At 45.3% G+C, this 220,698-nt stretch carries 227 protein-coding genes and 1 pseudogene; 122 read left to right on the plus strand and 106 right to left on the minus strand.

Going from position 1 to position 220,698, the window contains the following annotated elements:
* The first annotated feature begins 380 nt into the window (after positions 1 to 380).
* The 6 genes from EDF88_RS21865 (at position 381) to EDF88_RS21885 (ending at position 9,416) form a co-directional block, all read left to right on the plus strand.
* Entirely contained in the window at positions 381 to 1,478 is a 1,098-nt protein-coding gene (locus EDF88_RS21865) for a DNA-binding protein (protein ID WP_134187252.1), read from the plus strand.
* 168 nt (positions 1,479 to 1,646) lie between these two features.
* Positions 1,647 to 3,320, plus strand: a complete 1,674-nt coding sequence (locus EDF88_RS21870; protein ID WP_134187254.1) for a DUF4942 domain-containing protein — start codon at positions 1,647 to 1,649, stop codon at positions 3,318 to 3,320.
* Between the two features lie 9 nt (positions 3,321 to 3,329).
* Positions 3,330 to 3,500, plus strand: a complete 171-nt coding sequence (locus EDF88_RS24750) for a hypothetical protein (protein ID WP_166672009.1) — start codon at positions 3,330 to 3,332, stop codon at positions 3,498 to 3,500.
* 233 nt (positions 3,501 to 3,733) lie between these two features.
* Positions 3,734 to 6,193: an Ig-like domain-containing protein gene (locus EDF88_RS21875; protein ID WP_134187256.1), complete on the plus strand. Its 2,460-nt coding sequence runs from the start codon at positions 3,734 to 3,736 to the stop codon at positions 6,191 to 6,193.
* 225 nt (positions 6,194 to 6,418) lie between these two features.
* A complete protein-coding gene (locus EDF88_RS21880) occupies positions 6,419 to 6,838 on the plus strand; it encodes a hypothetical protein (protein WP_115632063.1) in 420 nt (139 codons plus the stop codon).
* A gap of 196 nt (positions 6,839 to 7,034) precedes the next feature.
* The gene (locus tag EDF88_RS21885) at positions 7,035 to 9,416 is read left to right on the plus strand and encodes an Ig-like domain-containing protein (protein WP_134187258.1); all 2,382 of its coding nucleotides are present in this window, start codon (positions 7,035 to 7,037) and stop codon (positions 9,414 to 9,416) included.
* Between the two features lie 288 nt (positions 9,417 to 9,704).
* Here EDF88_RS21885 and EDF88_RS21890 read toward each other — a convergent pair whose 3' ends face one another.
* Positions 9,705 to 10,652: a hypothetical protein gene (locus EDF88_RS21890; protein ID WP_243839652.1), complete on the minus strand. Its 948-nt coding sequence runs from the start codon at positions 10,650 to 10,652 to the stop codon at positions 9,705 to 9,707.
* 734 nt (positions 10,653 to 11,386) lie between these two features.
* Between EDF88_RS21890 and EDF88_RS21895 the strand changes: the two genes are divergently transcribed.
* The gene (locus EDF88_RS21895) at positions 11,387 to 12,427 is read left to right on the plus strand and encodes a hypothetical protein (protein WP_134187260.1); all 1,041 of its coding nucleotides are present in this window, start codon (positions 11,387 to 11,389) and stop codon (positions 12,425 to 12,427) included.
* A gap of 119 nt (positions 12,428 to 12,546) precedes the next feature.
* Complete coding sequence (locus EDF88_RS21900; RefSeq protein WP_134187262.1) at positions 12,547 to 12,885, plus strand: hypothetical protein; 339 nt, start codon at positions 12,547 to 12,549, stop codon at positions 12,883 to 12,885.
* 167 nt (positions 12,886 to 13,052) lie between these two features.
* Here EDF88_RS21900 and EDF88_RS21905 read toward each other — a convergent pair whose 3' ends face one another.
* Positions 13,053 to 13,532 carry a hypothetical protein gene (locus EDF88_RS21905; protein WP_134187264.1) on the minus strand — a complete coding sequence of 160 codons (480 nt, stop codon included), beginning with the start codon at positions 13,530 to 13,532 and terminating at the stop codon, positions 13,053 to 13,055.
* A 309-nt stretch (positions 13,533 to 13,841) separates the two neighbouring features.
* Positions 13,842 to 14,684, minus strand: coding sequence for a hypothetical protein (locus tag EDF88_RS21910; RefSeq protein WP_134187266.1), 843 nt, complete (start codon positions 14,682 to 14,684; stop codon positions 13,842 to 13,844).
* A gap of 261 nt (positions 14,685 to 14,945) precedes the next feature.
* On the opposite strand from EDF88_RS21910, the gene EDF88_RS21915 reads away from it, so the two are divergent.
* Positions 14,946 to 15,215 (plus strand): DNA polymerase III subunit theta, encoded by a 270-nt coding sequence (locus tag EDF88_RS21915; protein WP_115632069.1) that lies wholly within the window; start codon positions 14,946 to 14,948, stop codon positions 15,213 to 15,215.
* 45 nt (positions 15,216 to 15,260) lie between these two features.
* Here the strand turns inward: EDF88_RS21915 and EDF88_RS21920 are convergent, their stop codons facing one another.
* Positions 15,261 to 17,681 carry an Ig-like domain-containing protein gene (locus EDF88_RS21920; protein ID WP_243839653.1) on the minus strand — a complete coding sequence of 807 codons (2,421 nt, stop codon included), beginning with the start codon at positions 17,679 to 17,681 and terminating at the stop codon, positions 15,261 to 15,263.
* Between the two features lie 187 nt (positions 17,682 to 17,868).
* Between EDF88_RS21920 and EDF88_RS21925 the strand changes: the two genes are divergently transcribed.
* Positions 17,869 to 18,156, plus strand: a complete 288-nt coding sequence (locus EDF88_RS21925; protein ID WP_134187270.1) for a hypothetical protein — start codon at positions 17,869 to 17,871, stop codon at positions 18,154 to 18,156.
* Positions 18,157 to 18,194: 38 nt separating this feature from the next.
* On the opposite strand, the gene EDF88_RS21930 is transcribed toward EDF88_RS21925, so the two are convergent.
* The 7 genes from EDF88_RS21930 to EDF88_RS21960 all read right to left on the minus strand — a co-directional run bounded on the left by EDF88_RS21930 (position 18,195) and on the right by EDF88_RS21960 (position 22,129).
* Positions 18,195 to 18,443, minus strand: coding sequence for a hypothetical protein (locus EDF88_RS21930; RefSeq protein ID WP_208326166.1), 249 nt, complete (start codon positions 18,441 to 18,443; stop codon positions 18,195 to 18,197).
* On the minus strand, positions 18,443 to 18,985 hold the full coding sequence (locus EDF88_RS21935) for a hypothetical protein (protein ID WP_243839654.1): 543 nt from the start codon (positions 18,983 to 18,985) through the stop codon (positions 18,443 to 18,445). The genes EDF88_RS21930 and EDF88_RS21935 overlap by 1 nt, the downstream gene beginning before the upstream one ends.
* A gap of 235 nt (positions 18,986 to 19,220) precedes the next feature.
* On the minus strand, positions 19,221 to 19,409 hold the full coding sequence (locus tag EDF88_RS21940) for a hypothetical protein (protein ID WP_134187274.1): 189 nt from the start codon (positions 19,407 to 19,409) through the stop codon (positions 19,221 to 19,223).
* A gap of 191 nt (positions 19,410 to 19,600) precedes the next feature.
* Complete coding sequence (locus EDF88_RS21945) at positions 19,601 to 19,690, minus strand: type I toxin-antitoxin system toxin TisB (RefSeq protein WP_115632073.1); 90 nt, start codon at positions 19,688 to 19,690, stop codon at positions 19,601 to 19,603.
* Between the two features lie 661 nt (positions 19,691 to 20,351).
* Positions 20,352 to 21,104 (minus strand): class I SAM-dependent methyltransferase, encoded by a 753-nt coding sequence (locus tag EDF88_RS21950; protein ID WP_115632074.1) that lies wholly within the window; start codon positions 21,102 to 21,104, stop codon positions 20,352 to 20,354.
* 72 nt (positions 21,105 to 21,176) lie between these two features.
* Positions 21,177 to 21,383, minus strand: a complete 207-nt coding sequence (locus EDF88_RS21955) for a hypothetical protein (protein ID WP_115632075.1) — start codon at positions 21,381 to 21,383, stop codon at positions 21,177 to 21,179.
* Between the two features lie 26 nt (positions 21,384 to 21,409).
* A complete protein-coding gene (locus tag EDF88_RS21960) occupies positions 21,410 to 22,129 on the minus strand; it encodes a hypothetical protein (protein ID WP_134187276.1) in 720 nt (239 codons plus the stop codon).
* A gap of 557 nt (positions 22,130 to 22,686) precedes the next feature.
* Between EDF88_RS21960 and EDF88_RS21965 the strand changes: the two genes are divergently transcribed.
* From EDF88_RS21965 to EDF88_RS22000, 8 genes are all read left to right on the plus strand, one after another.
* The gene (locus EDF88_RS21965; RefSeq protein WP_134187278.1) at positions 22,687 to 25,074 is read left to right on the plus strand and encodes an Ig-like domain-containing protein; all 2,388 of its coding nucleotides are present in this window, start codon (positions 22,687 to 22,689) and stop codon (positions 25,072 to 25,074) included.
* A gap of 415 nt (positions 25,075 to 25,489) precedes the next feature.
* Positions 25,490 to 25,978, plus strand: a complete 489-nt coding sequence (locus EDF88_RS21970; RefSeq protein ID WP_115632077.1) for a hypothetical protein — start codon at positions 25,490 to 25,492, stop codon at positions 25,976 to 25,978.
* A gap of 29 nt (positions 25,979 to 26,007) precedes the next feature.
* Positions 26,008 to 26,304 carry a type II toxin-antitoxin system RelE/ParE family toxin gene (locus EDF88_RS21975; RefSeq protein WP_115632078.1) on the plus strand — a complete coding sequence of 99 codons (297 nt, stop codon included), beginning with the start codon at positions 26,008 to 26,010 and terminating at the stop codon, positions 26,302 to 26,304.
* Between the two features lie 10 nt (positions 26,305 to 26,314).
* The gene (locus EDF88_RS21980) at positions 26,315 to 27,505 is read left to right on the plus strand and encodes a flavin reductase (protein ID WP_134187280.1); all 1,191 of its coding nucleotides are present in this window, start codon (positions 26,315 to 26,317) and stop codon (positions 27,503 to 27,505) included.
* Between the two features lie 193 nt (positions 27,506 to 27,698).
* Complete coding sequence (locus tag EDF88_RS21985) at positions 27,699 to 28,082, plus strand: hypothetical protein (protein ID WP_115632080.1); 384 nt, start codon at positions 27,699 to 27,701, stop codon at positions 28,080 to 28,082.
* A 71-nt stretch (positions 28,083 to 28,153) separates the two neighbouring features.
* Positions 28,154 to 28,582 (plus strand): hypothetical protein, encoded by a 429-nt coding sequence (locus tag EDF88_RS21990; RefSeq protein WP_134187282.1) that lies wholly within the window; start codon positions 28,154 to 28,156, stop codon positions 28,580 to 28,582.
* Positions 28,583 to 28,651: 69 nt separating this feature from the next.
* Entirely contained in the window at positions 28,652 to 28,897 is a 246-nt protein-coding gene (locus EDF88_RS21995; protein ID WP_134187284.1) for a hypothetical protein, read from the plus strand.
* A gap of 64 nt (positions 28,898 to 28,961) precedes the next feature.
* The gene (locus EDF88_RS22000; protein WP_134187286.1) at positions 28,962 to 30,212 is read left to right on the plus strand and encodes a DNA methyltransferase; all 1,251 of its coding nucleotides are present in this window, start codon (positions 28,962 to 28,964) and stop codon (positions 30,210 to 30,212) included.
* A 3-nt stretch (positions 30,213 to 30,215) separates the two neighbouring features.
* Here EDF88_RS22000 and EDF88_RS22005 read toward each other — a convergent pair.
* Positions 30,216 to 30,450: pseudogene (locus tag EDF88_RS22005) on the minus strand (IS1-like element transposase); the annotation flags it as partial.
* Positions 30,451 to 30,578: 128 nt separating this feature from the next.
* Between EDF88_RS22005 and EDF88_RS22010 the strand changes: the two are divergent.
* From EDF88_RS22010 to EDF88_RS22025, 4 genes are all read left to right on the plus strand, one after another.
* Complete coding sequence (locus EDF88_RS22010) at positions 30,579 to 30,938, plus strand: hypothetical protein (RefSeq protein WP_166672008.1); 360 nt, start codon at positions 30,579 to 30,581, stop codon at positions 30,936 to 30,938.
* A gap of 399 nt (positions 30,939 to 31,337) precedes the next feature.
* Positions 31,338 to 31,739, plus strand: coding sequence for a hypothetical protein (locus tag EDF88_RS22015; protein WP_134187289.1), 402 nt, complete (start codon positions 31,338 to 31,340; stop codon positions 31,737 to 31,739).
* Between the two features lie 664 nt (positions 31,740 to 32,403).
* Positions 32,404 to 32,745 carry a DHCW motif cupin fold protein gene (locus EDF88_RS22020; protein WP_134187291.1) on the plus strand — a complete coding sequence of 114 codons (342 nt, stop codon included), beginning with the start codon at positions 32,404 to 32,406 and terminating at the stop codon, positions 32,743 to 32,745.
* 225 nt (positions 32,746 to 32,970) lie between these two features.
* Positions 32,971 to 33,852, plus strand: a complete 882-nt coding sequence (locus tag EDF88_RS22025; protein ID WP_134187293.1) for a hypothetical protein — start codon at positions 32,971 to 32,973, stop codon at positions 33,850 to 33,852.
* 278 nt (positions 33,853 to 34,130) lie between these two features.
* Here EDF88_RS22025 and EDF88_RS22030 read toward each other — a convergent pair whose 3' ends face one another.
* The 5 genes from EDF88_RS22030 to otnK form a co-directional block, all read right to left on the minus strand.
* On the minus strand, positions 34,131 to 34,625 hold the full coding sequence (locus EDF88_RS22030) for a DUF523 domain-containing protein (protein ID WP_134187295.1): 495 nt from the start codon (positions 34,623 to 34,625) through the stop codon (positions 34,131 to 34,133).
* Between the two features lie 209 nt (positions 34,626 to 34,834).
* Complete coding sequence (locus EDF88_RS22035; protein WP_134187299.1) at positions 34,835 to 35,581, minus strand: DeoR/GlpR family DNA-binding transcription regulator; 747 nt, start codon at positions 35,579 to 35,581, stop codon at positions 34,835 to 34,837.
* An 11-nt stretch (positions 35,582 to 35,592) separates the two neighbouring features.
* Positions 35,593 to 36,894: an SLC13 family permease gene (locus EDF88_RS22040; RefSeq protein WP_134187301.1), complete on the minus strand. Its 1,302-nt coding sequence runs from the start codon at positions 36,892 to 36,894 to the stop codon at positions 35,593 to 35,595.
* Positions 36,895 to 36,974: 80 nt separating this feature from the next.
* Positions 36,975 to 37,613 carry an aldolase gene (locus EDF88_RS22045; protein ID WP_134187303.1) on the minus strand — a complete coding sequence of 213 codons (639 nt, stop codon included), beginning with the start codon at positions 37,611 to 37,613 and terminating at the stop codon, positions 36,975 to 36,977.
* A complete protein-coding gene (otnK, locus tag EDF88_RS22050; protein ID WP_134187305.1) occupies positions 37,610 to 38,866 on the minus strand; it encodes a 3-oxo-tetronate kinase in 1,257 nt (418 codons plus the stop codon). Before otnK ends, EDF88_RS22045 begins: the two co-directional genes overlap by 4 nt.
* Before the next feature lie 328 nt (positions 38,867 to 39,194).
* Between otnK and EDF88_RS22055 the strand changes: the two genes are divergently transcribed.
* From EDF88_RS22055 to EDF88_RS22085, 7 genes are all read left to right on the plus strand, one after another.
* Complete coding sequence (locus tag EDF88_RS22055; protein ID WP_134187307.1) at positions 39,195 to 40,265, plus strand: isocitrate/isopropylmalate dehydrogenase family protein; 1,071 nt, start codon at positions 39,195 to 39,197, stop codon at positions 40,263 to 40,265.
* A gap of 56 nt (positions 40,266 to 40,321) precedes the next feature.
* On the plus strand, positions 40,322 to 40,978 hold the full coding sequence (locus EDF88_RS22060) for an arylsulfatase (protein ID WP_134187310.1): 657 nt from the start codon (positions 40,322 to 40,324) through the stop codon (positions 40,976 to 40,978).
* A gap of 41 nt (positions 40,979 to 41,019) precedes the next feature.
* On the plus strand, positions 41,020 to 41,892 hold the full coding sequence (locus EDF88_RS22065) for an amidohydrolase family protein (RefSeq protein WP_134187312.1): 873 nt from the start codon (positions 41,020 to 41,022) through the stop codon (positions 41,890 to 41,892).
* Between the two features lie 26 nt (positions 41,893 to 41,918).
* The gene (locus EDF88_RS22070) at positions 41,919 to 43,304 is read left to right on the plus strand and encodes an MFS transporter (protein ID WP_134187314.1); all 1,386 of its coding nucleotides are present in this window, start codon (positions 41,919 to 41,921) and stop codon (positions 43,302 to 43,304) included.
* The gene (locus EDF88_RS22075) at positions 43,264 to 43,974 is read left to right on the plus strand and encodes a transporter substrate-binding domain-containing protein (RefSeq protein ID WP_134187316.1); all 711 of its coding nucleotides are present in this window, start codon (positions 43,264 to 43,266) and stop codon (positions 43,972 to 43,974) included. The genes EDF88_RS22070 and EDF88_RS22075 overlap by 41 nt, the downstream gene beginning before the upstream one ends.
* Positions 43,975 to 44,098: 124 nt before the next feature.
* Complete coding sequence (gene acnA / locus EDF88_RS22080; protein ID WP_134187318.1) at positions 44,099 to 46,747, plus strand: aconitate hydratase AcnA; 2,649 nt, start codon at positions 44,099 to 44,101, stop codon at positions 46,745 to 46,747.
* A 9-nt stretch (positions 46,748 to 46,756) separates the two neighbouring features.
* A complete protein-coding gene (locus tag EDF88_RS22085; RefSeq protein WP_235173013.1) occupies positions 46,757 to 47,710 on the plus strand; it encodes a LysR substrate-binding domain-containing protein in 954 nt (317 codons plus the stop codon).
* Between the two features lies 1 nt (position 47,711).
* Here the strand turns inward: EDF88_RS22085 and EDF88_RS22090 are convergent, their stop codons facing one another.
* Positions 47,712 to 48,815, minus strand: coding sequence for a lactonase family protein (locus tag EDF88_RS22090; protein ID WP_134187320.1), 1,104 nt, complete (start codon positions 48,813 to 48,815; stop codon positions 47,712 to 47,714).
* Positions 48,816 to 49,006: 191 nt separating this feature from the next.
* Between EDF88_RS22090 and phbB the strand changes: the two genes are divergently transcribed.
* Both phbB and EDF88_RS22100 read left to right on the plus strand, forming a co-directional pair.
* On the plus strand, positions 49,007 to 49,873 hold the full coding sequence (phbB, locus tag EDF88_RS22095; protein WP_243839655.1) for an acetoacetyl-CoA reductase: 867 nt from the start codon (positions 49,007 to 49,009) through the stop codon (positions 49,871 to 49,873).
* An 81-nt stretch (positions 49,874 to 49,954) separates the two neighbouring features.
* A complete protein-coding gene (locus EDF88_RS22100) occupies positions 49,955 to 51,292 on the plus strand; it encodes a CitMHS family transporter (protein ID WP_134187322.1) in 1,338 nt (445 codons plus the stop codon).
* A gap of 42 nt (positions 51,293 to 51,334) precedes the next feature.
* Here the strand turns inward: EDF88_RS22100 and EDF88_RS22105 are convergent, their stop codons facing one another.
* Entirely contained in the window at positions 51,335 to 52,222 is an 888-nt protein-coding gene (locus tag EDF88_RS22105) for a GntR family transcriptional regulator (RefSeq protein WP_134187325.1), read from the minus strand.
* A gap of 580 nt (positions 52,223 to 52,802) precedes the next feature.
* Positions 52,803 to 53,351 carry a GNAT family N-acetyltransferase gene (locus tag EDF88_RS22110; protein WP_134187327.1) on the minus strand — a complete coding sequence of 183 codons (549 nt, stop codon included), beginning with the start codon at positions 53,349 to 53,351 and terminating at the stop codon, positions 52,803 to 52,805.
* A 321-nt stretch (positions 53,352 to 53,672) separates the two neighbouring features.
* On the opposite strand from EDF88_RS22110, the gene EDF88_RS22120 reads away from it, so the two are divergent.
* The 22 genes from EDF88_RS22120 to EDF88_RS22220 all read left to right on the plus strand — a co-directional run bounded on the left by EDF88_RS22120 (position 53,673) and on the right by EDF88_RS22220 (position 67,462).
* Positions 53,673 to 54,443 (plus strand): hypothetical protein, encoded by a 771-nt coding sequence (locus EDF88_RS22120; RefSeq protein WP_134187331.1) that lies wholly within the window; start codon positions 53,673 to 53,675, stop codon positions 54,441 to 54,443.
* A 322-nt stretch (positions 54,444 to 54,765) separates the two neighbouring features.
* Entirely contained in the window at positions 54,766 to 54,924 is a 159-nt protein-coding gene (locus EDF88_RS22125; RefSeq protein ID WP_115632182.1) for a type I toxin-antitoxin system Hok family toxin, read from the plus strand.
* 617 nt (positions 54,925 to 55,541) lie between these two features.
* On the plus strand, positions 55,542 to 57,977 hold the full coding sequence (locus EDF88_RS22130; RefSeq protein WP_134187333.1) for a phosphoadenosine phosphosulfate reductase family protein: 2,436 nt from the start codon (positions 55,542 to 55,544) through the stop codon (positions 57,975 to 57,977).
* A 97-nt stretch (positions 57,978 to 58,074) separates the two neighbouring features.
* A complete protein-coding gene (locus EDF88_RS22135) occupies positions 58,075 to 58,281 on the plus strand; it encodes a hypothetical protein (RefSeq protein WP_115632089.1) in 207 nt (68 codons plus the stop codon).
* A 71-nt stretch (positions 58,282 to 58,352) separates the two neighbouring features.
* Complete coding sequence (locus EDF88_RS22140; protein ID WP_115632090.1) at positions 58,353 to 58,541, plus strand: hypothetical protein; 189 nt, start codon at positions 58,353 to 58,355, stop codon at positions 58,539 to 58,541.
* A gap of 123 nt (positions 58,542 to 58,664) precedes the next feature.
* Positions 58,665 to 58,871, plus strand: a complete 207-nt coding sequence (locus EDF88_RS22145) for a hypothetical protein (protein ID WP_115632091.1) — start codon at positions 58,665 to 58,667, stop codon at positions 58,869 to 58,871.
* 110 nt (positions 58,872 to 58,981) lie between these two features.
* Entirely contained in the window at positions 58,982 to 59,227 is a 246-nt protein-coding gene (locus EDF88_RS22150; protein WP_134187336.1) for a hypothetical protein, read from the plus strand.
* Between the two features lie 236 nt (positions 59,228 to 59,463).
* A complete protein-coding gene (locus EDF88_RS22155; RefSeq protein WP_134187338.1) occupies positions 59,464 to 59,817 on the plus strand; it encodes a hypothetical protein in 354 nt (117 codons plus the stop codon).
* A gap of 119 nt (positions 59,818 to 59,936) precedes the next feature.
* Positions 59,937 to 60,476, plus strand: a complete 540-nt coding sequence (locus EDF88_RS22160) for a hypothetical protein (RefSeq protein WP_134187340.1) — start codon at positions 59,937 to 59,939, stop codon at positions 60,474 to 60,476.
* 54 nt (positions 60,477 to 60,530) lie between these two features.
* Positions 60,531 to 61,040, plus strand: a complete 510-nt coding sequence (locus EDF88_RS22165; protein ID WP_134187342.1) for a hypothetical protein — start codon at positions 60,531 to 60,533, stop codon at positions 61,038 to 61,040.
* 294 nt (positions 61,041 to 61,334) lie between these two features.
* Positions 61,335 to 62,060, plus strand: a complete 726-nt coding sequence (locus EDF88_RS22170; RefSeq protein WP_134187344.1) for a hypothetical protein — start codon at positions 61,335 to 61,337, stop codon at positions 62,058 to 62,060.
* A gap of 133 nt (positions 62,061 to 62,193) precedes the next feature.
* The gene (locus EDF88_RS25100) at positions 62,194 to 62,523 is read left to right on the plus strand and encodes a DUF957 domain-containing protein (RefSeq protein WP_115632097.1); all 330 of its coding nucleotides are present in this window, start codon (positions 62,194 to 62,196) and stop codon (positions 62,521 to 62,523) included.
* Positions 62,516 to 63,193 carry a hypothetical protein gene (locus tag EDF88_RS22180; RefSeq protein WP_134187346.1) on the plus strand — a complete coding sequence of 226 codons (678 nt, stop codon included), beginning with the start codon at positions 62,516 to 62,518 and terminating at the stop codon, positions 63,191 to 63,193. Before EDF88_RS25100 ends, EDF88_RS22180 begins: the two co-directional genes overlap by 8 nt.
* Before the next feature lie 36 nt (positions 63,194 to 63,229).
* The gene (locus EDF88_RS22185) at positions 63,230 to 63,604 is read left to right on the plus strand and encodes a hypothetical protein (protein WP_134187348.1); all 375 of its coding nucleotides are present in this window, start codon (positions 63,230 to 63,232) and stop codon (positions 63,602 to 63,604) included.
* A 24-nt stretch (positions 63,605 to 63,628) separates the two neighbouring features.
* Positions 63,629 to 63,919 carry a hypothetical protein gene (locus tag EDF88_RS22190; protein WP_208326167.1) on the plus strand — a complete coding sequence of 97 codons (291 nt, stop codon included), beginning with the start codon at positions 63,629 to 63,631 and terminating at the stop codon, positions 63,917 to 63,919.
* Between the two features lie 339 nt (positions 63,920 to 64,258).
* Positions 64,259 to 64,471, plus strand: a complete 213-nt coding sequence (locus EDF88_RS22195; RefSeq protein WP_134187350.1) for a hypothetical protein — start codon at positions 64,259 to 64,261, stop codon at positions 64,469 to 64,471.
* A 364-nt stretch (positions 64,472 to 64,835) separates the two neighbouring features.
* A complete protein-coding gene (locus tag EDF88_RS22200) occupies positions 64,836 to 65,114 on the plus strand; it encodes a hypothetical protein (RefSeq protein WP_115632102.1) in 279 nt (92 codons plus the stop codon).
* A 41-nt stretch (positions 65,115 to 65,155) separates the two neighbouring features.
* Complete coding sequence (locus EDF88_RS22205) at positions 65,156 to 65,392, plus strand: hypothetical protein (protein ID WP_134187352.1); 237 nt, start codon at positions 65,156 to 65,158, stop codon at positions 65,390 to 65,392.
* Between the two features lie 76 nt (positions 65,393 to 65,468).
* A complete protein-coding gene (locus tag EDF88_RS22210) occupies positions 65,469 to 65,987 on the plus strand; it encodes a DUF262 domain-containing protein (protein ID WP_134187354.1) in 519 nt (172 codons plus the stop codon).
* Positions 65,988 to 66,378: 391 nt separating this feature from the next.
* Positions 66,379 to 67,059 (plus strand): hypothetical protein, encoded by a 681-nt coding sequence (locus EDF88_RS22215; protein WP_134187356.1) that lies wholly within the window; start codon positions 66,379 to 66,381, stop codon positions 67,057 to 67,059.
* Entirely contained in the window at positions 67,052 to 67,198 is a 147-nt protein-coding gene (locus EDF88_RS24760; protein ID WP_166672011.1) for a hypothetical protein, read from the plus strand. The genes EDF88_RS22215 and EDF88_RS24760 overlap by 8 nt, the downstream gene beginning before the upstream one ends.
* Before the next feature lie 6 nt (positions 67,199 to 67,204).
* A complete protein-coding gene (locus EDF88_RS22220; RefSeq protein WP_134187358.1) occupies positions 67,205 to 67,462 on the plus strand; it encodes a hypothetical protein in 258 nt (85 codons plus the stop codon).
* A gap of 183 nt (positions 67,463 to 67,645) precedes the next feature.
* On the opposite strand, the gene EDF88_RS22225 is transcribed toward EDF88_RS22220, so the two are convergent.
* The 3 genes from EDF88_RS22225 to EDF88_RS22235 all read right to left on the minus strand — a co-directional run bounded on the left by EDF88_RS22225 (position 67,646) and on the right by EDF88_RS22235 (position 68,597).
* Positions 67,646 to 67,969, minus strand: a complete 324-nt coding sequence (locus EDF88_RS22225; protein WP_134187360.1) for a hypothetical protein — start codon at positions 67,967 to 67,969, stop codon at positions 67,646 to 67,648.
* Between the two features lie 71 nt (positions 67,970 to 68,040).
* Positions 68,041 to 68,361, minus strand: a complete 321-nt coding sequence (locus tag EDF88_RS22230; RefSeq protein WP_115632183.1) for a type II toxin-antitoxin system RelE/ParE family toxin — start codon at positions 68,359 to 68,361, stop codon at positions 68,041 to 68,043.
* Between the two features lie 5 nt (positions 68,362 to 68,366).
* The gene (locus tag EDF88_RS22235; protein WP_115632108.1) at positions 68,367 to 68,597 is read right to left on the minus strand and encodes a type II toxin-antitoxin system Phd/YefM family antitoxin; all 231 of its coding nucleotides are present in this window, start codon (positions 68,595 to 68,597) and stop codon (positions 68,367 to 68,369) included.
* Between the two features lie 215 nt (positions 68,598 to 68,812).
* On the opposite strand from EDF88_RS22235, the gene EDF88_RS22240 reads away from it, so the two are divergent.
* Both EDF88_RS22240 and EDF88_RS22245 read left to right on the plus strand, forming a co-directional pair.
* A complete protein-coding gene (locus EDF88_RS22240) occupies positions 68,813 to 69,235 on the plus strand; it encodes a hypothetical protein (protein WP_134187362.1) in 423 nt (140 codons plus the stop codon).
* Positions 69,232 to 69,474 (plus strand): hypothetical protein, encoded by a 243-nt coding sequence (locus EDF88_RS22245; protein WP_134187364.1) that lies wholly within the window; start codon positions 69,232 to 69,234, stop codon positions 69,472 to 69,474. The genes EDF88_RS22240 and EDF88_RS22245 overlap by 4 nt, the downstream gene beginning before the upstream one ends.
* 5 nt (positions 69,475 to 69,479) lie before the next feature.
* On the opposite strand, the gene EDF88_RS22250 is transcribed toward EDF88_RS22245, so the two are convergent.
* Positions 69,480 to 69,731 carry a hypothetical protein gene (locus tag EDF88_RS22250; protein WP_134187366.1) on the minus strand — a complete coding sequence of 84 codons (252 nt, stop codon included), beginning with the start codon at positions 69,729 to 69,731 and terminating at the stop codon, positions 69,480 to 69,482.
* Positions 69,732 to 70,161: 430 nt separating this feature from the next.
* Here EDF88_RS22250 and EDF88_RS22255 point away from each other — a divergent pair, with 430 nt between their 5' ends.
* The 13 genes from EDF88_RS22255 (at position 70,162) to EDF88_RS22315 (ending at position 78,804) form a co-directional block, all read left to right on the plus strand.
* Positions 70,162 to 70,359 (plus strand): hypothetical protein, encoded by a 198-nt coding sequence (locus EDF88_RS22255; RefSeq protein WP_134187368.1) that lies wholly within the window; start codon positions 70,162 to 70,164, stop codon positions 70,357 to 70,359.
* A complete protein-coding gene (locus EDF88_RS22260; RefSeq protein WP_134187370.1) occupies positions 70,349 to 70,681 on the plus strand; it encodes a chromosome segregation protein ParM in 333 nt (110 codons plus the stop codon). Before EDF88_RS22255 ends, EDF88_RS22260 begins: the two co-directional genes overlap by 11 nt.
* A 51-nt stretch (positions 70,682 to 70,732) precedes the next feature.
* Complete coding sequence (locus tag EDF88_RS22265; protein WP_134187372.1) at positions 70,733 to 71,488, plus strand: hypothetical protein; 756 nt, start codon at positions 70,733 to 70,735, stop codon at positions 71,486 to 71,488.
* A gap of 81 nt (positions 71,489 to 71,569) precedes the next feature.
* A complete protein-coding gene (locus EDF88_RS22270; RefSeq protein ID WP_134187374.1) occupies positions 71,570 to 72,358 on the plus strand; it encodes an HNH endonuclease signature motif containing protein in 789 nt (262 codons plus the stop codon).
* 62 nt (positions 72,359 to 72,420) lie between these two features.
* Positions 72,421 to 72,639, plus strand: coding sequence for a hypothetical protein (locus tag EDF88_RS22275; RefSeq protein ID WP_134187376.1), 219 nt, complete (start codon positions 72,421 to 72,423; stop codon positions 72,637 to 72,639).
* Between the two features lie 575 nt (positions 72,640 to 73,214).
* Positions 73,215 to 74,468: a DNA-binding protein gene (locus EDF88_RS22280; protein ID WP_134187378.1), complete on the plus strand. Its 1,254-nt coding sequence runs from the start codon at positions 73,215 to 73,217 to the stop codon at positions 74,466 to 74,468.
* A gap of 668 nt (positions 74,469 to 75,136) precedes the next feature.
* On the plus strand, positions 75,137 to 75,415 hold the full coding sequence (locus tag EDF88_RS22285; protein WP_134187380.1) for a hypothetical protein: 279 nt from the start codon (positions 75,137 to 75,139) through the stop codon (positions 75,413 to 75,415).
* Between the two features lie 79 nt (positions 75,416 to 75,494).
* Entirely contained in the window at positions 75,495 to 76,103 is a 609-nt protein-coding gene (locus tag EDF88_RS22290; protein ID WP_134187382.1) for a hypothetical protein, read from the plus strand.
* Between the two features lie 121 nt (positions 76,104 to 76,224).
* A complete protein-coding gene (locus EDF88_RS22295; protein WP_134187384.1) occupies positions 76,225 to 76,821 on the plus strand; it encodes a hypothetical protein in 597 nt (198 codons plus the stop codon).
* A 264-nt stretch (positions 76,822 to 77,085) separates the two neighbouring features.
* Positions 77,086 to 77,388, plus strand: a complete 303-nt coding sequence (locus EDF88_RS22300) for a hypothetical protein (RefSeq protein ID WP_134187386.1) — start codon at positions 77,086 to 77,088, stop codon at positions 77,386 to 77,388.
* 42 nt (positions 77,389 to 77,430) lie between these two features.
* Positions 77,431 to 77,868, plus strand: a complete 438-nt coding sequence (locus EDF88_RS22305) for a hypothetical protein (RefSeq protein WP_134187388.1) — start codon at positions 77,431 to 77,433, stop codon at positions 77,866 to 77,868.
* 92 nt (positions 77,869 to 77,960) lie between these two features.
* Entirely contained in the window at positions 77,961 to 78,524 is a 564-nt protein-coding gene (locus EDF88_RS22310; RefSeq protein ID WP_134187390.1) for a hypothetical protein, read from the plus strand.
* A 49-nt stretch (positions 78,525 to 78,573) separates the two neighbouring features.
* Entirely contained in the window at positions 78,574 to 78,804 is a 231-nt protein-coding gene (locus EDF88_RS22315) for a DUF905 family protein (RefSeq protein WP_134187392.1), read from the plus strand.
* 305 nt (positions 78,805 to 79,109) lie between these two features.
* Here EDF88_RS22315 and EDF88_RS22320 read toward each other — a convergent pair whose 3' ends face one another.
* On the minus strand, positions 79,110 to 79,691 hold the full coding sequence (locus EDF88_RS22320) for an HAD domain-containing protein (protein WP_166672012.1): 582 nt from the start codon (positions 79,689 to 79,691) through the stop codon (positions 79,110 to 79,112).
* A 617-nt stretch (positions 79,692 to 80,308) separates the two neighbouring features.
* Here EDF88_RS22320 and EDF88_RS22325 point away from each other — a divergent pair.
* The gene (locus EDF88_RS22325; protein ID WP_134187394.1) at positions 80,309 to 80,584 is read left to right on the plus strand and encodes a hypothetical protein; all 276 of its coding nucleotides are present in this window, start codon (positions 80,309 to 80,311) and stop codon (positions 80,582 to 80,584) included.
* Positions 80,584 to 80,928, plus strand: a complete 345-nt coding sequence (locus tag EDF88_RS22330; RefSeq protein WP_115632115.1) for a hypothetical protein — start codon at positions 80,584 to 80,586, stop codon at positions 80,926 to 80,928. The genes EDF88_RS22325 and EDF88_RS22330 overlap by 1 nt, the downstream gene beginning before the upstream one ends.
* A gap of 1 nt (position 80,929) precedes the next feature.
* Here EDF88_RS22330 and EDF88_RS22335 read toward each other — a convergent pair whose 3' ends face one another.
* The 8 genes from EDF88_RS22335 to mobI are packed head-to-tail and all read right to left on the minus strand — an operon-like array spanning position 80,930 to position 90,892.
* A complete protein-coding gene (locus tag EDF88_RS22335) occupies positions 80,930 to 81,652 on the minus strand; it encodes a nuclease-related domain-containing protein (RefSeq protein ID WP_166672013.1) in 723 nt (240 codons plus the stop codon).
* Positions 81,653 to 81,668: 16 nt separating this feature from the next.
* Positions 81,669 to 82,826 (minus strand): S49 family peptidase, encoded by a 1,158-nt coding sequence (locus EDF88_RS22340; RefSeq protein ID WP_134187398.1) that lies wholly within the window; start codon positions 82,824 to 82,826, stop codon positions 81,669 to 81,671.
* 9 nt (positions 82,827 to 82,835) lie between these two features.
* The gene (locus tag EDF88_RS22345) at positions 82,836 to 83,507 is read right to left on the minus strand and encodes a DUF4400 domain-containing protein (RefSeq protein WP_134187400.1); all 672 of its coding nucleotides are present in this window, start codon (positions 83,505 to 83,507) and stop codon (positions 82,836 to 82,838) included.
* Between the two features lies 1 nt (position 83,508).
* Entirely contained in the window at positions 83,509 to 84,600 is a 1,092-nt protein-coding gene (locus EDF88_RS22350; protein ID WP_134187402.1) for a hypothetical protein, read from the minus strand.
* The gene (gene traD / locus EDF88_RS22355) at positions 84,597 to 86,681 is read right to left on the minus strand and encodes a conjugative transfer system coupling protein TraD (protein WP_134187404.1); all 2,085 of its coding nucleotides are present in this window, start codon (positions 86,679 to 86,681) and stop codon (positions 84,597 to 84,599) included. The genes EDF88_RS22350 and traD overlap by 4 nt, the downstream gene beginning before the upstream one ends.
* Complete coding sequence (mobH, locus tag EDF88_RS22360; protein WP_134187406.1) at positions 86,682 to 89,690, minus strand: MobH family relaxase; 3,009 nt, start codon at positions 89,688 to 89,690, stop codon at positions 86,682 to 86,684.
* 12 nt (positions 89,691 to 89,702) lie between these two features.
* Positions 89,703 to 90,401 (minus strand): hypothetical protein, encoded by a 699-nt coding sequence (locus tag EDF88_RS22365; protein WP_115632122.1) that lies wholly within the window; start codon positions 90,399 to 90,401, stop codon positions 89,703 to 89,705.
* Between the two features lie 17 nt (positions 90,402 to 90,418).
* Positions 90,419 to 90,892 (minus strand): conjugative transfer protein MobI(A/C), encoded by a 474-nt coding sequence (gene mobI, locus EDF88_RS22370; RefSeq protein ID WP_134187408.1) that lies wholly within the window; start codon positions 90,890 to 90,892, stop codon positions 90,419 to 90,421.
* 738 nt (positions 90,893 to 91,630) lie between these two features.
* Between mobI and EDF88_RS22375 the strand changes: the two genes are divergently transcribed.
* The 5 genes from EDF88_RS22375 (at position 91,631) to EDF88_RS22395 (ending at position 99,952) form a co-directional block, all read left to right on the plus strand.
* On the plus strand, positions 91,631 to 92,431 hold the full coding sequence (locus EDF88_RS22375; protein WP_134187410.1) for a trhR: 801 nt from the start codon (positions 91,631 to 91,633) through the stop codon (positions 92,429 to 92,431).
* Positions 92,432 to 92,433: 2 nt separating this feature from the next.
* On the plus strand, positions 92,434 to 93,009 hold the full coding sequence (locus EDF88_RS22380; RefSeq protein ID WP_243839656.1) for a hypothetical protein: 576 nt from the start codon (positions 92,434 to 92,436) through the stop codon (positions 93,007 to 93,009).
* 514 nt (positions 93,010 to 93,523) lie between these two features.
* Complete coding sequence (traF, locus tag EDF88_RS22385) at positions 93,524 to 94,570, plus strand: conjugal transfer protein TraF (RefSeq protein ID WP_134187412.1); 1,047 nt, start codon at positions 93,524 to 93,526, stop codon at positions 94,568 to 94,570.
* Positions 94,560 to 95,969, plus strand: a complete 1,410-nt coding sequence (locus EDF88_RS22390; RefSeq protein ID WP_134187414.1) for a conjugal transfer protein TraH — start codon at positions 94,560 to 94,562, stop codon at positions 95,967 to 95,969. The genes traF and EDF88_RS22390 overlap by 11 nt, the downstream gene beginning before the upstream one ends.
* Before the next feature lie 8 nt (positions 95,970 to 95,977).
* The gene (locus tag EDF88_RS22395; protein ID WP_134187416.1) at positions 95,978 to 99,952 is read left to right on the plus strand and encodes a conjugal transfer protein TraG N-terminal domain-containing protein; all 3,975 of its coding nucleotides are present in this window, start codon (positions 95,978 to 95,980) and stop codon (positions 99,950 to 99,952) included.
* A gap of 315 nt (positions 99,953 to 100,267) precedes the next feature.
* Here the strand turns inward: EDF88_RS22395 and EDF88_RS22400 are convergent, their stop codons facing one another.
* Positions 100,268 to 100,813, minus strand: coding sequence for a lytic transglycosylase domain-containing protein (locus tag EDF88_RS22400; protein WP_134187418.1), 546 nt, complete (start codon positions 100,811 to 100,813; stop codon positions 100,268 to 100,270).
* A gap of 151 nt (positions 100,814 to 100,964) precedes the next feature.
* On the opposite strand from EDF88_RS22400, the gene EDF88_RS22405 reads away from it, so the two are divergent.
* The 3 genes from EDF88_RS22405 to EDF88_RS22415 all read left to right on the plus strand — a co-directional run bounded on the left by EDF88_RS22405 (position 100,965) and on the right by EDF88_RS22415 (position 102,594).
* Complete coding sequence (locus tag EDF88_RS22405; protein ID WP_134187420.1) at positions 100,965 to 101,708, plus strand: thioredoxin fold domain-containing protein; 744 nt, start codon at positions 100,965 to 100,967, stop codon at positions 101,706 to 101,708.
* A gap of 24 nt (positions 101,709 to 101,732) precedes the next feature.
* The gene (locus EDF88_RS22410) at positions 101,733 to 102,092 is read left to right on the plus strand and encodes a hypothetical protein (RefSeq protein WP_134187422.1); all 360 of its coding nucleotides are present in this window, start codon (positions 101,733 to 101,735) and stop codon (positions 102,090 to 102,092) included.
* Between the two features lie 82 nt (positions 102,093 to 102,174).
* Complete coding sequence (locus tag EDF88_RS22415) at positions 102,175 to 102,594, plus strand: hypothetical protein (RefSeq protein WP_115632131.1); 420 nt, start codon at positions 102,175 to 102,177, stop codon at positions 102,592 to 102,594.
* Here EDF88_RS22415 and EDF88_RS25015 read toward each other — a convergent pair.
* Positions 102,591 to 103,199: a hypothetical protein gene (locus tag EDF88_RS25015; RefSeq protein WP_243839657.1), complete on the minus strand. Its 609-nt coding sequence runs from the start codon at positions 103,197 to 103,199 to the stop codon at positions 102,591 to 102,593. The genes EDF88_RS22415 and EDF88_RS25015 overlap by 4 nt on opposite strands.
* Before the next feature lie 105 nt (positions 103,200 to 103,304).
* Between EDF88_RS25015 and EDF88_RS22425 the strand changes: the two genes are divergently transcribed.
* Both EDF88_RS22425 and EDF88_RS22430 read left to right on the plus strand, forming a co-directional pair.
* On the plus strand, positions 103,305 to 104,114 hold the full coding sequence (locus tag EDF88_RS22425; protein WP_134187424.1) for a DsbA family protein: 810 nt from the start codon (positions 103,305 to 103,307) through the stop codon (positions 104,112 to 104,114).
* Positions 104,114 to 104,317, plus strand: a complete 204-nt coding sequence (locus tag EDF88_RS22430) for a hypothetical protein (RefSeq protein WP_115632133.1) — start codon at positions 104,114 to 104,116, stop codon at positions 104,315 to 104,317. The genes EDF88_RS22425 and EDF88_RS22430 overlap by 1 nt, the downstream gene beginning before the upstream one ends.
* A 346-nt stretch (positions 104,318 to 104,663) precedes the next feature.
* On the opposite strand, the gene EDF88_RS22435 is transcribed toward EDF88_RS22430, so the two are convergent.
* On the minus strand, positions 104,664 to 106,079 hold the full coding sequence (locus EDF88_RS22435; RefSeq protein WP_134187426.1) for an HNH endonuclease signature motif containing protein: 1,416 nt from the start codon (positions 106,077 to 106,079) through the stop codon (positions 104,664 to 104,666).
* 589 nt (positions 106,080 to 106,668) lie between these two features.
* On the opposite strand from EDF88_RS22435, the gene EDF88_RS22440 reads away from it, so the two are divergent.
* Both EDF88_RS22440 and EDF88_RS22445 read left to right on the plus strand, forming a co-directional pair.
* Entirely contained in the window at positions 106,669 to 107,199 is a 531-nt protein-coding gene (locus EDF88_RS22440; protein WP_134187428.1) for a hypothetical protein, read from the plus strand.
* Positions 107,200 to 107,715: 516 nt separating this feature from the next.
* Complete coding sequence (locus EDF88_RS22445) at positions 107,716 to 108,957, plus strand: tetratricopeptide repeat protein (protein WP_134187430.1); 1,242 nt, start codon at positions 107,716 to 107,718, stop codon at positions 108,955 to 108,957.
* A gap of 78 nt (positions 108,958 to 109,035) precedes the next feature.
* Here the strand turns inward: EDF88_RS22445 and EDF88_RS22450 are convergent, their stop codons facing one another.
* The 3 genes from EDF88_RS22450 to EDF88_RS22460 all read right to left on the minus strand — a co-directional run bounded on the left by EDF88_RS22450 (position 109,036) and on the right by EDF88_RS22460 (position 110,427).
* Complete coding sequence (locus EDF88_RS22450) at positions 109,036 to 109,296, minus strand: hypothetical protein (RefSeq protein ID WP_134187432.1); 261 nt, start codon at positions 109,294 to 109,296, stop codon at positions 109,036 to 109,038.
* Positions 109,297 to 109,362: 66 nt separating this feature from the next.
* Complete coding sequence (locus EDF88_RS22455) at positions 109,363 to 109,872, minus strand: hypothetical protein (RefSeq protein WP_134187434.1); 510 nt, start codon at positions 109,870 to 109,872, stop codon at positions 109,363 to 109,365.
* 291 nt (positions 109,873 to 110,163) lie between these two features.
* Positions 110,164 to 110,427 carry a hypothetical protein gene (locus tag EDF88_RS22460; protein WP_134187436.1) on the minus strand — a complete coding sequence of 88 codons (264 nt, stop codon included), beginning with the start codon at positions 110,425 to 110,427 and terminating at the stop codon, positions 110,164 to 110,166.
* A gap of 383 nt (positions 110,428 to 110,810) precedes the next feature.
* On the opposite strand from EDF88_RS22460, the gene EDF88_RS22465 reads away from it, so the two are divergent.
* Both EDF88_RS22465 and EDF88_RS22470 read left to right on the plus strand, forming a co-directional pair.
* Positions 110,811 to 111,764 (plus strand): hypothetical protein, encoded by a 954-nt coding sequence (locus tag EDF88_RS22465; RefSeq protein WP_243839658.1) that lies wholly within the window; start codon positions 110,811 to 110,813, stop codon positions 111,762 to 111,764.
* Positions 111,765 to 111,850: 86 nt separating this feature from the next.
* A complete protein-coding gene (locus EDF88_RS22470; RefSeq protein ID WP_134187438.1) occupies positions 111,851 to 112,210 on the plus strand; it encodes a hypothetical protein in 360 nt (119 codons plus the stop codon).
* A gap of 378 nt (positions 112,211 to 112,588) precedes the next feature.
* Here the strand turns inward: EDF88_RS22470 and EDF88_RS22480 are convergent, their stop codons facing one another.
* From EDF88_RS22480 to EDF88_RS22490, 3 genes are all read right to left on the minus strand, one after another.
* Positions 112,589 to 112,903: a hypothetical protein gene (locus EDF88_RS22480; RefSeq protein WP_134187442.1), complete on the minus strand. Its 315-nt coding sequence runs from the start codon at positions 112,901 to 112,903 to the stop codon at positions 112,589 to 112,591.
* 189 nt (positions 112,904 to 113,092) lie between these two features.
* Positions 113,093 to 113,362, minus strand: a complete 270-nt coding sequence (locus EDF88_RS22485) for a hypothetical protein (RefSeq protein WP_134187444.1) — start codon at positions 113,360 to 113,362, stop codon at positions 113,093 to 113,095.
* 53 nt (positions 113,363 to 113,415) lie between these two features.
* A complete protein-coding gene (locus EDF88_RS22490) occupies positions 113,416 to 113,859 on the minus strand; it encodes a DNA-binding protein (protein ID WP_243839659.1) in 444 nt (147 codons plus the stop codon).
* Positions 113,860 to 114,163: 304 nt separating this feature from the next.
* On the opposite strand from EDF88_RS22490, the gene EDF88_RS22495 reads away from it, so the two are divergent.
* Entirely contained in the window at positions 114,164 to 114,502 is a 339-nt protein-coding gene (locus EDF88_RS22495) for a hypothetical protein (RefSeq protein ID WP_134187446.1), read from the plus strand.
* Between the two features lie 11 nt (positions 114,503 to 114,513).
* Here the strand turns inward: EDF88_RS22495 and EDF88_RS22500 are convergent, their stop codons facing one another.
* Both EDF88_RS22500 and EDF88_RS22505 read right to left on the minus strand, forming a co-directional pair.
* Positions 114,514 to 115,398, minus strand: coding sequence for a hypothetical protein (locus tag EDF88_RS22500; RefSeq protein WP_134187448.1), 885 nt, complete (start codon positions 115,396 to 115,398; stop codon positions 114,514 to 114,516).
* An 11-nt stretch (positions 115,399 to 115,409) separates the two neighbouring features.
* Entirely contained in the window at positions 115,410 to 115,901 is a 492-nt protein-coding gene (locus EDF88_RS22505) for a thermonuclease family protein (RefSeq protein ID WP_134187450.1), read from the minus strand.
* Between the two features lie 266 nt (positions 115,902 to 116,167).
* Between EDF88_RS22505 and dcm the strand changes: the two genes are divergently transcribed.
* From dcm to EDF88_RS22525, 5 genes are all read left to right on the plus strand, one after another.
* Positions 116,168 to 117,577, plus strand: coding sequence for a DNA (cytosine-5-)-methyltransferase (dcm, locus tag EDF88_RS22510; protein WP_134187452.1), 1,410 nt, complete (start codon positions 116,168 to 116,170; stop codon positions 117,575 to 117,577).
* Positions 117,555 to 117,725 (plus strand): hypothetical protein, encoded by a 171-nt coding sequence (locus EDF88_RS24765; RefSeq protein ID WP_166672014.1) that lies wholly within the window; start codon positions 117,555 to 117,557, stop codon positions 117,723 to 117,725. The genes dcm and EDF88_RS24765 overlap by 23 nt, the downstream gene beginning before the upstream one ends.
* Before the next feature lie 23 nt (positions 117,726 to 117,748).
* A complete protein-coding gene (locus tag EDF88_RS22515; protein WP_134187454.1) occupies positions 117,749 to 119,029 on the plus strand; it encodes a DUF1173 family protein in 1,281 nt (426 codons plus the stop codon).
* A gap of 154 nt (positions 119,030 to 119,183) precedes the next feature.
* Positions 119,184 to 119,720 carry a hypothetical protein gene (locus tag EDF88_RS22520; protein ID WP_115631992.1) on the plus strand — a complete coding sequence of 179 codons (537 nt, stop codon included), beginning with the start codon at positions 119,184 to 119,186 and terminating at the stop codon, positions 119,718 to 119,720.
* Between the two features lie 218 nt (positions 119,721 to 119,938).
* Positions 119,939 to 120,517 (plus strand): hypothetical protein, encoded by a 579-nt coding sequence (locus EDF88_RS22525; RefSeq protein WP_134187456.1) that lies wholly within the window; start codon positions 119,939 to 119,941, stop codon positions 120,515 to 120,517.
* 220 nt (positions 120,518 to 120,737) lie between these two features.
* Here the strand turns inward: EDF88_RS22525 and EDF88_RS22530 are convergent, their stop codons facing one another.
* The 3 genes from EDF88_RS22530 to EDF88_RS22540 are packed head-to-tail and all read right to left on the minus strand — an operon-like array spanning position 120,738 to position 123,131.
* Entirely contained in the window at positions 120,738 to 121,985 is a 1,248-nt protein-coding gene (locus tag EDF88_RS22530) for a hypothetical protein (protein ID WP_134187458.1), read from the minus strand.
* 5 nt (positions 121,986 to 121,990) lie between these two features.
* Positions 121,991 to 122,791 (minus strand): DUF4942 domain-containing protein, encoded by an 801-nt coding sequence (locus tag EDF88_RS22535; RefSeq protein ID WP_134187460.1) that lies wholly within the window; start codon positions 122,789 to 122,791, stop codon positions 121,991 to 121,993.
* Between the two features lie 37 nt (positions 122,792 to 122,828).
* A complete protein-coding gene (locus tag EDF88_RS22540; protein ID WP_115631996.1) occupies positions 122,829 to 123,131 on the minus strand; it encodes a hypothetical protein in 303 nt (100 codons plus the stop codon).
* A 1,561-nt stretch (positions 123,132 to 124,692) separates the two neighbouring features.
* Between EDF88_RS22540 and EDF88_RS22545 the strand changes: the two genes are divergently transcribed.
* Positions 124,693 to 125,097, plus strand: a complete 405-nt coding sequence (locus tag EDF88_RS22545; protein WP_134187462.1) for an H-NS family nucleoid-associated regulatory protein — start codon at positions 124,693 to 124,695, stop codon at positions 125,095 to 125,097.
* A 577-nt stretch (positions 125,098 to 125,674) separates the two neighbouring features.
* The gene (locus tag EDF88_RS22550) at positions 125,675 to 126,490 is read left to right on the plus strand and encodes a hypothetical protein (protein ID WP_134187464.1); all 816 of its coding nucleotides are present in this window, start codon (positions 125,675 to 125,677) and stop codon (positions 126,488 to 126,490) included.
* Here the strand turns inward: EDF88_RS22550 and EDF88_RS22555 are convergent.
* Positions 126,420 to 129,404 (minus strand): Tn3 family transposase, encoded by a 2,985-nt coding sequence (locus EDF88_RS22555; protein ID WP_134187466.1) that lies wholly within the window; start codon positions 129,402 to 129,404, stop codon positions 126,420 to 126,422. The two genes, EDF88_RS22550 and EDF88_RS22555, sit on opposite strands and share 71 nt — an antisense overlap.
* 160 nt (positions 129,405 to 129,564) lie before the next feature.
* Here EDF88_RS22555 and EDF88_RS22565 point away from each other — a divergent pair, with 160 nt between their 5' ends.
* Positions 129,565 to 130,143 carry a recombinase family protein gene (locus EDF88_RS22565; RefSeq protein ID WP_134187468.1) on the plus strand — a complete coding sequence of 193 codons (579 nt, stop codon included), beginning with the start codon at positions 129,565 to 129,567 and terminating at the stop codon, positions 130,141 to 130,143.
* A gap of 204 nt (positions 130,144 to 130,347) precedes the next feature.
* Here the strand turns inward: EDF88_RS22565 and EDF88_RS22570 are convergent, their stop codons facing one another.
* The 7 genes from EDF88_RS22570 to EDF88_RS22600 all read right to left on the minus strand — a co-directional run bounded on the left by EDF88_RS22570 (position 130,348) and on the right by EDF88_RS22600 (position 137,347).
* Positions 130,348 to 131,328 carry a nitronate monooxygenase gene (locus tag EDF88_RS22570; protein ID WP_134187470.1) on the minus strand — a complete coding sequence of 327 codons (981 nt, stop codon included), beginning with the start codon at positions 131,326 to 131,328 and terminating at the stop codon, positions 130,348 to 130,350.
* Between the two features lie 215 nt (positions 131,329 to 131,543).
* The gene (locus EDF88_RS22575; RefSeq protein WP_208326168.1) at positions 131,544 to 132,419 is read right to left on the minus strand and encodes a DsbA family protein; all 876 of its coding nucleotides are present in this window, start codon (positions 132,417 to 132,419) and stop codon (positions 131,544 to 131,546) included.
* Complete coding sequence (locus EDF88_RS22580; RefSeq protein ID WP_134187472.1) at positions 132,416 to 132,784, minus strand: phenylpyruvate tautomerase MIF-related protein; 369 nt, start codon at positions 132,782 to 132,784, stop codon at positions 132,416 to 132,418. The genes EDF88_RS22575 and EDF88_RS22580 overlap by 4 nt, the downstream gene beginning before the upstream one ends.
* Before the next feature lie 4 nt (positions 132,785 to 132,788).
* Positions 132,789 to 133,661, minus strand: coding sequence for an alpha/beta fold hydrolase (locus EDF88_RS22585; protein WP_134187474.1), 873 nt, complete (start codon positions 133,659 to 133,661; stop codon positions 132,789 to 132,791).
* An 86-nt stretch (positions 133,662 to 133,747) separates the two neighbouring features.
* Positions 133,748 to 134,893, minus strand: coding sequence for an NADH-dependent flavin oxidoreductase (locus tag EDF88_RS22590; RefSeq protein ID WP_134187476.1), 1,146 nt, complete (start codon positions 134,891 to 134,893; stop codon positions 133,748 to 133,750).
* Between the two features lie 104 nt (positions 134,894 to 134,997).
* Positions 134,998 to 135,930 carry a nucleoside recognition domain-containing protein gene (locus tag EDF88_RS22595; protein ID WP_134187478.1) on the minus strand — a complete coding sequence of 311 codons (933 nt, stop codon included), beginning with the start codon at positions 135,928 to 135,930 and terminating at the stop codon, positions 134,998 to 135,000.
* 508 nt (positions 135,931 to 136,438) lie between these two features.
* The gene (locus tag EDF88_RS22600) at positions 136,439 to 137,347 is read right to left on the minus strand and encodes a LysR family transcriptional regulator (RefSeq protein ID WP_134187480.1); all 909 of its coding nucleotides are present in this window, start codon (positions 137,345 to 137,347) and stop codon (positions 136,439 to 136,441) included.
* 330 nt (positions 137,348 to 137,677) lie between these two features.
* Here EDF88_RS22600 and EDF88_RS22605 point away from each other — a divergent pair, with 330 nt between their 5' ends.
* The gene (locus tag EDF88_RS22605) at positions 137,678 to 138,595 is read left to right on the plus strand and encodes an MBL fold metallo-hydrolase (protein ID WP_134187482.1); all 918 of its coding nucleotides are present in this window, start codon (positions 137,678 to 137,680) and stop codon (positions 138,593 to 138,595) included.
* Positions 138,596 to 138,681: 86 nt separating this feature from the next.
* Here the strand turns inward: EDF88_RS22605 and EDF88_RS22610 are convergent, their stop codons facing one another.
* Complete coding sequence (locus tag EDF88_RS22610) at positions 138,682 to 139,599, minus strand: LysR substrate-binding domain-containing protein (RefSeq protein WP_134187484.1); 918 nt, start codon at positions 139,597 to 139,599, stop codon at positions 138,682 to 138,684.
* Between the two features lie 162 nt (positions 139,600 to 139,761).
* On the opposite strand from EDF88_RS22610, the gene EDF88_RS22615 reads away from it, so the two are divergent.
* The 13 genes from EDF88_RS22615 (at position 139,762) to EDF88_RS22675 (ending at position 150,949) form a co-directional block, all read left to right on the plus strand.
* The gene (locus EDF88_RS22615; RefSeq protein WP_134187486.1) at positions 139,762 to 140,976 is read left to right on the plus strand and encodes an MFS transporter; all 1,215 of its coding nucleotides are present in this window, start codon (positions 139,762 to 139,764) and stop codon (positions 140,974 to 140,976) included.
* Between the two features lie 46 nt (positions 140,977 to 141,022).
* A complete protein-coding gene (locus EDF88_RS22620) occupies positions 141,023 to 141,856 on the plus strand; it encodes an SDR family NAD(P)-dependent oxidoreductase (RefSeq protein ID WP_134187488.1) in 834 nt (277 codons plus the stop codon).
* 48 nt (positions 141,857 to 141,904) lie between these two features.
* Positions 141,905 to 142,990, plus strand: coding sequence for a Gfo/Idh/MocA family oxidoreductase (locus EDF88_RS22625; RefSeq protein WP_166672015.1), 1,086 nt, complete (start codon positions 141,905 to 141,907; stop codon positions 142,988 to 142,990).
* A gap of 29 nt (positions 142,991 to 143,019) precedes the next feature.
* A complete protein-coding gene (locus EDF88_RS22630) occupies positions 143,020 to 144,033 on the plus strand; it encodes an NAD(P)-dependent alcohol dehydrogenase (RefSeq protein ID WP_134187490.1) in 1,014 nt (337 codons plus the stop codon).
* A 592-nt stretch (positions 144,034 to 144,625) separates the two neighbouring features.
* Positions 144,626 to 145,138 carry a hypothetical protein gene (locus EDF88_RS22635; protein WP_134187492.1) on the plus strand — a complete coding sequence of 171 codons (513 nt, stop codon included), beginning with the start codon at positions 144,626 to 144,628 and terminating at the stop codon, positions 145,136 to 145,138.
* 940 nt (positions 145,139 to 146,078) lie between these two features.
* Entirely contained in the window at positions 146,079 to 146,498 is a 420-nt protein-coding gene (gene umuD / locus EDF88_RS22640) for a translesion error-prone DNA polymerase V autoproteolytic subunit (protein WP_134187614.1), read from the plus strand.
* 9 nt (positions 146,499 to 146,507) lie between these two features.
* Positions 146,508 to 147,767, plus strand: a complete 1,260-nt coding sequence (gene umuC, locus EDF88_RS22645; protein ID WP_134187494.1) for a translesion error-prone DNA polymerase V subunit UmuC — start codon at positions 146,508 to 146,510, stop codon at positions 147,765 to 147,767.
* A 490-nt stretch (positions 147,768 to 148,257) separates the two neighbouring features.
* Positions 148,258 to 148,473, plus strand: coding sequence for a hypothetical protein (locus EDF88_RS22650; RefSeq protein ID WP_134187496.1), 216 nt, complete (start codon positions 148,258 to 148,260; stop codon positions 148,471 to 148,473).
* Positions 148,474 to 148,522: 49 nt separating this feature from the next.
* The gene (locus tag EDF88_RS22655; RefSeq protein ID WP_134187498.1) at positions 148,523 to 149,113 is read left to right on the plus strand and encodes a hypothetical protein; all 591 of its coding nucleotides are present in this window, start codon (positions 148,523 to 148,525) and stop codon (positions 149,111 to 149,113) included.
* Positions 149,110 to 149,442 (plus strand): hypothetical protein, encoded by a 333-nt coding sequence (locus EDF88_RS22660; RefSeq protein ID WP_134187500.1) that lies wholly within the window; start codon positions 149,110 to 149,112, stop codon positions 149,440 to 149,442. Before EDF88_RS22655 ends, EDF88_RS22660 begins: the two co-directional genes overlap by 4 nt.
* A gap of 95 nt (positions 149,443 to 149,537) precedes the next feature.
* Positions 149,538 to 149,819 (plus strand): hypothetical protein, encoded by a 282-nt coding sequence (locus tag EDF88_RS22665; protein ID WP_134187502.1) that lies wholly within the window; start codon positions 149,538 to 149,540, stop codon positions 149,817 to 149,819.
* 458 nt (positions 149,820 to 150,277) lie between these two features.
* Entirely contained in the window at positions 150,278 to 150,532 is a 255-nt protein-coding gene (locus EDF88_RS25020; protein WP_134187504.1) for a hypothetical protein, read from the plus strand.
* A gap of 216 nt (positions 150,533 to 150,748) precedes the next feature.
* The gene (locus tag EDF88_RS22675; protein WP_134187506.1) at positions 150,749 to 150,949 is read left to right on the plus strand and encodes a hypothetical protein; all 201 of its coding nucleotides are present in this window, start codon (positions 150,749 to 150,751) and stop codon (positions 150,947 to 150,949) included.
* A gap of 377 nt (positions 150,950 to 151,326) precedes the next feature.
* On the opposite strand, the gene EDF88_RS22680 is transcribed toward EDF88_RS22675, so the two are convergent.
* The 3 genes from EDF88_RS22680 to EDF88_RS22690 form a co-directional block, all read right to left on the minus strand.
* Positions 151,327 to 152,154, minus strand: coding sequence for an HNH endonuclease signature motif containing protein (locus EDF88_RS22680; RefSeq protein ID WP_134187508.1), 828 nt, complete (start codon positions 152,152 to 152,154; stop codon positions 151,327 to 151,329).
* A gap of 41 nt (positions 152,155 to 152,195) precedes the next feature.
* Positions 152,196 to 153,296, minus strand: coding sequence for a DUF2971 domain-containing protein (locus EDF88_RS22685; RefSeq protein ID WP_134187510.1), 1,101 nt, complete (start codon positions 153,294 to 153,296; stop codon positions 152,196 to 152,198).
* A 78-nt stretch (positions 153,297 to 153,374) separates the two neighbouring features.
* On the minus strand, positions 153,375 to 153,578 hold the full coding sequence (locus EDF88_RS22690; RefSeq protein WP_134187512.1) for a hypothetical protein: 204 nt from the start codon (positions 153,576 to 153,578) through the stop codon (positions 153,375 to 153,377).
* A 1,444-nt stretch (positions 153,579 to 155,022) separates the two neighbouring features.
* Between EDF88_RS22690 and EDF88_RS22695 the strand changes: the two genes are divergently transcribed.
* Positions 155,023 to 155,340 (plus strand): hypothetical protein, encoded by a 318-nt coding sequence (locus EDF88_RS22695; protein ID WP_134187514.1) that lies wholly within the window; start codon positions 155,023 to 155,025, stop codon positions 155,338 to 155,340.
* A gap of 305 nt (positions 155,341 to 155,645) precedes the next feature.
* Here the strand turns inward: EDF88_RS22695 and EDF88_RS22700 are convergent, their stop codons facing one another.
* A complete protein-coding gene (locus EDF88_RS22700) occupies positions 155,646 to 156,068 on the minus strand; it encodes a hypothetical protein (protein ID WP_134187516.1) in 423 nt (140 codons plus the stop codon).
* A 66-nt stretch (positions 156,069 to 156,134) separates the two neighbouring features.
* Entirely contained in the window at positions 156,135 to 157,214 is a 1,080-nt protein-coding gene (locus EDF88_RS22705; RefSeq protein WP_134187518.1) for a competence protein CoiA family protein, read from the minus strand.
* 356 nt (positions 157,215 to 157,570) lie between these two features.
* On the opposite strand from EDF88_RS22705, the gene EDF88_RS22710 reads away from it, so the two are divergent.
* Positions 157,571 to 158,593: a hypothetical protein gene (locus EDF88_RS22710; protein WP_134187520.1), complete on the plus strand. Its 1,023-nt coding sequence runs from the start codon at positions 157,571 to 157,573 to the stop codon at positions 158,591 to 158,593.
* A gap of 90 nt (positions 158,594 to 158,683) precedes the next feature.
* Here EDF88_RS22710 and EDF88_RS22715 read toward each other — a convergent pair whose 3' ends face one another.
* Positions 158,684 to 158,896 (minus strand): Hha/YmoA family nucleoid-associated regulatory protein, encoded by a 213-nt coding sequence (locus tag EDF88_RS22715; protein ID WP_134187522.1) that lies wholly within the window; start codon positions 158,894 to 158,896, stop codon positions 158,684 to 158,686.
* 172 nt (positions 158,897 to 159,068) lie between these two features.
* Between EDF88_RS22715 and EDF88_RS22720 the strand changes: the two genes are divergently transcribed.
* Positions 159,069 to 160,241: a tyrosine-type recombinase/integrase gene (locus EDF88_RS22720; RefSeq protein ID WP_134187524.1), complete on the plus strand. Its 1,173-nt coding sequence runs from the start codon at positions 159,069 to 159,071 to the stop codon at positions 160,239 to 160,241.
* A gap of 50 nt (positions 160,242 to 160,291) precedes the next feature.
* On the opposite strand, the gene EDF88_RS22725 is transcribed toward EDF88_RS22720, so the two are convergent.
* The 23 genes from EDF88_RS22725 to EDF88_RS22830 form a co-directional block, all read right to left on the minus strand.
* Positions 160,292 to 160,603: a hypothetical protein gene (locus tag EDF88_RS22725; protein ID WP_134187526.1), complete on the minus strand. Its 312-nt coding sequence runs from the start codon at positions 160,601 to 160,603 to the stop codon at positions 160,292 to 160,294.
* Positions 160,603 to 161,379 (minus strand): hypothetical protein, encoded by a 777-nt coding sequence (locus EDF88_RS22730; RefSeq protein ID WP_134187528.1) that lies wholly within the window; start codon positions 161,377 to 161,379, stop codon positions 160,603 to 160,605. The genes EDF88_RS22725 and EDF88_RS22730 overlap by 1 nt, the downstream gene beginning before the upstream one ends.
* Positions 161,380 to 161,381: 2 nt before the next feature.
* Positions 161,382 to 162,356: a DNA replication terminus site-binding protein gene (locus EDF88_RS22735; RefSeq protein WP_134187530.1), complete on the minus strand. Its 975-nt coding sequence runs from the start codon at positions 162,354 to 162,356 to the stop codon at positions 161,382 to 161,384.
* Positions 162,356 to 162,946 (minus strand): DUF2913 family protein, encoded by a 591-nt coding sequence (locus EDF88_RS22740; protein ID WP_115632007.1) that lies wholly within the window; start codon positions 162,944 to 162,946, stop codon positions 162,356 to 162,358. The genes EDF88_RS22735 and EDF88_RS22740 overlap by 1 nt, the downstream gene beginning before the upstream one ends.
* A 237-nt stretch (positions 162,947 to 163,183) precedes the next feature.
* Positions 163,184 to 163,315 carry a hypothetical protein gene (locus EDF88_RS25080; protein ID WP_279586350.1) on the minus strand — a complete coding sequence of 44 codons (132 nt, stop codon included), beginning with the start codon at positions 163,313 to 163,315 and terminating at the stop codon, positions 163,184 to 163,186.
* Positions 163,316 to 163,377: 62 nt separating this feature from the next.
* Positions 163,378 to 163,899, minus strand: coding sequence for a hypothetical protein (locus EDF88_RS22745; RefSeq protein WP_134187532.1), 522 nt, complete (start codon positions 163,897 to 163,899; stop codon positions 163,378 to 163,380).
* Between the two features lie 71 nt (positions 163,900 to 163,970).
* A complete protein-coding gene (locus tag EDF88_RS22750) occupies positions 163,971 to 164,231 on the minus strand; it encodes a hypothetical protein (protein ID WP_115632010.1) in 261 nt (86 codons plus the stop codon).
* 7 nt (positions 164,232 to 164,238) lie between these two features.
* Positions 164,239 to 164,826 (minus strand): hypothetical protein, encoded by a 588-nt coding sequence (locus tag EDF88_RS22755; protein ID WP_115632011.1) that lies wholly within the window; start codon positions 164,824 to 164,826, stop codon positions 164,239 to 164,241.
* Positions 164,819 to 165,043, minus strand: coding sequence for a hypothetical protein (locus EDF88_RS22760; protein ID WP_115632012.1), 225 nt, complete (start codon positions 165,041 to 165,043; stop codon positions 164,819 to 164,821). Before EDF88_RS22760 ends, EDF88_RS22755 begins: the two co-directional genes overlap by 8 nt.
* Before the next feature lie 282 nt (positions 165,044 to 165,325).
* A complete protein-coding gene (locus EDF88_RS22765; RefSeq protein ID WP_134187534.1) occupies positions 165,326 to 166,252 on the minus strand; it encodes a hypothetical protein in 927 nt (308 codons plus the stop codon).
* Between the two features lie 65 nt (positions 166,253 to 166,317).
* Complete coding sequence (locus EDF88_RS22770; RefSeq protein ID WP_134187536.1) at positions 166,318 to 167,241, minus strand: hypothetical protein; 924 nt, start codon at positions 167,239 to 167,241, stop codon at positions 166,318 to 166,320.
* A gap of 70 nt (positions 167,242 to 167,311) precedes the next feature.
* On the minus strand, positions 167,312 to 168,238 hold the full coding sequence (locus EDF88_RS22775; protein WP_134187538.1) for a hypothetical protein: 927 nt from the start codon (positions 168,236 to 168,238) through the stop codon (positions 167,312 to 167,314).
* 70 nt (positions 168,239 to 168,308) lie between these two features.
* Positions 168,309 to 169,190 carry a hypothetical protein gene (locus EDF88_RS22780; RefSeq protein WP_134187540.1) on the minus strand — a complete coding sequence of 294 codons (882 nt, stop codon included), beginning with the start codon at positions 169,188 to 169,190 and terminating at the stop codon, positions 168,309 to 168,311.
* A gap of 65 nt (positions 169,191 to 169,255) precedes the next feature.
* Complete coding sequence (locus EDF88_RS22785) at positions 169,256 to 169,795, minus strand: hypothetical protein (protein WP_134187542.1); 540 nt, start codon at positions 169,793 to 169,795, stop codon at positions 169,256 to 169,258.
* 282 nt (positions 169,796 to 170,077) lie between these two features.
* Positions 170,078 to 171,307, minus strand: a complete 1,230-nt coding sequence (locus EDF88_RS22790; RefSeq protein WP_134187545.1) for a toprim domain-containing protein — start codon at positions 171,305 to 171,307, stop codon at positions 170,078 to 170,080.
* Positions 171,308 to 171,423: 116 nt separating this feature from the next.
* Positions 171,424 to 171,642, minus strand: a complete 219-nt coding sequence (locus EDF88_RS22795) for a hypothetical protein (protein ID WP_115632019.1) — start codon at positions 171,640 to 171,642, stop codon at positions 171,424 to 171,426.
* Between the two features lie 70 nt (positions 171,643 to 171,712).
* Positions 171,713 to 173,728 carry a hypothetical protein gene (locus tag EDF88_RS22800; protein ID WP_134187547.1) on the minus strand — a complete coding sequence of 672 codons (2,016 nt, stop codon included), beginning with the start codon at positions 173,726 to 173,728 and terminating at the stop codon, positions 171,713 to 171,715.
* A 67-nt stretch (positions 173,729 to 173,795) separates the two neighbouring features.
* A complete protein-coding gene (locus EDF88_RS22805; RefSeq protein WP_134187549.1) occupies positions 173,796 to 174,932 on the minus strand; it encodes a DUF3150 domain-containing protein in 1,137 nt (378 codons plus the stop codon).
* Between the two features lie 78 nt (positions 174,933 to 175,010).
* Positions 175,011 to 176,381 carry an AAA family ATPase gene (locus tag EDF88_RS22810; RefSeq protein WP_134187551.1) on the minus strand — a complete coding sequence of 457 codons (1,371 nt, stop codon included), beginning with the start codon at positions 176,379 to 176,381 and terminating at the stop codon, positions 175,011 to 175,013.
* Positions 176,382 to 176,448: 67 nt separating this feature from the next.
* Entirely contained in the window at positions 176,449 to 177,435 is a 987-nt protein-coding gene (locus EDF88_RS22815) for a hypothetical protein (RefSeq protein ID WP_134187553.1), read from the minus strand.
* 61 nt (positions 177,436 to 177,496) lie between these two features.
* Complete coding sequence (locus EDF88_RS22820; RefSeq protein ID WP_115632025.1) at positions 177,497 to 177,874, minus strand: hypothetical protein; 378 nt, start codon at positions 177,872 to 177,874, stop codon at positions 177,497 to 177,499.
* Between the two features lie 56 nt (positions 177,875 to 177,930).
* Positions 177,931 to 178,800 (minus strand): hypothetical protein, encoded by an 870-nt coding sequence (locus EDF88_RS22825; RefSeq protein ID WP_134187555.1) that lies wholly within the window; start codon positions 178,798 to 178,800, stop codon positions 177,931 to 177,933.
* Positions 178,801 to 179,219: 419 nt separating this feature from the next.
* Complete coding sequence (locus tag EDF88_RS22830; RefSeq protein ID WP_115632027.1) at positions 179,220 to 181,013, minus strand: ATP-dependent helicase; 1,794 nt, start codon at positions 181,011 to 181,013, stop codon at positions 179,220 to 179,222.
* A gap of 173 nt (positions 181,014 to 181,186) precedes the next feature.
* On the opposite strand from EDF88_RS22830, the gene EDF88_RS22835 reads away from it, so the two are divergent.
* Positions 181,187 to 182,062, plus strand: a complete 876-nt coding sequence (locus tag EDF88_RS22835) for a hypothetical protein (protein ID WP_134187557.1) — start codon at positions 181,187 to 181,189, stop codon at positions 182,060 to 182,062.
* Positions 182,063 to 182,111: 49 nt separating this feature from the next.
* Here EDF88_RS22835 and trhN read toward each other — a convergent pair whose 3' ends face one another.
* The 10 genes from trhN to parM all read right to left on the minus strand — a co-directional run bounded on the left by trhN (position 182,112) and on the right by parM (position 196,729).
* Positions 182,112 to 185,300 (minus strand): IncHI-type conjugal transfer protein TrhN, encoded by a 3,189-nt coding sequence (trhN, locus tag EDF88_RS22840; protein ID WP_134187559.1) that lies wholly within the window; start codon positions 185,298 to 185,300, stop codon positions 182,112 to 182,114.
* A 13-nt stretch (positions 185,301 to 185,313) separates the two neighbouring features.
* Positions 185,314 to 186,366, minus strand: coding sequence for a TraU family protein (gene trhU / locus EDF88_RS22845; protein ID WP_208326169.1), 1,053 nt, complete (start codon positions 186,364 to 186,366; stop codon positions 185,314 to 185,316).
* Positions 186,367 to 186,510: 144 nt separating this feature from the next.
* A complete protein-coding gene (locus tag EDF88_RS22850; RefSeq protein ID WP_134187561.1) occupies positions 186,511 to 188,022 on the minus strand; it encodes a TrbC family F-type conjugative pilus assembly protein in 1,512 nt (503 codons plus the stop codon).
* Positions 188,009 to 188,536 (minus strand): signal peptidase I, encoded by a 528-nt coding sequence (gene lepB, locus EDF88_RS22855; protein WP_134187563.1) that lies wholly within the window; start codon positions 188,534 to 188,536, stop codon positions 188,009 to 188,011. The genes EDF88_RS22850 and lepB overlap by 14 nt, the downstream gene beginning before the upstream one ends.
* A 270-nt stretch (positions 188,537 to 188,806) precedes the next feature.
* Positions 188,807 to 193,078 carry a hypothetical protein gene (locus EDF88_RS22860; protein ID WP_134187565.1) on the minus strand — a complete coding sequence of 1,424 codons (4,272 nt, stop codon included), beginning with the start codon at positions 193,076 to 193,078 and terminating at the stop codon, positions 188,807 to 188,809.
* Between the two features lie 123 nt (positions 193,079 to 193,201).
* Positions 193,202 to 193,762, minus strand: coding sequence for a plasmid transfer protein (locus EDF88_RS22865; protein WP_115632033.1), 561 nt, complete (start codon positions 193,760 to 193,762; stop codon positions 193,202 to 193,204).
* Positions 193,759 to 194,190 carry a hypothetical protein gene (locus EDF88_RS22870; RefSeq protein WP_115632034.1) on the minus strand — a complete coding sequence of 144 codons (432 nt, stop codon included), beginning with the start codon at positions 194,188 to 194,190 and terminating at the stop codon, positions 193,759 to 193,761. The genes EDF88_RS22865 and EDF88_RS22870 overlap by 4 nt, the downstream gene beginning before the upstream one ends.
* Positions 194,180 to 194,632: a transfer repressor gene (locus EDF88_RS22875; RefSeq protein WP_115632035.1), complete on the minus strand. Its 453-nt coding sequence runs from the start codon at positions 194,630 to 194,632 to the stop codon at positions 194,180 to 194,182. Before EDF88_RS22875 ends, EDF88_RS22870 begins: the two co-directional genes overlap by 11 nt.
* Positions 194,633 to 195,009: 377 nt before the next feature.
* Positions 195,010 to 195,678, minus strand: a complete 669-nt coding sequence (locus EDF88_RS22880; RefSeq protein WP_134187567.1) for a hypothetical protein — start codon at positions 195,676 to 195,678, stop codon at positions 195,010 to 195,012.
* A gap of 13 nt (positions 195,679 to 195,691) precedes the next feature.
* On the minus strand, positions 195,692 to 196,729 hold the full coding sequence (gene parM / locus EDF88_RS22885) for a plasmid segregation protein ParM domain-containing protein (RefSeq protein WP_115632037.1): 1,038 nt from the start codon (positions 196,727 to 196,729) through the stop codon (positions 195,692 to 195,694).
* Positions 196,730 to 197,128: 399 nt separating this feature from the next.
* Between parM and EDF88_RS22890 the strand changes: the two genes are divergently transcribed.
* The 6 genes from EDF88_RS22890 (at position 197,129) to EDF88_RS22915 (ending at position 202,871) form a co-directional block, all read left to right on the plus strand.
* On the plus strand, positions 197,129 to 198,043 hold the full coding sequence (locus EDF88_RS22890) for a hypothetical protein (protein WP_115632038.1): 915 nt from the start codon (positions 197,129 to 197,131) through the stop codon (positions 198,041 to 198,043).
* Positions 198,040 to 198,846, plus strand: a complete 807-nt coding sequence (locus tag EDF88_RS22895; protein ID WP_134187570.1) for a hypothetical protein — start codon at positions 198,040 to 198,042, stop codon at positions 198,844 to 198,846. Before EDF88_RS22890 ends, EDF88_RS22895 begins: the two co-directional genes overlap by 4 nt.
* Positions 198,843 to 199,364 (plus strand): hypothetical protein, encoded by a 522-nt coding sequence (locus tag EDF88_RS22900; protein WP_115632040.1) that lies wholly within the window; start codon positions 198,843 to 198,845, stop codon positions 199,362 to 199,364. The genes EDF88_RS22895 and EDF88_RS22900 overlap by 4 nt, the downstream gene beginning before the upstream one ends.
* Positions 199,361 to 199,747 (plus strand): hypothetical protein, encoded by a 387-nt coding sequence (locus EDF88_RS22905; RefSeq protein ID WP_115632041.1) that lies wholly within the window; start codon positions 199,361 to 199,363, stop codon positions 199,745 to 199,747. Before EDF88_RS22900 ends, EDF88_RS22905 begins: the two co-directional genes overlap by 4 nt.
* 872 nt (positions 199,748 to 200,619) lie before the next feature.
* On the plus strand, positions 200,620 to 201,873 hold the full coding sequence (locus tag EDF88_RS22910; protein WP_134187572.1) for a ParA family protein: 1,254 nt from the start codon (positions 200,620 to 200,622) through the stop codon (positions 201,871 to 201,873).
* Entirely contained in the window at positions 201,870 to 202,871 is a 1,002-nt protein-coding gene (locus EDF88_RS22915; protein WP_134187574.1) for a ParB family protein, read from the plus strand. Before EDF88_RS22910 ends, EDF88_RS22915 begins: the two co-directional genes overlap by 4 nt.
* A gap of 592 nt (positions 202,872 to 203,463) precedes the next feature.
* Here EDF88_RS22915 and EDF88_RS22920 read toward each other — a convergent pair.
* The 10 genes from EDF88_RS22920 to EDF88_RS22965 all read right to left on the minus strand — a co-directional run bounded on the left by EDF88_RS22920 (position 203,464) and on the right by EDF88_RS22965 (position 212,943).
* Positions 203,464 to 206,157 (minus strand): TraC family protein, encoded by a 2,694-nt coding sequence (locus EDF88_RS22920; protein ID WP_115632044.1) that lies wholly within the window; start codon positions 206,155 to 206,157, stop codon positions 203,464 to 203,466.
* Positions 206,158 to 206,169: 12 nt separating this feature from the next.
* On the minus strand, positions 206,170 to 206,880 hold the full coding sequence (locus EDF88_RS22925) for a TraV family lipoprotein (protein WP_347876567.1): 711 nt from the start codon (positions 206,878 to 206,880) through the stop codon (positions 206,170 to 206,172).
* A 143-nt stretch (positions 206,881 to 207,023) separates the two neighbouring features.
* Positions 207,024 to 207,773, minus strand: coding sequence for a DsbC family protein (locus EDF88_RS22930; RefSeq protein WP_208326170.1), 750 nt, complete (start codon positions 207,771 to 207,773; stop codon positions 207,024 to 207,026).
* Positions 207,774 to 207,874: 101 nt separating this feature from the next.
* A complete protein-coding gene (locus EDF88_RS22935; protein ID WP_134187576.1) occupies positions 207,875 to 208,381 on the minus strand; it encodes a hypothetical protein in 507 nt (168 codons plus the stop codon).
* Positions 208,382 to 208,392: 11 nt separating this feature from the next.
* On the minus strand, positions 208,393 to 209,760 hold the full coding sequence (locus EDF88_RS22940; RefSeq protein WP_134187578.1) for a TrbI/VirB10 family protein: 1,368 nt from the start codon (positions 209,758 to 209,760) through the stop codon (positions 208,393 to 208,395).
* On the minus strand, positions 209,750 to 210,196 hold the full coding sequence (gene htdO, locus EDF88_RS22945) for a plasmid transfer protein HtdO (RefSeq protein ID WP_134187580.1): 447 nt from the start codon (positions 210,194 to 210,196) through the stop codon (positions 209,750 to 209,752). The genes EDF88_RS22940 and htdO overlap by 11 nt, the downstream gene beginning before the upstream one ends.
* Entirely contained in the window at positions 210,193 to 211,422 is a 1,230-nt protein-coding gene (locus tag EDF88_RS22950) for a type-F conjugative transfer system secretin TraK (protein ID WP_134187582.1), read from the minus strand. The genes htdO and EDF88_RS22950 overlap by 4 nt, the downstream gene beginning before the upstream one ends.
* Position 211,423: 1 nt before the next feature.
* Entirely contained in the window at positions 211,424 to 212,206 is a 783-nt protein-coding gene (locus tag EDF88_RS22955; RefSeq protein ID WP_134187584.1) for a TraE/TraK family type IV conjugative transfer system protein, read from the minus strand.
* Positions 212,207 to 212,233: 27 nt separating this feature from the next.
* A complete protein-coding gene (locus EDF88_RS22960; RefSeq protein WP_115632052.1) occupies positions 212,234 to 212,548 on the minus strand; it encodes a type IV conjugative transfer system protein TraL in 315 nt (104 codons plus the stop codon).
* A gap of 47 nt (positions 212,549 to 212,595) precedes the next feature.
* Entirely contained in the window at positions 212,596 to 212,943 is a 348-nt protein-coding gene (locus EDF88_RS22965; protein ID WP_115632053.1) for a pili assembly chaperone, read from the minus strand.
* A gap of 1,742 nt (positions 212,944 to 214,685) precedes the next feature.
* On the opposite strand from EDF88_RS22965, the gene EDF88_RS22970 reads away from it, so the two are divergent.
* From EDF88_RS22970 to EDF88_RS22990, 5 genes are all read left to right on the plus strand, one after another.
* The gene (locus EDF88_RS22970; RefSeq protein ID WP_134187586.1) at positions 214,686 to 216,317 is read left to right on the plus strand and encodes a hypothetical protein; all 1,632 of its coding nucleotides are present in this window, start codon (positions 214,686 to 214,688) and stop codon (positions 216,315 to 216,317) included.
* Between the two features lie 112 nt (positions 216,318 to 216,429).
* Positions 216,430 to 217,542 carry a hypothetical protein gene (locus EDF88_RS22975; RefSeq protein ID WP_134187588.1) on the plus strand — a complete coding sequence of 371 codons (1,113 nt, stop codon included), beginning with the start codon at positions 216,430 to 216,432 and terminating at the stop codon, positions 217,540 to 217,542.
* A gap of 15 nt (positions 217,543 to 217,557) precedes the next feature.
* Positions 217,558 to 217,767, plus strand: coding sequence for a hypothetical protein (locus tag EDF88_RS22980; protein WP_115632056.1), 210 nt, complete (start codon positions 217,558 to 217,560; stop codon positions 217,765 to 217,767).
* A 3-nt stretch (positions 217,768 to 217,770) separates the two neighbouring features.
* Positions 217,771 to 218,481 carry a hypothetical protein gene (locus tag EDF88_RS22985; RefSeq protein ID WP_134187591.1) on the plus strand — a complete coding sequence of 237 codons (711 nt, stop codon included), beginning with the start codon at positions 217,771 to 217,773 and terminating at the stop codon, positions 218,479 to 218,481.
* Between the two features lie 243 nt (positions 218,482 to 218,724).
* Positions 218,725 to 219,612, plus strand: coding sequence for a hypothetical protein (locus EDF88_RS22990; RefSeq protein WP_134187593.1), 888 nt, complete (start codon positions 218,725 to 218,727; stop codon positions 219,610 to 219,612).
* Positions 219,613 to 219,688: 76 nt separating this feature from the next.
* Here EDF88_RS22990 and EDF88_RS22995 read toward each other — a convergent pair whose 3' ends face one another.
* Positions 219,689 to 220,528, minus strand: coding sequence for a Dam family site-specific DNA-(adenine-N6)-methyltransferase (locus tag EDF88_RS22995; RefSeq protein WP_134187595.1), 840 nt, complete (start codon positions 220,526 to 220,528; stop codon positions 219,689 to 219,691).
* Positions 220,529 to 220,698 lie beyond the last annotated feature (170 nt).

The raw sequence follows: 220,698 nt of genomic DNA on the forward strand, positions 1-220,698 counted from the left end.
CATGAAAATAATTGTGCAGTTCTGTCATTTGAGTGGGGAAGATGTTAGCTGCATGAAAATAATTGTGCAGTTCTGTCATTTGAGTGGGGAAGATGGAGGGCCTGTGCTTTGATTTTTTTCATTTTTGCGAAGCTGATCACGTGCTGTTTTTCTTAAATTTGGATTTTTAGCAAGGATTCTCCATTTGATTTGGTTTTTTTACGTGATGCACCTCACACATTCACCCTGTTTTTCATCAAAATCACCCCGAAAAGTAACTTTTTGAAAAAGAAACTCGCTTAAGTACGAAAAATTCGCTTCTTAGCGAAATTGAGTAATTTTCTGTTCGTGTACTATTCCGTTTTATTGAAACTAAGAAATGAAATAATCGGAGTCTTTATATGGAAACCTTAAAAACCGCGAACAATGCCAACGTTACCAGCAAGTTTTCAAACACTACTGGCTCCGGGAAAGTGATTTCTACTCTTAAGCAATTTCGTGATGTAAACCTTGGTCTGTGCCAGTCGGCTCCAGACTTTAATGCTTTCCTCATTGATCCAACAATAGTAGCCATCACGCCAGGCTTTAACACGCGTGAGATGGGCATGGGGGAAGAATACTACCTTCTCCCGGAAGTGGCTGAGCACATCCACAATATCAAAATGGCCTATATCAATGGTGATTATGTAGAACCCATAAAAGTCGTTATTGTGGATGGAGTTGTCACCGTTCGTCAGGGGCATTGCCGGTTACACGCAGCGCGGGAAGCGGTATCGGAAGGGCATCAGATAACATTCCTCTGCAATCAACTCAAGATGGATGAAGTTGATGCTGAGATGCAGACTCTCAATGGCAATAAGGGAATGGCCTTATCTCCCGTGGCGATTGGTGCCTCATACCTTCGCCTCATTAACACGCTGGGCGGAATGACGCTGGAATCGCTTGCCATTCGTGAGAATCGTCAGGTTTCTTCCATCAGACAAATGATGCGCTTACCGGGTCTGCCTGTTGAATTAAAAAAATACATTCACTCAGGTGTTGTTTCTTACTTCTTCGTTCTCGAGTTAGTAGATAGCCTGGGAGAGTCCAAAGCAATTGAGCACATCCGTACGCAGTTAGAGGTGCTTCAGGCTTCCGCTGACAGGGGGATTAAGGTTCCTCGCAGCAGTAACGGTGCTCTTCGTGTACGGCCATCAACAATTAAATCACCACGAGTTCCACCTACGCTGGCGACACAGGCTGTTGAGAGTATCAAAATGCTAAATGAACAGTTTTTCCCGCAGCTAAAGGATGTTGATTTTACAACGTTCGATTCAGACAAAGAAATCACCATAAGCATCAGTCTTAAGACCCTTAACATGCTCCAGACTGTTCGGGATACGATTAGTGAGGTCGCAGCTAAACAACTGCGTAAAGAAGAGCGTAAACGACTAAAGGTCCAGGATGAAAGTGAACCGGAAAGCGATGACCAGCAAGAGCATGATCAGACAGCTGCCTGACGAGAAAGTCTCAATCACATCCATGTAGCCATTATAAAAAAAGTCAGTTCCAGTACTTATTCGGGTCCCCTTGGGGGCCCATTTTTTTTGCTGCGCCAGAGGCTATTAACAAATTTTCGACCTGGGTTATCCTGGATTCAATGATATTTGAACCTACAGGTAAGCCTGATGACAAGTAACGCCATTATTCCACTGAACACCGATCAATCCTGCCGCCACTTAATGCCTGCCGTCAAAAGCGAGCAAGACTCTCTGCCAGAAATGAGAGAGGAGATGGGTATCATCCAGCGTCTGGTTGCTGAGTTTAGCAAGGAGCGTGAGGAGCTACAGTCTGTGGCGGAATTATTCCGCAGGCAGTCTGTACGGAAGTTTTACAGCTTGTTATCGGGTTATGACCACTCGATCACCGAAAAGAGTGAACTGTGCGCCGAGTACTCGCTCCGTTCGGAATACTGGAAACGCGTCATGGCGTTGACTGATGTTCTGTCTGTTATGACATCAGAAAAACGCCAAGCATGGAATGAGCAATTTTGTTTCGACCGTTATTCCATGCGTGACGGTTCAAAACAGGTTATTCCTGATTTTACCGCAGAGGCAGTCATCCCAACCGTTATGGGTCTTCTCAATGACCGCAATCAATTTATGCGAGAGCGTGTTTACGGGGTGTTTACGAGCCTGAGTCGCTCACATAAGACGAATAAAGCCTTTGGATTCAGCACAAGGATGATCATTACGGGTGTGTGCGAAATGGTCAAAAGATTTAATGGACCGAGCCAGCCTGATTTTAAATCAAGGAATATCGAACCCCTGAGTGAACTCCGGGTGGTTTGTGCATTTTTCCGGCAAAGCAAGGTTTGTGATGTCCTTGATACGGCGAGGCTCGTAGAAAGATGTGTTCATCAATACGGTTTCAGGCAATGGATTGATATTGATGGCTATGCGGTCCGCTTTCGGGTTTACAAGAACGGCTCCATGCATATTGAGATAAATCAAACACTGGCCGAGCAGATGAATAATATTCTTTCGGCATTCGTTCCCCTGGCATTGCCAGCAGAGCGTCACAAGGAAAAACTCAAGCAAGCACGTGAGTTCCCGTTAAAGAAAAACGTGCTGGATTTCGACAGCAGGATGCAACTTGGTGAGATGAAGTTTTCTTACTCCGAACGTGAAAAGTGTTGGGCAGCATTTCGTTCAGGCGGATATTTATCCCTGGATAAAGGGACTGACACTATTCTTCATGATGTTTTCCGTACAATCGGGGCCAGGGTCGAGAACTATTACGTTTACATGGATTATTGCCCGGATGAAATCTTGCGTTATTTATCGCAGGTCGGAGCGATGCCTGATCAGGTTGCTCATCAGTTATATCAGTCATCACGGAAAATCAGCGATTACGTTGCCGGTTTACTCTCCATGGGGGAGGGCGATACATTACTTGAGCCGAGTGCAGGCCAGGGGGCCTTATTACAGTCATTTTCAAAAGCCGCCGACATTCATTGTATTGAGGTTGATCAACTGAATGCGCTGATCCTGAAGGCCAAAGGGTTTGATGTTGAAGAGGCTGATTTTCTGGCATGGTCGAAGGCTAATCCTGGAAAGAAATTCAGTCACATTGCTATTAATCCACCGTTTTCGGAAAACCGGGCTCGGCTTCATTTGCTGGCTGCGGCAACGCACCTTGCCCCTGGCGGGTGTATGGCTGCGGTCTTACCCTTATCGTTCAGGCATGAAGATGCGTTGCTGGGCGACGAGTTCTGCTGGGATCTGGTACATGAATTTAAGAATGAGTTTGAAGATACATCCATTACTGTCTGTGTAGTTTACATCCAACGAATCACCTGAGACTGGAATATGACAAATCAACCGTTGCAACCGTCAGACGCAAATGATGAAGAACCAACATTCGCCATCGACAAATTTGAAATTGGTCTCGCTAAAAAGAAGCCGGTGGCTGATGTTAATTTTATCAATGACTCCGTTCACCAGGATGACGAGGGGAATACATCCGCTGACGATTATTAAAAGTCCGGTGCCAGGCTGTTTCATACAGCCTGTTCACCATTCAGTGCTTCTCCTGCGAAAATTCATTTAAAAAAGTATTTATCTTCTAATTTGTGTTCGGCGTGAGCATCCATCCGGAAAGTTACTTTTTTGCCCCGGAATTCTGGAAGGTAGCTCTGGAAATAGCATCCCTTAAGCGCACGGTTCGTCAGTGTGCGAAATGTACAATAGGGCAAATTCCAGAGGAAACCCCTATGCGTCTAAATTTGACTGGTTACCTAGTTGCCGCAGCTGTCAGCTCGCTTTCAATACCGGCACACGCATTAGTCTTTAACTATTCGTTTATGAATACGAATAATGTGGCTTCGAGCATTAAACCATCCGGCACGAATCTGCTTAATCCTGCCGGGGCAATAACGCTGAATCTGATCTCTGGTCTTGACCGCTATGAGCGTATAAAGGTCATTCGTGACCGCGACCAGAGCGTCATGTATTCCGGCGTTACAAGTATCGTCGGGGTATCTGATCGCGTGGTTGCGACCGATGGGACGGAGTATTACGGAAAGAGTATTGCTCTGCCTGCTCTGGGGGAAGGTGCATTTACCATCGTAAATGAAACACTGGATCTCCGACAAACCATCGTCAGCACCACGACATACCATATCACCGTCGATATCACGGCTCCCCGCTATACCACTATCTATCCCAGCCAGAACGCGGGTTATGGCATGGTCCTGTCCGGACCGCTCTGGGAGCTGGGGCGGGGCGGGAGTGGGCAGTTCTCCATTTTTGCTGATGGTCTGGAAGATGCAAACGGGATAAGCAAGATCCGGCTGGTCATTAAACGCAGCGATGGTACGGTAGTTTCTGACAATAACCTGAGCTATGACGTTGCCGCTAAAAGAGCCTTTTATCCCTGGATAAAAGAAGCGGGCACTCAACCGGGTATGCCGACCAGTGATTTGAATGAAGAATTCACATTCAATTTTATCGTGACGGACAATGCCGGAAATATCCTCAACATTCCCCCTCAGCGGTTTAAATATGACGACCAGATGGGGGAGTACACCCCTTTTGCCGTTCATGACTCACGAGTGAGCACCAGTGTTGTGCCAGGCATTGCCTCGGGCTATGTCGCATTTCAGCGTGGACTGACCGTGCTGGAAAATCCGTATCTGTTTGTGATCCGTATTCCGAAAACAAACTGGCAACCCTACCGAAACGGCGGTATCAGCATTCTGAATAACTATGGTGGTGCGAAAGTACTTTCTGAAGATGCTACCTATGTCTATGTGGAAGCAAAATTGCCGCAGGGAAGTCTTGATAGTAACTATTACCGCCCAGTGAATACCTATCAGTGGTCAGGTGGAGATCTTGCTCAATACGCCAGTTGGCTTGTCTGGGACCCTGCTTCACTGAAAAGCCCTGCATGGGGAAATCCTGCAATTGAAAGGCTCAAAGCTGACGGCACCTGGTTTAACAGCGTGAACTGGCGCCATATTCTGGCCTCGGAAATGCCGGTTAACCTGACGCACATCCGCTTTAATGTGCAGGCCCGACCGTATGACCAGAAAATAGCAGGAGGGGCTTCCTGTGATATTCCGGCAGGCTCCACGACATGTACCGTTGCGGTATCCCAGGCAATTGTACAAGGCACTACGGGATACATGCACAGTGGCTATGAGGTACGCTCAACGACTGAGTCAACATTCTTCCAGCCTATCTGGGAAAACATCGCCTGGCATACCCTGGGTCCTTCAGTTACCGGCTTTGACTACAATGCGGCCAACAGCATTTTACAGGTCTATGTGAACCAACCCGGTGACGGGTCCTATTTCGATCATGTGAATCTGGCCCGGGTCTGGCTAACGGATAAATCCCGGAACAATGCTGAAATTAGCGTGACAGCAAAACAAACGGGGCGTAACACGGCGTCCGGGAACTACACGTATGAATTTGACATGAAGAAGGTTCCTGAAGGGACGTATGATGTTCAGATCAACGCTAAGGATTCATTCGAGAACTCAGGTAGCCTGGCATACAAGCAGGTGACGGTTGATAACACGCCGCCGCTGGTCAACTTCAGCTATGAAAACAAACCCATTACCAGCTCTGTGACAGTGTATGGACTGGAGAACATTCGCATACAACTCTCTGACGCATTAACAAAGCCGACTCTCGCTCGCATGACGCTGCGTGGGGGGCCCGTCTCGGATGCGGTAGAGCTTTCATGGGTCAGCCTTGGCAACAATCTCTACGCCCCTAATTATCCCAAAATTTTCCCGTCTCTGAATGAAGGCGAAACGTACACCATGACGGTGACGGCGAAAGACGAGATGAACAACGTCAAAGAAAGCAGTGTCGAATTTAGCTACCTCCCGAATAACCTGGTGCGTCTTGAGAACCTGAAAACAATGGCAGTCAGTGCTGCACTGAAAACTTCAGATGACACGCCTCTGGCCGTGCTATATGCCAGTCAGCTTCGTAAACAGGATGGCGCTATCGCAACCGGTCTACAGGATGCAGTACTGACGGTACGTAAAGATGCGGCATTTGGGGTCACCGTTAATGGCGTCAGCGCAGCGCCAGGGGAGAGTAAAAATCTTCAGTTGGATCTTGGCCTGGGTGACAGTCGTAGCTTCCCGATATTTCCGGCCATATCTGGCGTTACCGGTGTTTCTGAGTTCATGATCAATATTGAAGAGCTTCGATAAACAATACAGGCACAGCGCTAACTAAAGAGCCTGTGCCTGGTTTTTGTACAGACGGCCGCTATGCATCTTCCTGCTACTTATCCCAACTACCGACACAGAGTTATGCACCGTTTTTGTGGATAAGTTTTATACCTGGCCTCCAGAATATGGCAGGGTCAGTTAACGCAATAAAAGTGATATTGTTATTAACACGATGTTTTTCCAGATATCAGATTAAGGATAATTATGAACTTCAAAGTCTCCGCTGTGGTTCTGTGTTTAGTCATGACTGCACCGGCCATGGCTAACACGTCAGATCAGCAAACCCGTGTCATGGATTACTGCCAGCAAACAAGCCTGCCACTTCTGGTGGCCGCAAGCATGTTCGTGACAAAGCATGCAAGCAATGTTGCGCCTGCTGATGCCAGGCCTGAGATCCAAAAATATGTTTCTGATTCTGTTGAGTACAAAAAGGCCAGCTCAACGGTCAAATCAGCAATGGATAAGGTCGTCACGGAACTCGCCAACACAGGCGCTATGCAAGCCCACCAGCAGGCCATGATGAGCCAAGGCGAGAAATACTTAGGGGTGCATGCCATTTCATGGGGGATGAAAACGGTCGGGCCATTTACTGCGTGGTGTAACTACAATCACTTTGAGCGTTGATTTAGAATTCACGGCTTATTCATGCCTGACATGATTAGGCCGTTTTTTTGTCATTCGCAGCAAATCTCGCCAATAAAAAGTAACTTTCCTGTTCCCTATCTCTAATAAACAGTCTTCTGATTATAGCCCTTTAGCGAAATATTCCGCCCTCACGTTTCGTTAAAATAGCAATATTGATTACGGGGGAAATTAGATAATGAAACTGTCGGAATTTATAATTTCAGCGCTAGGCTTAAGTTTATATTTATCATCTCCGGCTTCGGCCCAGCTCTACAATTATTCATACAACGACACGGGTGGGAAGCTCGTTACCGCAAAACCGGACACCGCATTTCTAAACCCTTCAGGGGTTATCACCTTAAACCTCATCTCCGGGCTGGACAGGAAAGAACGCGTTACCGTTACCCGTGATAGTGATAAAACCTCGATGTTTGAAGGCACCACCAGCCTGGTTACCGTAGCCGACCGGATCACGTCCACAGACGGTGCCGAGTATTACGGCAAATCGCTGGTACTTCCTACCCTTGGGGAAGGGGCCTTTACGCTGAAGTCTGACACCCTGGATAACAAAGGGAACCTGGTCTCCTCATCCACATACCCATTCAGTATCGACATTACCGCGCCTTCTATTCCCGATCCGATAGTCTGGATTCGTGCCGGGTTCATGAATGGCAGTATTGATGTGTTCGGGAATACCACCGCGACACAGGCTTTGTCAGTTTCCAGGCTTTCAGATGCCGGTTCCGGGCTGAGTAAAGCGGAATGGTTTGCTATTGATGACGCAGGGACTCGCAGGGCTGTACCAACTGATCTGAATCCACTGACAGGAGAAGCTCTCGCTCCGGCTGCTATCGCCGCAGGTGTAGTGGTTGCGCCCAAAGACCAGAGCTATTACACCGTGGGGTTCCGGATCTATGATAAGGCTGGCAACTATCGGGATGTGACGCACCGCTCTGCCATCGACCGCACGGTCCCGGCATTTATGCAGTATCAGGTACAGAATGCGGCCACAGGCGTCTGGCAGGATTACGTTCCGGGAATGACCATTTATGCCAACCCCTTGCAGTTCCGTTTCAAAATGCGAAAACAGGATGCTGCTGATTTCAACGGGACTGATTTTGGCTGGTACGGGCAGGGGAAAAGCTCTGATGCTGACTTTGCCTACATCAACGCCACGCTAAGCTACCCGGAAACCTACAACTATTACGAGATATTTACCAAAGCGGGTCTCAGGCATCATTTGTCCTTTAACACCCTCAGATTTACGCTGGGGCCCGGTGTCAGCGAAGCTCCCCGTTATGTGAAAGGCATTTTTCACCTGAAAAATGCAAATACATGGTCTGACGGAGATACGGTCCGCATGACTTCACCTGACTGTGTAGACAGTGGGGTAGTCACCACTGAAGTCAGGTCATATACCCAGCTGGTCAATATCGATAACGTGGGCAGTTGCACCATTGCACCTAATCAAACCAGCTGTACTCTCACCACGAACTTCTGCAAGTTGACCGACCGTGGATACGATCCCCGACAAATCATTATCACCGGAACGGATGCTTATGCCGGGCTCGGGGGAAGAGGCTCTTATCTTTACTCATACTGGGACTACAATCCGCCCGTTATCAATTCAGTCACCGTAAAACCGGAAGAGAAGCAAATCGTTATGCGGGTGACGGACGCGGATACCGTCAATGACTGGCGCAGTTATATGTGGGTGACGAACAGTTTCGCCCTCACACTGACTGATGGCTCAGGTAAAGCCCTGGTGCTGTCACCGGCCAGCGTGAACTCACTGAATTTCCAGCTCAAAGAAGTCGTGTTCTCCTACGGCAGTCTTTCTTCCGGGCAGTACACCGCCAGTGCCAGTGCAACGGATACTTACGGCAACCAGGCCACCACGAAGCTCCCGGGCACCATCAAGCATGATGTGGCACCGCCCATTGTCAGCGTAATGTTTAAGGGCCAGCCAGCTGACGGACAACTTGTCAGAGGGCTTGAAAATCTGGAAATTCATCTCACCGATGATATGACACAACCCTCAATAATAAGCGTCAGCCTGGAGGGGGGGCCGACCAGCGATAAAGTTAAAGTAGGTTGGTATAATAAAGGTAATAATATCAGTGGGTTGCAGTACCCTCGCATATTCCCATCTACGGACGAAGACGACTCTTATACGCTGACAGTGGTCGCCTCCGATGAGGCCGGTAACGTGACGACTAAAGCCAGTCGTTTCCGGTATGTCCCGGACAACCTCATCGAATTTAATAACATCAAAACTCTCGCGGTGAACACATCACTGAAGGCCACCGATAACACGCCCCTGGCGTTCCTCCAGACGAACAGCATCCGTAAAAAGAATGGTGAGCTGGTCACTGGCCCTCAGACGGGGACGTTGTCAGTGCGAAAGGATGCGGCATTCGGGATCACGCTTAACGGGATTACCGTGGTTGCCGGGGAAACGAAAGATATCACCATCAACTTCGGTACAGGAGACGGCATCCTCATACCTGTATTCCCGGCAGAGAAAGGGAAAAGGGGGATAAGTGATTTTATTCTGGAATTACCGCAGATTGATTAACCCGTAAATGACCGGCTCCTTAACCGGGGCCGGTAACCCCCCCTCAGAAATATCACCCACCTGGGTATTCGCATTTTACTTGACTACCTGTTCACAAATTACTTGGTCGTTTCCAACAGAAAACCGGAACAGAGCAACCCAAATTAACGGGCAGCTATGAGCGATAAGAGGAAATTAACGCCCTATTAAAGGGGAGCAACGCAATATCGAAGCCGCATACTAAGATAATCACTTAAACCAACACATAGTTAAAATGTTTCGCGTTGCGAATCCCTCCTGAATAGTTTGTTAGGTAATTATTTTTGGAACAGATTGTATCGTAATAGGATTTATACCCAAGCTAGCTCCATCTATGCGTACAATAAATGTACGCAACACTTCTATTAACTGGTCAACAGGTTGAAACCAGTACGACCTAATTATATCAAGAACGTCACTCTGCCCCGGAAGTTCCATTATCTTATGATTGCGATTGTAAGATAAAAATAGTTCCATCATTCCAATCGCAATATGAAAGTCATCAATCACCGAATGTTCACTACCTAAGATAGCAACAGTTTTAACTGATTGTTCAAGTCGTACATTGTGAACGGATATTTGAGCACCGTTTGGTTGAACCCCTATACCAAAAAGACACATACTGGATTTGTGTTTCCAACCGGCACTACCTAATAGTTTATTTCCTTTATTTCCTTCAACTTCACCAAGTAAAGCACTATCTAGAGTTTCTCCTGGAAATCGTTTAATCAAAATACACAAATCAACATACTTAATGTCTTCCCAAACATTTTTAATATTATATTGTGTATAACCAACTATGCCTGCATTAGTTTTTTTGAGAAATTCAGCGCCGCTGTATGAATCGATGCCACAAACAAAAACCCCATACGAGTGATAGTTTCTCAGTAAGTCAAAGTTATAATTATTTGAAATGTTATCGATCAAAAGGTTAAACAAGCCTATTCCTTCATTACTGGCTAGATAATGGCAAAGGAAGTACTGTAGTCCCCAATTTTGAACGCTTTCTCTCATTCGAGCAAAGAAACCTTGTTCGCTCGTTCCTACAAAGTTCGCAAGAGTTTTTGGCGTAGAAAATGGAATCTGTTTTTGAATATTGAACTCAAGCTGCTTATGCTCATATAAGGCTTCCAAAACAGAACAAAAATGCATTGCCCAGTATGACTTAGAGTCACCAATAATTGATGGTTCAATAACTTGACCGACATTCGAAATCAAAATACTTTACCTTTAGTTACCTAACCTTTGAATATTGTGGCGGCACGCTTTATCTGGTTCTACGAGATAATGCATCAGTGTTACATTTTGAGAAAACAGCTAGTAAAATTAAGTACTGCTTGCTGCGATTAAAAGCATACTGGCTCACTACTACTGTTCTCTAGCCGGTCATTTGTAGGTTAGCCCACGCTAACCTCAAAAATTAACGCAACTTTCCTTGTTCAGCAACAAATAAATGTGCCTGTTGCTCTGCCCAAAGCAGGCTTGTTTTATGGTTAAAGCAAATAAGGCTGTGTATTGAACCAGATTTACAACCAATGTCCGCAATTGGCACAGAACTGCTGTTCAGCCACGCTCGCTCTTGTGCCCTGGTTCATCAGGGGAACAATGATAATTTTGCTGGATATGCTCAGGTAATTTGCTAACGGGGAACAAGTAAAATGAGAACGAGTAGTCAAGTAAGATGCAATTTCGCACCACCAGCTCAACCCGCCTGAAAAGTAACTTTCTGGCCTGAAACTATGGACGTCTTTCTCTTTCCCCGGTGATGCCTATCTTCACTTTGGCGGGGCTGATTATCGGTCCTCAGCTGAAAAAAACCGCACTGCGCCTCAGTTAAAATATCCGCATGGAATACGAGGGACTTGCCTGTTTACACATGACCGGTGTGGCAGATAGGCATATCAATAATTCCTAAATGCGCCGTATTAGCCGTGCCTGAGGAGGCAGACAGGATGAATAAATTAAGCTCATCATTTCGTGAATTGTTAAATTTACTGTTCAACAACATTGCTCGAATATCGATACCAACAATACTCGGGCAACTCGTCAAAGTATTGTGCGTCTGTTTTGTTATCTGGTTTTCCCTTTCACATTATCGTGAGCCAGTTAATGAACTGGCGAGAACGTCACTGACGCTGCTGACCTTCTCAGGAACGATAATTTGCCTGTATTATTCATTTTCGAAGATATTCAATGAGGACCTTCTTCGCGGAGTGTGGGCGGCACTGTGTGGTCTGGCTGTACTGGTTGCCATCAAGTCATTAGTCGGTAACACAATCGACGAATTGATTCGTCATCCGGAAATTCTGGCGGCCATGTCTGCGGTTTGTGTCGCGAGCTTCATTATTCAAAGAGTCTGCGCAAATATTTTAAAGGGATCTGAAACCCCTAAAGAGGTTGCCTATGGGATTCCGGCGACCCGCATTGTTAAGCATCCTACCAGGCAGGATCGTGTTGTTACAGCTGCACATGAAGCGGGGCATGCCCTGGTTTGTGCCGCACTGAACCCGTATCCAATAAATATCCAGGTCGAAGCAAAGTATTTCCGGGACGAAACTAATTCACTGGGCAGTGTCTCTATGGAATGGGAACATTTGCTGGTCGACAAGACGTTTGCAGAATGGGATATGCTGCGTTTCTTAGCCGGGTCAGTTGGCGAGAGAAGCTTTACAGGTCGTGAATCACTGGGGGCTGCGGGAGACACATTCCAATGGCGTACCATTGCTACGGCATATCTCTCCTGTATGAGCCGGGGGATATTCTTCCAGAATCCCGAAAACAGGCTGGAGCTTGAACATAACGAGCAGATGCTAATGGACTTGTATTCAGAACAAATCGCATTGCTTGAAACGTTTTTTGAAATCAACGCTCAGGTTCACCGTAATTTAACAGAAAACTTGCTTGAGAAGCGCCTGATGACCGGGCGTGAGCTGTATGTCTATTTTGACGAGGTTCAATTCCCCGAATCGTTTCCTCGCTGTACCATGCCTTAAATAAACGCCTGATAATGGGACCCGGTGCAGTATTTTTCCTGCTGTATCGGGTCAGGTAAAGGCACAGGGATAAGTGCAAGAATCAGTGATTAGCGTAAATAAAAGTAAGTGGAGACACGATGAAAACAATTAAACTTCTGGGTATGGCTTTGTTTATAGCATTGCCACTGCATGCTGTTGCCGCTCCCGTTGATAAAGACATCATTAAAGATATGGCCTCACTTCGTCAGCAGTCCTGCCCGGGTGATGCCACGAATGCAGAGTCGCTTGAAAAAAATATTGATACCGATGGTCTGTATACAGCACTTTTGGCTATTAAGGAGGGGGCTGACAGTGTTCGCAATACAGGGCTGTATACTAAAGCAATCCAAATTGCGCCGAAATATGCTGACTGCCAGAATTCAGATGCATGGGCTGCGGCCATTAACGAGCATTTGTACGAAAAGCAGGGTAAGTAACGAACATCGAATGCCCTCGCACTGGCATGCCTCATCACTGAGACAGCGGTGGTAAAAGTAACTTTTGGGCAGTATGCGTGATTTTGTTAAATGCGATATCCCCTCACATCAGAGGGGATAATCTACGAGGCGGGGAAAGAGTTGTTAACAGTCAGGAGGACCGGATATTACCCCTCACAGAATCTGTCTTTCCATTCCTCGTAACTCAGGTTACTGCCATTATATTCCTTCCACTTTCTCCAGTAATTGACTCTTGCGGCTTCCAGTTCCATCTTCTGATTGTTCATCTGAGCTTTACTATCGGCCTTTTTTTTCTGGATATAGCGAAGGCGTTGAAATCCTCTGGCCCCCAGTCGATATCTCAGGGCTGGCGCGATATCGGTTGTTAATGCGATGCCCGCCATTAAACCGATCAAAAGACCAAGGCCGTTGGACATCATCCTGAGCACACTATTTGCCCATGGTAATTCAATAATATTCAGATAGTCATTCGAGTATGCACCGTTGGTCTCGAACATGAAGTTGCGCACAAAATCATAAATTGTACCGCCTGCCCAGTATGAAAAGCAGAGTATAAAAATTACGATTGATACGGTGGCACAAACAGACAATGCATAGATTCTGGGATTGTAATTATGTTTGTTCATTTCTTCATCCTGTCGCCGGGTAAAGTATTAAACTCAATGTCGCTGGTCCAGCCATTATATCAAAGGTAATTCCCATCCTGAGTCGCTGAAAACGAGGAATTGCTTACTTACGTTGAATGCCTGGTTGTCTACGTCACTGCATCGGGCTGGCGACTGTATGCAAATAGCATAACCATCGCCAACAAAATTCGCAAAAACTCTACTTATGACGCGGTTTTGTCTTAACAACCGTTGTGTGCCTGGTGCAGAACTGTATGCAGACGGAAAACGTCATGATGATTATATTCACTTCAGCCAGCCGTCATTTTACTAACCCGCTATCTCTACTGTAAGTTCATCGGGAGCAGCAAGGGAAGGTTTATCTGCGTCACTAATTCTGATTTTAGTCCAATCCAAATACTGTATGGTTACCTCACCACCACCGCTGCCTCCGGTATCCGGATTTGACGTCATTAGTGATTGTCCTCCCTCTCCCTTCAAAATATGAATCCATTCTAAAGGAAAGATGGTACAGGCTTTAGTATGTGGGTTTATTGCAACAACCATACTCTTTACCTCTTCCTCTTTTTTTCCACCCCTTGGCTTAGGGTCATCACTTGGCACGTCACCTCTCGAATCTCTATCATCTCCATCTCGACACTTAATACAGGTTTTTGTTTGTTTATGCGTCGTGAAATAACATGCATAGGTTTTAAAATCTTCAATTGTTAATCCCGTCCCCGGACCAAATGATTCCTCTATCGTCTTTGTTTTAGTTGTTTGATATGAGAAGTAGTCTCTTACAAAAAGTTGAAAGATCTCATCTTCATATTTTGCAGCAATAAAGTAGTGAGCCTTTTTAAAGCGTTCATTTTTGTTCGGAGTTAAGCAATCCCAGGCAGAGTTATAACCTTTCTCATTACCTGGGAACTTTGTTTTCTCGTGTTTAAACTCTTTGTTGCTTAATTTTTTCTTAAATTCGAGTATGTAGAAAACGTCATCTTTATGAGAGTTTTCAAGAAGGGTAATCGCATCACCTAATCTTTCTTCATTACCATCTAAGGGTAGGATTTGTTTTATAATTCCCTTTTCAAAACAGTCGCAAATAAATTTGTACTCAACTGTTTTTTCCCACCATATAGCTGTATTGATTTTTTTCTTGGTTAAGCTCATATCAGGCTCATGTCTGAATTGAAACTACGATTTTTTTAATATTACATTTTATCGTGTGTAATTGCATGTAACTTGATTACCCAGTTGTCATCAGAAGTCTAAAATACTGACATGGCCTTCAGTAGGGTAATCCTCCTCGCCTTATTCATGCGTGGTATGATTAAGCCATTCCTGGTTATCCACCAGCCACCTTATCTGTGGTGTCTGTCGTTAGGCCAGGAATGCGTAAGGCGGGTTTGCCTTTATCAATCTGGAGAAAACATGCCTGAATTCAATTTATCGCGATTAGCCCCTGAGGAACAGGAGAAAGTCTCCGTGGATCTCGCTGCCGCAGGTGTGGCCTACAAAGAACGGCTGAATATGCCGGTTGTGCCGGAACTGGTCGCCAGGGAGCAACCCGCACATCTTCGTGAATATTTTATGGAACGGCTTCTTGCCCACCGCCAGACCAGCCAGACTCTTCCACGGTCAGGCGATCCTCGTTACACAGAAATGGCGGACGCGAATAATAAAGGGAAAGGCGGTAACTGAAGGGTGAGGTTAGCCGCCATTGTCTGGCGGCTTTGTAGTGAATGTCTACTGAAGCTCTGCAATCTCAATCATGAACTGACTTTCACCGGACCTCCCGGATTCGGTCGGAAATATTGGTATCAGCATCTCGTTTCCCTGGCCCATGTCGATGTCGACCGGCACAGACTCTCCCGGGGCCGCTGAAACGCCATTAAACGTAATACCAAACTTGGCATCTTTTCGCACCGTCAGCATGGCCTGCTGAACGCCTCGCGCAATTTCCCCGTTAGTTTTACGCAACACACTGGTCTGAAGGTACGCAAGTGGTACACCGGCTGACGTTTTAAGAGGACTGTTGACCGCCAGTGTCTTCAGGTTATGGAGCTGAACCAGGTTATTGGGCAGATAAGTAAAGCGTTGCGTGTAAGTTTTACTGTTCGACTGGGAATCTGTTGCCGTGATGCTGATGATATATCCTTCCGATGGCTCGAACGTGGGAAATAAACGTGGATATTCAGGAGCATAGGTGTTATTACCGGCAGGAGACCACGTCAGTTCCACATTATCAGAGGTTGGCCCTCCTGCGAGCTGAAGGCGGGTAATTCTTGGTGTGGTCAGATTATCGGTCAGTTTGAACCTGAGATTCTCCAGACCGTACACTACCGTGCTGTCATTTACCGGCTTACCGTCGAAAGATACCTCAACACCCGGTGGTGTTGTATCCAGTACAATCTGCCCATAGTTTTTGTTGGTCTGGTTTTTGAAAAAGTCTCTGATATTCACCTGTACGTTGTAGTTACCCTGGGCCTGACCCGAGAGATCATACTGTATGCTGTAGTTCCCGGATGAGCGTGAAGTGACAACCCCGGTTGGCGTCATACGGCTTCCGGTATTGAGGTCGGTCAGGAAAAATTCCTTCAGGGCCACACTGTCGAACCAGTTCCCGTCACCTTCGATGGACGCTGTAACCGTCATCTTCTTGTCCGCTTCTCCATAGGTTACAGATTTTATTACCGGCACCTGTTGGTTATTCCAGCGAGTCATGATCCACTGCTCAGAACGCAGAATGGGATTACTGACGCTCCGGACGTAGTAAAGAATACGGTTGAACCCCATCGAGCCTGCGGCCATGTTTAAGTTTTCGGCGGCTTCACAAGACGTGCTACCCGCAGGAACGCGGCAGGTGGCTTTTCCCCCTACCTCCTGTTCAAACGGTCTGGCCTCGACATTAAATCTCAGGCGTGAAATCTGAACCGGAAGAAGCGCAGATGAAAAACTCTCAAATTCTTTCCAGTTTCGCCACACACCCTTATCGTCGAGGAAGTCCACCAGCGTCCCGGTAAATACAGGCGTTTTTAGCGCAGCCGGGTTAAGTGTCATGGTGTATGTAGGCGCATATCCACCCCATTGACCGAAGTTGGCCATTCTCGCCATATCACCATTGAATGCACCATACGGCAGCGTCATTTCCACCCAGGTATATGTTGCATCGGACGCGATTTCCCGTGGTGCGGCATACGCGTTAACAAATAGCAGGCCACCTTCGGCATAGGCCCGGTAGTTGGTTTTAGGAACGCGATACACAAGCCTGATAGGGTTTTCATTAACCATCATGCCTGCACGATAAGCAGGGTAGTTACTCAGGCCAGGAACCACACTGTCGGTAGTATTCGGATCATGGACGGCGACGAGCGTCATTTCCCCTGGTGTGTTGTCGTAGCGGAATTTTTGCAGTGGCAGAGTACGGGAATTACCGGCCTTGTCATAAATTACAGCCTTGGCGGTAAATTCCTCATCCAGATTGCTGGTCGGTATGCCTTCGCCCTTTATCGAGTTATTGGTATACGTGTGATACATCTTTTGACCAGTAGGCTCGTATTTCATCTGCGTTGTACTGTAAACAGAACCGTTTTCCCTGATGACTGTGAATACCCCTTTTTCGATCCCATTAGCATCGTTCACGCCTGTCGAGGTAAAGTCCCATTGCCCTGTTGACTCAAGCCCGAGCTTAAACACCGGTCCGCTGCCAATACCACTGCCGACATTAACGGTCAGAGGATTGCCAGCCGGGGGCGTGGTATCAATGAGCCAGGGGTATGAGTAAGAGGCGACCGTTTTCTGGGACAAGTCGAGAATATTGACCTGAACGACCACACGGCCTTCTCCCAGGGTCGGTATTGAAATTTTCTTACCGTAAAATTCGTTCCCTTCACCCGACTGAAGACGGTCGGCCACACCTGTTCGTGTGGTGGTTGTGTTAAGAAGCTCCTGGCCGTTATCTCTTGTCACCTTCACATTAACGAACCGGTCCAGGCCTGAAATGATGGTGAGGCTAATTGGTGAGGCTGGGTTAAAAATGGTTCTGGACGCAGGGGCATTCACAACGACCCCGTTAGTATCGGTAAACGTTGACTCATAGATTTGGGACTTTACCGGGGCTGATAACAAAACACCTGTAATCAGTGTGCCGAGTGTCGCTATTTTCACAATAATCTCTCCAGTACAGGGATGAACCATTGTACCCGGAGGTTGGAAGCTCAGATGTCGTATAGCTGGGATAAAAAAGGGGGAAATTCAGGGGGTGGGCTTAAAGGTTGATAACGCGCTCCTTAGCGTAAAGTTATAAGAAAACATAGTGTTACCATGAGGGGCATACAGCCGGGAGAGATTTCCAATGAATGTCAGTCGTGCGATTAAGATGGTTTTTCTGATACAGATCCTGATGGTTGCAGGATGTGCAACTCATCAGATCACTGTAGTTGACAGCTCAGGCCCAGGATTCTTAATGGGTGTATTGCATGGATGGATTGCACCATTTGCCTTTATCGGCCATCTGTTCGACAACGCCATTGCGGTTTATGCCATACCAAATGTAGGTACGTGGTATGACTTGGGCTTTTTGCTGGGTGTCGGAGCGTTATCTTCCTGGTGCTGTTTTTTACTTTCGCTATTTTCAGACTGAAGTAATACCTCCGACTGTAGTTTACCGACTGAGGACGTTTAACGAATGGCGATCAGGTCATGGGAAAATTTAAAGCCAACACCGGCTGCGTCTTCGTGACGAGAGACATGCGAGATGCCATCTTTCTGAAGGCAGTCAAAATGATGCTGTGCGATTCGGGTAGAGTAGTTCTCACCCCATACCGAATCGTTGCGATCTTCGAAACGCGATGCCTTATAATTATTTTTCAAAAAACGGTAGAGCTGTTCAAACGTTACTGCGGTTGTTGTAGGGGGTAATGTCGTCATCATTTCTCTCCTGTTTTATAGATCTGGTCGATATATCCCAGTTCTGCTAGTCGTCTGAGTGCGCTGTAAAGATAGTCACGCTCCGCTCTTATATTCGCACTAAAGGGCTTCCGGCTTATCCATTCTCCGTTCCCGGGCCAGCCCGTCACCGGGCGCACTTTATTTCCATCGGCATACAGTAGCCCCCATCCGGGCGGGAGGTCGTCCGGTGTAATAATATCCGGCTCGCACAAATAAAAGCGCCAGTCTCCCATTCCCATTTCAGGATGAATGCGAAAGTTCTTTTTGCGGTCAGCCAGAAAGTCGGCTCGTGAGCACTTCACTTCAATCAGACACGAGACGCCATTTCTGAACCCAAGAGCGTCAGGCAATTCTCCTGAAACTGACCAGGCCCGTAACCTGTCGTCAAAAGTTACTTTGAACCCTTTTCCACGCAGATAGCGGGTCGCCAGTAAACACAGCGAGCTGTGCTGTTCGTTGTTCTGTTTGATTATTTCGGGAACCGAAGTGGACTCCGGAACTTTCCTGATTAAAACTGCCATATTTGCCCTTTAGATAAATACTTTCTGCTCTGTGCTATTTGTGGCCGAACAGCCAGTAAACCTCGGCATACCACGATGAGACGCTGGACATGACAAACAACCCCGCAGACAGCAACGCCAAGATAAATACTTTTCGGCTACCAGATGAGCCATCAGCCATCACCCTGGCGGTACGCACAGAACATGCAGACGCAGCAAAGGACAATAAGCTGGAAATGGTAAACATAGTCCTCACTTAAACGGTAGATGTACCGGTATCAATGGGTGGAATAGGGTAATGAATATTTTCATATTCATTCAGAATTTCGACCAGGTGCTCCAGTTTAGCGTTTTCCTCAGTTCCTTTTTCTGGGTTGGCAATTAACAATGCTTCCAGGAGGTTCAACATTTCAAAGTGTTCACGTTGGTTGGTCGGCATTTCCATATAAGATCCACGCAATCAGTTATCAGGTGAGCATTATACCGTGGCGAAAGGAGTTAAAATTTTGCTAAGGGTAGACAAAATTTCTCATTTCCACACTCGGTAAATAAATTACTTCGACTTAATTTAGCTTTAGTGTGCTTTTTTAAAAGGGGAGGGGGAAAACCCCCTCCCACTTTAGCGACTCTCTGCTATTACTGGAAATACTTCATAATGGCATCAAGCAGTTGCAGCAAGACAACTATAAGCTGTGCAACCTTTATAAGAAGGTCAATTAAGCTCATACGCTCTCCTTAATAACAAGGAGATGCCGAATAAAATTACCTTTACGTTGCCTGTCTCTTATTCGGTGTTTCTGAAAGGTTTCCATCCCCTTGTGGATTAAGGCACTGCCAGCACCACCTGAACAGCCAGGACTTAAAACTATTAAATTAGTGAGGGAGGACTCTCAGGAACAAGTTTATTATATAACAGAGAGTTGAATATGTAATAGGGTTGGCAGTGATAATATTAAAAAATATATAACCTAAGAATTAGGCTTAATTTATGGGAATAGTTGCACAATATTATCAATGGTTATTGTTTTAAATTATATATTTCCGCTCCATTGCAGGAGGGAGAGAAAAGTTACTTTTGACCGCTCACAGCCGGTTCCTGAAACTTCGGGATAATACTAAAGTTTCCTTATCAATCGGCATCAGGGTACGCTGGTGTATATAAGGGCAATTTTTATCAAATGGGTTGATCAATCCGAATTTGGCCGTTATATTTGTTTTGAAAGGTTTCCATCCCACCAACTCAGTCAACCACCAACTGGCTGAAGCGGAAAAAAAAGACCCCGATGATTCGGGGTTTTTTTATGCACCTAAGTTACCAACATTGCCCCACCATCCCTTTTTCCGGTTGCCGGTTTTATGTTTTTGAGGGGAAACTTTCGTGGAACGGTTAGCCAGGCATTACGACTTCTACCAGCACGGTATTCACGTTCGTTCCACTCTGCCGAAATGTTCCTTCTTCCAGATCCAGAATACGCCCTCCAAGTGCGGCCACACGCGCACGAAAAGCTGTTGTCATATTATCCGAGCGGAATTTTGTGCCAGCAGACATTACCGCAGACAACCGTCCTTTTGGGGCAAGCAGATCAAGGGCATGGTTAACATGGCGTACATCCTGACGTTTGCAGAAAGGCGGGTTCATTAAAATGGCATCGTACTTTACTTCAGGAGCGTAGCTGAGGAAGTCAGAACGCAGGAGAGTCACGTTCTCAGGCATAGCCGCCAGATCAGAAAGTGGTTGCTCACGGATTTCCACTCCGGTTACTGTCGCTTCAGGCGCACATGCCAGGACAGCACGAATAATCCGTCCATCTCCATATTCTGGTTCAAGCACCCGATCAGCGTTAACCGGGGAAACGAATTTCATCATCCTTGCGATAAGAGCAGCCGGTGTAGGGAAGAAGTTAAACTCGTCATGGGGTACAACGACCGTCCCGGTAGCCATGATCTCGTCAATACGGTCAGCGGCATCAGTTGTGAAGATATGAGCTTTTTCCTTGCGTTTCCAGATGCCACCAGCCGCCTTCAGCACTTTATCAGTTCGCATATAAAGCGACCTTTCCAGTTGGCCGTTCAGGAAAAGTTGGTTGCCCTCTACACGAGCCGCTCCAAGAACGTAAAGAACATCGTTTGTAATCTGCATGGATATCTCCTGAATACACTATTTGTCCAGACTTAAGCGTCCGTTGGAAGTTACGTAAATTTCGCCAGTTATTCAGGCGGGTTGATGTGACACATCGGCCACAACATATGAGTCAAAGGGCATTCCGGCAGCTTCAATGAGCATCACCGGGTCGTTACGAAATTCAGCGACTTTCGCTTCCAGAGCGGCAAGTAATTCCATTCCGGTTAATCCAATCCCGGTCGGGTCTGCGGATTCAAGCGAAAAGGTAATATCAAAAGCATGATTGAAACGTGTCATATGTTTTCTCTTCGTTCGGCTGGCGTTTAGCGTTCACATGCGGTCAGCAATAAGGCTTCATGACCGTAACTGAAAAGATCTACTGGGGATTGGCGATATTGCATATGCGGCGAGTCTGGTGATAAGACGAGGCCACCGTGGGCGGCGTGGATATGCAGAAGCGTATCGCCACCGGTATCAATGTGCAGAGCCGGGACACCATTGTTGATCTCGATGAGAAGACCCAGAGCGGTTTCCCCGTCCCGGCTCAGTTCGATAGCTGGCTGGTTGCCTGATGTGAATGTGAACGTGTATCCCGGACATTCTTCTTGTGTGTGCAGCCAGTCATGCAGCTGTAAGATGAAGGGTTCAGCCACCAGCAGTGACTGAAACTGGCGGCGCATTGCGATACAGGCGTCATTATCAGGAATACTGGATACGGCTTCAGGCTCCAGCTCTTCAACGTCATCAATCCACCCTTCAGGATCAAACCATGCCCACACGTTCCGGGTAAGAGAAGGAAGCGAGTCATCAGGTGACACACTTAACAGAGGGGTGCTTGCTTCGTGCTTCAGATAGTTTTCAGTCGTTTCTGGTTCGCCTACGCCGTTAATTCTTCCTCCGCAATAATTTGCGACAACCATGGCGATATCATCCATGAATGCTTGGTGATTACGGGCGCAGTCTAATTCACCGATCAGCTCGGGTTTTACGAGCAGGCAAGTAACCATTTCTGCCAATTCTGCCGGGGTAATTTGCTTAGGCATTTTATTTGATTCCTGGTGTTGTTCAGATAATTAAACGTTACCACCATCATTAAAAATGCTAATAGGGTCTGGGGAAATATCTGGAATTAATTTTATCGGCAGGGAAGGTGCTGTTTCTAAGTGCGGCATGGAAGAATAAAACAAAAGTACGGCGCTTATGTTTATGCTGGAAAAAGATAAATGCGCCGTTTTGCTTAAACTGTTATATCTGGCGGCAATCAGAGGGTAATTTTGCGATTGTTTTTGGCCTAAGCTTCATTTCCTCCTCAAATCCATTTCTCATGAATGTGACCAGGCTGCTTGTTTGCAAATAACCTGGTCGTCGCCAACAAATCTATCTACTGCGTATCAGGCACATTTAATTAGTAATTATCTACTGTCGATGACAAACGGTTACGAACTCCGTGGTGATTGAAATGACGCATCCTGCCTGCGAACGTAAATACCCACACTGGATTCTAGCGAGCCGAAATTCGGTGTTTTTTTACACCCTTAACCGACAGTTTCACACACTCCCGCCTGGTATTATAGATACCTTCATCCGGGGGAGAAATAATATGAAACGCAGGGCTACGTTTTTTGCATCGTTACTGGCCTGTTCATTTGCTGCTCACGCAGAGATCGCAGATTTACGATTTACCGACACACAGAATCAACCCAAAATAGTTCCGCCTTCAGTCCGATGGATTAACCCGACGACAGGTTTCGACGTGGACGTTATTTCTGGTCTTGACCGCTATGTACAGTTGTCACTCCTTAACAGCAGTGGTGCGATCCTGTGGAGCCTTAAAAGCAGCAAAGTCACGGTCGATGACCGCATGACATCCAGTAGCGGAAATGACTACTACGGTAAGCGGTTATCTGTTCCGGCATTCGGAGAGGACAGCTACACCTTGCGGGAAGTGATCACTGATCTCCAGAACAAGGAAGTCTCCCGCCGCGATTACGGACTCTCCATCGACAGAACGCCCCCGAAAGGTGGAGCAATCAGCTATTCCCGTAACGGCTGGCAGTTTGGCAGTGAAGCCATCTTTACGAGCCTCCCTCCGGGTATGCAATACATCTCCGTTCAGGCCATTGTGTTTACCGGGCTAACCGACAGCGCCTCTGGACTGGATCGGGCTGAGTATTTCCTTGTCGATTCAGGTGGCACGGAACGTAAGAGGGCGGCTGAAATTAACCTCATCGAAAATTCGGTCACCGTCCAGATTAATACGGCCAGTGATCCGGCTCTGGCTCCCGTATCCCAGGCCGAGTACCGGATGGGCGTGTATCTTTACGACAAAGCAGGAAACCGAGGGGTGCTCAGCAGGCAAAGCACTATTGACCGCGTGAATCCGCCGTCCATTATTCAGGTGCTCAACACCACAAATAACACCTGGGAAACCTACGCTCCGGGAATGACGGTGTATACCAACCCTATTTCTGTCCGGGTGCTCCGCAACAAAAGTAACTTTACAGCCATCAATGGCACCTCTTTTGGGTGGGCGGACAGCAACTACCAGAGTTCAGACAGCACCTATAACATCTACAGTTTCAATTACATCTATCCAAACGCTGGCGACACGTACCATGAGTTCCAGACTAAAGCTGGCGGTGTTCGTCGTGTCCATCACAATGATTTATCGTTCACACCGGCTCCGACCATGGAGCAAGCCCCGAAAATCCTCAGCAAAGAAATTTATCGCAGTGATACCGGACAGTGGCTCACGGCTATAGAGAATTTCAGAACTGCGCAATTTACCCAGATCCGTGTGAATGCCGAACCCCGCACCTATGAGCAGCGCATATCGGCAAACTCAAACCGGGCATGGTATTGCCTGATCCCGGTGGGTGGCACCAGCTGCACAATGAATGTGAATTACGCCTACACCGTGGACAAAGGTCTGGAATTCATCCATATCATCTCCGGGAAAAATGGTAACGCTATTTACGATAATCTGGCCGGGGCTTTCACAGCAAACTGGGATACGAATCCACCGGTCGTCAACACCGCAAAAATTAATCGTAGTAGCAAGAACGTGACAATGACGGTCACTGATAATGACCGCGTCAACGGCTGGCAGATAGGGGCATGGGATACGCGGGAATTTGGCGTGACATTAAAGAACGCCGCAGGAAATATTATCCAGCAACCCGCCCAGAGCTGGACTGAAAGTGACTATAAAACTAAAAACGCCGTCATCTCTTACGCTGGCCTGCCGGACGGCAGATATACCGTGCAGTCAGTCTATGCAAAGGATCTGGTCGGCAATATCGGCACTCTCTCCCTAAACGAGGATTTGCTTATCGACTCCACGGCTCCTTCAATCACCTACCGTTACGAGAATGCCGATCCTGATGGAAAGCTGGTGAAAGGGCTGGAAAACCTCAGGATTAACATTACAGACCCCTCAGGAGATGCAACGCTTGAATCCCTTGTGTTAAGCGGTGGTCCAAACAGTGAACTGGTTACGCTGGCGTTTACCAGTCAGGGGAATGGGTCATATACGCCTGAATATCCAAGGATTTATCCTGTAGAAACCTCCGAGGATGGGTTTTACACGATTGAAGCGTCTGCGGTGGATGCTTCAGGTAATCGCTCATCCAAAAAACTTAACTTCCTCTATCAACCCGCGAACATGATTACCCTGGATCGTATGCGTACCCTGGCGACTGCGGTGGCGCTGAAAACATCCGACAATCAGCCGCTGGCATACATCCGTACCAGTATTCTTCGTCGTCAGGATGGATCTGTCATCACCGGAGAACTGAGCGGCACACTGACGGTTCGTAAGGATGCTAAATTCCCGCTGACGCTGGCTGGCGTGACGGTCGCTCCCGGCCAGACGCGTGTTATTGTTTTTGACATGGGGCAGGGAGAAGAGCGTATCTATCCGGTCACGCCTGGCATTCCAGGTGTAACTGGTTCGTCTCAGTTTGCATTGGAATTCCCACAACTCTAGGTCTGGCAGGTGCCGCGATACGGCACCCTTACCGGAGGCGGACTAACCCCAGACTGACGCATTGCTTACTCACCGAATGGGCGCCGACATCCGCGACCATCTGCAATTTAAAAAACACATCCATTCTGCCTGGGCAAACCAGCGACAACCGGCTCTTACGACAAAGCCTGCATTCGTAAAGAAAATATGAAAGGCTCAATAACTCCTGCTAATTTCACTGCAATCACTTTATGGGTCACGCTAAATTAAAGTTCAGCGCAATATTAAAATTTCAGGATATTAAAACTCTGGCCTCATGCTTAATTAATTTATTTGTAGGGTGCCATTAAAAATAAATGAAGAAATATTCCGTAACCCTATTAGCTTTTTTTAATGTCATGACATGATCCTCATATAAACAAACTTGAGGTGACATATGAGCAATCAAAAATGGTACGACTGTAATGGACAGGAAATTTCAGCATCTCGTATTGAAAATGTTGATTTTACCCTTGGCATTGCTGATTACGATCATCGTGTTACCTGCAAGGTTTGTTGTGGTAAAGGAGTACGTAATCATTTCTACCGCAGTAATTGCCATAACTGCCATGGAACTGGTTATAGCCTGATTACTAAGCGCACTGCATATCAGCTGTTTGCGTTGAAAAGAATTAAACCTGTTATTGGCCGTGACATTGAATTTAAGACCCGTATGGCCGCAGGGAACGCCCAGGCCGACAAATACAATATCTGGTACATGTCACATCAAAATGTGGTGGATGCCATTAACAGCAGTACTCGTGAGAATAACTTTCTGATGAGTCTTAAATCAATTCTGGAAAAAAAGTTCACGCTTAGTGAGAAACAAATTTTAGCAGCAGCAAAAATCCTTGGTGTTAACGCTGGCGGAAATTCGGTTCGTTAACCCAACAGAAGGCTGTAAAGGAGACTGTTATGATCCATTCATTCAAAGATGCCCGACTCGAAAATCTGTTCCGTCAGGGAAAACATCAGGCCGGATTACCAACGGAAATCACTGAATCCATTATCAGTCGTCTGGCTGTTATTCATTCGGCTACCACGGTAAAGGATTTAACCTCCAACAGCCTTCGCTACGAAAAGTTACCCATGACCAGAAATAAGTATTCCTCTGTGCGGGTAAATTCCAAATACCGCCTTTTCTTTACCTGGAACGATGGCGCACATGACGTGCATCTTTCAGCCCATAACTATAAATCACTGCTTAATTAACGAGGCTTAAATGAAACTGTTTCGATTATTTTCTAACGAGGTATCCGGCATCCCTGCCTTTTTTGTCCAGGCGAACGACAAAATTCAGGCAGAGCGAATTCGACAGCACCTGGCCCCATTTTTGCGTGATGATATCCAGCCTCTGGCGGTCGGTGAAAGTGTTGTGATCCCTACGCTGAGCCATGCCCTCGTTAGCCTGGCACCGTGGCGTGGAAATGATAACAGCGGTACGCAGTCATTCAGAATGGACGTAAACGGTCTGCAACTGGTGACGGCGGTCAGCGATAACCAGACACAGGATATCGCGGATTTTTGCCGAAACTTTAATGTCGGGCTTAACATTCCAGAATCTGCCAGCCAGCAGAGCGAGAGTGTGAGTCAGTTGGTGAAATTAAAACAAGTCGATGGCATTCATTTTTATTCTGTGTGGTTTACGCCAGTTGAGGGTGAAGATGAATATCAGTTGTTTATCGAGGCCAGGGTAACTGACATGCGAACGCTGGCTGCATCCTTGTTTAGCCGTGTTTTTCGTCGCCCATCTGATTACCGCGTGGACGAAAAGGCTCTTTGCCATATGTCACTGCCGGTGATCAATATCATGCGCAACAAAACCGATGCAGATGACTATGTTTATGAGCTGGTATTTATCTTTAAAAGCATTTCGTTAACGTCCCCCGTGGGCGCATATAATTTCCGCAACGTCCTGATGTTATGTGAGAACTTTGGTGTGCAACCGGCTTTCAACTTTGACACTAATTCCGTACCCTTTATTCGCCGCGAACTTATGATCTTGAAAGAAGTCTCGGTATATACCCGCTGTGGTTCACCTGATGATGTACGCTCCTTTGCTGACGAAAAAGAAAAAGAACTGATTGACCGACTGATGACACAGGTACAACTGGCCGCAGAACTGACACCTGCACGGCATGGACGACAATTTAACGGAATTCTGGTCGATGCGTCTCCCTCAGGCTCCACTACAGGTTTTATTTTCTATTCTGAACCTGACTTTCCGCAAGGCCAGTTTGTGAGCACGGGCGAAGTGGTGGCCTGGGGTTCAACCTTCAACGGCATTAGTTACATCGAAACTATTGATGGTTACCGTTTTATTATCACCTTTTACCACGAAAACTGGATGCACTGCTTACGGGAGTTTATCCGGGTTAATGAAAGTTACTTTTCACTGTATCGCTGGTCTTAATTGGGTTTGCAATCGGAAATAAAAGACTTGTCTGTGGCGTCAGAAAAGTAACTTTGCAGGAGTGACTGGCGATAAAATAATTAATCCCTTAATCGCCACTCTCCGTTTTTAAAAAAACAACAAATAATTCTCAGGAGCCTATTAGCTTTTTTAGGAGGCGGTTTATCATATTGTTAATTACAGAGAGGGCATTATGAATAAACTTAGTTTTCAAACCTCAGAGGTCAATGCAGTTAATATGATTAATGCGCTTGGCTATTCTCTTAAAGATGTCGAGTCCTACTGGCAAGGCGTTAATCAGGATAAAGTGCCTGTACGTTGGTTTTTCCGTGTAACACAGCCCGGTCGCTATTGTGAATTCCAGTTTACGCATGAGACCGCAGGTGATGAAAATGTGTTGAATATTTTCATACTGCAATTTGAAAATCCTGTTGATGATTATTTGTCACGGGGTCAGGTAAATGATGTGCCCGTTTGTTTGACCAAATTCACGTATCTTGAAGAGTTTAAGTTTGAAGGGGATATTTATCAGTCATTCCAGACCGGCATTGCTGAAATCAGTAACCAGGCTCAGTAAAGAATAACCACGCGCCAAACTTTCAATGGCGACCGTATTTATCCGGAGAGCTGCTCCGGTGAGAGGATTTCATGGAATACAAAAAACTTCAGGTTGCAGGGTGTGACTTATTTAATGTCCTCGCGCAAATGAACTACACCGAGTCTGATATTTGTGGTGTAAAGCTTCTGAGAACGGGAAAAAATAAGCGGACTGATATTGAAATTCTGGCCTCTCAGAAGACGCGTGAAGTGGTTATTGCATTATCCCTGATGAATGTACCGTCACTTAACGAAGACCGCTATGTGATTGTTGTTCAGCGCCAGGAAGGGCTGATCCGTAATAAAGCGGCCTCTAAAGATAATCGTACGCTGTTTCATGAAACACACATTCAGCGTGAATTCATCCCGGTATCGAAGGCCACCACTGCTGAGATGAAAATGGTCAACAAACGGTTAAAGGACATGGCGTCACAACGCATGCGTGTTGGTGGGGTGTTTGGTTACGACTTTGTGAGTTGATTTATTCCTGCCCTGGCCTGTGTCAGGGCTTCAATAAATTTACTCTGAAAACTAAGACGGGAGATATCTATGCATCATTTTATGGTTGTTCTGAAGATCCAGGCTGGGGAATACATCAAATCAACTCAGTCGTTGATTGCTGCGGATGATGAAGCATCGGCAGTGCGCATCGCCATTGAAGGTGAAGCTCATGGCGACCTGGACTGGGACGACAACGGCGCTTATGATCTCGGCGGAGAGTTTCATTACAGCATGAAGCGCGTAAAGCGTGTTCTTCCCGAGCATCTCGATATTTTACATGCCTATATTGACTGACTAACCATCGTCATTACCCCTGTTCGGGTAACTCCGGACAGGCGCCAGAATTTCAGGGAATTCCATGACCACATTAACGGCTGAATTAATCGCTCAGATTTACGAAGACGCAGAGGGTGAGCTGTCCAATGCGGAAATCTATGAGAAAGCCCAGAAACTCGCTGGCCTGTCTGCTGAGGATATGCAGCTTCAGCGAGAATTTGGCGATAAAAAAGTGAAAACCAGTGAGATTAAGCACAAAATCCGCTGGTTTCAGCAAACGCTCAAGCATGCGGGGATCATCGAAAAGGTGTCCGGGGTGCGCGGTGTCTGGCAACTTGCTCGCCTGACCGACAAAGGATTACGTGAGCCACGCGCTAATGTTTGTGTCGTCGGGTTTTCAACTGAACTGGGTGTAGGGATTTTTGGGGATGCGAGGCAAGTGTTTGGCAGCGTTCGGGATGAACCTATCACGCTGTGCTTCTCCTCACCGCCGTACCTGCTGCGGAATGCCCGTGCTTACGGAGCTGGCGCTGAAAGCGAAGCCGCTTACGTGGAATTTATCGTCAGGACGCTTGAGCCAATTGTCAAAAATCTGGTCAGGGGCGGAAGTATAGTGCTCAACCTGACTCAGGATGCCTTCGTGCCTGGCCGTCCGTCCCGCTCACTTTATCTTGAACGGCTGATACTCGCGCTGGCGGATGATCTTGGACTTGAACTGATGGACAGACTGGTTTGGGTCAACCGGGCTAAGGCACCAGGTCCCACACAATGGGCTTGTAAAAAACGGGTTCAGCTTGGTGTTTCATACGAACCCGTTATTTGGCTGACCTCCGATGCCATGCATGTCAGATCTGACAATCGCCGCGTCCTGGTCCCGCATACTGAAGCACATCAGAAACTGATTGATGCCGGTGGCGAACTGCGCACGACATCCTATGGTGATGGTGCTCATCGGCTCAAAGCCGGATCGTTTTCGGCACAGACCGAGGGAGCCATTGCAAAAAACACCCTGATCAGGGGGAATCTATGCCCTGATACCCTCTTTTGTCACAAAGTGGCTTCGGAGCTGGGGTTACCCCGCCATGGGGCGACATCACCGACCTGGCTTGCCTCATTTTTCATCGAGTTTCTGACAAAGCCTGGCGAGCTGGTCGTTGATCACTTCTCTGGCTATTTCAAAACGGCAATTGCGGCAGAGCGACTTGGCAGACGGTGGATTGGCACCGATAAAGTGCTGGAGTGGATAGCGGTCGCGAGTCACATGTTCCGGGGGCATCCTGGATTTGAACAGACCCCGCTCATCGACAGCCTTATTGACTCATATCAGAAATGATAAATTGATACTGATAGGTAGCGCTCGAGCGGTGTCACGTATGCCCGGATTGTTCATTGCAAGATCGACAAACTGTTTTTTCATTCCGGGCTGACAGGCACGATAGGCATAGTCGAGCTGGAAAGTACGGCGGTAAAACTGTCAGCGGTAGTGCTGATGCCCGGTTTTACCCTGACCATGTTTTTAAACGGATTCGGTCTGCTCACAAAAAAGGGCATTTTACGTCAACTTTAGCCATCAAATGCACTCTGATAAAGAGTGATTTTATAATACAATCAAAACCTTGAACACTTGAACCGTGGGGGCTGCTCAGAAACAGAGTTGGTATAATAAAAACTTAAACCCAAATTTTGTAAGGAGAGCATGATGTTTATCTTTGAAGAAAGAACATTTTTAACCGGAGAAGTATCCGATGAGGAGTTAAACGATGAGGATATTGAATACATAAAGGGTATGAGAGGGGATTACCCCGAGTTGTCACACTGGAGCAATGCAGGTGTATATTTTGCTTTTGGATCATATTCTCAGGACATTTATGCAGTAGGTTGGTTATATGGCGTAAAAAGCCGAGATAATGGATTTCTCGCGTACTGTTATGTTTGTCAGTTATGCCCGGACTTTGATTTCGGCGGCACAGGCTTGTACGATACTGACACCTGGGAACTAGGTGAACAGCAGCCCTGGAACAATGAGAAAATACTACGTCCTTCATGGGCATGTCGTTAATTTAAACCTGAAATGTTTACACTTCTGGTTTAGACCGAGAAAAGTTACTTTTACAATTCCTGAAGACATTCATTCAGGCGTCCCTGGAGAATGAGTTACCATTAATTAGCATGGTCGCGACAGGGGTTAGACGTGGTAAATCTCGTCACTTCGATTGCCACTTAATGAGGCAAACATTGAACACTGAACTCTCTGACGATGATATTAAATATCTTTCAATCCTGTTTGAACGTTTAGGTGCCGTACATAGTGAATTTGAATATTGCCAGACTATTTTCGCATCTTCACCTGACCGAGTAGAGCAATTAAAGCAGGATGCGGCCGCAGTTATCAACATGCAAGATCGTATTGAACTTTGGGTAACCGGTACGCCCCCAATAAAAAGATTCTAGTTCTCGTGTGCTGAAGCACATCTTTAAAAGCGAAAAATCAACGATGAGATTAAATATAATTGCTCCATTAGTGATGCTCCTGACTTCTATTGGTATCCATGCCGAGCCTATTAAGACGGTGAACATACGCACTTTTATGGAAGGTGATAGTTCATTAATTGTACAGGATGTGAAGTCGGATTGTAGATATAACGTCAGCGTTACAACTAAGTTTGTTGATGTTAAGACCTGGTTTGGCGTCACCATACCCAGACAACAAGCGTGGACTATGGTTGTAGATCAGAAAAGCTGTACCGGAATTTACCAGGATGTGAATATGCAAATTGTTCCCGAAAACAAAGCTCTCACACTCCCTGTTAAAGCGGGAACAGTTTTTTATATTTATCCGGAGTGGAATGCATTCGATTAAGTAAAATTTTAGCGTTTCATAAACTGATTTAGATGCCCCTCAAACCTTCCACCAGCTAAAAAACAAACAAACGGGAAGTAATCCTTTGCGTCAGAGCTGACCATTCCCGTTAGCCTTCAGTTTGGCAATGCAGGAAAAGTAACTTTTTGGGGAAACTGATTTTTCCAGGTGTCACGCAAAGTAAAATATCTGTCCTTATTAATCTGAATGCCTGAGTGAGTTAATAATTACAACTCAGCTTAGGCATAAAATAATTAGTATAAACTTCCATAGACCCTATTAGGTATTCCGGGATGCAGGTTAATATATTCGTACAAATCCGGTAAATATTTTAAAGGAATTCATCATGGCTGATAATTGGGTATTCGCATTCACTTGATCACCCATTCGCATTTTACTTGACTACCTGTTCGCAAATTACTTGGTCGTTTCCAACAAAAAACTGGGACAGAGCAATCCAAATTCACGGGCGTGAAGCAGACATTATCTGTAACCGCTGCCGTTTACTTGTGCAGATCCCTGAATAGATAAATAATCTGCACCACTTTCAACTTTCTTACCACATTTGACATTTAAGATTTTGATTTAAAAATTAGTTTTTCATATCGTTAAATCGCTCTAGTCTGAGCATGAGAGATCTTACTTAATAACGAAGGGCGACAAAATGAATCTTGAGGCATTTGCTTTTGGCACGACCAACTGGAGTGAAGTCGAAAGAACAGAGCACCCAGGGGAAACAGGTATGGCTTACTGGCGCACGCAACACTTTGGTCAGAAACCGAATCAAATCCGTGTGCGAATGGTTGAATATACCCCAGGCTATCTTGCAGACCATTGGTGCCAAAAAGGGCATGTTCTTTTCTGCATGGAGGGAGAACTAGAAACAATGCTCGAAGATGGTCGTAAATTCATTTTAACTGCGGGGATGAGTTATCAGGTTGGTGATAACGCGGAGCCACATCAGTCCAGAACTACGACAGGCGCAAAACTCTTTATTGTGGACTGATTCGTATGTTGGAGCCATTGTGTCAGCCCGCTTCACGCAGCAGATTGAAGAGACAACAGGTCGGCACTGAGCGAGGAGCGGACCTTATTGTACAAAGCATGTAGCCAGATTACAGTGAAGCCACTGATTGACAAGTGAGTCAAACCAGACAAGCAGCCAATGAAACAAAACTTCGCCAACTTAACCAAATCTGGATAACTGATCGGTTCATGAGGACAACAAATAATGTCATTCAATAATAAAAAACTGTTAATTACTCTCTTATCCCTCTGCACATTTCAGACTTATGCAGCACAATGCACTGCGGAAATCTTCGCTAAAAATAAACTGAACAACTTCATCTTTCTGAGCCAGCCGACAAGAACTGAAATTCCCAAATCTGTATCAATCACTATTGATAGTCCTGATGGGTATCTTCGCACATCGGTTCAAAGCAACTTCAGTCAATGCGGTGAGTTAATTAGCGGCCGTATGAAAGAGGTCAAAACCTCAACAGGCCAGAAAGCAGTTTTCACGGCAACCTCTGAAATTCAGTTGAATAAAACGGAGTTTGGCTGGCGCATCCAGGTGGACTCAAACGGGGTCATAGCCGATAAAAACAGTCAGAAAACCACGCAGGCATATCGGCAGACTCTTGAGGGAATTTACCTGCTTAACGATAAAGGAATTATCAGCCGTGCAGTTAATCGTTCGGTTATCGAGGCCACAAAACCGGAAGATAAAGATAAAACCGTAGTAGGCACAATCGACTACGACTTCAATTCATCAGGATTACTGGCAAGCGCGGCAAGCAAAGGAAGTATGGTGATAGATAATAATACGATTGTATATAGTTATGATGGCGATCATCGTCTGATCAAAACCCAATCACCCTCAACCATAGAAGAGTATAGCTATGATAACGAGGGCCGTGAGTTGACCCTGAGCAAGACCCAGACGTATTTCACCATCGAAAAAAATCTGACCACCTGCGAGGAGTGGAACTCACATGGAGAATGCACACACGCCAATATGGATATCACAATCACCCCAACTGTTCGGACAGGTAAACAGTATGTGGACAAACATAACGCCGTAATGACGGCGAAATATGAATACTGGAACTGACCATTTCACCTGGTACATAAGAAGTCAAAATGGAATTGGATCCGCATCTGGATCCTTTATTTCATCCAGATTCTGAGCTGAACCGCCCCGGTATAGCTTGGTCGAGAGCCGACCTGAGCCAGTACGGCTGTAAGTATCCCTGCAAAACTAACCATCAATGTTTAGAGGGCCTCTGGCACTCCAACTTCCGCTCCTGGCACAAATAGGCCTGAGAACATGTGACGTCAGTAATAAACAAAAAACTGATTTCTTTTTATATCTCAATAAAAAAAATATGTTCAGCGTTCTTTTTCATCAATCCAGGCAATGAGATCGGCAAGCCTCTTCTCAGAAAACACGGCTATACCATGTTCAGTGAGTAGCGAAGCTGCGACTCCCATACCTGACTTACGCTGGCCGCTAAATGAACCGTCATAGATGAATTGGCTACCGCATGTTGGACTGCCGTCGGTTAACAGCGCAGCGGTACAACCCGACTCCTGAGCTGTGCGTAGTGCCAACCAAGCGGCAAGCTGATAGGACTCAGTGACATCCTGTCCGGTAATTTCAAGTATTCTGATCTGTGCCAGCATTACGTCTTTACCATCAGTAGAGACAATCTCAGCCGGGGGACGTGGAATTGGCAACCCGGCGGCCAATTCAGGACAGTGGATCACAAGACGATGCTCTTTCTGCCAACGCTGCAACTGATCAGTCATTTGTGCTTTCTCGCTTCCATCATAGCGGGCTTTGAACCCCACCAGGCAAGCACTTACCAGTATTCTGTTTATCATCGTTATTGTTTATCAGAGCAAATGAACACTGGATTATAACATCTTCGCTTTTTACATAGACATGCCTGTGGCAGTGCCAACAGGCGACTAAACTGATCTTAGCAACGACTGTTCTTGGCACAAAGCGGACATGCGAGATGGGTAAGGTCCGCTATAAGCAAAAGAATGACCATTAGTCAAATTTGACCACTAAAGCTGGATGGCTATCGTTATTTTCTCGCTATGGGATGCAGTTTTAGCGGATCAATTCGTCTGCTCAAAATCGACTCTGAAGAAGACAGGTCTGTAATGACCATGTCCATATCGGTGAGGGAAAACATTTTGTAAAGGGCGTTGCGGCCATAACTTTGATTGTCTCCCAGCATGATGCATTTGCGTGATGCGCTAATAATTGCATCGTAATAAGACGTTCTAAATTCATCATTATGAAACACGCCTTTATCACCCCATGATTCCGGCGCAATGAATGCTTTTTCAAAATTGAGGCTTTTTAAGGTTTCAAGTGCGACGCGTTGATGGAAGGTATTGTCATGACGGCTTAGTTTTCCACCAATAAAGAACAGTGCGGCGCCACTGTGAGCCATCACATGCTTTGCGATAGCAAAATCATTGGTGACAATTGTCATTTCATCGCTGTAGGGGAAAAAGGTGGCCAGCTCTAAGGTCAGTTTCCCGCCATCGATATAAACCACCTTACTGTCGCCAAGGTAGCTGAGCGCTGCACGAACCAGAGCGTTAGAACCAACGGCTTCGGGCAGTTTACGCACAGGCACTTCATCACGTGACTTAACCCCACCGCGCGTGGTCATGATGATGCCACGCGCGCTGAGTTGCTCAATATCCCGCCGAATGGTCATCACCGTGACATTCAGCATATCCGACAGCTCACGGAGACTAACAAAATGTTTGGTGGATACCATTTCGAGTATCCGTTGATGACGTTCAGCAGGAATCATAGCGCTCCCCATCAGACAGGAATAATGCCAAGAACAACTGCAGCGAACAGCGCACAGACACTCATGATCCAAATTTTCACCATGGAATGACGAATATGTTCGCCGACCTGAAGATTAAGCAGACCTAACCCAAGGTGCGTCGCCGGTATTACGGGGCTTAACAGCAGACCAATTTGTTCAGTTATCAACATGGCGATAGTGACGTGCAGTGGGGAGACGTCAAAACTTTGTCCAAGGCCCACAGCAAGAGGAAGTAGAGCAAAATAAAATGCATCTGAACCAATCAGAATAACAATCGGTACGCTAAACGCCGCCAGAATAATATAGAGATAAGGCCCTAAACTGGAAGGTAGCACCGTAGCAAGTTCATTTACCAGAACCTTAATAATCCCCGTATTTTGTAAGATGCCAACGAACACACCAATGGTTAAGAAAATTACAATTACCGGGAAAATGGTCAGCGCATAATCTTTTATTTTTTGCTGTGCTTTTTTGGCATCAGGATAATTAATCATTACCGCCAGTGAGAAAGCGATCATGAACAGGAAGTTACCGGCAACTAAGCCTGAGACCAAAATAACAATGGTGGCGATGACCAGTACAAAGTTCGCACGTAATAACCACGGATTGTGATCTCCTTCGCTGGTCAGCATCTCCTGACGCATCACCAGAAAAGCTTCTTTAGTGATTCCAGAGCCGCTTCTATTTTCAACTCTGGCCATGTACCAGCACAGAACAACACCCAGCACGAACAACACAACCTGCAGCGGGATCAATTTGTAATAGACTTCAAGGATATCGAGATGGGTTACGGCAATCGCGCGATTAAGCGAGCCACCCCAGGGAGTTATTCCCGTAACGCCAACACCGACAGTGACCAGCATCAATAAAGTTTTACGGCTGATATTCATCTTTTCATAGATGGGCAGTAAGGCAGGTACGGTAACCAGCAACGTTGCGTAGGCATTGCCATCAAGGCTACAAACTGAGGCAATAACAAGAGTCGCCAGCAATACTGAGAAAGTAGATTGCGTTACGAAGCGCAGGATAAAACGTACAATAACGTCAAAGACCCCCGCCTCTTTCATCAGGGTAAAGAACATGGCGCTAAAGGCAACGAGCGTGGCGGTTCCTACCACTGACTTTAATCCGGATGCGACATACTCACCCAATTCTTTAAAACCAAATCCACAGACCAGAGCAGCAACGGTGGGTAAAACAATAAACAATACACTGGGTGGAAACTTATTCTTCAATAAGCACCATGTCAGTATAATGAACATGACGATCCCGGTGATAAGCATTAAAGACATAATTTGTCCTTTAAATTTTCAGGGTATTAGATGTAAGAAAACGCTGTGCAGGAAATCTGCACAGCTTTAAAAATAATTATTTATTTCATATTAAAAAGCGTATTCAACTCATCAATATTTTCGGCGGTTAATGTTTTCATACCATAGGGCTTAAGAACGAAGTACAGTTTTGCTGTTTCTTCTAACTCTTCTGCATTGAATACCGCTTCGCGGATGTTTTTCCCTGAAATAATTGGGCCATGATTAGCTAGCAGAATCGAATTATGCTCCTTAGCTAATTTTTCCACATGGACTGCAATATCCGGTGAGCCTGGACGGATGTAGGGAACGACAGGTAACTTGCCTACTCGCATCACGTAATAAGGTGTGATGGCGGGCAATGCATTGTCGTAATCCAGGTCAGGCAGGCAGGATAACGCTGTTAACCAGGGAGAATGCAGATGCACAATACCGCCGCACGCAGGACGCTGGCGATACATGGCCAGATGCATCAGTACCTCTTTTGAAGCCTTTTGACCAGAAACTAACTCACCGGTCATGGTCACTTTGCTTAGTTCATCAGCATCCAGATCGCCAAAGCTTGAATTAGTGGGTGTGGCGAGAATATGGCCATCGGGTAATTTAAGGCTAATATTTCCGGCACCACCGCTACTGTAACCGCGTTCAAACAGGGAGCGTGCGTAGCGAACTAAATCCTGACGTAATTGCACTTCGCTCATTTCACACTCTCCTGCGCTTTTAAGAAGAAATCACTGTTGCCAAAATTGCCTGACTTAAGAATTACCCACTTTTCTTCGTCCAGAACCTGCGTCCACGGCACACCTGGTGCAACAGCATCACCAATTACCATGCCTTTAATATCAAGACCCTGTGACACCGCACCCGACGTTTCACCACCGGCTACGATGAATTTGTTGAAACCTTTCTTACTAAGAGTGCTGGCTAGCGCAGAGAAGAAACCTTCAATCTTTTCACTAACAAATTCCGCACCATAGTTCTTTTGAATGATCTCAATTATCTGCGGCGGTTGGGTGGCATAAACCATTGGAGCCAATGAATCATTGGTATGGGTTAACACCCAGCCAGTCACCGTCTGCAGATAGGTGGGTTCATTGAGAATTTTTTCCACATCCAGCGCCAGAGATGAAGCGCGCTGTTGATAAAAGTTAACTTGCTGGTTAGTCATTGAAGAGCAACTGCCCGACAGAACAACGCTCGCGCCTTCTCTACTGATTGAGAAAGAATGGTTTTCTGCGCGCTTATTCATCGTATCCAGTGCGGCAATCGCATAACCAATGCCTGCAGCTCCGGTGATCAATTTAAAATCTGCTGTCTCACTCGCCACGGTTAACAGGTCGTTGTTATCGAGCACATCGCAGATAACATATTTAAATTTTTCTTCCGCTAGTTTTGCCAACGTATCAGGAATGTCTTCAACATGATTTTTGATCGTGTCGAGACTGATGATTTCGCAACGCCCCGTAGATTGCGCTTCCATCAATTTTTTCAGTGACGACTCTTTCATCGGCGTTACTGGATGATGTTCCATTCCGCTTTGATTGAGTAACTGCCCTTTGACGAATAAATGCCCCTGTAAAATCGTGCGGCCGTTGTCAGGCACTGCAGGGCAAATCAGCGTCATGGATGCACCAAGATTCTCCATCAGCGCATCAGTAACCGGACCGATGTTGCCTTCACTGGTTGAATCAAAAGTTGAGCAGTATTTGAAAAGCTGTCGCTTGCAGTCCTGAGCTTTTAGCCAATTGGATGCAGATAATGACTGCTCTACCGCTGTTTTCGTCGGAATTGAACGACTTTTCAATGCGATAACAACCGCGTCGATTCCTTCCTGATCAAATGCCTCAGCTGGAACGCCATTGAACAGCACCACTTTCCAGCCAGCATTCACCATAAAGCTGGCAATGTCGGTGGCACCCGTAAAGTCATCCGCGATGACGCCCAACTTAATCATATGTGTTCCTCAGAAGCGGTAACAAATTGAGCACATATTGCTTTTATGTAAATACAAGTGCAATTAGGCTTGGTGTTAATTTGTGCTTAAGATCACAAAATAAAGCGTTTTGCATAACATTCCACAAATCACTAAGGGGGTATTAAACCTTGTCATATCGGGTATTAATCCTAAAGCCATAAAGCTTTTCATATAACTCACTGATTCAGCGCATAAATGTTCTAATGTGTTTTTTTTGTATCAGAAATGTGATCTCAATCACCTTGCCTTCAGTGCATTTATTGGTATAAAAATGCAATCGAAAACTTACCAACCATCTGGAGTATTTATGCGTATTTTGGTTCTGCCTTGTGACGGTATCGGCCCTGAGATCACTTCTGCTGCGGTAACTGTGCTGGAGTCGCTGGATAAAGCGTATGCCCTGAACTTTGAGTTCGACTACGAAGACGTGGGTTTTAAAAGCCTGGAGTTACACGGTACTACGCTGCGCCAGGAATCACTCGACCGTGCCAAAACTTATGATGGCATTATCCTGGGTACACAGTCGCACGCTGACTATCCAGCACCGGAAAAAGGCGGTCGTAACGTTTCTGCAGGTTTCCGTATCGGTCTGGATCTTTACGCTAACGTGCGTCCGGCGCGTACTCGTCCATTCCTGACTTCAAATATGAAGGAAGGCAAATCGATGGATCTGGTGATCATGCGTGAGGCGACTGAAGGTTTCTATCCTGACCGCAATATGACTCGCGGCTGGGGTGAAGTGATGCCAAGCCCGGATATGGCGCTGTCGACCCGTAAAATCACCCGTCATTGCTCTGAACGTATTGCACGCAAGGCATTTGAGCTGGCGATGCAGCGTCGTAAGAAAGTGACTGCTATTCATAAAGCGAACAGCTTCCACATGACTGACGGCCTGTTCCTTGAAGCCGTTCGTGATGTCGCGAAAGAGTTCCCTGAAGTTGAGCTGGATGATCTGTTGGTTGATGCATCAACTGCGCACCTGGTGCGTAATCCAGAGCGTTTCGACGTGCTGGTTGCTACCAACTTCTATGGCGACATCATCAGTGACTTGGCAAGTGAATTGTCCGGTAGCCTTGGTCTGGCAGGTTCAATCATGGCCAGCGATACCCATTGCTGCGCTCAGGCTCAACATGGTTCCGCACCGGACATTCAGAATCAGGACAAGGCTAACCCTGTCTCAATGATCCTGTCTGTTGCGATGATGCTGCAGTGGTACGCAGAGAAACACAATCAACCAAAATTCCTCAAAGCTGCTGAAGAGATCAACCGTGCAGTTGACGAAGTGTTGGAAAATCCAGAAACCCGCACGCCGGATCTGGGTGGCAAGTGTGGCACCAAAGCCTTTGCTGACAAAGTGGCTGCATCTATTCGCGCCTGATTTAACGTCATGAGGTTGCCGCAATTCAGCGGCAACCTGCTTTCATGGAGCCGAAGATGAATCAACGTATCGTTTTAATCCATGCAACGCCATTGGCCGTTGAGCCCATCAATCAGGCTTTTGCAGCCCAGTGGCCAGAAGCTGAGATCAGTAATTTATTGGATGATTCGCTGAGTACAGATCGTCGTAAGGTTACTTTGCTAAATGATCGGCTTTATAAGCGGATTGATTCACTGGTTAACTACGCCGAAAGCATTGATGCTGGTGCAGTTCTATTCACTTGTTCTGCGTTTGGCGAGGCCATTGATGCCAGTGCGGCGACACACGAATTGCCTGTTCTGAAGCCGAACGCCGCGATGTTTGAGGCTGCATTAGCTCAAGGTAAAAATATTGTTATGTTGGCAACCTTTGCTCCGGCTGTTGCGGGAATGGAAGCTGAATTCAATGAGTTGGTCCGCCAGGGTTATCGTGAAGCCACGCTCAAAAGTATCGTAGTTGAAGGCGCGCGTGATGCACTTGAGCAGGGTGATGCAAGCCGTCATAACGAGCTACTTGTTCAGGCTGCGCGTGAACATCAAGATGCTGACGCCATTTTGCTTGCACATTTCTCAATGGCGATCGCCTGGGATCAGGTTCAGGCCGCTGTAACGTGCCCGGTGCTTAGCAGTCCGCATGCTGCGGTCTCAAAACTGAAAATATTAATGACGAATTAATTTATTCAGTCGAATCTAATTTTTTAAAAAAAGGCATCATCGTGGAAATCCGAGATATATTGGCGGATGTGAAATATAGTCATATTTCTCACTCGCCTGAATTCGTACTGCCAAATAACAGCTGCGACTGCCACCATCATATTTATGACAGGCGTTTTCCCTATGTGGCGGACGACACGCGAAATTTACCCGACGCAACTGTTGATGATTACAACCAGTTTAAAAAGTGGTTGGGACATTCTCGTCATGTGTTAGTGCAACCCTCTTCTTATGGAACAGATAATCGTTGTCTAACGGATGCGTTGGCTGCTTTCGGACCCAATGCGCGCGGCGAGGCTGTGGTGAATGAGACCGTCAGTGACACTGAACTAGATGCATTGCAATTGGCGGGAGTTACGGGTGTTCGTTTCAATCTCGGCACGGGTAATGCAACCACACCCGACATGATTTTACCTATAGCGATTCGAGTCGCTGAGCGTGGCTGGCATGTGCAAGTTCATGCAACTGCAGATCAACTTTGGGATTTAAGGCCACTTCTGCTTCAGATACCGGGAAACCTGGTCATAGATCACTACTTCCGCTTGCCACCAGGCGCAACTTCGCATTCTTCCTGGAGACTTGCCTGGGAGCTGATTGAGAGAGGCAAATGCTGGGTAAAACTTTCTGCGCTTTACCATCAATCACAACGTGATGATGTTTCAGATATGGCTGCATTAGTGAGTTGCTTCCTGCGCGAAGCTACAGAGCGTGTTTTATGGGGAAGTGACTGGCCACATCCTAATTTAATTAGTGCCAATAAAAATATGCCAGATGATGCATTGATACTATCGAAAATATACCACTGGGCGCATAACGATCAGGTTCGCCACAAGTTATTTGTGGAAAACCCGGCTGAACTTTACCGATTTAATTAATCGTATGCCAGACAAGGCCGAATATTATGATTACTCTGAACTCCACTGCTAAAAAGAACAGACCAACGCATTATCGTTATATGATTTTGCTGATGGTATTCCTCAGTATTGCGTTAAACCACGGCGACAGAGCAACCTTTTCTATTGCCGGAACAGACATGGTGAAATCTGCTGGTCTGGATATTGTTGCGCTTGGTTATCTGATCTCTACATTCACTTGGGCATATGTTCTCGGGCAATATCCAGGCGGATGGTTACTAGACCGATACGGCTCCAAAAAAGTGCTGGTTACAGGCGTTTTCACCTGGTCATTTTTCGTTTTCCTCGTCGGTTTTAGTACCGCTTTCGACAATGTTTGGGTCACGCGTATCTTAATGTTTGGCTTCATCTTTATGATGGGGTTGATTGAAGCGCCTACGTTACCTGCTAACTCACGTTTCCTGGCAGCATGGTTCCCGGCAAAAGAGCGCGGTAAAGCGTCTGGGTTTACCACAGCTGCGCAATATTTTGCCCTCGTGGTCTTCCTGCCTCTGATGGGCTGGTTCTCATATTCATACGGCTGGGAATCTGTGTTCTGGTTCATGGGGGTTGTTGGTATTCTGGTTTCGCTGTTGATGACCCGCGTGCTTACCGATACGCCTAAAGTTCACCCACTGGTGAATCACGCCGAACTGGAATATATCCAGTCTGGTGGCGGTTTGACGAACATGAAGGCCAGTAAAAAAGGCGATAATGTTGGTAAAGGCTATACCCGCAAATTACTGACAAGCCGACTTGCTCTGGGCGTGTATATGGGGCAGTTCTTTTTCACTGTTCTCTCTTATTTCTTCCTGACCTGGTTCCCTGTCTATCTGGTTCATGATCGTGGTATGACCATTCTCAAAGCAGGTTTTATTGCTTCATTACCAGCATTGTGCGGCTGTGCGGGAGCTCTGCTCGGTGGTGTGTTGTCTGATTATATGTTGGCGCGTGGCTTCAGCTTGTCAGCTGCACGTAAAACACCCATTGTTATCGGTATGCTGTTGGCTGTCAGCATGGTGATTTGTAACTATGTTGACTCGGCGTGGATTGTGGTGGCGATTATGTCGCTGGCTTTCTTCGGCAAAGGTTTCGGCGCTATGGGCTGGTGCGTAGTCTCAGATTTTTCGCCAAAGGAGGCAGTGGGCTTGAGCGGCGGGTTATTCAATATGATTGGTAATATCTCCGGGATATTCACACCCATCATTATCGCCTACATCATTAAAGATACTGGCTCGTTTAATGGCGCTTTGATTTTTGTCGGCGTCTGCGCTTTCCTCAATCTGTGCTGCTATCTGTTTGTGGCAGGAAAAATTCAGCGCCTGAATTTTGAAACGCCTAAGCAGGATCATGATGATGACTTCTCTGGAGAACCCAATGCCAGTCACCGATGAAGAAACCACACTACGTTTCGCTATTAATTTAGGTAATGCTGTATTGGCCAAAACGTTGCCCGACGGGCAGCCTGGGGGTATAACTGTAGAAATTGCCAATAAAATTGCTGCGCAGCAGGGAAAAGTTGCGCAGTTCGTCACTTATCCTACGGCGGGTAAGGTGGTTGAGGATGCTAACAGCGATCGCTGGGATGTGGCCTTTTTGGCAATCGACCCAAAGCGCGAAGAAGTGCTGCGATTCACTCGGCCCTACATCACTATTGAAGGCACTGTTTTAGTCAAGGAAGACAGTCACTGGCAAAGCGTCAGTGAGATGGACCAGGCAAACGTGGTGATTAATGTCGGTAAAGGTGCGGCTTACGACCTGTTCCTGACGCGAGAATTAAAGCAGGCAGCATTGAACCGGCTGCCTTCATCGCAAGCGGCCATTGATGCGTTTCTCAATGGAGAAGGCGATATGGCTGCGGGTATTAGACAGCCACTGGAGCATGCAGCCAAGGAAAATAGCGGCTATCGCGTGCTATCCGATAATTTTGGGCAAATTTTTCAGGCGATCTGTTTGCCGCATAAAAATGAAAAACTGTTCAGCGAAATCAGCACTTATTTGTCTAAGTGGCAGGAAAACGGTGCGATTGACGAGATTATCAATCGAAACCTGGCTGAAGCTTAAAGAGAGATTAGCGTTCTTCTATGGAGAACGCTGTATTGGTTAAAGTTCAATTTTCATTCAAATCTGAGCATGAGACGTTATCCGGCAACGAACATAATTAGATTGCTGTAACGGAAGGTTTTTTATGACATCGCTCTCAACTCCGCAACGCTCACCGCTGGTCATTAACGACCGCCTTTATAACGTCATCGATCTGACTCACATAGTGCCGTTGGCCCAATTACAAACGTTGCCCTATAGCATTCGTATTTTGCTGGAAAACGTAGCTCGATGTTCTCCGCACAGGCTGCCAGAATTTCTTAACTTTCTGTCGGCAACGTCCACACCGGGTGAAGTTGAATTTTATCCTGACCGACTCATGTTTCATGACACCACATGCTTACCGGCGCTGGCTGATTTTGCCGCCATGCGCGATCTCACTGCCGAATTAGGGGGGGATCCGCGAGCGATAAATCCGCATATTCCCGCCGTGCTGACGATAGATCACTCCGTGATAGTGGAGAGCTATGCCAGCGCCAATGCACTGGAAGACAACCTCACCTATGATTTCCGCCGTAATGCAGAGCGTTACCGTTTTATTCGCTGGGCAGAGAAAAGTCTCGATAATTTTCGGGTGATCCCGCCGGGTACTGGCATCATTCATTTGATGAATCTTGAGGCTATAGCGGAAGTTGTTACGATTGATGAGCGTGAAGCCATCCCTTTGTTGCATGCCGATTGCATGATTGCGACCGACAGCCATACCCCGATGATCAATGCCCTGGGTGTTTTGGGCTGGGGTGTCGGTGGGCTGGAAGGACAGGCGGCTTTGGTGGGTGAACCCGTAACGCTACGCTTCCCGGATGTGGTGGGTATTTCTGTGTCAGGCCAGCTGCCGCCGGATGTTAGCGACAGCGACCTGGCACTGCACATTACGCGCCTGTTGCGTGAAAACGGCGTGGTGGGCAAATTTGTTGAGTTCACCGGGCCATCGCTGCACACCATGCCACTGGAATCGCGCGCAACCATTGCGAATATGGCGCCTGAGTATGGCGCTACAGTAGTGTTCTTCCCGTTTGATGAGCGAAGTGCAGAGTACGTCAACATGACGGGGCGCAGTGAAGAGCAGCAGGCGATTATTCGTGGTTACATGCAGCATCAGCATCTGTGGCGCTCATCCGGCGATATCCAGCCAACTTTTACCCAACTGATTGAGCTGGATTTGGGCACTATTCTACCCAGCGTTGCCGGGCCCTATAACCCGCATCAACAAATACCACTTAGCGAGACGCCGAACAGTTTTCTGCAAACGCTGACACCCGCACAACGTGATGTGCAATGGCACCATGACGATTACCCGCAATCCGTCCAACAGGGTGCGGTGGCCATTGCAGCCATCACCAGCTGTACCACCACGGCCAATCCGTGGCTGGTGATTCAGGCCGCCTTATTTGCGCGCAATGCCGCACATCTGGGGTTAAAGCCCAAGCCCTGGGTCAAGACCTCATTTTCACCCGGATCTAGGGCGGTTACCGATTACCTTGGAGAATCCGGCCTGCTTGGCGAGCTGGAAAAAGTGGGATTTGATGTGGCAGGTTATGGATGCATGACCTGCATTGGCAGCTCAGGGGCGTTGCAACCCGCTATGGAAATGCTGGTGAATGATGGCCTTCAGGCAGTGTGTGTGCTTTCCGGCAACCGCAACTTTCCACGTCGCGTAAATCCCAGCCTCGGGCATGGTTACCTCACTTCACCGGCACTGGTGATTGCATGGGCCATCGCCGGAAATATGCAGCACGATATGTTGAGCGATCCGCTGGGTTACGATGCAGATGACCGGCCCATTTTGATGCGCGATTTAATGCCGGGTCGCGAAGAAGTTGAGCAATGGGTGAAAGCAGCGATGAAGCGTGAACATTACATTCAGCGCCGAGACATCATCTGGCAGGGAACACCACACTGGCAGCAGATTGAAGCGCCGGGTAGCGTGCATTATCCATGGGAATTCACCTCAACATATTTACGGCGTCCGGGCTATCTCGAACGTTTACCACGCAGTCCGGCGGAACCGCTTTCGCTGACGAATGCCCGACCCTTTCTCTGGTTTGGCGATGACGTCACCACTGATCACATTTCACCAGCGGGCGCGATTTCGGACGACAGTCTGGCCGGTCAATGGTTACTGGAGCATCACGAAGATCCACAGGATCTCAACCTTTATTCCACCCGGCGCAGTAACCATGAAGTCATGGTTCGCGGGGCCTTTACCAATAAAGCGCTATCCAATCGTTTGTTACCGGCAGACCAGCGAGGCGGCGGAGGTTTTGCCTGGGATGCGAGTCATCAACACATCCTCCCGGCTTTTGAAGCCGCCCAAACCTGGCTGGCTACAGGTACGCCGCTGGTTGTGTTAGCGGGTGAGCGCTATGGCGCGGGATCGAGCCGTGACTGGGCAGCAAAAGCGCAGGCGTTGATGGGGGTAAAAGCGGTGATTGCCAACAGTTTTGAACGCATACATCGCACTAATCTTATTGGGATGGGCATTTTACCCCTGCATTTCATCGCAGGCGAGGCAGAAAAACTGCCGGAGATGGAAGGCATCGAAGTGCTGGACATCATTGGACTGGAGGCGATCGAACCGGGTAGAACGCCGCTGCTGCTGAACGTCAGCCGTGACGGCAGGCAGATTGCTGCGATCGGCCTTGAGGCAGTGATAGACTCCCAGCAAGAACTGCGCTATCTGCGCTATGGTGGAATTCTGCCTTTCGTCATCCAGCAAACCCTCACAGATTAAAGGATGCCTATGCGTTATGATCTGATCTCACTCTCGTTGTTTGTCGCGGTGGCGGAGGAGCAGAATCTCACCCGCGCAGCGCGACGCAAGCATTTGGCTGTTTCGGCTGTGAGCAAGCGCATTGCTGAGCTTGAGCAGCAAATCGGCACACCCTTAATGTTGCGCTTGCCGCGCGGCATTGAACTCACGCCAGCCGGTCACTCATTGTTGTTCCATGCACGCCAGGTGTTTCGCAATCTTGACCAGATGGAAGAGGAGCTGAGTGATTACGTGGCTGGCGTACGCGGTCACATCCGTATCTTCACTATCTCAGCAGCACTGATGCATTACCTGCCGCGCGCCATAAGCCAGTTTCTGACGCACTACCCACATACCGATATTGATATTGAAGAGCACACAGGGATTAGCGTGGTTCAGGGACTGTTACAGGGCGATGCAGATGTGGGTTTCTTTTCCAGCTGGACGCCCGCTTCAGGTATCGAAGTCTGGCCATGGCAGCATGACCAACTATCGGTTCTGGTGTGGCAGGGACATCCGTTAGCTGAACGCAGCTCTCTGCAGTTGGCCGATTGTATAGATGAAAAAATAATCGGCCCTCATAGGGAGAGCGCCGTGAGCCACATACTGGATCGTGAGGCCAGAAAGCTTGGCAAAGCTCTCAACATCGGCCTGAGAGTGAGTAGTTTTGTCTCGATGGCTGAACTGGTTGCGCAGCGGCTGGGCATCGCCATCTTACCCGTTAATGAAATCGCGCAAACGCGTAGCAATGACACGGTAAAGTGTATTCCGCTCATCGAGCCATGGGCTAAACGTGAGCTCTACGTGGGTGTGAAGAGTTATGCATTAGCTTCCCCTTCAGTTAAAGCATTTATAGAAAATGTTACGCCGTCAAAACGGCCAAACGTTGAAGAAGAGGAGCAAACATTTGAGACCAGCTTCAATGAAGCTGGTCTCAAACACTGAATTAGCTGGAGAACACAATACAGGTTGGGCTGGCAGTAACTATTTCTTTGTTGGTATCTTTGAGCATGCCGGTTTCTTCATTAATGCTGAAAATACGGATGGTATCCGAGTCCTCATTGGCACTGTAAAAACGCTTTCCATCAGCAGAGATGGTGGTAAAGCGTGGGGTGTTTCCACCGCAATAAACCCAACCTTGAGGTGTCAGGCTACCCTCAAGTTGATCGATTCTGAATACTGCAATGCTGTTATGACCACGGTTTGCGGCATATAAAAATCGCCCAGATGGATGCACTTCAATTTCGCTGGCGTCATTCCGTTCTTCAAACCCTTCTGGCAAGCTGCTATGCGTTTCCTTCAGAGTAAGATTGCCGGTTTCCCGATCGAAGTCGAAAACGGTGATGGTATTGCCAAGTTCGCTCAAGCTGTAAAGCCAGTTGCCAGTTGGGTGAAAGTCGACATGTCGCGGCCAGGTTCCCGCAGGCAAAAGCACTTCGTCATTCAACAGTGATTGCTCACCTCGCCATTGGTAAATCCGCACCATATCGATGCCATTCCCCGCCTTACGTCCCTGAATTGGCAGTGCATAGAAGTCGCTGTTGGGAGCAAAAATAATTTCATGAGGGCGTGACATGCTGGGCGCTTCATCTGAGTGCGCGTGTCCTTCAACCAGTGCCAAATGACTAGGAGCAAGTAGCGTGTCGTCATCCGCAAACGGCAGTGCCGCAACGTTTCCACCTTCATGGTTAGCAATTAAAAGATGATGACCATCAGGTGTAAGTGCTGCATGAACCGGATTATTGCGTCGTAGTGGATCAAGATCTGGATGTGCATTTTGCGGCCCAGTGGTTTGCTCCGATAATAATGTCAGGGTGCCCGCCAAGGGATTGCGTGCAAAAATCGCAATCTGATTGCCATCACCATGCAGCACATACAAGCGATTACGTTTTTCATCTAACGTTAGCCAGGACGGGTTTTCCTGAACAGATATGACACGCTGGATGTGATGCCAGTTGCCTGATTCATCTATACGGTAAACCTCGATTCCTTTTCCGCGCGCACCGCGCCATTCGGATGTACGGCAGCCAACATAGGCGAACTTATCCATTTATAACTCCAGCAGTGCAATATGCATTTATTTAACCATAAGTGCAGAAGCTAGCTTGTGATGGATGTCACGAATTCATTTTGAGCCTTGCCAAAACCCAACAGATACGCCTGTTTTAAGCTTGCGTGTCTTAAAAACTCTGCCAGAACGGATTGCACATAATAATTGTCATTGCATTTGAAGTTAATTAAATGCAGAAATTTAACGATCATGGTCACAATTTCAACGGTCCGATATTGCTAAAAAAAAGCGCAAGTCGCTTACTGTTAACAAGTCGTAAAAACTGTTACATAAATGCATCTGGGAGAAGGGTTATGACCCAACGTATTGCGTATGTCACATCCGGGATGGGAAGCCTCGGAACCGCTATTTGTCGCCGCCTGGCGAAGGATGGTTTTAAAGTAATTGCAGGATGCGGCCCCAATTCTCAACGTAAAGCAGCTTGGCTAGACGATAATAAAAAGCTTGGCTTTGATTTTATTGCTTCAGAAGGAAACGTTGCCGACTGGGAATCAACAGTAAAAGCCTTTGAAAAAATAAAAAGCGAAATTGGTGAGATCGACGTATTAGTTAATAATGCAGGCACAGCACGCAACGTGTTATTTAGAGATATGCAACCGCAGGAATGGCAAGCGGTTATTAATACTAACATGAACTCATTATTCAACGTCACTAAGCAAGTCGTTGAGGGCATGATGTCGCGAGGTTGGGGGCGCATTATCAATATTTCTTCCGTAAATGCGCAAATCGGTCAAACCGGCCAGGTTAACTACTCCACAGCTAAATCTGCAGTCCGTGGTTTTACGCGTGCGCTGGCACGTGAAGTCTCTGCACGCGGCGTGACAGTGAACACCGTATCACCGGGTTATCTGGCTACATCTAAACTGAAGACGGTCACACCTGTTCAGGTTATTGATAAAATCGTCCAGGAAATTCCAGTCCGTCGTTTAGGTTCTCCACAGGAAATCGCGTCCATTTGTTCATGGCTGGCATCTGATGAATCAGGGTTCGCTACAGGCGCTGATTTCTCTGTTAATGGCGGCCTGCATATGGGCTAATCAATTAACAGTAAGTCCGGGTAAAAATCTTCGTAAATTAATTATCACGCATATTAGAAATAATATGCGTTGGAGGCTCTTATGCTCTCGCTTCTGGGATATGGCATGATAGTGGTCTTTATGATCCTCATCATGACAAAAAAACTTTCTGCACTCGTTGCTCTGATTATTATTCCAATAATATTTGCTCTACTTGCAGGCTTCGGTGGAGAGATGGGCGAAATGATGATTGAGGGACTTAAAAAAGTCGCTCCAACGGCCATCATGGTTATTTTTGCCATTCTCTACTTCAGTACCATGTTTGATACCGGATTATTTGATCCCATTATTCGCTTCTTCCTGCGAATTATTAATGGTGATCCGGTTAAAGCAGTTATGTGTAGCGCGGTTCTGGCGGCGATGGTGTCACTTGATGGAGACGGTTCAACCACCTATATGATCTGTGTGACGGCCATGCTGCCGCTTTTCAAGCGCATCCGCCTCGACCCATTAGCATTGACCTGCGTGGTGTTTCTTTCAGGTAGTATCACCAACCTTCTGCCGTGGGGTGGCCCATTAGCCCGCGTTGCAGCTTCACTCAAGGTTGAGTCAAGCGATCTGTTTATTCCACTGATCCCAACAATGGTATGTGGCTTTGTCGGCGTACTGGTTCTTTCATGGTATATCGGCATTCGTGAACGCCGTCGTTTAGGCAAGTTGAGTATCAATACCAACGGATATGGCTCAGTAACGGAAGATGATGCAGAAAGCTATCTGCCAGCAATTAATGAAGTAAATGAAGAGTTGCGCCGTCCTAAGTTGTTTTGGCTCAACGCCGGTTTGACCTTACTTCTGATGGGCTCACTGGTTATGGAATTGTTGCCACTGTCAGTATTATTCATGGTGGCGTTTGCACTCGCACTGCTGATTAACTATCCCCACATTGATGCACAGCGTCAGCGTATTGCAGCGCATGCACCGGCCGCACTTAACCAAACGTCTATCTTCCTGGCGGCAGGGATCTTTGCTGGAATTCTTTCGGGAACCGGCATGGTCACAGCAATGTCAGCTTCTCTGCTGGACGTGTTGCCTGATTCCTGGGGGCCATATCTGGCACCGATTACTGCACTGATTAGTCTTCCGGGCACGTTCTTTATGTCTAATGATGCCTTCTACTATGGTGTACTGCCGGTGCTGGCCGAGGCTGCGAAAGTATACGGTATCGACCCGGTAGAAATTGGCCGTGCATCGTTAGTTGGTCAGCCAATTCACTTACTGAGCCCTTTAGTGGCATCCACTTATCTCTTGGTTGGTCTGGCCGGAGTGGAATTTAGTGACCATCAAAAATACACCTTTAAGTGGGCATTCCTGCTCTGCATGATCTTCCTGGCATCGGGTATTTTGTTGGGGCTTTATCCGCTGTATTCACCCGCAGGGTAATATCGTTAGAGCAATAAAAAATGGCCCGAAAGGGCCATTTTTTTATACACCGATGCTGCGTTGTTTCTTGTTCTCCAGCGCCACCGCAAGATGCTGTTTCATCATGTAGGACGCCTCGATAAGCTGTCCAGATTCAATCAATGACAGCAGGTGCATGTGATCTTTAACTTCAGCGTAGTAACGGCTGCGGTCATCCATGATGCGATAATCCATCAGACGTCGCATACGGTTAACGTTGCGCAGTGAAATCTCAAAAAATGGATTATTTGAGAAGCTAATTACGGTTTCATGAAAGCGATAACCGGCAAGCTGCAGTTGGGTTGGAGACAAGCGCTCGATACCACTTACCAGAAGCATATCCAGTTCACGTTTTATTTCATCAATCTTGCTCTGAGGCGCTTTAAACGTTGATTCAAGAATGGCCATCGGTTCAATGACCATACGGAAGCTGAAGATATGCTCGAGGGCAGCCTTCGTCTTGGCGACCGGTAAAAAACGCCAGCCATATCCCTGTTTGCGCTCAACCCATCCTTCACTGATACCGCGCGCCAAAATGGTAGTGAGCTGTGTTTTAGAAAGGTTGTAACGCTTTAACAAATAAAGTTCGTTAACTTCTGATTCAATCTTATCCTGCAACCAATCTTCAGCTAGCTGATAATACTCAGGTAAATCGCTGTCGGCTTCACTTTCATTAGTGCTCTTGAGGGGCGGGGCATAATCCTGTTTAACGAAAAATCCCCGGTTACGCTGCTGCTCAAGTATGCCTTTATGTTCAAGATAGACTAAAGCCTCACGCACCGGCGAGCGTGATACGTCAAAGGACTCTGCCAGCTTTGGCACGCTGATATGCCCACCTGCTACCAATCCGCCGCTATCGATCATCGAGATGATTTTCTGAGATAGCCTTTCTGTAAGAGCACTTATTTTCATGCTGATAGCCCTAAGATGTTCGATCAGAAGTACAAAATTCAATATGAATATTGCATTTGAATGTCATTAAAATGCAATTTAAAAATGCAATTTATCATTGTGTAACACTCTAGTAGATTGATAAATGGTGTATTTTATTAGAGCTTCATGGAACTGGACATCATCATCTTTGAAAATTCTACAAGCAAATTCTGAATACCCGAGTGAATCCATATGACTTAAGCTGACGTACGTCTTGCCTATATCCTCCTATTGGGATTTATATAATTGCCCACATGCTTGAATTAACTGGCTAGCGTGCGGGACAAGCACACGGCAAGGTTAAGGCTTAAGGAGGGAGTGACAGTTCACGCTAAGTATTATCAATATCAACTTCTGGCTGTGTTTGAGCACCTTCGACTTAATGACTGTTCCGTTACGTATCTAACACGGTGTTTATTCAAGTGGGATAAAGGTCAAGATCTGATGGTATTCCTCAATAAACCTAAGCTTTAGCTTTAGCAACGTCCGCTTTTGGCACAGAGCAGCCAAAGGCAAATTTCAAGGGCTGCTTTGAGCGAGGAGCGGACATTGTATCCTGTTAGCTTGAGTGATGAGCATTCCACTCATCACGAGTAATCTCCCACAATTCTGAGTCCAGAAGACCGCTGACAAACTGTTTCTTTTCCGTTTTGATTAGTCGCATGCCGCTACTGGCTGAAATGTGCTGAGAACGTATATTTTCGGCCGCTTTTGGGGCTCGCAAAACAGGCTTGTTCAAAGTGTTAAACCAGTAATTTGTCACCGCGATACTTGCTTCCTTCATTAATCCCTGCCCCTGATACTCAGGTACTAACCAGAAACCACGATTATTATCTTCCGCTTCGTCCAGGCAGATAACGCCTATCAAATTGTCAGGGTTATCCCGGTGCCGTATGGTCCAAACCCAGGCATGGCCTTTTGCCATAGCGGGCAGCGCGACGTTATTCACGTAATGCGCTGCACCATTGTCAGGAAAGGGCCAGGGAACAGATGACACCATATAACGCACAATTTCCCAGCGCGGATAGAGCTTCTGAATCTGGAGTGCATCTTTGGAAACTAATGGTTTTAATAGCAAACGATCTGTTTTTAGCGTGGGTATCAGCATGCGCTCTTTTCCTTACTGATTAAAAGGTCCATTACTATTTTCTGTTAGTCCAATACTTAATGTAATTCATTTTGACGTGCTCCCTAATTTTTAATGCAACGCGATGTTAGTAATGTCCGCTATTGGCACAGAACGGCTGTTCAGCCACATTCGCTCTTGTGCCCAGGTTCCTCGGGGGAACAATGATAATTTTGCTGGATATACTCAGGTAACTTGCGAACGGTGGTCAAGTAAAATGCGAACGGGTAGTCAAGTCAGATGCAATTACGCAATAATCATACTGAAGCATCGTTTTTAATCCCGTGCAGTAAAGAGCAGGCTATGTTAGGAATTGAAGCAATTAATTTTGTTTCCAGTGCGACCGAAGAAGAAAAACATATTCTTTTGAATAAGCCAGAAGCTGAAAGAACGTTGCTGGAAAAACTGGTAATGGCACTGGTTGAATATTGTATGGAGCAAACCTGCTCATACCCTGGCAACGAAAATAATTCATGGGTTGAACAGGAGTTATATCTTCAGTTAGGCACTGAAATTGATTGCGATGGGCTGAATATTTTCTCAGAAGTGGACATTGACCTGAATCATGCGGTTATCTTCACAGAAACCTTCCTCAAGCTGATGGATCTGCCTCATCTGGTGGAAATCAGTGCTGCTCATACCTGCTCTAGCGCAAGAATTAACGAATTCGCGGGTACACTGATCATGGTTTCAAAAGACCGAATCCGTTATCTCAATTGGGAGGAGTTTGCCCGACTTGAACGTGAGGCACATGAAGCTCAGGTTCAGTACAGTCTGTGTGAAGTGATGCATTACAGCGGGGAAAGCTCCAGTAAACAACAGTTCCTGATGACCTCCAAAGCGACTGAATCAGCCTCGGGGAAGGTTATGGACATTCTCATGACCTTTTCTGAGGATGGTGTGGATTATGACGGTCTTATCGTGACCAGCACAGAAGAGAATGACAGTTGTTGTCTCCATGCAGTCCATGCGCTTACGCCTTCAGAGTATGCAGTTTTGGCAAAATACATCCCTAAGGCAGAGGATGTGTATGCCGCAGCTCTCGCTCAGATCAAGGGCGATGATAAAGCTTAACTGCCCGGATTCCGGCGTTACAGCCGGATTGCCGGTGCAGTCAAACGGCAGTCTCATCCTGAATTTTTGATGAAGCAATGCTTACCGCAACAGTCGTTAATCGGTTGTTTCGTACAGATTAGTTGTCAGGAAAATCGCAGGGTGGGGTATAATGAACTCGGCGCTGGAGGCTTTTGCCCCAGCCAGTTGTTTCACTGATTGTCTGTGGCAGAAAGCAGAAAGCCCCGAAAAGCTAATTTTAATTAACTTAACGAGGCCACCTGTGAAAACTAGACACTTACACAGTAGCTTCATACCCGCAGAAATGCAAGGGAGCATGAACATGAAACAGCCACGACAAACTGTTATCTGGTGCCTATTGATAGTGTGTCTCACACTACTGATATTCACCGGTTTAACCCGCAGTAAGCTCTGCGAACTGCGTTTTAAAGACGGTAACAGAGAAGTGGCTGCAACATTGGCATACGAACCCGGTAAGTAGCTGAGCGGCGGGGATTCGTCCCCGCCAATCTGAAGCTGAATATGTCAGTTGCCAACAGCGCCTTTTTGAATGGGTTTCTCTGCTTGCAGAGGAACCCATTTACCCTTAGTTGATAAGGCTTCCTCGGTCACTCCAGCTTAACTTGAGTATAATATATGAGCCAGGATTTCGAACGCCTGGAACCAGACGCCCTTGAATTGCTAAAAGAATCAATTACTGTTGAAGAAGCTGATGCAGCAATCGACAGATGTGTCTGAGTCCTGAATTTAGCAAACGGGAAAGTCACTTTTGATACGCCCTGAGTGCTCGGTGCTTCTGTTCCGTTGCACCCTGATAAAGAAAATTGCGCCTTATCCCTGTATTCAGACATTGTGAACTGTTTCCCCGTAAATATTAAATATTACACCTGCGCCATATAATTATCATGATGCTTGAGTTGTGAAACTTTCGTATTACTTCGCCGTTTCTCTCGCTAATAATTATGATAATTGTTCGCTAACTTTAATAATGTTCGCAAGTTATATTTAATTGATAAATTAATTGCCTTCTGGGTTATTAACCTTTTAAATATGTGTGTCATCATCTTTATATCTCCAGTCTGAATCAGGAATGATTTTATGTTTACCGATAACTCGGCAGTTGATATTTACGACCCTGTAATGCAACAGGCTAATTCCAGCTATTCCCGGAATATTATTTCTGGTGATAAATGGGATTCCGTCTGGCATGCACTCGCGAATGATACTGACCTGAATTATACCGATAAACACGAACCCGTGAGTTTGGCGACTCTGATCACCGAGGCCACGTCTGGTATTTATAAAGCGATTACGGATGGCTGGACGATGAGCGTTGGTTTTAGCTCTGGTAAGGACAGCACCGTGGTTCTCCATCTCTTCCTGATGGCGCTGGTCAGAGCGGTGCGCAATGGTACTAACGTCAGCCAGCACCACTTTATCCAGATGAGCAATACGCAGGTCGAGAACCCGGAAATCCATTACCTGGCGACTAACGTACTGGGACACCTACAGAGCTTCATTGATAAGCACAATCTGCCGGTGACTATTCTGGTCGCAACCCCCTCAATGACGCAGGGCTGGGTAGGCCGAATTCTGACCGGAAGAGGTTTGCCAACCTGGAGCAATTCCGGCTCCAGGCAGTGTACTTTCGATTTAAAAATCACACCCTTACGTAAAGCGAAAGCGCGATACATTAAAGGTCTTCCTGATGTTTGCCGCAAGAAAGTTTGCCTGATGCTTGGCTCCCGTGACGATGAAAGCTCATCCCGCGCCGCCAGCATCGCCAGAATGGGTGGGGATGCGACATCCGTTACTCACACTGCTGAAGGAGGCGAACTTTATCCCATCAAATCCTGGACTACGCAGCAGGTCTGGTCATTCCTGACGGAAAGTGGGTCAGCAAAAAACTTTCTGCTTCCGAGCTTCCAGGAGAACAATTTTGCCATTGCCACGCTTTATAAAGATGCAACGGGCGAGTGTGTCTGGAGTGCTAAACCATCATCAAAATCGAACGGATGTGGCTCCCGGTTTGGCTGCTTCAGCTGCCAGGCGGTCAGTGAAGACCGCTCCATGACGGCACTGATTGCCAACGATCCCGACCGCTATGGCTATCAGGAAGGTTTAAATCGGCTGCAACGGTATCTGACTAAAATTCGCTTTGACTGGAGCAAGCGTAACTACATTGGGCGCACGTTGTTTACCGGAGGGTACATCCGACTCCAGCCAGACGTATTTTCATCTGCGGTGACAGAGCGTCTTTTTCACGTCTGCTGCTCACTTGATTTCGCTGAAGCGAAACGGGCTGAGGCCGTGCGCGAAAAGTTACTTTCCGGGGCGATTGAAAACACACCACACAACCGAAGAATGTCAAAACCCCAGTTCCGTATTGTTGAGGAAACTAACGTCATCCACGTTGATTTCCTGTGGTCTATCCATTGCTTCAACCCTGAGCCGTTCCGCGCAGTCGCCATCTACAGAAAGGTCTGGGAAGAGGGCATTCTTGATTTGCTTGATGATGAGCCTGAAATGGAGGCTGTTCCGCGCACCCCGTTGCCCAAAGCTGACTGGTTGCGAATCCCACGGTCGATTGCAACACGCAGCCATGACGGACTCAGTGATCCGCTGGCAGTGATGGCCTATTTCGATGGTGAGCACGATGCTCGGGCAGCTAGGGCGATTAACACCCCCTCTGGAAAGATGATGGTAGCTTCGTTTGCTGAAGAGGATGAGGTCATGGTCGATGAAGATGCGGCTTCGTTCATTATCTGGAATGAATATGATCAACTCCGCCAGCGTGTTGAGTCAGGTGAGTTTACCCCATGCAGCGCAGCGCAGTATTACCTGCGTTACGGCGTGGTAAGTCTGGCTAAAGGTAAAGGGAGCCTGTTCCATCGACTGGCACAGCGTGGGCAGCTCTATCAGCGAATGGGGCTGTCGGACACGATCCCCCTGCAAACGATGCTGGCAGACCCTCGTCATAAAATCATGACCGATCACGATTATCGTTTACTGGCTGGACGCAAGATTCGCGGAGCGGTTAAGAAGCTACGTTTCTGGACATGTTTTGCGCTTCTTGTTGACCTTCACATCGAGCACCAGACAGCAGTCGGAGAATGGATTATCCGCGCACTGCAACAGGAGGAGAATGTTCGGCAGGATTCTGCGGTTATCTCCGACAAGAACCATATGCTTGACGGTATCTTTTCAGTCTGCAACCTCCGACTTCAGTGGGTCGAAGACCATAACGGGCTGTCCCCGGCAACCCGGCAGTATTTTCGGTACATCCGACAGAAAACACTCGCCTATATCAGGGACTGTATCGCCGCAGGTAAAAAGGATGCTCTTTATGGTGTGATGTGGGAACTGCGGTTACTGGCTGGCAATAAGCGTCAGGCAACCAGCTCTGTTACGGGTTTTCAATGGCTGGATAACGAACTTCCGAAGCCGCAAGGTATTGCCAGCCGGATGCTGAAATCTTACCTCCGCGTGATCATCAAATGTCATGAAGAGGCGGACTGCGATAACTCAAAATAACCACCAGCCAACCCCTCCGTATTTCGTATCTAACCGAAAGTTGAGGGGAGGAGCCCTGTGATTTAATAAAGGCCGATAAACACAACCGGAGTAGCAAATGAAAAACAAATTACCCACGTTAGTCCAGAGTTTAATTTTTACGGCAATTTTAATTGCTGGTCTGTACTTCTTCAGTGATTTCTTTGCAGATATGACAACCCCAGTCATCTTCGCATGGGTTGTTGGTTTCCTGGTCGTGACCGCAGCCTTTGGTCACCTCGTTGATAAACGTGCCCAGGCCCGGAAGTCTCCACCGGCTCACTGATAATCAACCCTGGCGGAACGGCTGATTCGTCAGGGCAACAAACGGGATGAAACAGATTGATTGGGAACGTAATGAACACAATAACCATTTTTAATACTCGCTTCTCCAACCGTGCAGAGGCTGAGGATGCAGGCGAACTTTATTCAGTCGATGTTGAGTCTAACGTATCAGTTAATGATGTCTGCACCATCAGCGATGCTGTAGTCAATGTGCTAAAGGCAAACAATGGCGTGAAATGCCAGTTTGTTAATCCGCAATAAACTATCGCTGGGTCAAACAGCCGACTCTGGCTGTGATGCTCCCGTATAACGCAAACGGGAAAGGAATTAACGCTAATTAACGCAACACCGGAATATCCCGGCTATCTAACTAAGGACTAAAGAATGTGTAGAGAACGTGATGAAGAAATGAAAGCTCTGGGTCTGTACGATGCTCAACGTTTCAAAGATATTGAAAGTGCCAAAGCTGCGGGTGAGTACCACGAGATCCGTGTTGAAGCTGACATGACCGCCAATGATATTCAGCTTCTGGTTGATACTACCGCTAAAGTTCTGGGTCATACCTTTGGCGTGACTGTCGTTGGGATGTGACCGCTCAGGCTCTTCCGCTACAGCTTCAGTGGTGTAGCGGAAGAAAATTTGCATGAATGCACCAGGGGGCAGAGATTAAAGCACTCCCTATCTTTAAGGAAATTCAGACCATGACGGCAGTTATAATTTCTGAATTAGAAAATGGCTCATTCAAAGCAGAGGATGGCACGTATCTCTATTCCTACATGCCTGGCGAGTCCGTGGTCTGGCGCTGGCGAGGCAGTTACAGCAAGACTGATGGTAGTCTTCACCACAAAGAAAGGGGTTGGGATTCATTATCAGAAGACGAATACCGTCAGATTGTCTCCCAATGGGATGCATTAACCGTAGACCCGCGAATCGAACTACGAGGGTGACAACGCAGGGATCACGAACCCGTCAATAAAGGCAGAGTTTAATATCTCTGCCTTATTTTTTAACGAAGAAAAGTAACTTTTTATATTGCCGCCGAAATCTAATTTCTGCCCCGTACGAAGGTTTGGTAATGACTGAGCCACAAATTCAAATATCCAAAGAAATATCCTCTGACCCTATTAGCATTTTTGCGAGATGAGTTAGCATCTTTTTATCAAACCCAGAGATGGAATAACTCATGTCTACTATTGCTGATCTTCAACAATACTCACAATTGCCTGACCCTATTAAGGTGATTGCGCGGAAAAGTTGCCTGAGTACGGAAGAAGCGTATTTCGGGCTGGCCTGTCAGTCACTTAAGCAAAAGTCCTCATCCAATATTCATCAGGTTGTAAATGACCCCTTTCACATTACCAAACTGGTATCCCGGCTTGCCTGGCTGAAGCGTCTGATCACTGACGTCCCGTATTTTGAGAAATGCATTGAAGAAAACCTGTGCATGTTCTCACCCTCCGGTGATTTGTACCTGTTTACACAAAAATGCTTCGCCAGTGATTTATTCCATCAGCCTGTAGAAGGCGCTGTCCAGTAATGGAAAGAGATCGGGCAGGGAGTCGGTACGGGTCGCCCCTCAAAATCGTCTCCTAACGGAAAAGGCGCGGCTGGCCTGTGTTGTACCATTGAATTTCTAAACCTGATAACGGAGAAAGTATGAGCACTCCTGAGGCAATTCCAAATGATGTCATCCCATTCCACCTGACGGAAGAGCAGCAGTGCAAGGCCATCAGGGACCGAATCCATATGGTCGTGAATGGCTACCGTAATACCGTTCCACCAACACATATCACCAAAAAGAAATACCGTATCCGTTTTCTTCCTGTATCGCTGATCGCCGCTTGTCTTGCCGTGGGCTTCTCGGAGCGGGAAATTATTAACGTCCATCTGTACTTTCTTATCGCTGCACCTGTCCTGGGTTATTACGTTTTCAAACAGGTGCAATCCGGGGATGGATTCATTCATGTGACACCCGGTGAAAAATTCTGGCGGAACGACATCATTTCGGACGCTGATATCCTGCTCCTGAGTGAGAACGTGCATATTCGGGACTGGCTCAACAGGACGCTAAATGAAACCCATCGTTTGACGTACACCCTGCTCGCAGAGAAAGGGTATCGAATCGAATGGCTGGTCAGAGACGAGCGTATTATTTATGAAAAAAAACGTATCCGGCAGGTTATCAATAATGCATAACCCTGGCCGATCTTCATTATTGAGTGAAATTATGACACCTGTTAAGGGATGAATATGCAACACGAAAAACCGACAGATACTGAAGTTGAAACCACTCTTGCAATGATCACCAATACGGTCGACAGCTATCGCAGCAAAGTTCCTGCCACTCACTTCGAAAAGGGGTGGTATCAATGGGATCTGACTACCCAGATTATCTTTTATGTGCTTGTAATCGTATGCGTCTTTGGCAATGACATGGGTGATGCTGTCGTTGGCGGGGTCCTGGCTTCGCTCATCGTGTACGCCATTTACGGTCAGTTCCGGGGCGGCACCAAACTAAGGATTGTGACCTGGAGACCAGGCTATGCGTTTTGGGTGGGCGATAATATTTCTGATGCTGATCTGGTTTATTTAGGCCAGAACCGATTTATCAAAGAGTGGTTAATCAACCGCTTAAAAAACTCAACCGTACCGACATATACGCAACTTAATAACGCGACTGACTCCATCACCAATATCATCAGCGGGCACCGCAAGAGTGCTGAGCTCAAACGGATTCAACGTGTGATGAGTTCGAACTGACAGGCCCTGTTGCCGGAGAGAGGGGCAGCTTTGACGTATCTCTCTCCGGGCAGGCTTCAGCTTCATGGTGAGTGAAGCGGTCTCGTGTACCTGTGATCACTCCGGGAAAACTCATTCAGAATGCATTCGGGAAGAAAATATTCGGGCAGATTATCTGTGGTTATTAATATAAATAAAGCCTGAGTCCGGAGTTATATTTATCAAAAGAAATCTATAAATAATTTCCAATACCCTATTAGCTATTTTCGAACACCTGGTATGATTTACTTATATTGAACAGCCGGGGTAGAGAAAATGAATTTTACAAAACAAAACTTTCAAAAAATGGTGTCTGATTTAATTGATGCTGGTGCATATTGCATTAGTCTCGACTCACCCCCTGGCCTTTGCATTCTTGATTTGACCTGGTTTGATATCAACGGAAATTATAAGAGCAGTCTTGTTTGCAAGTCTTCTACTAATGAGGGGCGTAGTGGTCAAAGTATTCGTTACGGACGCTGGTTAGATGAGTCGAAGCTATTGAAAGCTGATCTGATTCTGCCAACCGTGGAAATGTCCGCAACGGACATGCTTGAGCTGTGCAAACTGGTGCTCACCAACGTGTCCCGGTCCTGTGAAAATATTTATAAAGCGCCATCGCAGAGCGACAGGGCAATTATTATGAAAGGCACGATGAAGCGTTTGGGTGACTATGAGTACACACGGGAAACCGCAAAGTGGCTAGCCCGTATTTTACCACTGGATGGCTGTTACCCAATTTCAAGTTTTAAAGAGAGTGCAAGCATTGCCATTGCTGATATCAACCGTTTATTAGCCCCATCCGACCTCAACAAGGTACGTGAAGACAAGCTGGCAGAAGCGCGCAAATTATCGCAAGAACTGAGCCACCTTATTGGAAGCCTTGTCGATACCTACAGTGATGTGTCTCATTGTGGCTCCAGCCATGCCAAAAATACGTTTCTGGGGCTGGTTGAACGTTCGAACAACCTCTCCAAAGGCATCATGAAAGCACGTTTGTAGAAGGCTGATAAGTCGGGGGGAAACCCCGGCTTAATGGCCTGTCCTGCGCCCCGGACGTAAAGTTACTTTTTGGAATAACAGCAGGGTTTATAACTTTCAGTACGTTAACGAATTAAACAAACAGGAAGATGATATGAAATTAGAGTCAACTATTCAGGGGTTAGAAATTATGGAGTCCTGGCTTGAGGACAACATAAATTGTGGTACGGATATTATTTTCGACAATGACGAAGATAATACCGATTCTGAAAAAGCCCTTCCTTCCATTCAGAACGCCCTGGCTGTTCTGAATGCGCTGGACAAAGTAAACCTCAATAATTGCCTGCATTGTGCGCAACTCATTCAGGAATCCACGGCTCGTGGTGAAGTAGCTGATCCCGGCATGACCGCGCAACTGGTCGCGTCTTTGCTGGCGATTAACGGAGTGAAGACATCCCAGAGTGAGGAGTTGACTCATGGTTAGCGAACACGACAGCTTTATCACCAATGCGATGCTCAGTTCACTTGAGGGATACGCAAGCCTTATCCTCGACTCGGTTGAATTTGAGCTCAAACGTGAATTGACGCAGGAAGAGGCCCAGGTCGTTTACCTGAAGGTTAAGCATGCTGTTGAATTAGCATCAACCGTTCCAGCAAACGGCGTTGACAATACGCTTCGTGAGGCAATTCGACAGGCCCCCACCACGAAGCTGGAAGGGTTACCTCCTGAATGGGCCGCTTACTTAAGAACAGTAACGCCGTTGCAGGTGGCATATCTGATTGCTGATCGAGACCAGTTGATGATTCGGGTGGAAGAACTGGAAGAGAACCAGCAGAAAATCGAATCCAAATCTGCATTTTCTGACGAGAAGCTTAAGGAGATTGAGCGGCACCGCGACAACTCACTGCTGGGGCATTTACCCGCTGACCTGGCGAGAGAATTACGCCAGACCCGAAGTCGACTGGGTAATTATTACAGTCTGCTTAAACGCGCCGATGAAGCAGAAGCACGGGTCAGGCAACTCGAGTTACCCGTGAAACTTCCGGCAGGTTTTGAAATTAATGGCTTCACGATGCTCATTGAAGCTGAAGTTGTAGCCAGACTACAGGAATCAGGCATTCAGACTGTAATTTACAAAGGTGTCAAATCATAGATTTGCCAGGATATAACCAATGAGGATAGCTAAATAATGTCTGTAAATTTAAAGAAAGGGCTGACGTATCTTTCGCTTAACGCAGTAACCCTGGTAGCGATTCTGACGATTTGGGCAGTCTTATTGAATAATTCGATTATCAGATCAGAATGGTTTTACTGGCGAGCGGGACTTATGGTTGTAATCGGACAGATGATTTTATTTTCCTTTTTTATTAAGGAGTTCAATAAACCTTTGATTGCTGCTGCTCTGGGGTTCGTACCCACTATTTTGTATATTATCTATTTCGGTTTCAAGACCTACTTATATTGGGATTTAGACGCAGATGCCATTAGCCACTTAGATCTACCTTTAAGCGGAGGTATTGCAGTATCTGTGATTGTCGGGCTAACCAATATTTTGGATGAGTAACAGAAATGAGGGGCAGGGCATTTTATGGATACCGATGAGCTTAAACAGCGGATAGCTGCTGGCGATTCAGCCTATATGTTGCTGGATGACGCGATGCCGAGAGCTGAAAGTCGTTTTAATCGTGCGGCTGATAACCTGGCGAAATTGCTTAAAGAAATTCGTGAGCATTTCCCTGATGCGCGATTTTATACCTCGGGAGGTGATGGGTTTTGTCTTGTGCTTGGGGATACACATTCCGGTGAGGCTGAAGTCCCTAACCATGAACTCGCCGCGTTGCAGTCATCCACGCTGAAGGTTATGGGGGGCGACTGGTAAGGCACCGATTCCGCAAACACTGAAAAGAGGAGGAGTGGCGTTGAAATTAACGCGAACTCAGAAGGAACTTCTTAGACGGCTGGAGGCCGGAGAGAAGATAGAACGGGGGGCTCACGACCAGTTCCGCTGGAATGCTGACGGTAAGACGTGTTCCCGGACGGCGAGGAGACTGCATTCAGCCAGGTTGATTAGGTGCATTTTCACCACGACAGGTATGAGTGATGTGCAACTTACTGAGGCGGGAATCCGGGTGCTGGAAGCAGACGGAAGAAAAATATCTTAACCTGGGGTTGCAGGTATTGGTCGTGACGGTAGTGAGCTGGAAGAAAAGGAAAGCATATGGCGAGACTTAGCTTTGAGAAAAGGGCGTTGTTACTCAGGACTGTGGAAGCATTTTCAGTAATGTACGACGACTGGGAAACATTATCAGCCGAAGAAACACAGGAACGAATAGGGGGTGGCGACATCATGGTTGCAGGTTTAGCTCACGTAACAGGATTTAAAGAAGAAGAAATTATTAGTGCAGCAGTGCGCCAGGCGAAGAAGCGGTAATATTTAGCTTTTGTTCAAAAGCAAATAAGTCATTTCATAGAGGCTGTATTTTATCTGGTATTAATGAAATAACACACGACTTGTATTTAAGTTTCGATTATTCATCTCGTCACTGCCAGTAAACATCGGCACATTATTAATGTTATCCCTCGGGATTTCACATTTAAACCTGTTCAATTACCTTTGGGCATCAGTGAAAAAAAAGTAACTTTTTTTCTGATGCCCTATTAGGTTTTTTCCATTTCGGGTTAATTTAATTCCATGGTGAACAACCAGGCAAGTGTGAATTGTTTAGATATAAATCACCCTACTGTATTTAACCCCGCACATAAACCATGCGGGGCTTTCCTCAGGACCTAATGCTATGCCCAAAAAACTGACAATGGCTCAGATTTACACGCTCAGACGGATTAAGTCGGGTACGAAGTACCAGCTGGACGGGCGCAAAAAAAAGGGCCGGGAGCTGCGGTATAACGTGTTCAGCCGGGTTTATGAAGGCATGAATTGTTCAAGCATTCCGGTTCTGTTCAGGTCAGGGCTCATCAAATTCACAACTGATACGAAAGTTGCGGATTCATTGTTTCACAGTGTTGAGCTGACTGATGCCGGGAGACAAACGCTGGAAGAAAGCAAAGAACGTTAAATTTTACGACTGGCCGCGATACAACTTTTATGGAGCTCATCATGATTAAGAAAGCTGATCCAATTGCAAACTTTAACCCAGAAATCATCTATCTGGTGTCTGGTCGTGTTTCCGGGGAAGACGATGATATCGCGATGCTTGTTGAGGCGCATTCGCAGGGTGAGGCAGAAGAGAAGTTTACACAGGAACTGCAACGCATCTGGGATGATTCGTCTGCCACGGTTTTGGTCATCTCCAGTCAGCATTTCAGCACTGCTTTTACGCAGCGAGTACGGTGAAGATTGCCAGCATGGAAGCCAGGTGCAGTGCCAGGTTATCGAGCTGGGGTTATTGAGGGGTATACAGGGGAGAGTTATGGAAAACAGGCTTACAGGGCTTCAGCGCTTCAGTCCAGCAGTCAGCATTATCCAGATAGACAGTTATATCCACTGGATGGCGCATGGGGCGCTTAGCTTTGATGCGGAGTATCAACGTGAATACGTTTGGGGGCATGCCGAGCAACAGGCATTTCTGGCAACAGCGGCATCAGGATTCCCGCTTGGACATGTGGCTCTTTGCCGCTTGCCCGACTGGGGCAACATTGATGGACCGTACATTGAAGTCGTGGACGGCAAGCAGCGGCTTATGACTATGAAGCTGTTCGTGAATGACCAGATAGCTTTCTGTCATCTGGGCAAAGAATTCTACTGGTCTGATCTTAACCGCACTGAACGGCGGATTTTCACTAATGCCTCGCTCCCGGCAATCAAGCTGGATGACGCGAACTTAAGACAGAGGCTGGAGTTTTTCTACACAACAAATTTTACAGGCGTTCCTCAGAGCTGTGACCACAAACGCCGCGTGAGTGAAATGCTGCATGCAGCAGGAAAGTAACTTTCGAATACTTCTGACCACACCGCAACAAATTATGGAGAGTTATTCATGAAAGCATACGGGAAGTCATATTCTGTACAAGGTTGTACTTGCGCACTGTGCCGCTCACGTGGCTACAGAAAAGGTAATGGCTACGGTGATGCTCTTCGTGCCAGTAAACACCGCGCCAGGCAGCAGGCTAAACGGGAAATCAGTCGGCTTCTTCCTGTGTAAGATTTTGGCGCAGGGGGTGATAACGATGCGGGGATATTGTTTCTGTTTAAATCCGACCAGGCTGAAGTGATAAAACTTATATGACAGCTTATATCCCTCCGTTACAGCGCGACGATATCGACCGTAGACGTTTTTCACGGTCACCCAAAAATACCTCGTTTCAGTGAGGCCAAGTATCATGACAATTGAAAACGCATCATTCATCGAGCGAGTACTCCAATACTCACGCGACCTGAAAAAAGCCGCCGAGCATTACATGGCTACCGCCAATAAAGACGTGCCTTATTACGATAAGGCTATGGCCCGCCAGCCGTTCGATAAACTCCTGGCGCCGTCCGACCTTACGTTAATGATTGATTTGCTCCACGCTCAAAATACCGAGCTGGAGCAGTACCGTAGCGCGGCTAAAACGGCTGTAGCGTGGACTGACTCAGAAGAGTTAAGGGATGCGGGTAATAGTGGGTGCGGGTATTTATTCCCTATTGGCGGTACTGCGAATAAGTTTGCTGACCCACGCCGCCAGGTAATGCTCTATCAAGGGCCAAGCATTCCCACGCCGGAGCTTCCAATCTATCAACTCAGGGATTGGCACTGGTACGATGCTGAAAAGCGCATTTACGAAGAAGTCACCGAGGCTGGGGGCGAGGGCCGCATTGTTTACGCTGCACCACCAGCGCCACCGCCAGCACTTCCTGTTTATCAATATCGTATCCGCAACGGCTATAACGGGCAGGCTTCAGCCTGGCAGACCATCAACCGCGATCAAGTTGATTTTGTGCTGAAGGCCCAACCGATTAACGCAGAGTTTCAGATAATCAGTGCGGCTGAATACGCCGCCGAGGAAAAACAAAATGACTGAGCAACTAAAAGAGTGCAATGGCTGCGGCAACGAAGCTCCTGATGAACTGTATGAATGCCCTCACTGTGGCGCTGAAAAATGCAATATGTGCGATATGGGTGACAACGTTGCCTGTAATAATTGCCCGGAAGAGGATTAACCAATTATGGCAAAGCTAACCAAAGCGGAACAGAAGTGGATAGACGATGCGCAAGCGGTATTAAACCGTTGCCCGTCTAAGCGCCTGGGCTTTTACACCATAGGTGATCTGAGCGTCCATGTGTATAACCTCGATCAGAAGGATGAAGTTTTCGCGCTGGTGGACAAGGGCAAACACGATTTTCACCAGGCGACCAAAGCCACTGACGCAGATTTTTATGAGTCGCTGGATTTCCCGTCTCAAGTTGAAAGCACAGCAGGCTAATGATGACTACCGAAACCGAGAAAGAACTGTCAAACATTGTGATGTTCCCGGTTAAGGACGCTGACCCACTGGAAATGGTGGGTTATGTCTATGAAAAGCCGATTGGTGCCGTCATCCAGGCTTGTTCGTCAACGAGAAGGAGCGCCTGTGTCGTTGCCAGGCCTGTAACCGAAAGAATGCTAATCAAAACTCCTTTGGTGGGTAAATTATGGCATTGTTGCAGTCGATGATCGCTTTGCTGTTGTCCGGGCTCGCATTTGTGTTGCATTGGATACTGGCGCCAACAGGGATAAGGAACGTCGCACTACCTGGGGCAGAGCTACTTTTCAGAAATTCAGTGTAGGCTTTTCCTGCCTGACGCTTCCAGTTGGTAGCGTTCGATTCTGAGCGTTCAGCTTGTAATTTGTAAGTTCCAACATTTGTCATAAGTACGGCAGCGGTCACCCAACCAGTAACAGCCAGAACCATGGACGCCAAAAGAATTTTCCGTTCGCGAGTCATTTCCATTAAAAGTACCTTTTCAAAATGTTTATCTTGTTTTTATTCATCTTGTACTCCGGTCATTTAGCAGAAAATGATTAAACGTAGATCAGCCGTCTGAACAGAAGTTGCTGAATATCCTGACGCTGTGACATCACTGCATGGACTGTTATAACGCTGTCGTCCAACGAATACAAAACTCTATATCCATCGGGTGTATTACATTCACGATATTTTGCGCAGCCGATTTTAAGCAGTTCCGGGCAGACCTGACATCCCAATGGAAACTTCCGTACTTTACTTTCGAAGTGATCGAGAACCGCAGGGATCACACTGGACGGGTCAACATCAAGCCTTCTCAGATGACTCACTATCTCTTCAAGGCTCACCCTGGCAGTAAGGGTGTACTGGATGGTAATTGAACTCACAGGAGGCCAGCCAGTAACTCGTCTTTTGAGAAAAGTTTGCCATCGGCTTTATCTTTCTCAGAAAGGGTAAGCAGCTTGAGTAATGCTATGGCGTTCTCACGTTCCTGCTGAGCATCGTATGACTCAATTACATACGCGGGTACGCCATTCTGCGTAACCAGAATAGGTTCAGCCAGGTCTAGCGTTGCGGCGTTTTTCTTAACATAACTAATTGTTTCGACTTTCATGACAAACCTCAGACTTAGGTTGAGGTTTAAATATAGTCTAAATGAAGTCTTTGGACAATGGTGAACTAACGGCGCTTTCCGCCTTAAATCAGAGCAATTCGCTCAAATAATTTTGTGGTAAATCCGCAACCCCCATTGCTATGTACCTAAAATAAGGTACATTCATTTTAAGGGATGGCTATCGAGCCGCCCACTTTATGCCTCAGGGGGCTAAAATGATGACTTCCACAGTTAATAATTTACTTTCAAATGGGTTTTCACCCGTACGCTGCCCGGTAACTCAAGTGGTCATGCCAAATATGACCCGTAATTTTGATGGGTTTCACATCAGTTATGCACGGAATCTTGCGGATTACGGCAGTGATACTACGTCCGTTGTTTTGCAGGCCAGGGTTTTCTTGGTTCTCAATGGCTATCACGCTGACGTGATGGTTGAGGCAGCTGAGCGTAATGGCATTCAAGGTTGCATTGACGTTTTTATTGAACGTCTCCAGCAAGCTAACAAATTTAGTGAGCACCGAATGGCGGCCGGGGTCGATACCGATACTTTCTCACTGATGCCTACAATGCTCGAAATGATTGGGCAGAGTTATATGGACCGCTTTATGCAGGCGGTAACCAATGATACGGGACAATGACATTGGAAGATGACAAGAAGGCGGCTTTAAAGCTCGCAGGGCATGCACTTTACGGGGAACGATGGCAAACCGAACTGGGACGCGAATTGGGTCTGTCAGATGGCAGACGCATTCGCCAGTGGCTCTCTGGCGACCGAAATATCCCCGAAGGTGTCATGAAGGATATTTCCCGACTCCTGGCCGAAAAGAAACTGGAAATTGAGCGGGTAATTGCAGGGTTCCCGCAGATCCCCGACTGATGCTATTACCCCCAGGCTACATATGAAAACGCCGCCAGAGAACATAATCCACCGACAAAAAACCAGTTGCGACGTTCTTTGCAGTGAGCCTTGCTCTGCGGGGTTTTCGCTCCTCTTTTTAAATCCTCATCGGTATAACGTTCACCAGCCCTATCCGTCGTTTCAGGATGAAGGAACTTAACCATCAAGAAGCATTTGATTGCCAGTGCGAGAAAGCCCACTTTTAACGCTATATCAATGATATTAACAAAATCCATGATTACTCTTTTTTGACGTTGAACGTTTAATTTAGGCCGTAAGTATATGACAAGCCCGACATTGATTCTATGGATTCAGGAATGGTTTATATGAACTTCTGATTTCAAATGTCAGGTCAGTTTCCTTTAAAGAACTCCGTCACTGCCTGGCCTACCCAATCACCTCGTTTCGCAGGTATACAATAAAAGCTGGAGATGGCATCACCTGATAATCAGTATCGTGAGAGAACTCATGTTCAACGGTCAAACGCATGTTCGATTATTAATCGAACCCACCAATATATTAAACCCCGGACGGAATCGAAAGTAACGTCACACCCGTCACTTCTATAAACACCCCTTCATTTTCCGTCTGTAACTCCCTTAGGATTTTAAGCCTCAATGATATTCTTTTGCTAATACAGAAAAGCTAATAACAGGCGAGGTATATATGAGCGCTACTAAAAATATCAGCCGACAAAATGGTGACTCACTATTTGATGCCATTTTCTCAGATCTGACGTCATTCCGGGAAATTGAATATCGCCGCATGGTCCAGAAAGAAAATGTCACCATGCCTGGTTGCGGTCGAACTATTACTGAAGAAAAAGTAACTTTCGATAAAGCGGGGCAGTTGAATGCAGCGTAATCATCCTGCGGCCATGGCGCCCATCCCGGAAACGGCCAGACGCCTGTCGTCCCTACAGAGTGATGTTTTGTTTGTCCTCTACGGCATCGAGCAGAGAGTCAATATCAGCCAGATTCATGCCACCAGAATACGGGCCTTATTGAATAACAACCGGAGAAGTGATGTGCATGCATCTAATTTCAGGTGTTCGTGTCGCACCCTTTCTTCCCGTGAATTGCTGACCCTCGTACATGACGAAAAATTCAGGCTGCTGTTGTCCCTCACGGAAAAGGGCAGATCCATGGCAGCAACCTTATACGCGGAACGCAGCGCCAACATCTGAAGTCCATTCATACCAGTGAGTACCGGATTCCCATTTACAGGAGACGCTATTTTGAAAGAACGCGGTGTAAGTTTTAAAGGGGCAATGGTTCAGGCTTTACTTGAAGGAAGGAAAACACAGACCAGACGCTTAGTTAAAATGCAACCAGTCAGCAAGCAGCAGGAACTGCGCAAATGCGATGATGGCTATTTTCGCTGGTGGTTGCGAGGGGCCAAAACCTGTCAACCTGGGCGGGTTACGTCTCCCTTCGGCATGCCGGGAGACCGCCTGTGGGTTAGAGAGACGTGGGGTGTTGTCAGCCACGATCTGGACGAAGGGGGAAATATTACGGCCTGGGTGCCTGATCGTCCCGCAACGGCCATTCACGAGATGCCCTTTGGAAACGGGTACTACTCAGGACATGCAATCTACGCCGCAGACGGCGGTTTTACATGGGGGGATGATGATGGTGCCGTTGATGGACGTTCGTGCTGGAAGCCTTCAATCTTCATGCCACGCTCAGTAAGCCGGATTTTGCTGGAGATCACCAATGTCAGAGCTGAAAGGCTGGGTGAGATCAGTGAAAGGGATGTTCTGCGTGAAGGCATCTGTCAGCTACCATTTTCAGGACGCTTTTGCCTGCAACCGGGCATGCAGTATTTCGGGGCAGCCAGCCATAATGCCACGGAGGTGTATTCCTGGTTATGGGAAATGATGAATGGTAAAGACTCATGGAATCCAGATGCATGGGTGTGGGTTATTGATGTGAAATGTATTTCGGTGGAAGCGAAGTGTGCGGGATCTAACAGAGCTACGTCGCCAGCTTAAGGTAAACCATGCATGTGTCGATAAAACCGTAACGTGTTAAATAGCACAGACCGATTTTATTTTTACCCTGAGGACATTTTAATGAAACCACCAAGCAAATTTAGCTATCAGACTAAATTTACAATATTCATTGAATCTCGCCTGTATTGTGCGAATCCCGCTTGCCGGAAACCGTTAACCTCCTATGACGAGGAAGAAAGTAAAACCTTACTTCAGGGGGAGGCTTGCCATATTTATCCTGCCCGTGACCGGGGGCCAAGATTTGATGCGGCACATTCATCGCCAGAAGAGCTGAAGTCTCCAGAAAATGGTATTGCTCTGTGTCGTGATTGCCATAATTTGGTGGATGCCGACCCACAGCATTACACCGCTGAAATTCTGACCGGATGGAAGGATAAGGCAAAACGGGATGAACCACCCATTTCCGGGGCAAATGTTAAAGAGCTGGCTAGATATATAGGCGATAAGAAGCCTTTTATACATGAACTCAAAGTATGCCTGTCTGAAGTCGAACGTCAGTATGCAGGAGACATCAAGCTCGACTCCAAAATGAAGAATGTTGTTCTGGCACTGGCCGGACAAACCGTGGATTCCGTTGCTTATGAGTTCACAAACAGCCGGGTAAGGGATCAGGTCCAGATGTTCAGTGCTGTCGCAGGTGAGGTGGCGAGAAATATCTCTTTGAATACACTCGTGCTGGGAGGAGCACTCTATATAGAGAATTCTGCGAAAAAAGACTTCTTCAACAAGCCGATTATACGGACAGTCTTCAAAGATCCACTGATGGAACAATTCAATCAATTGAAGCAGTACTTTCAGGGTCTGGAACAGCTTTTGTCAGACTCTGAAGATGTTGTGTTCACGCGGTAATCACCAATGGAATTTGGAATTACAGTAAGTGCTTTTCTTCCATCATAATGAAAGAGGTTTTCATGCAACATAACTATGGCTATAGCCCGTCAGCAGCTGGACAGTCATTACTGAACAGAGTGGTCCGCCAGCGCAATGCGTTAAGGGCTGCAATTCCAAAGCCTGACTTCACTGATGAAGCGGCTGTTGATCGCTATATCGACGCTAAGCGCAATCTGAATAAACTGGATTTTCGTGAGGTCCATGAAGCATACATGGCCCTGCCGGAGGAACAGCGATAGCCTGTAAAGTAAAAAACGCAGTCGGGAAAAATAAATGAGTTCGTAAAGCAGCCTGCTGATTTCTGTCATTCACGGGCTGATAATTAGAAATGCAGCGTGTCTTTGGTCGCTTTATGCACCGCATATGTGAGAACCATTATCATTTCTTATTCATGCCACGAATGAATAGCAGATCCATGGCGCGGCGGTTATCTCAAGAATGCCGCCCCGACTGCATTGTCTGCTGCCTGGCTCTTCAGTTCCGCTCCCACGTCCTCCAGTCCTTACATTCGGAAAAGTAACTTTTTACCGTGACCGTAACTGTGGTTTAGTGATTAGGCACCGAACAGTGTTAGTCAGAAATCATCACGTGAAAGAATTTCCGTAACAGGCTGATGTTTGGCGCCAACGCTAAAACGCGATAATTCACGTCTTAAGCGAAAATTTCAACAAAACTCATGACGTAAAATGCTCAAGGAAGGGCAGTGAAAAAAAAAGTAACTTTTTCTGTTTACCCCCCTTAGGATTTTCGACTCTCCTGGTAAGGTAGTTTCGTAAGCCACAAAATTCGAACATCAATGAAAAGGACTAAAGGCATGAGCGCACAAGAAACTATTGATCAGCAACCATCTACTCCAGAACTGAGTCTGCGTACTTATCTGGAACGCACCAAGCACGGCAAGCGCAAAAACAATGGTCTGGTCATTGACCCGTCTATTGTTGTAGAAGTCCCAGGCTTCAACACCCGCGTAGCAGGGATGGGGGAATTATATTACTCATTACCTGATGTTGCTGCTCACATTGACAGCCTGGCGCATGCATACCTTACCGATGCGTTGAACGTACCGGCTATCGTTGTTCAGATGGTTGGCGGTGTGCCGGTCCTGCGTCAGGGAGCTTGCCGAACTCGTGGTATTGCTAAGGCAAACCGCATTCTGGCCGCAGAAGGCCAGGAACGGATCACAGAAATTAAGGTTGAAGAATTCCGTGGCACGAATGTTGAGGCTGAAGCCATTACATTCACCGGGAACAAAGTTCTGCCCTTGTCAGATATCGCTGTCGCTACGTCCATGCGTAACATGTTGCAGGATGAGGACGCACCCGTAAAACTCGCTGATCTTGCCAAGATGCACGGCAAGTCCGAGCAGCACATCCGCAAGCTCATCAGTCTGCTTGATCTGCCACTCAATATTCAGGAGCTCATTATTCGTAAGCAGGTGAGCATGTACGCTGCCCTGGATGAATACATGCTGTCTGGTGAAAAGGCATTTGAAAACATCATTAAAGCGAATGAGATCTACGGCAAAGCTACGGATAAAACCTTACGTTTAATGAAGGTTGGTGACCTGCAACAGAAGCATGATACCAAAGCTGGTGGGCAGCCTGAGAACAAAGACAATGACGTGACAGACCTGCCGGGTAATGATGATGCTGGTGCGGTTATCGATGCGGAGAACCACGCGAATAGCGGTGCGGATGTTGATCCGAAAGAGAATGGCGGTGAGGTCGATACAGACCTGAATCAATCCAACAATGCAGGTAATGGTCAGAACGACGACAATGCTGACGTAACGCCTCCTCCTGCTAATAAGGGTAACCAGAAGCCGGTTGCTCCAGCGTATTCTGAAGTCGTCAGTAAAAAACTGATGACTACGGCTACTGACCTGGCGGTGCCGTTCTTCAGACGCCTGATTGAAGACAGCAAAATCAAGGATGGTGAGACGCGTTCCCAGACTACGCATACCCTGACACTGACTGATGATGAGATGATGGCTATCGCCAATTACATGGACTCCCTGTCTGACTTCCTGGAAAAACACGCTGCAAAACAGGCTCGTCAGAAAAAGTAATTATCTTTACTTCAGGGCCGTGGGGGGCGGAAATCCCCCCTCAAGTTCGACAACATTTGTATTTGCTGGCTCAGAACGAACGGCAACTGTCGTATCAGTCGAACAGACAAATGAAGATTTCGAATCTGCGGGAAATCAGTTCGCTAAATTTCGGCCCCAAATGGGGACAAACTGATAGTGCCTGTAGATGAGTTCCACAACTTCAACAACGTCCAAAAATAGGGCCTATTATGAAGTTATGAGGCCATTCTTACTGATTAGCTTGTGAATAACCCCCTCGTATGTACCCTGGCGCAATACCGGAATATGGAGGGATATCAACACTGATAGCTTACCGCTATCTCGCTCGTCAAATGGTATCCCTTAACACGCAACACCTCTCAATCAGAAAAGCCATCTCAGCATCTCGCCATCTCGCCTGAACCTGATCCCAATGGATGGATTACATCCGGAAAAGTAAATATCTCAATTGTTCCGGCGCTCCGAGAGGCCATTTAAAATTGATGACAGATCTTAAATTTCCCCACATAAACTTTAGACTTACCGCGCCGTTTTATGCCGATTAACTATTGATATTTATGCAATATATTCCCCAGATCCCTATTAGCATTTTCAGGGCTCGTATTAAAATCATTCCAACAGAACAACAACTGAATGGGATATCCACCATGAACAAATCAGTCATTAAAAATGAAGCGATGAAGCTTCCTGAGCTCAAGGAGCTTGAGACCAAGGTTTTCATTAAATGTACGGCGATTGATCAGCATGGCAAATGCATTGACGTACCCATGGTGGATATCACTCAGGACAGCACCACCAACCTGATGGCGGTCAATTTCCATATGGACCCACAGGCCACGATTGAATCACTGGAGAAGGTACTCAGTTCGCTTCGTAAAACGCTGGCCGAGACTACCGGTGGTTACCAGCACCTGCGTCTTCATTAACGATTTGTCCCACAGCAGCTGCGGCCGGGGTAAGTCAGCCGGTTACTGATGTTTTGCTAAGCACCTGACAGGAGTTTCCATGTATACACAAATGAAACTAATCCGCTCACCAAACAGCCCTTACCAGGCTCTGGCGATCAACGGCATTCTGGTTTTGTCCGCTGATACCCGCACGACCGACATTGTCAGCACGATGGCGCTTGCCATGGCAACGGCATTCAAACAGCCAGCAGAACCCGCTGAACTTGACTACTGCGGTGAGCCTGACTGGGGTGCGTTGTTCATCACCCTCCAGGCCGAAAATGTGCTGGTGGCCCCTGCGTCGACAGATAACCGGTATCAGAGTCTGGAACTGCAAATCAGTCTGATGAACAAGGCTATTGATGCTCTCCTGCCAATAGCCCATAACATGCGACGGGTGGACGAGAAAACCGTCAAACCATTTATGCGCGACGAATGTAGTCGGGCAATTCATTACGCAGCCATCGCAAGAAGTGCCAGTGAAATGCTTCAGATCCGGTTTATCGACAGCGATAGCAGTGAGACCAAATATTTATCAGTACTTAAGACCGCCGTTTTTCACAATGGCAATTATGACTATGCGCGGCTTGAAGCTGAAGTTTCCCGCCGTTATCCCTACTTTCGCCAGATCCTGGGAGTAGGAGCCGAGCCGCAAGCAGAGTTCTGATGATGTCGATGAAACCGTGACAGCCAGGCGCCTCAAAACACGGACTTATGCGAGAATTTCCGTGGGTCGGTGGCTTTATAATCCTTAACACAAATGAGCAAGTTAGCCTGAAGGGAAATTCATGATCATCACACTGGAAAAATTCATTCATATTGCCCATCAACGCCGTGATACTGCGCAAATCCGTTTGATTGATGACGCAGGCGAACCTGACCGTCTGCTGTGGTTGACTGCGGAGGAAGTGGAAGACTATGTAGCGATGTTCGGTCCGCACCATGGTCTTCTGGCCGCAGCGCGGCACTATGGTATGAACCCTGCTGACCTGGTGACTGCTCACCGCATCGCTGGGCGGTGCGATTTCTATGCCTCAATGCCGGTGGTCCGGAATCCTGAAGGCTTGTGGCAACATCCTGAGCACCCGGCAACTCTCAATCCAGCTGAGCTACACAGCTGGCTGAAGGTTATAGGGTATGAATACAGAGAGACTCGCCTTGATACCGAACCGCAAAATGCCTCTCTTCTTTACTGCTGGAAGCAAGGTGATACTCGTATCCCAGACTGGGAGCCCTTAAAACCAAGAGGGAAGGGCTGGTATCTGGTTTCGATATCTAACGTGGGAATGGCAAAGGCACTCTGGGTTAGACCGGTTAAAGCACCTGCAAAAGTGAACTGCCGATCTTCAGACCGTATGAGCAGGGATCGGCGTTTGTGCGCATAGGCATCGCTTACGTTAATACTTCTTTCTGGTCAAAATTTCGCTGGTGGTCTCTCTAAAGCAGAGAACACCGGCCAGCACTATTATATCGCTGTGGAACAGCAGATTATTTACAGTATTGCAAACGGAAAATAATCATTCTGCCATTGGTGTTTGCTCAAACTTTAGTATGCTGCCAGAGTTAAATTATTATCCAGTTATTTTTTAAATCCCTATTAACCTTTTTCAGGTCTCTATTATGATAATCATAATTAAACAGGAGGGGTTATGGAAAAGCATAGTAAATTATCGTTTGCCGGGAACTGTTCAGAAAAAATCTTTAATCATTTCTATGATGTTCTTCAGGCGCGTTCAGCAACTGAAAATGAAGCGCTGTATCAAACGGCATTATCAAAATGCAGTACAGCGAAAGAGCGAAATAAAGCCGCAGGCTGTTATTCTGGCCCATGGCAAATGTTATTTAATGCCTGGTGTCAGTCTAAAGTACCAAACCTTATCTTAATCCAACTCCTTAAACATAAGAGCATCTCATTCGAACAATGCGACCATGTCATTGATGCTTTTGCCTGACTCAATATCACCGGGGCGATTACGCCCCGTAAAGGAATGATGATGTTACAGCCATCGAAAGATAGCACGATTTTCACGTTGATCAGTCAGATTCAGCCAGTGCAACGCAGCCTTGGCACTGCTCAGTTTAGTGTGGACCGCAAACTCCAGTCGGAGACCGCAGATACCATCCTCAGTGAATTGGCTCTGTCGGACAACTACGAGGCAAAGCTGAGTGAATTTGTTGAGTTCACCTCTGTATTAAAAATTGCCCAGGTTGATCAGGATGTCATTCGCTATGGCATCCATCTTGAATTTATGAATCCGGGAAAGATTAATATTATTCGTATCTTTAAAGATGACGAAAATAAAACGTACGATGCTTATTTTTTTACATCAAATGGAATTGACGCTGATCTGATCTCATTAGAACTGGATACCTCCGGGGGGCACCTTCCGGCTTTATTTGAATGCCGTACAGGTTTGATTCTTTCCCGCTGATTAAAATAATCTGCAAAATATCTCAGAACCCTATTAGCTTTTTTTACAGCCATGGAATAATTGCATTAATTCAACGCAACGAGGTAACCAAAATGAATAACGTAAACCTACAGGTAAATGACATTGCAGTAATTAAAGAGCTGGCAGGGGCTGATATGGCTGCTTTTATTGCTAAACAATATGATACTGATGCTTCAGTTATTAATTCAAGCGAAGTCACTCCTTTCCATTGCCTCGCAAGCAATGACACGCCGGTAGAGCTGGCAACGGGTATCTATGTGAACCGTTGCTACATTGGCGACCATGAATATCCTAACCAAAACGTACGTTTTCGTTTATACAACGGTCTGGCACTCAAGGCGTTTGATTTCTTCAGTAAATCCGGCTGGTACGGAGCATTCAGGGTGGTTTCTTTCCGCGATAACGGACCACTGGGTTTGATTCATGTCGGCATTGTCCATGAGTTAGTACTCAATGAGTTTCTGCAAGCTTATCCACGGGCCAATGTAGGCGAAACCAACGTTAACTGTGGATTGAATCTCCCGCAGATGAGAGGCGTGATTTCAGACCTGCTTTACCACCTGCCGTCTTACAACAACGCTTCTGACATTCTTCGTCATATCAAAGGCATTCAGACTGCCCAGACTGCCGCTTAACTAAATACGCCAGGCACCGGCCTGGCAATCAAAAAAGGAAGACATACCCATGTCAGGATTATTCACCAACAACTGTCCGATCCCACTGAATGAGGCGACGGCCGTTGTCGCCGGTTATAACAATGTCTTTATCGAAGATAAGCAACCCGCAGGCCATTTCCGGATTGTGATCCGCACTAAAGAAGGAGATATGCGCTGGGGCTACTGGAACTTTGAGCCCGGAGCCGCCTTAGAACTCAATCGGTATTTGACAGAGGATGGTATCAAAGCAACCCAGTAACTGGCACACCTTCAGACCCCGTTCAAAACGGGGTTTTTTACATCCGGGAAGAGTCTGCGTCTGACATGGGTGTGATCGGGACGAATGTCTATTACCGCTTACCCGGCTCGTATCCTGCGAAGAACGCTCTTTTCAGCCCGGACACGTGCCATCTCTTTCGCTCACCCGGCATCCAGCTGGTGGACAGATCGGAAAGTTAACCTACAGCACATGACTACATCGAACAGAGCCCAGGAGGGCAATTCAAGCTGGCATCCTTCCATCCAGAGATAGGCTCTGAACAGACCTTTTGGAAGGTCAAAATTTCAGATGCCTTCGAGATTTCCCCACCGGCTCATCAAGCTCTGATAACGGGCGGTGATGAGGGGAATATCAGATTCTTTCAAACCGGTGGCATAGTCAGTGCGATAAAGATGTGGGTAGCCTGCCGGGTAGAGCGAACAACCATCATCCAGACAGATAAAACTTTTAACTCGATGGGTAAACGCAAAGTCTTCGCACTCAGCGGCCCTGACTCCCATCTTGTCCTGGCTGATATAGAGCGAACCCGTTGCCCCGATCACTCTGTCTCTGTACGAAGCGCTAAACAGCGATTTCAGGTAGGAGATACTTGCACTCTCCCTCCAGGAGCTGGTGATAACGATGTACATACTGGGGCATTCATCCAGCAGGTTTTCAAGTAAGGGCATCCTTTCTAACGACTCATTCTGGCAGGCATGGAGTACACGATTAAGATCGAGAAAACACACGACATGCGGAGAAGGTAATTTCACCCATAACCCAACCGTCGAAATCTCAGCAGGGCTAATTTTCGGAGCCGTCTTCAATTTGATTTGTTCTGTGTGTGCAAAAAGCTTAGCCAGTGATTTTGTGAATGTCGTGATCATGTTTTCCCCCCATCCAGTCGGCCATTAAAGGTTATCACCTCACTACCAGCCAGGTAGGGGGCTTAAGGAGGAAGGTCATGGATGCTTTACAGGCGATTAGCAGGATTCTTTCACGGTGTTTTAGGCCAGTTGATCCCAAGCAAAGGCATGCATTCGTAAAAGGAACGGGGCCGCAGGCAAACTTCCGACGCTTCTCAGTCTTTGTGTAGGGGATGGCAGAACCCCGGCAATATGCGTCTGTTACGTGAAATCCTGCACTCAGGTAGCCGAGGGCCAGCAGTGATCAGCATTATGGGTTTGAGGCAGCGGTAGGGATGTCCAGCTATGGCTGTAAATCAGGAAAGTTACTTTTTACCCACAAAATCGGACTGGACAGATGCATGCGGGAAAATGATATGTCGGGGTTTTAATGTAATCCCTGGGGGCGGCGGCAGTTTTGTAACGGTGGTTCGAATCCGTAGTTAGGTGGATAACCTTAGGATTATGCTTCTCTTTTCCCTAAAGGTTGAAAGCAGAAACGGTATGGTTACTGTGTGGATTTGTTCACTTTCTTCCCATGAGCCTATTAGGTATTTCAGGATTCGCGTTACAATAAATACATTACTAAGGAGGTTCACATGGATTTTTTCATCATCAAAGATTTAGTACTGCTTTGCATCGGTATTGCGTTGCTGATTTTCTTCACGCTGAAAAAAGACAAGCCCCGCAAAGTGATGCCAGCAGTGAAGCCGGTAATCAGTACTAAGAAGGAAGCTATGACGCAGAGTGAAATAAATCAGGCTGTCAGCCAGCAAGGTCTAAAAGATTTGAATGACCCTTTACATATTACCTGCCCTTACAATGTCGTCTCGCCTTTAAATCCTCTCAACCCTCTCAACACAATGGATGACTGATGGAAAGAAAGACGGTTTTTATCTCACCAGCCATAGTTCCGTACCGCCGTCCAAAAGGTGATCTGGACGGACGGTACAATTCACAGGCTTATACAATGGTCAGTGAGTGGGTAGGTTACTGCCAGGCAAGCAAGTATGAAATCCTGCCTGACAACGCAGCCAAGCCCGTTCAGCTACATTACCGCAGCAAGGGGCTCAGGTTTCAGCTTTTGCTGGTAGCTGATGGTTTCCCACAAGAGGGGGCAATCCCGACAGATATTTATCTTTTGCCTGGTATGCCACTGTATGACGCCATGCTCAACATGCAGCTTGGCTGGCAGTCGATCCCTGAATTAAATCCGTAATTTAACGGTACTTAGTTTTGTTTCCTCCCAGATAATTCAGTATCCGACCATAGGTTTTTACAAACATAAATGTCACCAGATATGTAAGTTTCATGCTCTGGTTAAAGCGCTTATTCAGGCTATTAATGTGAGTGAGATCCGTCATCAGCCCAGGAGTTAAGCGCCTGTTGCTGATTTGATTCCTGATAAAAGTAACTTTCTCAGGATGGATGATACTCATGTCCTGTCTACGCTTTATGTTGTCCGCCATCTCCTTCATGCCCATGCATAGCCACTCAGGTTTATCGCCCTTGAATTTGCAGGGGCCATTGATCAGTACAACGTTTACACACTCAAGCTCAGGGTCATCCATGATGTGCCTGATGCCATGTATATGGGCTTCGTTCTGACGGAAGGGATTGTTCAGTTGGAGTCTATTTTTGTGTCTAAATTTCAACCATTTCTTTTCATTTATATCCCCGATAAGTGTGCCAACATAGTTCTTTTCCTCAATGACATAGAGGCCGTGAGTTGTCACCAGCACATGATCAATTTGAGTGGTTCGTCCGCGAGGCATAAGCACGGTGACATCGCTAAAAAGACCCGCCTTGTCATCAGGAAGAAGTCGGGCAATCATCCCGGCCGTTTTCCGCTCCTTCATATCGTTTTTAATCATTTCCAGTAGACAGAAAATGACTGCGATAAGTAGGGCTACACAGACGCACAGTGCGATATTGAACAACATCCCTGTATCCATTGGTTTATCTCATTGTTGGGGTGCTGGTGGACGAACTGGACTCAATACCGGCCAGGGTGTTGTTGACGTATTCCAGTGATGAAGCAAGGGAAGCGAACATGCCCAAAGCCGAACGCAGGTTTCGCTGGGCCTCGTTGTACACTTTAAATTTATCTGTACCGTAAAGCGTGGATAATCTCTCCCGCAGCTCGACCGTGGTAACGTCAGCATCAATCAACCCGTACTTGATGGCCGTGGGTGTCATCCAGATTTTGCCAGAGAACAAGCCAATCGATTGGGCCTCTTCGGGATTCACAATTTTTCCTTTTCGACCGGCCTCGACATCCGAGATAAATGATTTATGCATGCCATCAAGGATTTCATCCTGCATGAACTCCCGGGTAGTGGCGGTCAGGGGACGGTAGGGGTCAAGAGCATTTTTGAATTCACCGGCAATCAGTGTTTCGTTTCTGACACCTACGGTATCCATAACCTTCGATACATCCCAGTGCTCCATTCTTACCCCGATGCTGCCTATAAGGGCATTGGAATCAGCATAGATAGCATCAGCTGCGGAGGCTGCGTAATAGCATGCAGATGCGCAGATGGTTTTAACACTGACGATGACCGGCTTATATGCAGTTCGGTCATCGACATTAAATTGCCCCACACCTGAACCCAAAATAGAAAGTACATTTTTTTTGACCGCAGCAACTTTGCTTAAATCTGGAGAGGGGTCATTGCTGGTGGACGGAAAACCGCCTGCATTAATTAGCTTAATCTGGCCTTTGGGATTGTGTAGTTCCTGAAGCTTACGATAAATCAGAATGGCATCAGATGGGCCGCCACCGCCTGACTCCGCTTCAATAAGTACAGCCCGTACGTTCGGGTTGTTGTAAGCTTTGGAAATGGCTTGCGCTATTTCAACCCCATCACCGGTGCGGGAGCCGGAGCCCATCTCTCCCGTTATTTTAATGACAGCTATATGAGTCCTGTTTCCTTCAGTCTCCATGTAATTGTCATACAGGTTATAAAAAGAAAACCCAACAGCAATAACGGCCACACCAGTCATGACCATTTTTGACGCTGCTGTTATTTTAAACATGCGAAAAAAGCGATCTGCCTGTGAATTAAAAGATTCGTTAAATGTCGCTGGTGGTTTAGTACTTTTCTTTTTGAACATACTTTTGCCTTACATAAGTTTCTGATAATTGGACCACAACCTGTTAAGAGCGATCCCGAGAATGAATAATGCCAATGGTGGAAATAATTGTGCAATGTTATTAAATAACGACATGTTAGGCATCAATAAGTAAATAAGTGTCAGCCAACCTATCAGCCAGAACCCTTTCAACCAGACTCTGTAAAACTGAATCGTGACATTACCAAACACATACCTTTTCAGTTTCCATTGATACATTCCATCAATTATCAATGCAGCAATGAACGGAAGAAAAACAAAGAACCAGCCCAGAACCAAGTGCCAGCGATAAATTGACTGAAAAACTAAAAGCGGAATGTTTTTAGCTGCGGTATAAAAAAATGACATAAACATACCCGCTGCTAAATTAAATCCCTTTTCACTTTGCTCTATATCCTTAACCTCGGGCACAAGCACTCTATTGAGGTATTCAACCATGCCAAGATCATTTGCTAAGTAGTTAAATGTCAATTCAGCATTTTTAGTTACGGCTTGCCACTGCTCTGTAGGGATGATGGATTTGCTCGAAACTATTTCATCCCTGATCTGGTTGCTCAGTTCGTTAGTATCTTGTATGAACAAACTGTAGCCAAGATAAAATAAAAGACCAAGGTAGATAAACGATTTGAAAATTAATTTTCTCTGGCTATTTGAGTCTGCCATCTCACGTCCTCCACTCTCTCAAAAGTTCTTTATGCTCAGAATGAGTTCGGTATTGATTTTTCCATAGGGTAGGAATTCCGACCTGCCACTGATATCGCTTAGGGATAATATTATTTACTAGCGTATAAGAGGCCATCTGGCGGTGCTCATCACTAAGCCAGTGCAGTTGACCCGGGTCAGGTGTATACACTGGCGAACTGAACCTGTAGGCCAGTCTGGAAAAATCAATAAAGTTAAAACTCCATGGCGTCCAGATCCGATACTCGTCTTTCACTCCTGTACTGTATACCGGGCAAGAGAGGAGGGTGTCGGTAAACTCTTCAACCATTTTCTGGCAGATGCCCGGGCTGTTGATATCAGCTGTATCTTTATCAATGTAAGGAAAAACTGCTTTATCAATAATCCGGTTAAACGCGCTGACGTACAAACAGGTCTGGTCGGGTAAAAATTCAATGCTGGAGAGCAAGCTCTTTTTTAACTCACTCAGGAAGGGTGAATCTTCAAAAGTAATTATCTGCTCATAATCGGTGCCGAGATGTTGTGGCTGCTCAATACGCTTTACCCCACTGAAAGTTACTTTTTCAGGGATTTCAATAAATGGTGACACTGATTTAGTCAGGTCTATAAAAGAGGGAAGCAGGTAGCCACCCAGAATCAGGTTGTTTTTTTGGACATGCTCTTTACGTTGTTCACATGGATCAAAGTCGATATTGAATGACACAACACTCTTGTCATTCGCTTCGGCCACTTCCTTGATCCATTCTTCTGATGGCCCATTGGTGACGGACCAATAGCAGTACTCCCGGTCGCCATATTTGTCTTTTAAAACGAGTTCGCCTTTTAACAGGAATAATTCAGAAAGTGTTTCTGATGCGCTGCGCAATAAACTTATGTCTCGCTCGATAAAGAAACGTGAAGACAGTTCCTGAACCTTTTTCTCTATTGTAGCTATACGGGACACGGCTACGCCAGAGGTGACATGCTGCAAACCCAGAGACTGGAAGCGTCTGTTAACCAGGCTCTTAAAACGTCTGGCGGGTTGGCATAATTGAAATAACTGCGAACGTGTCAAAACAACTTTGTCTGAATTCACTGTATTGTCCTTATGTACTTATCTATTTTTATTTTATTAATGTTTTCTCGCACGGTGAGTTTGTTCACTGGCGTAAAAATCATATCGGTCAGAGTTGTATTTCGTTTCATCTGGTTCTTAGGGATAGCTATAGGAATTTGTCCTACAATTTTCCGTCCATCCTGGAGGCGAGCCACGATATGATGCATAGGCATCTGACCGAGTAATTCTTTTGGAATCGTCTCTTCTCTGCTGGTGGACTTCCTTTCCGCCATAGCGCCAGTGAAGTTATTATGAGGCAAAGTTGTCTCGGCGCCGGTCGTATAAGTCACCTGATTTGAGCTTATAGAGCTTTTGCCAAAGTTATCGATGATAATTGTTTGGGTTGGGTTGTCGTTTACCCGAAGACTTATGTAGTTGTTACATAGACCGGTGATGCGATTCGCTGTTTCCTGGTCGGCAGCTGAAACAAAATCTGAGATTGTCTGAGTACAAACAAATAGAGCAATTTTTGCGGCTCGGCCCTGGGCGAGCAAACTGATCATTGCATTGTTGATAGCGGCATGGGCTTCGTCGATAAAGATACTGATTCGGGAATGCTGTGACATGTCACCGTCCCCCGTGTTGTATCTGCGGCCAGCACAAGCAGTCAGATCAGAAGTAATGAGCTGGGAAACAGCTTTTGCTGTATCTGGATTCGATAAGCCATCCAGAGAAATATATAAAACCCCTCCTGTGGTAAACATACCCTCACTGTTTATAACGTCTCTGTTACTGGCGGGGTATTCAGAGGGCGATAACAACTCATCAAGTGGGCTTTCGGTCAATTTAGCGAACAATGGCATTAATGACGCAGTCATTTTCGCCATATGCTCAGGTTCGCTGGTTGAATAACGAATAAGCTCACTGACTACGTCGATGCCATGGACTTTTTCAGACCCTTCATAATTCATAAAGTGGGCGATGTACCACTCATATAAACGCTTGAAGCGTTCTTTAAACGCGTCAGTACTTGAATAACGTACGATATCGACCCATTTGTCCTGACCGTAGTGTGCTGCATACATGCATTCCATCGCCTGTATAGCCAGGTTCTGAAGGGATTGAGGGCTCTGCATGTTTTTATAAATACTTTTTATTGAGGGTTTTTTGTTAGTTAAGCGGATTCCAGCGATAATGGATGAAACGAGAGATTCAGCAAAACGTACAAACGGGTTCTCTTCTCCAGGCACAATAATTAAGCTTAAAATTCGTGTCGTCAGGTCCGAAACGTTGACAAAACTGTTGCACACATCAATTGCACAAGAGGTTGATGGTTGGCCCGGGTGAAACTGGAAAAATGGCTTCCCCAGTTCCTTACATTCCAGCTCGAGTGCCTGCCGCCAGTCAGCATCGTTCTTGGGGTCAATAACAACAATCACATGACCAAGATGGAGCATTGACGAACTGAGCAACCTCAACAGAATGGTTTTACCTGTCCCAACGTTGCCGGTAATCAAGGTATGCCCATACCAGTTGTCTTCAGTCACGAATAAAGGTAGACGATCATCGACAGCAAATATGGCATTGTCGCCACCCATCTTCCTTGCCAGTGAGTCAAAATGCCGGGTAATCGGGTTCAAAACGAAAGGTAATTTTATTTCCCGTTTGTCGCTTGAAAGGTTGATGATTTGATAAACCCTGTCCCCATGCTCTGACCCCCATTCATAACCATCACATAGATAGGTCATTCTTGTAGGAAGCGATTTGTTTTCCTTGTGTGCGACTTCCTGAGCGATGCGAAAGTCTCTGTCATTAGAGAAAACGTCACTGTTGTTGATAGAACGGAGATCATTGAGGGAGATAAATAAAAATTTTCTCTTAAACACGCGCCAGTGGGCATGGAAATACGGGGCCGTAGTCCAGACTCGGTAAATAGACAGAAGGAAAAGCAACAGTGCTGAGTATTTCACGACCGGTGCCATTTGCGTACCGTCCGCCTCATAGCCGAAATACAACATGAATATGGAAGCGATAAACAAAACAATGGCACTTCGGTATTCCAGTAATGGACGATACAGATTTTCCTGAGCATGCAGATTGGTTCTTTTTGGGAGTGCCATTTATAGCTCCTGACTTTTCTCGATTTCGCTAATAATGTGTTCAAAGTGAAGGTTCGAGCGTTCCCCGGCCACAATTAATTCGGCAATGTTTATCTTGCTGCAAATCATAGTGACGGTTTTCTTTACCTTAACTTTGCAGGTCGGAAATTTGTTGAGGATTTCAATGAGGGCTTTGTTATCGATTCGCCTGGTCCCAACATAAAGCGCACCGTCATAAACGATAAGGGAGTGATAACTCACCACTGACTGTTTGGTTTGCTTTTTCGACGTGACTAGTGCCATAAACTCACCAGCAAGGTTTTCATAGTCCACTTCAAGGGGGGTTGAGTCAGACGTTATTTCGACCTGAACAGTGGAGGTTACATTCTGGGTAATGGGCTTATCAGTGGAATTCAGCGTCTTGCCACTATTTTTCTGCGTGTCGGCGGACGCTGCCTGCTCAGTTTGGTCTGGGTTCTTAGCCTGTTGCAATTGACCTGAATTTGTCACCGGCTCAGAGCTGCCTTTTCCCTGTTCTGTGAAGCCGAAAAGCGAATTTGATTCGGAGATCCGAGAAAAGATGCTGGTTAACTGCGGTTGGACTTGCAGTTTTTTAATCGGGGCGGTGACAACAGGCTCAACGGTCTGTGGTAGAGCTGGTGGTGTGAGTGTCTTAACTTGTTCGAGTACAATGACATCCTCGCCCTGATGCACATGCGAGTCCTCAATATCAGTTTCAGAATATGAGTTCACAACCTGTTCTATGCTGGTATTTATGGCATCTACGGAGTCATCATGTGGCGCGTGATGCAGCTCAGACAAGACTGATTGCTCCAGCTCCATGTACACATCATCTAAACATGACTCAAGATTCAGGCTTTCGTCCCAAAGGTCCGGACCTTCAGATAAATAGGCTGGCGGTGAATCGTCATCCATCCCCGGATAATTTTCCGGAGGAAGTGGTAGAGGCTGATGGTCCGTTAAGTTTGGTTCTTCAGCCTCTTCATGACGTTCACTTAGTTCTACGGTCTGATAGAGGCCGGAATCAAGGAGAGACTTCAGTTTAGTGGTCCTGAGGTTTCGACCACTCATCTGATATCCAGCAAAACTATCACCAAGCGCAATAATTGCGATATTGTTCTCGTCCCTGATGACCCACTGCCCATCAAACGAACCATCCCGGAAGGTCTGCTGGAACAGCCCGGACTCGGCTAAATGGCTCTCTTCAGTTCCCGGGGCAAGTAAGATGATTTCACTAACGACTGCATATGGCACACCGTCCACCAGGCAGATGGCTGAATCGGGTATTTTGGTGGTAGTAAACAATTCTGTCAGAGCGTCAATTACGGACGTTTGCGGGACTAGTGCTTCATCTGGTTTAACTTGTGAATCATCAGTAATGACCGGATACGGGGTTTTCTCTTCGTTATCCTCACGGGGTTGATCCACAGCTACTGAAGAGTCAGTGTTTGATTCTGCTGAATCCGATTTAACATTAACTGTCTCTGGTGAGATAACTTTTACAGAATCCGCTTTCTTTTGTGCAGCAGTTTCAAAACTGTCATTTACCGTAATGACCTCTTTGCGTCCAGGCATTGGGCGCAAGAATTCGGATACATTACGGAATTCATCAATAAGAATAAGGTCCCTGTTCTCATTAACCGAAAACAACCCCGGCACTGAGTCAGGAATAAAATAGGAGTCGAAAATTAGCCCAATCCATTTTACCTTTAATAGATTATAGAAGGGGACTTCGGCAATACCCGTGGCAAACATTTGCTGGACATCACTCTCCGTGTACTTTCCTGGCATAAAGTAATGAACAATTCGTGTGTCACTATACGGTTCGATATAGCCGCGACGAATTAAAGCTTCAGTTAATGCCAGTCGTCCAACTTCGTCCTGCGGGAAGTTAAATTTGATTTCCTGAAACTCTTTAAGAATAAAATCAAGGAATGTTTGTTCGTTGAAGTAGACCTCACCATTGACGATGATGATGTGCATTGATTTTGACTGATAGTCGTTAATACCCAAATCTTTAAATTTATGTTTAACAGCGCTCATCGCTCGAGTAGCAGCATCAGTTGAGCGCAGACCAATAATCGGGTCGCGTATAACATTAAGGTCAGTCCCGGTGGAGTAATAATCCGCTCTTCTCACACAACGCGATAAAAAGTCATTAGCATTATTATATGAATTTAATGATGAGAGCATTCTGTCATAAATACGTTCTCTTGAGACTACTCCAAGAAAACGTAGGCAGGTGGGATTCAGTATTCTTTCAAGGAATACACTGGACCAGATATTGTGTTGATTAACCCTACGGACTCGCCAGTGAATTTCGTAGCTTTTAACGTTCTCGCTATTGCACCAGTCCAGTAAACTTTGTGCGGTTGGATTCCATGTGGTGGTCTTTAATGTGTCACTGCTCACTACATCAACATCATAAATTTTGCCAGCATCATGAACAAGGCCACATATAAATGCGGCATACAGGTATGCCTTTTTACGCTGTACCTCCTCATCCTGGTATCCAATGGGTGCCAGTTCTGAATCATAAGCCTGGATTAAAGATAAAAGGCCCACATCCAGACTGTGGGAGAAAAGCCCCCCAATACCATTGTGGTGATGATTCTCGGACGCAGGAAGTAAATGAACCCACCGAATAAATTCGATCAGTGGTTTTGTAATGAGATTGGTAAAAGTAAATGCATCATCGCTGATGTCGTTATCGTCGATAGCAATACGCATAGAAATTTTTTTAAGTTTGTCGACATGCAATGACAAAATTGATTGCTCATTGAAGACAGTAATACCGCGAGGCTTAGACGGATATTCGACGAATTTTAAAACCTCTTCATTGGGGCATTTTGGGATCTTGTATTTCTCCGTGCCGTTTACATGAGAATAGGGCGACAAAGTGTCTTCGTTACCAGGACCGAACATTAGTAAATCTTCATCATACTCATCCAAAGACTTGTTGTTACGGACAAGCCCAATGGTCCAGTTCAAAAAACCTCTGAAGCCCATTTTAATTTATCCTTACTGATTAATTTCGTTTTCGATGTACTGCTGGACGCTTTTATACTTTTGTAGCTTCTCAATAAACTCGTCCGGTGAGTACTTACCTTCAACTCGATTTTTAACTCGAAGCGTCTTATTAATACGATCTATGGTGATAGTGATGCTTGTTAAAATATTATTAGTCATCATCTGGTATTGAGAGTGACTCACCAAACCGTAAAGGTTTTTTCTGTAGAGTTCGCCAACAGCGGTGTTCATATCAAAGATATAACGAATAAACTTCATCGTGTTGAGGTGATTGCAATTCAATGTGAATGAATCAAATGAAAACGGGGTGAACCGCACGGATTTGAAAAACGGGTCATTAGGATCTTCAACCAACTCTTCAATATACTTGAGCAGTTCAATTCTAAGAACATTGTTTTCCTGATGCAGCGATTCAAACCAATCATCGATCATCTTGCTGAGCTCAGGCGTCCGGTTTGGTCTTACGGTGTGGGATAGGGTAGTAATTGCACGACTGACATTTTCGAGATCTTTAATGACCTGGTTTTCTTTCTTGCGCAGGTAATAGTTAAATTCAGGGGTGGTTGGAGTTAATAATAGAGTGACCATTCCCGGCGCATTACTTACATCGCGTGGAACTCTTTTTGTTGTAGCCGGTTTTTTTACTTGAACAGGATTTTTGGTACGTTCCAACTGTGATTGGTCAGTCATATACATTCCTTTTAGATTTATGCTTTTTGAGTTTTACGGATTAAGCGGCCTACTTCAATGGATTGCTTATGCAGTAATTCCATCGTTTCTCTGAGAGGTTTAAGTTTTTCTTCAGCTTCAGAAATCATTTCCCATTCCCATTCCGCATGCTTTGGAAAACAAGAAACTCCATAGTCACCGTTCTTCAGTGGCTTTACCCTTGTTGACATATGAAGAGTTGGGCGATTCTTCGCTGTGGGTCTGTAATTATTCCATTCGACAGTGTGTTTATTACCATTCCCTATAATCGCTATCTTTGGTGCATAACTCCCAAGTACTTTCCATTTCTGGGTTTCTCCATGAGATGAACGTATTTCCCTTTCGTTACGGACCTTCCAGTCTGACCAATATTTGGTGCAGATCTCATTGGCCTGATCAACATAGACTTTGATCGCATCTGTCTGTGATTGCTGTAATTCAGTCAACACGTCTGTTGATGTTTTCAGATTCATATCTCTCCCTCCCTCCAATGAACGTAACTGTACACGACCAACTCTCAGGTCAGATTTGGATAGAGGGGGGAAATTTGCGAATACCCTGGGCCGTTACAAATGTTCTGCACGTCTCATAGGCGGCGAGGGCGTCGTTTGGCACTCTGGTGCGTTACAGGGAAGGCGGCGTGTTGAACTTTAGATAGTCGCCATGAAAAAAAAAGTAACTTTTTTTCCAAAGGTGCCGAAAACAGATTAATGAGATATATACCTGTCACACTTTTCTCGCGAAAGTGCCACAAGCCAGCCAATTCCATGTGGCACTTTTGTTATAAAAGTGCCACAAGCACACTCATACCATGTGGCACTTTTATAGGTTAAGTGCCACATGGTAAATTGCTTCAAATTTGATCAGTTAACACTGCTTGTGGCACTTTTAATTGAAAAGTGCCACAGGGTGCCGTATTAGCTTGTGGCACTTTTAAGGAAAAATGTGACATGCAGGCAAATTTCAATCATTAAGCAAATGTAAATTTTGTTTGCTTCTAGAAAAAAAGTGCTACATGATTTACAGTGTATTGTAAAAGTGCATCCCACTTTTTCGATGAAAGTGTTACATGATTAGTTCTCAGGAAATTACACAGCGTTTAGGCTTTCTACACTCAAACTAATACAAAAAAAGTTACTTTTCGGCTTTAGAACTCCTTCGGATCTGAGTTCCTTGTGCCCGATTCAAAAAAGTAATATGAGGGATGTTAAGTGTTCAATGAATCAGATCAGTATGTGAAGAATGCATTGATTCAAATTTTCCGCTCTGAAATTAATGTTATTCGATGCTACAGAGAGTTTATAAAAGCGCTCCCGCTTCACGGCTCCTCAATTTACCAGGCGGGAAGTAATCTTTTACTTAATCGTTTGCAACACGATAATTTCACACAGGCAATTGATGCTGCCTTTAGTGTCAGCAACCGGCCTGGCAGTTTATTAGTACCCTGCATTAAGGGGCGAGAGATTACATGGGCTCAGTTTATTGGGGCTCTTGTGAATGAAGATTCGAATTTCTTGCCTGATTATGATCCCGATTCAACTGATGAATCGATATATTATAAAGGCGAGAAAGTTACTTTTCTTAATGGCGAAATGGGTTCATTCGACCCAAATCAGGTGAAGAAGTACCGTACATTCATAATGAATGCACAAAATGATTATTTGATGAATGTTAACTTTGCGGCAAGGCTGTTTCCTGAGTTCATCAGTATTTACTTCGGATTAAAGTCTGAAACTGTCAGCGACTTTCAGGATATTGGCGTTTCGTCACTTAGTTTACTTCAGGATTGTGTATTATTCCCTCGTGTAATTCATTTCAAATCGGAACCGTCAGAGGAGTCCCTGGCAACACCCGTTAAAGCTTCAGCATGGGCATATGAAGTGTTGGCTGATGTTAAACTTGGATATCTGAATGCAGATCTGATGGAACTACTTCGGTATGACACGCGATTTGCTAATAACAGACAGGATATTTTTACTTTGTTGTGCGATTCACAAAGTATGAGGGATTAACAATGGCAAAGTATACTTCTGATAAAGCAGCCAGATTGTTTTATGCTGCCAAAACTCGTTCACTGGGTGCAACCAAAAATACCATCCGCATTTTACATGGTGGAATAATTGCAGAGGATCTCGAATACAGAGATGACTCTTTGGTTAAAATTAAGAAAGGATACCGTTCATGGATCAGGAAGTCTGAGAACAGAGCTGTCACTAACGCAGCGCTGGATATATCAGTGAACTACTTTGGGTTCAATCCTCTTAATCCTGAGGTGAGTCTTCGGAACATAGATTTTAATAAAGTCATCCTTGTTCTGGTCAATTTGGGGTATGGAAACTGTGTTCCTGAACTCAATAAACTCGTTGAAGTAATGATTTCCTTAAAAGAGATGGAAGAGCTCGATACATGCGCCTCTTGTAAGCGCCCCTATATTGTTCCAGTCACCAATGATACGCATTGTCCGCGATGCCGTTCTTTGACGATGAATTCTGCGATAACGCGCTATTCTAAAGAAACCATCAATTATGAAGAGCCAACTGCGGCAGTAAAACTTACCGTGGTAGATAATGACGAAGAGGGAATTGAGTAAAGAAATTTGAGTTAGGGACGAACTTTGAATTTATGGAAGATTGAATTTTCACAACCCGGGTGGGTTAATGTTAATGTATTATCTTAACCTTGTAATATCTAAGGTAAATTAATTTACTGGTTCGTCTCTGTATAAGTCTTTAATCCTCATATTATTCTCATTAAATTCTGCGCGTCTAATTCCCGGTCCTTTCCCAAACATAAGTTTGTCGATTAGCAAAACTTTAATGCTACTTACTTTGACAATCATTGTATTTAATGTGCCGATTTTCACTGCTTATTGTCTGTAAAGTTTGAAACAATACCAAAGTAGAATGGTGCGGCAGGTTGTATAGACATTTCTGGATTCCAAAATTATATCGAATTCACATTTTGACTGTGGCTAACAGATAACTTTGCCCCTCAATAAGTGGTGTGAATAGGGTGAGCTACGCACCTAAAAAGCACACCCTATACGAAAATTTCATTGCTTCCCCTATGCCATCATATGCCTACTGTTAACAGGAGTGTGGTGTATGAACTTAACAAGACGCATACCAACAAAGACTTTCGTATTACTAGCCTTGCTTACAACAAATGCACTTGCAGCTGTTGATGAGACAAAAATTGAAGGCACACCATTTGTATCGGGGCAGTCTTTTAAGAAGGGTTTTTTCTGGTACGACGATCCTTCTAAAAAGCCAATAGAAGAACAGGAAGAATTAAAATCAGCCCCACCAGCTGCTCAGGATGTTCAACCTGAAAACGTTGATCTTAATTCTGCATGGCTTAAAGCAAGCATGCCAAAATTACTGACGCAGGCGATGGATAATCCTACGCCGGAGAATTTGTCTCGATATTATACCGCCCAGAGATTAATGCTGGATATCAGTACTCGTTTCTCAGATAAGTCAAAAGACTATTTTCTTAAAAATCCAATGATGTCTGAGAAGAGGCGTCAGCCAGTTGAAAAAGCTGCACTTGATGCTCACAGGGCTATAGTCGATAACAATCAGCAAACAGTGATGAAAGATATTTTTTCAAAATCTGGTTTGTTCTTCTTCTTTCAAAGTACCTGTCAATTTTGTCATGAAGAGAGCCAGATACTGACCTTCATGCAAAATTATTATTCCGCCGATATTCTTCCTGTTTCAATGGATGGCATGGGTCTCCATAACGGACTATTCCAAAACTTCACTGTTCCCAACGCTCAGATTATTGACCAGTTCAAAATACGTGAAGTTCCAACCCTTTATCTTGTTTCAAAAGATGGGCAGTCGGCACAAAGAATTAGCGAAGGGATGATTTCGGCAGAGGAGTTAAAGAACACCATTATCCTTGCCGCTAAGGGTATGAACCTTATTAATGATGCAGATTTCCAGTCAACACTTGATATTAAACGCCAGTATACGATTGGTGATGATGGGGTTATTTCTGTACCTAAAGCCGAACTGGATGCTGATCCTTATCTTCTACAGCGCATCATGGATAAAAAGCTGGAAGGGTATGACATGCCCACAGCAGATCCTGTTCATTACATGAATGCCGGGTTCGGTGTGCAGGGAGGCAATTATGGTCAGTAAACGCAGAGTCTGGAAACAAAAGTTACTTTTCACGTTTGTTGGTTTTGCTCTTACCGTGAGTAGCAACGTCTTCGCAGACAACTCCATGCGTAATATTTTTAACGGAATGATGGCAAAAACTGATCCGCGTAGCTTTGAATCAGCGACCCGTGTAGGTGTTGTTGGCGGTTCATTTTCTTACCGACAGGCAAATGTAAACACCAATCTGGTTTCTATGTCCTTCCCTAAAGCCGCAGTGGGATGTAATGGGGTTGATGTTTTTCTTGGCTCCTTCAGCATGATTAATGGAGACCAGCTAGTACAAGTTGCCAGGGGGATTGCCCAGGGTGCCGCAATTTATGCTTTCAACGTAGCTGTGTCAGCCATTTGTGCTGACTGTGCGGCCACCATTAACGACATCCAGAATAAACTTCAGGCACTCAATAAATTCGCCAAAGACAGTTGTAACGCGACCTACTCATTTCTTGCTGAAAACCAGGGTACACCACAGACATTTGCAAACAGTATCAGTACCGGTCCGGGGGCTGTGCTCAATACGATAAACGGCCTGATTCCTGATTTCGGTTCTTCTATGACCAGTGCTCCCGAAAAAATTACTGCCCAGGCGAAAACGAAAGATCCCGAAGAATTTGCTGAAAAGTTTAGTGGAAACATTTTCTATATGGGATTCATGGAAATTGATAAAGGCACCATGGATATCGGAGGGGTCACTGAACTATCAGGCTATCGGCTCGCTGAGCAGTTAATGTCACTGGTCGGTACGTTGATTATTAACTGGGATAGTAAAGGTGAAAAGGCAGGGTTTGAAGTAAGGCCCTCCACGATGACGGTTACTGATTACATTTTCGGACCGGCGACTCCCGGGACTATCAAGATGCTGAAGTGTGCCCCGGCACCTGATCCATCAAGCGCAAGAAAAGCCCAATGTCTGACGATGAAAGAGGTGACTGACGGCAACTTTATTGGGCTTAAGCAAGAGATTGAAAAGCTTCTGCTTGATATCCAGACAAAAGTTCACAATAACCAGACACTCTCAGAAGAAGATTACAGAATGCTTGGGTATATCGGACTTTCGAACATAGTTTCGTCATTCCAGACGTTCTCAATGGCTGAGGGTTACAGCTACATCCAGGACATCAGTACCTATTCAGCCACAATGCTCGTTATCAATATGCTTCGGCAGGTATCGGCAAAGATGACGACTATGAAGCTCCCCAGCGATGCTTTGAGTTCTCATCAGGATGATATTCGCCGCTATGCAGATAAGCTTGATGAGCAGATAAAAGCAGCTTATGAAGTGTCACGAGCCCAGACAGTAGATTCTAAAAGGGTTGTCGATTCGTGGGATGACAAACGCTTAAAATCTATGTTGTGGATCGACAGTGGTCGCAGAGGGTGAGGTGAACGATGGACTATAACATTTATACTCTTGGCGATATCGATTTTGTATGGTCGGCCTTTAACGGCATTGCTCTTATCTTTTCCCAGCATACAGGTGTGCGAGAGTTCATGACAACGGCCGCAGTTCTGGCTGCGGTGAACCTGTTTTACAAATCCTGGCTTTGGGTTCTCAATCCGCTCAAGAATGAAGTGCCGATCTTCAGCTGGCTTCTTGGCCTGGTGTTATTTTCTATAGCTATAACCCGGGTTGATGTGACCATTGAATCTGTGAAAACAGGAGAGGTCCGTGCTGTTGATGGGGTGCCTATCTTCATCGCCGCATCAGCAACGCTGACGACTAATCTGTCGCAGGGATTGCTGCGTGATTACAAAATAGCCTTCGACCCGTTATCCCCCATCGATATGAATGCATCATCACTTAATGATGACATTACCCTTGGCCCGATGGTTAAGTTTGTTAAGTTCATGCAGTGGGGGGGCGACTCACAGGGCTATTGCAGCCAGTTTCCTTCTCCGGATGCCTCTATTGGGACACTCAATCTGTGTAAGACTATTCAATCCATTGCGATGGACTGTCTGAAGTCATCCCAGAACTCGACGGCGACTATTGTCGGTAAAGAAAACATCTTTAACGATATCTACAGCAGCGATCTTGCAGAAAGTCTCGCCGCTATTTCTTCGGCTATTAGTACCGGCAACAAAAATGCGAGCGCCCGCCTTGTCGGTACGAACGGGTCCAAAACTAAGCCTTGCGCTGACGTTTGGTCTGACGTTTTAAGCATCAAGGACCGACCGGAAACCGTGAGCCTGATGCAAACTATTGCCCAGGTAAATGGGATCATGACCCCGGATGATGTCACCGGGGCTAACAGTGGCTTAGATTTTACCGCAGCCATGAAAGCTGCAAACGGCATTTACAGTAAGGCCATTGGTTCACATGACGTAATGATGGGGAACTTTGTTCTTAACAGCCTCAGTGTCGGTGAGCAACTATACAAAAGTGGTTTAGGCAGCGCGGCAGGCATGCAACTTTTCGAGGCTCAGGTTAAGCGTACCAACAATATGGTTTCCCAGGGGCAACTCTGGTTACAGTTGTCCGGTGCCGCGATTTCCTTCCTGGAGATGTTCTCATACATGGTGGCTCCCTTCGCATTGCTGATGTTGATAGCACTCGGGGGCAACGGGGTCGGTGCGGCCGCTAAATATCTGCAACTTATTATTTTCGTGAACATGTGGCCGATCACCGCCGTTCTGGTAAACGCGTATATCAAAAAGGTACTGACTGCTGACCTTGATACATGGTCAACTTTAAACAGTCAGAACAGTGTTGTCACCTGGATGGGACAACCTGGATTGTATGAAACCTACAGCTCCTATCTTTCCGTTGCGTCAGGTCTATACGCTCTCATACCGGTACTGACACTTTTCCTGATGACGCAAAGTATTCATCCGATGATGAATGCCACTAAAGGGGTTACTCCTGATGCACCAGTCAATAACGGGCATCTGACACCGCAGGTCTGGTCTTCCCCAGATGCAGGTAAATCGTCATTCGGGGATGTGCAGCAAGTGGCCGATGTTTCAACAGGCAGAGGGATGGGCTCCAGTGGTGGATTCAGTAGTTATACCGCACCACGTGTGGGCACCTGGGCTACCGGCGATGCTTCGCAACAGGCGCAGGGAATGAGTGCCACTCAATCACATTCGCAGTTGAAATCTGATACCCAGTCGTTCAACCAGTCAATGAGTAATTTGCGTGAGCAAATGGCCTCTGGTAGCACAAACAGCCAAAGTTCACAGACCATGGCAAACACCATGAGCATGGTAGAAAAGCTGTCATCTCAGGTCGCTCAAGCTGTTGGCAAAGACACTTCTCTGGGGCAGGAGCAAGTTAAAGCGATGGCATCGCAAATAGCACTCCAGGGGGGATTAAATGCTGGTACTGGTAAATCTTTGCTTGGAGGACTATTAGCCGGGAATGGGGCGATTACTAGCATGCTCCAGTCATCAGATACAAATCAGCAAAAACTGGGGCAATCTCTCAAGGACGCATTTACCAATACACTCTCTAACAACAGCGGGCTTGATGAGGGGATCACTAAGGGGATGTCCAGCCTCAAATCTTCTGGGTATCTGGAGAGCAACTCGATGAAAGAAGCCTTCGGTTCGGTAATGCAGGCGGGACAAAGTCTGGTTAACAGCGCGACGGCTGCGGTTTCCACTGAAGGGAAAATGTCCAGTTCAAGCGGAATGGATTACAAACAGACAGTTAATCTCGATAACGTTTCAGACTCACTGAAGCAGAGTAAATTTACCGATGATGCAGTGCGCAATTACGCAAGTAAGAGTGGACTGGATGCCAATGCCTTTATGGATAAATTTAATTCACATTTCGATACCTTTAGTAAGAGTAACACGATGGGGGATGATCAGAACCGCCGTGATGCACTGGTATCCACCATGCGTGATTTTGGTAATGACCTGATGAAGTTTGATGCAACTAACGGGGAAACCCCGGCACAAAGTCAACAGGATTTCCGTCAGTCACAGGCTTTACTGCAAAATCTTGTAACGGATTTTGGGGCAAACGAGCAGATGTTAAGCCCGGCAATTCGTCAGATGGGTGCAATGGCCGGAGATGCAACCCCTGCTAATTTTATTGCGAATACGCAAGGACAACAATCACCAGTCAATACTTCCAGTGTACCTACTCAGGGGCAAGTCCAGTCCGGTGGTCAGGCAATATCTGGAAATGTTGAAAATGGGATGGCTGGACAACGAGCTGAAGCATCACAGACTCCTCAAGGAACCGTGAATGGGGTGAGTGCGGCAGGACTGACACGTGAATCTGGGTCCGCCGCCGTTACTGGGGTTCATAGTGAAAACCAGAAGGCGGTAATGTCACCGTCCGAAAGGGCAGCATTAAGCCAGGCCGACGAAAAGGGCGTACCGATGACTACGGCGAAAGTAGACAAGCTTGCTGCTGAAAACCAAAATCTGAGTGGTAAACAAGCAGTATTCACGGCCGTAGGCGATGCTGCATTTGGCGCTACCCCTCCACAAATAGTCACCGGGCCAGTCAGAGAAACAATGGACGCTCTGAAAGTTGGCAACAATTTGTTTGGGGACGCAAACGAGGAAGTTAAACGTATTCAAAATTCTGACATGACTCCTGAGCAAAAACGAACTGAATTGGGGGTTCGGGCTGCGGCCAACTTACATCTCGCAAATAATCAGGATGGTTCAGAACGTAATGAGTCCAGGCATAACGCTGAAGTTTATCGGAACGCGCTTAAAGATGAAGGCGTCAACTGGAGCATGGATCAGATTCAAAATATGTCACGTCAAGCTTCGGGGTATAACAAGGGAGTCACAAGCCTGGACGATGTGGTTAATGCCAATCTCGGCACCCCATCTGTGTCTTCTCAAGCCAAAACGGTTCTGCCTGGTTCAGCCCCGGTTGCAACTGATATCGACAGGAATGCCGCAGATACCCTCATCAGGAACACGCAAAACTCGGGAGGGGTTGTCAATACTGCTGGGGCTGCGCTTATGACGGGTAAGCAATTCGTTGCAAACACAATGAATGATGCGGGGTTAGGAGGTAGTTTACGTGCATTTGAAGGTTGGGGGATGATCAATACGCCACAATCCACCATAACCGAGAACCTTCAGGCCGGAGCTATTCCAAATGACCTTGGTGGAAAAGTGTCGGCAATGATGATAGTGAATGATGCAGTACAAACCAATGAAGGAAATCCGGCTCTGGCAAGTGGAGCACTGGATCGGCATGAATTGCAGCTTTCCACTATCAACCAGGCAATTTATCAACAAATGAGTGATTCTAAGGAGTTTGGGCCTGAAAAAGCAGAAGAATTCAGGAATTTTGCTCAGTCAAATTTGAATGATTCAAGCCTGAGCTACGGTGAGCGTTCGGACCGGTATAATAACTGGGTCAACGAAAACCGCTCTTCAAAGTAAAAGTTAAGACAGAAACTAAAGGCTGTGGCACGTGCTACAGCCTTTTTTTTAAAAAAAAGTTACTTTTCTCATCCAGCTGTCGCTCGGGAGACGAATTCTACGGACTGCACCAGCCGGGTAACGTACTGACGACGAGACCCATGCGTATTACTGTATATCGAATGGTCAAACACCGGGGGCGATTACTGATTCACGGCGACATTACACAAGGGGCAGGGCAGGTGGTCTTGAGTGCTGAATCTTCTGATCCAGCACTCAAGACGATCAGAGTGATTTCCGGGTTGGATTGCCGAAAAGAAAAATACTTACTGAATCTTATTTAGCATCCACTTCAGATGGTATCGGCATGTTGTTGGCGATATGCCCGTTGTACTGAGGTGCGGGGTGTTGCGTCCACTGGTAAAGCTCATGCATTCCATTTCTTTGCTGGATTCGACGGTTGTACCTTTCCATAAATTTGAAAATGTACCGCGCTCTGACTTTGGGGGTCTTACTGTTGTAATCGCCAATACCTTCGAAAACATTGCCTTGCCGGTCGACTATTTTTCTCCACAACCACCAGGTGCCCACCCAGAAACTTGCACAAGCATCATACGCCAGCACTTTCCAGGTAACCGTGGGGAAATTACTTTTTATTTCGGGCAGATTTGAAGAGTTAATTTGCATCGGGCCGATATCGTAAGAACCGTTTGTGTTCCTGACGAACGAGCCGACTTTACCGCCTTCATTATCGAATAGCGTAAATACGAGTTCTGAATCAATCCCGAAGTACCGTGACGCATCATTAACACACTGGTTTCTGATTTCCGTTGGAACAGGGATCGGCATTGGTCTCACATCATCAGCTGGTGGTATGAACATAATCGTGGCTCCGGGCTAATTATTTCCTCGATATATTCTCCCACACATAAACTCTGTAACTTTTCGCTTAGAACCAAATATTGGGGCCTTTAGCGAAACGGGAGGTGATTAGCGGCATGGTAATATCAGTGCTCAAATTAAAGGGGGGAGAATGAACAAAAAAGTTTTGGCCGGGTTGATATTTGCACTGTGTGGATTAGCGCCCTTGATTGCGAAGTCGACAGAAGTTTCAGTTCTGTCAGAAAATGCCCTTCAAAAGTTGAAGGATGTTGGCCTCACTATTGAGCATACCGAACCCTCACCTGTATCGGGGATCTTCACAGTCGTATCGCAACAAGGCGTCAGCTATGTTGATAAAGAAGGTGATTACATATTTACGGGGAGCCTGTTTAAAGTGAATGGTAAGGATGTGGAAAATACGACAGAGCAAGCCGTTTTAAAAGGCGTCCGCAGTTTTGTCGACCGGACAAAAGTTATTGAGTACAAATCACCTCAGGAAAAATATTCACTGGCAATATTCACAGATATAACGTGTGGTTTTTGTCAGAAACTCCACCACGATATTGATAGTTATCTGAAGGCCGGTATCACAATTAAATTCCTTGCATTCCCACGAGCGGGTCTTAATTCAGTTGTCGCAAATAATATGGCGAAAATCTGGTGTGCAGCTGATCCTGCCAAAGCTTTGACGGATGCGATGAACTCTTCAAACCTGCCTGAAGGACGGCCTGATGATAAATGTACCGACATCATCAAGTCTCACTACCAGATTGCCTCCACGATCCCATTACAGGGCACCCCAACTATGGTGACGTTGTCCGGAAAGCCCCAGGTTTTTACCGGCTGGTTGAGTCCGGACAGTATTGTTAAACAGATGGAAGCATCCGCTAAATAATTGCAGTTCAACAAAGAGGTTTTCATGAAAAATATTTGCCTTACTGTGGCATTACTTTTAAGTGTTGGTTCTCATCCCGTGTTTGCATCCGGATGTACCGGCCCTGGCTGTTCGGCATCTCTGACCGGAAAGCCGAAACTGACCCTCATATCTTCAAACAGCGCAGAGAAAGGCTCCATGCAATCGCTGTTCAGCCAGTTAGGGACTCAGGAAACTAAAAAGCTAAAAGTGAATAACGACAGTCAGCGCAAAGCCCCGGGCAGTAGTTCTTCAGTGGGTGCTGATGAAGCAGCTCCTGTCAGGAAATACATTGCTATCGAACCGGAGATTGTTCAGTCCCCAATTCTGCTGCAACCCGTGACCGGTGCTGAGCGGTTTGTGTGAATAAAGGGAAAAACTGCGGTGTGTTGCGGCTCAACGTTTGTCGGTATCTCATTGAGCCAGGCACACCAACAGGGGAGATTCGATGAGCTGGACTGATGAGATTCTGCTGAAAGCGTGTGGTGTACCTGACCGTGAATACCTGAAAATCCCGGTTATTAATTATCTATATCAGCTTAAACTTAAGGAAAGTAAATTACTTCTGAGCATTTTCATTATCTGGTGCGTGATGACTGTCACAGCGGTCTGTTTCATTGATATAGGCATAATGCTAAACCTGTTGTTTTTAGTTATTCAGATGGCAGTGTTTATCTTTCTGCTTATGCGATTGCAGTTCCTGAGACCTCAAAGAGAGGTCGATAGCGCCACTTATCAACTTGTTGTGCAATTCCCGCAACTATCAGAAGCGGAGAAAAATCAATTCCAGACGCTCTATCTCATCAAGAATACTGCAATCGTCATGAATGATTTGTATCTCCTTCATGAATTTAACAAAAGTAATTAATTCCAGGGGACCACGGCCACATAATTTCCCGACCGTAACGGACTGTCGATTTTGCTCAAAACAGCCGCGACCATGGCACTGTATGCCTGTTGATCAGATTGAACCGGCGCATTACTCTGCATGTCAATTTTAACAATGTCTTTCCCCGGCGTTCCTTTTGTCTGAATCCGGACTGTCATACTGCGGAAAAAGTAACTTTTTTGCTGCTCGTTGACTCCAATGACCCCTTCAACCGGTTGATAGGAATAATTCGTATGGGTTTTACCATTCGTTGTTTTGCTGGTGGACTTGTTATCAACTACATACCCAATTACACCTGTGACTGGGACTGACTCAACAATGACATTCTCGCGGCGGTCTGAATAATTAAACAATAACGTAAACATGCTATCGGGCGCATTCACTCTGAAGCCCCCTTTAATTAAACCATCACTAATCATGCTCGCCAGATATCGGGATTGAATCGAATCATCAGGAGGAATTACCGCAACTGTTTTATTGGCAACGGGGCGCTCAAGCAGATCATACGCATCAACCTGAGTTGAAAAGTGATAACCGCATCCAGATAAAAAAAAGACTGAGCTAATTAATAACGTGCGTTTCATTAAACCCCTCAAATATCGCCCATTAGCGTGAATTCCATAGAGACCGGCTCAGTATAATGGAAACCTACAAAATCCTAACAAGTAAAAAAACGCTAAGGTAAAGGCATGCAAAAATCATCACTCTTAAAACCCATCGCAATGGTTGTTGCTTCAGCCATTATCGCAACTGCGGCATCAGTTTACATATCTGCGAATTATTTTAAGCCTCAGAACTACACGAAAGATGAAATAGGGAAGGTGGCTGCTGAATTCCTGGTGCAACATCCCGATTATCTTCTGAAAGCGGGAGAGGCTCTCGAAACTAATAAAGTGAGTGCTTCAATTCAGGCGTTGATCCCATTTGCACCTGCTTTGTTTGAGACAGCTGCAACACCAAGCATCGGGCCTGCTGACGCTGATGTCGCTGTTATAGAGTTTTTCGATTACCTTTGCCATTACTGTCAGCAGGTTACACCTGTTGTTGAACAAAGTTTCGACCAAAGTAAAGGAGTGAAATTCTTCTTCAAGGAGTTCCCAATCTTCGCCGGGAGTAAACCGGTTTCCGGTATGTCTTCAGCTACGGGGCTGTACATATTTAAGAAATACGGGGCAGAAGCCTATCACAAATTCCATAATAATCTGATGGCGGTAACCGGTACATTTTTACGTAGTCAAAAAACATTTACTGAAAATGACCTGAAAATGGTAATTGATAAATCTGGCTTCGAAGTCTCTATGACTGACGATGACAAAAAATATTTTGAAGAGATTATCTCTATCAATATGCAGTTGGGCGAAAAGCTGGGTATTAATGGCACTCCAGGGTTCATTATCATGAACATGAAAAACCCTACTGCATTGACGACTACCTTTATACCGGGTGCGACAGATCTCTCTACTTTACAATCAGCTATCAGTAAAGCCCGAGGCCAATAATGATACAGAAACGAACTCTGACAGATGAAGAAGTGGCGTTATTAAAACATAATGAGTGGATCACCATTATTTATAACGATGCAAAGCGCGTGACTTGCCGTTTTCTTGGGCTGGATGCGGGTGTCATTCAATTTGGTGCTATGGGTTGGGACGATGCGATTGATCTGAACCAGGTAACGGTCGAGCGTATGGCCCACGATTAATAGCTCTGTACAGAATGCCTCTTGCCAATAACCACCAGAGGCATTCTGGTAGCTTTTTTCATGATGAGCTGTGAAACATATAGCAGCCCTGACAGAAGTCGCTGGTAAGTAACTTTGTTTTTAATCAGAGAGGAAAAATTATTTATGACAAATAAAAATATTGCATGCGAAGAGAGTTTGAAGAACTTTGGGTTGCATCCTGATGCAGTGGAGGACATAAAATCCGTGTCATCTGAAAAACTGAAAATTATTCTGAATAACACATCATGTAAAATTAATCTTCCCACTAAACATGATGAAACACAGCATTAACCAATACACTGTAAGCTAGATGTTCCAATCTGCGTCATTCCTTATTCAGGTCACGCAGAGTACAAAATCGCTGCCAACGGTGAATGAGAAAATCTCGATTGATCGGCCGTTTAAGCGATCCCAGGTCTCGGCCATTAAATATCCGCAAATCCTCATCTTCGGCAATCACCTCATCGAGAAACCAGACCTTTAGGGTCTCCGGGTCAACTGCGCAATAGTCTTCGTCAAAGAGTTTGTGTATGTCCCAGCGAAGCCAGAGACCATTGGAGTAATGGTCAATACCGTCGCAGGCATGTTCTAGCAAATGTGCAGCGGAGCCACGAACATGAATCCTGGCGCCGGTAATCACGCAAGTACCGTTACAGTTCGCTTCGACCCATTGGGAGAATTGTGATTGGTCTGGACGAGTGGTAACGGTGGCAAAGCCCTTACGTTTTGATTTGAGGGGCTGGTCCTGAGCATCTTGTGCATTCGACAGCTGACCAACACGTGGATACTTTAGTTTTACAAGGTAATCCTTTGAATCATGGGTCCAGATGTCTGCGCCTTTCGCTTTAACGTTTAAACGAAATTTACGGGCATCTCTGTCTTCCCCAATTTCCAGATCGGTGAATGCCTTATGGGTGCTGCGAAACTCTTCCTGCTCCCCGTTAGGTTTGAGAACGAATACCGGGTCTTTGATATTCTTCGGTTCAGTATTTTCCAGTTCGTCTTTCAAAAAATCATCAGCCAGCTGATCGGCCGTTTTATCTGAATACCGATGTTTAATAACAAAGATACTAAATTCACGGCGGCGAGCAGGGCGAATGCGTTTTTGAATCACGCTGGTCAGATCTTCACGTTCCGGCACAATCGGAAGAGAATTGAGTGCAGGAATATCGTACGTCTTAATCTCTTCTGCGGGTGTATTAATGCCAGCCAGTGGTTTGGGCTCGAATTCGTCCACTAAACGTGGGTTGACTGTCTTGTTACCGACAGCTCCGAAAGTGAGTGACTTGGGCATTTTAATGTCCATACGGCGCTTAGCCTGCTCCCAACCATCCAGGCTATAGTCATCGCTAACCGGTGCTCGGGTTTTCTTTCTTGGTGCCGTCTTTGCCCGTTCAGTTTCTTCGGGTGTTAGTTTCGGCTCCTTATCGGAGTGCTTCTGGAGTTCCTTATTCTTCCGTTTGCCGTTTTGTTCTTCCTTTACCTTAAGTGTGCGGTACTCTCCAACCTTTCGATGGCGTTGCATTTTATAAATGATTTCCGCCTCAGATTCTCCTTTACGTAGATATTCAACAATGATGTTTTGTACTGTTAGTCCGAGCGTTCTCTCCGTTTCGACATTGAGCTCGAGCATAATTTTCTTAGTTTTGCCAATGAGTTGCTCTCTACGCTTTTGCCCTGCGAGGGGGTGGTTCGCAAGATAACCACCTGATGTTATTTGCTTTTTATTCTTAGTTCCCATCGGTGCTTTCTTACCCCAGCTAATTACAAGAAGATGCTAACTAATATCAAAACGATAATTTACACATTCGAACATGTTGCTATCGTCTACCAGGTGAAGGCACTTGTAAGGAAGAGTTATCACATGGAGTCAGGCCAGCAACGCTTTATATTCTGGCTTAATGTGGGTTCCCAGTCGACGGAAGATTAGCAGTCCGTACAATCAAATCGTTTACGGAGAAGGGCAAGTGTTAGGCAAACGGAAAGTTAGGTTAGATGAATTAATTCGAAATCAGGCATATTTCGCTGCTAATTACCAATCTCACCATTCTAATAATCACTATCATGCACATCTAAAGGTATGAAATAACCACAAAACATTAGCCACGTTCTTTAATTTCCTGACCACAAAACTCAGGTGTGATACTAGAATTATATTATTTATAGTTTGTTGTTGTCGGACCTATTAGGAATTCCTACGTGCGTGTTAGCATTGTTTTAGATGGTTAAGCACTGTTTAATTTTAAGCTAATTCAATCATCGCATCATTTATTCCGTATCAGTGAACGGTAAGAATTCTGGGTTTATTAGATAATTGACAAGGTGCAAGCATGGAAAGTATGGAGTCAAATTCAACAAAAGCGACGATGGAATCCTGCGGGTGGCAACTAAAGGAATATCCGAAAGTTAATCTTAATGATTCTTATATGGTTTACTTTCGAGACTTTCGTGCTGATACATTGACTGTCATGGCACTTCAGAAGGTTGCGTTTTCTGATTTCAAGGTGAACCTCAAATTACCTATTAGTAATCTCGTGGAAAAGCTAACGCCATTGCTTAATAAGCTGCATAATGGAAATGGGCTGGTTGAGAGGGAGGTTGACGAGATTAATCCGCTCCTAATACATTATATCAAAAAAACTCAAGCGTATTTTAACTGGAAGAACACCTTTGGCGGACGCACCAGAGCGCACTTTATCATTAACATCTATAAAGACAATCAGGCTGGAGGGGAATATCTGATCTTAAGGCCAGTACTGATAAGCTCTGCGGAAGAAATTATTATTGCTGATGACGTCACTCAGATGACGGATGAAATATATTATCTAGACAGAGAGAGAAATAAAAGCTGGTTTCGGTGATTAATCAACTATAAGTTAGGTTAACCTCGGATGATTATTGCTCCGGGGTTTACTTCTTCAATGCGCCTTATTATGCGGAGCGTTGATCTGAAAATTAGATTGCTAATTTAGCTTCCTCAATCTTGCTTGCTATCTTTTGGCTTGAAATCGGTATTAGAGCCTATGTTATCGGCATGTTTAAAGATGAGCGAGACCTTCTGTGATTTGAATTTTTAGAATGCTGAGAACACTGTCTGAATTGTAATAATCACGGTTGGCCCATGAGCGTTAGCAGTAACAATCGGGTCAATACCAAACAAAACCGCCAAAATAGTAAATCCACCTGCATATACACATTGCTGTTCAAACGGGCGGCAATCAGGCTTCTTCTAGTGCTGATGCGTAGTCTTCAAGAACAACAAATATTCTCCCCATCTGGACACTGACATTCACTTCGAACTCGAGTAATATTTATGTAAGAGTGTTAAACAATAAAATGTGAATAATAACCCTGCGTAACAACTAAAAGAAAATCATATGAAACTAACCAAAGTAAAATCTCTTTTAATTTTACTACATTTATCAGTAGGGTGTAATGCCTATGCCTCAACAAACCTGTCCGCGCTTGAGCAAGCTGCATCCAAAGGTGACGTAGTAGCCCAGAGTAATCTCGGCGTAGCTTACTTTAACGGAAATGGTGTTGAAAAAAATTATGCAAAGGCTAAAGAGTGGCTAGAAAAGGCAGCGGAACAAAATAATCAAAATGCGAACTATACGCTTGGTGTCATGTATATGTACGGTTATGGAGCAGATAAGGATTTAATAAAGGCCGTTGAGCTGTTTAAAAAAAGCGGCCCTCAGTATAAAGGTGGGGCCTATAATAACCTTGCGAATGTATATGAGAAAGGCTTAATTGGACCAGCAGATCCAGCTCTAGCCCTTAAATATTTTTTATTGGCAGCTGATGCTGGAAGCCCTGAATCTCAGTTAATAATTGGCTGGCGTTTTGAACGTGGTGAAGGAGTAAAGAAAAGCACTACAAAGGCTTTCGGTTATTACAAAAAATCAGCGTTGAATGGTAATGCCATCGCGAAATATCACTTAGGCCGTATGTATGATGACGGGATTGGAGTAAAGCGTAATGATGTTCTTGCAGCCAAATGGTACATGGATGCCGCTGAAAACGGTAACGTAGGTGCTATGACGAATGTCGGTGTAATGTTTACTGACGGGGAAGGTGTTAAGCAAGATTACGCTAAAGCCAGATACTATCTGGAAAAATCTGTAAAAAGTGATTCTCCTGAAGGAATGGCTAGTCTTGCCTATTTATATATCAACGGGCTTGGTGTTAAAAGAGACCTTTATAAGGGCACTCAATTATATGCCGACTCATGTGACAAAGGATTAGACGAGGGTTGTAAATACCTGGCCGAATTAAAATCAAAAGGTCTTTATAGAACCCCAAAAGTGGTACAAACGAGCAGTGCAGGAGTTAAACGATTAATCGCCAAATCTATGGATGCAAGCACTAACGCAACGTTTACCTGGAAGGGTGACGATGCTATTTTCAAAGCCAATGATGGAAAGGTTGATTGTACCTTCTTAAAGGATTTCTCCGAAAAAGGAGGTCAACTGGCGACATCGTTTGTTTGTACCAACAATGTGCAGATTATCTTAAAGCAATTCAAAGAATCGAATAATGCCTACCTTTCCGTTATGACGGATAATTTCAAAAAAGAAGTTAATACCTTTTCCGTTAACGTCTACGTGTCAGAGTGATTGTTTATTTAATCCTGTCATGAACCATGCATTCTATGGAATTAAAGGAGAGACGTAAAAAAGACCGCTGGCGCGGCCTCAGTTGGAGTTTTCAGGAGGGCGGCCAGGAGGATTGTAATGGCGATCTATAAAACTAGCCCATTCTGTGCGAGTCATTCCTCCTCGTTCATTGATTTTCTTAACCCAGTCAGGGTTTTCATATTTTGAGGCGTTTTTGAAAAGCCCAAATTTATCTGATGTTAGAGGTACAATACGAACATAATTGTCCCAGCCCCATACGAGCACTGCAACAGCAATAAGCAATAAAAGAATCAGAACTACGTCCAACAAATATCCCATATTCTCCGACCTTAGAAATTTCGAGATTATGACTCATTGTATCAAGCCAGATCTCGCGTTACCAGGTTAGCGTATTGCGTATTCATAAGGTGTATTTCCCGCTAGTGCGGCAAAAATATCGTATTTCATTTTGATCTTAATCGCCAGTGACTTTGCTTCACGATAGGCACGTTTACCTTTAGTGCTGTCTGGTTCGGACCTGAACGTCAAAAGTAACTTTTCTATTTTGAGTGTATCAGGATTGGCTATTAACTGGTTGGAAGTCAGTTCGCCAGTTTTTAGCGCAATACGTTCATTTGCTTTCCTGACTCTTGAAGCCAGATCAAAACCCCGGGCACGTGCTCTGTATTGGCGTTGATAGTCTGCCAGTGCAGCTGCATGACGCACTCTGTACCGTCTCTTAGCCGCCAGAACCACCGGCTTATTTTTATCCTGGTAGGATTTGTTTTCTTCAGCAATGCATTTTCGACATCGCGACTTATGGCCATCTTTGGTTTTACGGTCAAGACCAAAGTCACTGAGAGGATAGGTCTGCTCGCATTTCCGGCATCGCTTTGACTGCAACGGCTCGCTCATGATTTATCTTTTCCGCCCATAGAGATGCCCTATTCTATGTAAAATCGACTATCCCTGTCAATTAAACGGAGGAACGTTAACATAACAAACATTGCGCGCACCGGGGTATGTTATTGATAAATAAAGCATTATTGCTTTTAATCCGTTGTTGACTCATTAGGAATGTACATCCCTACATCGAACCGCCAAATGTAAAACCACTCAAATTCAACTCTTATCTGTCAATTTGTTTGAAGGCATCGCGTAACAAGCACTTTTCACTAACAGTGGTAATTCGCTGTACGCCTTTGACTAACCAATGTTTAACACCCATGCCATGAAAAGAATGAATGCCAAAAAAACACTGTGCATCATAAGCATTTGTTTGCAATGACGCATATATATCCCATCTTTAGCCATCATCAAATTTAAGGGGTTTTTAAAATTATTCTGTTCATATGTAGCGACATTAACATTGCTCGTTTTCTTAATCGTTAAAATTGCTCTGATAGTTTTAATAATCAACACTACAAGTACTACAACTGACATTAAAAAAATTAAATTAACGATTTCCACAAAGAATTCCTTTAATTGTTAGATAACAATTCATTTCTTCCATTGTATGGAAGTTGGCAACCTTTTCTGGTCCGTGTAAACCTATGAGGTCGAAGCAAGCACTCACGTCATTTTACGAGGTGATCCGCACGCCATTACTGCCGTCTGGTTGCAGCAAAGCATATGGACTGTCCCAACACTACCTGTAACCCACGTTCTTGGGCTGAGTAAGTCCATTATTTCATTGATAATATCATACCGATTTATAGTGATGTACTCATGAATAGCTATTTTTATCGGTTGTACCGACTTAGGTCATTCAACCCTTCATTAACGCTTGGTTGTGCCTAAGCATGCTTTTAGTATGACTGAATCAGATACACTTCCGGGATTATGAAAAGGTAATGATGAGCGAACAAGTAAACACAGCAAGTGTTCAAAGCTATGCCACTGATTTTGGCTTCTATCCTGTATATCTACATATCAGAACCAAAACTTTTACTGTTGAAACCATTCCCGACTTTAAGTCAGTCATAAAATCGGTCAAAGACAACCCTTACGTTGATAAAAGTTGGATCTATGCACCGCCACAAGAAAGCTATGACCTGCGTGGCATCGTAGCGACTAAGCCTTATAGTGGAAGAGTGTTTAGTCTGCCTAAGACCCATACATTGAAACTCTCAGGAGCCTTTAATAGAGATGACCATAATTTTGTCATATGGTGCTTGTCATTCTTTTCAGGTATGCGACTAACGACAACTCAAGCAGGTTTTTTAGATGCAACACCAATCAAACCTGGAACCTTAATAGATTTTTGTCTTTCAGGTTCAGACGAGCTGAATGTGATTCAACTAGCTTTAAATTATATAGGTAAAAAGGACCTTCACCCTCTTGCTTGCATGCGAATAGCGGCCGTCATACATGCATTATTCTTGGCACAAAGACCGCAAAACCTCGCTTATGAGAAATTCCAATACCTCTATATGGCACTAGATGGGTGTTTTTCTATTAAGTGGGATGAAAGGGATTTAACAAAGAAACTCAAAAAGCCTAAACATTTCGAGAGAGTCTTGTGGATGTGTAATGAGTTTAAAATGCCAGTTCCATTTTGGGCTGAAGGTGAAGCCAATATTGCTTCAATTCGCAATGATAACTTTCATGAGGGGATTTTTTTCGGTCAACCATTGGGGTTTTCCGCATATAAAAGTGATCATTCTGGCGCACTTACTTCCGGAATCCTTGTACAAATAGAAGCTTTGATTTGTCGTTTTCTTGTTGTATTGCTTGGGGTAAGTGATTTAAATTATATATCCTCAGCTTTAAATACCCGTGAATACTATCCATTAAAATTGAATTAAATCGGCGGAGTCTCTGCGGAAACTGTGCCTTTGAAATTCCGACAGTGTTATATTTTCTGACTAGGCTGATAACAAGGATCAACACCATGAATAATGACACCCGGAAAGAAGTCACGGCCACCGAGCCGGTGCTCAATAGAGAAGCAGAACTGACGCAACTGATAGATAAGCTGGGGGGGCATGATGACGAGCTTTATCTCAGCAAAGAACGTATTCAGGAAATTGCCGATGACGCAAAGGAAGACGCGGAGAAACGCCAGCTTGCCTGTCGCCTACTTGAAGTACAGGAAGCCCTGAAGCGTGTATCAGCTATTCACCTCATTTCTTTTAAGCATGCGCCATTTGGGGACAACATTTTTAACACGCTCGATCCGCTCAATGAAAGCCATCTTGTCAGATTCAGAGCTTTACAGGGCAATTCAGGTTCACCAGAGAGCGGTGAATGATACAGCTCAGGCTGGACGTCATAATCAGACCGGCAGAGAGACACATTCATGAAAGAAATACGTATACATTAAAGTGCAACCTTCCAGCTCAATTGGAATGTCCATTATGATGAGACAGATTCTTGCCAGATTACGGCTTCCCCCAGAAATTTGGTCAGGGCTGATTTTGCATATCGAGGTGAGGAATAAAATCGCGGAAACCGTCCATCAAAACTCTGGGTTCCGTTATGGCGATATGCTGGTTCAACTGACAGACGGCAACCTTTATCATCACTTGTGATGATAAAGGTATATCTATCGTCTAATTTAGCTACAAGGACCTTACTAGTCACCACATTCTCTCTATGTTCAAAATTTAAAGTTAAGAATACCGCTAGGTTATAAGTTGGGAAGGCTTACTGGAGTCATAAACATAAGTGGGACCATAAATATTATGCTTGCCACAATAAAAAATTTTCTTGTAGTTTTCTTAAATATTATTGCTGCGGTGACAGCCAGGCACTCAAGACAGAACACCCATACGACTGAAGGAGGCATTGGAAAGCCCAGAGAAGGTGCGCTTAGAATGAAAAAGAATATTGAAACAAACTGGCGAATCATAATGTAGGTTAAAGAAGAAATTATAAGAATTATTCCCAGCGCAAATGGCACATATGTACTGAACCCTTTTTTGTTTTTATCTAGTGTATTCATGAGCACTCCTTATTGGCTTCAAACATTATGATGAGCTTCGGGCCCTCAACCTTCATGGTAACGCGTTACATGTAGTTGCCATCTTATTGTTGTTATGACGTACCGAAAGGAACTCAACCCCTATATTTTGTAGGAAAGTAACTTTTGCTAGATTTCCCAACACTGTTGCACTGGAGAAACCAAGCGATTTTAACCAAAATTTAGAGCCCAGTACATGAATATTAGAAATGCAAGCAATGAGCAATAAAGACCCAACACCAACATCTGGATATTGTGTCGCAGTAGAACAACTTCTTTTGCATTAATCAGGTATTTCGGGTTTGTAGCATCAAATTTTTCGTTTTTAGCAAGAGCGACATTTTTGTCGTGTTTTATTCTGATGATAGTTTTAATAGTGCCATAAATTAATACTACAAGTGCGGCAACCGACATCAAAAAGATAACATCTACTATTTCCACTCTATTTCCTTCATAAAGATTCATTTTTACTTAGGACTCGTTCTACTAGTAATTTAATTACTATTTTTGCCTGTTGACGTTTGATGGTCATTCAGCTCTTCTATAGTATCGAATCTCGCAACTTCAGTGGGTTCCTGGTCAGGTCTTTGGGGCATTCGGATTAGAATATACGGGGCACTGCTAGAATACATGAAAGTCGGCTGAGACCTTAATTTCACCCATTCGGCTTGAGCCGTTGCAGCAAGCTCGCAGGCCACTTCATAAGAGTCAGCAGTACCCAAATATGTAGAACGATCCCATGCTCCACCATTAAGAACCCGAACCGTATAAGTACCATCCGGTTGTAATAATGCGTAAGGACGGTCCCACCACTCATCCAGCTCAGAAGTTGTTCTAAGCTCGTTCGGAGTATCATCAAACAAATCAGGCAGAACTGGATTTACTGGAATGTTTTTGATCACATCTAACACCCTTCGTTGAGAAGAAAAATTACCCATTTATCCCTTTGCAGCCGTACAAGCTACCAATATTGCTGATACTATCACATCATTAATTGCTGACCAGATAAGCAACATAGGTTTTACGACGGTTATGAGTAGTTGGAGTTGTGTGTTTCACCCATTTGACACCACATCGAGTATGACCGGGCCAATCTTGGTACATTAAGAGGCCCACCACCGATAACAGATTTATACTTAATAGAGTTGGGGAATTGTCGTGTGTGATGCTCACATTTTTACATCCAATTGCATCAATAAGCCATAACCCGTTATAATGGATGTACAATAACAGGAGTCATTTATGGAATTTTATCATTATATTCTGATTTTCATTGGCTGCATGTTAGTACTTAAAATGATCATTAATTCATGCCAGTCACAATCACCCGCCACTACTAAAATTCTGGTGTGTCGCAACGATGAAATGGTTGAGTTAGATGCAATTGTTATTAATAGTAATGCTATTAAGCCATATATCGAAAGTGATGAGCAATCTGATAAAGAAAGCTTATTTAAGTCTAATTTTCCTAAGGACATTTATGGATTTGATTTGGGTTCCGAACAGTATGATCTGTCACATCCGATGTATCACATTGTGAATGAAAGTCCTAAAAACTTTCTTGATAATGATGAATTCTAATGTGACGGTGGTTACCCAATATTTGAACCATTTTGAAGATTGCTATCCCTCCAGTAGCGTTTGGCTGCGCTAACACAAGCTTTGAGTAATACCATATAGCCATTACTTCCAGGATGAACCACCTCCCCTACATAGTCGAGTAAAAGCAAACTACCCATCGACTTTACTAACTGAAAATCGTGGCTAAGTCCTCCCTTTTTGACTTCAATATCAAAAGTGGGTTCAGATAAGGAACTGAACGTGAAATTTTTCACGATGGCATAGCATGCGGATCTTCCATTTGTAGATAGCCATTGGGAGTACTCATCAGCGTCACTGTGGCTCGTGTACTTTTCTTCTGGAAAATGGAATGTGGGCGCCACTGTTCTCGGCTGCGGCCACATTAACCAGCGGCTGTAATCATTGGGCTCAGTTATCAGTCGAACAAGCTCATTCAAAGGGACCTTGTGAGACTCATCCCCCACCAGTAAACCCACAGCTGAAGCCAGCTGGTCTAGATTAATATTTGCTAGAAATGCATCGTGTCGACCGGAGAAACCCGATACCGGGCCAGCTGATTCACCTTGAGAGGAAAGCATTAACCCCATACTAAAACCTTTTGCACTCAGCCAGGTCCACAGTGCAGAGTGACCAGATGAGGAGGCATGCTCCGAAATAGCCGAATTATCGTTGATATAAATAAAGCCTGGTGCTGCCGTTCTGTTTGCCTGAATAACGCAAGGTAAGCTGATGCGTCCACCGGATTTCATAACGTGGTGTACGAGCTGGCAGGCTATCTCACTGTGGGTAAGCAAGGTGGTGTCAATATGCGGCCCATCATCCCCCGACTCCAATTCTGCTAACGCAAACGATTTGAGCTCAATCAGGTCACCCTTGCCAGAAAATAATTCGGTCATGATAGGTCGCCCTATTCCTGTTTATTCTTCTCTTGCTGGCGCCAGACCCACGGAGGAATCGGAGAGGATTCACTCCATAAGCCAGAGTTGGCTTGTTGGGCTTGCTTTTCATACGGCAAATACGCCGGTACGGTAGGTTGTCCCTGATTGCGATAAACCCATGCATGGCCTGAACTAACCATAGATCCATTCATGTTGTACCCATCAAGCCAGATCGTTCCGAGCGTTCTCTTGTAGATATCAACTCCGTTAATCACAACAACGACATTTTTGGATGCTATTGCGCGAGACAGTGCTTTCTTGGCATTTTGCCCCCATGCCTGGTTTTTCTCTGGTGCGTCTATCCCATACAGGCGTACCCGATAATTATTTTTGGCTGAATCCAGGACCTGGACAGTATCACCATCCAGGACTTTAACGACTTTCCCTTCAATTTGCTCCGCAGCAGTGGTGCCGGTGAAAAGTAAAATAAATATGAAAAGTAACTTTTTATCCGTTTTCATTGTTTGTCCCCTGAACACCTGAATATGAAAGTGAGGCTGTGGGAGTTCTACGCACTGGTTCGATTATATCACCGGCAATATCGGGGTTATGGCCGTCTGGTACTTCATTATTCAGTCCTGTCTGGATTAATTACGGACCATCCATATAGCCACTCAACCCCCCTCATATTTAAGTGTTTAGCGAAAAGTTGGCATTAACCGGCGCGGTATAATTTTGCAATCAGAGATCATCTGATCTGCAAATAATTATCCTGACTGGAGTTGTCATGCTAACCAAAGCGTCTGAAGTGAATGGTAATGCCCTGTTAGTCCGTGTTTGTGAGATATATGGGGCAAAGGCAGTTGCGGAATTACTGAATCAGCGCAATGAACGGAATTTTTCCTCCCGCGACATTAACAACATGGTGGCATCAGCAGACAGCTCGGTTCTTGTTCCAGAAGACCTTGCTCAACTCAATGACTTGCTGCCTGCAAAGCCAGCTAACTATGAGAAAAGTACTTTTCGGTTTATTGACTTATTTGCGGGAATTGGCGGGATCAGAAACGGTTTCGAATCCATTGGTGGCAAATGCGTTTTTACAAGTGAATGGAATCCCTATTCTGTCCGCACCTATAAAGCCAACTGGTACTGTGACGAGAACGAACATGTTTTCAATCAGGACATCCGGGATATCACACTTAGCCATAAGCCGGATATTACCGAGGAGATGGCCTACCTCAACATAGACCAGCAGATACCTGACCATGATGTTCTACTGGCCGGTTTTCCCTGTCAGCCGTTCAGCCTGGCCGGTGTGAGCAAAAAGAACAGCCTCGGGCGAAAGCATGGTTTCGAGTGTGAAACCCAGGGGACCTTGTTCTTTGATGTCAGCCGCATTATCAGGGCTAAGCGCCCTGCCATCTTTGTTCTCGAAAATGTGAAGAACCTTAAAAGCCATGATAAGGGAAATACTTTCCGAATCATCATGAACACACTGGATGAGCTGGGTTATGACGTTTCTGACGCCGGAGATACGGGGGCCAGTGACCCGAAGATTATCGACGGTAAAAACTTCCTTCCGCAGCATCGCGAGCGAATTGTGCTGGTGGGTTTTAGGCGTGATCTTAATATCAGCAAAGGGTTTAGTCTAAGTGATATTTCTAATGAATATCCTGATAATAAACGATGCTTTAAAGAGTTACTTGATGAATATGTAGATGATAGGTACATACTTACACCAAAGCTCTGGGAATACCTATACAACTATGCAAAAAAGCATAAGGAAAAGGGTAATGGATTTGGTTTTGGTCTCATTGAATCTAGTGATAAATCAACGATTAGCAGAACTCTTAGTGCGCGGTACAACAAGGATGGAAGTGAAATACTGGTTAATAGGGGTTTTTGCATGTTAACTGCTGAAAATGATTTTAATAACACAGAGAACATGCTTCGTCGTCCACGCCGATTAACGCCAAGGGAGTGCGCACGAATAATGGGATTTGAACAACCGGGAAAAGAGTCCTTCCGGATGCCCTGCTCCGATACCCAGTCATACAAGCAGTTCGGTAACTCCGTCATTGTGCCGGTCTTTGCCGCTGTAGCACGGTTGTTGGCCCCTCGCATTCAGATGGCCGTGGAGGGGAAGTCAATCACTGAGGAAAAGGAAGAGCGGGATGAATTATTACGAGTCAGCTGAAGGGGTAAAAATTACAGAGCAAAGAGCCCTTAAGGAGATAAAAAATCATGGATGCCCGGACAGCGAGCTGTCTCACTTTTATGAGGAACTGGGTAAGCATGAAGAATATGATGCACAGGCGGTTTTAAACTGGCTGGGATATAGCTAACAGGTAATGACCGGGGTATAGCCATGGGACAACTTTATCATGTGAATATTCAAATTGGAGACAATGTCAGGTCATTCTCTCCCGCATTTCAGACTGAGGAAAAGTATGCATCCGGCTGGAAATCGACGCTTGAGAAAATCCATAAACGAAACGGTCTGGATGTCGTCGTGTCCTGCGGTTGTAAGGGAAAGGGTAAGAAATTCCTTTGCGTAAGGCACTACGCGTCAAGTGATACCTATCGCCTTGCCAAGTACGCAAACACGGGATTCGAACATGAAGCGCAATGCATGTATTTTGCGCTGGATGACAAATCAACCGGTCTGAAGGGTTATCAGCACGGGGTGGTCCGTGAAGGAAATGACGGGCTCCTGGTCGTAAAACTGAATTCCGGGCTAAATGAAAAAGACCCGACCACCGAAGAAACCCCGGCCAGGCCTCCCGCTCAACGTCCAGAGGGCGGTCAATCACAGATGACGCTCGTTGGCCTGCATAGTCTGCTATGGACTGAAGCCTGTCTTAATTGCTGGCACCCTGGTATGGCTGGTAAGCGCAGCGATTCGCTTGTTCGACACCGGCTGCTGGAAGCAGCTCAGGGCATCAGGTGCGGCAAGACTGTCATTGCCGATATTCTGTTGGTAGGAACAGATCCCAATTCAGCCCAGGCAAAACTTCAGGATAAGAAGATTGAAGGTCTGGCAGGTAGCGGCAAGCGACTACTTATTATGTCCACGATGGCGCGTTATGATGCTGAGCGACATGAGAAGGAATTAGCGTTCCTCCCGCTACGCCAGTTTGGTGGGTTGCCTCTGGCCCTCTTTTCGTCGTCCATTCAATGGGCAAATACGATCAGACGTTTCCCGTCAGAGTACGCTGCATGGAAATCAGGTGAGCGAGTAGCGGTACTGGCACTTACCTCCGCGCCCGATAAAACCCGGAGGGGTCATTCAGTTCGGGTGAATCAGATCGCATTACTGCACGTAAGCAAAAACTGGATACCGCTGGATTCATCGTATGAACAGTTAGTGGCCGATAAACTTGATGCCGAAAATCGTAATTACCTTAAACCCATGCGCTTTGATGCAAGCCAGGGGGAGGTATTCCCGGATTTCGTGCTGGTTGACACGCGTTCTGATTCTCCGTTCCCACTTGAAGTGTTCGGTATGGCAACTCCTGCATACCTGGCCCGAAAGCAACTCAAAATGGACTACTACAACCGGCGATATGGACCCTATGGCTGGTGGTACTGGGATGCAACATTAGAAAAAAACCGAGAATCCATACCTTCATTTCCCGAAAAGAAATAATATCACTGAATGGCAGTTACCTTGAGACCACTGCCATTGTCATTGCCATGGTCAACATTACTGGGGGCCAGAATCAAAGAGGGCCGCCGTAACCTTGCAGGTTTATCCGTAGTCAGTTTGTTTAATCCATCAAAATGATCAGGTTTATTTGAAAATGAAAACAACCGGTGATAGCAACAATGTTGTAAGTAATGGTTATTTGAAATGGGAAGAACTCCCCATTCCAGTTATTGGTGATGGAGAGAGATTTTGCGAAACTCTGGTTGCTAAGTACTTTTGGGATAATCGAGAACTTAGTGACTTACAAAAAGATGAAGTTAAATGGGCTATCAATGAATTCTCGGGGCGATTGCTTTTGCTGCCCAGGGTAACAAGAGAGTTTTTGGCTATGCTGTATGAGCGCAGTGAGGAGATTAACGTTCGATTCCCGGATAGCCGTAGTGTCTATTTGTTAGCTGTATTAAAAACATACCCGAGTGCTCAGGAAGAAATAGATTTACTCTCGGCTTCAAGGCTTATAACAATAGATTCTGATGATAAATCAGTGGGGGATAACAGTCTTCAGGAAATCGGCATGCAGATGTATGGATTTACATCCCCACTGCTAAGTGAGTATTTTTATTACTATGTAAAAGACCATGGTTTGTCATTTAGAAAAATTATTGGTGAGATCAACCTTTCAGAGTTTTGAGTTACCTGCAACAGTGAATGGTATTGGCAACTAAGCAATAGTAGTTTAGTTGCCCGGGGGATTTGGTAAAGTATCACTATTAATCCCTGCGTGGTCATTTAAATGCGTATCAAATTCAACTTAAGAATCAAACCGATATGTAATTTATGGCCGCATTTTAGCTTAGAGTAAATACTGAACTATGCTTGTAAGCATGATTTAAATCGTAGGCGGCTATCATGCTAAAATTCCTGTTTAATTACCTCTTCAACAAACAATCCTATCGGCTGCCAAAGCCTCCGGCGAATGTCGGGACATACGATTACAAGAGTAACCCAGAGGATTTGAAAGCTGATAAAGAATTCGTGTTTGCATGGGCTGAATTTATCAGGGGCCAGCTTTTAAACCCGATCAACTATATCCAGCAACCGCTATTCAAAACATTCATAAACAGTCATGAAGTGCGCGGGTATATATATGGTCATTTGTGTCAAGCCTTGCTTGATTACCAATGCATTCATGACATGCCTGATAGCCGAGGTCACGCAATTCTATCGGCATGCTATTACAATGTTTTTCACGTGCAGAGTGACTGGTACAGGAAAGCCACGCTGGACCTGTTAAATGAAGAAAAATTTAAAGTAGGGGAAAGAGTTGGGCAGTCGGACTATCATGCCAATAAACTCAGTAAGTCATTAAAATTCCGGAACCTTGAGAAGATGGTGATTTTGATGCTGCCTGTGAATGAGGCTTATGGCGTATGCCGAAAAATGGGGTTTAATCCAGATGAGTATTTCAAATTTGATTATGACATATAGTCACATACCGGGATTTGGTAATTAAATTCGTATGAATTTGGAAAGATGCTATTAAAGCGAAACGCTGGCCTGAAATACGGACTACTGTCGAATTTTATGATACTCACGGTGCGCCTTACCAGACGCACCTTTTAACGTGCCGTATGCCATCGGTAACTATAACGACTCGTCATCCCTGTCGCCCTGGCCCACTCAGCAGAAAAGTTACTTTTCGTGAAGGCTATTGCTGTTTGCCCTGGGCAAGCATGCCAATGGTTTGTCGTAATGATTCTGAAATGGTTTTTTCAGCTGTTAACAGAGCTGCATTGGCCCGGATATCATCCTTAAACTGTTCAATCATTTTACTCATACGTTCAACTTCAGTTTGTGATGATGCCAGTAGCGCGTTGTTCGCTTCCAGTTCGGTGCTTGCCGTACTCAGTTGCCCCTTAAGGGAGACGTTATCCGCCTGAAGATGTGAAGATGCAACTTCTGACTGTTCCACCTGGCTCTCAAGTCTTGTCACTGAGGCTTCAAGCGTCACGATCAGTTTTGAATGCTCAGTCTGCACAGATGCTGAAGTGACCAGCTCCTTTTCCAGTCGTTCATTTTCCGACTGCAATTTTTGCTGTTTAGCATGCAGTTCACTGTTCTCGCCTGACAGTCGGTTATTTACCTCTTGCAGGGCGTCCCGGGATTTCGCTGTGGCATCGTGTTCACGTCTGACGTTTTCAAGCTCAGATTTACGGTCATTTAAACTACCGGCTAAATCCTTATTTTCCTTAACCAACGACTGGTTAGTTTCAACTTGCTGATTGAGCTCTTGTTTCCGTTCATTATTCTGCTGGCGTAGATCAGCAATGGTTTGTTCGAGATAGTGTTTGGCCTGGATAGCTTCACTTAGGTCCCGCGACAGAGACTCATTAGTTTGCTGTGCTTTACTGTACAACTCGTTGAGCTCAACCAGCTGAGCAGAAAGGGTGTTTTCTGCTTCCGTGACGCGAGTAAGCTGTTGTTGTGTGTTTACCAGTGACAGCTGACAGTCGGCCAACCGCCCTTTGAGCTCAGCGCACTCCAGTTCGAATTGGTCCCTCTCATTCTGAATAATCGAAACCTTTTGTGTTTCGATTGAGCTAAAGCTCATTTGGTAATACCAGTTCACATAATTAAACACCTCAAGGATGGTATCTTGAATTGCAGGCGGGATATTTAACCCTCGTACATCTGCCGGTGTTTGTTCAACGTAATTTTTATATGCCTCATACATCTCTGATGCTTTTTTATAGCTTCCACCAGTAGCTTCGCGAATGGCATGAATCTTGATGAAATGCTGAACATTTTCCTGCGAAACGTTCTCATCTTTACGCATTCTTTCGATGGCCGTAAAGTAATGATACATACGGAGGGAGGTATTCCTTTTCTCTTCCTTTTGCTTCTGCCCATCGCCGTCTAATTCAGGTGGAAGTAGTAATTTATTCACCGATGTCATTTATATTATCCTTTGGCCGGGAGCTGGCCTGAAAAGTAGTGGCTGATAAGATCATTCAAACTACTGATGAGAGACTGATCATCTAAAAGCACATGAACATTTCCGTTAGCAAATACCTTGCAGCGCCAGCCGGTGCTATTCCTGATTTCTCCGGTGCCCTCTTTATCACGAAGGGCTAATAATAAATCAGTCATATCAGTACGTGGCCCGGGAGTCTGCTGGCCGGAACAAATACAAATGATATTTTCCAAATCCCGGATACTGGCTGAAGTTTGCGGCGCCCAGCAATTCCAGGTGCGCAGGGGCAAGGGTTCAAATACCCTAGGCAAAATCAATTTAGAAGTCATTGTAAACGTTTGAGTATTATTCTTATAGGTGCGATTGAGTCTCGTCAGCAATGTCACGAAACCTTCTGACAACGTATCTTTGCGTCTGGCAATGGCATCGCGTAACGTTGATTTAAGCACTGCCAGGGATATCACTGGCGGCTTTTCCCTGAGCTGTTCATAAAACGCCTTGGTTTGCTCATGATTCCATAGCCGATCCAGCTTCGTTTCTTTGAATACCTTTTGCCAGCATGTACGGTCGATATAACAACGGCCCATTTCCAGAGTTGACTCCAGTGACTCCGGCAACCCAAAAATGTTCGGTTTCATGATATCAGGGTGAAAGAGGGAAATTTCGGCCAACGCAGAAGCCTCAGCAATCAGACGCATTCCCTGTTCAAATTTCTGCATGGCTTCATCACGCCTGGCAGCAATTTGCTCAGTTCTGGTGCTGTAGACGAGCTGGTTATCATTGTTCATACATGCCCCTTGCTACGATGCTTCATGATGACGGACATCAATCCACCTCATGTTCTTGCAGAAGAACTACATCACCGACTACAAAATCCTTTGAATGCAGATTGCCGCAGTTATGACCAACCTGGGAAGCAAGCATGTTGAACGGTTTTTCCTTTTGCTTGCCGTTGGAGTCGACAATCATGAACTTGTAAAACTTGCCATCGATGTTAAATGCTCTCAGCCCTACAAACTCAAGATGACCACCAACCAGATCATTCAGTTGGTGGACCATAAACTTGCCCTGATCCCCCTCTCCTGTTACTTCAAATGCCTGCCCGTCAGTACAAATTTTGATACCCATGTAAATTCTCCTGCTTCAGGGTAGTAACGCCGCGAGATTCACAGAATTCACACAGCGCACATTATAGTAAATGATTTACTAGAAACTATTCACTGGAAATTTAACATACGTTCAATAAAACCTAAGGGGGTTTACGGCATCATTTTGAATATTTTTTGGTAATTTAAAATGCGTAGTTAAATCAATTACTTATATGTCAACCTGAGGAGTTTAATGATAATAATACTACATAGTTCGTTTTGTGAGCATTTTTCTTAACGTGACAACGTCACAGCCGGTAAATAGTTAATGATTTATTAGGAACTGAAGCCGCAATGCCGTCATCTGTCCTTGGCCGCAGGTATGCCCTATAAGGTTGATAAAGACATGCGTGAGTTATTGGCCGGAGAGCTTAGGAATGGCAACCGGCTGCGATGGCCGGAGAGCTTAGGAATGGCAACCGGCTGCGATGGCCGAATTAATAGCTTCTGCTGCTGATTGAGCTGCTGGATTGGTGAGGTTCAAGATCTGAGGCTTCCATTCCCAGTCGACGTAGACAGGATGACCTGCACAAAGCCAATTGTTTGCTGCCATTATGGATAACTCTCAATATTTCGTCTTTAAGCGATCTTGCACCGAAAATAGCGATGTTAATATTTGTGCTGAAGGAATTTTCTTCATGGTTTTTGTTCCATAGGGTGAAGTCGAGTTATCCATTATTTGATAGGACACATTATGTACACATTGATTCTGGTATTGAGCATGACGGTTCGCGAAGGCGTATCAACAGAACAAATTACAGGTTATATAAGTCTGGATAAGTGCAAAGAAGCGGCAGCAACAATAGTAGGGGAATCTCATAATAGAGGCTGGCTTTGTGTTAAGCAACCAGGGTCAGTCACGTCTCCAGCAATTCATTAATATATGTTAAATACGGAGTCAATAATGTTACAGTTCGCATTGTTCTTGGCATTGATTTACGCGTTTTTTTACCTTTTCACTTCTGGTGCTTTGAAAAATATTCATAAATCATTCCAGTTGATATTTTACACCCCAATCTTATATTTAGGTTTACTTTTGCTCACTGCGAACTTATGCCTGACCGTTCTATTAAATGCTGATCTCACATCCACGCTTGAGATTCAATCTGAACTAAGTGTTGTAGCAACATCGAAGTTTTTGCAGACATCTGACTCAGTTAAAATGGGATTCTTTTATCTAGGGGTTTCATTGATTCCAATATCAGTGTTTGTGAAACTGGGTATTTATCTGTCTTTGCGCTTCAGATAGTTGAAGGCGATTTGAGAATGCACCACCTTCACTTCATACGTTATTGAGTTTGGCGGAAAGGGTAAGGTTCATTTATGTGTACATGCTTAGTCAGTAGAACCTTACTGCGCCTAGCTCATGCTAACAATGATTTGTTCGATATGTCCTCAAATCAACATAAACATCGGTTGGATTCTAAGTATTTACTCTAGAAATAGCCAAAAAATATTGTTTCAGTCTCATCTTCACGTTATAAAGCACAGATTATGGTAAGCTTAATACCGTGAATTTAATTTATTCTTTGTGAGGTTATATGTCAGAAGCAATCAAATCATTAAATAACATCCGTACTCTTCGTGCTCAGGCTCGTGAACTGCCACTGGAGGTTCTCGAAGAAGTACTGGAAAAGCTGACTGTTGTTGTTGAAGAACGTCGCGAAGAAGACTCTGCAAAGCAGGCTGAAATTGAAGAACGCAATCAGAAACTTCAGACTTTCCGCCAGATGATGGAAGACGAAGGCATTAACCCTGAAGACCTTCTGGGGGTATTTACCGCGAAGTCTGACAAAGTTAAAAAAGTTCGTGAACCTCGTCCAGCCAAATATAAATATACAAATGAAGATGGCGAAACTAAAACATGGACTGGTCAGGGTCGCACTCCAAAGGCTTTGGCTAAGCAGTTGGCAGCAGGCAAATCCCTGGACGAATTCCTGATTTAAAGAATCGTTATCATGGCAACATTTTTAACTCTATCCTCAGAGTTCGGATGTTGCCATTTTTTTTCTGTTATTGAATAACGTTAATCCTTTCATTTGTTTTGGCTAATTTCTCTTCTTCTCTTCTGTGTCAATTTTCTTTAGTCTGGTTTTAAACTTCAAAACCATGCTTTACTTTCGTACTTCATGAGTCTAATCAGGGGAAACTGTATACGCTTCCATGACCCGACCAATTCAATTCTCTCGTGATTTATTCAATTCTCATTGTCACCGAGTATCAGACACAAAACGTAGTATTTATTAACATTGATAATGACGATTCATTCCATACGCGAAAACGTGATGGGAATGAACAACATCTTTGGTGTGTAAAAGCTATACCGATATGTTCCAGTTCCCAAAAGTAACTTTTAATCAAATATTAAGGAAAGGTTTTATGGTGAGGTCTTGGCCGGAGACGCCGCAATAAGCTAACGATCTTACTTTCGCCATGTTTGATTGGATAATCCTGGAGGGTTGAAGTATACCCTTATTGATAGACTGATTTCTGCTATGCATATTTCTGATGAGGTTCCGGAACATGAACGAGCAGTTACTAGACGTTACGCGTGTGCATCATTTCTACGTGGCTGTCGCTAAACATGTTTTCACACATCCAAAATACGGAATTGTATATGTTTCTGACCCCATTAGTTTAAAAGAAGCGGAAACTTACCAGCTCAGCCCTCTTTTACTTTATGGACTCACAGTAGCCAGTTTACCCATAAGGTGGTTAACGTTCACTTCAGTAGATAAACCCAGAGCATTCAAGGATATCCTCCTTGATGGGTGGCGTAACGCAAAAGGATTGCGCGGTCAGCCAGATGAATTGATAGTGAGCAGGCACCTTGCTGCCGCTTGCCCGAATCTTATCCATGATATGGATTGTATTGGTGTCCGAGTTACAGTGGCCGGAGCGCAGGAAAAGGCCCTTCCTGCTTCTCTCCGAGTTGCTCAGAACGCTTGTAAGGGATTGATCGCTGATGGGCCCACCAGCGGTATCCAGCAGCTGTGCAGCCTTGCTCAAATGGATCACGACAGGAGATTCCATACCCATAACTTTGACGGTTACAGTATGGACGTGAAATTCAGGGCCTATAGATGGTTATCGTTACCTCCACGAATTCCTGTGCATCTCCTGAACAGTAATATTCTGGACTGGGACAATCACACAGATGCATGGTTGGTGTCATGGCAATCATCCAGTCTGCCCTCTGACCTGCCCCGTTATTTTCACACTAACGGCTCTAGTAGGGGTCCGCTTGGAAAACGGAAAATATCCTACGCTAAGACTGTTTTTTGTACAGACAACTATCCACTGAGCGTAATGCGCGGTATTTACCCTGTCCCAGTTTGAGGTTTGTTCGCCAGACGTAATCCCCGCTCAGGTTGATATGTTCCCATCCCAGTGGTGACAGATGGGTAATCAGTTGCTCATTAATCGGGATCCCTTTCCGTCTCAAAGAATCTATCGCTCTTTCTATATATACCGTATTCCACAGTGAGATCGCCGCAGTCAGCAACGTCAGACCGCTGGCTCGATAGCTCTGATTCTCCAGCCCCCTATCTCTGATTTCACCCAGCCGGTGCATAAAGACAGCTCGGGCAAGGGCATTGCGGGCCTCACCTTTATTCAGTCCCGCCTGTACGCGTCGACGCAGTGAAGGATCCCTGAACCAGTCCAGCATAAACAATGACCTTTCGATACGCCCAATCTCTCTCAGCGCCTTTGCCAGACCATTCTGTTTCGGATAGCTTGCCAGCTTTTTCATCATCAGTGATGCTGTTACCGTTCCCTGCTTTATAGAGCTTGCCAGACGCAGGACCTCATGCCAGTGGGTTTCAATTTCCTTTAGATTCAGGCTGGTTGTGGAGATGATTGACTGAAGCCCCGGATACAACTCAGCTTTTCCATGAATAAACAACCGTTTGTCATGAAGATCCCGGATCCTTGGCGCAAAAGCAAATCCGAGCAGATGCATTAGCGCGAAAACATGATCAGTGAAACCTGCGGTATCGGTGTAATGCTCTGTAATTTCCAGATCAGTTTCGTGGTACAGCAGACCATCAAGTACGTGTGTTGAGTCCCGTACGCGGCTGATGACTTTGGTGTAAAACGGGCTGTATTGGTCCGAAATATGCGTATAAATTTGCACGCCTGGCTCCTGACCGTATTTCAGATTGACCTGACCCGCATAACGCCCGTGACTCCCCACCCTAAAGTTCTGCCCATCAGATGATGACGTTGTTCCATCGCCCCAGAATGCCGCCAGAGGCCGTTTTTTCTGGGCATTGACTAATTCGGCCAGTGCTGCTGAATAGGTTTCATCCCTGATGTACCAGGCCTGAATGCCCTCGAGTGATGATTTTGTCGTTCCCGGACAGGATTCGGCCATTTTTGTCAGCCCAAGGTTGATCCCATCGGCAAGAATGGTGGTCAGTAACAACTTTCTGTCTTTAGGTCTGACGTGATTGTTTTTGAGATGTGTGAAATGGCGGGTAAAACCAGTCCAGCAATCCACTTCATCCAGCATTTCAGTAATTTTAGGGTGAGGCAGCATGCCATAAACCAGATCGCCAAAAGGGGATGCTGCTGAAGGGACATTGTTATCCAGAGGGGTAATTTTCACGCCTTTATCCGATATATCTACATCGGGTAAATCACCGACCAGCGCCATTGCATTCACCTCCTCCAGGCGCGATGCCAGAAGCGTCAAACGGCTCTCGATGTATTCATGACAATCGCCCGGTATCGCAAGGGGTAACTGGTTATCCCTGAGTGATTTTTCAAAATCGCCAGACGGGATCAGATAATCATCGAAATTCCTGTAGCGGCGTGATCCCTTTACCCAGATGTCACCGCAACGTAAGGCTCCCTTCAGCTCATTCAGCACGCAAAACTCGTAATATTTTCGGTCAATGCCGGTGGGAGTAATTACAACCTTTCTCCAGCTTTCCGGGATGAAACCGACTGGCGCGGAAAGCGGTACTTTTCGGAGTTGTTTTTGATACATATCTCTGACTGTATCCAGCGCATCACCGAGCTGCATTGCGGCGGGTGCAGTCCTGAACTGCAACGCGGACAGCATCCGGGGGGCGTATTTACGCAGCGTACTGTATTTTTCTGTAATCAGATGCAACGGGTCGAAGTTGTCCTTACGTGACAGGAACCGCGTCTCTTCCACGCTGGTGATGAATTCCTGCCAGGGAAGGACGTCTTCTATTGCGGCCCAGGGATCTTCCCCGGATTCTCTGGCGTGAAGTAATGCCTGCCCGACGGTAACGTATTGCTTCAGTTTGCTCTGAATCAGCTTCCCCGTTTGCTGGAGCCGTTCGGCCTGCGTTCGTTTTGCCCTGCTGAACAGACTGCCCAGAATACGCTCGTGCAGATCAATAACTTCGTCGGTCAGGGTGGCTCTGGCTTCCGATATGATACAAACCAGCGAGGCATAACGGCGAACATCCGTGAATTTTGCCAGGTCCCGACTACTCATTTTCCTGCCTTCGCGTGCGAGTTTCAGGAGCCGGTTCTGGTGCATGGAAAGCGCAATACCGTCAGGCAGTGCCAGCGACTCTATCGCATTTAACCGGTCGATATGTTGCAGGACATTTTTGCCGTTTATTTTCCCCGGAGGCTGAAGCAGCCAGGCCAGCCGTGAAGGTTGTTCCCCCTCAGATACCAGCAGACGGTCCAGTGCCGCTTTTTGCCCCGGTTCAAGCTGCGCGGTCAGCGCAGAAAAAACAGCCCTGTCGGCAAGCGTTGTTGCTTCAGCCAGGGTTCGTTCGATCACCTCAACAGAGGGGAAAATAACCTTATTATTGTGGAGCCAGGAGAGCATTTCCTCCGCGAGTAAAAAACCTCTGTCTGTCCGCATGGCGTGGGGATAAAGGTGGCGAATACAGGTTTTTTGTTGCGCCCGGTTAAAGGGGGATAATTCCAGGTAGCGGTAGAGTTCAGCCAGATGCTCCCAGCGGGTGACCTCTCTTGAGGCGTACTCAGCCCACAAATCAGGCTGAAGTTTCAAATGAGCTGCCAGGCGGGAGACAACACCGTCGTGAGGTGAAATATTTTTGTCCGGAGAAAACCCTGGTCCTCGCAAATAGCAAAGTAAAACAGCAAAGCCCAGGCGGTTAGCTGGCCTGCGATGTTTATTAATAAGCGCGAGGTCATGTTCACTCAAAAAGCACATGCGCGTAAGAAGAACGTCATCATCCGGCACAACCAACAAGCGTTCTTTTTCTTCACTACTGAGTATTTGTCTCCGTGACATAAATGCTTTCTCTGCATATAGTTTATTTAAGTTATCGCTTTGCGCTGACCGAAAACGGTCGGTTTCGTACACCTATTATCAATGCTGTCCGAAAGTCAGTGAATTTACTATCGTACATGCGTTATAATTCGTACATCCTTTTCGTACAGAAAATATCACTATGTCACGTGTTTTTGCCTACTGTCGTGTCTCGACCCTGGAGCAGACAACCGAAAATCAGCGAAGAGAAATTGAGACGGCTGGTTTCGCTGTTAAATCTCAGCGACTGATTGAAGAACACATCAGCGGCTCAGTTGCCGCCAGTGAGCGACCGGGTTTTTCTAAACTGCTCGACCGGATGGAAAATGGCGATGTGCTGATTGTTACCAAACTAGACCGACTGGGGCGCAATGCGATGGATATCAGAAAAACGGTAGAACAGCTGGCTGCTTCAGATATTCGCGTTCACTGTCTCGCTCTGGGCGGAGTGGATCTGACCAGCCCGGCAGGAAAAATGACCATGCAGGTCATCTCTGCTGTGGCGGAATTTGAAAGAGATTTGCTGCTTGAGCGTACACACTCTGGTATTGCGCGAGCAAAAGCAGCCGGAAAGAGGTTTGGACGTCCTTCAGTACTGAATGAAGAACAGCAACTTAGAGTGATTGTACGGATTAACGCCGGGATCAGTATCAGCGCCATTGCGCGGGAATTTAATACCACCCGGCAAACCATACTTCGGGTAAAGGCAGGGCAGCAATAATCCTGAGTTCTTGGCTGGACGGTCATCTAAGCGTCAAATGCGGACATAGGTAATTGCCAACCAAAGCGGGTAATCAAGATATAAACAGTGGCAGTCCGCAGAATGGGAAACAAGTATCCACTTAACTGGCTAATCAAACGCAGGCAAACCAGCAAGTAAAGGCGTATTGCCTGGTTCGATTATTTTTTGCGGTCAGTACTGTCCTTAAACTGTGGTCAGTTCGTTCACAACCTCAGCGACGCACTTGATGCTGCGGATAGTTCCGATGCCCGTGCCCAGTGCGATGTAGCCTTCATCCGTATTACCTTCCAGCATGCCGATACGCAAGCCACGTAAACCGCCCATAGCCTGGCCTAACTCTTCATTGCTTGCGCCGGCTTTATCCATCGACACGAGCTTTTCAGCCAGCTTGCCGGGAAGTGAGCGGTAGTAATCTGGCAGGGTACGGAAAAGCAGCAAATCCAGGCCGTTGGCATTAATGATTTTATCTTTTACCGACTGCGGTACGCGGCTTTCTTCTGTACCAATAAATACCGATCCGGCAAATACGCCCTCGGCACCCAACGCTCGGGCCGCACGGGCCGTGCGGTTGTCGGTAATACCGCCTGCGGCCAATACAGGAATGTTCTTCACGGAATCAGCAATCAACGGCACAATCGAAAAGGTTCCCAGTGCGGTAGCAGGCAATGTGCCACCTTCATCAAAACCGGTTGCAACAATAATATCGGCGCCAGCTTCTTCCGCGAGCCGCGTGTTTTCAGGCGTCGGGTTGATATCACGGTAGATAATCGCAATCCCCGCCTCTTTTAATTCGTTAAAGAGACTCGGAATGATGGCACCTTCACCGTAACCGGTATAAACCACCGCCCTGACGCCCTCTTCCTTGATTACCTGAAGGATTGGTGGCGTCCAGATATCATTTTCAGGGGTCGGTATAAGGTTTACCCCAAATGGTTTTTCCGTCAGTCGTTTGGTTTTACGGATTTCTTCACGCATTTTTTCGGCGGTTTCTTCCGGTGTCGAAACGGCGGTTTCCGCCGTTAAGCCCGCATTTGGACCGAGTACACCCATGCCGCCAGCATTACTTACGGCAGCAACCAGTCGCGCATCGGTGAGCCATGACAATGGCCCTTGAATAACGGGCTTTTCGATACCCAGGATTTGACAGATGCGGTTGTTTCCCATGACGAGAATCTCCTTCAAACAAGTTGTTCGGGCAGCCTGTGCAAACGGCTGTGCGATTTGATTTATGCTTGAGAAGATCTTAAACCTCATTATTGTTACGGAAAACATTCTGATTATTAAAACAGAATTACTGATTTTGTAACAATGATAAGAGCTTTAATGATCGCGCGCATTGTCCGGGCGAGTAAAAGTAAAAAGACAGATGCACGCGTGGCTTAATTATGCTTTTGGATAAACCATCCGCCATAAACATCTTTTATGAAAATCTCATCTGAATCGAGTAAGGGTTGTATTAACGCTTTAACCGTAGAAATATCCCGTAGGGAAAATGCTTCTTCAATTTCAATCGGAGAAATTAACGGATGCAGGTTAATTAATTGCCGGATGCTGTCTGTTGATACCTCCGGTGGCTTTTCAGCGATTTCCCCGTCGGTGCACTTTGTGATGATGGAATGAAACTGATCATAGCCAATCATGCCATTAACAAGCACGCGTTTGTCCTGATATTCAAAAAGATAGGCAGGTAACCCTTTCACACCCAGTGACTGACGTAGGCTGAAATCATCGTTGAGCGCCGCCTGTGCGCTGCCATCTTCATAGTGTTCAAGAAACGTTTTGGTGCTGACGCCGGTGTTAGCCACTACCGTCAGTATTTCCTCCAGACGCGTCGTGGGTCTGCATTCCACAATGGTGGCAAAGCGCATGTTATATAAAAAATGAGCGGCTTTACTGTCGTCCGCTAACTGAACGGCCTTATAAGCCAGATTCAGCGGGATGGACGAGGTATATTCGGTGGAGAAGAGCTGCAAATCCGTCATATTTATAGGCATGCCGGTAATATCTTCTTCACTCTTGTATATCGTTGCGAGCTTCAGCCGGTATTTTTCGAGAGCATATTTCTTACTCACCTTCATGTCTTCAGGATCAACAAAATCATAGACGTTGCGCACAAGGCCTGACATCACATACCGGAACGTAATCTGTTCCGGAAAGTGAGTTTCCAGCCTGCGGAAAAACGGTTCGCTTTCGTAAGACAGCCCCATCATGGGGTCAGTAAACGTGGTAAGCGTTAGCATTTTTTTTGAGTTCATTCTGCACCTGCCCGACCGTCGCTGAATGTCCTGCCCGCCACGCTCCATGCCGGAATATCTTCATAGTTAATAAAGATCCGGAGGGGGTCTATGTCCAGCACGCGGTGGAAAAGATGACTAATGGCCTCGCTCAGTTGCTCATAACCGTGGTGGCCATGATTGCTGAAGACTGCCACGGTGATGTAGGCCATAGGCTGAGAATTATCACCGCTTAGATAAAGGCGATACGCGTCCTCAAAGCCCAGCATCAGTGATGCCTCTGATTTACCCGGTACAAGGGAAATGGCCTGCCCCAGTCCGGCTTTCAGCGCCGTTTCCTGTTCGTCTGAAAGCCGGATGTTCACGCGCGATATAATAAATGGCATCGTTTTATCCTCTTAATGTGGTTTCAGTACGCCAGCCGCTGACAAGTTTCAGGATGGCATCCGCCAGTTCCCTTTCCTTCTGCTGGTAGGTATGCCCCGTACGCTCAATAAAAATCAGTTCATTGTCAGCAGCGGTCGGCATATGGACGTTAATATTACTCAGAAAGCCGCACGGATCGCCGTAGGTGAAGCGATCGTAGGTACCGATAATCAGCGCGCCGCTGTGCTTTATTCTTTCAACCTGTGAGAAATCCCTGTCAGCTTCAACGTGCACGTTGTTAAGCGTATCGGCGTACAGCCACTGCCAGGCGGTATCGGCCACGCAGGGAAGCCAGCCGATAAAATCAAAGGGCAGCAACTCCTGGCCGCGACCGCTTTGTCTGAACTGCGCGATAATGCTCTTTTCTTTTTCTGATACCTGGCTGGTCAGATGCCGGATGTTCGCCGGGCTGAGAAGAATAAATTTATTTACCCGCGGATCGGTATGCTTTGACAGGTAGTAGATGACCTTGTTAGCCCCCAGAGAATGGCCGGCAAGGATGATATTTTTGTAACCTGCCTGAGCGGCATAATCGATCCAGGCGACAATGTCGTCGTCAGACTTTGTAAAATCTTCATTCCAGGAGCCGATAACTTCAGTGTTGCCAGTTCTGGCGTTGACGATTTCCATTTGCCCGAAAGCATCACGCGTCTGAGCATAGATAAAATCAATTCCGGCAGTGCTCAGCGTATCCCCGATGGTGTAATAAAACGGGTTCGAATAGAAATTGCCGTGAACGCCTGTAATGGCAATGACGACGGTGTCGGTTTCAGGCGCCGGAAAAATTACGCCGTTCAGAACCGTTCCGCTTTTAGTCGCGACATTGAGTTTTTTCATGATTTCTATGTCTCTGAAAGCCCGTTATCCGACACGGCAAAACGGATTTGTCGTGCGCGAATCTTTAAGCTTTGTTTATTCAACTATCAGTAATGGTTCGTCTTGTAGCGCACGCCTTTCTGCTTTGATGGCGGGTAAAAATCAGTACCGGCCATCGTGCCCTGCAGCATGGCAGGGGTGTAGCGGTAATATTCAGCCTTATCCCAGTCAAAGGTGGTTTCAATTTCTGACTCACGGCCTGTCTGAATAAGCTCAACCAGGTTTGGATTGAGCATCACGCTCTTGCCGATGGCGACGGACTCCGCCCAGCCTGTCTTATACGCTTCCAGCATGTCATCTGCGGTATACAAGTTACCCGCACCAAAGAACGGCACCCGGCCATTAATGTGGTCGTGAACGATCTGCATACGCGTCAGGTTGCTGTCAGCGCCACGGCGGGCTTTTTTATAAAAATCCCACAAGGAGATGTGCAGATACTGGAGCGGGCGTGTCAGCAACGCATCAACCAGTGCCAGCGTTTCTTTCATGGTAATGCCGTCTTCACCCGGTTCTTCGGGTGAGAAGCGGTATCCGATAATAAAGTTGGGGCGATGATGTTTGCGGCGCACCGCATCAATCGCATCAACAATCCCGAGCGAAAAGTTAAACCGTTTCTCCAGCGTTCCGCCCCAGTGGTCATCACGCAGATTGCTGGCCGCCGAGACGAACTGCTGGATAAGCCATCCGTTTGCACCGTGAATTTCGACGCCATCAAAGCCAGCACGCATCACCAGTTCAGCTGCGTTTGCAAAACAGGCGATCATTTCGCGCACTTCGGCATCAGTCATCGTCCGGAATCGCCCGTATAAATCACCGGTAGGGGCAATCACGCCATGGCCTTTGGTCATTGATTTATCTGCGCGATAACCTGAGTGTGCGAGCTGGACGACGGCTTTTGCGCCCTGTTCATGCGCGATCTCTGCGTATTCAGTCAGCGTCGGGAGATCCGCTTCGGTAATGGCCTGCGGAGATTCAAATCCAACCGCGCTGGGATGAACGTTGGTAAAAGGCATGATGAACAGGCCAAAGCCTTCAAACCGGTCTTGCCAGAAGCGACGTCCGGTCTCCGTCATCTCGCCTTCTGGACCAGAGTCATAAATGGTCAGCGGCGCAACTGTCAGGCGGTTTTTAATTTCCACACCGTTGTTCAGCGTATAAGGTTCAAAAAGTGGTGCATATTTAGGGTTCATCATTGTTGGCTCCTTAACCAGTACGAAATCAGAGGTCAATCTCTGAACGCCTACCTGTTTTTTCCAGGCCAGCGTGTGTTATATAAATGGCGCATCCGCAGGGCTAATCAGTAAATAACCGCGTGTAATATCCCTCTCAGCGCTATGCCGATTAAGCCTCCGAGAATGGCAAAGCGGGCTACGCGAGCCACGCGGAAACCTGCACCCAGCATGATCCCCACACCCGGAAGGTCAAAGGTCTGCAGCAGCCAGCCCGCTGAGGCATTTAGCGTTTCTACACTCATGTGGCCGCCTTTCAGCAGTTCTGTCGTCACGCCCAGATAGGCCGTGCCGCCAGCCAGGCACTTGACCAGCGCAGGCATAATCAACACTGTAGGAATGTTCAGCGCGTGCATTACCGGCGACAGCATCTGTTCCAGTAGCGAAATTGCCCCCGCCGATTTGAGAATGCCCACCACGGTTAATGACAGTATCAACATCGGTACCGCGCCCAGTGCCAGGCGGATGGATTCTCCGCCAGCCCCGTTGATGATGCTTAGCAGGCCTTCTTTTTGCGGCGAGTGCACTGCAGCGTCCTCAGCAGAGATAACTTCTTTAATGGCCAGCTTGCGGGCAAACAGGTACCAAGTTGCCGCCCCGGCGGCCAGACCACCCACGATGGACAGCAGGACCGCTGTCAGCCAGTGCAGCCCCAGCGGGGCCAGCGGATAAAGTGCGTTGGCTTGCCCCATGGCAAACAACATGGCGAGCGTGGCGGCCAGATGGCGATCTGAGACGCCTTTCTTTTCCATCATGGCAAGCGTCGCGACCGGGGCAGCGAAGCTCACAAAGTTAAGCTGTATCAGGGCGAACAGGCTTAGCCCGGTAAGGCCGAATGGCTTAAGTAAGGGGGCCGCTACGTTAACTATCTTCGCCAGCACGCCCACCGATTCGAGATACTTCATCATCACCATCATCACGACCATGACGGGGATCAGGGTATAAAGCGCAATATCCACGGACGAACGTCCGGCGGACATGATTATTTCGATTATGTTCACAGCAATATTCCAGACCTGTGCAGGTGTTATTTATGTTATGCAGAACACGGGTATCACCCGTTAATGACGCCGTGACCGGGCATGCTTTATTACGGTTGCGGATAATGAGCGCCGCCTGCTCCGGTTAATAAAAATGTCAGCATTGTCTTGCTTAATAAATTGTCAGAGTAGGTTGCCGGTAGTCATTTTATTTCTGATCTGTACCGACATAGCCTTGCGGATTTTTATTTCTCCCGTATCTGTTAAATAAAGGTTTGTTTCATTTCCTGTCGGGGTAAATTAAATCAGTTGTATCAGGTGGGATAAACGGCCCTTTCTTTACTTCACCGTTTCATAATCAGTAACAATGCAGAAAAACGTATTTAGCTTTGCGGGTTATGCTGAAACTGGAAACGCGGGGGGAGGGGCAGAGGCAGGCAGGAGCCGTGTCTTGTCCGCCACCCATCAACCCGGCATGTCTGCGCGGGGGAATTCCACAGAAAAGGGTTTTATGCAAAAAAGAGACGTGTCAGAGCTGCGCATCCGGGCCAAAGACTTCGTACAGCCAGTCGATGAACACACGAACCTTGGGGGACAGATAGCGGCGATCCGGATAAAGCAGTGAGACCGGTTTGGGCGGAGGAGGGAAATCTGTGAGAATTTCTGTCAGCTCGCCGCTCGCAATAAAGGGCGCCAGAGACGGACGCAATCCGTGCAGAACACCGAGACCCGCCAGCCCGCAGGAAAGAAACGCTTCTGAATTGTCCACCAGAATGCTGGAAGGCATTTTTATTGACGTGACAGTGCCGTCAACGGTGAACTTCCACTCCATTATCTGCAGACTGTGGTTACTGAAAAAGTTCACAGCGCGGTGGGATTTCATCAGTTCATCGATAGTGTGTGGCGTGCCGTACTTCGCCAGATAAGACGGCGCAGCACAGGTCACCATCCCAGCCGTTCCCAGACGTCGGGCAATGAAACTAGAGTCATCAAGCTCACCAAGGCGGATGACGCAGTCCACGCGCTCGGCAATCAAATCAATCTTGCGATCCGACGTACCAAGAATAATCTCGATATCCGGGTAACGGTTCTGAAAATCGCCAAGAGCCGGGATGATGACCGCCCGGGCGAGCGTGATGGGGACGTCAAGACGCAGGCGTCCTTTCGGAGGTTGCGTGCTTGAAAATAATCGCCGGACGTCATCCAGTTCGCTTAAAAGTGAGAGGCAGCGCTGGTAAAACTCTTCCCCTTCCTCCGTCATGCTGACCTGCCGTGTGGTGCGATGCAGGAGCTTAACGCCCAGATCATGTTCCAGATTCTGAACGGCGCGGGTAACAGCAGGACGGTGCAATTCAAGCGCCTCTGCCGCGCGGGTAAAGCTCCCTTGCTCTACCACATTGACGTAAATATCCATGGCTTCCAGCATATTCAGCTGCATCTGTTCTCAGTCCTCACCCATTATTTGTGCCGAAGGGGAAGAAACCCCGTCACGGTATGGCTTCCCTTATAACATTCCTTTCTTCCGGAAAATATCCCTTTCTGACCCGATTGTTTCATCTGGAGTAACACACTGCTATCAATCTGTGGCTTTTTCCGGTCGGCCCCAGGCTCTATTCTTACCGCACTTATTATTACCAGTAATTCACGAATAACGTTGTGAAAGAAAATATTAATAACCCGGCAGTCCATATATACAGGCCGGCGGACGCTTTCGGCCTGAATAAATGCGCTGCGAAAATCTTATAAATATTTATTATCGAGGTAAGACATGTCATCTGTAAAATCGCTCCCAATTCTTCGCAACCAGGCTCCAGGCTTTTTCCGTTATGCTTTAGGTAATCTGGTGGTGACCGCCTTGTATGACGGGTACGTTACTCTGGACCCGATGTCGCTGTCCGGGATCACTGATGAAGAGCGTAAATCCGATCTGGCCAGACAGTTGCTGCCAACCAGCGGTGCGCTGAATACCTCAGTGAACGCCTTCTTCGTCCATAACGGTGATCGCCTCATCCTTATTGATGCAGGTTCAGCCCACTTTGCGGGCCCGAGCATGGGGCGCTTACTGGACAACATCGCCGCTGCCGGTTATAAGCCTGATGACGTAGACACCATTCTGCTGACGCATATGCACCCTGACCATATCGGTGGCATCACCAATGATAAAGGCGAAGCGCTGTTCCCGAATGCCACCGTCTGGGCGCATAAAGATGACGCTGACTTCTGGCTGGATAACGGCCTCGCAGCCACGCTCGCAGAAGATCAGCGTCCGTTCTTTACCATTGCTCAGGATGCGGCCGCACCCTATATCGCAAGCGATCGATTCAAAACCTTCGTACCAAGCGACGACCTCATTCCGGGTCTGGTCAGCATCGTTGAAGCACCGGGTCACACACCGGGTCACACAGCCTTTATGGTGACTTCTGCTGGCGAAAAAATGCTGTTCTGGGGGGATATTTCTCACCTGCCATCTATTCAGCTGCCACACCCGGGCGCCACCATTGAACTGGACGTATATCCGGAAATGGCGATTGCTTCACGTGAGCGCGTGCTGGCTGCATCAGCCGAGGCAGGTTACGTCATTGGTGCCGCTCACCTGCCGTTCCCGGGCATCGGTCGCGTACGCAAAGATGACACTGCCGGTTATGCATGGGTATCAGTTGAGTACAGTGCGCTACCGGCTGTCTGAGGCTGATTACGCTAGCTGTGGGCGATGACGTGATGCCCTGAAGAAGTGAAGTCTACGTTTGTCAGGGCTGCAAAAGCAGCCCTGTATCAGAAGTCGTTGCTTCTTTTTCCCACCATAAAACGGTCAAACATACCCGCCATGTGATCGACAAATGCACGCACCTTCGGCGTCATTTGACGTGTGCTCGGCCAGAGAATATGGAAGATGGTGGTATGAGCCATATAACTGTTGAGTACCGTTCTGAGTTCCCCCGTATCAAGCTCATCCTTTATTGAGTAGTCAGGCAGACAGGCAATACCGCGCCCTTCTTTGACCATAAACAGCAGCGCTTCAAGGCTGCTGCAGATAAGCGTTGACGGGACGGCGTGATTCCCTGTGGTGCTGATACTTTGCTTTAGCGGCCACAAGGCGATTTTACCGGAGCCTGGAAAGCGGTAGTGAAGGCACGCATGTCCTGTCAGCTCATCGGGCCGCCCGGGGGTTCCATGATCCGCAAAGTAGGCTTCAGATCCTACGATGCACAGGCGAAAGGAGCCCAGTCGTCGCGAAATGAGCCTTGAATCACTCAGTTCACCGCCGCGTATAACAACGTCCATTCCTTCCTCAATGACATCCGTCAGCCGGTCTGAAAAGTCCAGGTCGAGTTCAATATCAGGATATCGCACCATGAAAGATGAAATCATCGGTAGCATAAGTCCCGCTGCCAGCGGCAGCCCTATACGTAGCCGGCCACGAGGTTGCTGTGTCATGGCGGAGAGTTCGTCCTCTGCCGCCTGGATTTCACTGAATATACGGTGACAACGCTCCAGGAAAACCTCTCCTTCTGACGTTAAGCGCACCGAACGGGTACTGCGCTGGAACAGTCGCACGTTTAGACGTTCTTCAAGCCGGGATATGCTCTTACTCACCGCAGATGATGAAATACCTTTTGCTCGCCCGGTAGCAATGAAGCTTCTTGTCTGCGCAACGTGGACGAAAATTTCCATACCACTCATTTTTTCCATCAGTATTTTCGACCCACCATTAGTGACATTTTTGTCATCTATGTTATGCCCGCAGACCCCATTAATTACAAGTCGTTATCAACATATTATTACGCTCTCAGCAGCACGAAACTGGCTGTAGTCAAACCGATAAAATCAGAGAATCCGAGAGTAAAAGTCAGCATGAAGAGTAATTATCAAGAAGGAGTTATTGGAGCAGAGCATGAACTTTCAGCGTCCGTAAAAAAAGACCGCCTTCCCTGGTCGGGGCTGCTGGCCCTGAGTATGGCGGGTTTCATCGTTATTCTTACTGAAGCGCTGCCGGCAGGTCTGTTACCCCAGATAGCACGGAGCCTGCAGGGCTCTGAAGCGGTCATGGGACAGATGATCACAATTTACGCGCTGGGATCTCTACTCGCCGCGATCCCAGTCACCACGCTGACGCAGTCCGTTCGTCGTCGTTTGCTTCTGCTTATTGCCATCATCGGCTTTGGGGTGGTAAATACCATTACGGCGGTGTCCGAAATCCTCTGGCTGACTATGGTCGCACGCTTTATGGCCGGAGTTTTTGCCGGCATGGTCTGGTCGCTCATGGCCGGCTATGCCGGAAAGATGGTTCCAGCACATCTGCAGGGCCGCGCCATCGCTGTAGCACTGGCGGGAACGCCGATCGCTCTGACGCTGGGCATTCCCGCCGGAACGTTCATCGGCAATCTGGTGGGCTGGCGAGTAACTTTCGGTTTGCTGAGCGCGCTAACGCTTGTGCTGGTTACATGGATCCTTGCAAAAGTTCCAGACTTCTCTGGCACGCGTGGCCGGCAGCGCCACCGCCTTTTGAGTGTATTTATCCTGCCGGGCCTTAGGTCAGTCCTTGCCGTAAGCCTGCTGTTCGTGCTGACGCATAACATTCTTTATACCTACATAGCCCCATTGCTGAACCTGGCAAATCAGGGTGCGCACACTGACGTGATCCTCTTCCTGTTTGGTATTTTTGCCTTTTTCAGCATCTGGGTTGCCGGTGTCTACGCAGACAGATATCTGCGCAAACTCGTCGTGATATGCATCTCTCTGTTTCTTACGTCCACCGTTGCGCTGGCGCTGCTACCTGATTCAGCGATGGCGGTTTACGCGGCGGTATGCGTCTGGGGACTGGCCTTTGGCGGCGCTGGAGCCCTGTTCAATACCGGCGTCTTCAACGTCGCGGGCGATGCGCAGGATGTGGCGCAGTCCCTGATGGTGACGACGTGGAATATTGGCATTGCGGGCGGAGGACTGTCAGGAGGTCTCCTGCTCGGCCTTTATGGTGCGCACGCTTTCTCATGGGCTTCGGTTGTCCTGCTGGCAGTGGCACTGGTCATTACCCTGCAGATGCGTGTTTTTAGTCGTAAAACCTCCTGATATTTAACACATTCAAGAAAATAAAAACCTTTAAGGAGTATTCAGTATGTCTTCAGAAAATAATGGCAAGGTTTGGTTCATTACCGGTGCATCCCGCGGCTTTGGCCTGCTATGGGCAACCGCAGCACTTGAGCGCGGTGATCGCGTTGCAGTCACCGCTCGCGATACTGCTTCACTTACGCATCTGTCACAGAAGTTTGGCGACGCCGTACTGGCGCTGCAGCTCGACGTCACCGATCGTGAAGCAACGTTTGGTGCCGTAAATCAGGCAAACACGCACTTTGGCCGTCTCGATGTCGTGCTAAATAATGCCGGTTATGGTCATCAGGGCACAGTTGAAGAGGCCTCGGAAGAAGACGTCCGTGCACAGATGGAAACCAACTATTTTGGCGCGCTCTGGGTAACGCAGGCCGCGCTGCCCCTGTTCAGGGCGCAGGGTTCTGGTCACCTGCTGGCCGTATCGAGCGTGCTTGGCGTGTTCTCCATTCCGACCTTTGGCATTTACAGCGCTTCCAAGTACGCTCTGGAAGGTCTGTTTGATGCACTAAATCAGGAGGTGAAAGGCTTTGGCATCAACGTAACGCTGATTGAGCCGGCAGGTTACGCCACAGACTTTGGCAACCCATCGTCGGCGAAGTTCTCTGTGCAAAACCCCGTCTATACGTCGGTGCGCGACGCACTTTCTGCGATGGCAGAAGGGTATGCATATGGCGATCCTGCCGCAACTTCACCCGCTATTCTTAAGCTGGTTGACAGCCTTAACCCCCCGCTGCGGCTCGGGCTGGGCGAAACGGCCGTGTCTGATATGACAGCAACCAGCCAGAACAAAATTACCACATGGGAAGCATGGCGCGATGTATCCGCTGCGGCGCAGGGTTAAACCCTGCCGACTTCCGCATCTATAATTTATCGATCAAGTGAGGACAAGATGAGCAATAGCAAAATTCGTGTGGGTATTATTGGTACCGGAGGCTGGGCACGTTACGGCCATATTCCCACTCTGCAGTCACTGGACGATTTCGAGATTGTCGCACTGGCAGGTCGTAACATAGAAAAAGTAGAAAAGTATGCAGTTCAGTTTGGTATTGCGCAGGCTTACGGCAGTGCTGAAGAATTGCTAGCTAATCCAGACATTGACCTGGTTGTGGTGCTGGCGCCAACGCCTGAACATGGTCGCCTGGCAAAAGCGGTGATTGAAGCAGGTAAAGATGTTTACAGCGAATGGCCACTCTCCACCACCACGGCGGAATCAGAAGCGGCTCTAACACTGGCACGTGAAAAAGGCGTTAAGCATGTTGTCGGTCTGCAGCGTCGCTTTTCACCCAGCTCACGTTACTGGCACGACCTCATCAAACAGGGTGTAGTGGGGAAAATAAGGGCGGTGCGTATGTCGGTGGGCGTTGACGCATTCGGTGAAGTCATGCCGGAATTTGCGAAGTGGGCACTGGATGCGGCCAACTTCACTGAATTGTTATCCATTTACGGCGGTCACTTCCACGACATGCTGTTCCACGGCGTGGGTTTCCCGGAGAAACTCATCGCCGTTGCTGAAAATCAGTTCCCTGTCACGACCCTTGCCGAAACGGGTGAAAAAGTCCCTTATACCAGTCCGAATGAGGTCATGGTTATCGGCACGCTGGCCTGCGGCGGGCTGTTTACCGTTCAGCTCGAGGGCGGCCAGACGCATCGCACCGGCCTGCAGATTGACATTACCGGTACGGAAGGCGTGTTACGCATCACCAATGCGCGCGGTTTTGAGAATAAGGACGATAACACCATTGCCATCATGCGTAATGGCATCGAAACTTTTGAAGCGATGCCTGTCCCTGCTGAGTACGCTTATCTCCCGGTTTCCCACCTTGATGCAAGCTCACAGGACGTGGCTTATCTCTACGCAGCCTACGCCCGCGATAAAACCACCGGTTCAGATGAGGCGACAACCTTCGAAGATGCATTGCGTCAGCATCAGTTGATTGATCAGATCACCGCATCGTCTGCCCGATTCTTCCGCTAAGTCTCATCACTGAAACTAAGGAAATCAATATGAAAGCATATGTACTGGGCGCCATGAACGGCCTCGACAGCTGGAAAATGGTTGAACGCGAAACGCCACAACCTGGTTACGGCCAGGTGCTGATTCGCGTTCACGCCGTTTCACTTAATTACCGCGATGCGATGATTGTCAGCGGGCTATATCCTTTCCCTTCGCCCACGGCTGAAATGATCCCGCTCTCGGATGGTGCCGGTGAAGTCATCGCCGTGGGTCCCGGCGTGCGTCAGTGGAAAGCCGGTGACCGCGTGGCGGGCATATTCTCGCAGAGCTGGCAGGGCGGCACACAGCCGGATGATGCGTGGTTAACGACGCTGGGCGGCGCAGTGGATGGCATGCTGGCTGAAGAGGTCATTCTCGATCAGGCCGGTCTTGTTCGCGTACCCGACATGCTTTCCTGGGAAGAGGCCTCTACGCTGCCCTGTGCGGCTGTCACTGCCTGGAATGCGCTGAACGGCCTAACTCCCCTGAAGGTCGGCGAAACGGTGCTGGCACTGGGCACTGGCGGCGTTTCTGTTTTTGCCGCACAGTTTGCCGCAGCCGCTGGCGCCCGAGTGATTGTCACCTCCTCAAGTGATGCCAAGCTGGAACGAGCAAAAGCCTTCGGCGCGCACGACGTAATAAATTACCGCACCACGCCGGAATGGCAGGATGAGGTGCGCAGACTGACCGGCGGGCGGGGCGTGGATCGGGTCATTGAAGTAGGCGGAGCCGGTACTATCGCGCGTTCCGTTGCCTCATTGCGCCCGGGCGGCGTTGTGGCCCTGATGGGACTGCTCGCCGAGGGGGAACCGCTCGATCCTGCATCCATTCTTGTCGCCGGTGCTATCGTTCGCGGCATTATGGTGGGGTCGCGGGAGATGTTCGAAGACATGAACCGGGCAATCGAGCTCAACGGTATCAGACCGGCAATCGAGCACGTGTACGCATTCGATGATGCAAAAACTGCGCTGTCTGACCTGGTAAAGGGGCAGCACGTAGGAAAACTGGTCATCAGAGTTTCATAGTCTGAGAAACATAACGGCTTCCTGCAAATAAGCTGCAGGAAGCACTCCGGCCTGACAGGCTGAACGCGTCCGTTCGGATCACCCCCATCGGCGAAGTGTGGAGGTTTGCCCGTGCAAACCGTTCGTCCCGTTGCCTTAAACTGATCTATCGAATTCATCACCAACCCCTTTTCATTGAGGACAAATTGGTATGCATTCCACGCTCTTCGAAAGAAATAAAGCAAGCAGTTTGTCTGCATGCCCTGAGTATTCGTTAACGAACGTGGAGCACTCAATATTCGTAACCAATAAACGCATACCCTGAATCACCTAATAGCGTAGGTTTCAGGGAATGAAAGTCTATACCTAGCTCAAAGCTGCCTGTCATGCCTGCTTGAAAAACAGGCTTAACGTAGGATATTTTCCGTTTTCCAAGCGGACCCCTAGTACGTCCGGTGAGAAAAGCACCTGGCTTCTGACAGGCTTTGCAGATGAATCTTGCCATGACTTTGACGAAGAGGACGACCTCTCACATGACGATGCTTCCCGGTTGGTCAGTAACATGATCCAATGCTGGCCTAATCCACCAGACGAAATCGCAGACGCATTAGGTATGACAGAGGATGAACTGGAAGATTACCTCTCAGGGAATAGGTCCTATGATCCCGACACGGTAGTAGACCTGATGGATCAATTCGGGATTGAATACGAAGAGGTGATAGATGGCTTTTTGATGCATGGGCCGTATGTTCTTGTCGCGAGGTCACCATCAGCACTCGAGGCCGTTTATTTAACACTGACCGGAGGGGGAGATGCATACCCCTGTGAAATCATTCCAGACAAGGGGATGGCCGACCCAAGCTGGCGGTATGTTTTGATCAACCGTTATGATCTGCTCCCAAGTATAGTGATGGCTCCCAGAGGGGAAAAAATTACAGACGACCTGCCCAGGTTACTTCTAAATTATGGTGGGATATGGACTGTTCCACGCGCTTTTTTTAGATGTATCGTATCCACCTGTGCTCATGCTTGTATCGCCCCAGATTTTAATAGCGCGACAATGATGGAGTTCTGTGTGCTCTATAAACGTCTTGGTTTAGATTACGACTGGAGTGACAGCATATAATTCGGCTGCATAATTTACCTGGATGGGGATAGCGAACCTATCAAAATCGTCACAGACTACCTTCGAGCCAAACGATTGTCGTAGACCGGTCAATTCGCTAAGCGTAAAGATGTACAGGTGTTCTGTTGCCTTGTGATGAAGTCGTAAGTTTATTGTCCTGACCTGTCCTTGAGCATGCCCCCTTATTCACATGCTGTTGCCTGGCTGATTTCCCTCACCCAGCAACTGTTATTGTCATTTCAATGACTTTATATCGTCGTTTAACAATTTTCCGGTTGTTCACTAAATCTCAGTTCAGTCAACAACATTGGCGCTATTAGTGCAGGCATAAGTGCCAGAGCTAAACTTTCAGTTAGAGGGTGTCCAGTCCAAAAATACGAGATTGCAAAGAAGCTCATCCAGAAGCCCACATATCCGCAAAATCCAGCAACTCTCAGCGCTTTTATTTTATCGCAGTAATACAACATGAACAAAAGGCAACCAATGACGAAAAACGTCCGTACTAAAGCTGTTAACAGCATGAAATTAATGAAATGTGCCAGGATAAGTAAAAGCATAAAGCTTACTAAAAATACTAAGCATATTAATATTGATTTCACTTATTTTACTCCCCAGTTATGTTGTATCCATAAAGTAGCATACTCATATGTTGGTATTTGATTGCTTAGAACCACTTTTCTGCTGTTCTGGCAAATTTCGAAATATTGATAGAGTTATTACATGATGAAGTGCTGGAGGATTGTGAAACTAACCTAGTATCGCTGGTCTTCAATTTTCTTTGTTTGGCATTCGTTACAGCCAAATTAACTCCGTAGTAAGATGACTTTCCCGTTACCTACCCGTCTTTACGTTCTAACGACCGTCATGAGTGGCGAACGATTGTCGCATACCTGCCAATTCGCTATACTGTGGATATATACAGTTGTCTTGGTGCCTTATGATGAAAGCAGAAATTTATTTTCCGGACCTGTCTTCCAGTCTAAAAATTCCCTTATTTACATGCGGTTGCTCGGCTGGCTTCCCTAGCCCAGCAACCGATTATATCGATTCGACACTCGACCTTAATGAATACTGTATACGTCATCCGTCAGCTTCGTACTACCTCCGGGCGTCCGGAGACTCGATGATTGAGTCGGGCATTCAGTCCGGTGATCTGCTTGTTGTCGACAGGGCCGTGACACCAGGGCACGGAAGCATAGTGATCGCCTGTATTGAAGGTGAGTTTACTGTCAAAAAACTAAGCCTCCATCCTCGTTTGTGTCTGATGCCAATGAATCCCGCCTACAGCCCTATTTACGTTGATCCAGATGAGCTCGAAATTTTCGGGGTTGTCACGCATAGCATTCATGATTTTTTGTAGGAGGGAACCTTGTTTCTGCACTGCGATGTTAACGCGATGTATGCCGCCTGCGAACAGGCGTTCAGGCCCGATCTGAAAGATAAACCTGTCATCATTCTTTCTAACAACGATGGATCGTGTGTGGCGCTCAACAGACAGGCGAAAATGCTCGGTATCAAACGCGGAGTACCGTATTTTCAGATTAAGAAACTGATAAATAAGCATAATGTGACTGTATTCAGTTCAAACTACACTCTTTATGGCGATATGAGTGCCAGATTCTTTGCTACCCTCGATTTATTGTCAATAAAAACAGAGGTATACAGTATCGATGAGGGGTTTCTTGATGTTGATGGCATCGAGGCCAGCGAATCCCTGGAATGCTACGGCAAGCGAGTTCGAAATACGGTGTATCAGCATACCGGGTTGACCTGTGGGATCGGGGTAGCACAAACCCGAACTCTTGCAAAGCTGGCTAATCATGCAGCCAAAACTTGGCAGGCTACGGGCGGCGTGGTGGTGCTCAATGAACGGCACCGGCAGCGCAAATTAATGCACCTTCTTCCGACTTCCGAGGTATGGGGAGTAGGACGGAAAACCAGTCAGAAACTAGCTGCAATGGGTATACACACCGCGCTAGAGCTAGCTGATGCCAGTTTGCCGTTTATCCGTAAAACGTTTGGTGTTGTGACTGAGCGTACTGTGCGTGAACTTAACGGGATTTCATGTGTGTCCATTGAATCGCTTCCTGCCAGGCAGCAAATCATTTGTAGCCGTAGTTTTGGTGAGAGGGTCACCACGTTACAGGAGATGCATGAGGCGGTTTGCCAGTATGCGGAACGTGCGGCCGAAAAATTACGCTCCGACCGGCAGTTTTGCCGTCATGTTACTGTCTTCATGAGTACCAGTCCTTTTTCCAGCGATCCCTACTACAGCAACAATGCCAGCCAGCGCCTGATGCTTGCAACCCAGGACACCAGGGATATTGTGGGTGCGGCTGTACGGGCGCTTGAGTTGATATGGCGGGACGGGTACAGATACCAGAAAGCCGGGATTATGCTGAATGACTTTTCTTCAGGTACTGGTCAGATTGATTTGTTTGATGAAACCCCACCGAGGGTCAACAGTGCTGCGTTAATGCGCGTCATGGATCAGATTAACCAGACAGCGGATTGTGGGATTCATTTCGCTGGACAGGGTATCAATAAAGGCTGGCAGATGAAGCGCGAATTACTATCACCTGCTTATACGACGAACTGGAAGCAACTTCCGGTAGCTTTCATCAAGTAGGCTGTTTATCACTGGCAGATCAGGCTTTAGCTATCACTGATAATGGAGGTGGGAAAAGTAACTTTTTAGCTGGTGGTCAGGCGTAACCGGTCGTGCTAATCCGAAGTTCTCTTACGCCACCACTCCACCAGCATCCTGCATCCAATCCTGAGACAATGCAGTCGGAAGAATAATACCTGGCGAGTAACAGGGATTTGAGGGACCACTATGCAAAACCGCGCTAACGAACTGTCACCGGCATTTCACAGACCACTGTAGCTCTGATTATTGTGCAGGCTTAAGCGGTTCGAAGTAGCGCGTTGCTAACGTCTGGGCATTACACAGTACGCTAAAAAGTATAAGTAACCTTCCAATCTGTCCGAGCCAGTGGCCTTTTTAACCCCCTCTTTAAATTCCTTGCCTCATTGGACATACAGCCATTTCTGTCCAGTTCTCCTGGCTGTAAGAGATCTGGCCTGATAGTATCGAGTAATATATACAGGAGGTAGGCATGACATTTCTATTTATTGCGTTTGCTTTGGTTATCGGCGGTACATTTCTTGCGTTGAAGCTCACGAACAACCTTCACAAGAAATTTTACCGAATGGCTGATGAACGTGGATGTGCTGACAAATATGAATTCATTGTTCGCCAGAACAACTATATCCAACCCCGCGATTTAGAATCTGCTTATCAGGAAGCGCTTTCATATATTAAGGCCCCTTGAGAGGCCCTTTTTCTACTCGGGGAGCAAGGGTCAATCGTGCGAAAATCTAATGCCCTCTACATTGGCGAGTAATACCCTCTACATATTTCCTGGCTTTGAATGGTTTTTCAGTAAAGTAACTTTATTAATACCTAACCTGGACAAAGGAATGACTCTCTTTTCTAAATTTTCAAACCAGCTCTTGCTTGCAGTTCTTCTTGGGGTACTGACGTTTTTAAGCATAGTAGGACAAACTTTCACTCTCTTATTGAGTGCGTTATTTATCTACTGCTTTATGGGTTTTGCTGCTTTAAGCCTTAAGGCAATAACGGCTAAAAGGAAACCTGTGCGGATGCTAGGTGTCGTTGGGACCGTTATTTTTGCGTTGGTAATTCTTGGCACCCTTCTGAACGCTCTGGAGCGCGGATATCTTGTTAATGGGGATTCTTATCCGACATTCCTTGGAACGGATATCGGGCGGGTCAATTTAACGAAATTCATTAACCTAACTGAAACTGAGTGTAAAGGGATGGGGGCAGGATCATACGCGAAAGCGAATGGAATCGTTGTCATACGTTGCGGCAACTCATGGTTCAGTGGAAAAACGTTCATTGGACATACGACAACCCCGGATGACTTGAGCAAGGAAGATGTTAAATGAGCAAAGTAACCCAATATTTTATGCGAAATCTGATGTTCCCGGCTCTTGGCGTTGTTGTTGGAGCAGTTGCGGCCAGTGTTTATGTCACGTCTGAGATCGATAGAGACCAATACGGCATCTATACCAGCACATGGGACAAGGCAAACACACATACTCAAAGTGCAATCCGCGAAGCAATGTCGGACGGGTTGATATCTTACTGGGAGTCGGTAAAGCTCAATCGGTTAATTATGGATGACGTTCGGGTGATTGCTTTATGTTCCGGGGCATGCGATGAATCAACGATAGATGAGTCTAAAGCTCAGCTGGTAGAGCTGCTGAAAAAATAGTAGATATCAAACAGCCAGGTATTAGGTGAGATTGTGTACTTGACCTGGCTATAAACGTTGGGTTACGAAATCAAAATGAGCTCAAAGGGCGTATCATGAAAATCTCGGCTTTAAGTACCGGTCAGCTGGTCTACTCAGTCGAAAAGACCACAATGGGTAATACCAGTCTAAAAACCATCAGTGTATATCCTGTGACCGTGACTGAAGTAAGAGAAACGTTCGTGATGGCATCCTGGAACGGGAATGCACCACGTCGTTTTTCTGAAGCCGCTGTAAAAAAATGGAAGGTAGAAAAGCCTGTTCTGGTTTCTAATGGTTTGGGGACTAAACGTCTGGCGACGAAAGATGAAATTGCTCAAATGAAAGCTGCTTTTTAATACCTAAGCGATGAATGAGGCTAAATATGCGACTAATCAGTAATTTTATTAAATTTTACTTTCTCTGTGTGCATCCGGTTTTATGCTTGATCCAGATTGGAATTGGGTCTTATGAGATGTATTTTTGGGAGTCTGAGCCGTGTACACTTCCACTGTCTACATGCATCTCGCCGGTACAGTCATTCATTTCTAGTGGCCCGGTATTAACAGTTCTGTCTGGCTTAGTCATGCTTTCGTTTTGGATGTTTGTCATCTACATCCCATACATCAATAAAGCAAAAGAGTTTGAATCCAGCCTCAAAGATGATGATTACATCACGTAAACTGACGATCCCAACCGAATAATTCATTATTGGATACGCTTGGAAAACTGATAACAAACCACGCTATCATTACTTTTTAACATCTGATCTGAACTGATAACCTGTTTCATACGCTAACTTACGGAGCTCTCGTTTATGACTGGCAATGGAATTAATACAGTACGTATAAATAATGAAGTAAAGCATATTACTGATTTGGACCCTGTTACGCTTGGTCTCGAATGGACTAAGCTGAAAAATGAAAATAACGAACTATATCGTTGCATAACGGAAGCCAATTCCGGCTGGCGTGGGTTCATCTTACGACTTATTGGCGTTCGGCTCCCGGACGGAAAGATCATAAGCATTCATGGCGTAAATGCTAAGAACGAATCTATTTTTCCGCAATGAAGCCGCGTAGCGGCTTTTCCCTCACCGGGCTTTCGTGTCTGCTAATAACATCTGTGAATACCCAAATTCTACCATATTTGTCTTTCTTACATTCAGACTGGACGTTCGGATCATTCCGTCTAGTAACACTGGTTGTGGTAGATCTTGCCTGATATATTATTGACTTATCGAACAGATGCTTAGGTTTCCAATGGCTGTTTTTATTGAGGTTTATAAATGAAACTAAATGAACTTAAAGGGACTGAACGTGAGTTAGTGGTCATTGCATTGCAAGCGTTATTTCGTGAGAGAAAAAGTGCGTGCAATGCTGTCATTACAGTCTGTAATATTAATGGACAAGAGCGACCTAACGAGGAAGTTTTCGGCCTTGATGAGGTGTTTACTGCCCTTCGTGAAATAGGTGCTGCGCCAATCTGACCGTCTTGAGGCCACTTGAGCGTCTCAGCAAACTAACTGAAAAGTAATCCATGCTAAATCCGGAGATATTATCAGTATCTCCGGAATTATTAGGTGAAACTCTGCTCCTTCTATTTGCGCAAACCAGAGTCATTGCCTGGTTTGGATTTTATTTTCTTGGTTGAATGAAAGTGGAAAAATGGGCCGAGGAATGCACATCCAATGGCAACGGCCATCTGAGTGGACAGCAATTCTTGTCTTTGCAAAATATACAGTACGATGTATGTTCCAAGTAAAACTGTAATCCGCAACATCCATTTATTCTTAACCATAGAAGTCCTCTTATTTTGTCACTTTTAATGTTGGTTTTCTGCCAGTTATTAGAGGGCTATTTAGAATCATTCTGCACTCTCCAGCTCCGCATCACAGCTAAATTGATTGATATGAAGGCGTGTGAACTCAGCCCAACGTTTACGTAGGTTTTCAGGATTTATAAAGCTCTTCATTTTATCCCGGGTTAACGCTTGTCCGGTAAACTGTGCTGGATGCAGGCTTTCTAAAGCTGCTTTTGTAAAATGCATACGAAGAGTATCGGGCTCGATGGCGAATTCATGATGATCAAACAGTGCGTGGATATCTCGCCTCAGTAATATCCCATTGCTTCTGTCGGGAAGGCCACGGTCGCAGTGAGGGGTCAAATGGGCTGCTTCAGTGATACATCTCAGGCTTGCTCCAGTTACAACGCATCGATGGAAACAATTCTCTCTAACATCTTCGGCAAAAGGCGACTGGTCAGGGCGGCTTAATATTGTTACTTCGGAGCCTTCCCGGTAGTCACGTGGGCGTTCTTCAAATTCTGGCAACTCAACATAAGTCACCCCGCCACGCCCGGTTTGACCATTAAACAATTTAGATATGCCCCAGGAGATACCAGCCAGTACAAGATTATCGATTAAGACCACTTTTTTGATACTGTTTTTCACCGGCTGGTGGCCGACAAATGAACCAGTATAGACAAAGTAACTTCCGTCCTTTTGTTTAACCCGCAGGACAACAAACCTGATTTTGCGTTTAGAATCTAGCCCCCAGTTTCCAGAACGGCCGCAGCCTGTGTCTAGATTTAATTTTGTATCGCCGCGAATCCCATCGGTCTTAATTGACAGTACGGCTCCATGCAGATTGAGGTCCTGAATACTTTTAATTTTTTGGAGTGTAGTCTTATTCATTCAATTACTTGCCCTGTAGTTAAACATTTGGTGGTTATATCTTAAGTTATGCCGAGTTTTGACAACACTGCGGCTAATTCTTTTCTTGAGATTTCACCCGTATTTCCCGTTTGGAAGCTTGACTCAACCTCTTTACCACGGACTATTTGAATAGCACCCTTACTGGTGAGCTCCGTATCAAAGAGATAAAATGGCTCGCACGGGCTATGTCTCCGGTTATCTCGAAGAAGGAACTCTATGGACTCTTTTTTTTCGCCCGAAAATCCCGGACCAAATATAATACCTGCAATTAATGATGGGTCGTGATGAAAAATGCGGTCGGAATGATCTTTCGATAACAGGAAACTTAACTTCCAAACTTTGGTTGCTATATATGTTCTTGTGTGAAAAATCCTTTTCTCAGCCTCATATTTCCAAAATTTATTTTTAACCAAAAGAATATTACGAATCGACTTATCATCCCCTAGAGCACTCTGGAGGATTGGAATGTGTTTTTCGCAATCTTCATATTCAACGTTATCAACAATAAACGGGAAGTATTCTTTAGAATATATATTCCTTGTAAGGTTAATTTCGTTATTAAGCGCATTATAGATTACAACACAACCTTTGAATCCTGCGGCGTAATGAGCCCACATCATTGGCTCCAGGGCTCTGGTTGAGAATGACACGCTATAAACACCGGCTCTGATCCCTTTCAACACCCTATCTCTGATCCCATTTTTACAAAGTAAGATCAACTCTGACCGTGACTCACTCGAATCTTTGAATGGGGTACTTTTAATTGATTCGCTACTTTTTAAATGTCGACCTAACGAAGCTACAATAGCATCATCATATTTCAAGAATGTACATTCGAGCTGCTCAATTGATCCATCCATCGGTGTCCCATGGAATATGCGGCACAATTCCTTTGCCAGACTACGGTCAGTCAAATCAAGCACGTCCTGCAACTCTCTGACGCCTGCAATAAATTCACTTTCTAACAGTCTCTGCCACATATGAATTTCATCCTCAAAAAAATAGGATGTTTTTAAATCATTAGGGTCGTTAAGCTGTTCATGTGATGAAAAATAGAGTTCGTTGTAACGAATGGCTTTATCAAAGAAAAAGTCCGGTCTGTAGTATTTGAATAAGTACATGCTAAGCCTTCTATTAGATGGCGGGATTTCCCACCTCTATCACTGCTTTTCCCTCAATTGCCGACAGAACTCTTTGTTTTAAAGAAAAGCACCTGACGTGATTAACGCATCATTTACACTGATATCCTTACCTTTTTCGGGAAAACTGTAAAGCCCTGACATCTCGGAAGTACCCTTCAGAGATACATCATCGCTCAGGTTTGGCCTCAGCGCGGCACCGGCTGCCAGCGGAGCCGACACAGAAATACCGGGAACAAAGCCGTTGGAGGTCACTAATGTCAAAATTGCAAAGGTTCCTGGTTCTTCTGCTACAGGAGTCACTTGTTGAATGAAATGTGGCCGGAGCGTTTTCCGGTGGGCTGTTCAAACCACCACACGGATGATAGTGGGCTCAAGTAATGAACATGGAACTGCGGCCAATATTGCGTTTAAAGCGACCGGTTAACGCGAAGGCACCCTGTACACACCTTTTCTCGTCCAGTAATGGTATTGATTGAAACACCTACCTCAATTTTGCCCCCGAGGTTGTATTGTTCCAACATAACCCGATTCAACTTACCCGAGTAAATACTTCCAGAGCTGTTCAGACCGGACACTTTGAAAGTGATGATGTTGTTATCACCTGTAATAAACTCAGTTCTCTTAAATTTGAATTCCGTAGTAGTTGTTGGGGATTGAACAGATATCGAAATAACGTCTACCGGATACCAATGGTCGTATGTCATTTTCCTACCATTAATAATCATCCAGATGATGCCGACAAACAAACATCCCAGAGTGAAATAACCAAATTTAGTATTAAGTCTTTTTGATATGCCCATTTGTCCACCAGTGTCGCCAGCCCGGAATGGCTACCGTTAACCAGCAAAGATCGTATCACAGGGTGTTAAAAGAATTTTCTGGTAAGACTCGATTTTCTGGGTTTTAAAGAATGTTGAGCGGATTCTATGTGTTTACCGATGCCGTAAGAAACGATGTAATGCAACGGCCCGGTTAAGGTGGCTCAGAAACACCTGGTCTTCAGTGAACGTTGCTTTGCGTCCACCCATGCCATTGGCCGGGACAGGCAATAGTCGTTAAACATAAATATCACAGCAGAGCTTTAATACCTGGTGGTCATCCCCACCCCCGTGGTTAGACGTCAGGAATACTACAAAAAAGAACAACTGATTTTGATGATACGAACGGATCACGGGGTTTGAAGTCCAGTGATGTACAAAACCACGCTAAGCAGTATCAGAAATCAATTTTGATACGATCCAGTCTCAAAATTACCAAAACACGATATTTGGAACCGATTTTTTGCCCCATATATACAGTCTCAAAAATTATGATATTTCAGACTGTTAGTTTCTTAACGTGGTTTTTCGCACGGTTGGCCCTCGCCCCCCATCACCAACCTGCTGAAGTACACGTTACCAACATAAGGGGTTTGAGGGCCAACCGTACGAAAACGTACGGTAAGCGAAAAATGAACGTCTGAAAAATCGATTAGTAGATAATACTGCCCGTTAAATGCCATTTTTCGATTAAAATGACACCATTTTAAGGGTGTTTTACTATGTCCATTATGTTTCGATATATCAGACAGTTACTTCACTAACGTACGTTTTCGTTCCATTGGCCTTCAGACCCCACATACAGCTCATTACGTCCAGTTCTGCTGGCAGCGCGAGATCTGGCCTGTTATTCTTGGGTATACACATCTTCCGGTGAAGGTATTCATATGACTGATTACCCCTATGATGCGCCTTTTACGTTGACAACCAATCCTGTTGAGGGTGAGGTTTCTCAGGCGCTTGCACTGTATAAAATCGCGTTAATCAATGTCTCTTACCGTAATTTCTGGCATCGCCTGTCCTGTAAAATGGGAGACAAAGAGGCGCTTGAGCATGAGCATCGGCTTGTTGCACAAGAGCTATTGTGCCGAAAGGCTGTGAATCAGTCTGAGGAACACCGGGAAATGCTGGAATCCCTGATTAGCCGTCAGTCAGAAGAAAACAGACTGAGGGATCAGTTCACTCTGTTGCTGAACCGTTCATAATCAAGCATCAGGCCGCGCCAGCGGCCTTTTTTACGCCTCCAGTTATATCCCTTCGACGTTGGACATAAAGGTTATTCTGTCCAGTTCGCTCCTCGTTTCACGCAAAACCCTAACGGCCAGTAAGGATAAGGTGATAACTTTTATGCAGTTCGTCGTCGTTAATTTCTTGCCATAATCGGCACACTGATTGCCTGAGTTAAGTTATCGAGCAGATGACGTAGCTGGATTACTCCACCCGTTATGCCCCCATCCTGAAGTTGATACGCCCGGGAGTAAACGCCCTGTGTGAGCAACCTTTATACAATTTACATGTCCTCATCCCTCATGTTTCTCTCAAGGTCAACACCTGGCCCGAGCCCATCCTCCCCCCGATATCTGTACTTAAGCTTTTCCGTGTTCTGCCCTGAGCATCGCCCCGCGAACTTTGAGAAAATAGAAAGAAAACAAAGAAAAAACAAAGAGGTATCATCTGAAGGATTCTCGCCAGTCTTCAAATCAGGCGAAGCCTGACAGCTCCCTTGGCTTAGCAGATACAGGAGGGATGAGGACATGTAATTATACCGGTCACCGACGAGCTTGCCGGTGGAAACGAAAGCATGCGGCCGGGGTTTCTCGCTGGCCGTTGTCCGGTCATTTGTGCGAACTGCATTTCCCGGCCAGCCCACCGGCTCCCGGACAAACTCGACCGGCGCCCACAATGGCAGTTTCATTCTGCTGTGTATCTGCATGCCTTGTTCTCCTTATCCGTTCGTCCGCTGGTGGTTCCGGCTCACCTGACAGGGAGCCGGTATGGGTTAAAACATCGGGTAGGTTCCACCAAACGAGTCCGTTACCGGTTGGCCGGTAACGTTTTCTTTGTCCTGGCTGGTGGCGGTCTGAAGCCGAATATTGAGTCGGGCAATCTCTTCCACGGCTTTGAGGAAATCAACCTCTTCGCACGTCAGACGCACCCCCTCTTCACTGCCGGTGACCATATCCGACCAGAAGTCGAGCTTACTGATGCTCACGTGCTCGCTTGAATCGAGACAATGAGCCCGGAAATATCGCGTAAAGATGGAGAATTCGTCTGTCTGGGCAATTCGGGAAGGACGGGCCGTCAGCCGACACAACTGGACGATGGTCCGTTGCTTGAGTTCAAGAATACCGTTGCGACTGCCAGGCAACCGGGAAGGATATTCCATCCCATGGTCGACCAGACGCTGCCGCAGTGGTCCCACTTCCGCAGGCTCTCGACCGATGTATTTTTTTAACTGGGTTTGCTCCAACTGGTGCATATGGGGATGGTAAAGCCATTCCCGGGAACTGGACTGTGTGGTAATGAGTCTTTCGATGCACTGGCCGTAGCCTTCATCAATTTCACCACGCTGAACTTTCGCCAGTTCGTATTCGATATCGGGCAAATCGATCCTCAGTGCCGCTATCATCTCTGAAGGGTGGATATGGTCAAAGGAGAGACGTGAAGCGACAGTTCTGTCGATGTCGGGGAAAATGGCGATACGCAGCTGATTAATCGTCGCCATTAGCGGGGCTGTAATGCCACAGAAGGCAATATTCTCTTTTATATCGCTTAGCTGCACCGCCCCGCCTTCACATCCTTCAATCAAATGAGGGAATGCGATAACGCCCTTTGATGTAATGACATCCAGTACTTTCGCCATGATTGCGGCCATCAGTCCGTTACACTCCGCATCTATGGCCGTACTGTGTGCAAAATGCCACAGCTTGATGTCACCCTGCTTTGCCACCAGCTCAGTTTTACAACCGGGACAAATACAATCGCAGCTGGTCCCACGGGCCACCTCCGTAATGTCCATCAACTTACCGGTTTGCCTGTGAATGCCGAAAGGCACACCTTCAATGCTACTCTTTCGCATAACGCCTCCCTCCGAATTCCAGCAATTATACGCGGCCGGATCAGGCCAACCGATCCGTTAAGAGTCGATATTTTGGTGGCGTAATGAACACAGGATGAGTTTAACGGTACAAAGGGCGCCATATTTCAGGCAGGGATGAATGATCTGTGTAATTGCCTCGAACCAAGATACTCATTTGCATTTTCGTTGTGACCGTTTGCGAATCACTTCATCACCTAAAACAAAATTTACGCCTGACGCTCTGCTTTAGACGAGGTTTGCTCGGAACGACCTCTGCATACGAGGAAGTTTTGCGGCTCCTATGCATTTAAGCTTTAATAGCATGACGTTAATAGCCCACACAAGGGGAGATAAGAATGGTCGAGAAGCTGCACAAGCGGTCTGATATTGATAGGAGGGTCGCAGCCGGTGAAGCTGTTAAGGAACAGCCACGTCAGACAATCAGGGACAGAATGACCGGGCAAATCATTTCTAACGAGCGGGTGGCGGAAAAGCTCCCTAGCTATCTGATAGCGATGCAGTCAAACACTCTTATCTATAACGATATTGATGTCGAAGCCTTTCAAAGAGAAGTTCGCCAGCAGGTATCACGGATACTGGACGCCATTAAGGATGAGCGATTTGAAAATGCCAGTATCCAGTATCAGCAGTTTATTGACCACTATGATACGTGTTTCGAAACCCCGTCCGAGTATGAACTCCGCGAGTCGAAGCTGCGTGGAACAGATCTCTATGCGGTACTGGAACACCACGGAAAACGACTCACGGCAGAGATGGGTATAAAACAGCGGGATGAGGAGTCGGAACGCCGCTTTAACGCCGTCACCGAGGCCCATATCAATCTGTTTTTCTATATGCTCACCCTGAATCTGGCGCTTGATAACAAGATTGATAGTGTCCAGAAACAACTGCGCTTGAAGCTTGGTTTACTTGAAGAACGACTGAGAGGATTGCTTCGTGAGTACATCTATGCAGACCAGATAGGCCGGATAGAATACGGCAATATAGATGGCAGCCTAACCCTTTATGGCTGGGTATTGCTCCAGCAAAATGAGCTGGATACAGCCTGGACGATTTACAGCCATGATCAGAGCCTGAAAGATAAAACGAGTTTTTCCGCTTTGCATAATGAAGTTATGAGCATCTATCATAAAAAGAGATACTCAACTGAAACGCCTCAAGAGCTACGGGATTCAGCCTTCTTAAGGCGCGGATTATCCGATGACAGAGTACGAATCGCCTTGAAGCTTTGTTATTACCTGGACCAGACGGCACAGATTCGCGAATATCTTGATGAACTGACGCAGGACGCAGATAACAAAGAAACGAATAACGCTACAGTAGATGTTAAGACGCTTCTCCTTGCCCGTAATCAGTGATCCCTACGCTCAGTCGCAGTCAGTTCCCCATCACTCTCTGCGATTGTTTCCTCCCTTACTCTCAAGTCCGGATAGGGAATATCCCGCATATTACTGATAAACCAGACTCCAGACCGAGGGAGGCACCTTATCAAAAAGTCTCTTTGTGGTGATTTCAGCCTTCCGGTGGTCGTATGCGCTTAACGCGTGTTCCAGTTCATCACCGGTAAGCTTTTCTTTAAGGCGGTCAAAAACTTGCTCAAGTGTCTCAAAAGAGCTGTGCTTGCGAAACTTCATTAAATATATCCGCTTTCCTTCCGTCATCTTCATCTCCATTTAAATCAAATTTTCTGTGTAACTTCAGATAGATATTGTAGTTTTGTCGAAGTTCACATTTTGGCAAACTTCCCCAGGTTGTGCCATTTAATATTTTAATAAATGATTGATAGACACCCCTTGGCTGTTAAAATAACTGTATTAATAAACAGGAGTGTCTATGTCTGTCCAACTTGATGCCACACCATTACCGGCCCACATTTCAAATCAGTTATCTGAGATTGACAGCACGGAATCTGGACGGTTTAAGCTGGCAATTTATTTTCAGTCACTCTCGTACAATACAGCTAAAAGCTATCTTCACTGGCTTGGTCAATGGAAGACATGGTGCCAGGCAAACAGCAATCGGGATAACGGCGTTATCAGGCCGTTTCCTGTGAATGACGTTTATTTTTTGTCATTTCTCCTTGAGCTCAGCACGAGGGTCCAGCGTTCAAGTCTGGTTGCCTGTGTAGCTGCCATTAATGCTGTTAGCCGTAAAGGACTTGAGCAAGAAAACATTAAAACTGGCAGTGTGGTGCTTTTTCTGAAGTCAGTGAAAAACCAGGCTGCCCGGGAAGAGATCGTGACACAGCAGGCACAACCTTTTTTGCTGACCGATCTCCAGCAACTCATCCGCCTTCACGGTAAAACCAACTCGGTGAAAATCCTTCGTGACCTCAGCATGATTTGGCTTGGATTTGAAACCCTACTACGCTCCGCAGAAATACGCCGTATCAGATTGAGGCATCTCAAGGTTAACGATGACTGCACTGGCCTGAAGCTAACCGTCTTCAGAACGAAATCCTCATCCAATACACTGCTGACCTATGAGCTGTCCCCCTTACTCGCCACCAGCATTCTGAGGCTGTTAAATATGGTCGGCATGAGCTTGAAAGGTAACCCCGACTCGTTACTCTTCCAGGCTACTGATTTTCACGCCATGCGTTACATGCCTGCTAGCTGGTCCCGCCGTTCACGGGGGAAATTTATCCATAAACTTCTGGATGACCATGGGATCACCACTCCCCTTCAGATGAATTCAAAGGTTCCATTAGCCGATGATGCCGGTGTGATAGCAGGTAACTCTCTGAACCGGGCATTCGAGTCATTGTGGCGAAGCCGATACACCGACAATCGTGAGAAGGAAAAGGGGTTACGCTACCAATTCTGGACAGGTCATAGTGTACGCGTAGGCGGAGCCATCGAGCTCGCAAAAAAGGGGTTTACTATTACGCAAATAATGGCGATGGGAAACTGGACCTCGGAGCAGATGGTTTCACGGTATATCCGTAATTATCTTTCCCAAGAAAATCCAATGTCACAACTGATTGCAGAACATCTTTCCGGTTAACTGAAGCAAACGGAGGATTGCTCCTCCGTGTCGGGGTGGGTAGGTAGAATTTATTTCCTGGTGGAGCGCTTCCAGAGGGATTTCCCCTTACCCGGATAGTAGTATTTGTTCAGTTTCGTCACCTGCGCACCGATATTCACAATCCCGGCGAGTTTCAGGCTGAAGATAAAAGGAATCGCTGGCAGTAAGAGGATCACGGAATAAATGACCACCGCACCCAGCAAACCAAACCAACCTTTTCGGGTCCCCGACATCTCTGATTTGAAATAATACCGGCTCAAAAGCTCAACCATTTTGGTCGTTCCCCAGTTAGCCAGGACAACCAGCAAAACCACCACGCCGATCATAGTTAGCAATTCCATCATGACTCCTCTTTGGCTGTTTTACCGGCATTCCGGTTCTTCTGGTGATTAAACAAAAAAACATCCACCAGCCGCCATGATTCACCACGATTAATCACGAAAAGCAATTTCACCCCGGGGATATGCTGATGATAAAAAACCTTCATATCTTTGACGCCATATTTTTCGAGCTGCTGTGCCCGATAGTCATCACGAAGCTCAAACTCCGTCATATGTTCAGACTTGAGCCGGTCACGCAGGATCTTAATGGCGCTGGCGTTCGCGTGTCTTACCGAGAGCTGGGAGAATTTCACCAGGGCTGATTGTGTCAGTTGCACAGTTCCGAACACGGCTTCCAGCTCTTCCTTGTGCCAGAAATAGGGCAACTCAACACGAGGCCAGGTCTGGCTGGTAATAATGGCCTCATTACCGACCTTCCCCGCCATTGGAACCATGGTGATCCCGTTAAGGCGTACCCGGAAGTAGTCAAAGAGTGGACGCAGGCTTTCCTTTTCCGGTTGCTCCATGAGGAAACTCTGCACTTCCGGGTTAGATACATGCCAGTTCAGATTACGGCCATCGTTGACTTCCCGGGGGCCTGATTTTTTCAAAATAAAATACAACCCGGCCAGCAACTCGGCCCTCATTCCGTCTTCGGAACTATCGTGATAGGCATTTTCCATTGATATGGAATAAACCAGCCGGTGAACGGCATCCTCAGGAAATTTTTTATTCCACAGATAAACGTTATATGCGCGTTCAGCTGTTTTAACGCTTGTGGTTGAAATCCATTGCATTGTTATTCCTCGTGACTAGCTGCACGGACGATGAAAATGCCTAAATCTGCTCCGGGTACGAGCTCTGTATATACCAGCGGTGTCTGACGGCCAGATTTTGCTTTATCCCCTTCAACTGACTGATCCCAGTCACTGAGAAGCTTTAACTGAGGCACTGGAAAACTGCCTGTGGCAAATAGCGGCAAAGATGCCTTGGTAGAAAGATAATTATTTTTCGACTGAGTATCACGATCATCTCCTTCAAACCATGCATGGACAATCGGCACTGGGAATGAATTCACGCGGCACAGGCGAAAACCTTCATCACCCTGAAGGTGCATTGAAGCCAGCTTCTTAATGGCGTAATCCAGGGTACTGAGACGTTCGGTTTGGTCGCGGGTCAGCAGATTTTTAAAAAGGGCTTCTTTGCGTCCAGTAAGGATGTCTATCAGCTCATGTTTCGTTTTCTTCTCAGTGTTGCGATTGTAGCGCCAGCCAAAAGTAACTTTCTTCAGTGGGATATCGCTGAAAAGAATGTTGCGAGTAGCCTGAAGCGTCACGAGTCCCGGAAACTGCTCATGAACTTCGTCAAAACGTTTGTGCCGGTCGGTGCTAAGGCTCATTAATGCCCGGGCAAATTGATTCTTGGCATTATTAATCTCTTCGATCAGCTTACGTAACTTATCCGCTTTATCCGGCACCACAACGAGTCCGGGATATTTGGCCGTAAATTTGGTTGATTCTTCATTAAGTTGCTGTGGGTTATCAGTACCAAAATCCTTGAGAGCATCAATAATTCTGGTTACTGATTGTTCACCACTGATGTGTTGTACTTTAAAACCTTCCCAACTTGATTTGATGCGCTCTTCCTTACGGGACAGTCGGCTAATCGTCATAAGCTCAGACACAACTGGGGGGGTGGCTGCAAGATAGTCGCCCAGTTCGTCGATACGATAGCCAATCTGATCTCTCAGGCCCCGCAGGTTGTTCACCATCATTAATCTCCAGTTATCTGGTCGGAGGTCAATTGCAGGATATGCACTGACACACCGTCTACAAATTCGCTTTTATCACCCATCACGAGGTAATCATATTCTCCGGCGATCTGCCTGAAAGAGGTCACATCACCGATAACATAAAGTGGCAGTGACTGTATCTGCTCACCTTCAGAACCAAAGCAACACTCGACATCCCGTTTTAAACCAAAGCAGGTGTTAGGGTAATGCACATCCAATTTGTCCCAGTCGTTCTGGCTACCAATAACGACACGCCATCCGAGCCTGCCCAGGTGGTCACTGAAGGTTTTCAGCATGTAAAGTCGGGAGCCTGTTGCATCCGGGATTGAGCCACGCCCTTCAACCAGCAAATGAATGATGCTGGCGAGGTCGGTCACCTGAGACTTAGTCGCATGCTTCAGGTGCCGCTTGATAATCCGGATGGACTGAGATGAATGGGTTCTGCGGCGCTCAGCAGAACGCAACCAGTCACGTATGAGTCCATTCCTCGCAGTGGGACTCGCCTTACTTTGAGAGATATAGAGCAAGCAGGAGGTAGCAGCACTCATTACGGCTTCATTATCTATCGACATATCTCTTCCCCGACAAGAGCAACCGGCTTCAAAAATACCGGCATCGCTTTGGGCCGCCAGAGTAAATGAACCGGGTTTTTCCCGGGGGCATTCCGGTACAGACTGTAGCGTCCGTTAAGAACTTCAACAGACCAGAAACCGGATGGCACGGCAGTTTGCCAGGACATAACCGGAAGCGCAAAAATATATAGCCTGTGGCGTAACTTATCTCCCAGTTCATGAACCTGTACCTTGATACTAAACAGCAGTACAGGTAGTCCCCAGACGCACATCCACCCAAACGGTAGCACGGTCGTTGATAACAACCGGCCCGTTAAAATTGATGCGCAAAGGAGCATGAAGCTCGCCAGCGCCCAGAGGGAAATCCACAAAATCCAGCTCCGGCTCTCACACAATTTCCATTCCAGAAGAAATAGTTTTTTCATAGCATGTCAGTGAATACATTGGGCTGAATTGAGATATAAGCTTGTGTGGGGGAAAACATCATTAGCCCACAGCTCACTGGCGGATTTCCAGCCTTTGAAGACATTTTCTCCCCTCATCAAATCGAAGGTTAAAATCTGATCACGAATTTCAAATTCCAGACTTTCGGGAAGATCAATGTACTCCGGTACGGAGACGACACTCCCCGTGACTAACAGCATCACCAGCTTGGTTAACTGGTGCTTTTCACTCATTTGACTATCTGGCAGCATCCAGGAATTAAATGAGAAAGTAAAAATCTCAACCCCGTTAGCGTCTGGTCCAGATTCAAATCCATCACCATTTAACGCAAACCGGAAAAAGTACAGGTCGGAATGAGTCTGATCGTAATGTTCATCATCCTGTTTATTTATCCTCCCGCTAAAAGCTTTCGTCATCCATTCTTCAGGAGGTGACATATACAGCCAGCAGGCAAAGGAGAGTAAAATTTGCTCTTTATATACTCGAACGGTTTTACTGTTACTTTTCATCTTCATCCTATGTTGATGGTTTTCAGAGTATATAAGCACAACTCAGCAAAAACGTAATAGGTTGTGAAGCGCTAAAAATCGCAGATGCTCGAGCTTAGTTGCTTTAACCGGTTATCAAGGTAAGCACTTGCGATATCTAACGGCTGGAACTCTTCAAGATATGCCCGAATAATCTCTTCATTCGTTACAGCATTTATCCCGCGTGAATTCAAAATTTCCTTTGCCCGATTTAAATTTGTGCTGGCCCGTTTACTCAGTTGAAGCCTGGATGGAACCTGCTCGCATGCAAGAGAATCTGGTGCTACAAAATCATTCGAAATTTCATTACTCATCTGTAACTCACTCCATATCGGGAATAGAATGAAAATTAACTGCGATTGAACTATCCGGGTCACCATTTTCAACAATGCTCAACCAGCTCCGGGCGGCCACCTGCCCTTCACAAACCAACAAATAGCCTTGCTTAGTTGTATTCAGTTCCGAAATTCGTTTTAAAATACTGTCTGATCCGGGGCCGCAGGCAAACGGCGTGTAAAGTAACTTTTCTTCCGGAACTGCCGCTCTGAGTTGTGCCAACAGGATATTCTTTTCTTCTTCCGGTTCCGGGAGCACCATGATGACCCGGTGCCCCTGCTCGGTGTATTTAGTGATTTGTTTGACGATGTTTTTGAACCGGCAGGCATAAATAACGAGTCTGAAGCGGGTACACACCAGGGAGAGCAAGGTGAATAGAACGATCACCAGGCCATAAGCCGAATGATAAAACCACCAGTTAGCGCCAGCGACTACCAGCAACAGTCCCAGCAATAAAAGACTCCCGTAAAAAAATAACGATGGGTAACGGGTCGTTTTGCCTTCCAGCAGAATAGATAAAACGATAACTGCGGTAATCAGATACGTGAGCCAGTCCAGCAACATATTATTCATTAGTATTATCCGGTTGGTCAGAATGGCCCTTGCACCCAGTTTGTGGGCAGAAATTACTACAGAAAACATTGGTGACGATCCTGTGTCCCGATTCCTGTAAGAAACGTAATTTTTCACGCACTTCATCACCAGGCTCACAGAAGAGATATTCAAGTTCCTTGATATCTGCTTCGTTAACTAATTTATCGAGGTTAAAACTTTTGTGTTTGTATTCCATACCTTCTCTCCCTCTGTTGCCATCAGTATACGATGTGCAAACTTAGGGAAATTACGGATAGGGGTTGATTTTTAAGAGGAGGGTTGAGGGGGATTGGGAGATGTGCTGAAGCGCAACATTGAGAGGGTAAGAAAAACCAGTATCTGTAGAAAACAGCAAATTCTGGGCAAAAAAAAAGGCACATTAAATGTGCCTACAAAAGGGTTTAGAGATTATATAAACAGTACCTGGAAAGCAGAGTCACAGTACTTCGCGACCCTACAAGCCAGGTAGAAAAGAACATTAAGCAGCTTTACTTATGTCCAGTGCAGCCCGGAGATCATAGACTGCTTCAGAGATTAAACTTCTACGGTCGGCAATTTTATATTTCCCATTTGCATCAAGGGTTGAATAAGTCACCCGCCACGTTTCGGAGACAACATTTTCATCCTCATCAATAAAGGAAATCTTAACCTGAACCGGTACATCCTGATTATTAGCAACTCCATGATACATTGCTTTAATTAATTCATTATTGCGAATATCTTGAGTTTTTCCAAATGGTGATACCTCAGTGTCCAGGTAACAGTCACCAAGATCCATATCACAAGAATCAACGCTTACCGCTGTGATAGATAATGTCAGGCGGTCATTTATAACCCGAGAGTACTTAAAGTCTTCGACAGCATTGTACATAGCCATACTGACTTTACTTAATGTGCCGTAAGCCCTTTGCAGACAATCGGTAATCGAATTACTGACAAAATTGAGGAAGTCAATGAAATCGGAATACCAGAATTGCATCAGCCCGAACCGACCTATTAAGACCTCTCCATCTACTTCCATGTAATGAAAATACTTCTCATCGTCTTCACCAGAGTCAGAAAGAATATCTAATCCAACATCTTCAAATTCTATCTTTGAGCGACTATAACTACGCCCAGTTATATCAAGATAGGAAGATGCCACCTGATGATAAACTTTAAGAAAGTATTTAAGTTTTTTGGATAAGGCATCGACTTCATAGCTGGGAGCATTGGTTTTTTGTAATGCTTCAACATATAAATCAACACACTTATTTAACTCCGCAGCTTCAATTTTTCCACTGAAAGTGACATGATCGCCCTGGCTGTGGTTAACAGCATATGAGAAATCTGCACTTTCAAAATCGATTCCAAGCCCAGAGAGTTCCGCACGAATATAATGATATACATCTGTTGAATAAAACATAGTTTCTTCCTCAGCAAAAAAGGGAGAAACCCCACGAGGGATTGCTCCCTCATGGGTTGTTTTGATTAATTAGTTAAAAGAACAAGTTCGTTATCCACAACTGAATGTGACATTTTCTCAAGTTGAGAGAGAACAGTCTTTTCATATCGGGCAATCGATTTTTCATGGTTAATTTTGTATTCAGTCATAACAAGTGGACTTGTTGATAACCTTCCCAACATTGATCTGAATGAAGTACTACCACCAGAATTGCTCTTATATACTGCATATAAACAACGCTTCATTACTCGCCCGGACAGGTAACGATGTAAGTAATTGAGGTACTGGTCCGCACAGGATACAGACTCTATGCACCACTCATCACAAAGTAGCTTTTCAGCCACTGCCAGGGGGATAGCATCCGCCATAATACTGACATCGAACCCGTAATTTTCATCACGGATAGAATGAATCATTTCTGGCTTGCTACTGGCTTCACTCTTATTTACCAGGGAGACAACCAACGGATAGTAACTCGCGAGTTTGGATTGTATTTGATCATGAATAAAACTGATAAATTCAGAACCGTGCTCTACAAGACCAAGAATTATGTCCTGATGGGCATTACTGGAGCGATAAAAAACATACTCGAGTATTTCACGATTGTAGCCAGCGTGAAGCAGTTCTGGCCGTGGATGTACAATCCGAACGTTGCCCGGGTTTACAGATACTGCGAACCTGAAACTACGTAAGGACACCGGACCTGCATGCAGTGAATCAGCATTTAAAAGATAACGGCCCAGCGGAGATTTTTCCATTCCTGCATGATCACTGATGCTATGACGCTCAATATACCGCTTATAAAAAGGGATAAGTTGAGATACCGGCACATCTATAATTATGTGGAAGCGATTTAACGTCTGAGTGGATATAGATGCCTCTAAGACCTTAATATCGGATAACCCCATTTTGTATAAAACGGCTTTAACAAGATTGTTTAAGTGTTGCATATTAGGTTCCTTCATAGATTATGAAAGGAACATTATCCCAGAAGGGAAATGTTCCCTTCTGGGTTAGGTTTTAGTAGTTATAACGCTGTGCGTGTTCAAGTTCCATGTTCATTCTGTAACGTTCATGCGCTCCAGAGACCAGTAGCGTCTTAACAAAACATTTTCTGAATGTTTTGATTCCGTTAGCTGAAGTTATTTCCTGCTCAGAAATAGAATGATTTTCATGTTTATTATCAGACAACCCATAAAAAATTGAATTGTATTCAACAAACAACCTTCTGGTTTTCAATTTCCCAGAAAGATATCTTTCAGCGTTCCTGATAACCCACTTCCCATCTTCACGTGAAGATATGGAGTCAGGTGCCAGAAGCTTTTGCAAGACAATCAAAGGATACCCAAACGACTTAATTTCAACACCGTCATACCGTACATATTCTCCATCAAAATCAAACTGCATATGCTGTCTGATTTTCTGATCATCACAAGTTTTATTGTGGACACTAATGGCAAAAGTAACTTTGCTACAAAAGAAAGCGAAAAGATTCCGGTATATGTATGAAGTCAAACCAGTTAACTTCTCATGTACCCCTTTCGCATCAGTTCCCACATCTGATCGATAAATATAATTGAGGATTTCTCTGTTGTAAGGACAATCGAGCATTGAAAAACTGTCAATTTCACCAGAGGATTCACCAAAGTTACATTTAAATGGCATACGAATAGCATCTAAAGAAACACGACCATTTCGGGCTTTAGCAAGCCTGTTGACTGCTGGTAACAGTATTTCTTCAACTGGCATTTCAAATGGCAGAGTCGAATATTGATTGCAGTATTCGTCCGCTTGTTGTGACAAAAATGCAAACGACAAATCAGCGTTAAAACTAACTGATGATATCGTTCCGTCAGAATTATCAGTGGTTACTAAATCAACCACTTCAATATTCATTTCGTTCGCGGCCAGAAAAGATTTAATAATGTTAGAAATTAATTTGCTCATGTGGTCCTCTCAATTCAAAAAAAGAAGGGACCACTCCCATAGGGAAGTAATCCCCTATGGGTTATTGTGTTCAGAAGTCAGCTAAAAGAAGATCTACAGCTCTACCCCTGCGTGTATCTGTAATTAAGCGGTTCATAAACTTTCGAACCTGACTGTTCTTTTTACTCAAACTCAGTAGACAAGGTGTCGACTGGTTGATGTAACGGCCATCAGAGAAATGACTGCAAGTCACATAACCATCCTGCCAGTCCTGATTGACGAAAGAAGCAATTCGTTTCAGGTAACATCTGGCATCGTGAATTGAAGGGTCTTTGACTCTGTATCTCAACTTAGAACTAAGAGATGTCAGGTCTAACGCTCTCATTTGAATTTTGAACGTTTCATTTCTGTACTGTAGCTCTTTGAGAGTCGGCATTTCACGTCTCCGGCAGAACACTATCTGTAACTGAGCAAGCAAGGTGAAAGCTTCCTCCAGCAGCCGGGAAAATGTATTGCGGACAAACTGCATGAAATCACTGAAATGCAACAACCAAAACATGGCAGCTTTCTGGATTTTAGGGTCTGTAACGCTGGTGAGATACTTTGCCAGCTCCACGTCCTCATCCCTATGCTTATAGGTTAAAGCAGGAACATGATCACCGTAGTAACCACCGTTGCTGACCTCAACCCACAAAGGGATAAATTCCAGTGAGCGCATATCATCACAAAGTAACTTTGCTGATGACATGATTTCATTTAACTCCATTTCTATATCGATTGAGAGGGGACACCCTTTCAAGGACTGAATATAATCAGGAATTAATGCTCTGAATTGCGTGATTTCTATATATATATTTACTGTTAATTTCGTGAACGGTTTTTCGATTGATAAACCACTCTTTTCTTCAACAGAAACTGGATTGAATCCACTTTTATTTAATACAGCATTGATTACATCGTTTGATAGTTTCATATGGCCTCCAAAATGGAAATGGGGCCACCTGATGGGAGGCCCATCAGGGTATGTATTGCTTTATATTAATGACGTGAGGTCGGTTGCTGCATTACTTTGTTTATATTGTCGATATACCGGACCAGAGTAGGTCTTTCATCATCAATAGCAAAGCGGCGGAGATCTTCAAGGTTTCGTGATTTCAAAAACTCATCAAAACCTCTATTTTTAAGATCAACAATAACCTTATCCAAATAGTCATATTTAGTAAACCCAATCTCGGAAGGTGGGTTAATTGGTTTGAAAATGACAGCTTCAGCTTCTTTCCAGTCAATTTCCTTATGTTCTCCCGTACACAAATCAATATGAATATATGTAAACTCCTTATGATTGCCACGACAAGATAAGTAATATTTTGGCAGGAAATGCACGTCTGTACGCAAAAGATGAGTACCGGCAGGACGTATTATATACATAAGCTCGCGATCATTATCTAAAAGACTTTGTTCAAGGATATTCAAGTCAATCTTGTGATCATCTTTAAAAAGCGAAGAAGACTCAAACTGAATGATATAACACTTGAGAACTGCTGATAATTTACTTAATAATTCTGCTTTGTTTTTCATGATGCTCTCCGGAGTAAAATAAACTAAAGAGCATCACCATAACGGTAATACTCCCGTTATGGGTTTAGGGTTAAAGTGGAAATCCACGTCATATATCCGACCGTAGCCAGTGATACCGCCACAAAGATTAAACTGAGTAGGCTTCTCAGCTGTGTTTTTTATCAAAGGGAGCATAAAAAAGCACAAGGGAAATCGTTCCAACATCTTAATTAAAAGCAATTGTTAATTGCGCTTAATTAAAAAGGATAACCCCCCCCGCTCAAAAAAGCAGGGGGGTTATCGTTATTTCAGTTGCATTAGTAATTCTGGAGCACACCTTACGGGGAATCCATCACTACCTTCATTGACAAGCACATTGTTCCAGTCGATACCCTTTTTATTCTCGGGAATCTGACCTTCTGGTTCCAATACTTGAATGTTCAACTGTGAAGCAGGATAACGGCCTTCAAGATAGGCTTTCATTCGAGTGTAAAGCTTAGATGCAGCTTCTGCGCCCGGACAAACACCAAGACTATTAGGTCGATCTTTATCAGACCAAATGTAAAAGTTAATGAACTTCACATCAGGTGGCGGTAGTAGATAATCAGGAATCTCCATATTCTCCAGGGCCCATGAAGAGCTTGCAGCCCAGCATGGCATAGAGGTCGCTTCAATTACAGACAGCGCATTTTCAATTCCTTCCGATACGCCAAGCAACCAGGTACTGGTTGACTCGTTGTAGTGCGGCTCAAACAGTTGAATGGAACCGCCATGCATATCAGCAGGAGGTTTCATCATCAGTTTAGGTTTATCAACTTTTGCCTTATCACCATTTACTTCCAGGTACGTTCTGTGAATGGTCAGGCGGCGTCCTCGGTTATCGCGATATACAGCGATCATGCCAGGGTACGTAACCGTTTTGCCATTATCCCAATAATACAATCTGGGATTAACACCTATATCTTTTGGCAGATTACTGAATATTCGTGATAATCCACGCTTCTTCAAATAACGTCCAACAGAGGTATCCTCCGTTACCTGACTAGTGTAGTGATAAACTGCTTCTAATTTTTTGGCGCGTTCAGTTACTTCCTCAGGTTCTAATATCTTCGAGGCTTTTACTTCACGCTTGTATTCTTCATTTAATTGAAGGTCCGCCTTCGTAAGAGGCGCTGAGATATCGTCACCAAAATGATCCCGAAGAATCACTTTACAGGTTTCCGTTTTGCTTAATTGCAGCAAGTGGGACAAAACATCAATTCCATCTACAAACGTGTTAACAGGGAAATCGTTATGAATAGCGCACCCTGTATACAAATCCTTTGTCCGGAATCTAAATTTAGTTTTCCCATCTCCAGTGAAGGGACATGGGACCTGTTTTGGTGCTCGTTCAACTGCATCAGCTAACTGTGGGTAGGAACTATAAATACTCCCCCACCCGCCAATTCCTGCTACGCGACTGTGGACACGGTCAATTATTTCTTTTGCTTTTTGCTGTGGGGTTTTACTGTTGCACATCGTCGGCGTTGTCATATTGATCTCTCTTAACTGGCATTGTGGGTTTCCCTATGCCATCTGCGAAGCAGAGCACATAGAGAAACCCACAACGCAGATAATTAAGTGGGTGACCAATTGGTCACCCATTTCAATCAGGCTTCTTTATAGCCTGCGTTTTTAAGTTTCTGTATGAAACCATCAACTAACGTTTCCTTTTTCGAAAGATTTCCCTTAGGAATTGTGACTTCCCTAATGAGACTTTCGACAGGGCGTATATCGTTAATGACTTGACCAGTACACGAAAAAACTCTGACGCGAACCGACTCAGTATTTTCAGTATTTTCCACACGAAATTCTTTAATGTAATCCATATGATTGCTCCTGATACCGTCAGGAGGCAAATACCCAGTCGGGTATTTACCCCGATTGGGAGGATTAAATTTAATTAATTAAAATATTAAACACTAAATCGTTTACTACGCGAGTCAGTTGTTTAACATCATCTACTTGAACATATTGCTTGGATTCAAAACCAAACAATCTTTTAGTTTTAATTCCAACACCGGCCACCTCAACTCCAGACTTTACAGCCATCTCCATTAAACTTGGTATGTAAAGGTCATCCTTTGAAGGTTGACCATCAGTTAAAATCAAAATTATCTTTCGATCAAACTGACATTCCTGAAGAATTTGAATAGCTGCTTTTAAAGCATAACCTGTTGGAGTCCATCGGCCTTTCTTACCATATTCAAATGCAGGTAAAGTTTCTTCTACCGTCATATTGAATGGTTTTATTACTTCGTAGAAACTTTCATGTCCAGGGAAAATCATATTAGACACATGCACTTTAGACAGGCTTTCCAACGCTAATGTTAATGCGAGGTCCGCTTTAATAGCATGCTCATAACGCGAGTCATATACCATTGATGCCGAATTATCCCTGAGGATAACTACACCTATTTGCCCGCGCTGCTTCGATAAACCCTGAGCTTTGAAAATATCCCGAACACCCATTGGAGCCTGAATCAATCGACGGTTGTCGAAAGAAACGCCTCTGTCCCGGGTTTTGTTTTTGACTCTTACTTCAGCCTGTTGCAGTACAGATAGACTGCCACTCAAAGCATGGCTTAAGCGTAAAGCCTCGTTATATACTGGCAAATCAATAACAAGATCAGGTACGTTTGAATCATCACCGCCAAACTCCTTCTTAATTTCAGAAGGAACCAGGCCAGCAATTTGTTCAATCATATTCGACACTATGTCGTGATAGTCCTTACTCTCATCATCACTGTTAACGAACGCTTCTAACATATCCGCAATTCGCACCCAGTCACTCTTAGAAAAGTTACTTTTCTCTGAGCTATCGCCATTGTCATTGTTGCTACTCTGACTGTTTTGCTGCTGATCGTCCTGCTGCTGGCTGTCTTGCTGCTGACCATCCTGCTGCTGATCGTCTTGCTGCTGGCTGTCTTGCTGCTGACCATCCTGCTGCTGTCCGTCCTGCTGCTGGCTGTCTTGCTGCTGACCATCCTGCTGCTGATCGTCCTGCTGCTGATCGTCCTGCTGCTGGCTGTCTTGCTGCTGACCATCCTCCTGCTGACCATCCTGCTGCTGATCGTCTTGCTGCTGGCTGTCTTGCTGCTGACCATCCTGCTGCTGTCCGTCCTGCTGCTGGCTGTCTTGCTGCTCCTTTTGCTTATTGGCCTCCTCTTTCAGACGATTGAGAAGTTCAAAAAGCTCAATAGCAAGCTTGCTCGCATCTTCAGTACTGTTAACGCCATGTGCCTTTTTGAGCAGCAGGTCGATTTCAGTTCTGAGTGGGCCAAACAATTTTTCAGAGTAAGCAAAAAAATCATCAAGTATCGCTTTGTCACCTTCTTGCCCAAGAACATCGGTCCTGAGTTTCGAAAGGATGTACCACTCTATTATGGCGACAGGGTTAGCATCTAGTTTAGTTGTATCGGTCGTGTAGAACCCTTTTTGGCAAAGGATTGCATACATTACTGCGAGGCGGTGCTTAGCCTGTTCATACGCTAAACCGGTACGTTTCTCCATCTGCACATCGTCAAATAAATTCATCAGCCCAGCAATGCGACGAACTTTGGCCAATGCTTTCATCTTATCTGCGCGATTGTCGAAAACAGGTACTTTTTTCTCCCAACCTTTAAAACCAGGAGAAGATTCATACACTGCATCTTGTGAATTAAACCAGACGTCCTTACTCGTATAACGTCCATGACCTGCTTCGTGACATATATAGCCTTCACAAAGAGCCACAAACTCTGGGTCAGAATAATCTCCATCCGGCAGTAAAACCCTTGAGTCTATTATATTGAAACAGGGAACTGATACGGCGGAACTAATAATCACTTCAACACCAGGGATGCCTGAAATAACATTCGCAATATTTCTTAAACGCTCAATTTGACGCGGTGATTTAGATAATTTGTTTGTCATGAGAGTACCTTTTATTAAAAAGAGTACTCCCCAGATGGGAGTACCCATCTGGGATGAAAACTAATATTTACCAGCCTTTTAGACTCAAACCCCCACCCAATGTTTTAGGTGCTTCTGGTGTGTCAGACGTGACATCACCTTTCGTCTCATCAGATACACCGGCTTTAGCAGCAGGAGAATTAACACTCTCTTTGTTGCCAAGAACGGTTACTTTTGCAAACGGGTTATCATTAATTTTACTGGTTACTGGTGTGTCATTATTGCTCGCTGAGTTGAACGCGTGGCTGATTGTTGATAACCAGTCAGCTACCTTTTCCTCACCTGAGATGATACGACTCAACTTATTTACGTCACTCATGAAACAGAACCACTGCTGTAGAACCGATACATCACGAGGATTGGTAATGGACCCATTAGGTACATTGTCAATAATGTATTTAATCGCATCTGCGAGCACTACAGCCTCTTTGTACATAAACATAAAGCTGATGATTTTTGACTGCATCTGCTTAAGTCTAGAGATTGTGCTTGATTTCAGTCTTTCTTTCGAAATCATTTGGATATAAATTTTCTCTGCTTCATCCGCAATATCAACAAGCAATTGCTCTTTATATCGGTCGTTCGTTTCATCGCTTTCTTCAACGCTAATCGGAGTGAATGGTATAAAATGCGCAAGCCTGAATTTAAATGATTTACCAAAATCATCCTTGGTCAGTTTGAGCTTATCAATCAGATCAGCCATTAAAGGGCTGCGTTTCTTCTCATTCTCAACATAAATTTCATAGTTATCCAAAGCATTGCTTATCCCTTCCTTGAATTCCGACTCGATTTTTTGAGCTTCCTCCAGGAACTCCTGCATACTGCTAACAGGAAGAATAAACATATTACTGTAGTTAATGCACAATCTGGCACACAGCGTGGATATCTTTGAGTTGATAGTGCTTTTAAAACTTAATGCCTTTGAATCAATCCATCGAACTTCACTTTTAGACACACTGCTCTGGTCTGAAATATCTAACCCTTCAAACGATTGCTGTATATCTTTAGTTCTGCGGTGACCCTGACAACCGCTGATTTCTAGTTTGGTTATGACCGCACCGTCTTTCAGCTCAGGATAAGCATCGAGGAATTTCTGACATTGTTCTTTTGGATCAATATTGCCGAGATTAGATGTATTGATGCTTGTATTTGAGTTTACGTTCATGAGTTTTCTCCAGATATAAAAAAAGGGGAAAACTCCCCTGTCGGGAAGAAATCCCCGATAGGGTTAAATTTTAACTACTTAAAAATCAGCAACAATGCGACCTTTAAAGATTTCACTGACTTCGGCTATTTTTAACATTCCTGCATAGGTAAAGTTATTACGAGCCATAGCGTCCGCAAATTCATTTTTCGACTTCATTGGATCTTCAAGTTTATAGTATGAATAATCCTTACTTACAGTTTTTAGAACATGAGCCCTTGAACCACTTTCGTAGCACACAGCAATATATTCCTCCTTAACATTACTTTTGAAGTAAATGATTTCCTGTATTGGATAATTCATAAGATTCAGATCGATAACCTTATACACCTGGTTTTCAATCGTCACCCTAGCTGCTGTCAGATATGACATGGTGAACTCTTTTTCACGACCAAGAGTCAAATCCATGGCCTCCATTACAGTTTCATATATATGAGACGGTAAACCGGTGGCAAATGCGATTTTGAACGTTTCCTTAATAGCCAGGTTGCTCAACGCTTTTGACGTAGACACCCATGCTACTAATTGACGTGCATCCATTACAGAATCTTCCGCACCCGCATCGTTAACCGCAATAGCGACCTTAACGAATTTCTCAAGAATACCCATACTGAAATCCGGATATCGTTTCGATAGCAAGCGAGTGAAAAATACTGCATCTGGCTTTTCCATCTCAATTATCAAAAAGCGCTTAGTGAAAGCCGCATCCTGACGCTGAGAGGAAACAAAGCGCCTTTCTCCTCCTGACATGTTGGTGTTTGCAGTTCCTAAAAATCTCGTAAATGCGTGAGGCTTAATAACTTCACCGCCGTTTGCACTCACAGACCAAGGTTTCCGCTCTATTGGCATATGCAACTTAGCTGCTGTATCAGGATCAATTTTATCAATCTCATCTAACAGAATGAGATGTCCATCCTTGAATCCCTGGACTAAATCGCTGTACACAAAACCGGTATTACCATCAATTAAGCTTCTCTCACCTTCAAGTTCATCAGCACGAATATTACTGTTGATTTGTTTGATGGTTAAGGGCCAGTTCATCATATGACTGATGTACATTGCCAGTTCAGTTTTACCCGAACCAGACTCCCCTTTGAGACAAAGGCTAAGTTGAATATCAGTATCAACCAAAAGCTTAACTACATTCTCAAGAACAACCGGGTTAGGCACATAATCTTTGTTTAGTTCAGCACGGAATGAGGTCTCCATTTTAAAAACAGGGATAATCATTTCCGGGTCCATCTCAGGTTGCTGGAACAAGTCGCATGCATATACGAGAAAATAATCATCACGTATATCATAACGGCCATCTCTTATACTTTGCTCATCCAAAAAATCTTGAATGGAAAGTTGCTTCTGAGAAGTGGACTCAATAATTACAGAACCGGTATTTTTTGCAGTGTTTGACATAAGTAAATCTCCGTTATACGCAAACACCGCCAACTGGCTGATGTTTGCCAGTGGGCAATTAATTCAATTACATTTGGCAGGCTAACGCTATTGTTTGGCGAACCAAACCAACGTCATATCCCAAATGATTACCTACAATTTCGAAAGCATCCGAGGCGATCCAATCCAATTCATTACTAAAAATAGGATTTATATAAATCTTTCCGCGAGGTGTCCGTAATGTAAGTCGATTTTTATTAACTAAGCTTTCAAACAAATCTATGGAGTCATTGAATGCCGCTTTAAAAATAACAAGCAGGTCTTCATCAGTCCATGTAATAGCAAGCTGATTATCTTCCATAAAATAGTCGTCATCGAAAAAAACAGGCCATCCAGTGCCATCATTGCAGACATGGAATATAACCTTCTGGTCATTTTTGTATTGACCATATTTCTGACGCATATTTGATTTGTTGTGTGTTGCTTCATAAACAATAGACTTCACTGAGGAACGAATCTCGTCAGCACGAAGCTGAAAGACCTTACATGCGAGCTCGAAGTTATCAGACATCAGCCATTCTGTTTCGTAAAGAAGTGCAGGATGTGCTGTCCTAAACCCAGTGCCCTCATCTAAATAAAGCTGTTTAAGGCTTATCAGAAGTCGTATTGCTCTTAGTGAATCATCCAGAGCTTCTGCATACAGTGTATACACATGGTCAGCTGTCCATTCGTAGACGAGCCCGCCAAGGTCACTTTTGTACTCATCTAATGTCAGTAGGTAATCATTTTCCTGAACCTTATTATGACGGTGCAGTAGTGATCCTTCAGGTAACAATGAATGAGTTATTACAGTGCCGGAGGATATTGTTTCGGGTATAAAGTGATTGGCAGGTTCTATACCTATAACATGAACGGGTCCAGTTTCTACCCTACTCACCTTCATTGACTCTTGATGAATTACTTCAGCAATTATATTCAATGGTTGGTTTATTATGGGTGCAGGTTCATCTTCCTCAATTACATCAAACATTGAGAAAAGACTCATTTGCCGTGGATCACATAGTCTTGTTTTCATGGGCTCTCCTGAGGGAGAAATCCCATGTAAAGGGATTTCTCCCTTTAAGGGTTGGTTTAACTCAATTCTGTTTGAAGGTCGAACAACCGAAACCTTTTGCGGGTTTTGGTAGATGTGCATTTATGCTAGTTGCGAGTACGCGCATATAACCAAGAGGTTGCTCTCTCCCGTTTATTATTACGTTATCGACCACCAGCACACCGGAGATTAATACCTCATCACCTTGCTCAATGTCAGCGAACTTAGTTGAGTATAATTCAGGCGGGACTTTGATTTGAATACAGGATTCTCTCTCTATCTTTTCGCCGTCGACATCTACACTCATACTTTGTTTTAGTTTTAACAATGCACCACAACAACCGTCTGCAATTGCCTTAACCTTAATGCTGACAACTACGCCAGATATTCTTACTTCATTAATACTATCCAGAAATGACATACAAAGCTCCTCTCGGAAAAAGAGAGAAACCCTGTAAGGGCCTCCCCTTTACAGGTTTATAGATAAAATACATTAAAAGTGCAGAATAACACAGCACCGATGCAAGCGATGACACCTGGTTTGTTAAACCATTTGTTATCGTTGATTGGAGTTGATGCATTCTTATCATTTAATGCGTCGGCAATTAAAGTTTCATCTTGACTATAATAAAACTCACGTTTTGCCAGTTGATCCATATTTTTTGAAATTACATTATCCCATCCACTCATATCAAAAGCTCTCAACTCTCTGAAAGAATGCTCCATCAGTTCATTAGGGAAACCAAGACGTTTAAGTAACGGGCGAATTACCTTATTAAACTGGACAAGATTATCATAAGAAGCATTCGCGGCAGCATTGAACTCTTCACGAATAACTAACTTTCGCTGACTTTCAATGACCTGGCAAATCCATTCTGTAAGATGAGTATTTTCCAGTTCTTTAGACTTTTCGAGTGAAAAATAAAGATTATCCGCATCGAGATAAGTATCTAACCCAAATTCTGCGAATGCATCTTTGACGAAAATATCTAGATCTTTTTTGGTTTTACAAAGTGGAACGAGAGGCACACGATTTAATAATTCAACCGCTTCTTCTAAGTCAATTTTATTGACATCGAAATGCTTTGTTTTCACATGATAAAACCCATTATTTTTAGCAATGCAGTCGCCAAGTTTTGAAACTGAATTAAATGTAAATAATTCAATTGTCGAAAACTCTGTCTCATTCATAACTACTATAATCTCTGCTTTCTTTTCAGCATAATGCGAAAAAGAACTACGAAGATTTTCAGCTAATTCTTGAGGGATATCTTTGCTATATGCAGTTTGATATAACTTTGAGATACCATTAACGAGCTGTTTGCTGACAACATTTTCAAAAGACATGATTGTTTACCTATATGATTTAACTTAAAAGCAGTAAATCGACAGAACGAATTACCGGTTTTTTGGAGGCAAAAGCCTGTCATTCATCCCCCGTAGGCAACGAACCGCGCTGACTTATACTTGTCTGGCATTAGAAGTACGTAACAAAATAGGCTCAATTAAGAGCTTTAAGTTGTTACGATTTGGGAAAAACGGATAACTGACGTGATAGGCATAAGTAATCGCACCAACGACAATGAGGAACATTTTGCCGGTGGTGTATTACAACCTTCTTTATGAAGGTTGGCCGCTTTTCACGGCAATTATGAATAAAGCTACTTTGGGGTGTGCTAACTTTTGAGTGAAGCTAATATTTTTAAGACTAGTTTGTACTTCTATTAATATATATACAACACAACCAACTTCTTGTAAATGGTTGCTCAATCGTTTTTTTCTATCTGCTTAGGTCGTGTCAGGGCGCTCTCTGCCTCGATAACCATTTCAGGTGCGCACTCATTTAAGAAATACGAAGGTGCCCCATACCATAATACATAAAGTTCCTTTTCTGCTCTGGTACAACCTACATATAACAACCGGCGTTCCTCTTCTATTAACTCAGTTCCGACACATTTTGGATTTGGAATCTGCTCTGATGTACAACTCAGAATAATTACTTTTTTCCATTCAAGTCCTTTCGAACCGTGTAATGTCGAGAGGACCACCTTGTCTGGTGTGTACTCTTTATTATTTTTCTTGGTCCCAAGACACAACCCAGCAGCCCGATTGATCATCTTATCCCAACCATCCCTTTCGGCCCACTGCTGGCAAGTATCTATCGCCACCCGAGTTATTGACTGCCCTCCTTTAGCCGAAACCATTTTGATGAATGCATTTTCCATCCACTTTATTAAATTTTGTATTCTCTTGGCTATTTCAGCCTTATCTCTTGTGTCAGTTATAAAGCGGGAGAAGTTTTTATGGATTGATTTAACAGCGACACTGCTTTCTTCGGGTAACGGCAGCATGTCAAAAGTTACTTTTTTTCCGGCCATTCTACTGGCTACTTCATCAAGGACTTGTTCATCCTCACCGAATAATGCCAGCACTCGCTTCATGAGCCTTTTATCATAGGGATGTCGGAAAAATGCCATCAGATGCAGGACATCGCTACTTTCCTTCTCATCCCAAAATGATTTACCGCCGTACCTTATCGTTTCCTGGCTGAGGATGTTCTCTACCTTGTCCAGGTGAGCGTTGCCTCTGCTGAGGATGGCCCAGCCATAAGGGTCTTGGTCTATCAACTCCACAATCCCCTGTAACTGTTCCTCCATGGACCGGTAGCAAAAGAAAGTTACTTTTCCCCCGCCCTCCTTTCCCGATTGAAGCTCTTTCGTATAACGGTAATTATTGTGCTGTATCAGTGTATCTGCGAACGAAAGAATCTCCGGCTCACATCGAAAACAGGTATTTAGATAAAATACATTCGGGGTGAAGTTTTTTTCGAACATCTGAAAGATTTTAACCCCTCCGGATGACCTGAATGAATAGATGGCCTGGTCATCATCACCCACGATACTGGTATGGATACCTCTCCGGGTGTGCTGGCTTATCCATGAGAACTGTATCGAATCGGTGTCCTGTACCTCATCAACTATTAGATGGGTAAGGTTTAACGGTCGTATCATTCCTGAGTTTAACTGGCTGGTTACGTATTTTGACAGGGCATTAAAATCCGCCACACCATCTTTCTGGCACAGCTTCTGATAAGTATTAAACAAGTTAATTTGCAGGGAGGAAAACTTGATAGCGACAACATCATGGTCTGTTTCCCTTCCTATAGCGTCAATCGCAAACTCGGCTGCACTTAGATCCATCGAAATACCTGCGTGATTGATAGCGCGGTGGATCATAGACCGCAAGGCACTTCCAATTAGCAATCGTCCATTCCATTTCATTTCATCCAACTGCATTTTCACAAACCCGTGAAAAGTATTTATTTTTATTCGGTCCAGTTTTTCTTCAGTCAGTTTTTTCTTCAGCTTTTCTGACAGTGAGTCAGCTGCGGCTCTAGTGAACGTTACCATTCCAATTCTTGCATACGGAAAACGATTAAGTATCTCAGCCACCCCCTCAATCATCGTGAACGACTTACCGCTCCCGGGCGCAGCGATCACCATATTGTTAGCACTCATATTGTTAATAATTTTCTTCTGACCAGGGCTGGCAGTGCTCATTCGTCCTCCTTCAAATCGAGGTGACAGTATAACTAGAACCTAAGGCAGATTTTTACGTTTTAGATACGTTAATCCACTGATTAAAAATCAAATTTTGTTATCCAAAGGGTATTAGGTTTTTTGGGTTCTATGGAATACTAAGCACATCTAAAGACAACAAGAAGGTAACAGCAATGAAACTTAACCAATCACTTTCTCTGGCTTTCGTTCTCACTTCATCTGCATTGATGGCCGGTTGTGCATCAAATGTTGGAAAGACCCCAGATACAGCCCAAAAGTCGAATTCCCATGGTTTTTATTGGACGGCAAATCCGGCTGATTCTGTCGCTAAAAACGCGTATTCGCTCGCAGGTGTCGATGTTTCATTTGCGGATTCCGAGATCAAACCCGGTAGCTCTGATGAAGCTGGCATCTCCAAATACCTTATGAATGGTGCAATGGGGGCAGTAACTGGAGGGTTGTCCGGTTTAAGCATCATGACGTTAGGCTCTTTATATAGCAAAGAAGATGCTGAGTTCATTAGTACCGAACAGTTTGTCGCCTTTGTTCCTAATCCAAATAACTTACCTTACGATGATCCTTCGCTCGTAAAGGAAGGTGCTCGTTATACATTTAACTTTGTAAAGGATAGTTCTGCGAAACGTGGATTTAACGCTGATAAACAAGTTAAAGCAGTTGACGAGTGCGTGATTGAAATGTCAATGATGGCAAAATTCAATGAGTGTGTTTTATCTTCCAAACCAACAAAAGATATTGCATTTGATAAGCGACTTTTTGAATTTCAAGCTATCAGGCCAGCAGTTGGTACAGAGCTTTCTCAATTAAAATTGCCTAAAGGAAATTATTCTGTCATTCGCTACGGTCTTATTCAGACCACATGGGACAAAAGTTCTAAAGGGTATAATGGATTTATTATGAGAGCAGACTCGACATATACCGCCCCTCGTATGTTAGCAGTTTCAATCGACGGAGCAGATTATTACTTGCTTAAAGGTGAACTAGGTAAAAAGGGTTACCCTGAAAAAACACTTATCAAAAAATTCTGGTAATTTCACAATATGTAAAAAGGGGCCAAGTTTGGCCCCCTTTTTATTGTTACTAATATTTTGGAAGTTGCTTTCCGGTTATTGGATCTACTGATGTTGAACCCACTTCACATATTGCCGGTCGAGGTAAATAGCTACAATCAACGTTAGCCTCCTGTATCGCCTGAGAGTTCTCCTGTTTAGCTTTAATCATATTATCCTCACCGCCCATTGATTCTTTAGCTCTTTCCGAAGGTAACTGATAATTCTCGTTTTTGAATGGCAAATTGGCCGTCACAGACTCCTCTGTGAATTTGCTGTACTGGTCCGGCACTTCTCCAACCTGTACTGCATCATTAATCCATTCAGTTAAGTCGATTTTATCAAAGTCAAGCTGTTGAATTTGAGTTATTGACAACCCAACACATTTTTCAGCAATAGGATCTATTCCTAATTGTGGATATGCCTGTTGCATAATTACACGCGACAGCATGGAGTTATAACAACACATGTCAGTAGCCTTTTTAACGCACTTCTTAGTAAAACCTATGTTTAAATATTTCACACAGCGTTCTGTATCAATTGTAAAGCAGGATTTCTGATTTTTATGGATACTTGCTTCCATTTCCTTTTGATCACAAGCAACCAGCATTTCCAGTAACATTTTGGTGACTTGATATGCTGTATAAATCCAGCCAATTACATTTAAGGCAAGCATGAAATTCGTTACCGCTGTTGAAAATACCGCATTTTGAGCTGTTGACCTTGCAGCATCAAAAACGAAATCTCTTACCGCGCCTGGCAGAAGATCGTAAGCCTTATTCATCGCCATTTGTTTCAATTGGCCCAGACCAAAACTTGTCATGGTTTCTTGTGCCAGCTGCCCGGTTCCACTTGCGCCACCTGACGCACCAGCAGAGCCAACAGTTCGACCCAGATTACCGGCCACATTCTCATAAACACTGGTCAGAGAACTGGTGACGTTACTCCACATTTGCCCAACAGTTTTGCCTGCGGAAGCTGTCCATTCACCCACGGAGTTAGCCATAGATGCCCAGGAGCCTGTGTCCCCTCCGGTCCAATTGACAAGAGTACTATTTACGGCACTCCAGTTAGTATTTCGAATCATCGAACCGGCCAGCATTATTGCTTCCAGGGAGCTTGCCGTTCCCTGCGGCGCTTCGCAGCAATCCGTCTTAGCCAGTCCATTAACAAAGCCAACTGAGCGCCCACACCATTCCTGTTTACCTTCGAATACAGAACAGGTGTTAGGATCGTTTGGGTCTGTACATTTAGCTTCACCCTGCATGTATTGGACCATGTTTGAGTACGCGATGACTTTGCCAAAGTCTTTGTTCTCTTCCTTCGGTCCTGTTTCACAGGTCCCTCCAGAACATGGGATCATCCCTACACAAGCATTGGTCTGAGATTCCACTTCACGCACAACATCTTTACCTCTGTCGCAGGTGTACTTCTGCTCGTACATGTAGCAACTCTTAGTCCCTTCGTCGTACCAGCCTTCAGCACAAGTCTGGCTGTCCATTCCGCAGGCCGCATCATTCTTATATACCCCGCAAGCATCGGGCATATTCTTGATATCATCGTAGTTGTAGCAAAGGTCGTTACCTTCCTTATCTTTCATAATTTTGCCACTGGCGTCATACGAGCAGATCTTTTCTTTAGCCAGGGGGTCGCAGAAGTATCCTTCCAGATTCGTCTTCCACGTCAGGAAGCCTTTATCCCCTTCATACAAAGGTTTTGCCATATTGAGAATATCGGCTGGTAAACGCTTAGTCCCTACGTCCATATCTGCAAAGCGGTCAAAACGGCAGAATGAGCTGGTATCTTTTACGGCGTCATAGCATCCCGCAGGCTCCTGGACATGCTTGTCTTCCAGTTTCATATTTTCAAAAGTTAATTCGACCTCGAAATACCCTTCCCCTTTACCGCCGACCCATACACGGGAGGCCATCGTCACTTCACGGTCTGGCTCGTTATAGACTGAGTTGCGAACCTTCTCGGTGATATCTATTGGCGCATTCAACTTCCATGACTTGTCCTGCTCCCAGCCACCCTTTGGAGCTTCATAATCATAATCCCGATAATCACCATCAATGTGCGCAAAAATTTGATTCCCATCCAAAGTTACCCTCATATGGTCATCCCACTCTGCGGCAACCACCCTAGCCGTTGCCAGCTTCGCATCTGGGTGAAACTTGAGTACCAGGGAGTTATCAAATACACCGTTCTGCCAGTAGTTATCATCCCTGCGGCCAAACCAGATTCTTACACAATTATCACCACAAACAGACAGGTCCCCGTTCCCACCCGAAATATAAACGGGCACAGTAAAATCTCGGGTTATTGTGCAAGAGTTGAAGTTGTCTTTTTTCGGGGAGTTGCAGTAGGACTCTTTGTAATCCGGGTAGTGAGTGGTAATTGTCTGCGTCTTTGTTTCTGTATTACAGTTCTGAAGCCAGTTACCCGTACCGGCTACTGCATTACCGATTTCATTACGGCCAGCATTAAACATCGGGTCGTTAGGTTTTACATTCGGGGCCGGATTGTCTTTATTCGCATTTACCAGAGTACGGTAAGCCACACCATCATAGCTCTGAGCTTCAAAAAGCTGGCTTTTCCGATTCTTAATATCGTCTAGAAAACCGTCTTCATCTCCGTAGCGGCCACCAGCAGCAAACTTTGTGTCACTGTGCTTTTGTTCTGAGCTGAAAATCTCGCCGGTATTTGTTTTTGTGCCCGGAGTGGTAATGGCACTATTACTTATTGAAATATTTCCGCTCGCATCACGTGAAAGTTGCTTTGCCCCCTCTTTGGTATAACTCGAATTAATGGTTCCACCCGACATACTCGGCAGAGATACTGAGCGACCTATAGATTTACCGTCACTCGCAGCGTTACCCATCACACTTTCATTAGAGTTTGATGTTCCGTATTTTCCGACATTTAGATTTAGGGAGTCCGCCTTACCCACATATTTGTCGGATATGGTGCCACTTAAATTCCCGCCAGATCCTGCATTTTTATACTTCTCCACGATGTCCTGGGCACTGGTCGGAGCGTTTCGGTTTGCATTGGGATTCGACAGGTTAAAGTTACTTTCCAGCTGGTCAAATATTGCATCTGCTGCGTATACTTTAGGCGTAGTGACCATATTGATCAGCGAAATATAAAATGCCCAGCTCAAGGTGTTTGTGACCAGTGAAACAGCAAGCGTCGAAGCGATTACTTTTGTAAATTTCACGCTAACTCCTTGATTATGGTATAAATCTTACGCAACAGTCGTTATAACGCCAAAGCATATAAACGTAGTTATCTATTCCAATTTTCTTTCTTCCGCCTTTCAATGTTGACCAGTCATGAACCGAATCACCAAGCCGGTGACAACAATCCGGGCCATCGGCTTCAGGTGTTGGATATAACATCGAGAGTCGGTACTGAGATCGGGGGGTGAAATACTCCCAGGACTTTTTGCACATTGCATCAGCACCCATGGTTCGCATCAACATTCCCTGCCGGTGCAGTTTTGTGAGTAGTCTTTGGGTGATTAATGAACTGGTTCTGACCGCATCATCATTTGCATATACGTGCCCCGTAAGTGGATATAGATTTCCATCACAACCGGCACAGAAGTAAGCTCCGAGGTTATCTTTCCCCGCAGTTACGGCCACACAATCAGCAGCACAGACCATAGACGCAATAGGGTTAGCAAAAACCACTGCTTCCGGGTTCAGAACAAGCGTGAGCAGATCGCTTTCCCACATCGGGTCAACCTCACTGATGTAGGTCAAGCTGGCGTCGATATAAGGTTCCGCAGTACATTCACCAATAATCAAAAGCTTCAGCATCGTCATAATGGGAAATTCCCATAAATGCACATCGTAGAAACCAGCTTCAGTCGCCGTCATTGGTTGATTTGTATTACTTTTACCTAAATCGAACTGGGACTTTTGAAGCATCGTCCCTTCAAGAAATGGGCTACACCAGGGGCTTTTTACCACCTCTACAATCTTCACCGGCTGGAAAAAACTTAATTGCCAGCCGACTTCAGGTATACCGTTCTGGTCGGTACAGTAACAACCCGGGCGTGATGGAGCTGCGCCTTCAGGAGCTGCACCCACTCCCATGATCCTCATCGGGAAAATACAGCTCCAGCAGATGTTTTTAATCAAGCCCTGCCATACACCAGCACTCTGGCACATGGCACCGTTTGCTACACCATTCCCCGCAGCAAAAACGATTGTGGGTAGTGATAGTGTTAGCAAAATTGAAACGGCTAATTCCAAAAGTAGCTTTTTAAATTTATTCACCGAAATTCCCACTATGACTTAATGAATGAAACACTGCTGTTCACAGCTTCTATAAACTTGCTGAAATATTCACTCATCTGACTCGGGTAAGTGAGGGTCAGCCAGGTTGCGAATATTGCACCGATTATGAATCCGAATTTCATATCATTCCCCTTGATTAGTTTTTACTGAACCAATACCACGCACTTCAGCCTCACTAAATTGAACAACACGGAATTTATCCTTGTCATTCTCAATGAGTACTGGAGTGGTTTTAATATGAAAGCGGCTAATGATCTGCTCATTAACTTTAAATACTTTTCCATTAAATTTTTCACGCAGGTCATTCAGATCCTCCCAACCATTATCCTGGTTAAGACGAGTGAACATCGGCATGACCTTGCCTGCACCGAGTCGGGATTTATATTGCTTCTCAGCCCATTCAACTTGTTCTGGCTGAAGCGGGTCAAATACAAGCATTGTTAAATTTTGAGGGAATCGCCCAAGAGGGTTAATTAACTCACCTGCATAAGCGATTACTCTTCCCTGTTTGTCTTTTACATCCTGAGTCACCTTAACAGTCGGATCAATCAACCACTCCTTGTGCTCAGCTGCTGGCGGGAGGTTTATCATCCACTGATTTTTCCAGGTGTCAGCTAGCGCTCTTTTCTTGGCCCCGTCCCAGTCATATTTGTCGGCCCTTTCTTCGAGCTCGACAATAATACTTTTCTCTTCGACCGGATAACTATTACCGGCCATTGGGAATAGGTCCTGATTTGGATTCTTCTCAAGTTCACGTTTGAAATAATCCAGGTTGAATGTGCCCACCATTTTGGCATAGCGGTTTTTTTCACGTGATATAACTGTCGGGACCTGGCTAATCTGATTTTGACTAAAACTATCAGGATCAATTGTTATCAGTGGACCATCCTGAAGTTTAGCTTTAACGAGAAATTGATTGATTGCCGCCTGAGTTTCAGTCAGCCGAGTGGTCCCCTTTTTCAGTCCGTTAAAGACTACTCTGGCATTATGTTCGGATGCGGTTCTAAGAAGGTCTTCCATCACATAATCCGGCATGCTGAAAGAGGCAAAGATTGTAATACCTGACTCTGTAGAAAGTTCCTTTTCCCGATTGCTATCAATTTTCCTTTCAAAGTCTGCTGCTGTGATGCCCGAACTCCCGAACATTTTTTCGATATTTTTCGACTGGCCCCGCATGGCTTCAGGCTTATTCTGTACAGCTTCTAATGCATTATCATTTATCTGAGTGTTGGATTGGATCTCATCCCTTCTCTTGGTTATTTCCTCCAACGCCTCATTACTTGTCTGCTCTTCTCTGATCTTCTTTGTATGGTCGATTATTGACTGAATGCTGTCTGCGGCCATTCCAGGCACATAACCATGGTTAACAGAGGACCCGAGGATATCTTGTTTCTTGAGCGCTCCAGCCTGTGCTTTGTACTTCTCGATTTCAGGCGAAGATAATTCACCGGCTGGCTGTAACGCTGACATTTCGGTAACAGATTGCCCTCTGGAGCTTAACGCACTGGACTGCTGTGCAATGCTTTCTGCATCTTGCTGATATTGCTCATTCGTAGCGATTGCACCCGCAGAAAGTGATAAAGAAAGAATTGCTAACGTGACTTTATTTTTCGTTCTTGATTTAAAAAATGGCATAGGTCGTCCCTATCACTGAAGTTAATTTAACTGTTCCCCAAAACCTTGAATCCCATGAGTGGTCTGTTTGACCGATGAGAAATACCTCCCCATCAGGGACTACTAATTCTCTCTCAATCAATTTGGGTGAAACCTGGTACTTGTGAGAGATACGCCTGGCGTTTGCCGCGTAAAACTTTGTGCCGTTGTATACGCCATCCATTGTGATGCGTAGTTTATCCCCACCGACCCCGGCCACAATTTTGATAATTTTCTCACCTTCATTAATAAACCTGACGGTTTTCGGCATATTGAATGCAATGAGAGACCCCCTGCTCACTAATGTATTTGCATGGTCGATCATGTAAAAATCAGCTGGCAAACATCCATTCAACAACCCATAACCGAAGGAGAAACGGCTAAATACGAGCCAGGCAAAAAAAGCAATCAAGGCCAGATTTATCGGACCATATAGATCTAAATTCAACATCCCCCTAACCTTTGGAATGTATTTATCGACCGCTTTGATACTCATGCTTCAGCCTTTTCCATTTCCTTGACTGAAACTATTATCACCTGTACGCATGCTCAAAATTTTCAGTTAGCCCCCTAATTTTTTGGCTTTATTTAAGGCTGTTATTTAATGCATCCGGAAAATGAAACCAGGAAACACCCTAATATGTGGGTGGATATTCCTATCGAGGGTTAGGTCATACAGCAAAAAAAAACCGCAACTATGAAAGTTGCGGCTCAATGACTGGTTTTGATTCTACCTGCCCTCACAGGCAGGCTTTAAATTACATACTTACTGGGAAGATGTATCCGCCGGTCCCATCACAGTTAATGTCTGAGCAGCACTGTCGCCACTGTCATCAAATGCTAGAACTTTAATATCCTGCTTCCCTTTATTCAGGTTTTTCGACAGGGTTGCCGAACTCCCAAATACACTTCTCATTTCTCCGTTTATGTACCATTCATAGCGTGAGATTTTTCCATCTATATCCGAACATTTATTGGTAAAGTTCCAGCTGAGCGATGTCTCTGTATAGCTGAGCGAACAGACTGGCGGCGCATTCTTGACTACATCAAAATCCAGACTGGCCGAGCCCCTTTGTCCCAGCTGACTGACGACATCGATGGTCACATGATATTTACCTTCCTTCATGCCGGAAATAAGCTGTGCCCAATAGTTTTTCCCTACCTCTACTGGCGTTCCGTTAACTTTGTAGATCACTTCATCTACACGGTCGGCAGAATGAGAAAGCTTAATGTTGGACCTTAACGTGACATCCAATGGAGCCCTCATAAACTTGTTTGAGAACTTCGGCGTCATTTCCACTTCCATTGGATTTTGCTCACCAACGATTACCGTGTTGTCGATCCGCTGTTCATTGCCCCTGTTATCCTTAAACAGTAATGACAAAGTGAATTTACCCGCGTCTGGGATTGAAAACTCCTTCTTGTCTCCCTCGTCCTTAGTTAGCACCAACGAATCTTTTGCATAAATCCATTCACGGGAGTACGTCACACCGGGATAGCTATCATCATCAATGCCTGACAAGGAAACGGTAAGAGTTGAAGGCGCCATGGAATACTTCAATCGTGAATTCATTTTCACTTCCGGGAATTTATATACCCACGATTTTACCGACGACTTACGGGTCCCTACGGTTTTCTCCTTGTTACCCGAAATCCAGGCGCTATATTCAAATGCCGCATAGCCCTGTTTATCAAGCATGTCTTCAGTCAGCGTAATAGTCAGTTTTTTACCAGATATTACCTGGCCGTCCGGTGTTTTCCATTCCTCTACCACAGCCGTACCGCTGCCGAATTTCTCATTAGGGTTAACGTATACACCCTCTAAAGTTACTTTTTGGCCGACTTCAACTTTCTCGTTACCAGTCACTCTTACCGATATCCGTTTCGGTGTAGTCACACTCACTCTTGAGGAAGCATCTTTCCAGGAGTCTGCTTCGGCCAGCTCGTCAGCATCGTTGTAGCGCATTCGGGCATAAATCACTGACGGGATGGTCCCCGAGCCCTGGATGGTGTAGGTGGAACTGCCCTCTGTCCAGTTCTCATTATCTTCTGACCACATGATCTGAGCGGTTCCATCAGGAATGGCTTCTTCGTTATCAACAAGAGTCACTGGAATATCATTCCCTTCCAGCGTTGGTGTAACTTTAATACTGATCTTAGGTTCCTTATACGTCACTACGGTTAGCACATCCGTCAGGGACTCAATTTTTGAGAACTTATTCGTCAGCTTAGCCCGATACAGCCATTTACCCACCTCGGTCTTTTTAATGGTGACACTACGTTTACCTTCCATTTCACTGAGCGTTGTCCAGGTTTGACCATTATCAGCTGATGTTTGCCATTGTGTTGGCGCTAATGCATCTGAGTCAGCTGTGCTTTTGGTTTTAAACGAGACAATGGTGCTTAACGGAATTCGGCCGATGATCTGACTCTTAGACAGACCACCTTCAAGTGCTTCACCTTTGTAGACCCTGATACTGACGGTGCCACTCTCTCTCTTCATAACAAAATCATCGAATGGTGAACGGACCTGTGCCACGGCCACTAGACGTGTGTTACCTAAATCCATGCCTTCAATATCGATGTTCGTTGATACCTGACCAGCATCATCGACAGGCAGCGCTTTAGTTAGGGCTTTGCGTTCATAGGTGGTCTTGTAGCGGCCTGATACTGGATCAATCCCATAAATACTTTTCTGGGAGTATACCGTTACGTCCCAATCACCCATGATTTTGCGGTCGAATCTGCTTGCTCGAATGTCGTTGCTGTACCGGCCGACACTCACAACCAAAGGCATTTCAAGTCCAGTTGCCGTTTTCTTCTCATCAACTTTCATGGTGGCTTTGATGTTGAAGTCTGGCACGGTATAGACGTTCAAAGTGTCCAGGGTCGTTATCGATGGGTCCTTTGTATAGTTGGCTTCTATATTCAGCGTGTTCTTAGTCCAAAGCGCTGAAGCTGGCATTTTAATCCTCTGAACAAAAGTGGTCTGGTCATTGTTAGAGGATCGATTTTTATAGGTAGTTTTCACTGCATCACTACCATTCTGGGCAACAGAAATAGTAATGTCAGCAGGCACTACTTTGGCGAGAATGCGAGCAGCCTCTCCACCTGTTGTATAAACCAGGGCAGTGTTACTGTTGATACCTGCAATGGTTTTACTCTTTTTATAAGTAATAACAGGGTTATAAGGTAACTGTGTTAACAGATTAAACCGGTTCCTGGCCGAAACTGCATGCGAGCCTTTGCCGTTGATCATGTGAACTTCATAGTCCAGAAGGTTTTCCCCTGAAATGTTGAAGAACCCACTCAACCCCGGAACTCGGCCTTTAAAGTAGAATTCCAATCCAGAGGGGACGTTATTCCATTGCGGATAACAGGCGATAACATTTGAGTTAATCCCGGTCCATTCAAGGTAGTCCTTAGCATTTTGCTCAGTCGTAAACAGGTTACATTTTTGCCCGTCTGTTTGTGTAAGCAGGTCCGTATACTGGCGAACTCGGGAGTAGAGAGTTAACCCCTTCTCAAGAGTTTTTAGGGTGAATCCGGTAGGTTGGTAAAGGAATGACGTGGAGTAGCTGACGGCTTTTCCGTAAATATTTTCCGCCACCACAGTGATGTCATGATCTGCATTGAGTTTGAGGTCATCACCTTCAGGTAAATAGTAAATGCCTTTAATGTTTGTTGGTTTTAGGGTGACAACCTTATTGTCTATGGTCACAGATTTGATATCTGCAACACCAGCCTGCCCCTGGAAAGCTGCGACTATGACTTCGTTGAGGAAATACACCGGTTCACGTTTGCCAAGCACCAGCCCGTCTTTAATCACCATCAAAGTCGGATTATCGGACAACATTAATTTTGATTCTGGCTCATCGTAAACTGAACTGTTTAGGCTTTTGTTCTCTAGCGTAAACTGGGCACTGTAGGAGCCATTAACGAGATCGGTAATATCAAAGATATACAAATAATCGCTACCAACTAACTGAGGGCCTGAAACGGGGCGCAGGGTCCTTTTAGTCGGCGTTGCCCATGACTGTTTAAAGTCGATCACCGTTCCGTCATCTAAAGTAACTTTCGTAACGGGCTTGAATACGCCATCCGGCGTCAATGTAAGGGTCATTTCTGTAGGTAGCCACCATTCACCTTCAGAACCAGCTTGCGGAGCCTTAACAGCAACGGCAACAGTTTTGGCACCAGTAAATACGTCCTGGCCTCCTACAGTGATTACTTTGGAGTCTTCGGTGAAATTCCAAAGAGTGTGGTCTACAACAGGCGGTCGATAATCCCAGTTCAACGTCAGATCATGAGTTTCCGGAGGAGAAAAGTAATTATTTTTCGAGTTGGCATTTACCGTGATTGCCCGAACACCGCGTGGCTCATCGTTATCACTTATTTTTACGCTACCCACAGTGATCGTGCAGTTGTCAGCACCAACAGGCACTTCACAGGATGACCCGTTCCCGACAGAGATATACTGAAGATAGTTTCTTGCTTCGACAGTTACAGTAATGTCCCTGAGGGCTTCGTCCTTGATGTACGAATTAATAGAAAAGCCATCGAGCACCTGGCCGTTAATGGAGGATTTCATACCTGTTATAACGGGTTTTATCGGTGCAAGAGCCTGGACTTTATATTCGCCCGTTACCACCTCTACCTTTTGCCTTTCACTTCCTGAATAGTATGAGATCTTATAGGGGAGTTTTATTTCACCGACCTGAGACGGAATGCCGCTCGTAGTGAATCCGTTGGCAGCAAACCCAAACGAATTAGGTAGCCATTCGAAGAAGCAGACAAGATTGCCAACCGTGGAGGTGGCCCGGTCATCAACCGATATGTTACAGGCAGAGCCCTTCCCTGATGCTGTTATCGTGCTCGTATTAACAAAGGCCACAAGGTCCTGTTGGTCTTTGTTAAACGCCACCTCTGGCATATCTGCTTCTAGCTTCCCTGATATCATTATTGCCTCTGCATGAACTTTCGACAGAGGTGTAATTAATGAAAATAACAGAGCAAGCTTTACCCCGGATTTTCTCATGACGAATTCCTGTAGTTCAGCGCTGAATGCTGAATACTTTAACCTACGAGGATGAGATAAATTCTTGCTAAAGGGGTACAAAAAAGCCGCCCCCCTGACAGGAAAGCAGCGTTTAAACAGGATTTATTTGGCTTTAGATTCGGCTAGTCTTAAGGCCGTAATGATTGATTCGGTACTAACCAAAGGCATTTTCAGCGATACAAAGCCAAGGAGAAACAAACCGACCCGTACACAATCCATTTCCATGACAGGAATGTAATGAAGAAATTTTTCAATGGTATTTTTTTCTATCGGGACTATACCGAGTTTAAAAAGTAACCCACCCTTATTATTGGGTTCTACGCTAAGATTTTTATAAACGCTGTGACTGCGGTGACTTGTTTTTCGATTCTCAATTTTGAAGGTATTTTTTATTCTTAAGAAAACTGAAGCTAATGACATTACTTCCGTCATTGATAATTTCATAATGACACAGTTCTCAGTCGTCCATTCATATCCCCCACTACTACTGGAAGGGGCTACAAACAAATTTAAATAAAACTTATCAGACGGAGATGAATACTCGGAATTGTCAGAAGCTTTGGTATCTTCCTGGTTAATGACCAGTTCCAGAGCGCATGCAGTCCCAAAGACTTTTATGTTTTGTGAGCGCGTTCCGTTAACCACTAACTGGTCATTCATCATGATTTCTCGTTATATATCCAAATTCCGGAAAGTAATTCTCCAGTGAGATTATTTTGTAAATCTCCGATAAGGTAACCGTTTTCACTCTTAGCGATGATTAAACTATACACACCCGTTTCAATTTTCCTGGCTGACGTAACTTTCGGTACGGTGCATGGCTGATTTTGACTCAAACCATCAGCAGCTGCTAGAAAAGTTACTTTTGCTGGAACACCATTAAAACTGAGTTCGTTGTCAGAAATTATTTGGATATTAAGTGCCCCACCATCTTTTTCACATGATTTAAATGGCAATGCAGTATTAAATTTATTTGCTGTGAAACTCGTCAGGTCAGGCGATACCACCTGCGACCGTAAAAAGTAAAATGAACCTGCCGACAATAAAACCAGAGATACAACACCACATACTATCAATGACTTACGAATCATCCCCCACATCCTCATGAAGTAAGTGCAGAGCACTCAGTAACATTAAATGAAGCTGGTAAAGCATATTGTCCGGCGTAACTCCGCCAACAAAAGTAACGGTCCTGCGTATAGATGCACCAGCTGGTTCATAGAGAATGTAACCAACGCCAGAATCTCTGAGCAGACTGTCCTCTTCTTCGACCAGATCAGTATCAAGGGCCGGAACAATAACTTCTATCAGTATTGTATCAACAGGAGCCATATCCCAATCGTATTTAACTGATGAAAGTGGGGCTATAGAAATATGCAATTCATCAATATCAAAAAGCACTGGTCGTGCCCATTTCAATTCTTCAGGGGTGAACGAGTTGTCTTTATGAACTATTGGATAGTCTGATGCATTTAAAACCTCGATCAGCTCATTACGACGAAGACCGTGAATCAAGGAGTTGCGTGACAACATATGGATAACCTTTATTATAATATTATTCGCTTAATCAAACGGTTAGGTGATTAAACAAAAGTCTTAAACCTACCAAGCAAGGGAGAGCTGGTTATGATTTATTACTAATCTTAGCCAGATCTATCAACTCTAAAGCAAAATTGCGTCAACTGTGTATGGTACTAAAGTATGAGTTTTATAACTGCTTGGCTTCAATAGGTTTTCTACTCAGTTAATCCGAAATGTACAAAGGATACTCTGACATTTTACTATGAAATTCAATTAACTTACTTAACTAATAACTAAGGATTACTCTTAATTTTTCAAGTTTTCATTGATGATTTAGCTATCATTTAAATTAAAATGCCAGTTTTGTAAACTGGCATTTTTAGTAGGCGTCAGGCACCAAATGTTTTGATTCTGTTTTTTACCGACTGATTTCCACGATTTTTACTAGTAGTTGCTGGAATTTCCTGCAAGTTTTTATTGGTTAGACCAGATGGACTCGTTGCGTCTATTGTATCTGAAACTGCAAGATTAGCTTTTTTTTCCATCAGCGGCACTGATGAATGCTCTCCTCCCGTAGGTTCTAATAAATGTTTATCTGTTTTAGTTGTCAACGATTCTGAAAGAGTATCAGTTGTAATTTCAGATTTTGAGATTGGAACAGAATGAGTCGCTAATTCCACTTTGAGTGTTTGGATCAACTTCTCTACAGAACTATCAAACCGGGCTCCAATTTCTTTAACCAGATGGTCTGAATTTTGTGAAGCATGCGGATCATACGCATTACCCGGCCCGCTTAGCCCAGTGATGAAATCTCTTAATTGACTTAAGGTCAGTTGGTCTGCATGGGCATTAATCATGTGCATTAATCTTGGGTTAAGCGAGTTAATAATCAATCCCGCGATTAATGCATCTCGTATTAATTGGGTTTTCTCCCCACGGTGAGCCCCGTTAAGGGCCACCATTGTGTCATGCGCAAATTTACTTTGCTTCTCTGTAATCCAAAATGCATGAACCTGGGTTCTGAGGCCACCAGTTTCGCTGTTGGTGTCTTTTGACATGAATTATCCGCTACTAGTTAAAAAGCACTGATTCAGCGATTGAAGTAGCAAGTGCAAGCTGTGGATTATTAACCACCACTACCTTCGCATTTGGATAGTTCTCTTCAATTGCATCAGCAATCAAGAATGAACCGCCCCCCACAATAAAGATGTAATGTGGACGTTCTTCAATCTGCTTTACTGCTTTAACGACCATATCCTGCAATTTCTTAACCGCAGCATTCACAGCTTCGAATGTTTCAGTCCGCAGACTATCCGTAATTTTTAATGCATTAGCATCACTACGATTTCCGATTAGATGATCAATATATGCATCACTATCGTTGACGTTAACGGACTGGAGGTAACGTCTAATTTCATCATAAACGACAGAACAACCAATTCGGTCAAAACCCTTAACTTTTGAGATTTGTTCCAGCTGACCACTGATACTTGCGGCATCTAGTGTCGTACCACCAAGATCCAATACCAGGCTAACTTCGTATGATTCAATAGTAGATAGTTCCGAAGCCTGGGAAACCGCAGGTAATGATTCAGGGAATACGGAAATTCCTGCAACATTAAAAGATACTGTTTGACCATTTACATGGCGACCTACAGGTTTCAATAAGTTGTCTTTTTTACGCTGGATATTTTCAGTATTTAGCTCACCCATTGAATTATAGAACTGGCTTAACGGCAGTGTTACATGAAGGTGTACAGCTTGAGGTTCAATACCTGATGAGTGAAGCGCGTGATGGACATTCAGTCGGCTGATTTCATCATACTGATGTGCCACATCTGTTGTTTCCAAGGCTTCAGTCGCTTCTTTGTGATGAGAATAACGTTCATATTCGTCAACAAAGTAGTTGTATGGATTGGTGCCTGTATGGGCTACTCGGAAGTTTGGAACGAATGAATTAGCCGAAAGATGAGTCTTCAGCTCGCCACGCTCATCCAAGAAAACTACTTTTGCGGCTTTGCTACCATCATCAATAACAATTTTCAGCACGTTACTCCCATCCACACCAGTTTGGACTTCTTCCAGCTGTTTGTTTTGTACTTCTGACATATCTCTCATCCTCGGAATTGGTTATTAAGATCACCGCTATATTGAGATTGATGATAGGTTACCTGTTAGTAATACACAACAGATTTAACAACTAAATATTGTTTAAATACATGAAATTACAGAATCCGTCCTAAGTTATAACCCACAAAACTACAAACCCTGTACCCGTAAACTAACACAACCAATTCACACAGCACATTTGGTTCCTTAAACTAACATATGGTTCTGCAAGTCTCTGCCATTTGGTTCGCTCAACTAACACCATGTAATAAGCACTCCCAACTTTAGCAAAGTAGTGTTCAGAATTTCACGATGCTTAACATGCCGAATTTCGCTCCTAACCAACCGAATAACATGAATCCGTAAGTTATTATTGGACCTCAACTACTAGGGGTTTACATGGCTGCAAATGATGCTCAGATATTAGATCTGACCAACTACAGTGGACGTATTTTTTTTATTTCTGATGTATGCGGGAATTATTCGTTCCTGTGTCATCTCATTCACTCGGTCACTGATTTTGATGATGATGTTGTAATCATCGGTGCAGGCAACTTGTTTGATAATGGCCCTGAGGGATATCAGCTGTTAAGAGCAATTAATACAAAGAGGTTCGAAGGCAGGAAGGTTTCATTTTATTCAGTCACCGGATTCGGGGAATACAATTTAAAAAAATTACTTCCACTCGATCCTGAATACCGCCAGTTCTATCCCGGGACTTCTGAATTAGAAAAATGGAGTGCCAATGGTGGCTCCTGGCACAAAGATATCAACCGTTATCATCTTGAAGATCAAATACGAGCATTAATGACGGAGCAGCTCCCTCTGATTTACTCAGTCGAGCTTCAGGGAGGAATTCGTATTGGGATCTGCTCATCCGATTACGCACCTATCAGAGATAGTTTCCCGGACACTTTAAAGGCCCTGCATGGATTCAAGTCTTCAACAGTGAGTAGTTATATCGGGCAGATTATGTTTGGCAAGGAGCATGCATTAACCCCTACTCATATCAAAGGCGTCAATTTTCTAGTACTTGGGAGGAATTCTGTTAGTAGCATCCGAGCGGCACATGGTCTCCCGCTTAATGGCATGCCGGTTCTACTCGGCAACACTATCCACATTGGACCAGATCGAGAGTTATCCAAAGTGGTTAGACGTAGATGTCCTATCTCTATGCTCGAATTTATCAATGGCTCTAACCCAAGTTTCTTAGTCCATCAGGTCTGTTTAAATAAATCTGATGTATTGAGCATTCAATCAAACCATTTAGATATTCATTCACACGACAATTTTATTGGAGGAACCGAACCATGAGTACAAACAAAAAATTAGTAGCAGTCTTCCTCAGCTCAATGCTTTTAGCGGTTTGTTCTTCGGCCAGTTCAGATTCTGATATCCCAGCACCAGAAAATGAATCCGTCCAAAACATAAAGATTAGCTATTCCGGTAGTGAACTACTGGTAAACGGAATGAAGCGTCCCATATTGATTACTAGTGCGTCTAAGCGCAATTATTTTGAAATTACAAACCAATCTCAAACTAAATCGGCATATCTCGTCATACCTTACATCGAGTACAAGGTTCTTGCCAAAAACAAGATTTCTCTGGGTCACCCGTTAACCGTAAGTGCAGATGATGCTGGTAAAGAAGTCATATGGTTAGAACCTAATACTTCACTCACTCTCAGCTTGATCAATGATTACGTTGAAACACCTATCCAGGCCATTGTTTCAATCAATGGTAAATCTAAAAGTGTCGTTTCCCTTTTTGGTCCGGATAAATCTGACAAATTCTCACTGGTATCTGTTAGTGATGAAAAGAATGAATTGACCGATTCTCAGTTAGGCATTGAGTCGCTCAAAATCCCTGTCGTTACTGATGATTCAAAATTAATTACAGTTACGGAAAAAAATCGTCAGCTCAGCAGTAACCAGGCCTACACAATCGCTACGAAACCCAAAACTCACAATGTGGAGTTTTCGGAGTTCGTATTCATTCCAAAGAGAAACAGGTTTATTGGCGGGACTGGTTATTGGACGAAGAACGCAACAGTTGCGAAAGGAGAAGCCCTTAAGTTTGTGACTATGCAGAAAACAAAATTAAGGACAAGCAAATGAAATGGCTGTTATCCCTTCCACTTCTCACTTTACTTAGCGGATGTGCTTCCATTGATTCAAAGATTTCCTCAGTACCTGGCGTTGGGTTTGATGTCGTGTTGTTAAGTCGTACTCAGGCCAATCCTACTGACAAAGTTACTTTTTCAATAGAAAGCTCAGGCACAGACCTTTGGCTAATTGTTCAAAATGGAACAAAAGAATTCATACAATTTAAAAATTTAAATCTGGCCGGAAGCCGATGTTCTTATGTCTCACGAGGAAAGACTGCGGTCGCACCTGAAAATGTTTCTACTTTCAAAATGCCGACTCTTGGATTACTTGGCCTGTGTTTTTCAAACGAAGACCAAATGAAGCTTATTACAATGCCTTTCGAATCTGTCTCCTCCAAACAGACCAGTACAGAGTACCTGCCGACTTACTTTAGCGTCGACTATTACTCACCGGCAAAAAATACGAAAGGCCAGGGCCACATTAGTTATCAACTGTTTCTGAATTTCAAAAGGACGGAACTGCAATGAAAAATATCTTCTTAGTAATGATTTTCTTCTGCGGATGGGCGCAAGCATATCAATATAAGATTTTAACTGTACCTGAAGGTGCAACTGTAAAGAACATCATGACGAATGAATTGATTGGCACGACTCCTGTTTCGGTAGAGGTTAACAATACAGAAGCAGGCTCAACATTCGGCCTCTCTTACTATCGGCATGAAAATGTTGCCATTAAGATATTCACTGTTATGCCGTCAGCCGAAAACGGCTATGCGATTAGTGGACCTGATGTAGCGACAATGTCTTTACCTGGTAAGGCACCACTCAACGTTAAGAACGATTCCAACTCTTCTTCAGTCTTTATTGACATGAGACCATTTATGTCGGAACCAGCAAAGGTTTCTCACTGAAGACTACGCTAACCCCTTCCCTCCCTTTTGTTCTAAACCAGGCAGGGAAGGGATGCCTGATTCTTCATACGACTTCTTATATATCTGAGGTATTAACGTGATGAGCAATCTCGTTTAACCCCCTTAATCGCCAGCACCTGAATATACGCTTCGCCGTTTAACCCCCTTAATCGCCAGCACCTGAATATACGCTTCGTCGTTTAACCCCCTTAATCACCAGCACCTGGGTATAAGCTTTGCCGTTTAACCCCCTTAATCGCCAGCACCAGGGTATAGGCTTTGCCGTTTAACCCCCTTAATCGTCAGCACCAGGGTATTGGCTTTACCGTTTAACCCCCTTAATCGCCAGAACCTGAGTATAGATTTCGCCGTTTAACCCCCTTAATCGCCAGCACCAGGGTATAGGCTTTGCCGTTTAACCCCCTTAATCGCCAGCACCAGGGTATAGGCTTTACCGTTTAACCCTCTTAATCGCCAGCACCTGAGTATAGGTTTCGCCGTTTACCCCCTTAATCGCCAGCACCTGTGTATAGGCTTAGCCGTTTAACCCCCTTAATCGTCAGCACCAGGGTATAGGCTTTGCCGTTTAACCCCCTTAATCGCCAGCACCAGGTTTCCTAAATAGCCAACGACGCCATGTTAACGACCTTTGATTACTCACCAATTGGTCGACAGATATGAAAATTATCGAAACTTTTGTCTGAAACTCTAATGATAATGACGAAAACGTCTCAAAAAATGAACTGGGATTGGCAATAATTGACACTTACAGATAGAATTGAACGTATAAACCGTGAATTGAGCGCATCATTGGTAGATTGCACACTTATACGCTCAATTGATATTTCAATGATTAACAGAGTGGTTATAGAATGAATTTATTAGAAAAAATAGCTCTAGTCGGTCAACGCATGAAGAGCGAGCAGATCTCGCTTAAAGAGTCGCTGGCATTGTCTTCAAGAATTTCTGTTTCTGATGACACTATTGATGGTGTAGACCGTCTTATTTATAACCACTGCCTCAACAAAAAAAGCCTTGCTGACTTTTTTAGAAAATCGCGTAATACGTTTGGCAAAATGATTGCTGATATGGAAGAGGCCAAGGTTATCGGTGCGCCTATTTTCCAAAACAAAAACCATCTATATACACGCTTTGATGTCCAAAACATTATGGACCACCTCGGTTATCCGGCTTACCGAGACAGCTATCATAGTCGCGTTATCATCACGCAGAACTATAAAGGTGGCACGGGAAAAAGCACGACATCAATCTCTATTGCTACAGCGGCTGCGTTAGACCTAAACCTTAATGCAAAGGTATTAGTTATAGAGTGGGACCCACAGGGTTCGATAGGTAGCAGTATGATCCGCAGTGTCCAAGAGGATGATGTATTCCTCACAGCTGTGGATGCCATTTTGGGGATCTATGAAGATAACTCCGATTACAAAAAGTATCTGGACCTCGGTTTCACCGAGGCAGAAATTATCAATAACATGCCTTTTTCTACCCACCTTCCTAATCTGGATGTCATAACAGCATTTCCTACTGACGCTCGATTTAAGGATAGATACTGGCAAATGGCTAAAGAAGACCGAACGGAACTTCTGCTTCGCTTCCGTAATGTAATTCTGCCAGTTCTGAAGACGAAATATGACCTCATCATTATCGACACGCCACCAGAAGATTCCCCACTAATCTGGGCAGCAGATGAGGGTGCTGACGGCATTCTCGTTGCTGTTTCCCCTCGTGAATATGATTATGCGTCGACAACCGACTTTATGATTACCCTGAGCGAACGTTTCAAGCAATCCCCAAACAAAGGGGAGAACATTAAATGGTTCAAAGTGCTGGCCGTTAACGTTGATGACAAAAGTCCGTACGAACGGATAGTTCTGGATAAACTTGTTCGGACCGTACAAGATTTGTTCTTAACGACAAATATTAAAAACTCCGAAGCATTCAAAGCTGCTGCCTCAAAAGGGCGTACTGTTTTAGATATCAAGAAGTCTGAAGAGCTTTGCGCACCTAAACAACTGGATATCGCAGAGCAATCTGTTATGGCTGTCTATCAGCAATTTATTAACGAAATTAAAAGCTTTTCAGTTAAGGAAGGAGTTGAGAAATGAGTGACGGACAAGAAATTGGTAATGATAAGTCTCTCTATCTGAGCAACCCGAAACGGACTGGTGTTGTACACCAGTCCGGTTTAGCTAATCTGAAGACTGCCACTCGAGTGAAGAAACTTTTCACCCTGCATAACAATCGGAAAGTGGAAGCGGAACATATCACTATCCCGGCAGCAGATGTTCAGACTCAAACCGCTGTTCACCCAATGAACCCTCGTAACCAGGAAGCACTGAGCGTTAATGCTGTTAGAGATATCCTCCTTCAAATTGAAGCTCGTGGGATTGATACAGAGGGTGTGGCAGTTAAGCGAGCTGGTAAATATTTGTTGATTGAGGGTAGCCGCAGGCGCTTTTGCTGTATCAAGGCCAGTAAGGATTTGCCACTTTGGGTCTTGCCGGATGAACTAACGCCCGAAGATATCCAATCGATCATTTCTGCTGCCCAAACCTCACGGCGCTTCTCGTATCGCGAGATTGGTTTCCAGTACATTCAAAAGATGAAAGAGATGAATTTCACTAAAAATGAAGAACTGGCTAATTACCTCGGGACCAGCCATGTCTCTGTGTCTAAGCGAATTCAGGCAGCACAGATTTCTGATTCGTTGATAACGCTGTTCCCTGACTATGAGGCCATCCCTAATGCGTTCTATAACCAGCTTGCGCGCTTCCAGAAATATGTGGAGAGAAACTTATTTTCTCTGGATGATGTCGTTGAGCAGGTAAAATCTGAGACTAATGATTTACCGACTGATGATATTGCAGATACGCAGAAAAAGGTTCTCAAATCAATTATCAAGGCAGTGGAGCAGCTCGATGAGAATCGTCCCAAGAAAGGCTGGGAGACTCGCGAACTGGTGACATTCGAAAATAAAGACAAGTATGCTCGAATCAGTAAAAGTGCATCTGGCCGAAAAGTAAAATTCGAATTTAACCGAATGAGTAATGACCTGATAAAAGAGATTGAAGCATTCATCGCTGATAAGTTAAAAAATGACTAATATTTAACTTCCTAAGACAAAAGCTGCACTTTAGCATGGTGCAGTTTTTCTACTCTTTACTTCCCCCAGCCCCCCTAAATCAATTATTAACGCATTCGTTTGCTACCTATCATTAAATTGCCATTGGTACACAAAACTAACTAATGTTAGTTCATTGAACCACCATCTCCACGCATATTGAATAATTCAACCATGTGGAACGGTAAGCTAACAAGGCAAGGTTGATATAAGTAACAAGTGATTTTAAAGTTATATATCGATGTTATTTAAACGCTACAAATAAACTTTTACACCACAAGTAATTGAATTTTATTGATATTATTTTATCGCAACAACAAGCCTACATATGGTTCTTAAAAATAACATGTACCATAGAACCTACACTTTCAGACTGCACCGCAAGGTCGGCTCTGAGAACGCTTGTGGTTGAAAATGTCTTTGAGGAAAAAATGAGGAACGATCAACAAACGGTGTACCGCAGCAAATAGGGAATTGCCTCTCCGAAAGGGTGGCAGTCAAATCTTATGTCATAACCAAAAGTTACTTTTTAGCAAAAAGGCCCACGAAGGGCCTTTATTATTTAAGCTAATGGTCAGGCCACTTTTGCTCTTTCCCTTTGCTCTTGTTCGTAGAGAATTTCAATCGCCTCCCCGTAGCTACAATCTCGCTGAGCCTGTATATCCCAAAGACGGGTCCTGTCTTTGGAGTCCGTTGTAAAGCAGAGCTCCATTTTACGGTCTACGTACAGCCTGCAAATCTCCTGGAACCCTTCGAATCGTATGAGCATTTCAGAGAAAACCCCCTTAACAGTACGAATGTTCTTCATGCGCTCATATTCGCCGTCAGAAGTAGAGAAATATTGATTCTTTTTCATAGATTCAATTGATTCTTTCTCCTGCTTCATGATGATTTTCCAGGGGCTGTTAGCCGTAATTGCACGGCCAACGGAGGAGGTAAAATAATCCTCAAATGACTGGGTTACACAAATTCCAGCACAGTTCGTTTTCCTGAATCGCCGCCATGCAGCTTCCAGGAATGAAGTAAAGAACTGGTTATTCGCCTGATTACCACCGTTGGCATTGTCCGGACGAATGTACTCCCATGCTTCATCAAGTATGAAAAGTCTTCTGCGACCATCACGCTTGATAAACATGGCATGCTGTGCGGCCTGGATGATCGACATTAAAACTACGGTTTGCAGATGCGGTGTTCCTTTCAGCTCTTCCAGTTCTAACACAATAAAGCGGCTATCAAAGTTGATTGGTGGAAGCGTTTCGGAAAAACGGTATCCGTAAATACCACCTTCGCACCATGCTCCCAACTGGACACCGATGTCCTTCATCCTGTCATCGGGAAATTCACGGCATCGACGTGCAAAACCGGTAATAGATCCAGTCCGCCCAGCTTTCCGGGATTCTCTGTACTCCTCAGCGATCAACTGAAGCATTACAGATTGCTGGAAATCATCAATTTTTCCAGATTCTGATGCCATGATTTTTAATTGGTTTAGGACCATTATGGTTTGAGCAACTTTATCCTTTTCATCTTCGTTTTCTGACTCCGAAGTTGAGTCACTTTCGAAAGTTGGGGCCTCTACTAAAGCTCTTTCATCAGCTGCAACGTCTGTCAAAAACGCAAACGGGTTGAGGGTAAAAGTAGGGGTGCGCCCAAAGTCGATGAATTGAGAGCTGGAGTATTGCTCGGAGATCCCCTGATATGAACGACCTACGTCCACAACGAATATTTGCGCTCCATCGGGGTCAAAACTGGTGTACCTGTTTTCAGCCAACAACTGTTTAGCATCCCGGTAATGATGCATCTCATTAGCTCTGGGACCAGCACCCAGGTAATTGTTGATCAGATAGTTTATGAAGAAAGACTTCCCGGCCCCGGAAGTTGCACCAACAACCGTATTATAACTGGCTGAAGTTTTAAAAATATCAAGTCCCAGCTGCTGACCTTCACGCGTCACCATGTTTATAACAGGTTGATTGGTATTGCCTTTCCATGGTCCAAAGATTGGGCATAAGTGTGCTGCCCCGGTATTAGTCATTACTTCGTGCCGGTCAAGATCATGAACGGTTTTGGCATCATTACACATAGGTAAAGTGGACATTAAAGATGGGAAGACAATATAGGAGTCATCCGTAACATTGACGCGGCTTTCCAGATAAAACGATTTCATCTGATCCGCACCACTTTGAACGTCTTCGGCCGTATTACCCATGACAGTGAAGGTCAGGTATCCCTCCATTAATCTCGCCCCATCCTCCAGCTCACGGGTGACAGCCATATAGTCATTGTCCATATCTCTTAGTCGAGGACAGAAGGTTAAGACAATAGGTATACCGGCTTGTTTGTTCGTGACAGCTTTATATCGGACGTTTTCTTTAGCAAGCTTGAGAGGGTCTGAATAGACGGTTGTGAGTGTTATCATGAATGGATTGAACACCGTTTTTCGACCATGCATCCAATTCACTACTAATTCATACATGCTTCCAAAACTTACATATTCAGGGAAACGTCTAACAGATAGCTGTTTGAAATATCTGGCTTCAGTCTTATCGCGGTTTCCGGTCGTCGTTGAAAAGTAGTTTTGTCCTACCTCGTATTTCCGACCCGGTACGTCCACCTGTTCGTTCAGCCTTTTGAGTGTATTGACTCTCATATTGCCTTCTGACCAGCGAGCATGTTCTCCAGGGTTCAACACTTTATCCAGGCAGTAAAGCCAGTCTTCGGCCTGAGCTGCAAATGGGGTCAGCCCCATAGTTACTAATTTACTTTTCAATTCTGAATACAACACGTCAATATTGCGTTCTTCAGTATCGGTAGGGAAAGCTCCAGCTAAAGGAATGGTAAATGAAATCCAAACCTGAAAATCACGCAGCTTCAATTGGTCATAGTCTGGCTTAAGCGGCTCTCTGGTACTGCGGTCAAAATATTCGAGTTGATATGCGTTAAGGAGGTCAGACTTTTCCTTGTCCTCCTCAGGCATACGGCCGCCACGCACGGATGCCCATGCACTCAGTTGCATTATTAAATCGGGTAGGCCGGACAAGGTCACCTGGCAGACGGTATCTGTAGGAAAATCCATCTTATACATCTCGGCCAGAATATCTTTTTGATTCTCATACAGGCCAGGGGAGGGATTACAGATGAACATAAAACCAAGCTTGTTGCCATCTATCAGGAAATAGTTACTGCCCGGTAACTGGTCGAAAACCGGAATATAGTTACCCAGCTTATGACGAACAAGCTCTTCATTAAATTGTTTTATCGGTTGCATTTATGTCCCCTGTTACAGCTCACGAACGACACCATTGGCCGTTACTGCTTTGGTTGCTTTTTGCTGCAACTGCATATTTTCACGAGCAGAATCCTGAACTTCTAGCGGCACAATTCTTGCTGGATTTGTCGTGGCATTATTACCGGCGATCCAGGTTTGAGGGCGAACGTTGACGTATACATAGCCAGGAAGATTAAGGGCATTGTTATCGTCAGTGTACGGGGCAAATGTTATGCGCATGACTTTGCCCTGCTGAAGCACGGCAAGAGGCTCAGGTGCTACTACAGGTTGTTTGTAGCCCTGAGATCGATATTGCTGAACCTGATTCTGCGACAATGTAGGGTTAACCGGCTGGCCGTTGTAGACGGAATATAGATCCTTTGCTGGTTTTATATCGGAATTGGGATTGTAATACCGTGGGGCAGGTGTTGCCTGAACCGGGGTATTGATAAATGGATTTCCACTGGCTCGAGTCACAGAACCCTGGCTGACAGGCGTTCCACCAATTGGACGCGGTGAAATTGTATTCGATGACAACGCGACAGGCGTGATAGTAGTTGCTACAGGCTTATTAATCAGCGTCGGTGACTTAGGATACTGAACTTCGCCCGGAGGTGTCACCTGTGCCGGGTAGCGACTGTCAGCGACAGTCGATTCCCCCTTTCCCTCGGTTTGCTCTCCATTGGTATCAAATAAATCATCACGGTTATTGGTTAATTCCATTACTTCCCGAGGACCTTTACAGATAACCCCATTTTCAACACCGGGACATTCTGATTCAGAACTACCTATGCAACCAGTGAGATAGGTAGTTGACAAAACGATAAGGGCACTAAGTACTGTTCTTTTGGTATTCATTTTGTTACCTATTCAGTGGCAAATGGGTTTTTGAGTAACGGAGTAACACTTTGCTTAAGCCAGTAATCAAAATCCTTTGGAATTCCATTACCGGCAAGACCATCTTCACGCACAACTGATGGCACTCCCTGGAGGTTATATACTCCGGCCAACGCCATGGACGTTACCAATGGCTCGACAGAACATGATTCAGATTCTTTGACAGGTAGCCACCGCTTTTCGGTATCGGCTTTATTTCCGGTTAACCACTGGATAATATCGAAATCAGTAATTTTTCCCTTTTCGCGACTACACCAAAGTCTTTGTAGTTGTTTTTTTGGTTCGCCCGGGGAGGGGATTAGAACAATATCCACACGATATTTTTCACGGTCTGCAACAAATTTCTTTATAAGATCTTCACAACCATCGCAATCGAGTGTGATGAAAATTGCAGCCTGACGCTTAAGTTTTGGGTTACCGAGAGGAATTGACGCCACTTTATTTAATGGAAACGGAGAATCACTTAAACTAATAAAATATGATTTTCTTATTTCGTCTACTTTAAAAAGTTGAGTTCGTTTAACGACATCAACAAGACTTCCACCGGATAGTGTATATCGACCATTAGTGGTAACGGCCATAAGCTTTGAGTTTGCATCTTCAAAAAGATACAACCCCCCGGTTGGGAGATAAATTGCATCTTTTGGCTTATACGCCTGCATTTTTGACATTAAGCTCTGAAGGTCAGGGCTAATTCCGCCTTCCTTTGCTTTGGACATCAACGCACTCGCATCCGAATCAGTAAATACAGTAGATTCAGCATTTACAACCACAGAGCTCATTACGCTTAACACTGCTAGTAATGGAATAATTACTTTTCTCACTGAGTGGTAACCTCATTAAAGTTTTCATTGCTACCCAGCGATTTTAACTCATCCATCAATGCGTCCCCGTCGATATAGGTGACAATTTTCACACTTGAAGGAATTGAAAAAGTCAGTGCCGAATCAATGACCAAAAATCCATTCAAACGGTATAACGCCATCAATTTTCGGGTGTATATGCGGAATTCTGGTTCTAACTTTGCGATTTCTCTTTCATCACTATTTTTTAAATTATTCTGCCGTAAAAATTCATCTCTGATTTCTGAAACGTTCATCACAGCAATACGGGGGGTATCCGTACCAAATGTTGGCATTTTAAAAGTAGAAATATATTTATATCCGTAGATACCGACAATGGTTAAAAGGAGCGCACCGGCAGCAATCTTTAGCACTTTTTCCAGTTCAAATTCTAAAGTTACTTTTTTTACCGCCTTGCGGCCCCCACCAACAGGGGCCTCAACTTCTGGTAAAGTAATTTCTTTTTTATCGTCTTTGTCTGTCACGGGAGTATTCCTTATCGTGTAACCAGATTTGTTGGAATTGTTGCTCCAGACTGGACAACAAAGGTGATAGGGCGGCCAGGGCTAATTTCAACTACAGGCCACTGTTGCTCTGCAATACTGGTGTAGTAATCAACTAATCTGTTCAAACCTCCACTCGCAGCTCCGCTTCCGGCCAAGGCCCCTAGCGCACCAAAATTCGGCGTTTGATACTGTGCTTGAGAATTAGGGTCGATATTGAGCGAAGATACCTTGCTAGGGCTTAAACTTCCGGCCAAGGCTGACAATCCCCCTGCAAATGCAGAACCGGCTATTGCATTACCATTTCGGCTAATCAGATTGCCACGAATCCCATTTTTACCGTCGTTTTCGGAAACAGCGTAAGCTTCCAGCTTGACGTCAAACGCCTTACCTTTTGAGTTAACACAAGAGATTGATGTGGCCCGTATGTAGGCTCGTTGAGATGCCAGATCACCAACTGCGGAGCCCAAGAGGTTGCAATCTCGAAGGTCCATAGTGAAATTATTAGGCATCAACACATCTTTCTTGATTCGCATCGTGACTGGCATGGGCTCGGCCTTCGATGACATACTCGTAGGCGCTTCTAAGCCTGTGATGAGTACTCCAGTAATAATTGATGTCGCAGGTAAATACATTTCATCTTTTCTGGCTGCGTGACGAGCTTTGCTATCAACTGGTGTTGTCCCATCAGTTTTAACTGTCCTCATACCTGCCTTTTCTGCACCCGGGAAAACTTCTTTACCTTCTTTAATCTTTTGTTCGGAAATAGGCGTAACCTGAATCACTCCTCCTGAGGCATTTGTTTTAATAGATGATTGAGTAATTGTGCGCATAGGACTCATACGCTGTGGTGTAATTACACCACCTGCATCATAGCTATTATTAACAGCAGCATTGGTATTGAGTTGGTACGGCGTTGCAGCCGGAGTTGCCCCACTGTTACTTTGTGGAGGATTGCGACTATCGAGGCTTCGGTTTGGATTATTTCGATTAGCCTGCATATCTATAAGCTGCTGCTTAAGCTGACCCAACTGTGAGTTCAGTTCGGCAACCTGAGTCCTTGTTTCCGACTGTATTTTTTCGGCCTTATCACGCTCAGCTTTAGCTTCATTCTGATCTTTTCGGTTCTGTTTAATCATCTCGTCATAAGTCAGCTGGCTTTGTTTAGAATCCAGCTTATTCATTTGAGAATCATCGAGTAATAGTCCCGTTTGCATATCTTTCTTTTGGGTATTGACTCGTTTCTTTTCAGCAGGGCTGAAAAGTGATTGGCTGATGAAAAATATCAAAACGGCAATAATGACAATCAGCGTACCATACCGAAAGGATTTATTCGTTTCCCATTGTTTTTTAATGTCCATTCTCTGCTCCGTTTTGAGGTGCCAGATATCGCTTAATTTTGATTTGCCGCTCACTATCTTTAAGTTGCGGAACAATGTAAGGCTGTCCTGCTTTCACCCAGGATTCGTCATTAGAACTGTGTATAACCTGATCAATTTCTTGCACATGCAACTGTTCTGAAGTTACTTTTTTTGAATTAGTTTTTTTCTCGGTTTGATCTAATGACGATTCGGCTTTGCTACTTACAAATTTGGATTCTAAAGAATCATCAGCAAATTTGATTACCGTCTTATTCTCCTCAGGTAGAGAAATCGAAATCACCGGCTCACTTGGAAGTATTTGTATCTCACTCCGCTCTATATAATTACTTATGTAATAACAGCGTGTAATTAAGAAAACACTAAAACCCACCAAGGAACATTTTATAAATTTTTCAAAAGTAACTTTTATATTCATTTGCTATTGATCAGACTAGGTCTCGTTGTTACACGGGCCTTACGCTCCTGGAAGAGCTTATCCCTGACGATATACAGTTCGGTTTCTTCACCCGGTTGTAGAAATGCTTTATCAAAAAGAGCACTAGCAATAACGCCTTCAGTCAGGCATTGCTGATCGGCTACAACCTGCCCATAAGGTTTATCATTTTTAACCAGAACGATATCAATCAACTCTCTGGCCCCTACAAGACGCTGACCGAGTTTTGCATACATGTTGAATTTACAGGGTGCTTGTTCGCTTGCTGGAATGCGTGACAAACGCTCTGTCTGAAGACTGAAACCAGACGGAACTTCACCCAACGCAACAGGGGTGAGCAAATCCATAATCCGTTGTTTATGATCATCCTGACGCGGGTCAGAAGGGCTCATTTCTTCTTGTTGGGATCGCTCGAGCATTTCCTGATACTGCTGTGCATCAATAGATTTCTCTCTCTTCGCCTGCATTTGAGGACTCAGCGAAGTGTTCACTGAAATCATTGCCCCAGGCACATCCAGTGGGATAAGTGTCAGGTTATAAGTACTTTCTGGAACATTGTCTTCTGACAGCATAATTCCGATTGGCTTGGCAATATTGGTAGTGATGTATACATCTCCACCATCAACAAAAATACTGGCATCCTGCTCAGGTGTAGAAGTACTGACAGAAGCGTTCTTGAACGTAGTAGAAATTCTGTTTTGTAAGCCTTTGGATACCGGTAAAACTATATTTCCGCCTGGGGGAACGTTAACCTTTTGGACTTCCTGATAGCGGCTCTTAGCTTCTGTAAACAGGACATCAGTTTTAGACGGCGCTGCGGTTTGAGCTTTCTGAGGCGCTCCAGCTGCTCCATCAGTACGTCCACGGCCATATTCGTCAAAATTACCTGAGGCTATTTGTGCGTCATATCCCGGTAATGTAGGGTTCTTGTTCAGTGCGTCAGTGATTGCATTAACAGCAGGTGAAGATGAACTGGCACCAGACAGAGGGACTTGTGGAAGTGCTGTCGTTGGTTTGTTTGTAGTCGGTGATTCAGATGCCATTGCCGATTGTGCAACCTTTTGAACACTATCTGCTCCCACAGGAATTGCCACGGGGTTATTAACGGCAGCTGGCAATTGATAATCTTCAGCATAAACGCTGTGGACTATTCCCAGACTCAATAGCATTGCCATCGATTTAACTTTGAAATCCCTCAAGTTTTTCATTCTATTCCCCGGATGTGGTTGGCGGATTGTCCAGTTTTTGAAGTTGCTCTTTACCATTTATCGTTATTTTTTTGATATTTGGTGTACCGGCATACTGGTTTGCATAGGCAATTCGTGGCATACCCTGTCGTAAGCCTATAACCCACTCATAAGTCCATTTCGACGTCTCTTGCTTGTCAGAAACATTCGTTAACTTCGTAGTTTTAGTTCCCCAGACATAGACCATGTCATTTTTTTCGTCGAAAAAAATATCAATCGGAGTAAAGGTCTGATCGACCCCCCTTGTTTGCATGATATTTATTTGGCTTTGTAATTCCGCAGCAATCCGACCTTGAAGCTCTGGAGAAAGTGATTTGATAATGTAATCCATGACGAATTGAATGTTTTTTGGGTTTATGTTCCCCAACATAGTGCTGTAAAAAAGGGCCCACTGAGTCTTGTAGGATTCAGAGGCTTTATTACCAATCACTCGAATTTCTTCGTTCATATTCGGAGGGGTGACTACAGTTACTGGTTTATCCAGGAAAATTTCTTTCCCGACTAACCCAGCAATAATTACTAATGCCAGTATGTTGGCATTAATGATTTTTGTATTCCGGCGTATCAATTCACTATAAGCGATCCCAGCCGGTGCGCTTTTCGATGTCGAGCTCATGTGCGAGCGGGTATCCAAAAAGCGACCATTTCTCTTCTGAGTACTTTTCTGAAGGTTTTCAGTTTCGGAAGTATTATCGCTCGCCTCTTTTTTAAAGAGAATGGCTTTTATTTTTTCGTAAATATTCATATTCAACCTTATGGTGTATTCGTGATTTCAGGAATACAGGTCGCGAATAAATGGGTCACTAAAGTAGCGACTGCTAAATACCGTTTTTCCCGGCAGGAATCCCAGCCACCACGCTTTATGCCGCAGGTAACCACGAATCCCTAGTTCAGCAGCCTTTTTGTAGGCTACCCAGTAAATCGCTGCAATTACGGTTGCGATGGTAAAACAGTCAAAAATATTACCAAATGCACACAGTAAAAAACTAAGGCCCAATTGCTTGGCATCCCAGAACAAAATGAGCAAAGGCATGTTTATCCGATAGGGAAAACGGTAACTATGTTTTGGTACTGCATGCTCTGTCATGAATTACCTTAGGAGGGGGCTAGCCCCCTCGTTAGAATCGGGAGCTTTTAGAGCGGTACACCAGCATCCATAAATCCGCCGATGATTTTTTCACCGTTAGCAATGATCAGCATGATGAGGAACGAAACTGCGGCCAGACCTGGGTTTGGTTTCAGAACAGAAAAGTAACCGCATGAGAAGAGCATGCAAGCGGCGAGGATCTTACCTGGGGCTCCTGTCAAACCTTCGCTGAGGTATGACCAAATTTCACCAAGAGCACCATCATCAGAACCTGCATAGGCGAAACCACAAGTCAAAACAGTTAGAATGACTAACAGCGTGATGTTGAGTGCTTTGGTTTTATTTACGGTCTGCTTTTTATCAGTCGCAAAGTTTTTGTTTAACGTAAGTTCCATATCGACTCCGAAAGTTAGTGGGTTAACGAAAGCAGGGATATCGTACCTATCTTTTTTCTGGCTCAAGATCGGATAGACCCCGATTTTTTTCGCTTTAGTACGAGGGAAAGGATTGAGCTGAAAACTAACGATTTCGAAGTATGATTTTTTAAAAAAGAACTTTAAAAAAAACTGATTAAATTTTGTTCCCTTTTAATAAGATCTCTCTTTTTAGATCTCAAAAGGATCTCTAAAAGATCTCAAACAGATCTCAACTGATCTCCATGCTGATTTGTTGTTTTAATTCATGGGATTAGGAGGTGTTTTGAACCGGGGTGACGGACACTTTGACCAAACTCACGGACACTGTGACCATGCAGACGGACGATTCGAAATGAGAACGGACACTTATACCAACGAAGCGGCTGGTTAAACCAAGATGACGGACACTTACTCCATAGTTATCCACAGGCTCTATATTTTTCAGTTGCTTAGGTTGTTGATAAGGTGTTGATATCCTTTTTCTTAGCTTTATGGAATTAACTCTCCTAAGAAACGACCATCCATTCAGTCTCATTGAGGCTAAATCTGTAGCCGTCAGAACGGACATAAAAACCATATAGACGGACATTTAAATGGTCGAACAGATCTACAGTTGCTTAAATGATTTGATTGTCTGGTCCTCTGGCCTATACATCTAACCAAACAGACGGACATTTAGGTTTGAAAGTACAGTTTTCACCAACTGGACGGACATTTATGAGAGGGGACGTAGTATCCCGCCAAGCAGACGGACATTTAACTGTTGTTAGTAGATTTCAAACCAAGGTAACGGACACTTAAACCGAGCAGGCGGACAGTTATCTTTGAAAAGTATTTATCTAGCCAAGTAGACGGACACTTATCATTCAACAGTAATTATCTAGCCGAGTAGACGGACATTTATCATTGAGCGCTATTTACCTCACCATGTAGACGGACATTTATCCCTAAACGTACTTAACGAAACCAAGAGGACGGACACTTAAGTGAATGTCACCCTCGAAAACCTGGAAGTCGGACACTTTGGCTGCATGCTAATGCCAGTTTCACATGGTAATGGTTACATGAACGGGCGAATTTGCGCTTAATGAAAGGGTCCGAAGTTACTTTTTCTGACTGGCTTACCCTGTTAAATGCTTTTTAATGTGATCACGTTAACAAAGTTAATAACGTTATTCTTATGCTGAAAAAGTACTTTTTTTCAATAAATAGCCTTTCTATAAGTAGTTTTTAAGTCATCCGCTTTGATTTCTGAAGTTGTTGTATTAACACTTTTCTAACTGCTGTCCGGACTACTCAACAAAAGTTAACCCCCCCCTCAACCCGCTGCGCCTCTATTAAGTGTCCGTCTACTTGGCTAATGGGATAAGTGTCCGTCAGATTGGCATGATGGGTTGAATAGATAAATGTCCGTCGAACTGGCATTGTTGAAGGCTACTAGAAAGCGAGTAGGAAAGTGATGTGTGATGCCGAAGTGAACGAAATTTGGTTAGGTGTCCATCTACTGTTCATGATTTAGGCCAGGGACTCTGATAGGGATGCAAAGTTACTTTCCGAAAAAACATAATTGTTTGGATAGTGAGTTTTCATCGCTCCAATATAGAAACATTTTAAGCAAAGTGTTTCATATTGTTTCAAAATGCTCGGGATGTTGATTCATCCCACTTGTTTTTGTGTACAATCAGGTACAACAAAACATATGCAATACCAGCAGGTTTTAGATGGATATCTCAACAATAGTCGATTCATTCATAACAACTAGGTTTGGTCATAAACAGGCTGATATCGACGAAGTCTTTTATGAGGCTTTGTTATCAAGCCTCGTGACCAAAGTACAAGCCAGGCTAAACAAAGAGATCTTTGCATCTTTCGCTAATGATCCTGAAATGCAAAAGGATTTAGTGGTCGCGATCCTGGAAAAGCTGCATAAAGGCAGTGAAGTAACAAAGCCTGTTGATGAACAAAGATCTGACGATGAAAAGGTCCCGGCCAATACAGCAAATAAAATCAATGATGGCCCAGTAGTAACCTCCGTTGCTTCGCCTTCGTCGTCTCCTGTCAAAGAGACTGAATCAGTACCGGTATCCGCCGCTAAGATAGAAGCTGAAAACAATTCGAATGGTGTCATCACTGGTGTTCTGGAACCGGAAGACTTCAATGATGAACTGAGCGAGTTGATCCCTGATGACGGCATCATGGGAAAAAATAATAAATTTCCTAAAGAGGTCCAATCGCATCCCTTAGTCCTGCTAAGAATTCCATTATTTGTAGCTGGTCGGCACAATCACAAGTCAACTGACCTTACTGACCACGAGTCGGGTAAAGATATCATTAGCAGGTTTTCGGCCCAGGGATACGAAGGGTTCGACACAGTGCATATAGAGGGTCCTACAATGAACTCTCTTCACTTTATTGTGTGGAATGCCATCGTCAGATGTTTCAGGGAAACAAGTAAAGCAGAGTTGGTCAAAGGTGAAGGAACGATTGTCATACCCTTTACCAAATTCATGGATTACTCCGGTGTTAGCGCTAAGAACAAGCGTATGAAGCAGCGGGAAAAAATCATTGAAGCGATGAGAGACATTAAAAAACAAGTCATCGTCATTCGGAACAAGAAATTACTTCAGGCAGAAAGATATGAACAGGACCCGGACGTTGAAGTTAGCGCTGAAGTAGAAGAAGAGGGGGGGCTTAAGGAAGCTGTCTATGATTTGATAAGCAGCTACATTATTGATCAGGAGAAAGATACCGTACAGGTTTCTGTAAGCCGGACATTCTTTGTCATGTTTTCTACTTACCTTATTCCTATCGATCAGAATATTCTTCTGAAATATAAAAGTGAATTACTGCGAATTGTATTGTTATTTATTAATTCTCTTCCAGCAAGCGGAAATAGACATTTAACTCTCAAACGAATCATTGAACGTGCTAAACCGCAGAAAGAGACAATAAGGGCTCGTGACTACCACGAAGTGCTGGAGCTGATGTTAGAGCTGAAAAAAACAGAGCGGGTATCTTTTGAGCTTATTGAAGCGGAAGACGTAGATAAGATTGTTTTCAAGAACTTTTCCCATACCTTACAACGAACACAGAATTCAGAAATTCAACAACCTTCCTTAGCTCGTCGCCCGAAAAGAACCAAATCTGAATCTGACTTACAGTTCCTCGTGCGTCTAAAGAAATGGTTAAATGGTATCTATCTAAAAATTCAAAAATACTCACAAGATTCAGGTGATCAGAAGTTAACCTTCATTCGCTTTAACCGCATCAAGAGTCTATGTGAAGATGCAGCTCTGACCGAAACTAAAGATGCTCGCGAATTTTTCCAAAAGATTTATGACCTTCGTAAATAGAATCTAATGAAACTACAGTAGGATTTTGTAGTTTCATTAATTTATTTTCTTTCCAGAATTGCTATTAGCATTTTCAACATTGTGTGTATGATCTCTTAAAAGGAGAACACTTATGCACAAAGAAATCATTTCTACAATTATTGAAATTCATCCCGATGAGCTTTTAATTGAGGCTGGGTTCAATCCTCGTGAGGCATTTATTGGCGACAAGTGTTATACACTGGAACCAGTAAAATCAACTATTGTTGCCATTAAACTTGCCTACAAAGAAGGGCGAAGCGTTGAGCTTATCAAGGTCGTTAAACACAACAATAAATATGTTGTCAGGCAAGGCCATTGCAGAACAATGGCGCTTAAGCAGGCCATGAAAGAGGGCGCTGACATTAAAAAATTCAAGGTGATGCTTATTACCGGATTATGTGATGGTGAAGAGTACCTTGAAAATATTGATGGTAATCAACGTAACGCCCTCAATCCTGTTAGCCAGGGCTTTGCACTGCAACGAGCTCTTACATTGGGTTATTCGGTCGAAGAGTTGGCCCAAAGATATCAGCGGTCAATCACCACCATCAGGAATACATTAAAGATTATGGAAATGCCTGAGCCGCTGCTCGTATTGCTTTCGTTTAATCGTATTAAGAAGACATTAGCAATTGAAATTATGCTGCGTTATGAAAACGATCACAATAAAGTCATGGAACACCTTCGTTCCGTATTTCCTGATATTGATAGCCTTGCCACGGCAGAAGTTTTAACTATCTCCGAAACAAAGCATTCAAATTCAGTAGTTTCAATGCCAACAAAGTCAAATGAGAAAAGCATTACTACTCCAAATGATGATTTGGTTGCTGAAAATCAAGAGGCTGAGCCTGTAAAAGAGAATGACGCAAAATTGACACGTAAATCACTCGGCATCCGAGTGCTGTCAAAAAAGAAAACTGAGCGTTTAAAAAGTAGCTTTTTAAAAATTACTAACGAAATTAAACAGGCCGAGCCTTGTGATGAAACAGTCGTCGAGTTACAAGTGGACAAAAAATTCGTCTCTCATTTCGAACATGTTTCCAAAGAGCATTGTTCAGAAAACGGTGATGGGCTTTGTCTTAAATTATCTGAGAATCAGCTCAGGCTTCTTGCTAATCTTTTAAGTAATGAACATGTAGCTTTATTCCTCACCAAAGAACAGGTTACAGAAGTCACTGAAATCCAGCAAATGCTTGCCAGCTAGTCTATTGGAGACACTATGAAACGTATTTTGTTTGGCACAACCCCGCTGACCTTGATTGACACAATCGGGCATCTTAATGATGCACAGAAGGTTCTTTTAGAAAGAAAAGCTCAAATTGATGATGGTGTCCGATTCGATCATGTCGATGGGGGGCATGATGCTTTTGTTGGAACTGTACTTAAGTCACTTGATGAAGTGAATGTTAAAATTAGCAAACTGGGGTAGTCGATGGCTGTATATCTTTTCACTAAGGATTATCACTTAATCTCGCCTGGAATCATCGTTAATTCCAGGCTGGATGGCTACTACTATGGTTTAATCTCACGTGAATGCGATAGCTGCAATGGCGCAGGCGCTGTAATGGAAGCGATCTGCTCACATTGCTCAGGTTCCGGAACGACTGGCCCTTTAGAAGAGCGCTTGTATGAATGGAATGAACTTGGCTTAGGGCACGATAAATCAGTATTTGATAGCAATCCGGATCAGGAATCCTGGAAAAAACGGCATTCAGATATCATTGATGCGCTCAGGAATGGTAAGCAAAACTCATTTTCTACGAGTCTGTTAAATCAGTTAGATTCTGGATTGTTTCTGTCAGAAAAGCAGTATGAGGTATTTTGCTCTCTGGCACCAAAGCTGCCTGCTAGTACATCTAAAGAAGAGGTTGTTTTAGCTCTTACCCATAAATATATTAAGGGTGACAGGATTAAGATTACCATCGTATTTACTGATTGTGTATTTCGTATTAATAAGACAACTAAAGCCACTTATTATATTTTCTCAGGAACAACAAGTGAGGGGCTTTTTGCTGCATACGGCCCTAATCAGCAGTCATTTTTATTAGGTACTAAGTATGTCATTACCGGTCTGGTGAAATTCGTGGGTGAATTGAATAGTCAACCCTGTGCATATATTGCTATTGCATCCCAAACAACCTAGTTCAAGCAAAGGAGTGCTTTGGGCTCTGTCGAGCCGACCCACTCACGGCATTACATTGGCTTCGCCATCCCCTTCTTCCCTGGTATTTTGTTTTCCGGCATATCGATCCTCATCTGAAACATGGGTTAACTGAAATTTCTCAATAAAAAACAATGTTATTATTAAAAAACACTGTTTTTATAAGATTCATTTCAGCACCTGATTCTGACTCAATAAATTTAAATCAATGCAAAGGGCGGGATAATGACCATCAGTACTTCTGACTTTAGTTTAGGGATCATTAGTTCAACATCACGGTTTGTTTCATCCAGTAATTTTAAAAGAAATGTCACAATCCCTGGTTCAGGGTTTAATCTGCGCTCGGGGGATGTGAAGGAATGCGAAAAGTTGCCCGGAAAGCTGACACTTTCTGGACCAGTTTGCCACCGCAAAAGTGGTTATGTTTTATTCTCATTGCTAATCGCCATACACAATCAATGCAATCGGGCACCAGCTCCTTACGAACACACTGGCCCTGACGTTACCCTTAATGCTTCTTCCTTACGGATTCGTTTAACTGTTAAAGATTGGGTGTGTATGGCTAGGAAAATTGCCCATGATATTTCACGTTCAGGCTTAATTAAGATTGGCAGTTATTGGACTATCAACAAGGCTGATATAGAAGAGTTATTGTCATGCCTAAGTGCTACAACCTGCACATATAAACCCTATTCTACCAAGAGTCATCAATTTCATTTTATTACGTCAATCGAAAGATGTGTGAGAACCGATACTTACTCATTAACTTTCCCGGCAACGATTCATTTACTGCTCGATATCTATGGTGGTCTGGTTGAGCAGGAAGTCATCAGGTATCTGAATACCAAGCTCAAAGGCATGCCAGCTCTGTATGATTTTGTATCGACGTCTAACAAGACCAGTCACCTGATAACGGAAATCAGTTTAGCCACAGGGCTGACTAACAGGAGGATTGAAAAGTTACTTTCTCAACTCTCACATCAGGGTTTGGCTTCATATCTTATAGATGGCAGTGGGGACGATAAACGGATAGAAGAGTTGAGCCTGTATAGCTATTCGGAACCACGGCGTACTAACCTGGATGATTATTACATGGTGACAGATTCAGCTTGATTGATGTCACGGAGTGCAGCGAATTCCCGGTCACATTGGGTATTGCCGGTAATGCAAATACCCGGGCGGGTTTGTCCTACTCGAGAACAGCCAGGATTTCAGACACAGCCTGGCGACTTCCAGAACTGGCACCCACTGAACGGTACGCCGAAAGGCGATGGATTTTAAAGTTTCGCTCTTCGTATAAATTAACCGCAAATTCGGTATCGCTGTTTGATATCGCCACACGTGCGCCTTTCGCATGGGCCGCAACGAGCAGATCAGCTAGTCGAGTATGGCTGGCTTCTGAAAACTCTTTCCCGTCATACTTTGTGAAACTGTCTTTTTTAAGTTTGATATATGGAGGGTCGCAATAAATTTGATCGTGACCGGTCGCGGCCACCAGCGTCTGTTCAAAATCTGCGGAGATTAACTCGACACCTGACAGACGGAACGATAGATAGTCGAGTCTTGGAAAATTTGGTTCCAGGTGGTCTTTTTTATTCCAGGGGACATTAAATTTCTTATTCTTGTTGTAACGACACAGACCGTTAAAGCACAGGCGGTTAATCGCATAGAACAATACGCTTTTGCGGATCTTATCCTCAGTAGTCTGAAACTCTTCAACGAGCCGGTAATAACCAGGCTTATCAAATGTGCTCTCGGAGAGCGCCGTTATTTGCGCGATAAACTCCTGTTTTTTCGTCTGAATGGTTTTATAGAAATTGATGAGGTCATCGTTACTGTCAGAAAGCAGGGCATGATTTGCGAATACATTCAGGAAAACCGCGCCAGAGCCGGTGAATGGTTCTACCCATCTTCTTGCTGGGTCCATGGGGAACACGCGTCTGATAAACGGCATCAGTTTAGTTTTGCCGCCAGCCCATTTAAGCATGGGTTGATGAAGTGGCAGTGGGGTTCCTTCTGGATAATTCATTGGTGCCAACGTTTCTTATTGAGTTGATGGCTATCAGCTTATAACAGGTCGATGAAATCCTAAGGGGGTTAGCTGCATGAAAATAATTGTGCAGTTCTGTCATTTGAGTGGGGAAGATGTTAGCTGCATGAAAATAATTGTGCAGTTCTGTCATTTGAGTGGGGAAGATG

Source organism: Buttiauxella sp. BIGb0552 (genome assembly GCF_004366275.1).
Lineage (GTDB): Bacteria > Pseudomonadota > Gammaproteobacteria > Enterobacterales > Enterobacteriaceae > Buttiauxella > Buttiauxella gaviniae.

Coding starts and splice junctions, on each gene's coding strand:
- EDF88_RS21865 (WP_134187252.1), top strand. CDS start 381: ATGGAAACCTTAAAAACCGCGAACAATGCCAACGTTACCAGCAAGTTT.
- EDF88_RS21870 (WP_134187254.1), top strand. CDS start 1,647: ATGACAAGTAACGCCATTATTCCACTGAACACCGATCAATCCTGCCGC.
- EDF88_RS24750 (WP_166672009.1), top strand. CDS start 3,330: ATGACAAATCAACCGTTGCAACCGTCAGACGCAAATGATGAAGAACCA.
- EDF88_RS21875 (WP_134187256.1), top strand. CDS start 3,734: ATGCGTCTAAATTTGACTGGTTACCTAGTTGCCGCAGCTGTCAGCTCG.
- EDF88_RS21880 (WP_115632063.1), top strand. CDS start 6,419: ATGAACTTCAAAGTCTCCGCTGTGGTTCTGTGTTTAGTCATGACTGCA.
- EDF88_RS21885 (WP_134187258.1), top strand. CDS start 7,035: ATGAAACTGTCGGAATTTATAATTTCAGCGCTAGGCTTAAGTTTATAT.
- EDF88_RS21895 (WP_134187260.1), top strand. CDS start 11,387: ATGAATAAATTAAGCTCATCATTTCGTGAATTGTTAAATTTACTGTTC.
- EDF88_RS21900 (WP_134187262.1), top strand. CDS start 12,547: ATGAAAACAATTAAACTTCTGGGTATGGCTTTGTTTATAGCATTGCCA.
- EDF88_RS21905 (WP_134187264.1), bottom strand. CDS start 13,532: ATGAACAAACATAATTACAATCCCAGAATCTATGCATTGTCTGTTTGT.
- EDF88_RS21910 (WP_134187266.1), bottom strand. CDS start 14,684: ATGAGCTTAACCAAGAAAAAAATCAATACAGCTATATGGTGGGAAAAA.
- EDF88_RS21915 (WP_115632069.1), top strand. CDS start 14,946: ATGCCTGAATTCAATTTATCGCGATTAGCCCCTGAGGAACAGGAGAAA.
- EDF88_RS21925 (WP_134187270.1), top strand. CDS start 17,869: ATGAATGTCAGTCGTGCGATTAAGATGGTTTTTCTGATACAGATCCTG.
- EDF88_RS21930 (WP_208326166.1), bottom strand. CDS start 18,443: ATGACGACATTACCCCCTACAACAACCGCAGTAACGTTTGAACAGCTC.
- EDF88_RS21935 (WP_243839654.1), bottom strand. CDS start 18,985: ATGGCAGTTTTAATCAGGAAAGTTCCGGAGTCCACTTCGGTTCCCGAA.
- EDF88_RS21940 (WP_134187274.1), bottom strand. CDS start 19,409: ATGGAAATGCCGACCAACCAACGTGAACACTTTGAAATGTTGAACCTC.
- EDF88_RS21945 (WP_115632073.1), bottom strand. CDS start 19,690: ATGAGCTTAATTGACCTTCTTATAAAGGTTGCACAGCTTATAGTTGTC.
- EDF88_RS21950 (WP_115632074.1), bottom strand. CDS start 21,104: ATGCAGATTACAAACGATGTTCTTTACGTTCTTGGAGCGGCTCGTGTA.
- EDF88_RS21955 (WP_115632075.1), bottom strand. CDS start 21,383: ATGACACGTTTCAATCATGCTTTTGATATTACCTTTTCGCTTGAATCC.
- EDF88_RS21960 (WP_134187276.1), bottom strand. CDS start 22,129: ATGCCTAAGCAAATTACCCCGGCAGAATTGGCAGAAATGGTTACTTGC.
- EDF88_RS21965 (WP_134187278.1), top strand. CDS start 22,687: ATGAAACGCAGGGCTACGTTTTTTGCATCGTTACTGGCCTGTTCATTT.
- EDF88_RS21970 (WP_115632077.1), top strand. CDS start 25,490: ATGAGCAATCAAAAATGGTACGACTGTAATGGACAGGAAATTTCAGCA.
- EDF88_RS21975 (WP_115632078.1), top strand. CDS start 26,008: ATGATCCATTCATTCAAAGATGCCCGACTCGAAAATCTGTTCCGTCAG.
- EDF88_RS21980 (WP_134187280.1), top strand. CDS start 26,315: ATGAAACTGTTTCGATTATTTTCTAACGAGGTATCCGGCATCCCTGCC.
- EDF88_RS21985 (WP_115632080.1), top strand. CDS start 27,699: ATGAATAAACTTAGTTTTCAAACCTCAGAGGTCAATGCAGTTAATATG.
- EDF88_RS21990 (WP_134187282.1), top strand. CDS start 28,154: ATGGAATACAAAAAACTTCAGGTTGCAGGGTGTGACTTATTTAATGTC.
- EDF88_RS21995 (WP_134187284.1), top strand. CDS start 28,652: ATGCATCATTTTATGGTTGTTCTGAAGATCCAGGCTGGGGAATACATC.
- EDF88_RS22000 (WP_134187286.1), top strand. CDS start 28,962: ATGACCACATTAACGGCTGAATTAATCGCTCAGATTTACGAAGACGCA.
- EDF88_RS22010 (WP_166672008.1), top strand. CDS start 30,579: ATGTTTATCTTTGAAGAAAGAACATTTTTAACCGGAGAAGTATCCGAT.
- EDF88_RS22020 (WP_134187291.1), top strand. CDS start 32,404: ATGAATCTTGAGGCATTTGCTTTTGGCACGACCAACTGGAGTGAAGTC.
- EDF88_RS22025 (WP_134187293.1), top strand. CDS start 32,971: ATGTCATTCAATAATAAAAAACTGTTAATTACTCTCTTATCCCTCTGC.
- EDF88_RS22030 (WP_134187295.1), bottom strand. CDS start 34,625: ATGATAAACAGAATACTGGTAAGTGCTTGCCTGGTGGGGTTCAAAGCC.
- EDF88_RS22035 (WP_134187299.1), bottom strand. CDS start 35,581: ATGATTCCTGCTGAACGTCATCAACGGATACTCGAAATGGTATCCACC.
- EDF88_RS22040 (WP_134187301.1), bottom strand. CDS start 36,894: ATGTCTTTAATGCTTATCACCGGGATCGTCATGTTCATTATACTGACA.
- EDF88_RS22045 (WP_134187303.1), bottom strand. CDS start 37,613: ATGAGCGAAGTGCAATTACGTCAGGATTTAGTTCGCTACGCACGCTCC.
- otnK (WP_134187305.1), bottom strand. CDS start 38,866: ATGATTAAGTTGGGCGTCATCGCGGATGACTTTACGGGTGCCACCGAC.
- EDF88_RS22055 (WP_134187307.1), top strand. CDS start 39,195: ATGCGTATTTTGGTTCTGCCTTGTGACGGTATCGGCCCTGAGATCACT.
- EDF88_RS22060 (WP_134187310.1), top strand. CDS start 40,322: ATGAATCAACGTATCGTTTTAATCCATGCAACGCCATTGGCCGTTGAG.
- EDF88_RS22070 (WP_134187314.1), top strand. CDS start 41,919: ATGATTACTCTGAACTCCACTGCTAAAAAGAACAGACCAACGCATTAT.
- EDF88_RS22075 (WP_134187316.1), top strand. CDS start 43,264: ATGATGACTTCTCTGGAGAACCCAATGCCAGTCACCGATGAAGAAACC.
- acnA (WP_134187318.1), top strand. CDS start 44,099: ATGACATCGCTCTCAACTCCGCAACGCTCACCGCTGGTCATTAACGAC.
- EDF88_RS22085 (WP_235173013.1), top strand. CDS start 46,757: ATGCGTTATGATCTGATCTCACTCTCGTTGTTTGTCGCGGTGGCGGAG.
- EDF88_RS22090 (WP_134187320.1), bottom strand. CDS start 48,815: ATGGATAAGTTCGCCTATGTTGGCTGCCGTACATCCGAATGGCGCGGT.
- phbB (WP_243839655.1), top strand. CDS start 49,007: ATGCAGAAATTTAACGATCATGGTCACAATTTCAACGGTCCGATATTG.
- EDF88_RS22100 (WP_134187322.1), top strand. CDS start 49,955: ATGCTCTCGCTTCTGGGATATGGCATGATAGTGGTCTTTATGATCCTC.
- EDF88_RS22105 (WP_134187325.1), bottom strand. CDS start 52,222: ATGAAAATAAGTGCTCTTACAGAAAGGCTATCTCAGAAAATCATCTCG.
- EDF88_RS22110 (WP_134187327.1), bottom strand. CDS start 53,351: ATGCTGATACCCACGCTAAAAACAGATCGTTTGCTATTAAAACCATTA.
- EDF88_RS22120 (WP_134187331.1), top strand. CDS start 53,673: ATGTTAGGAATTGAAGCAATTAATTTTGTTTCCAGTGCGACCGAAGAA.
- EDF88_RS22125 (WP_115632182.1), top strand. CDS start 54,766: ATGAAACAGCCACGACAAACTGTTATCTGGTGCCTATTGATAGTGTGT.
- EDF88_RS22130 (WP_134187333.1), top strand. CDS start 55,542: ATGTTTACCGATAACTCGGCAGTTGATATTTACGACCCTGTAATGCAA.
- EDF88_RS22135 (WP_115632089.1), top strand. CDS start 58,075: ATGAAAAACAAATTACCCACGTTAGTCCAGAGTTTAATTTTTACGGCA.
- EDF88_RS22140 (WP_115632090.1), top strand. CDS start 58,353: ATGAACACAATAACCATTTTTAATACTCGCTTCTCCAACCGTGCAGAG.
- EDF88_RS22145 (WP_115632091.1), top strand. CDS start 58,665: ATGTGTAGAGAACGTGATGAAGAAATGAAAGCTCTGGGTCTGTACGAT.
- EDF88_RS22150 (WP_134187336.1), top strand. CDS start 58,982: ATGACGGCAGTTATAATTTCTGAATTAGAAAATGGCTCATTCAAAGCA.
- EDF88_RS22155 (WP_134187338.1), top strand. CDS start 59,464: ATGTCTACTATTGCTGATCTTCAACAATACTCACAATTGCCTGACCCT.
- EDF88_RS22160 (WP_134187340.1), top strand. CDS start 59,937: ATGAGCACTCCTGAGGCAATTCCAAATGATGTCATCCCATTCCACCTG.
- EDF88_RS22165 (WP_134187342.1), top strand. CDS start 60,531: ATGCAACACGAAAAACCGACAGATACTGAAGTTGAAACCACTCTTGCA.
- EDF88_RS22170 (WP_134187344.1), top strand. CDS start 61,335: ATGAATTTTACAAAACAAAACTTTCAAAAAATGGTGTCTGATTTAATT.
- EDF88_RS25100 (WP_115632097.1), top strand. CDS start 62,194: ATGAAATTAGAGTCAACTATTCAGGGGTTAGAAATTATGGAGTCCTGG.
- EDF88_RS22180 (WP_134187346.1), top strand. CDS start 62,516: ATGGTTAGCGAACACGACAGCTTTATCACCAATGCGATGCTCAGTTCA.
- EDF88_RS22185 (WP_134187348.1), top strand. CDS start 63,230: ATGTCTGTAAATTTAAAGAAAGGGCTGACGTATCTTTCGCTTAACGCA.
- EDF88_RS22190 (WP_208326167.1), top strand. CDS start 63,629: ATGGATACCGATGAGCTTAAACAGCGGATAGCTGCTGGCGATTCAGCC.
- EDF88_RS22195 (WP_134187350.1), top strand. CDS start 64,259: ATGGCGAGACTTAGCTTTGAGAAAAGGGCGTTGTTACTCAGGACTGTG.
- EDF88_RS22200 (WP_115632102.1), top strand. CDS start 64,836: ATGCCCAAAAAACTGACAATGGCTCAGATTTACACGCTCAGACGGATT.
- EDF88_RS22205 (WP_134187352.1), top strand. CDS start 65,156: ATGATTAAGAAAGCTGATCCAATTGCAAACTTTAACCCAGAAATCATC.
- EDF88_RS22210 (WP_134187354.1), top strand. CDS start 65,469: ATGGAAAACAGGCTTACAGGGCTTCAGCGCTTCAGTCCAGCAGTCAGC.
- EDF88_RS22215 (WP_134187356.1), top strand. CDS start 66,379: ATGACAATTGAAAACGCATCATTCATCGAGCGAGTACTCCAATACTCA.
- EDF88_RS24760 (WP_166672011.1), top strand. CDS start 67,052: ATGACTGAGCAACTAAAAGAGTGCAATGGCTGCGGCAACGAAGCTCCT.
- EDF88_RS22220 (WP_134187358.1), top strand. CDS start 67,205: ATGGCAAAGCTAACCAAAGCGGAACAGAAGTGGATAGACGATGCGCAA.
- EDF88_RS22225 (WP_134187360.1), bottom strand. CDS start 67,969: ATGGAAATGACTCGCGAACGGAAAATTCTTTTGGCGTCCATGGTTCTG.
- EDF88_RS22235 (WP_115632108.1), bottom strand. CDS start 68,597: ATGAAAGTCGAAACAATTAGTTATGTTAAGAAAAACGCCGCAACGCTA.
- EDF88_RS22240 (WP_134187362.1), top strand. CDS start 68,813: ATGATGACTTCCACAGTTAATAATTTACTTTCAAATGGGTTTTCACCC.
- EDF88_RS22245 (WP_134187364.1), top strand. CDS start 69,232: ATGACATTGGAAGATGACAAGAAGGCGGCTTTAAAGCTCGCAGGGCAT.
- EDF88_RS22250 (WP_134187366.1), bottom strand. CDS start 69,731: ATGGATTTTGTTAATATCATTGATATAGCGTTAAAAGTGGGCTTTCTC.
- EDF88_RS22255 (WP_134187368.1), top strand. CDS start 70,162: ATGAGCGCTACTAAAAATATCAGCCGACAAAATGGTGACTCACTATTT.
- EDF88_RS22260 (WP_134187370.1), top strand. CDS start 70,349: ATGCAGCGTAATCATCCTGCGGCCATGGCGCCCATCCCGGAAACGGCC.
- EDF88_RS22270 (WP_134187374.1), top strand. CDS start 71,570: ATGAAACCACCAAGCAAATTTAGCTATCAGACTAAATTTACAATATTC.
- EDF88_RS22275 (WP_134187376.1), top strand. CDS start 72,421: ATGCAACATAACTATGGCTATAGCCCGTCAGCAGCTGGACAGTCATTA.
- EDF88_RS22280 (WP_134187378.1), top strand. CDS start 73,215: ATGAGCGCACAAGAAACTATTGATCAGCAACCATCTACTCCAGAACTG.
- EDF88_RS22285 (WP_134187380.1), top strand. CDS start 75,137: ATGAACAAATCAGTCATTAAAAATGAAGCGATGAAGCTTCCTGAGCTC.
- EDF88_RS22290 (WP_134187382.1), top strand. CDS start 75,495: ATGTATACACAAATGAAACTAATCCGCTCACCAAACAGCCCTTACCAG.
- EDF88_RS22295 (WP_134187384.1), top strand. CDS start 76,225: ATGATCATCACACTGGAAAAATTCATTCATATTGCCCATCAACGCCGT.
- EDF88_RS22300 (WP_134187386.1), top strand. CDS start 77,086: ATGGAAAAGCATAGTAAATTATCGTTTGCCGGGAACTGTTCAGAAAAA.
- EDF88_RS22305 (WP_134187388.1), top strand. CDS start 77,431: ATGTTACAGCCATCGAAAGATAGCACGATTTTCACGTTGATCAGTCAG.
- EDF88_RS22310 (WP_134187390.1), top strand. CDS start 77,961: ATGAATAACGTAAACCTACAGGTAAATGACATTGCAGTAATTAAAGAG.
- EDF88_RS22315 (WP_134187392.1), top strand. CDS start 78,574: ATGTCAGGATTATTCACCAACAACTGTCCGATCCCACTGAATGAGGCG.
- EDF88_RS22320 (WP_166672012.1), bottom strand. CDS start 79,691: ATGATCACGACATTCACAAAATCACTGGCTAAGCTTTTTGCACACACA.
- EDF88_RS22325 (WP_134187394.1), top strand. CDS start 80,309: ATGGATTTTTTCATCATCAAAGATTTAGTACTGCTTTGCATCGGTATT.
- EDF88_RS22330 (WP_115632115.1), top strand. CDS start 80,584: ATGGAAAGAAAGACGGTTTTTATCTCACCAGCCATAGTTCCGTACCGC.
- EDF88_RS22335 (WP_166672013.1), bottom strand. CDS start 81,652: ATGTTGTTCAATATCGCACTGTGCGTCTGTGTAGCCCTACTTATCGCA.
- EDF88_RS22340 (WP_134187398.1), bottom strand. CDS start 82,826: ATGTTCAAAAAGAAAAGTACTAAACCACCAGCGACATTTAACGAATCT.
- EDF88_RS22345 (WP_134187400.1), bottom strand. CDS start 83,507: ATGGCAGACTCAAATAGCCAGAGAAAATTAATTTTCAAATCGTTTATC.
- traD (WP_134187404.1), bottom strand. CDS start 86,681: ATGGCACTCCCAAAAAGAACCAATCTGCATGCTCAGGAAAATCTGTAT.
- mobH (WP_134187406.1), bottom strand. CDS start 89,690: ATGGGCTTCAGAGGTTTTTTGAACTGGACCATTGGGCTTGTCCGTAAC.
- EDF88_RS22365 (WP_115632122.1), bottom strand. CDS start 90,401: ATGACTGACCAATCACAGTTGGAACGTACCAAAAATCCTGTTCAAGTA.
- mobI (WP_134187408.1), bottom strand. CDS start 90,892: ATGAATCTGAAAACATCAACAGACGTGTTGACTGAATTACAGCAATCA.
- EDF88_RS22380 (WP_243839656.1), top strand. CDS start 92,434: ATGGCAAAGTATACTTCTGATAAAGCAGCCAGATTGTTTTATGCTGCC.
- traF (WP_134187412.1), top strand. CDS start 93,524: ATGAACTTAACAAGACGCATACCAACAAAGACTTTCGTATTACTAGCC.
- EDF88_RS22390 (WP_134187414.1), top strand. CDS start 94,560: ATGGTCAGTAAACGCAGAGTCTGGAAACAAAAGTTACTTTTCACGTTT.
- EDF88_RS22395 (WP_134187416.1), top strand. CDS start 95,978: ATGGACTATAACATTTATACTCTTGGCGATATCGATTTTGTATGGTCG.
- EDF88_RS22400 (WP_134187418.1), bottom strand. CDS start 100,813: ATGTTCATACCACCAGCTGATGATGTGAGACCAATGCCGATCCCTGTT.
- EDF88_RS22405 (WP_134187420.1), top strand. CDS start 100,965: ATGAACAAAAAAGTTTTGGCCGGGTTGATATTTGCACTGTGTGGATTA.
- EDF88_RS22410 (WP_134187422.1), top strand. CDS start 101,733: ATGAAAAATATTTGCCTTACTGTGGCATTACTTTTAAGTGTTGGTTCT.
- EDF88_RS22415 (WP_115632131.1), top strand. CDS start 102,175: ATGAGCTGGACTGATGAGATTCTGCTGAAAGCGTGTGGTGTACCTGAC.
- EDF88_RS25015 (WP_243839657.1), bottom strand. CDS start 103,199: ATGAAACGCACGTTATTAATTAGCTCAGTCTTTTTTTTATCTGGATGC.
- EDF88_RS22425 (WP_134187424.1), top strand. CDS start 103,305: ATGCAAAAATCATCACTCTTAAAACCCATCGCAATGGTTGTTGCTTCA.
- EDF88_RS22430 (WP_115632133.1), top strand. CDS start 104,114: ATGATACAGAAACGAACTCTGACAGATGAAGAAGTGGCGTTATTAAAA.
- EDF88_RS22435 (WP_134187426.1), bottom strand. CDS start 106,079: ATGGGAACTAAGAATAAAAAGCAAATAACATCAGGTGGTTATCTTGCG.
- EDF88_RS22440 (WP_134187428.1), top strand. CDS start 106,669: ATGGAAAGTATGGAGTCAAATTCAACAAAAGCGACGATGGAATCCTGC.
- EDF88_RS22445 (WP_134187430.1), top strand. CDS start 107,716: ATGAAACTAACCAAAGTAAAATCTCTTTTAATTTTACTACATTTATCA.
- EDF88_RS22450 (WP_134187432.1), bottom strand. CDS start 109,296: ATGGGATATTTGTTGGACGTAGTTCTGATTCTTTTATTGCTTATTGCT.
- EDF88_RS22455 (WP_134187434.1), bottom strand. CDS start 109,872: ATGAGCGAGCCGTTGCAGTCAAAGCGATGCCGGAAATGCGAGCAGACC.
- EDF88_RS22465 (WP_243839658.1), top strand. CDS start 110,811: ATGATGAGCGAACAAGTAAACACAGCAAGTGTTCAAAGCTATGCCACT.
- EDF88_RS22470 (WP_134187438.1), top strand. CDS start 111,851: ATGAATAATGACACCCGGAAAGAAGTCACGGCCACCGAGCCGGTGCTC.
- EDF88_RS22480 (WP_134187442.1), bottom strand. CDS start 112,903: ATGAATACACTAGATAAAAACAAAAAAGGGTTCAGTACATATGTGCCA.
- EDF88_RS22490 (WP_243839659.1), bottom strand. CDS start 113,859: ATGGGTAATTTTTCTTCTCAACGAAGGGTGTTAGATGTGATCAAAAAC.
- EDF88_RS22495 (WP_134187446.1), top strand. CDS start 114,164: ATGGAATTTTATCATTATATTCTGATTTTCATTGGCTGCATGTTAGTA.
- EDF88_RS22500 (WP_134187448.1), bottom strand. CDS start 115,398: ATGACCGAATTATTTTCTGGCAAGGGTGACCTGATTGAGCTCAAATCG.
- EDF88_RS22505 (WP_134187450.1), bottom strand. CDS start 115,901: ATGAAAACGGATAAAAAGTTACTTTTCATATTTATTTTACTTTTCACC.
- dcm (WP_134187452.1), top strand. CDS start 116,168: ATGCTAACCAAAGCGTCTGAAGTGAATGGTAATGCCCTGTTAGTCCGT.
- EDF88_RS24765 (WP_166672014.1), top strand. CDS start 117,555: ATGAATTATTACGAGTCAGCTGAAGGGGTAAAAATTACAGAGCAAAGA.
- EDF88_RS22515 (WP_134187454.1), top strand. CDS start 117,749: ATGGGACAACTTTATCATGTGAATATTCAAATTGGAGACAATGTCAGG.
- EDF88_RS22520 (WP_115631992.1), top strand. CDS start 119,184: ATGAAAACAACCGGTGATAGCAACAATGTTGTAAGTAATGGTTATTTG.
- EDF88_RS22525 (WP_134187456.1), top strand. CDS start 119,939: ATGCTAAAATTCCTGTTTAATTACCTCTTCAACAAACAATCCTATCGG.
- EDF88_RS22530 (WP_134187458.1), bottom strand. CDS start 121,985: ATGACATCGGTGAATAAATTACTACTTCCACCTGAATTAGACGGCGAT.
- EDF88_RS22535 (WP_134187460.1), bottom strand. CDS start 122,791: ATGAACAATGATAACCAGCTCGTCTACAGCACCAGAACTGAGCAAATT.
- EDF88_RS22540 (WP_115631996.1), bottom strand. CDS start 123,131: ATGGGTATCAAAATTTGTACTGACGGGCAGGCATTTGAAGTAACAGGA.
- EDF88_RS22545 (WP_134187462.1), top strand. CDS start 124,693: ATGTCAGAAGCAATCAAATCATTAAATAACATCCGTACTCTTCGTGCT.
- EDF88_RS22550 (WP_134187464.1), top strand. CDS start 125,675: ATGAACGAGCAGTTACTAGACGTTACGCGTGTGCATCATTTCTACGTG.
- EDF88_RS22555 (WP_134187466.1), bottom strand. CDS start 129,404: ATGTCACGGAGACAAATACTCAGTAGTGAAGAAAAAGAACGCTTGTTG.
- EDF88_RS22565 (WP_134187468.1), top strand. CDS start 129,565: ATGTCACGTGTTTTTGCCTACTGTCGTGTCTCGACCCTGGAGCAGACA.
- EDF88_RS22570 (WP_134187470.1), bottom strand. CDS start 131,328: ATGGGAAACAACCGCATCTGTCAAATCCTGGGTATCGAAAAGCCCGTT.
- EDF88_RS22575 (WP_208326168.1), bottom strand. CDS start 132,419: ATGAACTCAAAAAAAATGCTAACGCTTACCACGTTTACTGACCCCATG.
- EDF88_RS22580 (WP_134187472.1), bottom strand. CDS start 132,784: ATGCCATTTATTATATCGCGCGTGAACATCCGGCTTTCAGACGAACAG.
- EDF88_RS22585 (WP_134187474.1), bottom strand. CDS start 133,661: ATGAAAAAACTCAATGTCGCGACTAAAAGCGGAACGGTTCTGAACGGC.
- EDF88_RS22590 (WP_134187476.1), bottom strand. CDS start 134,893: ATGATGAACCCTAAATATGCACCACTTTTTGAACCTTATACGCTGAAC.
- EDF88_RS22600 (WP_134187480.1), bottom strand. CDS start 137,347: ATGCAGCTGAATATGCTGGAAGCCATGGATATTTACGTCAATGTGGTA.
- EDF88_RS22605 (WP_134187482.1), top strand. CDS start 137,678: ATGTCATCTGTAAAATCGCTCCCAATTCTTCGCAACCAGGCTCCAGGC.
- EDF88_RS22610 (WP_134187484.1), bottom strand. CDS start 139,599: ATGGAAAAAATGAGTGGTATGGAAATTTTCGTCCACGTTGCGCAGACA.
- EDF88_RS22615 (WP_134187486.1), top strand. CDS start 139,762: ATGAAGAGTAATTATCAAGAAGGAGTTATTGGAGCAGAGCATGAACTT.
- EDF88_RS22620 (WP_134187488.1), top strand. CDS start 141,023: ATGTCTTCAGAAAATAATGGCAAGGTTTGGTTCATTACCGGTGCATCC.
- EDF88_RS22625 (WP_166672015.1), top strand. CDS start 141,905: ATGAGCAATAGCAAAATTCGTGTGGGTATTATTGGTACCGGAGGCTGG.
- EDF88_RS22630 (WP_134187490.1), top strand. CDS start 143,020: ATGAAAGCATATGTACTGGGCGCCATGAACGGCCTCGACAGCTGGAAA.
- EDF88_RS22635 (WP_134187492.1), top strand. CDS start 144,626: ATGACAGAGGATGAACTGGAAGATTACCTCTCAGGGAATAGGTCCTAT.
- umuD (WP_134187614.1), top strand. CDS start 146,079: ATGAAAGCAGAAATTTATTTTCCGGACCTGTCTTCCAGTCTAAAAATT.
- EDF88_RS22650 (WP_134187496.1), top strand. CDS start 148,258: ATGACATTTCTATTTATTGCGTTTGCTTTGGTTATCGGCGGTACATTT.
- EDF88_RS22655 (WP_134187498.1), top strand. CDS start 148,523: ATGCCCTCTACATTGGCGAGTAATACCCTCTACATATTTCCTGGCTTT.
- EDF88_RS22660 (WP_134187500.1), top strand. CDS start 149,110: ATGAGCAAAGTAACCCAATATTTTATGCGAAATCTGATGTTCCCGGCT.
- EDF88_RS22665 (WP_134187502.1), top strand. CDS start 149,538: ATGAAAATCTCGGCTTTAAGTACCGGTCAGCTGGTCTACTCAGTCGAA.
- EDF88_RS25020 (WP_134187504.1), top strand. CDS start 150,278: ATGACTGGCAATGGAATTAATACAGTACGTATAAATAATGAAGTAAAG.
- EDF88_RS22675 (WP_134187506.1), top strand. CDS start 150,749: ATGAAACTAAATGAACTTAAAGGGACTGAACGTGAGTTAGTGGTCATT.
- EDF88_RS22680 (WP_134187508.1), bottom strand. CDS start 152,154: ATGAATAAGACTACACTCCAAAAAATTAAAAGTATTCAGGACCTCAAT.
- EDF88_RS22685 (WP_134187510.1), bottom strand. CDS start 153,296: ATGTACTTATTCAAATACTACAGACCGGACTTTTTCTTTGATAAAGCC.
- EDF88_RS22695 (WP_134187514.1), top strand. CDS start 155,023: ATGACTGATTACCCCTATGATGCGCCTTTTACGTTGACAACCAATCCT.
- EDF88_RS22700 (WP_134187516.1), bottom strand. CDS start 156,068: ATGCAGATACACAGCAGAATGAAACTGCCATTGTGGGCGCCGGTCGAG.
- EDF88_RS22705 (WP_134187518.1), bottom strand. CDS start 157,214: ATGCGAAAGAGTAGCATTGAAGGTGTGCCTTTCGGCATTCACAGGCAA.
- EDF88_RS22710 (WP_134187520.1), top strand. CDS start 157,571: ATGGTCGAGAAGCTGCACAAGCGGTCTGATATTGATAGGAGGGTCGCA.
- EDF88_RS22715 (WP_134187522.1), bottom strand. CDS start 158,896: ATGACGGAAGGAAAGCGGATATATTTAATGAAGTTTCGCAAGCACAGC.
- EDF88_RS22720 (WP_134187524.1), top strand. CDS start 159,069: ATGTCTGTCCAACTTGATGCCACACCATTACCGGCCCACATTTCAAAT.
- EDF88_RS22725 (WP_134187526.1), bottom strand. CDS start 160,603: ATGGAATTGCTAACTATGATCGGCGTGGTGGTTTTGCTGGTTGTCCTG.
- EDF88_RS22730 (WP_134187528.1), bottom strand. CDS start 161,379: ATGCAATGGATTTCAACCACAAGCGTTAAAACAGCTGAACGCGCATAT.
- EDF88_RS22735 (WP_134187530.1), bottom strand. CDS start 162,356: ATGATGGTGAACAACCTGCGGGGCCTGAGAGATCAGATTGGCTATCGT.
- EDF88_RS22740 (WP_115632007.1), bottom strand. CDS start 162,946: ATGTCGATAGATAATGAAGCCGTAATGAGTGCTGCTACCTCCTGCTTG.
- EDF88_RS22745 (WP_134187532.1), bottom strand. CDS start 163,899: ATGAAAAGTAACAGTAAAACCGTTCGAGTATATAAAGAGCAAATTTTA.
- EDF88_RS22750 (WP_115632010.1), bottom strand. CDS start 164,231: ATGAGTAATGAAATTTCGAATGATTTTGTAGCACCAGATTCTCTTGCA.
- EDF88_RS22755 (WP_115632011.1), bottom strand. CDS start 164,826: ATGAATAATATGTTGCTGGACTGGCTCACGTATCTGATTACCGCAGTT.
- EDF88_RS22760 (WP_115632012.1), bottom strand. CDS start 165,043: ATGGAATACAAACACAAAAGTTTTAACCTCGATAAATTAGTTAACGAA.
- EDF88_RS22765 (WP_134187534.1), bottom strand. CDS start 166,252: ATGTTTTATTCAACAGATGTATATCATTATATTCGTGCGGAACTCTCT.
- EDF88_RS22770 (WP_134187536.1), bottom strand. CDS start 167,241: ATGCAACACTTAAACAATCTTGTTAAAGCCGTTTTATACAAAATGGGG.
- EDF88_RS22775 (WP_134187538.1), bottom strand. CDS start 168,238: ATGAGCAAATTAATTTCTAACATTATTAAATCTTTTCTGGCCGCGAAC.
- EDF88_RS22780 (WP_134187540.1), bottom strand. CDS start 169,190: ATGAAACTATCAAACGATGTAATCAATGCTGTATTAAATAAAAGTGGA.
- EDF88_RS22785 (WP_134187542.1), bottom strand. CDS start 169,795: ATGAAAAACAAAGCAGAATTATTAAGTAAATTATCAGCAGTTCTCAAG.
- EDF88_RS22790 (WP_134187545.1), bottom strand. CDS start 171,307: ATGACAACGCCGACGATGTGCAACAGTAAAACCCCACAGCAAAAAGCA.
- EDF88_RS22795 (WP_115632019.1), bottom strand. CDS start 171,642: ATGGATTACATTAAAGAATTTCGTGTGGAAAATACTGAAAATACTGAG.
- EDF88_RS22800 (WP_134187547.1), bottom strand. CDS start 173,728: ATGACAAACAAATTATCTAAATCACCGCGTCAAATTGAGCGTTTAAGA.
- EDF88_RS22805 (WP_134187549.1), bottom strand. CDS start 174,932: ATGAACGTAAACTCAAATACAAGCATCAATACATCTAATCTCGGCAAT.
- EDF88_RS22810 (WP_134187551.1), bottom strand. CDS start 176,381: ATGTCAAACACTGCAAAAAATACCGGTTCTGTAATTATTGAGTCCACT.
- EDF88_RS22815 (WP_134187553.1), bottom strand. CDS start 177,435: ATGAAAACAAGACTATGTGATCCACGGCAAATGAGTCTTTTCTCAATG.
- EDF88_RS22820 (WP_115632025.1), bottom strand. CDS start 177,874: ATGTCATTTCTGGATAGTATTAATGAAGTAAGAATATCTGGCGTAGTT.
- EDF88_RS22825 (WP_134187555.1), bottom strand. CDS start 178,800: ATGTCTTTTGAAAATGTTGTCAGCAAACAGCTCGTTAATGGTATCTCA.
- EDF88_RS22830 (WP_115632027.1), bottom strand. CDS start 181,013: ATGAGCACTGCCAGCCCTGGTCAGAAGAAAATTATTAACAATATGAGT.
- EDF88_RS22835 (WP_134187557.1), top strand. CDS start 181,187: ATGAAACTTAACCAATCACTTTCTCTGGCTTTCGTTCTCACTTCATCT.
- EDF88_RS22850 (WP_134187561.1), bottom strand. CDS start 188,022: ATGCCATTTTTTAAATCAAGAACGAAAAATAAAGTCACGTTAGCAATT.
- lepB (WP_134187563.1), bottom strand. CDS start 188,536: ATGAGTATCAAAGCGGTCGATAAATACATTCCAAAGGTTAGGGGGATG.
- EDF88_RS22860 (WP_134187565.1), bottom strand. CDS start 193,078: ATGAGAAAATCCGGGGTAAAGCTTGCTCTGTTATTTTCATTAATTACA.
- EDF88_RS22865 (WP_115632033.1), bottom strand. CDS start 193,762: ATGATGAATGACCAGTTAGTGGTTAACGGAACGCGCTCACAAAACATA.
- EDF88_RS22870 (WP_115632034.1), bottom strand. CDS start 194,190: ATGATTCGTAAGTCATTGATAGTATGTGGTGTTGTATCTCTGGTTTTA.
- EDF88_RS22875 (WP_115632035.1), bottom strand. CDS start 194,632: ATGTTGTCACGCAACTCCTTGATTCACGGTCTTCGTCGTAATGAGCTG.
- EDF88_RS22880 (WP_134187567.1), bottom strand. CDS start 195,678: ATGTCAAAAGACACCAACAGCGAAACTGGTGGCCTCAGAACCCAGGTT.
- parM (WP_115632037.1), bottom strand. CDS start 196,729: ATGTCAGAAGTACAAAACAAACAGCTGGAAGAAGTCCAAACTGGTGTG.
- EDF88_RS22890 (WP_115632038.1), top strand. CDS start 197,129: ATGGCTGCAAATGATGCTCAGATATTAGATCTGACCAACTACAGTGGA.
- EDF88_RS22895 (WP_134187570.1), top strand. CDS start 198,040: ATGAGTACAAACAAAAAATTAGTAGCAGTCTTCCTCAGCTCAATGCTT.
- EDF88_RS22900 (WP_115632040.1), top strand. CDS start 198,843: ATGAAATGGCTGTTATCCCTTCCACTTCTCACTTTACTTAGCGGATGT.
- EDF88_RS22905 (WP_115632041.1), top strand. CDS start 199,361: ATGAAAAATATCTTCTTAGTAATGATTTTCTTCTGCGGATGGGCGCAA.
- EDF88_RS22910 (WP_134187572.1), top strand. CDS start 200,620: ATGAATTTATTAGAAAAAATAGCTCTAGTCGGTCAACGCATGAAGAGC.
- EDF88_RS22915 (WP_134187574.1), top strand. CDS start 201,870: ATGAGTGACGGACAAGAAATTGGTAATGATAAGTCTCTCTATCTGAGC.
- EDF88_RS22920 (WP_115632044.1), bottom strand. CDS start 206,157: ATGCAACCGATAAAACAATTTAATGAAGAGCTTGTTCGTCATAAGCTG.
- EDF88_RS22925 (WP_347876567.1), bottom strand. CDS start 206,880: ATGGAATTAACCAATAACCGTGATGATTTATTTGATACCAATGGAGAG.
- EDF88_RS22930 (WP_208326170.1), bottom strand. CDS start 207,773: ATGTCCAAAGCAAAGGAAGGCGGAATTAGCCCTGACCTTCAGAGCTTA.
- EDF88_RS22940 (WP_134187578.1), bottom strand. CDS start 209,760: ATGGACATTAAAAAACAATGGGAAACGAATAAATCCTTTCGGTATGGT.
- htdO (WP_134187580.1), bottom strand. CDS start 210,196: ATGAATATAAAAGTTACTTTTGAAAAATTTATAAAATGTTCCTTGGTG.
- EDF88_RS22950 (WP_134187582.1), bottom strand. CDS start 211,422: ATGAAAAACTTGAGGGATTTCAAAGTTAAATCGATGGCAATGCTATTG.
- EDF88_RS22955 (WP_134187584.1), bottom strand. CDS start 212,206: ATGAATATTTACGAAAAAATAAAAGCCATTCTCTTTAAAAAAGAGGCG.
- EDF88_RS22960 (WP_115632052.1), bottom strand. CDS start 212,548: ATGACAGAGCATGCAGTACCAAAACATAGTTACCGTTTTCCCTATCGG.
- EDF88_RS22965 (WP_115632053.1), bottom strand. CDS start 212,943: ATGGAACTTACGTTAAACAAAAACTTTGCGACTGATAAAAAGCAGACC.
- EDF88_RS22970 (WP_134187586.1), top strand. CDS start 214,686: ATGGATATCTCAACAATAGTCGATTCATTCATAACAACTAGGTTTGGT.
- EDF88_RS22975 (WP_134187588.1), top strand. CDS start 216,430: ATGCACAAAGAAATCATTTCTACAATTATTGAAATTCATCCCGATGAG.
- EDF88_RS22980 (WP_115632056.1), top strand. CDS start 217,558: ATGAAACGTATTTTGTTTGGCACAACCCCGCTGACCTTGATTGACACA.
- EDF88_RS22985 (WP_134187591.1), top strand. CDS start 217,771: ATGGCTGTATATCTTTTCACTAAGGATTATCACTTAATCTCGCCTGGA.
- EDF88_RS22990 (WP_134187593.1), top strand. CDS start 218,725: ATGACCATCAGTACTTCTGACTTTAGTTTAGGGATCATTAGTTCAACA.
- EDF88_RS22995 (WP_134187595.1), bottom strand. CDS start 220,528: ATGAATTATCCAGAAGGAACCCCACTGCCACTTCATCAACCCATGCTT.